This is a genomic window from Nostoc sp. PCC 7524 (assembly GCF_000316645.1).
Classification (GTDB): Bacteria; Cyanobacteriota; Cyanobacteriia; order Cyanobacteriales; family Nostocaceae; genus Trichormus.
In genome coordinates, this window is sequence record NC_019684.1 from 1,153,430 (window position 1) to 1,384,115 (window position 230,686).

Annotated in this window: 218 protein-coding genes, 1 tRNA gene, 1 other RNA gene, 5 pseudogenes and 2 riboswitches (1 of these 227 only partly in view); of the genes and pseudogenes, 93 read left to right on the top strand and 132 right to left on the bottom strand. The window is 41.0% G+C overall.

Going from position 1 to position 230,686, the window contains the following annotated elements; genetic code table 11:
• From NOS7524_RS04815 to NOS7524_RS04825, 3 genes are all read right to left on the bottom strand, one after another.
• Positions 1–183, bottom strand: the 5' end (the start) of a protein-coding gene (locus tag NOS7524_RS04815) for a polysaccharide deacetylase family protein (RefSeq protein ID WP_015137346.1). The gene continues 690 nt to the left of window position 1, outside the view; only the first 183 of its 873 coding nucleotides appear in the window; it begins with the start codon at positions 181–183; its stop codon lies off the left edge, out of view.
• 17 nt (positions 184–200) lie between these two features.
• A complete protein-coding gene (locus NOS7524_RS04820) occupies positions 201–896 on the bottom strand; it encodes a WecB/TagA/CpsF family glycosyltransferase (RefSeq protein ID WP_015137347.1) in 696 nt (231 codons plus the stop codon).
• A 256-nt stretch (positions 897–1,152) separates the two neighbouring features.
• Positions 1,153–2,358, bottom strand: coding sequence for a histidine kinase (locus NOS7524_RS04825; protein WP_171815348.1), 1,206 nt, complete (start codon positions 2,356–2,358; stop codon positions 1,153–1,155).
• A gap of 127 nt (positions 2,359–2,485) precedes the next feature.
• Here NOS7524_RS04825 and NOS7524_RS04830 point away from each other — a divergent pair, with 127 nt between their 5' ends.
• Positions 2,486–3,997 carry a hypothetical protein gene (locus NOS7524_RS04830; RefSeq protein WP_015137349.1) on the top strand — a complete coding sequence of 504 codons (1,512 nt, stop codon included), beginning with the start codon at positions 2,486–2,488 and terminating at the stop codon, positions 3,995–3,997.
• Positions 3,998–4,225: 228 nt separating this feature from the next.
• Positions 4,226–5,599: an S-layer homology domain-containing protein gene (locus NOS7524_RS04835; RefSeq protein ID WP_015137350.1), complete on the top strand. Its 1,374-nt coding sequence runs from the start codon at positions 4,226–4,228 to the stop codon at positions 5,597–5,599.
• A gap of 74 nt (positions 5,600–5,673) precedes the next feature.
• Here NOS7524_RS04835 and NOS7524_RS28195 read toward each other — a convergent pair.
• Positions 5,674–6,940 (bottom strand): annotated as a pseudogene (locus NOS7524_RS28195) (IS701 family transposase).
• Between the two features lie 691 nt (positions 6,941–7,631).
• Here NOS7524_RS28195 and NOS7524_RS04850 point away from each other — a divergent pair.
• The gene (locus tag NOS7524_RS04850; RefSeq protein WP_015137352.1) at positions 7,632–8,702 is read left to right on the top strand and encodes a type I phosphomannose isomerase catalytic subunit; all 1,071 of its coding nucleotides are present in this window, start codon (positions 7,632–7,634) and stop codon (positions 8,700–8,702) included.
• 48 nt (positions 8,703–8,750) lie between these two features.
• Here the strand turns inward: NOS7524_RS04850 and pcrA are convergent, their stop codons facing one another.
• The 4 genes from pcrA to NOS7524_RS04870 all read right to left on the bottom strand — a co-directional run bounded on the left by pcrA (position 8,751) and on the right by NOS7524_RS04870 (position 16,019).
• Positions 8,751–11,072: a DNA helicase PcrA gene (gene pcrA, locus NOS7524_RS04855; RefSeq protein ID WP_015137353.1), complete on the bottom strand. Its 2,322-nt coding sequence runs from the start codon at positions 11,070–11,072 to the stop codon at positions 8,751–8,753.
• A 142-nt stretch (positions 11,073–11,214) separates the two neighbouring features.
• Positions 11,215–12,939, bottom strand: coding sequence for a sensor histidine kinase (locus NOS7524_RS04860; RefSeq protein ID WP_015137354.1), 1,725 nt, complete (start codon positions 12,937–12,939; stop codon positions 11,215–11,217).
• Between the two features lie 569 nt (positions 12,940–13,508).
• A complete protein-coding gene (gene metK, locus NOS7524_RS04865) occupies positions 13,509–14,783 on the bottom strand; it encodes a methionine adenosyltransferase (protein WP_041555166.1) in 1,275 nt (424 codons plus the stop codon).
• Between the two features lie 231 nt (positions 14,784–15,014).
• On the bottom strand, positions 15,015–16,019 hold the full coding sequence (locus tag NOS7524_RS04870; RefSeq protein ID WP_015137356.1) for a phosphoribulokinase: 1,005 nt from the start codon (positions 16,017–16,019) through the stop codon (positions 15,015–15,017).
• Positions 16,020–16,930: 911 nt separating this feature from the next.
• Here NOS7524_RS04870 and petH point away from each other — a divergent pair.
• Entirely contained in the window at positions 16,931–18,196 is a 1,266-nt protein-coding gene (gene petH, locus NOS7524_RS04875) for a ferredoxin--NADP reductase (protein ID WP_015137358.1), read from the top strand.
• A gap of 124 nt (positions 18,197–18,320) precedes the next feature.
• Positions 18,321–19,610, top strand: a complete 1,290-nt coding sequence (locus NOS7524_RS04880; RefSeq protein ID WP_015137359.1) for a homoserine dehydrogenase — start codon at positions 18,321–18,323, stop codon at positions 19,608–19,610.
• A gap of 243 nt (positions 19,611–19,853) precedes the next feature.
• Here the strand turns inward: NOS7524_RS04880 and NOS7524_RS04885 are convergent, their stop codons facing one another.
• From NOS7524_RS04885 to NOS7524_RS04895, 4 genes are all read right to left on the bottom strand, one after another.
• A complete protein-coding gene (locus NOS7524_RS04885; protein WP_015137360.1) occupies positions 19,854–20,291 on the bottom strand; it encodes a CAAD domain-containing protein in 438 nt (145 codons plus the stop codon).
• A 46-nt stretch (positions 20,292–20,337) separates the two neighbouring features.
• The gene (locus tag NOS7524_RS29225) at positions 20,338–20,541 is read right to left on the bottom strand and encodes a hypothetical protein (RefSeq protein WP_144050839.1); all 204 of its coding nucleotides are present in this window, start codon (positions 20,539–20,541) and stop codon (positions 20,338–20,340) included.
• A 509-nt stretch (positions 20,542–21,050) separates the two neighbouring features.
• On the bottom strand, positions 21,051–21,509 hold the full coding sequence (locus NOS7524_RS04890; protein ID WP_015137361.1) for a pentapeptide repeat-containing protein: 459 nt from the start codon (positions 21,507–21,509) through the stop codon (positions 21,051–21,053).
• Positions 21,510–21,820: 311 nt separating this feature from the next.
• Positions 21,821–22,684, bottom strand: coding sequence for an alpha/beta fold hydrolase (locus NOS7524_RS04895; protein ID WP_015137362.1), 864 nt, complete (start codon positions 22,682–22,684; stop codon positions 21,821–21,823).
• Positions 22,685–22,833: 149 nt separating this feature from the next.
• Here NOS7524_RS04895 and NOS7524_RS04900 point away from each other — a divergent pair, with 149 nt between their 5' ends.
• The 3 genes from NOS7524_RS04900 (at position 22,834) to NOS7524_RS04910 (ending at position 25,436) form a co-directional block, all read left to right on the top strand.
• Positions 22,834–23,979: a glycoside hydrolase family 10 protein gene (locus tag NOS7524_RS04900; protein WP_015137363.1), complete on the top strand. Its 1,146-nt coding sequence runs from the start codon at positions 22,834–22,836 to the stop codon at positions 23,977–23,979.
• Positions 23,980–24,114: 135 nt separating this feature from the next.
• Positions 24,115–24,813, top strand: coding sequence for a hypothetical protein (locus NOS7524_RS04905; RefSeq protein WP_015137364.1), 699 nt, complete (start codon positions 24,115–24,117; stop codon positions 24,811–24,813).
• Positions 24,814–25,001: 188 nt separating this feature from the next.
• Positions 25,002–25,436 (top strand): DUF2358 domain-containing protein, encoded by a 435-nt coding sequence (locus NOS7524_RS04910; RefSeq protein ID WP_041555563.1) that lies wholly within the window; start codon positions 25,002–25,004, stop codon positions 25,434–25,436.
• Between the two features lie 111 nt (positions 25,437–25,547).
• Here NOS7524_RS04910 and NOS7524_RS04915 read toward each other — a convergent pair whose 3' ends face one another.
• Complete coding sequence (locus NOS7524_RS04915) at positions 25,548–26,462, bottom strand: ion channel (RefSeq protein ID WP_015137366.1); 915 nt, start codon at positions 26,460–26,462, stop codon at positions 25,548–25,550.
• 124 nt (positions 26,463–26,586) lie between these two features.
• On the opposite strand from NOS7524_RS04915, the gene NOS7524_RS04920 reads away from it, so the two are divergent.
• Positions 26,587–27,765: an MFS transporter gene (locus NOS7524_RS04920; RefSeq protein ID WP_015137367.1), complete on the top strand. Its 1,179-nt coding sequence runs from the start codon at positions 26,587–26,589 to the stop codon at positions 27,763–27,765.
• Between the two features lie 90 nt (positions 27,766–27,855).
• Here NOS7524_RS04920 and NOS7524_RS04925 read toward each other — a convergent pair whose 3' ends face one another.
• The 4 genes from NOS7524_RS04925 to NOS7524_RS04940 form a co-directional block, all read right to left on the bottom strand.
• Entirely contained in the window at positions 27,856–28,380 is a 525-nt protein-coding gene (locus tag NOS7524_RS04925) for a DUF2382 domain-containing protein (protein WP_015137368.1), read from the bottom strand.
• A gap of 209 nt (positions 28,381–28,589) precedes the next feature.
• Complete coding sequence (locus NOS7524_RS04930) at positions 28,590–29,501, bottom strand: DUF2382 domain-containing protein (RefSeq protein ID WP_015137369.1); 912 nt, start codon at positions 29,499–29,501, stop codon at positions 28,590–28,592.
• Positions 29,502–29,845: 344 nt separating this feature from the next.
• Complete coding sequence (locus tag NOS7524_RS04935; RefSeq protein ID WP_015137370.1) at positions 29,846–30,685, bottom strand: DUF2382 domain-containing protein; 840 nt, start codon at positions 30,683–30,685, stop codon at positions 29,846–29,848.
• A gap of 143 nt (positions 30,686–30,828) precedes the next feature.
• Positions 30,829–32,766 carry a transketolase gene (locus NOS7524_RS04940; RefSeq protein ID WP_015137371.1) on the bottom strand — a complete coding sequence of 646 codons (1,938 nt, stop codon included), beginning with the start codon at positions 32,764–32,766 and terminating at the stop codon, positions 30,829–30,831.
• A 1,042-nt stretch (positions 32,767–33,808) separates the two neighbouring features.
• Between NOS7524_RS04940 and NOS7524_RS04945 the strand changes: the two genes are divergently transcribed.
• Complete coding sequence (locus NOS7524_RS04945) at positions 33,809–34,063, top strand: hypothetical protein (protein WP_015137373.1); 255 nt, start codon at positions 33,809–33,811, stop codon at positions 34,061–34,063.
• 293 nt (positions 34,064–34,356) lie between these two features.
• On the opposite strand, the gene NOS7524_RS04950 is transcribed toward NOS7524_RS04945, so the two are convergent.
• The 6 genes from NOS7524_RS04950 to NOS7524_RS04975 form a co-directional block, all read right to left on the bottom strand.
• Entirely contained in the window at positions 34,357–35,043 is a 687-nt protein-coding gene (locus NOS7524_RS04950) for a PHP domain-containing protein (RefSeq protein ID WP_015137374.1), read from the bottom strand.
• A 342-nt stretch (positions 35,044–35,385) separates the two neighbouring features.
• A complete protein-coding gene (gene purM, locus NOS7524_RS04955; RefSeq protein WP_015137375.1) occupies positions 35,386–36,408 on the bottom strand; it encodes a phosphoribosylformylglycinamidine cyclo-ligase in 1,023 nt (340 codons plus the stop codon).
• A gap of 84 nt (positions 36,409–36,492) precedes the next feature.
• Positions 36,493–36,699: a hypothetical protein gene (locus NOS7524_RS04960; RefSeq protein ID WP_041555565.1), complete on the bottom strand. Its 207-nt coding sequence runs from the start codon at positions 36,697–36,699 to the stop codon at positions 36,493–36,495.
• Positions 36,700–37,010: 311 nt separating this feature from the next.
• Positions 37,011–37,607, bottom strand: coding sequence for a superoxide dismutase (locus tag NOS7524_RS04965; RefSeq protein WP_015137377.1), 597 nt, complete (start codon positions 37,605–37,607; stop codon positions 37,011–37,013).
• Positions 37,608–38,676: 1,069 nt separating this feature from the next.
• Complete coding sequence (locus tag NOS7524_RS04970) at positions 38,677–40,281, bottom strand: bifunctional pantoate--beta-alanine ligase/(d)CMP kinase (RefSeq protein ID WP_015137379.1); 1,605 nt, start codon at positions 40,279–40,281, stop codon at positions 38,677–38,679.
• 194 nt (positions 40,282–40,475) lie between these two features.
• Entirely contained in the window at positions 40,476–41,585 is a 1,110-nt protein-coding gene (locus NOS7524_RS04975; RefSeq protein ID WP_015137380.1) for a septal ring lytic transglycosylase RlpA family protein, read from the bottom strand.
• A 799-nt stretch (positions 41,586–42,384) separates the two neighbouring features.
• On the opposite strand from NOS7524_RS04975, the gene glsA reads away from it, so the two are divergent.
• Positions 42,385–43,359: a glutaminase A gene (gene glsA, locus NOS7524_RS04980; RefSeq protein WP_015137381.1), complete on the top strand. Its 975-nt coding sequence runs from the start codon at positions 42,385–42,387 to the stop codon at positions 43,357–43,359.
• Positions 43,360–43,497: 138 nt separating this feature from the next.
• Here glsA and NOS7524_RS04985 read toward each other — a convergent pair whose 3' ends face one another.
• Entirely contained in the window at positions 43,498–45,507 is a 2,010-nt protein-coding gene (locus tag NOS7524_RS04985) for a glycoside hydrolase family 10 protein (RefSeq protein WP_015137382.1), read from the bottom strand.
• Positions 45,508–45,702: 195 nt separating this feature from the next.
• Here NOS7524_RS04985 and NOS7524_RS04990 point away from each other — a divergent pair, with 195 nt between their 5' ends.
• Together NOS7524_RS04990 and NOS7524_RS04995 are read left to right on the top strand one after the other, a co-directional pair.
• Entirely contained in the window at positions 45,703–45,900 is a 198-nt protein-coding gene (locus NOS7524_RS04990; protein WP_015137383.1) for a DUF2281 domain-containing protein, read from the top strand.
• Positions 45,885–46,217, top strand: coding sequence for a type II toxin-antitoxin system PemK/MazF family toxin (locus NOS7524_RS04995; RefSeq protein WP_015137384.1), 333 nt, complete (start codon positions 45,885–45,887; stop codon positions 46,215–46,217). Before NOS7524_RS04990 ends, NOS7524_RS04995 begins: the two co-directional genes overlap by 16 nt.
• Before the next feature lie 214 nt (positions 46,218–46,431).
• Here the strand turns inward: NOS7524_RS04995 and NOS7524_RS27735 are convergent, their stop codons facing one another.
• On the bottom strand, positions 46,432–48,675 hold the full coding sequence (locus NOS7524_RS27735) for a caspase, EACC1-associated type (protein WP_015137385.1): 2,244 nt from the start codon (positions 48,673–48,675) through the stop codon (positions 46,432–46,434).
• A gap of 307 nt (positions 48,676–48,982) precedes the next feature.
• On the opposite strand from NOS7524_RS27735, the gene NOS7524_RS05005 reads away from it, so the two are divergent.
• On the top strand, positions 48,983–49,387 hold the full coding sequence (locus NOS7524_RS05005) for a hypothetical protein (protein ID WP_235622398.1): 405 nt from the start codon (positions 48,983–48,985) through the stop codon (positions 49,385–49,387).
• Positions 49,388–49,445: 58 nt separating this feature from the next.
• Here the strand turns inward: NOS7524_RS05005 and NOS7524_RS05010 are convergent, their stop codons facing one another.
• Positions 49,446–49,718, bottom strand: coding sequence for a hypothetical protein (locus NOS7524_RS05010; protein ID WP_015137387.1), 273 nt, complete (start codon positions 49,716–49,718; stop codon positions 49,446–49,448).
• 333 nt (positions 49,719–50,051) lie between these two features.
• Here NOS7524_RS05010 and NOS7524_RS05015 point away from each other — a divergent pair, with 333 nt between their 5' ends.
• Positions 50,052–50,531 (top strand): hypothetical protein, encoded by a 480-nt coding sequence (locus NOS7524_RS05015; protein WP_171815405.1) that lies wholly within the window; start codon positions 50,052–50,054, stop codon positions 50,529–50,531.
• Between the two features lie 49 nt (positions 50,532–50,580).
• Here NOS7524_RS05015 and NOS7524_RS05020 read toward each other — a convergent pair whose 3' ends face one another.
• Complete coding sequence (locus tag NOS7524_RS05020; RefSeq protein WP_015137389.1) at positions 50,581–51,009, bottom strand: hypothetical protein; 429 nt, start codon at positions 51,007–51,009, stop codon at positions 50,581–50,583.
• A 307-nt stretch (positions 51,010–51,316) separates the two neighbouring features.
• On the opposite strand from NOS7524_RS05020, the gene NOS7524_RS30910 reads away from it, so the two are divergent.
• The 3 genes from NOS7524_RS30910 to NOS7524_RS05035 all read left to right on the top strand — a co-directional run bounded on the left by NOS7524_RS30910 (position 51,317) and on the right by NOS7524_RS05035 (position 54,461).
• On the top strand, positions 51,317–51,448 hold the full coding sequence (locus NOS7524_RS30910) for a hypothetical protein (protein ID WP_268741985.1): 132 nt from the start codon (positions 51,317–51,319) through the stop codon (positions 51,446–51,448).
• A 215-nt stretch (positions 51,449–51,663) separates the two neighbouring features.
• Positions 51,664–52,638, top strand: a complete 975-nt coding sequence (locus NOS7524_RS05030) for a hypothetical protein (RefSeq protein ID WP_051039224.1) — start codon at positions 51,664–51,666, stop codon at positions 52,636–52,638.
• 26 nt (positions 52,639–52,664) lie between these two features.
• Positions 52,665–54,461, top strand: coding sequence for a WD40 repeat domain-containing protein (locus NOS7524_RS05035; protein WP_015137391.1), 1,797 nt, complete (start codon positions 52,665–52,667; stop codon positions 54,459–54,461).
• On the opposite strand, the gene NOS7524_RS05040 is transcribed toward NOS7524_RS05035, so the two are convergent.
• The 15 genes from NOS7524_RS05040 to cobU all read right to left on the bottom strand — a co-directional run bounded on the left by NOS7524_RS05040 (position 54,458) and on the right by cobU (position 68,544).
• Positions 54,458–54,823, bottom strand: a complete 366-nt coding sequence (locus tag NOS7524_RS05040) for a Lin0512 family protein (RefSeq protein ID WP_015137392.1) — start codon at positions 54,821–54,823, stop codon at positions 54,458–54,460. The two genes, NOS7524_RS05035 and NOS7524_RS05040, sit on opposite strands and share 4 nt — an antisense overlap.
• Positions 54,824–55,159: 336 nt before the next feature.
• Positions 55,160–56,038 carry a tRNA pseudouridine(55) synthase TruB gene (gene truB, locus NOS7524_RS05045; RefSeq protein WP_015137393.1) on the bottom strand — a complete coding sequence of 293 codons (879 nt, stop codon included), beginning with the start codon at positions 56,036–56,038 and terminating at the stop codon, positions 55,160–55,162.
• Between the two features lie 129 nt (positions 56,039–56,167).
• Positions 56,168–57,109, bottom strand: a complete 942-nt coding sequence (locus tag NOS7524_RS05050) for a ribonuclease Z (protein WP_015137394.1) — start codon at positions 57,107–57,109, stop codon at positions 56,168–56,170.
• Between the two features lie 332 nt (positions 57,110–57,441).
• A complete protein-coding gene (locus NOS7524_RS29850; RefSeq protein WP_171815349.1) occupies positions 57,442–57,609 on the bottom strand; it encodes a hypothetical protein in 168 nt (55 codons plus the stop codon).
• A 177-nt stretch (positions 57,610–57,786) separates the two neighbouring features.
• Positions 57,787–59,682 carry a sensor histidine kinase gene (locus NOS7524_RS05060; RefSeq protein ID WP_015137396.1) on the bottom strand — a complete coding sequence of 632 codons (1,896 nt, stop codon included), beginning with the start codon at positions 59,680–59,682 and terminating at the stop codon, positions 57,787–57,789.
• A gap of 314 nt (positions 59,683–59,996) precedes the next feature.
• Positions 59,997–60,674 carry a response regulator gene (locus NOS7524_RS05065; RefSeq protein WP_015137397.1) on the bottom strand — a complete coding sequence of 226 codons (678 nt, stop codon included), beginning with the start codon at positions 60,672–60,674 and terminating at the stop codon, positions 59,997–59,999.
• A gap of 144 nt (positions 60,675–60,818) precedes the next feature.
• The gene (locus tag NOS7524_RS05070) at positions 60,819–61,478 is read right to left on the bottom strand and encodes a hypothetical protein (RefSeq protein ID WP_015137398.1); all 660 of its coding nucleotides are present in this window, start codon (positions 61,476–61,478) and stop codon (positions 60,819–60,821) included.
• 118 nt (positions 61,479–61,596) lie between these two features.
• Positions 61,597–63,009, bottom strand: coding sequence for an HlyD family efflux transporter periplasmic adaptor subunit (locus NOS7524_RS05075; RefSeq protein ID WP_015137399.1), 1,413 nt, complete (start codon positions 63,007–63,009; stop codon positions 61,597–61,599).
• A gap of 24 nt (positions 63,010–63,033) precedes the next feature.
• Positions 63,034–65,184 (bottom strand): peptidase domain-containing ABC transporter, encoded by a 2,151-nt coding sequence (locus tag NOS7524_RS05080; RefSeq protein WP_015137400.1) that lies wholly within the window; start codon positions 65,182–65,184, stop codon positions 63,034–63,036.
• Between the two features lie 122 nt (positions 65,185–65,306).
• The gene (locus tag NOS7524_RS05085; RefSeq protein ID WP_015137401.1) at positions 65,307–65,522 is read right to left on the bottom strand and encodes a hypothetical protein; all 216 of its coding nucleotides are present in this window, start codon (positions 65,520–65,522) and stop codon (positions 65,307–65,309) included.
• Between the two features lie 35 nt (positions 65,523–65,557).
• Entirely contained in the window at positions 65,558–65,860 is a 303-nt protein-coding gene (locus tag NOS7524_RS05090) for a hypothetical protein (protein WP_015137402.1), read from the bottom strand.
• A gap of 51 nt (positions 65,861–65,911) precedes the next feature.
• The gene (locus tag NOS7524_RS05095) at positions 65,912–66,136 is read right to left on the bottom strand and encodes a hypothetical protein (RefSeq protein WP_015137403.1); all 225 of its coding nucleotides are present in this window, start codon (positions 66,134–66,136) and stop codon (positions 65,912–65,914) included.
• Positions 66,137–66,594: 458 nt separating this feature from the next.
• Entirely contained in the window at positions 66,595–66,795 is a 201-nt protein-coding gene (locus NOS7524_RS05100) for a hypothetical protein (protein ID WP_015137404.1), read from the bottom strand.
• A 496-nt stretch (positions 66,796–67,291) separates the two neighbouring features.
• Positions 67,292–67,717, bottom strand: a complete 426-nt coding sequence (locus tag NOS7524_RS05105) for a hypothetical protein (RefSeq protein ID WP_015137405.1) — start codon at positions 67,715–67,717, stop codon at positions 67,292–67,294.
• 281 nt (positions 67,718–67,998) lie between these two features.
• The gene (gene cobU / locus NOS7524_RS05110) at positions 67,999–68,544 is read right to left on the bottom strand and encodes a bifunctional adenosylcobinamide kinase/adenosylcobinamide-phosphate guanylyltransferase (protein ID WP_015137406.1); all 546 of its coding nucleotides are present in this window, start codon (positions 68,542–68,544) and stop codon (positions 67,999–68,001) included.
• A 200-nt stretch (positions 68,545–68,744) separates the two neighbouring features.
• On the opposite strand from cobU, the gene NOS7524_RS05115 reads away from it, so the two are divergent.
• The 3 genes from NOS7524_RS05115 (at position 68,745) to hpsU (ending at position 71,383) form a co-directional block, all read left to right on the top strand.
• Complete coding sequence (locus NOS7524_RS05115; RefSeq protein ID WP_015137407.1) at positions 68,745–69,542, top strand: hypothetical protein; 798 nt, start codon at positions 68,745–68,747, stop codon at positions 69,540–69,542.
• 99 nt (positions 69,543–69,641) lie between these two features.
• Positions 69,642–70,592: a glycosyltransferase gene (locus NOS7524_RS05120; protein WP_015137408.1), complete on the top strand. Its 951-nt coding sequence runs from the start codon at positions 69,642–69,644 to the stop codon at positions 70,590–70,592.
• A gap of 227 nt (positions 70,593–70,819) precedes the next feature.
• Positions 70,820–71,383 carry a hormogonium polysaccharide biosynthesis acetyltransferase HpsU gene (gene hpsU / locus NOS7524_RS05125; RefSeq protein ID WP_015137409.1) on the top strand — a complete coding sequence of 188 codons (564 nt, stop codon included), beginning with the start codon at positions 70,820–70,822 and terminating at the stop codon, positions 71,381–71,383.
• A gap of 206 nt (positions 71,384–71,589) precedes the next feature.
• Here hpsU and NOS7524_RS05130 read toward each other — a convergent pair whose 3' ends face one another.
• Positions 71,590–74,700: a hypothetical protein gene (locus tag NOS7524_RS05130; protein WP_015137410.1), complete on the bottom strand. Its 3,111-nt coding sequence runs from the start codon at positions 74,698–74,700 to the stop codon at positions 71,590–71,592.
• Positions 74,701–75,213: 513 nt separating this feature from the next.
• On the opposite strand from NOS7524_RS05130, the gene NOS7524_RS05135 reads away from it, so the two are divergent.
• The gene (locus NOS7524_RS05135; protein ID WP_015137411.1) at positions 75,214–75,417 is read left to right on the top strand and encodes a chlorophyll a/b-binding protein; all 204 of its coding nucleotides are present in this window, start codon (positions 75,214–75,216) and stop codon (positions 75,415–75,417) included.
• Positions 75,418–75,549: 132 nt separating this feature from the next.
• Positions 75,550–75,762 carry a chlorophyll a/b-binding protein gene (locus NOS7524_RS05140; RefSeq protein ID WP_015137412.1) on the top strand — a complete coding sequence of 71 codons (213 nt, stop codon included), beginning with the start codon at positions 75,550–75,552 and terminating at the stop codon, positions 75,760–75,762.
• Positions 75,763–75,945: 183 nt separating this feature from the next.
• On the opposite strand, the gene NOS7524_RS05145 is transcribed toward NOS7524_RS05140, so the two are convergent.
• From NOS7524_RS05145 to ntrB, 5 genes are all read right to left on the bottom strand, one after another.
• The gene (locus NOS7524_RS05145) at positions 75,946–77,283 is read right to left on the bottom strand and encodes an SLC13 family permease (RefSeq protein WP_015137413.1); all 1,338 of its coding nucleotides are present in this window, start codon (positions 77,281–77,283) and stop codon (positions 75,946–75,948) included.
• 117 nt (positions 77,284–77,400) lie between these two features.
• Positions 77,401–78,045 (bottom strand): hypothetical protein, encoded by a 645-nt coding sequence (locus NOS7524_RS05150; protein ID WP_015137414.1) that lies wholly within the window; start codon positions 78,043–78,045, stop codon positions 77,401–77,403.
• 137 nt (positions 78,046–78,182) lie between these two features.
• Positions 78,183–78,360, bottom strand: a riboswitch (cyclic di-AMP (ydaO/yuaA leader).
• A gap of 31 nt (positions 78,361–78,391) precedes the next feature.
• Positions 78,392–79,228, bottom strand: a complete 837-nt coding sequence (locus NOS7524_RS05155; RefSeq protein WP_015137415.1) for an ABC transporter ATP-binding protein — start codon at positions 79,226–79,228, stop codon at positions 78,392–78,394.
• Positions 79,229–79,282: 54 nt separating this feature from the next.
• Positions 79,283–80,725, bottom strand: a complete 1,443-nt coding sequence (locus tag NOS7524_RS05160; RefSeq protein WP_015137416.1) for an ABC transporter substrate-binding protein — start codon at positions 80,723–80,725, stop codon at positions 79,283–79,285.
• A 112-nt stretch (positions 80,726–80,837) separates the two neighbouring features.
• A complete protein-coding gene (ntrB, locus tag NOS7524_RS05165; protein ID WP_015137417.1) occupies positions 80,838–81,689 on the bottom strand; it encodes a nitrate ABC transporter permease in 852 nt (283 codons plus the stop codon).
• Positions 81,690–81,787: 98 nt separating this feature from the next.
• Positions 81,788–82,005: riboswitch (cyclic di-AMP (ydaO/yuaA leader) on the bottom strand.
• Positions 82,006–82,306: 301 nt separating this feature from the next.
• Between ntrB and NOS7524_RS05170 the strand changes: the two genes are divergently transcribed.
• Positions 82,307–83,509 carry a sensor histidine kinase gene (locus NOS7524_RS05170; RefSeq protein ID WP_015137418.1) on the top strand — a complete coding sequence of 401 codons (1,203 nt, stop codon included), beginning with the start codon at positions 82,307–82,309 and terminating at the stop codon, positions 83,507–83,509.
• A 14-nt stretch (positions 83,510–83,523) separates the two neighbouring features.
• Here the strand turns inward: NOS7524_RS05170 and NOS7524_RS05175 are convergent, their stop codons facing one another.
• From NOS7524_RS05175 to NOS7524_RS05190, 4 genes are all read right to left on the bottom strand, one after another.
• Positions 83,524–83,781, bottom strand: coding sequence for a hypothetical protein (locus NOS7524_RS05175; RefSeq protein ID WP_015137419.1), 258 nt, complete (start codon positions 83,779–83,781; stop codon positions 83,524–83,526).
• An 87-nt stretch (positions 83,782–83,868) separates the two neighbouring features.
• Positions 83,869–84,555, bottom strand: coding sequence for a ribonuclease III (gene rnc / locus NOS7524_RS05180; protein WP_015137420.1), 687 nt, complete (start codon positions 84,553–84,555; stop codon positions 83,869–83,871).
• Between the two features lie 120 nt (positions 84,556–84,675).
• Positions 84,676–85,464: an NYN domain-containing protein gene (locus NOS7524_RS05185; RefSeq protein ID WP_015137421.1), complete on the bottom strand. Its 789-nt coding sequence runs from the start codon at positions 85,462–85,464 to the stop codon at positions 84,676–84,678.
• 476 nt (positions 85,465–85,940) lie between these two features.
• Positions 85,941–86,519, bottom strand: a complete 579-nt coding sequence (locus NOS7524_RS05190) for a Uma2 family endonuclease (RefSeq protein WP_015137422.1) — start codon at positions 86,517–86,519, stop codon at positions 85,941–85,943.
• A gap of 175 nt (positions 86,520–86,694) precedes the next feature.
• On the opposite strand from NOS7524_RS05190, the gene bchD reads away from it, so the two are divergent.
• Positions 86,695–88,734 carry a magnesium chelatase ATPase subunit D gene (gene bchD, locus NOS7524_RS05195; protein WP_015137423.1) on the top strand — a complete coding sequence of 680 codons (2,040 nt, stop codon included), beginning with the start codon at positions 86,695–86,697 and terminating at the stop codon, positions 88,732–88,734.
• Between the two features lie 35 nt (positions 88,735–88,769).
• On the opposite strand, the gene NOS7524_RS05200 is transcribed toward bchD, so the two are convergent.
• Both NOS7524_RS05200 and NOS7524_RS05205 read right to left on the bottom strand, forming a co-directional pair.
• Positions 88,770–89,168 (bottom strand): four helix bundle protein, encoded by a 399-nt coding sequence (locus NOS7524_RS05200; RefSeq protein WP_015137424.1) that lies wholly within the window; start codon positions 89,166–89,168, stop codon positions 88,770–88,772.
• 51 nt (positions 89,169–89,219) lie between these two features.
• Entirely contained in the window at positions 89,220–90,005 is a 786-nt protein-coding gene (locus NOS7524_RS05205; RefSeq protein WP_015137426.1) for an RNA polymerase sigma factor SigF, read from the bottom strand.
• A 437-nt stretch (positions 90,006–90,442) separates the two neighbouring features.
• Here NOS7524_RS05205 and NOS7524_RS05210 point away from each other — a divergent pair, with 437 nt between their 5' ends.
• From NOS7524_RS05210 to NOS7524_RS05235, 7 genes are all read left to right on the top strand, one after another.
• Positions 90,443–91,171, top strand: coding sequence for a Bax inhibitor-1/YccA family protein (locus NOS7524_RS05210; protein ID WP_015137427.1), 729 nt, complete (start codon positions 90,443–90,445; stop codon positions 91,169–91,171).
• A gap of 281 nt (positions 91,172–91,452) precedes the next feature.
• A protein-coding gene (gene prfB / locus NOS7524_RS05215; RefSeq protein WP_144050840.1) for a peptide chain release factor 2 occupies positions 91,453–92,569 on the top strand; the annotation gives its coding sequence in 2 pieces (ribosomal slippage) (positions 91,453–91,524 and positions 91,526–92,569; 1,116 coding nt in all).
• Between the two features lie 166 nt (positions 92,570–92,735).
• Positions 92,736–92,891, top strand: a complete 156-nt coding sequence (locus NOS7524_RS27995) for a DUF3285 domain-containing protein (RefSeq protein WP_015137428.1) — start codon at positions 92,736–92,738, stop codon at positions 92,889–92,891.
• A 121-nt stretch (positions 92,892–93,012) separates the two neighbouring features.
• Positions 93,013–93,543: an rRNA maturation RNase YbeY gene (gene ybeY / locus NOS7524_RS05220; protein ID WP_015137429.1), complete on the top strand. Its 531-nt coding sequence runs from the start codon at positions 93,013–93,015 to the stop codon at positions 93,541–93,543.
• 139 nt (positions 93,544–93,682) lie between these two features.
• A complete protein-coding gene (locus tag NOS7524_RS05225) occupies positions 93,683–94,138 on the top strand; it encodes a diacylglycerol kinase family protein (RefSeq protein WP_015137430.1) in 456 nt (151 codons plus the stop codon).
• A gap of 273 nt (positions 94,139–94,411) precedes the next feature.
• Positions 94,412–95,011 carry an anthranilate synthase component II gene (locus NOS7524_RS05230; RefSeq protein WP_015137431.1) on the top strand — a complete coding sequence of 200 codons (600 nt, stop codon included), beginning with the start codon at positions 94,412–94,414 and terminating at the stop codon, positions 95,009–95,011.
• A gap of 3 nt (positions 95,012–95,014) precedes the next feature.
• Positions 95,015–95,782, top strand: coding sequence for an MBL fold metallo-hydrolase (locus NOS7524_RS05235; RefSeq protein ID WP_015137432.1), 768 nt, complete (start codon positions 95,015–95,017; stop codon positions 95,780–95,782).
• A gap of 330 nt (positions 95,783–96,112) precedes the next feature.
• Here the strand turns inward: NOS7524_RS05235 and bchM are convergent, their stop codons facing one another.
• The 4 genes from bchM to NOS7524_RS05260 form a co-directional block, all read right to left on the bottom strand.
• Positions 96,113–96,805 carry a magnesium protoporphyrin IX methyltransferase gene (gene bchM / locus NOS7524_RS05245; protein WP_015137434.1) on the bottom strand — a complete coding sequence of 231 codons (693 nt, stop codon included), beginning with the start codon at positions 96,803–96,805 and terminating at the stop codon, positions 96,113–96,115.
• A gap of 134 nt (positions 96,806–96,939) precedes the next feature.
• Positions 96,940–98,418, bottom strand: coding sequence for a tetratricopeptide repeat protein (locus NOS7524_RS05250; protein WP_015137435.1), 1,479 nt, complete (start codon positions 98,416–98,418; stop codon positions 96,940–96,942).
• A 258-nt stretch (positions 98,419–98,676) separates the two neighbouring features.
• Positions 98,677–99,630, bottom strand: a complete 954-nt coding sequence (locus NOS7524_RS05255; RefSeq protein ID WP_015137436.1) for an IS630 family transposase — start codon at positions 99,628–99,630, stop codon at positions 98,677–98,679.
• Between the two features lie 63 nt (positions 99,631–99,693).
• Positions 99,694–100,251: a hypothetical protein gene (locus NOS7524_RS05260; protein ID WP_015137437.1), complete on the bottom strand. Its 558-nt coding sequence runs from the start codon at positions 100,249–100,251 to the stop codon at positions 99,694–99,696.
• A gap of 527 nt (positions 100,252–100,778) precedes the next feature.
• Between NOS7524_RS05260 and NOS7524_RS05265 the strand changes: the two genes are divergently transcribed.
• Entirely contained in the window at positions 100,779–102,860 is a 2,082-nt protein-coding gene (locus tag NOS7524_RS05265; RefSeq protein ID WP_015137438.1) for a cation:proton antiporter, read from the top strand.
• On the opposite strand, the gene nagA is transcribed toward NOS7524_RS05265, so the two are convergent.
• On the bottom strand, positions 102,855–104,027 hold the full coding sequence (gene nagA / locus NOS7524_RS05270) for an N-acetylglucosamine-6-phosphate deacetylase (protein WP_015137439.1): 1,173 nt from the start codon (positions 104,025–104,027) through the stop codon (positions 102,855–102,857). The genes NOS7524_RS05265 and nagA overlap by 6 nt on opposite strands.
• Before the next feature lie 240 nt (positions 104,028–104,267).
• Between nagA and purE the strand changes: the two genes are divergently transcribed.
• The 3 genes from purE to NOS7524_RS05285 all read left to right on the top strand — a co-directional run bounded on the left by purE (position 104,268) and on the right by NOS7524_RS05285 (position 108,717).
• Positions 104,268–104,792 carry a 5-(carboxyamino)imidazole ribonucleotide mutase gene (gene purE / locus NOS7524_RS05275; RefSeq protein WP_015137440.1) on the top strand — a complete coding sequence of 175 codons (525 nt, stop codon included), beginning with the start codon at positions 104,268–104,270 and terminating at the stop codon, positions 104,790–104,792.
• A 460-nt stretch (positions 104,793–105,252) separates the two neighbouring features.
• Positions 105,253–106,722 (top strand): ammonium transporter, encoded by a 1,470-nt coding sequence (locus tag NOS7524_RS05280; RefSeq protein ID WP_015137442.1) that lies wholly within the window; start codon positions 105,253–105,255, stop codon positions 106,720–106,722.
• A gap of 408 nt (positions 106,723–107,130) precedes the next feature.
• Positions 107,131–108,717, top strand: coding sequence for an ammonium transporter (locus NOS7524_RS05285; protein WP_015137443.1), 1,587 nt, complete (start codon positions 107,131–107,133; stop codon positions 108,715–108,717).
• Between the two features lie 90 nt (positions 108,718–108,807).
• Here NOS7524_RS05285 and NOS7524_RS05290 read toward each other — a convergent pair whose 3' ends face one another.
• From NOS7524_RS05290 to NOS7524_RS28200, 4 genes are all read right to left on the bottom strand, one after another.
• Positions 108,808–109,542 (bottom strand): SagB/ThcOx family dehydrogenase, encoded by a 735-nt coding sequence (locus tag NOS7524_RS05290; protein WP_015137444.1) that lies wholly within the window; start codon positions 109,540–109,542, stop codon positions 108,808–108,810.
• Between the two features lie 169 nt (positions 109,543–109,711).
• Positions 109,712–111,100 (bottom strand): YcaO-like family protein, encoded by a 1,389-nt coding sequence (locus NOS7524_RS05295; protein ID WP_015137445.1) that lies wholly within the window; start codon positions 111,098–111,100, stop codon positions 109,712–109,714.
• Between the two features lie 102 nt (positions 111,101–111,202).
• Entirely contained in the window at positions 111,203–112,330 is a 1,128-nt protein-coding gene (locus NOS7524_RS05300; protein WP_015137446.1) for a TOMM precursor leader peptide-binding protein, read from the bottom strand.
• 264 nt (positions 112,331–112,594) lie between these two features.
• Positions 112,595–112,936, bottom strand: a complete 342-nt coding sequence (locus NOS7524_RS28200; protein ID WP_015137447.1) for a hypothetical protein — start codon at positions 112,934–112,936, stop codon at positions 112,595–112,597.
• Between the two features lie 663 nt (positions 112,937–113,599).
• On the opposite strand from NOS7524_RS28200, the gene NOS7524_RS05305 reads away from it, so the two are divergent.
• The 5 genes from NOS7524_RS05305 to NOS7524_RS05325 all read left to right on the top strand — a co-directional run bounded on the left by NOS7524_RS05305 (position 113,600) and on the right by NOS7524_RS05325 (position 120,738).
• The gene (locus NOS7524_RS05305) at positions 113,600–115,420 is read left to right on the top strand and encodes an ABC transporter ATP-binding protein (RefSeq protein WP_015137448.1); all 1,821 of its coding nucleotides are present in this window, start codon (positions 113,600–113,602) and stop codon (positions 115,418–115,420) included.
• A 405-nt stretch (positions 115,421–115,825) separates the two neighbouring features.
• Positions 115,826–117,244 carry an ammonium transporter gene (locus tag NOS7524_RS05310; protein WP_015137449.1) on the top strand — a complete coding sequence of 473 codons (1,419 nt, stop codon included), beginning with the start codon at positions 115,826–115,828 and terminating at the stop codon, positions 117,242–117,244.
• Positions 117,245–117,316: 72 nt separating this feature from the next.
• A complete protein-coding gene (locus NOS7524_RS05315; protein ID WP_235622400.1) occupies positions 117,317–118,135 on the top strand; it encodes an SGNH/GDSL hydrolase family protein in 819 nt (272 codons plus the stop codon).
• A 247-nt stretch (positions 118,136–118,382) separates the two neighbouring features.
• Entirely contained in the window at positions 118,383–119,375 is a 993-nt protein-coding gene (gene trxB / locus NOS7524_RS05320; RefSeq protein WP_015137451.1) for a thioredoxin-disulfide reductase, read from the top strand.
• Between the two features lie 154 nt (positions 119,376–119,529).
• Positions 119,530–120,738, top strand: a complete 1,209-nt coding sequence (locus NOS7524_RS05325; protein WP_015137452.1) for a 4-hydroxy-3-methylbut-2-enyl diphosphate reductase — start codon at positions 119,530–119,532, stop codon at positions 120,736–120,738.
• A 192-nt stretch (positions 120,739–120,930) separates the two neighbouring features.
• On the opposite strand, the gene hpf is transcribed toward NOS7524_RS05325, so the two are convergent.
• On the bottom strand, positions 120,931–121,584 hold the full coding sequence (gene hpf, locus NOS7524_RS05330) for a ribosome hibernation-promoting factor, HPF/YfiA family (RefSeq protein ID WP_015137453.1): 654 nt from the start codon (positions 121,582–121,584) through the stop codon (positions 120,931–120,933).
• 202 nt (positions 121,585–121,786) lie between these two features.
• Entirely contained in the window at positions 121,787–121,951 is a 165-nt protein-coding gene (locus tag NOS7524_RS29855; protein WP_171815350.1) for a hypothetical protein, read from the bottom strand.
• 250 nt (positions 121,952–122,201) lie between these two features.
• Between NOS7524_RS29855 and lipB the strand changes: the two genes are divergently transcribed.
• From lipB to NOS7524_RS05345, 4 genes are all read left to right on the top strand, one after another.
• The gene (gene lipB, locus NOS7524_RS05335) at positions 122,202–122,876 is read left to right on the top strand and encodes a lipoyl(octanoyl) transferase LipB (protein WP_015137454.1); all 675 of its coding nucleotides are present in this window, start codon (positions 122,202–122,204) and stop codon (positions 122,874–122,876) included.
• Positions 122,877–123,050: 174 nt separating this feature from the next.
• Positions 123,051–123,260 carry a hypothetical protein gene (locus NOS7524_RS28205; RefSeq protein WP_144050926.1) on the top strand — a complete coding sequence of 70 codons (210 nt, stop codon included), beginning with the start codon at positions 123,051–123,053 and terminating at the stop codon, positions 123,258–123,260.
• Between the two features lie 292 nt (positions 123,261–123,552).
• Entirely contained in the window at positions 123,553–125,100 is a 1,548-nt protein-coding gene (locus tag NOS7524_RS05340) for an ABC transporter permease subunit (protein ID WP_015137456.1), read from the top strand.
• Between the two features lie 72 nt (positions 125,101–125,172).
• Positions 125,173–125,451 carry a type II toxin-antitoxin system TacA family antitoxin gene (locus tag NOS7524_RS05345; RefSeq protein ID WP_015137457.1) on the top strand — a complete coding sequence of 93 codons (279 nt, stop codon included), beginning with the start codon at positions 125,173–125,175 and terminating at the stop codon, positions 125,449–125,451.
• Between the two features lie 91 nt (positions 125,452–125,542).
• Here the strand turns inward: NOS7524_RS05345 and NOS7524_RS05350 are convergent, their stop codons facing one another.
• Entirely contained in the window at positions 125,543–126,112 is a 570-nt protein-coding gene (locus tag NOS7524_RS05350; RefSeq protein WP_015137458.1) for a thermonuclease family protein, read from the bottom strand.
• Between the two features lie 102 nt (positions 126,113–126,214).
• Here NOS7524_RS05350 and NOS7524_RS05355 point away from each other — a divergent pair, with 102 nt between their 5' ends.
• The gene (locus NOS7524_RS05355; protein WP_015137459.1) at positions 126,215–126,577 is read left to right on the top strand and encodes an ArsR/SmtB family transcription factor; all 363 of its coding nucleotides are present in this window, start codon (positions 126,215–126,217) and stop codon (positions 126,575–126,577) included.
• A 60-nt stretch (positions 126,578–126,637) separates the two neighbouring features.
• On the opposite strand, the gene psbA is transcribed toward NOS7524_RS05355, so the two are convergent.
• Entirely contained in the window at positions 126,638–127,720 is a 1,083-nt protein-coding gene (gene psbA / locus NOS7524_RS05360; protein ID WP_015137460.1) for a photosystem II q(b) protein, read from the bottom strand.
• Positions 127,721–128,235: 515 nt separating this feature from the next.
• On the opposite strand from psbA, the gene NOS7524_RS05365 reads away from it, so the two are divergent.
• Complete coding sequence (locus NOS7524_RS05365; RefSeq protein WP_015137461.1) at positions 128,236–129,315, top strand: NAD(P)H-dependent flavin oxidoreductase; 1,080 nt, start codon at positions 128,236–128,238, stop codon at positions 129,313–129,315.
• On the opposite strand, the gene NOS7524_RS05370 is transcribed toward NOS7524_RS05365, so the two are convergent.
• Positions 129,269–130,276: an NAD(P)/FAD-dependent oxidoreductase gene (locus tag NOS7524_RS05370; RefSeq protein ID WP_015137462.1), complete on the bottom strand. Its 1,008-nt coding sequence runs from the start codon at positions 130,274–130,276 to the stop codon at positions 129,269–129,271. The two genes, NOS7524_RS05365 and NOS7524_RS05370, sit on opposite strands and share 47 nt — an antisense overlap.
• Positions 130,277–130,345: 69 nt before the next feature.
• On the bottom strand, positions 130,346–130,882 hold the full coding sequence (gene petC / locus NOS7524_RS05375) for a cytochrome b6-f complex iron-sulfur subunit (protein WP_015137463.1): 537 nt from the start codon (positions 130,880–130,882) through the stop codon (positions 130,346–130,348).
• A gap of 307 nt (positions 130,883–131,189) precedes the next feature.
• Here petC and NOS7524_RS05380 point away from each other — a divergent pair, with 307 nt between their 5' ends.
• From NOS7524_RS05380 to hetL, 3 genes are all read left to right on the top strand, one after another.
• Entirely contained in the window at positions 131,190–132,491 is a 1,302-nt protein-coding gene (locus NOS7524_RS05380; protein WP_015137464.1) for an NAD(P)/FAD-dependent oxidoreductase, read from the top strand.
• A 47-nt stretch (positions 132,492–132,538) separates the two neighbouring features.
• A complete protein-coding gene (locus tag NOS7524_RS05385) occupies positions 132,539–133,069 on the top strand; it encodes a ferritin-like domain-containing protein (RefSeq protein WP_235622401.1) in 531 nt (176 codons plus the stop codon).
• 160 nt (positions 133,070–133,229) lie between these two features.
• Positions 133,230–133,943, top strand: a complete 714-nt coding sequence (gene hetL / locus NOS7524_RS05390; RefSeq protein ID WP_041555181.1) for a heterocyst differentiation pentapeptide repeat protein HetL — start codon at positions 133,230–133,232, stop codon at positions 133,941–133,943.
• A gap of 99 nt (positions 133,944–134,042) precedes the next feature.
• Here hetL and panB read toward each other — a convergent pair whose 3' ends face one another.
• Positions 134,043–134,813 (bottom strand): 3-methyl-2-oxobutanoate hydroxymethyltransferase, encoded by a 771-nt coding sequence (gene panB, locus NOS7524_RS05395; RefSeq protein ID WP_015137467.1) that lies wholly within the window; start codon positions 134,811–134,813, stop codon positions 134,043–134,045.
• 121 nt (positions 134,814–134,934) lie between these two features.
• A complete protein-coding gene (locus tag NOS7524_RS05400) occupies positions 134,935–136,074 on the bottom strand; it encodes a ligand-binding sensor domain-containing protein (protein WP_015137468.1) in 1,140 nt (379 codons plus the stop codon).
• Between the two features lie 768 nt (positions 136,075–136,842).
• Between NOS7524_RS05400 and NOS7524_RS05405 the strand changes: the two genes are divergently transcribed.
• The 4 genes from NOS7524_RS05405 to NOS7524_RS05420 all read left to right on the top strand — a co-directional run bounded on the left by NOS7524_RS05405 (position 136,843) and on the right by NOS7524_RS05420 (position 140,777).
• Complete coding sequence (locus NOS7524_RS05405; RefSeq protein WP_015137469.1) at positions 136,843–138,273, top strand: form I ribulose bisphosphate carboxylase large subunit; 1,431 nt, start codon at positions 136,843–136,845, stop codon at positions 138,271–138,273.
• A 202-nt stretch (positions 138,274–138,475) separates the two neighbouring features.
• Positions 138,476–138,883, top strand: coding sequence for a RuBisCO chaperone RbcX (gene rcbX / locus NOS7524_RS05410; protein ID WP_015137470.1), 408 nt, complete (start codon positions 138,476–138,478; stop codon positions 138,881–138,883).
• Between the two features lie 59 nt (positions 138,884–138,942).
• Positions 138,943–139,272, top strand: coding sequence for a ribulose bisphosphate carboxylase small subunit (locus tag NOS7524_RS05415; RefSeq protein WP_015137471.1), 330 nt, complete (start codon positions 138,943–138,945; stop codon positions 139,270–139,272).
• Between the two features lie 134 nt (positions 139,273–139,406).
• Complete coding sequence (locus tag NOS7524_RS05420) at positions 139,407–140,777, top strand: hypothetical protein (protein WP_015137472.1); 1,371 nt, start codon at positions 139,407–139,409, stop codon at positions 140,775–140,777.
• Here NOS7524_RS05420 and NOS7524_RS05425 read toward each other — a convergent pair.
• Entirely contained in the window at positions 140,774–141,394 is a 621-nt protein-coding gene (locus NOS7524_RS05425) for a restriction endonuclease (protein ID WP_216087507.1), read from the bottom strand. The genes NOS7524_RS05420 and NOS7524_RS05425 overlap by 4 nt on opposite strands.
• 2 nt (positions 141,395–141,396) lie before the next feature.
• On the opposite strand from NOS7524_RS05425, the gene NOS7524_RS05430 reads away from it, so the two are divergent.
• From NOS7524_RS05430 to NOS7524_RS05445, 4 genes are all read left to right on the top strand, one after another.
• The gene (locus tag NOS7524_RS05430; RefSeq protein ID WP_015137474.1) at positions 141,397–141,996 is read left to right on the top strand and encodes a GDSL-type esterase/lipase family protein; all 600 of its coding nucleotides are present in this window, start codon (positions 141,397–141,399) and stop codon (positions 141,994–141,996) included.
• Positions 141,997–142,306: 310 nt separating this feature from the next.
• A complete protein-coding gene (locus NOS7524_RS05435) occupies positions 142,307–142,531 on the top strand; it encodes a type II toxin-antitoxin system Phd/YefM family antitoxin (RefSeq protein WP_041555572.1) in 225 nt (74 codons plus the stop codon).
• 11 nt (positions 142,532–142,542) lie between these two features.
• Positions 142,543–142,917: a type II toxin-antitoxin system VapC family toxin gene (locus NOS7524_RS05440; protein WP_327084605.1), complete on the top strand. Its 375-nt coding sequence runs from the start codon at positions 142,543–142,545 to the stop codon at positions 142,915–142,917.
• 90 nt (positions 142,918–143,007) lie between these two features.
• Entirely contained in the window at positions 143,008–144,255 is a 1,248-nt protein-coding gene (locus tag NOS7524_RS05445) for a ribulose bisphosphate carboxylase small subunit (RefSeq protein WP_015137478.1), read from the top strand.
• Between the two features lie 73 nt (positions 144,256–144,328).
• Here the strand turns inward: NOS7524_RS05445 and NOS7524_RS05450 are convergent, their stop codons facing one another.
• Both NOS7524_RS05450 and NOS7524_RS05455 read right to left on the bottom strand, forming a co-directional pair.
• Entirely contained in the window at positions 144,329–145,057 is a 729-nt protein-coding gene (locus NOS7524_RS05450; protein ID WP_015137479.1) for a glycoside hydrolase family protein, read from the bottom strand.
• Positions 145,058–145,147: 90 nt separating this feature from the next.
• Entirely contained in the window at positions 145,148–145,711 is a 564-nt protein-coding gene (locus tag NOS7524_RS05455; protein ID WP_015137480.1) for a 2'-5' RNA ligase family protein, read from the bottom strand.
• 65 nt (positions 145,712–145,776) lie between these two features.
• On the opposite strand from NOS7524_RS05455, the gene NOS7524_RS05460 reads away from it, so the two are divergent.
• The 5 genes from NOS7524_RS05460 to queF all read left to right on the top strand — a co-directional run bounded on the left by NOS7524_RS05460 (position 145,777) and on the right by queF (position 147,668).
• A complete protein-coding gene (locus tag NOS7524_RS05460; protein WP_015137481.1) occupies positions 145,777–146,043 on the top strand; it encodes a YciI family protein in 267 nt (88 codons plus the stop codon).
• 37 nt (positions 146,044–146,080) lie between these two features.
• Positions 146,081–146,177, top strand: an RNA gene (ffs, locus tag NOS7524_RS27960) — signal recognition particle sRNA small type.
• A 26-nt stretch (positions 146,178–146,203) separates the two neighbouring features.
• Positions 146,204–146,584, top strand: a complete 381-nt coding sequence (locus NOS7524_RS05465; RefSeq protein WP_015137482.1) for a phasin family protein — start codon at positions 146,204–146,206, stop codon at positions 146,582–146,584.
• A gap of 165 nt (positions 146,585–146,749) precedes the next feature.
• Positions 146,750–147,148: a hypothetical protein gene (locus NOS7524_RS05470; RefSeq protein WP_041555573.1), complete on the top strand. Its 399-nt coding sequence runs from the start codon at positions 146,750–146,752 to the stop codon at positions 147,146–147,148.
• A 109-nt stretch (positions 147,149–147,257) separates the two neighbouring features.
• On the top strand, positions 147,258–147,668 hold the full coding sequence (queF, locus tag NOS7524_RS05475; protein WP_015137484.1) for a preQ(1) synthase: 411 nt from the start codon (positions 147,258–147,260) through the stop codon (positions 147,666–147,668).
• A gap of 70 nt (positions 147,669–147,738) precedes the next feature.
• Here queF and NOS7524_RS05480 read toward each other — a convergent pair whose 3' ends face one another.
• On the bottom strand, positions 147,739–149,109 hold the full coding sequence (locus NOS7524_RS05480; RefSeq protein WP_015137485.1) for a cytochrome c biogenesis protein: 1,371 nt from the start codon (positions 149,107–149,109) through the stop codon (positions 147,739–147,741).
• Between the two features lie 3 nt (positions 149,110–149,112).
• Positions 149,113–149,853 carry a cytochrome c biogenesis protein CcdA gene (locus NOS7524_RS05485; protein WP_015137486.1) on the bottom strand — a complete coding sequence of 247 codons (741 nt, stop codon included), beginning with the start codon at positions 149,851–149,853 and terminating at the stop codon, positions 149,113–149,115.
• 1,028 nt (positions 149,854–150,881) lie between these two features.
• Here NOS7524_RS05485 and NOS7524_RS05490 point away from each other — a divergent pair.
• Both NOS7524_RS05490 and NOS7524_RS05495 read left to right on the top strand, forming a co-directional pair.
• Positions 150,882–155,195: a PAS domain-containing protein gene (locus NOS7524_RS05490; RefSeq protein WP_015137487.1), complete on the top strand. Its 4,314-nt coding sequence runs from the start codon at positions 150,882–150,884 to the stop codon at positions 155,193–155,195.
• Between the two features lie 2 nt (positions 155,196–155,197).
• On the top strand, positions 155,198–156,904 hold the full coding sequence (locus NOS7524_RS05495) for a hybrid sensor histidine kinase/response regulator (RefSeq protein ID WP_015137488.1): 1,707 nt from the start codon (positions 155,198–155,200) through the stop codon (positions 156,902–156,904).
• Between the two features lie 543 nt (positions 156,905–157,447).
• Here NOS7524_RS05495 and NOS7524_RS05500 read toward each other — a convergent pair.
• Positions 157,448–158,428 (bottom strand): aldo/keto reductase, encoded by a 981-nt coding sequence (locus NOS7524_RS05500; protein WP_015137489.1) that lies wholly within the window; start codon positions 158,426–158,428, stop codon positions 157,448–157,450.
• Between the two features lie 35 nt (positions 158,429–158,463).
• The gene (locus tag NOS7524_RS05505; protein ID WP_015137490.1) at positions 158,464–159,201 is read right to left on the bottom strand and encodes a hypothetical protein; all 738 of its coding nucleotides are present in this window, start codon (positions 159,199–159,201) and stop codon (positions 158,464–158,466) included.
• A gap of 101 nt (positions 159,202–159,302) precedes the next feature.
• On the opposite strand from NOS7524_RS05505, the gene NOS7524_RS05510 reads away from it, so the two are divergent.
• From NOS7524_RS05510 to NOS7524_RS05520, 3 genes are all read left to right on the top strand, one after another.
• Positions 159,303–160,790: an aromatic ring-hydroxylating dioxygenase subunit alpha gene (locus NOS7524_RS05510; RefSeq protein ID WP_015137491.1), complete on the top strand. Its 1,488-nt coding sequence runs from the start codon at positions 159,303–159,305 to the stop codon at positions 160,788–160,790.
• A 191-nt stretch (positions 160,791–160,981) separates the two neighbouring features.
• The gene (locus NOS7524_RS05515) at positions 160,982–161,668 is read left to right on the top strand and encodes an alternative oxidase (protein WP_015137492.1); all 687 of its coding nucleotides are present in this window, start codon (positions 160,982–160,984) and stop codon (positions 161,666–161,668) included.
• A 414-nt stretch (positions 161,669–162,082) separates the two neighbouring features.
• Positions 162,083–163,354 (top strand): glycoside hydrolase family 10 protein, encoded by a 1,272-nt coding sequence (locus tag NOS7524_RS05520; RefSeq protein ID WP_041555184.1) that lies wholly within the window; start codon positions 162,083–162,085, stop codon positions 163,352–163,354.
• Positions 163,355–163,762: 408 nt separating this feature from the next.
• Here NOS7524_RS05520 and NOS7524_RS05525 read toward each other — a convergent pair whose 3' ends face one another.
• On the bottom strand, positions 163,763–164,575 hold the full coding sequence (locus NOS7524_RS05525; protein ID WP_015137494.1) for a hypothetical protein: 813 nt from the start codon (positions 164,573–164,575) through the stop codon (positions 163,763–163,765).
• Positions 164,576–164,980: 405 nt separating this feature from the next.
• Here NOS7524_RS05525 and NOS7524_RS05530 point away from each other — a divergent pair, with 405 nt between their 5' ends.
• Entirely contained in the window at positions 164,981–166,678 is a 1,698-nt protein-coding gene (locus tag NOS7524_RS05530) for an RluA family pseudouridine synthase (protein WP_015137495.1), read from the top strand.
• Between the two features lie 199 nt (positions 166,679–166,877).
• Here the strand turns inward: NOS7524_RS05530 and NOS7524_RS29245 are convergent, their stop codons facing one another.
• The 3 genes from NOS7524_RS29245 to NOS7524_RS05540 all read right to left on the bottom strand — a co-directional run bounded on the left by NOS7524_RS29245 (position 166,878) and on the right by NOS7524_RS05540 (position 167,648).
• Positions 166,878–167,081 carry a hypothetical protein gene (locus NOS7524_RS29245; RefSeq protein ID WP_144050842.1) on the bottom strand — a complete coding sequence of 68 codons (204 nt, stop codon included), beginning with the start codon at positions 167,079–167,081 and terminating at the stop codon, positions 166,878–166,880.
• 123 nt (positions 167,082–167,204) lie between these two features.
• Entirely contained in the window at positions 167,205–167,423 is a 219-nt protein-coding gene (locus NOS7524_RS05535) for a type II toxin-antitoxin system HicB family antitoxin (RefSeq protein ID WP_041555186.1), read from the bottom strand.
• A gap of 15 nt (positions 167,424–167,438) precedes the next feature.
• Positions 167,439–167,648 carry a hypothetical protein gene (locus tag NOS7524_RS05540; RefSeq protein WP_015137497.1) on the bottom strand — a complete coding sequence of 70 codons (210 nt, stop codon included), beginning with the start codon at positions 167,646–167,648 and terminating at the stop codon, positions 167,439–167,441.
• Between the two features lie 150 nt (positions 167,649–167,798).
• On the opposite strand from NOS7524_RS05540, the gene NOS7524_RS05545 reads away from it, so the two are divergent.
• Positions 167,799–169,268, top strand: a complete 1,470-nt coding sequence (locus NOS7524_RS05545; RefSeq protein ID WP_015137498.1) for an FAD-dependent oxidoreductase — start codon at positions 167,799–167,801, stop codon at positions 169,266–169,268.
• A gap of 188 nt (positions 169,269–169,456) precedes the next feature.
• On the opposite strand, the gene NOS7524_RS05550 is transcribed toward NOS7524_RS05545, so the two are convergent.
• The gene (locus tag NOS7524_RS05550; protein ID WP_015137499.1) at positions 169,457–169,822 is read right to left on the bottom strand and encodes a hypothetical protein; all 366 of its coding nucleotides are present in this window, start codon (positions 169,820–169,822) and stop codon (positions 169,457–169,459) included.
• A gap of 308 nt (positions 169,823–170,130) precedes the next feature.
• On the opposite strand from NOS7524_RS05550, the gene NOS7524_RS05555 reads away from it, so the two are divergent.
• Complete coding sequence (locus tag NOS7524_RS05555; protein ID WP_015137500.1) at positions 170,131–171,495, top strand: cysteine desulfurase-like protein; 1,365 nt, start codon at positions 170,131–170,133, stop codon at positions 171,493–171,495.
• Between the two features lie 136 nt (positions 171,496–171,631).
• Here NOS7524_RS05555 and NOS7524_RS05560 read toward each other — a convergent pair.
• Positions 171,632–171,704 (bottom strand) — tRNA-Val (locus NOS7524_RS05560).
• 106 nt (positions 171,705–171,810) lie between these two features.
• On the opposite strand from NOS7524_RS05560, the gene NOS7524_RS05565 reads away from it, so the two are divergent.
• From NOS7524_RS05565 to NOS7524_RS05585, 5 genes are all read left to right on the top strand, one after another.
• Complete coding sequence (locus NOS7524_RS05565) at positions 171,811–172,413, top strand: metal-binding protein (protein WP_015137501.1); 603 nt, start codon at positions 171,811–171,813, stop codon at positions 172,411–172,413.
• A 43-nt stretch (positions 172,414–172,456) separates the two neighbouring features.
• Entirely contained in the window at positions 172,457–173,278 is an 822-nt protein-coding gene (mazG, locus tag NOS7524_RS05570; RefSeq protein ID WP_015137502.1) for a nucleoside triphosphate pyrophosphohydrolase, read from the top strand.
• 288 nt (positions 173,279–173,566) lie between these two features.
• Positions 173,567–174,589, top strand: a complete 1,023-nt coding sequence (locus tag NOS7524_RS05575; RefSeq protein WP_015137503.1) for an AI-2E family transporter — start codon at positions 173,567–173,569, stop codon at positions 174,587–174,589.
• A 45-nt stretch (positions 174,590–174,634) separates the two neighbouring features.
• Entirely contained in the window at positions 174,635–175,510 is an 876-nt protein-coding gene (locus NOS7524_RS05580; RefSeq protein ID WP_015137504.1) for a helix-turn-helix domain-containing protein, read from the top strand.
• 92 nt (positions 175,511–175,602) lie between these two features.
• Positions 175,603–176,481, top strand: a complete 879-nt coding sequence (locus tag NOS7524_RS05585; protein ID WP_015137505.1) for an alpha/beta fold hydrolase — start codon at positions 175,603–175,605, stop codon at positions 176,479–176,481.
• Between the two features lie 53 nt (positions 176,482–176,534).
• Here the strand turns inward: NOS7524_RS05585 and NOS7524_RS05590 are convergent, their stop codons facing one another.
• The 12 genes and pseudogenes from NOS7524_RS05590 to NOS7524_RS05645 all read right to left on the bottom strand — a co-directional run bounded on the left by NOS7524_RS05590 (position 176,535) and on the right by NOS7524_RS05645 (position 187,154).
• Entirely contained in the window at positions 176,535–177,227 is a 693-nt protein-coding gene (locus tag NOS7524_RS05590; protein WP_015137506.1) for a Coq4 family protein, read from the bottom strand.
• A 197-nt stretch (positions 177,228–177,424) separates the two neighbouring features.
• Positions 177,425–178,282 (bottom strand): hydrogenase nickel incorporation protein HypB, encoded by an 858-nt coding sequence (hypB, locus tag NOS7524_RS05595; protein ID WP_015137507.1) that lies wholly within the window; start codon positions 178,280–178,282, stop codon positions 177,425–177,427.
• Positions 178,273–178,614 (bottom strand): hydrogenase maturation nickel metallochaperone HypA/HybF, encoded by a 342-nt coding sequence (locus NOS7524_RS05600; RefSeq protein WP_015137508.1) that lies wholly within the window; start codon positions 178,612–178,614, stop codon positions 178,273–178,275. Before NOS7524_RS05600 ends, hypB begins: the two co-directional genes overlap by 10 nt.
• 19 nt (positions 178,615–178,633) lie before the next feature.
• Entirely contained in the window at positions 178,634–179,737 is a 1,104-nt protein-coding gene (gene hypE / locus NOS7524_RS05605; RefSeq protein ID WP_015137509.1) for a hydrogenase expression/formation protein HypE, read from the bottom strand.
• A 79-nt stretch (positions 179,738–179,816) separates the two neighbouring features.
• Positions 179,817–180,059 (bottom strand): annotated as a pseudogene (locus tag NOS7524_RS05610) (tautomerase family protein); the annotation flags it as partial.
• 27 nt (positions 180,060–180,086) lie between these two features.
• Positions 180,087–181,238 (bottom strand): hydrogenase formation protein HypD, encoded by a 1,152-nt coding sequence (gene hypD / locus NOS7524_RS05615; RefSeq protein WP_015137511.1) that lies wholly within the window; start codon positions 181,236–181,238, stop codon positions 180,087–180,089.
• A gap of 47 nt (positions 181,239–181,285) precedes the next feature.
• Positions 181,286–181,546 (bottom strand): HypC/HybG/HupF family hydrogenase formation chaperone, encoded by a 261-nt coding sequence (locus tag NOS7524_RS05620; RefSeq protein ID WP_015137512.1) that lies wholly within the window; start codon positions 181,544–181,546, stop codon positions 181,286–181,288.
• Positions 181,547–181,626: 80 nt separating this feature from the next.
• The gene (gene hypF, locus NOS7524_RS05625; protein ID WP_015137513.1) at positions 181,627–184,074 is read right to left on the bottom strand and encodes a carbamoyltransferase HypF; all 2,448 of its coding nucleotides are present in this window, start codon (positions 184,072–184,074) and stop codon (positions 181,627–181,629) included.
• A 64-nt stretch (positions 184,075–184,138) separates the two neighbouring features.
• The gene (locus tag NOS7524_RS05630; RefSeq protein WP_051039181.1) at positions 184,139–185,308 is read right to left on the bottom strand and encodes a hypothetical protein; all 1,170 of its coding nucleotides are present in this window, start codon (positions 185,306–185,308) and stop codon (positions 184,139–184,141) included.
• Between the two features lie 135 nt (positions 185,309–185,443).
• Positions 185,444–185,920, bottom strand: coding sequence for a NifU family protein (locus NOS7524_RS05635; RefSeq protein WP_015137515.1), 477 nt, complete (start codon positions 185,918–185,920; stop codon positions 185,444–185,446).
• Positions 185,913–186,146, bottom strand: coding sequence for a hypothetical protein (locus tag NOS7524_RS05640; protein ID WP_015137516.1), 234 nt, complete (start codon positions 186,144–186,146; stop codon positions 185,913–185,915). The genes NOS7524_RS05635 and NOS7524_RS05640 overlap by 8 nt, the downstream gene beginning before the upstream one ends.
• A 27-nt stretch (positions 186,147–186,173) precedes the next feature.
• Positions 186,174–187,154, bottom strand: a complete 981-nt coding sequence (locus NOS7524_RS05645) for a hypothetical protein (RefSeq protein WP_015137517.1) — start codon at positions 187,152–187,154, stop codon at positions 186,174–186,176.
• A gap of 386 nt (positions 187,155–187,540) precedes the next feature.
• Here NOS7524_RS05645 and NOS7524_RS05650 point away from each other — a divergent pair, with 386 nt between their 5' ends.
• Complete coding sequence (locus tag NOS7524_RS05650) at positions 187,541–188,857, top strand: NAD(P)/FAD-dependent oxidoreductase (protein WP_015137518.1); 1,317 nt, start codon at positions 187,541–187,543, stop codon at positions 188,855–188,857.
• A gap of 249 nt (positions 188,858–189,106) precedes the next feature.
• Here NOS7524_RS05650 and NOS7524_RS05655 read toward each other — a convergent pair whose 3' ends face one another.
• On the bottom strand, positions 189,107–189,331 hold the full coding sequence (locus tag NOS7524_RS05655) for a hypothetical protein (protein WP_015137519.1): 225 nt from the start codon (positions 189,329–189,331) through the stop codon (positions 189,107–189,109).
• Positions 189,332–189,530: 199 nt separating this feature from the next.
• Entirely contained in the window at positions 189,531–189,797 is a 267-nt protein-coding gene (locus NOS7524_RS05660) for a hypothetical protein (RefSeq protein ID WP_041555190.1), read from the bottom strand.
• A 495-nt stretch (positions 189,798–190,292) separates the two neighbouring features.
• Between NOS7524_RS05660 and NOS7524_RS05665 the strand changes: the two genes are divergently transcribed.
• Positions 190,293–191,255 carry a hydrogenase small subunit gene (locus tag NOS7524_RS05665; protein WP_015137521.1) on the top strand — a complete coding sequence of 321 codons (963 nt, stop codon included), beginning with the start codon at positions 190,293–190,295 and terminating at the stop codon, positions 191,253–191,255.
• 97 nt (positions 191,256–191,352) lie between these two features.
• A complete protein-coding gene (locus NOS7524_RS05670; RefSeq protein WP_015137522.1) occupies positions 191,353–192,948 on the top strand; it encodes a nickel-dependent hydrogenase large subunit in 1,596 nt (531 codons plus the stop codon).
• Positions 192,949–193,136: 188 nt separating this feature from the next.
• On the opposite strand, the gene NOS7524_RS05675 is transcribed toward NOS7524_RS05670, so the two are convergent.
• From NOS7524_RS05675 to NOS7524_RS05705, 7 genes are all read right to left on the bottom strand, one after another.
• Positions 193,137–193,676, bottom strand: coding sequence for a hypothetical protein (locus NOS7524_RS05675; protein WP_015137523.1), 540 nt, complete (start codon positions 193,674–193,676; stop codon positions 193,137–193,139).
• Between the two features lie 423 nt (positions 193,677–194,099).
• Entirely contained in the window at positions 194,100–194,465 is a 366-nt protein-coding gene (locus NOS7524_RS05680; RefSeq protein WP_015137524.1) for a DUF5615 family PIN-like protein, read from the bottom strand.
• Positions 194,462–194,749, bottom strand: coding sequence for a DUF433 domain-containing protein (locus tag NOS7524_RS05685; RefSeq protein WP_015137525.1), 288 nt, complete (start codon positions 194,747–194,749; stop codon positions 194,462–194,464). The genes NOS7524_RS05680 and NOS7524_RS05685 overlap by 4 nt, the downstream gene beginning before the upstream one ends.
• A 281-nt stretch (positions 194,750–195,030) precedes the next feature.
• Complete coding sequence (locus tag NOS7524_RS05690; protein ID WP_015137526.1) at positions 195,031–195,258, bottom strand: addiction module protein; 228 nt, start codon at positions 195,256–195,258, stop codon at positions 195,031–195,033.
• 66 nt (positions 195,259–195,324) lie between these two features.
• Positions 195,325–195,543: an addiction module protein gene (locus tag NOS7524_RS05695; protein WP_015137527.1), complete on the bottom strand. Its 219-nt coding sequence runs from the start codon at positions 195,541–195,543 to the stop codon at positions 195,325–195,327.
• A gap of 188 nt (positions 195,544–195,731) precedes the next feature.
• Entirely contained in the window at positions 195,732–196,154 is a 423-nt protein-coding gene (locus NOS7524_RS05700) for a type II toxin-antitoxin system VapC family toxin (protein ID WP_015137528.1), read from the bottom strand.
• Position 196,155: 1 nt separating this feature from the next.
• Positions 196,156–196,365 carry a hypothetical protein gene (locus NOS7524_RS05705; RefSeq protein ID WP_015137529.1) on the bottom strand — a complete coding sequence of 70 codons (210 nt, stop codon included), beginning with the start codon at positions 196,363–196,365 and terminating at the stop codon, positions 196,156–196,158.
• Positions 196,366–196,841: 476 nt separating this feature from the next.
• On the opposite strand from NOS7524_RS05705, the gene NOS7524_RS05710 reads away from it, so the two are divergent.
• Positions 196,842–197,264: a hypothetical protein gene (locus NOS7524_RS05710; RefSeq protein WP_015137530.1), complete on the top strand. Its 423-nt coding sequence runs from the start codon at positions 196,842–196,844 to the stop codon at positions 197,262–197,264.
• Between the two features lie 232 nt (positions 197,265–197,496).
• Here the strand turns inward: NOS7524_RS05710 and NOS7524_RS05715 are convergent, their stop codons facing one another.
• The gene (locus tag NOS7524_RS05715) at positions 197,497–197,871 is read right to left on the bottom strand and encodes a hypothetical protein (protein ID WP_235622402.1); all 375 of its coding nucleotides are present in this window, start codon (positions 197,869–197,871) and stop codon (positions 197,497–197,499) included.
• Between the two features lie 260 nt (positions 197,872–198,131).
• On the opposite strand from NOS7524_RS05715, the gene NOS7524_RS30410 reads away from it, so the two are divergent.
• Together NOS7524_RS30410 and NOS7524_RS05725 are read left to right on the top strand one after the other, a co-directional pair.
• Positions 198,132–198,389: a hypothetical protein gene (locus tag NOS7524_RS30410; protein ID WP_216087508.1), complete on the top strand. Its 258-nt coding sequence runs from the start codon at positions 198,132–198,134 to the stop codon at positions 198,387–198,389.
• Between the two features lie 14 nt (positions 198,390–198,403).
• Positions 198,404–198,892, top strand: coding sequence for a hydrogenase maturation protease (locus tag NOS7524_RS05725; RefSeq protein ID WP_015137532.1), 489 nt, complete (start codon positions 198,404–198,406; stop codon positions 198,890–198,892).
• Between the two features lie 62 nt (positions 198,893–198,954).
• On the opposite strand, the gene NOS7524_RS05730 is transcribed toward NOS7524_RS05725, so the two are convergent.
• From NOS7524_RS05730 to NOS7524_RS05820, 19 genes and pseudogenes are all read right to left on the bottom strand, one after another.
• Complete coding sequence (locus NOS7524_RS05730) at positions 198,955–199,329, bottom strand: hypothetical protein (RefSeq protein WP_015137533.1); 375 nt, start codon at positions 199,327–199,329, stop codon at positions 198,955–198,957.
• A gap of 19 nt (positions 199,330–199,348) precedes the next feature.
• Positions 199,349–200,635: a nitroreductase family protein gene (locus NOS7524_RS05735; protein WP_015137534.1), complete on the bottom strand. Its 1,287-nt coding sequence runs from the start codon at positions 200,633–200,635 to the stop codon at positions 199,349–199,351.
• On the bottom strand, positions 200,622–201,086 hold the full coding sequence (locus NOS7524_RS05740) for an ankyrin repeat domain-containing protein (protein WP_015137535.1): 465 nt from the start codon (positions 201,084–201,086) through the stop codon (positions 200,622–200,624). The genes NOS7524_RS05735 and NOS7524_RS05740 overlap by 14 nt, the downstream gene beginning before the upstream one ends.
• A 115-nt stretch (positions 201,087–201,201) precedes the next feature.
• On the bottom strand, positions 201,202–201,819 hold the full coding sequence (locus tag NOS7524_RS05745; protein WP_015137536.1) for a CBS domain-containing protein: 618 nt from the start codon (positions 201,817–201,819) through the stop codon (positions 201,202–201,204).
• A 638-nt stretch (positions 201,820–202,457) separates the two neighbouring features.
• Positions 202,458–202,709: a FeoA family protein gene (locus NOS7524_RS05750; protein WP_015137537.1), complete on the bottom strand. Its 252-nt coding sequence runs from the start codon at positions 202,707–202,709 to the stop codon at positions 202,458–202,460.
• A gap of 126 nt (positions 202,710–202,835) precedes the next feature.
• Positions 202,836–203,135, bottom strand: a complete 300-nt coding sequence (locus NOS7524_RS05755) for a 2Fe-2S iron-sulfur cluster-binding protein (protein WP_015137538.1) — start codon at positions 203,133–203,135, stop codon at positions 202,836–202,838.
• A gap of 287 nt (positions 203,136–203,422) precedes the next feature.
• Positions 203,423–203,797, bottom strand: a complete 375-nt coding sequence (locus NOS7524_RS05760; protein ID WP_015137539.1) for a HesB/IscA family protein — start codon at positions 203,795–203,797, stop codon at positions 203,423–203,425.
• A 57-nt stretch (positions 203,798–203,854) separates the two neighbouring features.
• Positions 203,855–204,658, bottom strand: a complete 804-nt coding sequence (locus NOS7524_RS05765) for a HesA/MoeB/ThiF family protein (RefSeq protein WP_015137540.1) — start codon at positions 204,656–204,658, stop codon at positions 203,855–203,857.
• Between the two features lie 10 nt (positions 204,659–204,668).
• Positions 204,669–204,983: a nitrogenase-stabilizing/protective protein NifW gene (gene nifW, locus NOS7524_RS05770; RefSeq protein WP_015137541.1), complete on the bottom strand. Its 315-nt coding sequence runs from the start codon at positions 204,981–204,983 to the stop codon at positions 204,669–204,671.
• Positions 204,980–205,195 carry a CCE_0567 family metalloprotein gene (locus NOS7524_RS05775; protein ID WP_015137542.1) on the bottom strand — a complete coding sequence of 72 codons (216 nt, stop codon included), beginning with the start codon at positions 205,193–205,195 and terminating at the stop codon, positions 204,980–204,982. Before NOS7524_RS05775 ends, nifW begins: the two co-directional genes overlap by 4 nt.
• Positions 205,196–205,408: 213 nt before the next feature.
• Entirely contained in the window at positions 205,409–205,885 is a 477-nt protein-coding gene (locus tag NOS7524_RS05780) for a NifX-associated nitrogen fixation protein (protein WP_015137543.1), read from the bottom strand.
• Positions 205,882–206,295 (bottom strand): nitrogen fixation protein NifX, encoded by a 414-nt coding sequence (gene nifX, locus NOS7524_RS05785; protein WP_015137544.1) that lies wholly within the window; start codon positions 206,293–206,295, stop codon positions 205,882–205,884. Before nifX ends, NOS7524_RS05780 begins: the two co-directional genes overlap by 4 nt.
• Positions 206,296–206,386: 91 nt before the next feature.
• Positions 206,387–207,712, bottom strand: a complete 1,326-nt coding sequence (nifN, locus tag NOS7524_RS05790; protein WP_015137545.1) for a nitrogenase iron-molybdenum cofactor biosynthesis protein NifN — start codon at positions 207,710–207,712, stop codon at positions 206,387–206,389.
• Between the two features lie 165 nt (positions 207,713–207,877).
• Positions 207,878–209,317 carry a nitrogenase iron-molybdenum cofactor biosynthesis protein NifE gene (gene nifE / locus NOS7524_RS05795; RefSeq protein WP_015137546.1) on the bottom strand — a complete coding sequence of 480 codons (1,440 nt, stop codon included), beginning with the start codon at positions 209,315–209,317 and terminating at the stop codon, positions 207,878–207,880.
• Positions 209,318–209,550: 233 nt separating this feature from the next.
• Entirely contained in the window at positions 209,551–209,877 is a 327-nt protein-coding gene (locus NOS7524_RS28210) for a Mo-dependent nitrogenase C-terminal domain-containing protein (RefSeq protein WP_015137547.1), read from the bottom strand.
• Positions 209,878–210,035: 158 nt separating this feature from the next.
• Positions 210,036–211,106: pseudogene (gene nifK / locus NOS7524_RS05800) on the bottom strand (nitrogenase molybdenum-iron protein subunit beta); the annotation flags it as partial.
• A gap of 775 nt (positions 211,107–211,881) precedes the next feature.
• Complete coding sequence (locus tag NOS7524_RS05810; protein WP_015137549.1) at positions 211,882–212,094, bottom strand: hypothetical protein; 213 nt, start codon at positions 212,092–212,094, stop codon at positions 211,882–211,884.
• 5 nt (positions 212,095–212,099) lie between these two features.
• Positions 212,100–212,435, bottom strand: a complete 336-nt coding sequence (locus tag NOS7524_RS05815; RefSeq protein WP_015137550.1) for a hypothetical protein — start codon at positions 212,433–212,435, stop codon at positions 212,100–212,102.
• The gene (locus tag NOS7524_RS05820) at positions 212,432–212,812 is read right to left on the bottom strand and encodes a hypothetical protein (RefSeq protein WP_235622403.1); all 381 of its coding nucleotides are present in this window, start codon (positions 212,810–212,812) and stop codon (positions 212,432–212,434) included. Before NOS7524_RS05820 ends, NOS7524_RS05815 begins: the two co-directional genes overlap by 4 nt.
• An 895-nt stretch (positions 212,813–213,707) precedes the next feature.
• Between NOS7524_RS05820 and NOS7524_RS05825 the strand changes: the two genes are divergently transcribed.
• Positions 213,708–214,748, top strand: a complete 1,041-nt coding sequence (locus tag NOS7524_RS05825; protein WP_015137552.1) for a replication initiation factor domain-containing protein — start codon at positions 213,708–213,710, stop codon at positions 214,746–214,748.
• 404 nt (positions 214,749–215,152) lie between these two features.
• On the opposite strand, the gene NOS7524_RS05830 is transcribed toward NOS7524_RS05825, so the two are convergent.
• The 3 genes and pseudogenes from NOS7524_RS05830 to NOS7524_RS31145 all read right to left on the bottom strand — a co-directional run.
• A complete protein-coding gene (locus NOS7524_RS05830; protein ID WP_015137554.1) occupies positions 215,153–216,571 on the bottom strand; it encodes a site-specific integrase in 1,419 nt (472 codons plus the stop codon).
• A 138-nt stretch (positions 216,572–216,709) separates the two neighbouring features.
• Positions 216,710–217,192 (bottom strand): annotated as a pseudogene (locus NOS7524_RS05835) (DUF3364 domain-containing protein); the annotation flags it as partial.
• Positions 217,193–217,390: 198 nt separating this feature from the next.
• Positions 217,391–217,540: pseudogene (locus NOS7524_RS31145) on the bottom strand (nitrogenase molybdenum-iron protein subunit alpha); the annotation flags it as partial.
• A 110-nt stretch (positions 217,541–217,650) separates the two neighbouring features.
• Between NOS7524_RS31145 and NOS7524_RS05840 the strand changes: the two are divergent.
• Positions 217,651–219,069 carry a site-specific integrase gene (locus NOS7524_RS05840; RefSeq protein WP_015137555.1) on the top strand — a complete coding sequence of 473 codons (1,419 nt, stop codon included), beginning with the start codon at positions 217,651–217,653 and terminating at the stop codon, positions 219,067–219,069.
• Positions 219,070–219,250: 181 nt separating this feature from the next.
• Here the strand turns inward: NOS7524_RS05840 and NOS7524_RS05845 are convergent, their stop codons facing one another.
• Entirely contained in the window at positions 219,251–219,763 is a 513-nt protein-coding gene (locus NOS7524_RS05845) for a hypothetical protein (RefSeq protein ID WP_015137556.1), read from the bottom strand.
• 219 nt (positions 219,764–219,982) lie between these two features.
• Between NOS7524_RS05845 and NOS7524_RS05850 the strand changes: the two genes are divergently transcribed.
• On the top strand, positions 219,983–220,294 hold the full coding sequence (locus NOS7524_RS05850) for a hypothetical protein (protein ID WP_051039182.1): 312 nt from the start codon (positions 219,983–219,985) through the stop codon (positions 220,292–220,294).
• Positions 220,295–220,413: 119 nt separating this feature from the next.
• Entirely contained in the window at positions 220,414–220,536 is a 123-nt protein-coding gene (locus tag NOS7524_RS30915; RefSeq protein ID WP_015137558.1) for a hypothetical protein, read from the top strand.
• Positions 220,537–220,618: 82 nt separating this feature from the next.
• Here NOS7524_RS30915 and NOS7524_RS05855 read toward each other — a convergent pair whose 3' ends face one another.
• Positions 220,619–221,170: an REP-associated tyrosine transposase gene (locus NOS7524_RS05855; RefSeq protein WP_015137559.1), complete on the bottom strand. Its 552-nt coding sequence runs from the start codon at positions 221,168–221,170 to the stop codon at positions 220,619–220,621.
• Positions 221,171–221,421: 251 nt separating this feature from the next.
• On the opposite strand from NOS7524_RS05855, the gene NOS7524_RS05860 reads away from it, so the two are divergent.
• From NOS7524_RS05860 to NOS7524_RS05890, 7 genes are all read left to right on the top strand, one after another.
• Entirely contained in the window at positions 221,422–222,561 is a 1,140-nt protein-coding gene (locus NOS7524_RS05860; RefSeq protein ID WP_015137560.1) for an AAA family ATPase, read from the top strand.
• Positions 222,554–223,324, top strand: coding sequence for a hypothetical protein (locus NOS7524_RS05865; RefSeq protein ID WP_015137561.1), 771 nt, complete (start codon positions 222,554–222,556; stop codon positions 223,322–223,324). The genes NOS7524_RS05860 and NOS7524_RS05865 overlap by 8 nt, the downstream gene beginning before the upstream one ends.
• Positions 223,325–223,462: 138 nt before the next feature.
• Positions 223,463–224,023 carry a Uma2 family endonuclease gene (locus NOS7524_RS05870; protein ID WP_015137562.1) on the top strand — a complete coding sequence of 187 codons (561 nt, stop codon included), beginning with the start codon at positions 223,463–223,465 and terminating at the stop codon, positions 224,021–224,023.
• A 183-nt stretch (positions 224,024–224,206) separates the two neighbouring features.
• Complete coding sequence (locus NOS7524_RS05875) at positions 224,207–224,875, top strand: hypothetical protein (protein ID WP_015137563.1); 669 nt, start codon at positions 224,207–224,209, stop codon at positions 224,873–224,875.
• A 287-nt stretch (positions 224,876–225,162) separates the two neighbouring features.
• Positions 225,163–226,101: an LPS glycosyltransferase gene (locus NOS7524_RS05880; RefSeq protein WP_015137564.1), complete on the top strand. Its 939-nt coding sequence runs from the start codon at positions 225,163–225,165 to the stop codon at positions 226,099–226,101.
• Positions 226,102–226,276: 175 nt separating this feature from the next.
• The gene (locus NOS7524_RS05885; protein ID WP_015137565.1) at positions 226,277–226,855 is read left to right on the top strand and encodes a hypothetical protein; all 579 of its coding nucleotides are present in this window, start codon (positions 226,277–226,279) and stop codon (positions 226,853–226,855) included.
• A 207-nt stretch (positions 226,856–227,062) separates the two neighbouring features.
• Positions 227,063–227,902: a hypothetical protein gene (locus NOS7524_RS05890; RefSeq protein ID WP_015137566.1), complete on the top strand. Its 840-nt coding sequence runs from the start codon at positions 227,063–227,065 to the stop codon at positions 227,900–227,902.
• A gap of 278 nt (positions 227,903–228,180) precedes the next feature.
• Here the strand turns inward: NOS7524_RS05890 and NOS7524_RS05895 are convergent, their stop codons facing one another.
• Positions 228,181–229,623, bottom strand: a complete 1,443-nt coding sequence (locus NOS7524_RS05895) for a restriction endonuclease subunit M (RefSeq protein ID WP_015137567.1) — start codon at positions 229,621–229,623, stop codon at positions 228,181–228,183.
• Positions 229,620–230,282, bottom strand: coding sequence for a type-2 restriction enzyme NspV (locus NOS7524_RS05900; RefSeq protein WP_015137568.1), 663 nt, complete (start codon positions 230,280–230,282; stop codon positions 229,620–229,622). Before NOS7524_RS05900 ends, NOS7524_RS05895 begins: the two co-directional genes overlap by 4 nt.
• Positions 230,283–230,686: the final 404 nt, after the last annotated feature.

The window sequence follows — 230,686 nt, forward strand, 5'->3', positions numbered from 1 at the left end:
CATACAAAATGGATCGCGTTTTACATCACCGAAGCGATGGTAAGTGAGGATACGCACTGGTGAATAACTAGACTGATTGATCCTGGAAAGTGATTGTTTTAATGGCAGAGATGCCAAACACATACCGCAACGTGCAGTTTTTTTTAAATACCAGCGAAGGGGTTTAATTGAACTTGATATCATGGCTTAGTATTTATTTCTTAGTCACGAATCAAAACCATGCGGATAATAAATTTAGGATTACCAATGAGATAACGCCGCCATTTTTTACCGGGTTGCTGAAGTAAAATTTGCAGCCACTCAAATCCTAATTTCCTAACCCATAATGGGGCGCGTTTCAGGTTTCCACCCCAATGATCAAAGAGTCCTCCAACACCAACACATACAGGTACTTTCAATCTTTGCTGATTTTTGTAAAGCCAGTATTCCTGTAAAGGATTTCCCATCCCGACTAATAACAGGTGAGGCTGTAAAGAGTTAATCTTTTCAATGACTTTGATAGTTTCAGTCTCTCCTAAGTAACCATGATGAAATCCTGCTAATGTCCAGCCTGGAAATTGCCGAGAAGCATACTCTGCTGCATATTTTATAGTATTGGTATCTGCACCAAGTAAGTAATACCGATAATTACAGTTGCTTGTCTGAGTTAAAAACTTAGGAATTAAATCAGTACCAACGAGATTACTTTGCAAATTTCTCCTACGCAGTCTAGCTGCCCAGATTACCCCTGTACCATCTGCAAAAACAACGTTAGCACTGTTTAAAACATCTCTGTATTCCGGGTTATCAGTGGCTAGATTGAGAGTGTAAGAGTTGGCAATGAAGATGAGATGAGTTTTATCTGGCTCTTGTTTTATAAATGATTCCATCATCTCTATCGCACCAAGCTCTGACATATCTCTAAATTTAACTTTTAGAACAGAAATAACTGAATTATATTACTGCTCATAAGATTTTGAAAGTTAAATAGGATTATTTCTTTGGGCTTGGCGTATAGTACCTGAATGATTTCAAATTTAGTAAGGTTTATGCAACTAGGAGATTAAAAATAAATTGATATTTACCATAAATAAGTCGGCGTGATTACTGATTGTTGGGATACGCTCAATCAAGCCATGATGGTGTTTTATATCGTGTTCATTTCTTAAGTGCTTAAAAAGGGTAAACTGGCACAGTAAAGTGAAATAATGCTCCACCTTGGGGGTTAGAGTCTACCCAAATTTGGCCGTAATGCGCCCGGATGATGCGTTTGCATAAACACAAACCAATACCATAACCTTCTGTACCTTCATCCCGTTCTAGGCGATAGTGGTTTTCAAAGATCAGTTCGCGATTTTCTGGGGGAATACCAGGACCAGTATCGCCAATACTGAATTGAACTTTTTGGGTGGTGCGGTGCAATCCGGCAATGTTGATTGTGCCACCTTCTGGAGTATATTTGATGGCATTATCTAAAAGATTGATTAAGACTTGGCGGATGCGTTCTGGGTCAGCATATACACAAGGTAAATCGTTGGGGATATCGGTTTCTATCTTCAGGGATTTGGTGGTGTAGCGATCGCGCAATTCCTCTAGGATATCAAAACACACTACACCTAATTTTATCTTCTGGGGTGTGATGGAAAACTCTTTATCATGACCACGACCCACTTGTAACAGATCCGCAATCATCCTGTCGATGGTTTTGGTTTGATTACGGGCTTGCTTGAATAAATGGGCGATTAATGCTGGTTTGAGACTCTTAAATTCGCCTGTTTCGGGATTGTAGTTAGATTGTAGGGTTTCGATAGCGATCGCCGCAGCTGTTAAAGGATTGCGGAGGTCGTGAGCCAGCATCCCAATTACTCTATCTTTAAATTGTAACTGCTCTAAAAGTTGCTCTTTTTCTTGTTTGAGATGGAAAATTTCATCAGAAAGTTTGATCAGTTCCGCAGAAACGGCAACGGAACGGATGGTGGATTGAGGTTGTGATACCTGACCATTGTCATCTATACATTCTTCTAAGTCTTCCTGCAACTGGAGGTAGGTGTCTACAGCTGTTTGCCAGCGAGGCCACCAAGTTTTCAATTGGGTGATGATGTTGCTGCCAGTGAGAATCTGCCTAGGTTCTGGGTGAATTTTGATTAAAGCTGGTGTCGCTACTAATTTAAAATGTTCTGCCAAATATGGTTGTTGCCCAACATCAATAATTTGCAGTTCAAATTTATACTCAGCTTCTAATTGTTGTAAGTAAGCACGGATACGCTGCACCTGCTGTTTGGACTTAGGTCGTCCATCAATAAACAGTAGCAGCTGGAGTGGAGCCTCATAATAAATAGGCTGATCCTGGGAAACTTGCATGGAATCTTGTTTCAGCACTGGTAACAACCCGGCGGCGCTTGGCAGAAATTTAGAATAGACTGACAGTTGTCAATGGTCGTTCTTGTTATTCAATTTAATATCTATTTTAGATTTTGCATACTCCCATCTATACAGGGTTTTTGCCATGAGGTACATATTTTTGAGCGTCTTGCTTCCATTTTGGTTGGCTTGTGTTGCGAGAAACGTTCTAGCTGTGCAATATCCGTCTTCATCTTCTCTTAATCATACTCCGGCAGTAGAGTCAAAGAATGAAAATTTTTATACTCAAGTACGAGAATTGATTCAGCAACAAGTAGATTTTACTGCCCGGATTGAGCAGGCGTTAATTGCTCCTGATGCTAATCGGGTGCGGGCGGTGCGGGGGCAATTAATTTTCCAAGCCAAAAACACTGAAGGTTTTCTCAAGCATCAATACTACAATCCCAAAAGTGTATGTAGTAACAGAGATGTATCCCCTCTACCTGGGCAGTTGACAGAGCAACAAGGAAAAATTTATTGCGCCTTGTATGCTTCTCACCAGGAATTATTAAAACTTGCGCCAGTCCTAGACCAGTTGTTGTCTCGGCGGGGCGAATTAGCTTTAGTCAGACAGTTACCTCTAGTCAATGGTGAACGGCTATCAGACCCTGTGCTGACAATTGCCCCTGTGCAGCGTCCCAATTTGGGCAAACCTGCAACACCCTTCTCCACTGGGGAGCCAAATCTAGCATCTGCACAGTCTTCAGAAGTATCTGCCTCTAATGCGTTACCTATTATTGGTAGAGTTGGTAAGACAGCTATAGCTAACTATAACCCGCCTTTACAACCTGCGATCGCACCTCCAGAAACAGCCCTGACTGTTTTAGCTAATGCCAAGAGATTTTTAACAGCAGCCCAAGTTGCATTTCCTACTGGAACTCAATTCACAAATCCCCAGGAAACTACTGCTGCCCTTGACCGTTTTGCTTACGACTTAGATCCTCAAGAACCGCAAACTTATGCCAAGTTTTTACAACTACCACACACTGGAATTTTTCGCGTGTTAGCTGCTGCTGCTTACCAACGTCCACTCAATACTGTGCGGAATCGGCTGCAACCTAGCGTCAGTGAGCGTTATCCCTTCCCAACTTTGGGTGATGCTCAAGCAGGGTTTAAACATAGTCTAGCACTTCAATTAATCGGCGATCGCTTCCAAATGCAGCATCCAGGGGTAGATTACAGTTTCATGGTAGATGTGGGGGATATCCCTTTGGAGAAGTTGGATCACAGACTCAAGGCTGTGGTGTCACCCACACGGGAATTTTTGCTCAATTACCAGCCTCCCAAACAGTTAGAAGCTTTGCAAGTAGAAAGACGGAGATTCTTAACTGGCAAAGACCAGAACTGGCAGCAAAACCAAGTGATTTTAGCTAGTGCAACCGCCAAATTAAATCATACTTATTTAGTGCGATCGCTACAATTCCAACTACCAGAGATTATTTTAAATGGTCAGTTAGTCGCCGCCGAAAAACAACGCTACATAGACCAATTACAACAAATACGTAGTAGTGACATGATTATCGCCTTCCGTCCCGTGCGTCAGCGTGGCGATGGCAGCTACACTATACTGTGGCGAGTTATACATGAGCTACCAGCACCGCAAATTTTGCAGTTATGAGGGACTGGGGATTGGGGACTGGGGATTGGGGATTGGGTACTGGGGACTGGGGACTGGGGACTGGGCTAGACAAATATTAGTATTCTCCTCTGCTCCCCTGCTCCCCCTGCTCCCTCATCTCCCCTCACTCCCCCATCTCTCCCCTCTCCCCCAAAATTCTCTAGCCTCCCACCATAAATCAGGCCAGTCTGCGCTAGGGTAGGAATTGACACGCGTTTGTGATTTCCTGTGCTTCTCTGTAAACGTCCAATCGCATTTTTAGGTTTGGCTGTTTTACTGACTTCGTTAACAGCCTGTGCCAATGCTCCCACTGCCAAAAATCTGGAACAGTCTTTGGCAGCAGATCCCAGGCTACAAAGTAACCCAGTCATCTTTGGTAAATCTCCAGAAGGTGAACCGCAATCGGATCAAAATCAACCCTCAGTACAATTACCTGCGGATTTTCCCCAAGAGATTCCTATATATGCCAATGCCAAACTAGAGGAAATTACACCTGCTAGTGGTGCAGAAAACAGAGTCTCAACCCGTTGGTTGAGTTCTGATCCCAGCAATTTTATTACTAGCTTTTACCGTAGCCAGTTTCAAGCCAACAACTGGCAAATTTTACAACAGCCAACGGATGAGGTAGAAGGTAGTTTTGCAGCCCGGCGCAACGATTTGCTGGTGAATGTATCGATTCAGCCGCAATCAGTGACTAACCCCGCTCCTAATCAACCACAAACTGCTACCCTAATCAAGATTGATTACGTACCAAATAGTACAGCTACTACTCCAGACTCATCAACTCCAACCGCTAATAACTCACCCCAAGCAGTTGATCCACAGTTCATCGGCCCGGTACCTCCTGCCAATTGGGGAAGTATAACTGAGAACTCAACACCAACCGCAACATTATCATCTCAAGCATTTAGCGATCTGAATAAAGCACCGCAACAACTGCGACAATATATTCAAGATTTAGGCGCATTGGGTATATTTACGTCTGCATCATCTGGCACTAAAAATAATTCCAATACAACCACTAACCAATTTGAACCGGGTAAAATTATTACTCGCCGAGAATATGCCCGTTGGCTAGTGGCGGCTAATAATGCGATGTACGCCAATAATCCTGCTAAACAAATTCGTCTAGCATCAGAAAGTACACAACCTACTTTTAGTGATGTGTCGCGTCAAGACCTTGATTTTCCAGCCATTCAGGGATTAGCGGAAGCTGGGTTAATTCCTAGCGCCTTGTCTGGAGACTCCACCGCAGTTTTATTCCGTCCTGATGCACCTTTAACACGGGAGCAAATGCTGTTGTGGAAAGTACCTTTAGATACACGTCAAGGCTTACCTGCTGCCAATCTGGAAACAGTTAAGGAAACTTGGGGGTTTCAAGATACGGGAAAAATTGACCCCAAAGCGTTGAGAGCAGTTTTAGCTGATTTCCAAAATGGTGAACAATCAAATATTCGGCGTGTATTTGGTTATACAACCCTGTTGCAACCCAAAAAACCAGTAACTCGTGCAGAAGCGGCGGGGGTGTTGTGGTACTTCGGGACTCAGGGTGAGGGAATATCGGCTACTGAAGCACAAAAACTACAGCGATCGCCAAATTAGGGCTTCCAAATACAAAAATATTCAAAGTGTAGGGTGCGTCAGTGCGAGAAAGCCTAGCGGGACTTAGACAAAAATCAAGCCCAAATGTAACCCAAACTAGCTTTGTAAGCAGCAAACACGTCACGATTTAAGTTCAACCAATCAATAAATCGAAAAGACATGGCTGTTCTGAAAGCTTCTAAAGCTTCAGTAAAAGTATTTAAAGGTTTGTTTGCCCACCGTCGTCTTAATCCTCCAGTTAACTGATGCCAAAGAATAAAAGTATAGGCACAGAAAACCAAAATAAAATGGCGCAGTAAACTCCTTTTATCACGAACTTGATATTCTTTAAGTCCTAACCATCCTTTAGCTTCCCTGTAAAAAACTTCTACCCAATTCCTTTGAGAATATGTATCAACTATCCATTGTGGTGTAACAATTGATGAAGATATATTAGTGATGAAGTAGTCAATATCGGTGGCTGCTGAGAAAGTAGAAGCATTCATGACGATAGCAATATTTCGCTTTCCAGTTAAACTTGATATTTCCACTTCACAAGTTACTACCCATAATGTTTTGGGTTTATCCAAATCTGTTTGAATTTCTGTGAAAGCCTCTTTGGGTAAGCTCTGGGGCTAATTCATCTAACCGAATTGTTTGTTGAATATTATCTGTTTGATTAACTGTTACTTTTCGATTTTTAGCTAATCCTCCTAAATATTTTAATTGCCGTTTTTCCAACTCTAATAAAAATGATGTATTGTTGCCATATCCAGCATCTACAATTACTATCCCAGGTTGATATTTTCTGTTTAGGGCTTGATCTATTAACTTGATTGCTAGTTCTGGTTTTTTCTCAAATAGAGGATCTTGTTTTCCTTGAGCTAAAGAATCAGCGTGTTGATATAACTCTATATCTAACGGTAAGCTTTTTCTGCCATCATATAAATGCGTTGTTACTACTACGATTCCATTATCTGTTTTGCCAATTTCTCCAATATACTGTCTCCCCACACCAGCAGTAAAATTACCACTTTTTCTATGACCAGAATCATCAATTATTAAGCTAAAACCTCTACTAATTCTCGTTTGACTGCACTTATTCATGATTTCCAATCGACGCTCATTCACCTGCCCACTAGACCAAGGTGCTTCGGTCAAAAAGTGATGTAATCGGTGGTAAGTTACACCTACAGCATTATCCGCCATTTGAAACAGGTTTTTTCTCTCACTTTCCCCCAGTAATCCCCCTATATAGTGTCTAAACTCTCTTTTTTGAGCTTTATGAGTAAACACATCATCAAATCTTTGACACCATCTTTCAAAGCACGGGGGCATCGCTGTGGGAGTGGTTTCTTTCATGAGCTTTTTCTAACGTGAAAGCTATGTTAGTTAAGCATTATACTCTTTTTGGGCTTAATTTTTGTTTAAGTCCCGCTAGCTGTACCAAGAAATTATTCATACTGACGCACCCTAATAACCGTCAATTTGGAATAATTTATTTTTTGGTGTCCCCTTAGCATCATTATCAGGATAGAGAGTAGGGAGTTTATATTTGAATATATCTTCAGTATTCAAACCTAATACCAATGCCAAAAATCTTGGCAACACATTTTAGACATAGCCTTGCTTCTTTCATAACTCAATATTATATACATCAGTTTTTGTATTATTTAAAATGAGATATCAAACTATGTATAAAAATAAAAATTATCAAAGCAAAGGTACTAATTAGAGAAACACTAAGAGTAATCAGAATAGGTATATTCATCCCTTGAATTATGGTGATTGCTCCAATACTGAAACCTATAGCAGCTATAAAACTGATCAAGCTGACTAGATTTTTATTCACAATCTCCCCCTATTCTTTATTCAGGCTGAATTTACTAATAAATGATTAACCTGAGTAAATGCTGTCAAAGCCACTACTTTAAATTGATTAAGACTGTTTGCTAGCAATTAAAAATACATATTCATATTTTCATTAGCCTAGAGATAGAGGCATTACCTAATTAAGACATAGAAACTAGAAGTATGATTGGGTAATTTTTTCATGGATTGGTATCCACTGAAGTTAACTACTAATGTTCAAAAATACGCTTTTGGAGAACGGGTAATTCCGGAACGTCTGGGGAAACATGACTTACCTTCTGGAAGAATCGCTGAAACTTGGGAAGTAAGCGACTACAAGGATAAAACAGGGACTGTAGTTAATGGCTTTTTGACTGGTAGCACTTTACACGAACTCACATTAGCTCACCCTGACGAACTTGTTGGTAAGGGTTGGCAGGGGCCACACTTCCCTCTACTATCCAAATTTATTGATGCTTCTCATATGCTGCCTGTACATCTCCACGCAGATGATGAAATGGCTCAGAAACTGCATAACGAACCAAATGGTAAAACCGAAGCGTGGCACATTCTCTGGGCAGCACCAGGAGCAACAGTATTAGCAGGACTCAAGTCAGAATTTACACGAGAGCAGCTATTTGCAGCTTTTGCCACCTGTGACTATGATTCTGTCATGGTACGTCATCCGATACAAGCTGGAGATACTGTCTACGTACCAGCAGGTATTATCCACGCTTTCGGCCCGGAGACACTGGTTTTTGAAATTCAACAAACCTCAAATTTAGCTCAATCTGTGATGCCGACAGATTTGTATGGCAACGAGTATAGCCAACAAGAGTGGTACGCCAATATTAATGCAGCCCTTGATGAGCTAAAAAACCATTATCAACCTCGTCCCAACAGTGGGCTAAAGTTACAATCGGGAGCTAATTCCAGGATTTTTGGCTGTGCTAGTCATTATTTTGCTCTGGAACACTGGATTTTAAATGAATCGTATTTAGAACCATCACATCCCCGGCGTTGTCTGATTCTCTCCAATGTTGGCAATGTTGTGCAGCTAGAATTTAGCTCTGGTATCGAGTATTTACAGCCAGGAGAGTCTTGTATTTTACCCGCCGCTATCGGAGAGGTTTGCATTGTTCCAGAACATCAAACCCATCTGATAGCCTGTTATGTGCCAGATTTACAACTCGATATAATTGCGCCACTGCAAGCAGCAGGATACGATCAAGAGCAAATATGGAATCTAGGTGAGATAGGGAGTGGGGAGTAGGGAGTGGGGAAGAAATTTTTATAGTCATTTTTATTTGTGCCTATCTACTTAATCCATTTTTTGCAACTGCGCTACTCTAGGATCAATAATTTTCTGCCCCAAACTAGCAAATTTAATTGCTACAGAAACTTTATTTCCTTCTCCAAAAACGTGAGTTATTTCACCTATACCAAAAGTTTTATGTAATACTCGCTCGCCGACTCGCCAATTTTGTGTAGCTGCTGGCTTACCATTACCTACCGCAGTTTTAGTATAAGTTTGACGCATCTTACTTTGGGTAGCTAATAATTCTGCGGGTAGCTCATCGAGAAATTGCGATCGCAGGGCAGGTTCTCGTGTACCATATAAGCGGCGTTCACGGGCGAATGATAAGTGTAGTCTCTCTTGGGCGCGGGTAATTCCCACATAACACAGGCGGCGCTCTTCTTCTAAGGCGGCAGGATCATTCATGGAACGGTAGTTGGGGAATAGTCCCTGTTCTAACCCCACTAAAAACACCACAGGAAATTCTAAGCCTTTGGATGCGTGCAATGTCATCAAGGAAACGGCTGTTTGTCCTTCTTTTAAGTTATCTAAATCAGAACTGAGGGCGGTACTTTGCAAGAAATCTGTTAAAGAAACATTTTCACTTTCTTCTTGAAATTGCAGCACCGCGTTGTAAAGTTCCTGGACGTTTTGGATTCTATCTTCCGCTTCGTCTGTACCTTGACTTTGCAAGTCCTGCACGTAACCAGAATCATCTAAAATGCCCGTGACTAACTCGGAAACGGGAACTGTGGCAATTTCTCCTTGCCAACGATTAATCATTTGGGCAAAGTTATTTACAGCTTTGGCAGAACGCCCCGCTAAGGTATTAACTGAGGTTTCATCACTCAATATTTCCCAAAGGGTTGTGCCTAATTGCTGGGAAGCGTTAACTAAATTATCAATAGTGGCTTTACCAATACCACGGCGGGGTGTATTAATAACTCGTAATAAACTGACTGTATCAGATGGGTTAGCGATCGCTCTTAAATAAGCTAAGACATCTTTAATTTCTTTACGATCATAAAACTTCATCCCCCCGACAACTGTGTAAGGAATTTGATTCCTAACTAACAATTCTTCAAAGGGGCGAGATTGGGCATTGGTACGATAAAGAATGGCAAAACTGCCCCAATTCAATTCCGGATTTTGGTGTTCTAAGGTGCGAATTTGCCTAATCACAAATTCTGCTTCCTCTAATTCATCATCTGCCTTGTGACAATAAATTTGCTCACCTGCTCCCCGTGTCGGCTTAAGGACTTTATCGATGCGTTGGGTGTTATTTTCAATTAATTCATTAGCGGCTTGCAGAATATTTTCACAAGAACGATAGTTTTCTTCTAACTTCACCATTGTTCTAGTGTCTGCATCTGGCAAACCATCACCAAAGTCATTTTGAAATTCTAACAAGATGGTGAAATCTGCCATTCTAAAACTGTAAATAGATTGGTCAGCATCACCCACAACAAACACTGAGCGATTTTGCCAATTCCATTCACTTTTTTTATCTTCACCATTCGTCACCAACAGGCGAATCAAATCATATTGAGTGCGGTTGGTATCTTGATATTCATCGACAAGAATATGACCAAATTTGCGATGCCAATACCCTAAAACCTGCTCATTTTGTTGAAATAATCTGGTAGGAACCAGAATTAAATCATCAAAATCGAGGGCATTGTTTTGTGTCAATCTATCTTGATAACGATTATAGACATCAGCAATTACTCTGCCGCGATAATTAGGTTGTTCTTTTTCAAATTCTTGTGGTGACAAGCCTTGGTTTTTGGCGTTACTGATGGCGTAACGCACAGAACGGGGTTCAAACTTTTTATCGTCTAAATTTAATTGTTTAGTGACAATCTCTTTAATGAGACTTTGCACATCAGATTCATCAAAAATAGAGAAATTACGATCCCATTTTCTGCCTTTTTCATCTTGATATTTTTCAATATCAAAGCGGAGAATTCGCGAAAACAGACTGTGGAAAGTACCACACCACAACTCTTTAATGGTATCTTTATAAACACGCGATCGCAGTTTAGTTTGTTCGTATTCTGGCAGCAACTCTAACCGTTGACCATATTCTGCCATAGCCAACTGTTCAGCAAACAACTTCTGAATCCGTTCTTTCATTTCCCGTGCGGCTTTGTTAGTGAAAGTCACCGCCAAGATGTTTTCAGGAGCGACACGGTGTTTGAGAATCAAGTTAGCAATTCGGTAAGTTAAGGCGCGTGTTTTACCCGAACCAGCACCAGCCACAACTAACAAAGGGCCACAGTGATGTTCCACGGCTTGACGTTGGCTGGGATTGAGGTGACTGAGAAAGTCGATGCTTGTAGTCATGGTGTGAGGAGTGCTGATAACTTCGTCAATAGTCAAGAGTCAATAGTCATTAGTCCATAGTCAATAGTCATTAGTCAACAGGCCATAAGCTTCCTTGTCTCCCTTACTCCCAGTCCCCAGTCCCCAATCCCCAATCCCCAATTCACTCCTGCACCGTCAATGGTAAGTTAACTGTAAACGTCGAACCAACTCCTGGTTGACTTTGCACCACAATCTCACCACCCATCATCTGACAAAAGTGGCGACTAATAGCTAAACCTAGCCCTGTACCACCATATTTTTTTGTAGTCGAGGTATCACCTTGGATAAAGGGTTGAAATAACTGTTGCTGTTGAGCGGGAGACATCCCAATACCTGTATCGCTAACGGTGAACGTCATCATTCCCAAGGGAGCTTCTAGGGAGAAGTTTTGTTTATCGTGCTTCACTGTTAGCGTTATCTTGCCGTTAGTGGTAAATTTAGCAGCGTTACTTAATAAATTTAATAATACTTGCCGCATCCTGGTTTGATCGGCGTACATTGTACCTAGATATTCATCATAATCAACTTCTAAGACATTGCCATTTTTTTCTATAGCTGGTTTGACTGTGAGGACAACGTTATTAATTAGTGTGGCAATCTCAAACGTCTCTGGGTAGAGAGTCATTTTCTCGGCTTCAATTTTAGATAAGTCGAGGATGTCGTTAATTAGTTCCAGTAAATGTCTACCAGCCGAGTTGATGGTTTCTAAGTCGGTGATGAAGTCTCCCGATAAATTGAGATCCGTTGCATCATCTTGTAGTAGTTGACTTAAGCCAATCACTGCGTTTAAGGGTGTGCGTAACTCATGACTGACATTGGCTAAAAATCTACTCTTGGCTTTACTAGCAGCTTCGGCTAATTCTTTGGCTTGTTCTAGTTCTCTAGTGCGTTCTGATACTCTCTCAATCAGCCGATTCAGTGATTTTGCGAGTAAGCCTATTTCATCTTCTGTGGTGACTGGTGCGCGTAAATCAAAATTATGTTTCCGTGCAACTTGTTCAGCTACTTGGGTGACGATGATTACAGGTTCAGCGATCGCGCGACTGGTGCGCCATGCTATGATGGCGGCGATCGCTACTGACACCAGCATACTCACCATCACAATTATTCTCTCAACTCCTTTGGCTTGCTCAACATCTATTTGCCTTTTTCGCTCTTGTTCTTCGGCAGTTCTGAGGATGTTGGTCAATTTTTCGGATAAATTATCTAGTTGTATGGCTGTGTAGCCACGCATTATTTGCAATAACTGCTCTCGGACTACACCCACTTGTTTTGACTCTACAGGCTGTTGAGTGTTCTGCAAAACAGCATCTATCTGATCAACGTAAGATTTTAAGTTCCAAGCATAATCTTGTAATAGAGCCTTTAAATTAGCACTCGTTGCTGCTAATGCGTATTGGGGCGCATCTTTGATATACTTGTCAAGTTTCTGCTCTAGGTTTTTGGCTGTCTCTACATTCCTCAAAAATTCGGCTTTTTTCGCTGGTAGTCGTTGTGGATCTTCCAATAAAGCCACTATATTGGAGCTATGCAGTTGCGCTCCAATCACAGCATTTTTGTAATCACTCAGGAGTTGGCGTTGTTCCTGAGCTTGATTGAATTGCCTAATTTCTCTTCCCCGGTAGTAGTTGGCAATAACTAATCCAGTAAGTGAGCCAAAAAACCCGATACCAATCGCTACAAAGTAGCCATAGCCAATTTTTTGATGTATGCGCCAGGAACTAGCTTTGAGTTTCCCTCGTGAAGGAAATTCTATAGTTGGGAGTTCATCTATGGATGGCTCTTCTACTGACACTTTTTCGCCTTCTAAACTGTTGTCAACAGGGATTGGCTGTTGAGTTTGCATCCCTCAAATCTCCTTATCCCTCCCGCAAAAACCACCAAATCAGTCTAATTTGTCTAACTACTGCCAATGTCAATTAACACCTACATTATCTTCTTTTATAACAAGCGCAAATAATTGCTTTCTAGATAATTCGCATGACTTCATGACATTTGAGTCGTTTTGATATGAATTTTTACACTGATGCTTTGCCGCACCCTAGAGTAATCTTTTGTGCCATTAGTTAGCAATTTCCTATGTTAAGTTTTTCTGAAAACGTCTTACTAAACTCTTTGGTGAAGATCAGTAATTTCAAAGGTATTGCAGCCCTAACTATGCTACCACTTTACATTAGTCTAACCAATTTCAACTATTGTGAGTCTGACTTTTGGCAAGCTCCGCAAATAGCTTTTACTATTTTCTAGGAATTATTCCGGAAAATATAGGACTCTTCTTTGATTTTTGGAAAACCTGTAGCTGACAAAAATCCGGATATGGTGCTGATTTAATCGAAAAAACCTCTGCCTGTTAACTTTCGGGCAGAGGTTGTTGAGTAATTGTTGATCTTACTACTAAATTCAACTATCTGAAATTTACTTGAGCGCCTGAGCGATCGCAGCTGAGAGTGAATGATTCACCGCTTGCTTTAATAATTCCGCCTTATCGGTGCGTTCCCAAGGCAAATCTAAGTCATCCCGACCAAAGTGTCCGTAAGCCGCGACGTCCTGATAAAAACGTCCGCCTCTTTCACTTGGTAAGTTCTGTAAGTTGAAAGCATGAATAATCCCCGCCGGACGGAGTTCAAAGTTCTGCTTGACTAATTCCAGCAAGGTTTGATCATCGACTTTGCCAGTGCCGAAGGTATCGAGAAAAATGCTCACAGGTCGCGCTACACCAATAGCGTAACTCAACTGAACTTCACATTTGTCGGCTAAACCAGCCGCAACAATGTTTTTGGCCACATAGCGAGCCGCATAAGCAGCCGAACGGTCTACCTTTGTGGGGTCTTTACCAGAGAAAGCACCACCACCATGTCGTGAATAACCACCGTAGGTATCCACAATAATTTTCCGTCCGGTCAAACCAGAATCACCTTGAGGGCCACCAATGACAAATTTACCGGTGGGGTTAACTAAAAACCGTGTTTCTTGCCCTGGTTTAATTTCCAGGTCACTAAACACTGGTGTAACTACAGCCGTCCACAGGTCTTGTTTAATTTTGGCTTGAACTGCTGCCTCATCAGTAATCTCGCCGATGGTGGCTGTATGCTGGGTAGAAATGAGAATGGTATCAATCCCTACAGGGCGACCGTCTTCATAAATGACGGTGACTTGGGTTTTCCCATCAGGACGGAGATAGGGTAAGTCCCCTGTTTTCCGCACTGCGGCTAGCCGGCGAGCAATGCGGTGAGCTAGACTCACGGGTAAGGGCATCAGTTCTGGGGTTTCGTTACAAGCAAAACCAAACATGATTCCTTGATCACCAGCACCAATAGTATCAAATAGTTCTTCACTATCTTGCTGACGGGTTTCGTGAGCAGTGTCAACGCCTTGGGCAATATCTGGTGATTGTTCATCTAAAGCTACAATCACACTGGTACTGTTGGCAGAAAAGCCATTATCAGCATCAATATAGCCAATTTCCGCAATTTTCTTGCGGGCAATATTGACATAATTGACGTTGGCTTTAGTAGTGATTTCACCAGTGATTAATACTAAACCAGTGTTAACCACCACTTCGGCCGCCACCCGGCTAGTAGGGTCTTGTGTAAGTAAAGTGTCTAAAATCGTATCAGAAATCTGATCGCAGATTTTATCAGGATGACCTTCGGTAACTGACTCGGAGGTAAATAAGTAGCGTTGAGACAAAGAGTATTCCTCCTCTAAAAGTATTTTCACTGACTAAATCTTTAGTGCAGCTACTAATTCTAATTACTGAAATCATAACAATATTGGCATATTCGGTAGTTAGTATTTTGTTCTTTAAGAAAAAACATTGATGACTTACGTAGATTTCATAAATTAGGGAATAGGCAATAGCCAAAAAAAAAGGGAGTGTTTTCAACCACTCCCAAGATTTTTGACACAAACACTGCTGTTTTAAACCTGAACTGCAAGCTTTGCTTCTTTTGCTGTTAAACGCTCGTAAGTAGCACGCATTTTTAAACCTGTTAGCACTTGGAACAAACCAGTACCGTTGTTGGAGCCTGGATACTCACGGTGTTGGAGTAATAAATGAGTCATTTCACCTTGGTACTTAGTCGAGGTGTTGCTCAGATGGGTTTCGATGTAAATGACTTCTTCTAGGTTATCAAATTGACCGTCTACCTCTAGAACTGAGACATAACGACCGTAGTAAACATCGGAACCGTAGTACATTTGCATACCGGGGTAGGAGCAGGTGAGCTTCCGTCCACAAGGTGTCCATTGGATGGTTGAGCCTTCATCAAACAGGTAAGCTGGCTCAAAGCCTTCCTTGCCTTCCCGTTGTAGCATTCTTACCCGCAATACTTTGCGGTCTGTATCGTTTTTGATCAGGTTGGTTGGCAATACTTGTAGAACCACATCGGCGAATTCTCTTTGTGGTTCGATATATTTTTGGAAATCGGGTTTGCGGGAGTTGATGGCGGCTAAGACATCTTCATAGCGATGGCCTCTTTCTGCCATGTCACGCTGGATTTTCCAGGCAATTTTTACTTCGTCGCTGATATCGAAGTAAACGCTAAAGTCGAGGAGCGATCGCACCCGTTCATCATATAAAGGATGTAGACCCTCAACCACTATAATGTGATTTGGCTCTACGATTTCCGGTGGATCGATCATGCCGGTTTCGTGGTTATAAATCGGCTTATTAATCGCTTGACCTTCTTTGAGAGCCTTGATTTGCTCGTACATTAGGTCAAAATTGTTCGCCCTGGGGTCAAGTGCAGTTATCCCGGTTTCTTTGCGTTGTTTACGATCCAAGCAATGATAGTCATCTAAACAGATCACTGTCATTAACTCTTCGCCAAACAAATCTGTCAATCGACGCAAAAACGTAGATTTCCCGCATCCGGAGTCTCCGGCTACTCCAATTAGTACCACGCGTTCCGGCTTACTTGTCATAAATCTCCTCTAAATAGTAAATGTGTCAATCAATAATTTTTCACACAGCAGAATGTGAAGCCAGGAGTTCACCTCTGTGGTTTGTCCTGCGTTCTTGCTACTTACCGACATATAAGACTCATCAGACGGGTTGACTACCAAATTCATGGTCGCTACTCGTCTGAATATTTCTACTTTATCGGCTGGTAAGTATTTAATCCTAGTGGTATAGTTGATTTTAACAGAAGGAGGTATCCCATACAAGATTTATTGTCAATACAATCTTATGGTTTACCAAACACACTGAGTTATCCATCTGTGATTAAAAAAAATTCTGTCCTCAATACTTACTACAGGGGTAGCTATTTTAATGATTAACTTCCCCATATCATTACAGTGTATAAGGTATAATTTTTTTTGACAGCAAAATTTTCAATTCTGGTAAGATATCATCATTATGGCTTTCGCTCTGATTCACACATTTAGTGTTGTGATCTATCTCCAGAATGAATTAGTAAATGGTATGAAAGATTTTCTCAAACCTGAGCGTCAGAATGCTAGTTAGGTACTGATAGAGTCTAAATTAACATGGGGTATTCCAAATTGAAATTACCTTCTGGTGTTTTATGATACTCCATCTTGCTCTAGATAGAGATAAATGCAGGGTCATTTTCTCACGAAAGAAAAGATTAAATTGACTCATTATTAACATTCTCCAAGTGACTTATCCATTACCTTAGAAGGTGAACAGGTGTATTCATTACTATGCCTACACGTCCTTGGTGAATATGCTCATGCCAGGTGTTAGTTAATAACGCCACTTTCTCAGATAGCTAGTTTTAGGAACCGGAAATCCGATAAACTAAAGCTGACTTGTGATGGGAAAAGTTTTTTTGAGAAACGGTTAAGTAAATATCGGAGTGGTAGAAAGAATGTACAACCAAGGTGCTTTTGAAGGTGCTGCCAATACAGAATCAGGTAGCCGCGTCTTCGTTTACGAAGTGGTGGGTCTGCGTCAGAACGAAGAAACTGATCAAACGAACTACCCAATTCGTAAAAGTGGCAGTGTGTTCATCAGAGTGCCTTACAACCGGATGAATCAAGAAATGCAGCGGATCACTCGCCTAGGCGGCAAGATTGTTAGCATTCAACCCGTAAGCGTGTTAGAGCAACTGAATGGTAAAGCCACACCTGTTACAGCCACAAGTGAAGCGAAAGGCTTCGCTCAACCACCAGCTGAACCACAGCAGAAGAATAAAGACAACAAAGGCAACACCATGACTCAAGCGAAAGCTAAAAAAGCACACGCTGACGTTCCTGTAAACACCTACCGCCCCAATGCTCCATTTATTGGTAAATGTATCTCTAATGAAACATTGGTGAAAGAAGGCGGAATTGGGATTGTTCAACATCTCAAATTTGACCTTTCCGGTGGAAATTTGAAGTACATCGAAGGTCAAAGTATTGGGATTATTCCTCCCGGTTTGGATAAGAACGGTAAGCCAGAAAAACTCAGACTGTACTCTATTGCTTCTACTCGTCACGGTGATGACGTAGATGACAAGACAGTTTCTCTGTGCGTCCGTCAATTGGAGTATAAGCACCCAGAAAGCGGCGAAACAGTCTACGGTGTTTGCTCTACATACCTAACTCAGTTAAAGCCTGGTGATGAAGTCAAAATCACCGGCCCCGTGGGTAAGGAAATGCTGTTACCTGATGATCCAGAAGCCAACGTCATCATGATGGCAACTGGTACAGGTATTGCACCTATGCGTGCTTATCTGTGGCGGCAGTTTAAGGATGCAGAAAGAGCTGCTAACCCAGAATATCAATTTAAAGGCTTCTCTTGGTTAATCTTTGGTGTTCCCACAACTCCCAATATTCTGTACAAAGAAGAATTGGAAGAAATGCAGCAGAAGTATCCCGACAACTTCCGCTTAACCTGCGCCATCAGCCGGGAACAAAAGAACCCCCAAGGCGGTAGAATGTATATCCAAGACCGTGTGGCAGAACACGCTGATGAACTGTGGAAGTTAATCAAAAATGAAAAAACTCACACCTACATCTGCGGTTTGCGCGGTATGGAAGACGGTATTGATGCTGCTTTGACTGCGGCGGCTGCTAAAGAAGGCATAACCTGGAGTGATTACCAAAAAGAACTCAAAAAAGCAGGCCGTTGGCACGTTGAAACATACTAAGTTAGTCATTAGTCCACAGTATGAAGACTGAGACGACTGACAAAAACAACTAACAAAAGATAATCTGTAGGGTGGGTGAATAACTCACCCTACAATTGTTATTGGTGAAATTGGGTGCAAGCTTGTGGGTGTAAAGCTGGGAATTTTAGGATTAGGTACGGTAGGAACGGGGACGGTGCAGTTACTACAAGATGCACCTGGTCGTCACCCGTTGTTACAAGAAATAGAAATTTATCGGGTGGGAGTACGATCGCTCGATAAATCCCGTGATGTGAATTTACCTGCACAGGTCATCACTACAGATTTAGAAGCAATTGTCAATGATCCAGCAATAGATATAATTGTGGAAGTCATGGGGGGGTTAGAACCAGCGCGATCGCTAATTCTCCAAGCCCTGAAAAACGGTAAACACGTTGTTACCGCCAATAAAGCCGCCATTTCTCGCTTTGGGGCAGAAATTTTCACAACTGCCAATCAAGCCGGGTTATACGTCATGCTAGAGGCGGCTGTGGGGGGTGGAATTCCGGTAATTCAACCCTTGAAACAGGCTTTGAGTGTCAACCGGATTCATACCGTGACTGGGATTGTCAACGGTACAACTAACTACATCCTCACCCGGATGCAAACCGAAGGTAGTGATTTTGGTGATGTGTTGGCAGATGCTCAACGCTTAGGTTACGCGGAAGCTGACCCCACCGCCGATGTTGATGGCTTAGATGCAGGTGATAAAATTGCGATTTTGGCATCCTTGGCTTTTGGGGGACGGATTCGCTTAGAGGATGTGTATTGTGAGGGGATTCGGCAAGTTAGTAAAACCGATATTGCCTATGCAGAGAAATTGGGCTTTGTGATTAAATTACTAGCGATCGCCACCAACCACGTTAGCGATACCTCACAATTATCTGTGAGAGTTCATCCCACCTTCGTACCCAAGGCACATCCTTTAGCTAGTATTAACGGTGTTTATAACGCCATTCTCGTAGAAGGAGAACCCATCGGCCAGGTAATGTTTTTCGGCCCTGGTGCGGGTGCGGGTGCTACTGCTAGCGCGGTTACTTCCGATATTTTAAGTTTAGTAGCTGCATTGAAAAGTAATACCGCCGCCCCCAATCCCCTATTAACCTGTAGACATGAGGATTATTGTCAAATTGCGCCCATATCAGACCTCGTAAGCCGATTTTATGCCCGATTCCTCACCAAAGACCAATCCGGTGTCATTGGTAAACTGGGTACTTGCTTCGGTAATCATGATGTGAGTTTAGAGTCAATTGTCCAAACAGGTTTTCAGGGACAATTAGCGGAGATTGTCGTAGTGACTCACGATGTCAGGGAAGGTGATTTTCGCCAAGCTTTGGCAGAAATTCAAAGTCTAGAAGCGGTTGATAGTATTCCTAGTATTCTGCGAGTGTTGTAATTGGGCAGCTAGGAGGGGGTAGGGAGATGAGGAATTACATAAATGAGTAATGAGTAGTGAGTAATGAGTAATGAGTAATGAGTAATGAGTAGTGAGTAATACCCATTATTTATTACTCATTACTTCAAAAATAACTATTGCCTATTGCCTATTCCCTATTGCCTATTGCCTGTTAAAAATGGTCAAGCAAATAAATGCTTGACCATTTGATGATTGTCTATAGCCTGTAGTAGCTGTCAGAAATTAGCTTTCTTGACCGTCCTTACCAACTACTTGCGACTTTAAGGTTGTGATTTCATTGTTTAGCTCTTTTCTGGTTGAAGCTTTGAGTAAGTAGCGATAGACAAACCAAGCAGAGTAACCAATACCAATCAATTCAAAAGTTGGTGCTACCAAAGGAATATCGTTTAAAGCGTCCAATACTGCCAATAGTACCCTGACTGCAACTAATGATCCCACAATTAAGCCAACGCTTACTAGGGGCTGCTTGTATTGATTAAAAAAGTTACCTACGTAATCAGGCAGAGTTGCTAAAAATTCAGAAATTTTTTCTCCGTATTGTACCCATTGCTCTTGAGACTGCACAGGAGGCTGGAGTTTCGTAATAGTTCCTGTTTGGTTGTTGATATCTGGCACTGTTGCCTCTTTGGATTGGGTTTCTGCGAATTGCGGTTCTTGCATTTTCACTTCCATTAATTTGACAGTTGAGGTTCTCTAATTCGGACAATTACAACCAAAAGGCTGTTGATTGGGCAATGCACTCGTGCATCAAACTGAGTTTAGGAACAGGGTTTTGTGTCTTATAACCATAATTGCCCCTCACATCTACTGCATCAACTACAAGGTAGAAACTCAGTAGGCGGATAGAAGTCAGAAGGCTAGAGGATGTAATAAAATCAGGGGCTTTCTGAGTTTTGTTGTCGTGAATCAACTGGAATCCTCAGGTTGTCATTATCCTAGGCTGTGTCAGTTGCTCATCATCGTACTTATACAGTACAGATCATGCAAAAATCACTCCACCTCTCATTTATATAAGCACAAACGCTGATTTCATCTGAATATTAAAGCTATCTTAAGCCGTGTTCGTCAATCAACGTCTTGGTTCTGGATACTGATACTTAATAAAAATTTGGACTCATTACAAAATCCAGAAGTTGGTATTCCAAAGTTAAACAGTCTGTCTATCTAGCTTTTGGCTCTAGATGCCATAACTTACTGAGTGACCAACTGCTTTCAGGATTAAGTAACGAAAAATTAAAGTTTGGGAGTTATGTTAGGATTTGCTGACATTGTGTCCAGTTGTGTTTCTCAAAGCCTTAACAAGACACGCAATATAATTGGGGGTAGGTGAAGGGTAAGACTGGCTAACACCCAGTGACTCTTAACCCAAATTGCTCCACCCCATCTTTTGTTTCTTAAAATTAGCTGACTTAGTGAAGCCTAGTCCCAATCAGGAATTTGTTCACCTTCTTCGCCACCGACACCGATCGCAGTGTGATAGATTTCTGCATCAGTGATGGTGAGGTTTTCCATTGATGCACCATACACGTTGGAATCGAAAACATGAGCGCGAGTCATGTTGGCGTTGTTGAGATTGGCTTTTTTGAAGTTGACGTTAGTCAAAAAGGCGGCGGTTAAGTTCGCTCCTTTCAAGTTAGCGTCTGTGAAATCAGCGCCTTCGAGGTTAGCACCAGAAAGGTTTGCGCCAGCAAGATTAGCGCCTCGTAAATCAGCACCAATCAAATGAGCGCCATTGAGGTTCATGCCTGATAGATTACACCCAACACATTCCCCAGTTGATAATAACCGTTGTAAGTCTTGCGGATTCCCAGCTTTGACTGAGTTAACAAAAAATAGGGGAGTGGCTAAGGCGACAGCTGCTAATAGCTTAAGTTTCATAATTTCCCCCTTTCTCCTGAATTTACGTCCGTTCTTTTCCTCACGTTTCTATTATCTCACTAACTTTCAAAACAATGTTGATTTAAATCACAATTTGCTTTTCTAGATAACAGGTGTATTTGTGAGGCTGAAAAGATGATTGGCTATGGTTTATAGCCATTGATCATCTATATTTTAGGCATAAATACTTGTTTTAATTTAATATTAAATATCGTTAAGAAAATGTATCATTAGATATACTTTTCCGGAGAACAAATTTTCAGTATTTACCTATGCAAAAATATCACCAATACCAGTAAAAACAATGTATATTAAATAACTAAAAACTCTCGAATATACTGGTTGATTAGCTCTGGTTGTTCTTGTTGTACCCAATGTCCGCAACCGGGAATATACTTAATTTTGAGATTTTTGACATAGGTGGCAGTATCGTAAGTAAGTTCTTTTCCTAAAGCAGTATCACATTCTCCCCAAATCATCAGTGTTGGTACTTGTAAAATGCCCCAATTGGGCTGGCGGAGGAAGTGAGAAAAAACATTACGGTAATAGTTCAACATGGCTGTAAGTGCGCCAGGTTTTGCAGCCGCATTTTTATAAGCAGCAATATCAGCAGATGTAAAAGCACTTTGATTAATTGCTGTACCTGGAATGATTTTTTCAATTGCTTGATAATCGGAAGATTGTAAAAATAATTCTGGTAGCCAAGGTAGTTGAAAAAAGAAGATATACCAACTACGAAGCAACTGTTGGGGAGTAGATAAACCTTGGGCAAACTTCGCAGGGTGAGGCAAGTTCAGAACAATCAAACGTTCTACCATTTCGGGATGAGCATAGGCAAAATTCCAGGCGATCGCTCCTCCCCAATCATGTCCGACTAAAATACAACTATCGTGTCCTAAGCCTTTAATTACTCCCGCAACATCTTGAATAAATTCTTTCATCACATAGGCTGATTGCTCTTTTGGCTTATCACTATCGTTATAGCCACGCAAATCAAGGGCTACAACTTGAAAATCTTGAGCAAATTCTGGGATTTGATGCCGCCAAGAGTACCAAAACTCAGGAAACCCATGTAACATCAGCATCAAGCGTCCTGTGCCTTGGGTGACATAGTGCAGTTTCACCCCATTAGTATTGATATATTCGTGCTGCCAAGAATGTTGAACTACAGACATAGGTTGTATTTTCGCGGAAATGCTAATTATTAATTATCTAATGCTGTGCTAGTTAAAACATCTACTTGAGGGCATGAGGAATTGGGGCAGGGTGCAAGGCAAGGGGGAGGACTTTCCCCTTTTCTCTCTGTTCCCCTGCTTCCACAGTTATGGAAATACGAGGTGTCTGGTTAACCACTACCGATAGTAAAGTTCTCAGATCACAGCAGCGCATTGCTGAAGCGATGGACTTTCTAGCTGCCACGGGGTTTAATGTAGTGTTTCCTGTGGTGTGGAATCAGGCTGTGACGCTGTACCCTAGTCAGACGATGCAACAAACTTTTGGGGTAGAAATTGATCCTATGTCTGTGGGGCGTGATCCTTTGGCGGAGGTAGTCACACAAGCGCGGCGAGTTGGGTTAAAAGTCATTCCTTGGTTTGAGTATGGCTTTGCTAGTTCTTATAATTTGAACGGTGGTTTACTTTTACACAGAAAACCAGAATGGGCTGCCCGTGACTGCCAAGGCAATCTGCTCAAGAAAAATGGCTTTGAGTGGCTGAATGCTCTTGATTCTGAAGTACAGGAATTCTTGTTGAACTTAGTGCTGGAAGTGGTGAATAATTATGATGTGGATGGCATTCAAGGAGACGATCGCTTTCCAGCGTTACCCTGTGAAGGTGGGTATGATGCCAAGACTATCGCTCGCTATCGCCAAGAATTTCATCGCCACCCACCACTAAACCCGAAAGATAGACAATGGCTAAAGTGGCGGGCAGATATTTTGACAGAGTTTTGGGCGCGACTGTATCAGCAAGTCAAAGCCGTTAACCCTAACTTACTCGTGTCGGTAGCACCTAACATTCATGATTGGGCGTTTCAGGAATACTTGCAAGATTCCCCTACATGGCTCAACCGGGGACTGGTGGATATGATTCACCCGCAAATTTATCGGCGTGATTTTCCCAGTTATCGAGCGATCGCAGATAAACTGGTGAGAGAACAGTTTACAAATGCCACTTTACCAAAGTTAGCACCAGGAATTTTGATGAAACTGGGGTCTTATTGTATTACCTCAGAATATTTGTTGCAGGTAATTGAGTATAATCGCCAACTTGGTATTCAAGGCGAAATTTTCTTTTTTTATGAAGGCTTGCGAGCAAACAACAATGCTTTAGCGAAAGCTTTACAAAATCATTCCTATGCTAAATCCGCCTCATTTCCCACTTTAACTGACTTGAATACAGCCAGTAGTCTCAACCGAAGACAACAGCAAAATCAGGGTTGGCGCAGTTTTTGGCAGAATTTTTTTAATTAGAAGAATTTAGTTTTGCATAAACTTTTAACATCATCCTGATAAATCTGTACATCAGTTCATAGTGAGGACTTTAGTCCTTAATTATGAGGACTAAAGTCCTCACTACTAACCTATAACTCTAAATCAAATGCTTTTATGCAAACAATTCCAGATTATTTAGTAAAAAAGCAAACTCAATTTGCCCAACATCCATTATTTAAAAAACTAATTGTAGAGCAATCTTTAGAACAATTTGCAACTGTAGCTTCACATTTAAGCTTTTGGATCATGTCATTTCAAGATTTACTCAGGCTAAATGAAGAGCGAATTACTAGCCTAGAATTACGGCATATTGTGAGACAGCATCGATTAGAAGATACTGGTCATGAGCAGTGGTTTTTGCAAGATATAAATAAGATGAGATGCAAAGCTTTAAATTTGCGATCGCTTTACAGCCGTAATCATGCTGCTACTCGTGACGCTACTTATGCTCTCATGTCAGAAGTTTTTCAAGCAAGTAGTGATTATCAGCGAATTGCTCTGTTGTTAACTCTAGAGTCTGCCAGTCATGTTTTCTTCGGATTTACTGTAGACTTTGTTGATAATATGGGTTACTCTACCAGTCTTTTGTATTTTTCACATAACCATCTTGATTGTGAGAAAAATCATGAGATTTTTGCACAGAATATGGAAGCATATCTAGCAGAGATTCAGACAGATACGACAGAGTATAAGCAGATACTTAAAATGATTGACCGTGTTTATAATGCCTTTCATCTCATGTTTAACGGACTGCAACTTTCGATAGAGCCTAATCTAAAAGTTTCAAAAATGCCTAGTTTTGCACTGGCATGAGGTATGATTTTTCTGTTAGGGAACACCAAAAAATAAATTATTCCAAATTGACGGTTAGTAGGGTGCGTCAGTATCAATAGTTTTTGGTACAGCTAGATTTTCTCGCACTGACGCACCCTAAATTGTGGATATTGTTTTATATGGAAGTCCCTTGTTGGTTTTTGAACAAAAAACAAAGGAAAAGATTTGTGGAATCTCAACTGCCAATAGAACAGATAATCAAAACTCTACAACAGGATTTACCCACACTGTTTGAGAAAGATATATCTTATGATATCTACACCAAAGATATCTATTTTCAAGACCCAGTAAATAAATTCAAATATAAATTTAACTACCGGATTATTTTTTGGACTTTACGATTTCACGCGCGGCTATTTTTCACAGAAATCTACTTTGATTTACATGAAGTCTATCAATCAGCCGCAGATATAATTACAGCCAAGTGGACAGTGCGCGGTGTTTTGCGTGTCCCTTGGCAAGCACAGATTTTTTTCAATGGTTATTCAACTTATAAACTCAATCAAAATAATTTGATTTACGAGCATATTGACACATGGGATCGCCAACCCGGTGAAATTCTCCGTCAGTTTTGGCAAAAAGGAGAAGGAAATAGTCATTAGTCACGTCGCTGCGCTCCGAATTCAAAATTCAAAATTCAAAATTCAGAAATCCACATTTATCAATAGTTCCAAAATTTGAATCTGTTTCATGATTTTGGTGAATTGCTATTACTAATCTAAAGACATGACATCATGAAAATGCTTGTAATCGATATATCGATGTCCGTCACTTGTGTAATGGAAAATATCTACAAATTTACTATTCCAAATAATGTCATGCGCCGCATAGTTGTGACGGGCATGAACTACTTGTGATACAGTTTCATCAATACCGCTTAGAGAAACAACAATAGTAGTATTTGTGTTATTTAGTGAGTTGGCTGTCGTGCCATAAAGAGGGCTAAATTCATCAATTGGGTGCATGATTACCCAACTAAGGGCGAAACTGGGAGTCTGATTTCTGACCAGTTTTAAATCATGAAATCGCCGAATAAATTCACCTTCGGCTGTTATTTCGTCGCGCATTAAATAAACTCGCATATGCGCTTCTAAAATGAAATTACGACGTTGATTAGCAGTACGAAACATAAAAGTTGGTACGCCTTCATGGGGTGTAATTACTGCTGCGCGACTAAACATTACACGGGCTGTAGGGCGGGAAAAACGAGCAAAGGCTAATCCTGTCATCACGGCAATTCCTACCAAGCCGATCATTGCTTCTATAGTGACAATAATATTGGCATAGGTTGTTTTAGGATACATTGCACCGTAGCCAATGGATGCTAGGGTTTGCACACTGAAAAAAAAGGCATCAAAAAAAGAGCCAGGGCGGGCGTTAGCAATACAATCTCCACCTGCTAAATAAGCAAGAGCAAATAAGGCATTAATTGCCAGATAAAAACTACAAACCAGGATGAAGAAGCCACTCCAGGGAATAGTTAGCAGCAGATGATAGGGATCACGCCAGTAAGAATGCCATGCACCCATACCCAAAATTTCAAATTGTCCATTTTGGATTTTAATGTGAATGCGTGAGAGTAGACGTTGTTTCTGTTGTTTAACAGGTTTTTTGAGTGGAAATTTCATTGGCAATATTCAAAATAATATCCAGTTGTGGTGATTATTTTTCTTGAGAAACCTTGCATTGCAGCGTCTCTACAAGCATAATTATTTTGCTGGAACCGTAATCAATAAATATTTCTAATGGCTCATGAATAGAATTTTTTGGATTATTGCATTAGTGGCATTTATTAATTCCCTGAGTTTTACGATTTTAATTCCTATTATCTATCTTTATGGCAAACAATTTGGCCTGAGTGATTTTCAGACAAGTTTACTCTTTTCTACCTATGCGATCGCACAATTTTTCGCCACCCCAATCATTGGCAAACTCTCAGATAGATTTGGGCGTAAGCCTTTACTGATCATTAGTTTAGCTGGGACTGTGATTGCTAATATCCTAGCTGGAACTGCCACAATGGCTGTTGCTCTATTTTTTGCTCGCTTCTTGGATGGAATCACTGGCGGAAATAATGCTGTTGCTCAGGCGATGATTTCGGATGTGACTGATTCTGAACAACGCGCTCAGGGTTTTGGCATATATGGGGCAGCAATGGGTTTGGGTTTTGTTTTGGGGCCAGCCACCAGTTTAGCAGCACAGCAGATATCTTTAGGTACGGCGTTTTTGGTTTCGGGTGGTATTGCGCTGATAGCTCTGGTAATTACTATGTTTGTATTACCAGAAACTATCAAAAATAAAGAGAATCAATCAGACAAAATATTTGATTTAGGTTTAGATAATTTAATTAAAGGTTTGACTATACCAAAAATTGGTATATTACTGATTATTAATTTTTTTATTGGTACAACTTTCACTATTTTTACTTATGCTTTTCAACCTTATTTTCTAAATGTATTAGGGCAAAATAGCCAAACTTTGACATTGATGTTTTTAGTATTTGGTGTACTGGGTGTGATTATGCAGACTTGGGGTATAAAAATTCTGAGTCAGCGTTTTAGTGAAGTGAAAATATTACTATTAAGTCTGTTTATTAGAAGTTTATCATTTATGTTAATGCCTGTTTGGTCAATTCTGGGTTATTTCGTAATAGTTAGTATAATTTTTTCATTATTTAATTCTCTAGTGCAACCCATGATTAATACTTTGATTTCTCTCAATGCCAAACCAGAAGAACAAGGGACGGCTTTGGGTTTAAATTCATCGTATTTAAGTGTTTCTAATGGAGTTGGGCCTGTAATTGCTGGTATGTTGGTTAGTCAAACCAATCCTATTACTTATAGCTATCCTTTATATTTGGCTGGTATTCTCACATTTTTTGTATTACTATTTGCAATAGGAAATCGCAAAAGATATATGCCTAAAAATTAGAAAAATTAAAATAGTTTATAAGATAGCAAAACCCCGTCTACTTGCAGAAAACGGGGTTATAAGTTAGTAATTATGGTCATCAGAATCAAGTTATTTCTCAGACGTTGGTAATTGACCATGAGAGCAACGGTCAAACCACTCCTGATATTTTTTTTGATGTTCTTCATTGTCTACAGAAATTGACACTAGCACCTGCTGACAACCGTGAATGCGTTCTAGAGCGATCGCATTCAATAGTAAACTAGCAATTTTAGGGGAAAGAAAACTTCCACTGACTGTTAAGCCACTCAATTGACCAGTAAATTCTGGGCTTTCAGTTGTTGTTAACTCGATTCCTGTAATTTCTCCTTGGCTTAAATCAATTTCTGCCAATTGTTTATGGTCTGGAGTAATTTGTTCTACAATGAGTTTCTCCCGTCTTACAGGAACTTGCACCATTTTAGTTTCGATGGCTTTGCGAACAATTACTTCACCAATTTTATGCTTACTACTATTAACTAATAGTTGTTCCTCCAGCAAGCGAATAAGTTTCTCATCCTCAATTCTGCTTAAATTTGTTTGCAAATCAGTGTTCACTTTTGGCTCAGGTGTTTCTGAAGCTAAATATTCAGGCATATCACTAATTATTCAAGTAATCTTATCTTGATTAACTGTCACTATAGTGGGACTTACGCAACTATCATTTTCAGCTTGTAGTCAGGACTTTAGTCGTGATTTTGTTCGCGTAGTAGCATCTCCGTTGGCGCAGTCTTCCCATAGGGTAGTCCTGACTACAAACAATTAAAATTTTTGTGAAACTTACGTAAGTCCTGATTGATTAACGATTAACGCTCCTCAATCGGAAGGCCAGGAGCATTTACGTCTAGCTCTTCACGACGAACAGTATCTTCAGCTTGAACGGTTTCTTGCTCCACAACTTTTTTCACTCTGACTTCTTCCCGTAAAACCGCTTCTTTGCGAATATCAGGGGTTTCTTCATGAAGTTCTACACGAGCAACTTCACCTTCACGGAAGTTCGCTTCATTAGGAGAAACAACAGTACCAGCATCTTCTGGTGTAACACGTTCAATCACAACTCGTTCTTTTTCCACTGGTACTGCTACCCTGGCTGTTTGAGTTTCAACGTGTTTACCAACTGTTACTTCTCCAGTTTTCTGACGGCGTTTGTTAGCAACCAACCTTTCCTCGTACAATCTCAGAGTTTCATGGTGTGGCTCATGGAGTCCATACAAAGCAGGTTCATGCTCGTATGTATAGGTATCGTGGCTATAATTTGATGTTGTCGTCGGTTGGGAAGTTGCACCTGTTGTTCTAGGGGATTCAATCGGTGTGGAGGTTTCTAGAGGTGTTGATGTTTCTAAAGGACTGGTGGTGTAGCTAGGACTGCGATATACTCCACGCACCTGCTCTTCATAGTCGTAGTCAAGACCTGAACGTTCGTTGAACTCTGGTAAATTTTCCGCTTGTTCTCTGGTCATACCAATGGCGTAAACGCGGTTGCTGCTATGGTCAATGCGGGAACGACCAACTGGTAATAAGACCTTCTTGCCAAAAATCCAAAAACCTAAGTCAACAACTAAATAGCGGAAATGGCCATCTTCGTCTACTAAAACATCGCTAACTGTACCAATCTTTTCGTCAGATCTTTCTGTGTAGACACCAAGGCCTTTGATATCATCTCCTTGAAATGTATCGCGGTAATTGGGATCAAATTCTTCTAGTTTGTAAAGTACCATTTGGTTTTACCTCAATGATTTTATAAAATATCTCCTAATATCTAAACTAAAGATTTATGGTCTAATTTTCCTCTTTCCCACGACTGAATTAGCTTTATAAAGTAATATCCTAAGTTATAGATTCAGCTAACAAAATATAAAACAGTTGGTCATAATTCATCTTGCCGAGGTTATCTTCAGCAGAAAAAACCTAAAATCTATTCTGATTAATTTAAGTATATAGATCTTAAATTAAATAATTGCAATGACAGAAATCCAAGCGAAAATGATTATTTATCTACTTGCATTTCTGCCATAAAATTAATCCAAAACTCTTATTCAAGGACATCTTGTTACATGATTTCCTATTGGGGAACTTGAGTTTCATTCATTACTAAGTTGCCTGCTGTATCAATATCTAATTCTTCACGACGAATGGTATCCTGTGCTTCCACCGTCTCCTGTTCTACTACTTTTCTGACTCTGATTTCTTCACGGACAAAAGCTTGTTTACGAATTTCAGGTGTTTCTTCGTACAATTCAATCCTTGCGACTTCCCCCGCTTGAAATTTTACTTCTTTTGGATCTACGATTGTTTCTCCTGTTTCTGAAACTCTTGGTCCAACACGCTCAATCACAACACGTTCTTTTTGAATCGGTACTGTCACCCTGGCAGTTTCAGTTTCAATGTGCTTGCCAACGGCTACTTCTCCGGTTTTAATTCGCTGTTTATTAGCAATTAATCTTTCTTCATATAGTCTAAATGTTTGATGATATGGTTCGTTTAACCCATATAAAGCAGGTTCTTTTTGATAGCTGTATGTTTCGCGTTCATACATCATAGTGCTAGTGGGAGAACGAAATACACTACGTACTTTTTCTTCGTAATCTTCATTAAGAGTTATGTTTTCGTGGTACTCCGGCAAACTTTCTACTTGTTGTTTACTCAGTCCATCGACATAAACACGTTGGGCAGGATAATTAATGCGAGAAAGACCAATTGGTAGTAAGATGTTCTTATTCACTGAATCTATATCTGTGTGAATAACTAGATAACGAAAACGGCCATTTTGGTCAACTAAAGCGTCAGCAATTGAGCCAACTCTTACGCCACCTTCAGTATAAAGGTCTAAAGATTTAACATCATCTCCCCCAAAGGTTTCTCGGTAGTTGGGATCAAATTCTTCGAGTTTATAGAGTGGCATATGCTATTCCTATTTTGTTAAAAAACTATCTATGTTATTAGCCTAAAAATGTTTTTTCTGGTTTACCTCTGGCTGACGACTGAATTGTCATAGTTGGGAGTAATGGAAGATGGGGTAGCAGGGGAGACAGGGAAACTAATTGCCTATTGTGCCGAGGAGGTGATGGCGTTCCGCCCACCGGAGGTGATCGCACCACTACCCACAGGTTGTCTGACTTGGGCTTTGACGGCTGCAACAATCGCGTCAGCGTCAATTTTGGCAGCATGAAGCAGTTGTTCTGGTGTACCGGAACCTGGCAGATCACGCACGGCTAACTTAATGACTTGTAGTTGTGGCCCGTCGTAGCTGGAAATACCATCAGTACCCGCAAAAGCATCTAAGACAGCCGCGCCTAATCCACCTTCTGGCCAGTGATCTTCAACAACTACTAAGTTACCTTCTGTATCGTGGGCTGCTTGATGTAGTGTTTGCACATCAATGGGTTTGACTGAGTAAGCATCGATGACGCGGACTGTAATCCCTTCATTTTTCAAACGATCATAGGCTTTAAGTGCTTCGTGTAAGGTGATACCTGCACCAATCACCGTAGCTTCATCTTGGCCAGAAATTCGGAGGACTTTGCTACCGCCAATGGGGAATGCTTCATCTGCACCATAGATGACTGGTGTACTAGCTCGTGTGGTGCGGAGATAAACTATACCATTGCGATCGCTCATTTGCTCTACTAATTTTGCTGTCTGATTAGCATCACTAGGGTAGAGTACGGTACTACTCCACACAGCACGAAAAGCCGCTAAATCTTCCAATCCCATCTGGGAAGCGCCATCTTCCCCAATGGATACACCTGCATGAGAACCGACTAACTTAATGTTGGCACGGGAGACAGCCGCCATGCGAATAAAGTCGTAGGCGCGAGTTAAGAAAGCTGCAAAGCTAGAAGCAAAGGGTTTGTAATCTCGCACTTGCAAACCTACAGCCGCCGCTACCATTTGCTGTTCAGCGATGTACATCTCAAAGTATCGCTCTGGGTAAGCTTCCGCGAAATCTTCTGCATAAGTAGAATTACTCACCTCTGCGTCGAGGGCAACTACTTGCGGTTGGGCAGCGCCTAGAGCTTTCAGGGCATCACCATAGGCGCGACGAGTTGCTATCTCTGCACCTTTCTCGTAGTTGGGAAGTTGCAAAGGTTGGGCTGTAGCGATCGTTGCAGGCTGGGCTTGGGTTTCTGGTTGTCTGACTTGAATAGTAATGTGGCGTTCACCACCTAACTCGGCGATCGCTTGCTTTTCAGCATCGGATTTTAAGGCTTTACCGTGCCAACCACCTAAATCTTCTAGAGAAGCTACCCCTTTACCCTTCTTGGTGCGAGCAATAATTACCGTCGGGCGATCGTTAATACTCACAGCCGCACTCAAGGCTTGATCTATTTCTATCAAATCATGACCATCAATCTCAATTGCTTGCCAACCAAAGGCTCTGGCTCGATTAGCATAAGCTTGGGTGTTCCAGCCTAACTCAGTCTGACCACGTTGACCGAGCCGATTGACATCAATAATGGCAATGAGATTATCTAAGGTATAGTGAGCCGCATGGTCAAAAGCCTCCCATACTGAACCTTCGGCGGTTTCACTATCACCTAGTAACACCCAGACATTATACGGTAGCTGATCTAAATACTTCCCAGCTAAAGCTAACCCCACACCAACAGGTAATCCCTGTCCTAGTGAGCCGGTCGCCACATCCACCCAAGGTACAACAGGTGTAGGATGACCTTCTAGGCGACTGCCAATTTTTCGCAATGACAGTAATTCTTCATCAGTGATCGCTCCCGCAGCTTTATACATAGAGTAAAGCAATGGTGCAGCGTGTCCTTTAGAAATCACAAAGCGATCGTTATTGGAGTTGTGGGGGTTATCAAAATCGTAGTGGAGATAATTAGATAACAAAACCGCCATCAAATCCGCCGGGGACATTGAAGAAGTCGGATGACCGGAACCAGCAACGGTTGTAGCGCGAATACTATCAATTCGCAATTGTTGTGCTAGTTCATACCATTGATTGAGCTGCTCCTGTGTGGTCATGATTATTTACCTGATTAAAAAGGAATAAGCTAAAAGTTATGAGTGTGCTTTTGTTTTCCTTAAAAATGCTGATAAACCAGTTAAAATATCAGCAATTATCATATATAGCAATCTGATTTGATTTCTGAGATTATCTGCATATGCAGGTAATAGCCACTCTTGCAATAGGCAATAGGAAAGAAGGTAGTAAAAGTATACTAAATGTTGTAAGCGCATAGCCCAGGCTACGCCAACAAAAATCAAATAAAAGTCCTATATTTGACTGAATTAACTACTAGAATTGGCTCTGGAAAAATTTGTATTTAATTATTAGTCAATTTCTTGTATAAGATGAGTTAAGGAATGCAGACTGAGCCTGAGCGGAGGATAGACTCAGAGGATGTTTGAAAAGTCCTTAACGAAGTATTAAATCAGTTTAGATCCCCCTAAATCCACGCCACTTGCTACAAGTCGGGAAACCCGCCCAACGCGGTGGCTCCCTTTAAAAAGGGGGACTTTAATTTTTATTCCCCCCCTTTTTAAGGGAGGTTAGGGGGGATCTGAATGTACTTAAAGTCACAGCCGAACAATTTTCAAACACCCTCTCAATATTACTGAAGCATTGGTTCGGTTAATTGAAGAGAAAGTTATGCTGTACTATCTTTCAAGCAAACCTTGCATGATTATTAATTGATATTTAGTCTCCAAGAGTTACATTACTATTCTTGAGTTCAATCTTAAAAGTTAGACTAATAATTACTTCTTTCTAATGGAGTGATCAATATTTCTCTCTCTAGGAAGACAAAAAAATGTCAAAAATAATTATTCTAGAGGAAGATATTTTGGGAAATGATTTCCTTGAGGATATTAATTTTGAGGGATAAAATTTTTGATAAAAAATATTTATATAGGACTCGTATTTGATTTCTGTTGGCGTAGCCTGCGCTAGCGCACAAAAACTCAGTACACCCCTACTCTCTCCTTTCCTATTGCCTATTACCTATTGCCTGACTACGCAGATAATTTTAGAAATCAAAGCGGATTCCTATAGATTATTCATCATATGAATTTACAAATACAAGAATTATCAACACCAAAGCGATCGCCTGGGATTATTCAAGAAAACCCCTCACCTGGAAACAACCCTCAAGATTCATTAATTGCTAAAGGTTGGCAGCGTGAACAATATATTGGCATTGCTATTTTATTTATCGCCTTGATTACTGCGATCGGCTTTATTAGTCGTCGGTTTGAATATGCACTTTTGTTCGCTTTAGCTCTCAGTATTGTTTTAATTTTTTTCTTTCTTACTGTTTAAAATAAATAACTGTAGTTTAGAATTAGTTTTTATTTAGTTAAAGCGATCGCACCCTATCTTTTGACTGAATTAAAGTTAAAACTTGCAACAATAAATAATTTTTAATACTTTTTTTAATAGTTTATCCCAACATTTATATCAAAAATTTGCCAATTTTAACGCATCTAAAGTTGGGAATTATTTCTTAATTTTAACTCATGGCTAATGATTAATGACTATTTAACACTTACCTAAATCTGATACAAAATCCCCTGGTGGGTTAAACCAGGAGTTTTGAATAGAAATAGACATATTTACAGCCGTTGGAGTAGGCTCAAACCGTGGGTATCAGTACCGCAAGTATTGAAAATTCCATAATTTTCAGCTAATTGCTGTACCTGTTGAGATTCTATGGCGCTGGGTTTCCAGGGATTGGGGTTATTGTAGGCGTAGAATGTTTCTACACCATCAATCCCATATTCCACGGCGGCGGGAATTAAGTCAAAGTGCGATCGCCTATAACGTGCTGGATGAGCTAGTACAGCTAATCCCCCGGCAGCATGAATAGCTGCAATCACGTTGGCTGCTTGATATTCTTTCCCTGAAGTCACCTTTCTTTGCAGATAAGGTTTCATACTGGAATGTTCTGGTTGGAAAGCGTAAGCCAAAATATGAACTTCCACATCTAATAAATTGGCGTTGACTTCTACACCACTCCATAGATGCGGAGTTCTGACTCCGGGGTGACTCCACTTCCAGTCTTCTAACCAAACTTGCGCTGCTTCATACCCACCCACAGTATGATGATCAGTAATCGCCAAGCCTTTTAAGCCAATCGCGATCGCTTGTTCCATCAATACACTCGGCTGCAACCTCCCATCTGAATAGACAGTGTGCATATGAAAGTTAAATAATCGCGGACAACTTTGGGCATCTATATGCTGAAAAACTTCCTGTAAAACTTCACAAGTAGCAGATGTCCGAGCAAAATTTACAACCATAACCCCCTCTGAATAAAAATACGTGATTCTGTACACACCTACACGCCACATCCAGAAATCAGCACCTTACAGCACCTAATAATTAGTGCTGAATACTATTTTTTTTAGTTTTATCAGCCAAAATTTTGCAATATGTTAAGACTACGTTAGCAAATCTAAATGCTTATGGTCATGAGTATTTTCAATTGCCTTGATAAGTATAAGTCGCAAATATTTCTTTAGTTCGCCTTATATACGGAAAATCTATATGAAGCAAATCATCACAAAATCAGGTTTTTGGTAGAACTATCAAGTCCTACCAACCTCGAATGAGTATCCGAATACTGTATTAAAATTAACTTTTTACAGTCCTGTCAAAGTTCCTTCACCGCTAATTACTTCACCCACAACAAAAGCGGGAATATCTTGTGATTGAAAGAAAGTAACTGTTTGTTCTGCTTGATGGGGTGGTACTAGCAGCACAAAACCTATACCCATATTGAAAGTGTTATACATCGCTGCCGCACTGACAGATCCAGCTTCAGCTAACCATTGAAATAGAGGGGGGATTGTCCAACTATTGGGGTTAATTTTAATTGATTGACCTTGGCTCAGACATCTAGGTAAATTTTCCGGTAAACCACCACCTGTAATATGTGCCATGCCGTGAATTTTTAACCCTGATTGCCGTGCAGCGAGAACGGGTTTGACATAAATACGTGTCGGTTGCAGGAATGTTTCGCCGATAGTTTTACCACCTAACAATTCTGGCGCGTCACTCCAAGAAAATCCCCCATCGCTGACAATCTTACGTACTAAGCTTAAACCATTACTATGTACCCCAGCACTAGCAAGTGCGATCGCTACATCTCCCACTTGCACCTGAGAACCGTCCAACATTTGGCTTTTTTCTACAATTCCCACGCAGAAACCAGCCAAGTCATACTCCCCGACTTGATAAAAACCCGGCATCTCTGCTGTTTCTCCACCCAACAAGGCACAACCAGCCAGTCTACACCCAGACGCAATACCCGCCACTACCTGAGTCAACTGTTCCTTATCTAGTTTGCCTGTAGCAACATAATCTAAAAAGAATAATGGTTCTGCCCCAGATGTTAAAACATCATTGACGCACATCGCCACTAAGTCAATGCCAACAGTATCATGACGGTTGAGAATGTGGGCGATTTTGAGTTTTGTTCCCACACCATCAGTCCCAGAAACCAAAACTGGCTCCTTGTAACCGCCTGGAAGTTGGAAGCAACCACCAAAACCCCCCAAACCACCGATAACTTCTGGCCTAAAGGTACTGTGAACCAAATTGCGAATTTGATCTACAAAGGCTCTACCAGCCTCAACATCAACCCCTGCATCCCGATAATCCATAAGAGTTAGTTATTAGTCATTAGCATTAGTCATTAGTCCATAGTCCATAGTCCATAGTCAATAGTCTATAGAGCTGACTGTTGACTAAAATACTTCATTTTCTAAGCCGCGCCACCATTCACCCAAATTCATCAAATCTTCGTGGATATCTGCTAATTCTTTAGCATAGGCATCTTCTGAAAGTGTTGCTCGGTTCTCTTGGAGTTTTTTCAGGCGCAACTGCACCAATAGCCAGGGTTTAGCAATGCCATTGGTTGATTCCATGTATTGTGCAAGTTCTTTGCTATCCATATTTTTCATGACATCACCTTTTAAATTTAAGCTAGCTCCCACAAGCAAGAGCTATAAAAAGAGCATAAAAATGTTTAGGGGCTTCCAAATACAAAAATATTCAAAATGTAGGGTGCGTCAGTATGAATAATTTCTTGGTATAGCTAGGTTTTCTGGCACTGATGCACCCTACTAACTGCTTAATACTCAGTCCCCAATCCCCAGTTTAGAGAACAAAACAGCCACGATTTTAGTCATGACTGTTTGCTATGTTGGGTAATCAACTAATGATTGTTGCTGGGGATATTGACAAAAACTTAAGAATATGGTTCTTAACCTAAGTTTGCAGCAGCAAATTCCCAGTTGACTAATTGATCTAAGAAGTTTTTGATAAATGCTGGACGAGCATTTCTAAAGTCGATGTAGTAGGCGTGTTCCCAAACATCTATAGTTAGGAGTGCTTTTTTACCATGAGCTAGGGGGTTTTCTGCATTTGGTGTTTTCATCACTTTGAGTGTGCCACCATCATCAACCAACCAAGCCCAACCGCTACCAAACTGGGTTGCAGCAGCGTTAGAAAATTCTTCTTGAAATTTGTCGAAGCCACCAAAATCTTTATCAATCCTAGCAGCTAATTCTCCTGTAGGTGCGCCGCCGCCTGCGGGTTTCAAACAATTCCAGAAGAAGGTGTGGTTCCAAACTTGGGCGGCGTTGTTGAAGATTCCTGTCTTAGATGAATCTTTAAAGGAGATTTGGATGACTTCTTCTAAGGATTTATCAGCTAGTTCTGTACCGTCGGTGAGCTTGTTGAGGTTATCTACATAAGCTTTGTGATGCTTGCCATAGTGATACTCGAATGTTTCACCTTTCATGCCATACGCCTCTAGAGCATTGAAGTCGTAAGGTAAGGGTGGTTGTGTGAATGCCATTTTGTGAAGTCCTCTCTTTATTGTTTGCCAGTTGAAACCTATTGTGGCAGCTTAGGAATTTACAGGTTTTATGCCTAGTAGTTTTATGTCCCTAATACTTAGGATATAAAACTTAACATCGTCATTCTACTACCAAAGTGAAGATTAATACAAAGTCATCTTCTAATAAGTCAACAAGAAAGGCAGAAGACAGAAAGCAAAAGGCAGGAGGGAGAAATGCTACCCATAAGGGGTGGGGCTTGAACCTTTCCCCAAAAATTTTAATTGCCCACAAGGAGCGGAACATGAAACCCTCTTGGCTCTCGTCCAATTAGAGGTAATTTGTAAGATAAATAAAAACTACTAATACTTCCTAAGCAATAGATCGCAAGAATAGGTTATTGATAGATATTTAATCATGAACACCATATAGTTTTACCACTAATTAGGAGTAGGGAGTAGGGAGGAGCCACTGCGTTGGGGAGACAGTGCCGTGGGCGGGTTTCCCGAATTAAGGCAACTGTCGTCGGCTATGTGGAGAGTAGGGAAATAGGGAAGCAAATAACAACTTAATAATGACTAATGAATCTGTAATACAAATCTTTTAGTTAATAATTGAAGTGTCATACTTCTATCTTCAGGAGTAGTAATAGAAGTCCTGCAAATCATCCTCAAGTTAGATGAATTAATTTTGAAAGTATTTACAATGTTAAATAAAGCACTTGATGAAAGTTAAAAATTTTTACGAGTATTATTTAAAGATAGTTGCCAAAATAGGGAGAGTCATACGAACTTGGGATAAGTATTTTTGGTTCTAACCTCTGGAATAGACTTCTCACCAAGGCTTTTAATCCAAAATCTATAATCCTAAATTAGGATCGCCCGCTTGATGGCACTGGAAAACTATCAATTCAAAATTCAAAATTAAATATCCCTCGGAGACATCCGAGGGATGAAAAGCAGAAGACTATATGTTTTGAACGATATGCCGTGCAATGAGTTAGCCACAACCTTGGAGCATCGCACAGTGTGTCTACGGTATAGTTCTGGGATATATCTATTTGCTACAACTCACAATCATCAACAGTAATTACCACTGAGACAAGCGTTGTTGGTAGTAATTGACAATTTGTTCTGTAACGTCTGGTATGGTTAGTCCATCAGTGGGAATTTCAAATGCGTCCGCAGCTTTTTTCAAGGGGGAAACTTTGCGGTTGCTATCTTTCCAGTCACGTTCAGCAATGTCTCGTTCTAATTGCTCTAAACTGACCTCTGGTTGACCTTGTTTTTGAAAGTCTTGTTGGCGACGACGAGCTCGCTCACCAACTGAGGCGGTTAGGAAGATTTTCACTTCGGCATCGGGAAATACATGAGTACCAATGTCTCTGCCTTCAGCTACGAGACCGCCTTTTTTACCCCAGTTTTGCTGCTGTTTCACCAATGCTTCCCGAACAGAACTTTGGGCAGCGATCGCCGATACTTGAGATGTGACTTCAATTGTGCGAATTGCTTGGGTGACATCAATATCGTTAATCCAAACCCGCACCGGAGACTGCAAATCTTGGCTGGGAGTCAGTTCTATTTTGCACTTGCTAGCTAATTCAGCGATCGCACACTCATCATCAATGGCAATACCTTGTTGTAGCACCAACCAAGTCACAGCACGGTACATAGCACCTGTATCTAGATAAACTAGACCTAGCTTGGCTGCTACTTGACGAGCTACTGTAGATTTACCAGCACCGGCTGGCCCATCAATAGCGATGATAGGTTGGCGATCGCGCAAGATGGTATTGTCAATTAAACGTGTAGAACCAAGACGAGCTGCGATCGCGAGCATTCCTTCCTCCTCAATATGATTTAAAGACATCAACGTAGTCGGTTCAACTAATTCAATATATTCCACTGCAACTGTACTGACCTTTGCTACTTCCTGCTGTACTGCCGCTATTAACTGAGTGCGATCGCGAACACCTTCACGAAATGCCATTTCAGCTTGTTGCAAGCCGCAATACAATACTGCTGCTTGCTGTTTTTCTTGTGCAGTCAAATACTGATTGCGAGAACTCAAGGCCAAACCCGAAGCTTCTCGCACTATGGGACACGCAATAATTTCTACTGGTAAATTTAAATCAGCCACCAACCGTTTAATGATAGCTAGCTGCTGACCATCCTTTTGACCAAAGTAGGCTCGATCTGGTTGTACCAAGTTCAAAAGCTTGGTTACAATTGTAGCCACACCCTGAAAATGACCTAGCCGAGAATGACCACACAAGCCTGATATCATAGCAGATGGAGGGATTACTTGTGTTACCTGACTTTCTTGTATATTCTTCTCGTTAATTCCTATTTCTTCCGGAGTTGGTGCAAAAATCGCATCGACCCCTGCTTGCTCACATAATTTTTGATCTTGTGCCAAAGTCCGAGGATAGCGGTCAAAATCCTCATTCGGGCCAAATTGCAAGGGATTCACAAAAATACTCACCATCACAGTCGAATTTTCTTGCCGCGCCCGTTCAATCAAGCTTAAATGTCCTGGATGTAAATTACCCATCGTCGGCACTAAACCGACTGCGGTTTGATACCACTCGGTCATTCCATTGAGTATCATGTCCTCTGATACTGTCAGCTGATTTTTCTGGCGATGTTGATTTAAATAGCAACGTAAAGCAGCAACTGTTGTTAGCAGGCGCACAAAAAAATACCCCTAGTTCTTCTTTAGCCTCTCCTCCGTTAGTTTATCTCTGAAATAGAGGGAAGAGATGGTTGAACTTGGGGATTGGGGATTGGGTATTGGAGATTGGGTATTGGGGATTGGAGATTGGGAAAAAATCTACTTTCTTTTCCCCAGTTCTTTTTCCCTAGTCCCTAGTCCCCAGTCCCTAATAATTATCGACCTAACACTTCAATCTTCACTGGTGCAATACCACTACCGATCATGCCCAACATTCTGGCTGCACCTGTTGATACATCAATAATCCGACCCCGAATGTATGGCCCCCGGTCGTTGATTCGCACTACCACAGAACGACCGTTGCGGGTATTGGTGACACGAACCCGTGTGCCGAAGGGTAAGCTGCGATGGGCGGCAGTCATGGCTTCGGGATTAAACCGTTCACCAGTAGCAGTAGGTCTGCCAGCGAAACCGCGCCCGTAAAAGGAAGCTATGCCTCTAAAATTCAGTCTAAATGTACTCGCAATTCGTTGCGGCAAATTGGCGATGGATGGTGATGACTTGGCGCGAGATGGTAAGTTAGCAATCTCACTGATGGGAGACGCATTGCCGATAAGTCTCCGCAGTCGGTTTGTTGCTTGCAATGCGTCTTTAGCTAGGTTATTGGTGCTATCTGCCAGGCGAGTATTTTGATTGATTTCTACCAACTCTTGGCTGTTAATCTTAATGGTGTAGCGATCGCCTGACTGTTGTTGGACAGAAACACCTTTATTTTGGGATTGATTGGCAACTACAGACTCGCCTTCTCCCTTCCAACTAACGCTTATTTTCTCGGCGTTCACATTGTCCCGGATCATCTGGTTGATCCTGGCTGCTACTAAACCTGCTCGATGAACTGGATCATCTTGTTGTAAGCCAGGTTGCTTCTTGACACCTGCTAGATTTCCTACGCTCGCTACCTGAACTGGGTTATCAGCAATAAGGGCGTACGACTGCACGCCCTCTTCATCTCCTATAACACCTACTTTCTTCTCAGCACTGGCAACTGGCTTGGAACTCAAAAAGGTGAGAACTGGAATATTCCGGATATACAGGGTTGCTGCCCTTTTGCCTCCAACGTTGTGAGGATGAATGCTGGTAATCACAGCATTAGAGGTTCTTTTCCCTGCTGAGGAATTAAACTCTCCTACTTTCTGTACATTACTAGCTGGTGTTTTTTGGGCAGCTAGTGTAGTTTCTTTAGTAGTCTGAGTCCGACCAATTGAGGGTGTCCCCAACACAGTCAGAGACAGGGCAACAATAGTCCACAAATGTCTTTGATTCATGCGTCCGAATTTTAAAGCGACTGTAGAACAGCAGTTTCCAAAGGTCTAGGAGCTTATGTCACTTGTTAGTGGCTGGCTCCTAAAATACGAACTCGTTCCGTTTTCACTTTTCTGCTTGTGACTGCAACAGACTAACATGAACTTCTGAGCTTGGGGATCAGGGTTTTAGCGTAGGAAATGCCATGTTTTCCAAATTCACGTTTTGATCACAGGGGCAAAACCTTGTTCAAATGCGGATTTCACCTATGTAACGTTTTTTTCGATCTACTAACATTTTCTTATCAAAACTTAACAATTTCCGGATTTTAAAATGCTGAGATGAAGATAATATTTTTCAGTAATTATTCCAAGAAAATATGTATTTTTTATGACAGATAACTTTTTTCAATACAATTTATAATAATCTAATATAATACAAGAAAGCAACAATAAATTTACTGATTTTAATTTAGTTTATATTATTTTCATAATATCTAAAAAAGCAGCTATAGCAATCCTCCTAGCCATAATATTTTTGATGGCAACTAGAACTGGTGATCTGCATTTATATATTTTTGATGCGCCAGAATATGTAATAATACTTTCAAATTAAATAAAAGATGTGATATCAGTGACAACAAATTACAGTAATCATGAGTAAAAAAAAGTGTGTTTTACTGTAACGGATGTTGTGATCAGACAAAATGAAAAGAATCGTAAAAAAACAGAAAATGATTCATCAACGTGTGTAGCTGATTTTTGTAAAGTATCAAATTTAACATTCAATCTGTAATTTAAACGAAATCAAGCTATTAGCTTCATGGTAGACACAGAAAATCAAGGAGATTTAGAAATAGTTCCGTCCTCGCTGTTAACCGTAATTAACGACTTGCATAGTCAATACAAGTCATTGAAGGAAGGGATAGTAGCGAACTACATACCAGAACTGGCAAAAGTCAACCCAGATTTATTTAGTATTTGTATTGTGACCGTAGATGGTCAAGTTTACGAAGTTGGGGATTATCAACAGTTATTTACGATCCAGTCAATTTCTAAGGTGTTTGCCTATGGACTCGCCTTAGAAGATCATGGACGAGATTATGTATTGACTAGGGTTGGTGTAGAGCCAACGGGGGAAGCATTTAATGCGATTATCCTGGATGAGCAATCAAAGCGACCTTATAACCCAATGGTAAACGCAGGAGCGATCGCCACTACCAGTTTAATCAAAGGTTCTGGAGCAACAGAACGCCTGAATCGCTTACTGGATATGTTCCGGCGCTATATTGGTCATGATGTATTTGTAGATATTTCCGTCTTTACGTCGGAACGTAGCACAGGACATCGCAACCGGGCAATGGCGCACTTGATGCTTAACTTTGGCATGATTAACCAAAATATTGAAGAAGCCTTAGACCTCTATTTTCAACAATGCGCTGTCATGGTAAACTGCCGTGACTTGGCAGTGATGGCAGCTACTTTAGCTAATAAAGGTATCAACCCCATAACCGGTGAACAAGCCGTAGATAAAAGTTATATCAAAGATATTCTCAGCGTCATGTACACCTGCGGGATGTATAACTTTGCCGGTGAGTGGGCTTACAAAGTTGGTATTCCCGCCAAAAGTGGTGTTTGTGGCGGCATTATGGCTGTCGTCCCCCATCAGATGGGCATTGCAGTATTTTCACCCCCCTTGGATATCAGAGGAAATAGTGTCAGAGGGGTAAAAGTGTGTGAAGAACTTTCCCAGCGACTGGGTTTACATCTATTTGAGTGTTCGGGGAGTAGGGAGTAGGGAGTGGGTGTAGGGTGTAGGGTGTAGGGTGTAGGGGTGTAGGTTGGATTTTCCGGTTACATTTGCTGTAAATGAGAACTTCCAAGAACATCACATCTATATATATAGATGTATTTCCCAATCCCCAGTCCCCAATCCCTAACTCACCGTAATCACTACACCCTCACTTTCATTCGCTAATCTATCCACAGCACACACAGCATAAGTTCCTGGTTGTACTGTGGCGAAAGTTGTACCAGCAGACAAAATTCTTTGTAGTCTCCAAGTCTCACCAGTTTGACGATACAAAGTCCAAGAACGTACCGGCTGATTATCACCGGGTTGCCAACTGAGTCTGCTGTTGTTGACTTGTAGTTCTTTGGGTGGGGGTGGTGCGGATTGATTTTGCCAAGACATGGCAGGGACTATGGCAGGTGTGGAGTACAGTGAGCCTTTAAACTTGTCAGCAATACCTTGACGATTTTCACTAATGGAACTCATGCTGAAGAAGATATTCCCTAGTGATAAATCTTTAATCAGGTTGCGGCTAAATCTCACTTGTTTTTCTATCTCTTCATCTTTCCAGGCTTTACCGTCTAACTGCCCAATGTTATTACCTGCATAAATGTGTCGTCGCTGGGGATTAATTTCTGTCCACCATTTCAGCAACACAGGGTAACTTTGTCGAGTTTGGTCTGTGCGCCAATATAGTTGCGGAGCGATATAATCAATCCAGCCTTGTTCTAACCATTTTTTCGCATCAGCATACAGCACATTGTAGGCATCTAAGCCGGTAATTCCGGGTGGTTGTCCTGGGCGATAAATACCGAAGGGACTAATCCCGAATCTGACATGGGACTTGGTGGCTTTAATTCCCTGAGATAGACGTAGCACCATTTGATTGACATTTTCTCGTCGCCAATCTGCTAAACTCAGTTTTCCACCTGCGGCTTGATAAGCAGCGTAGGTTTTGTTATCAGGGAAAGATTGGCCTTGGATGGGATAGGGATAAAAATAATCATCGAGGTGAATAGCATCAATATTGTAGCGACGGACAACATCGATGATCACGTTATAGGCTCTATCTTGAACGATTTTTACTCCTGGGTCCATCCATAACTGATTACCCCATTGATAAACTACCTCTGGATTGGTTAGAGCTATGTGGGGACGAACATTGGGAGCGCCTTTGATGCTTGTTTTGGCGCGGTAAGGGTTAAACCAAGCGTGAACTTCTATGTTGCGTTTGTGGGCTTCAGCGATCGCAAACTCTAAGGGATCATAAAATGGTTCTGGGGCTTTACCTTGAGTTCCTGTTAACCAAGCACTCCAAGGTTCAATAGGGGAAGCATACAAAGCATCGCCTTCTGGGCGGACTTGTAAAATTAAAGCGTTAAAATTCAGTTCTTGTAATTTTTGGATAATCTCTACCAGTTCCGCTTGCTGTTGAGCGGTAGTTAATCCGGTTTTGGATGGCCAATCACTATTCCATACTGTCGTTATCCATGCGCCCCGAAACTCTCGTTGGTGACTGACTTTGACAGTTCTGGGGCGAGTGATGGGCGGAACTACCAAATATACAGAGTTAATCTTGGGTGCATTACCGAGATAAACTAAAGCTTGATAGACTATGGCAGCAACATCGCCACGAGTAGCTGAAACATTGTAGTTGAGTAACTTGATGTTGGGAAAACTAGAGACTAAACCTGCACTGGTAGCGATCGCAATTTGATTTCTACCATAACCAGGAATATTAGTTGTATCTTGATAGATTTGCGGTAATTTGTCTAATAAATCAGGTTTAATCTTAGTGGCAATTTCTAAGCCATTGACTATGGCGACTAAAACATCACCACGAGCAATTTTGTTATTGAGTCCGAAAGTTTTATTGGGGTAGCCAGTTAAAAATCCTGTTTCGTAAGCTTTTTTAATTGCACCAGCCGCCCAGTGATTAGCCGGAACATCACTAAAGGGGATATAAGGACGCTTAACTGCAACGTTAAAGACAGCTGCAACTATAGCTGCAAACTCAGCACGGGTGACTGAGTTATCCGGGCGAAAAGTACCGTTAGGATAGCCATTCAAAATGCGTCTTTCCGCCAAGGCTTCAATAAACGGACGCGCCCAATGGTTTTGGACATCCGAGAAGCGTGCAGTAGTAGATACCATTGTTGATTGCCGCTAACTTGCTTGATTGTAGATATTCTTTGTTAATCTAACAATCAACAAGCGATCGCTACCGTAATTATGTATAAGTTTTCACATTTAGTAATCTTCCCATTGTCTGCTGTGTAGGATGAGTGTGGGAACCGCTATAGTTTTACTGTTTATGATGAATGTAGGAAACTCAATCTACTCCAGAACATGATGCTCAAAGAAAAAATTACACAAGAAATAGAAAAACTACCTGAACCACTGTTGCAAGAGGTTTTAGATTTTGTTCAGTTTTTGCAAACCAAGCATCAGCAACAGGATATAAGAGAAATCACTATTATGAGTGAATCATCTTTACAAAAAGATTGGTTAAGTCCAGAGGAAGAAGCCGCATGGCAGGATTTGTAAAAGGCGATGTTGTGATTGTTCCATTTCCATTTTCAGACTTAACGCAAACAAAACGCAGACCTACTTTAGTTATTGCTACATTTCCGGGCGATGATATAATGCTTTGTCAAATTACTAGCCAATTTGTGAAAGATATTTATGCTATCCAACTGGATAATAGCGATTTTATCTCTGGTTCTTTAAAGCAGACGAGCAATATCAGACCAAATCGTATTTTTACTGCTGATAAGCAAATCATTTTATATAAAACAGGTCAGCTTAAATCGGAAAAGTTAATAGAGGTGATTAATAAAATTATTGAAATAGTACAGAAATAAAGTCTGTAATTTCAGGTTTTCCAGATAACTTGAAATGAATAATAATCAAACTGCGATCGCAGTTTTGTAAAACTAGCTAACACAGCGAAATCAAGGCGATCGCTACCGTAATTATGTATAAGTTTTCACATTTAGTAATCTTCCCATTGTCTGCTTAAAAATAATCAGTAAAAAAGCTAAAGAATAATTGGAAAAATAGTTCCAACCACTTTTACTAGGGTGTGGAAGTTGGGCTGGGTAAAGGCGTAGATTGTATATATGGAATAGGTACTATAGTAGGTTCTATATCCGATAGAGATGGGTTTTTGTGTTGATCATCCCATGAACCTGATTTTCTGGATGGGGTTGTTACAGGAGGAAGTAGTATATCAAAATCATGACAAGGGCTATCTTCATTTGGCTGTAAAACAGAAATTTGCCAGCGTTTGAGTTGAGATAATTTTGTCGTAACTTTTTTTTCTAATACAGGTTTGGATGACTGTTGATTGCTACACACTCTCAAAGTTAGGTCATAATCTCCAGCAGTTTGGGGGTTAGATTTTTGCTCTGAAACTTCTAAAAAGGTATTGGAGGGTAACTTTTGCTGATTAGTCAAAATAATTTCGCTATTGGTTTTAATCACCCATCCAGGCGCAAGGTTATTGAGTGATCTTGTCTGCTGAGGTGTGGGGGTATTCGCTGGTACTAAAGTTGTAGGCGGAGTTACAACTGACAATTGAGATCTAAACCAATATCCTAGTAGCCCAGCTGCGCCCACCAATATTACAGGCACGATTCTGAAAAGCTGGGTGTGAATTACTTGAGTTTTATTGCCCTTTATAGCTTTAGAAATTATATTTTCCTGAGTTAGATCTTGCCTTTGCCCTTTTTGCCGAACAACTTTTTCTTCAATTGGAGCTACTTCTTCATCGCCAAGTTCTAAAATTTGCTGAAGTCGCCTTAATTCCTCACGCACTTCTTCTGTTAGTGGATACTCATATTGAATTGCTTGAGTCACGGCTTGCCGATACTGCTGTAACTTTTGTCGGTACGCTTCAATATCAGCTATAATTCGGGTTTCAATAGCAGCAATATCTTCAGTTGTTAAACCTAAATTTTGTTGCTGCTGTCGCAATTCATTTCGCTTCGCTGTACTCAAAGGATATTCTTGCTGTGTTGATGTAGTAAATATCTGTTCATACTGCCGTAAATTTTGCCGATATACTTCTATTGCAGCAGCCACGCGCCTATCAATTTTAGTTAAATCATCATTAGTAAGTTGCCATTGCTGCTGCATCTGCTGCAACCGATAGCGAGTCTCTTGGCTGAGAGGAAACTCCTGTCGCATAGCTTGTGTTAACGCCTGTTCGTATTGTTGTAGGTGCTGCTTGTAAGCTTCAAGCTTTGTTTTAATTTGTGCCTCAATTGGCATGGTATCTTCATTTCTCAATCCCAAAATTTGCTGAATATTTTGTCGTAACTCATTAATCTCTTCTTCACTAGGGGCTACTTCTTGCCGCATTGCATTGGTAAAAGCTTGCTCGTATTGCTGTAATTTCTCTCGAAATTCTAGGCGAGCAACTGCCAAAATTTCATCTTCTATTTTAGTTGCTTCTAGTTCAGAAAGTCCCAAACGACTTTTCAATATATCTAATGTTTGGCGACCGATAAAAGAAATTGCACCACGCTTAATATATCGCGCCACTTCTTTGCGATACTTTTGTGTGGGATCACCAGGAGGCACTTTTGCCAGCCGAATCTTAAAGCCTTCTCTAATGGCATAGATTTCTGGTTTCATTGCTGGCTGGATTTCTCTGACTTTGTTGCTAGCGTAATCATGCAACTCATCGATGGAAATAAACTCATCCCCATCATTGTCTGCTGCGCCAGTTGTAATTCCCTCAAGTAGATAACGGGTGTAAATGGAGATGTCTGATCCTTGCTGCTCAAAGGAATATTGAGTTGAACTAGATGAAGTCAGAATAGCCCGTCCTTCACCGCCTAACTGTTCCCGGATATTTAAAGTACCATCATCCTTAGCTGATAAACCCTCAGCAAAAGCACCACTAAAACAACTGTCTAAAATCACTATTTGCCGCTTAGAACGGCTGCGGCTCATACTTTCATGGACAAAACTAGCTGCAACTGCGGATGAACGAATTAGGTCTCCTTTGGGCGTTTTGCGTGTAGTGCGGGTTGCTAAATACAGCCTACCTGTGTCGTCTTTAATACCGTGACCAGAGAAAAAGAATAGTAACAGGTCATCTTTTTGACGACCTGCAAATAAATGCTCAATGGCTTCTTCCATTTCCTGGCGCTGGGGATTTTTTAGCACTGTGATATTGGCCTCATCAAAGCCACCAATTTCTGAGTGTGCTAGGACTTGCCGTATTGCCTCAGTATCGTTAACAGCAGCCGGCAGTGGATTCAGCCCAGGCTCATATTCACTCACCCCAATTAGCAGTGCTATCTTTGCCATGTGTGATTCTCTATCCTGCTATAAACTTTTGTGCTGCTGCAATTGCAGCTTTCAACTCTGCTTGTGTTTAATACTTAAAATATCACGAGTATCTTATACAAGTTAGGTAGTAAGAATTTCGGCTTAATGCTGGTGTTTACGAAAGTATAGCTAGATGAAATATGCAACCAAAAAACTGCGATCGCTTTATTGTTGAGCTAGCTAAAATAGCAAAATCAAGTCGTCTATGGTCAAACAAGTGCGAAAGAAATCACTAAAATCACGATTTTTGCTCTTATTTGCACTGAGCTTAGTGAGTATTCTGGGTATGTCGTATTTCTTAGATCAAGTCGAGCGATCGCCTATTGTACTTTGTCAGTCTTCTTGGGGTTTTCCTAAAATCCAAGGAGTTAAATATTATACTAAACCAGAAAAAATAGTAGTTAAGCCTTGGCTGGGTCAACATCATGTTTATGCTGTATTTATGATTCCTCAAGAATATAGACATGATTATCTATTTACGCTCAATTTACCAGGAGAAAATACTCGCTGTGGAGCAATAAAACGTACTAATCAGTCTGTTATCGCTGGTGTTACTGCTAAACCAGAACATTATTTACTCAAAGGTTATTTAAATACTAGGATTGCTTTGAATCTGATTATTCAAGGCAAGTTAAATGAATTAAAGCAATCGCAAAATTGGCAATTAGGCTATGCCAAGAAAAATTCGTAATTAAGCTGCAAAATAATAAAAATATACTCAGGCGATCGCCTCTACCACTAAGCGTCACTTAAGCATTATGAAAAACTTGGGGGGGTTCACCTATGTTCTCACCTTCCCTATTCAGTTCTTTCAGCCACTTCTGAATGCGCTTTCTCTGTAATTCGCAAACTTGCACACTTGCTACTGTCAATGCTTGACGCGGAAAGATTTCCCTCAGATCAGCAACCATATCCGCAGCACTACAAGCTTCTAAGCACTCTGCAATATATGCAATTGAATCTAAACACAACCATTCCTGAGTCGCCTCTAGCTGACAAATTTTGCGCTTTGTGGTTTCCATAAGATTTGGTTATGCTATATACCAAAATTCCCCCAATTAATTCTACTTCATCTGTCTTGAAAATAGGGACAGGGGACAGGGAAGATTTAGCAAGAAAGGCAGAGGGCAGGAGGCAGTTCGCGGAAGCGTTGCCGCAAGGCTAGGCAGAAGGGAATTCTGATTCCTGCCCTCTGCCACGACCCTTCGCGGAGCGTCTCGAAGAGAAGGGAGTAAGGGTTGAAGCCCCACCCCTTGTGGGTGGCTTTTTCCTCCTCCTGCCTCCTGCCTTCGATTGACTAAAATATTAAAATTATTCGCTACTATTGTTTGGGATTTAGTGGTGGTGGAGTGTTAATCACTGTGTGGCGTAAATATACTGTTATTGCTCCTGTTAGTTTGAGCATTGTTTTGTTGGCTACTGGTTGTACGGAAGATAGAGCTTCTCAGTGTCAGCGACTAATTCAAGTAGTGAATGAAGGCAATGCTCTCATTGAGCAAAATAAAGGACAGCAGGTGATCACAACCTGGCAACTGTCTAAAGATTTGGAAGCGATTACTATATCTTTAGGGCAACTCAACTTATCTGATCCTAATTTGCAGGATTTGCAAGACGGTTTTAAGCGGGTGTTCCAAAATTTAAGTCAGGCGATCGCAAAAGCGTCTAATGCTTTAGCAGCAGCTAAAGCAGCTGACGCATCACCATCTGGCAGAGAAAAACTACAAAAAGCTAGAAAAGAAATTGATACCGTACTGACAAAAACTGCTACAACTGTCGGTAAAGAGTCGGATGTACTTGTCAAGCGACTGAATCAGTATTGCACTCAGCCTTATTAATATTTACCGGTGACAACAAAAAATAAGGGCTTGTAGCACATAGCATATATTAAGTTATCAGTGTTGCCTTGCTTCCATTCTGAATACCATTCATACTGGCAACAATTGACGGTTGCTCAGAACTCAGATTTGGTGAATTCCCTCGCAGTCCCTTGCGGCGCTGGTTTTTTGGAACTCCTCCCGCCATGCCGTATTCTACACTGCTTTTGCCATATCGAGTCGCAACTCCCAACAGCATATGCTCTGCCATATCTGCTAACTCGCGCTCTGTGTCTAGCATTTCTCGGTACAACTTATCCAGGTGAGAAAGCGCACTATTGTATGCGTTCTCCTTAGTTCGCATCTGTTCTATGAGAGTTGAGAAGGCAGGTATAGTCAGTCCATTACCTAAATCTAAATTTGGGTTAATTGAGTTCATCCCAGCCACACGGCGCACTGCTTTTTGTAACACTGGAGAAGTTCTTTTCCTACGAGCCATGATATACACCTTGTAATAGAATACGGTTAACATTCTTTACCTTAAAAAACTTCCGTATTGATCGGCTTGAGAGGATTTTGGCAAATTTGCAATGGTTTTTGCTACACTGCGATATTTTTCATGAATGGGCAATCTACTGAAAAGAGAAAGCATTTAACCCAAATGACAAAACAAACTGCCGTTTGTTTGCTAAATCTACTGAAATTAGAAAGCATTTAAGCAAAATGAGCCAACAAACTGCCGTTTGCTTGCTGAATTTACTGAAATGAATACGGGATTTACTGAAATTAGAAAGCATTTAAGCAAAATGAGAAAGCAATATACCTTTTTGCTGATTAAAATCACCTTGAGCTATTTTCCCAATGCAGTGCTGAAAGCGATCGCACCCTTGTATATTGAGAGAAGTCTGGGAAGAGGTGATGAATTGCGTCTCTACTGAAAGTGTTTTCTTTTTGCGCGTACTCTGCGAGAACGCAAGGCGGCGAATGCGTGAAACAAAATTTATTTAACATTCCGCAAAACCGCATACTCAAGATGTATCTAACATCAATCCTCGTTGTCACAACAGCTATTAGTGTTTCGTGAATGTTCAAAAATTATTTAAGATTTTTATATCCCAGCAAATTAGCGCCGAATTATTACAAAAATGATGATATGAATTTATTACCAACAACAACCCCAAAAACTTTTAGTCTGTTAAGTATTGGTCAACGAGGAGTAGGCAAAACGGTTTTTCTCGCTGGTAGCTATGCAGAATTAAATTCTGATAGTAACTCAGACAATACTCAGCAGTTGTGGTTCGATTGCCAAGATAGTGATGTGCAAGCCAACCTGGAAAAGATTAAAAACCATGTGGCGCGTACTGGTTCATATCCACCCCCCACGATTAAAATCACTAACTTTAACTTTAGTTTAAAACGTCAAACCCTATCGAGCAGCGAAACAGTATGTCATTTTCGCTGGTGGGATATTCCCGGCGAGTTCTGTAATATTCACAATCCGGAATTTCAAGACATGATCTTCAATTCCAATGGTTGCTGTGTATTTATTAATGCCTATGCTTTAATTAATGATCAAGATTATCCACGGGTAATTGAAGACATTTACAACCAAGTAGCGGCGATCGCCTCTGTGAGTTACAAGTATAATTTGCAATATAGTTTTGCCTTGATTTTGACTAAATGCGATTTACTGGAACTAAATCCAGCTACCCGGCTACAAATTGAGCAAAAGTTGCAGCCTTTAACTGCCTATCTTGATACTGTAAAAACTACGCAGCAAATCTTCTATTCTGCTATACCAATTGTTTCTCTAGAAGGTGTTTCCCGTCTCAGGGCTAAAGGTGCGGCTAATCCACTTCTCTGGCTGCTGTCACAAATCAATAATTCGCAAAATTCCTCAGCACCAGCAAGTTTGGCGAGTCAATCAAGCCAGAACTTACCTCATAGTCAGGGATTTCCTCTAACAACTCACAGGTCTATTTTAATCATGTATTTAGTCAGTGTGAGTTTACTAGGGGCGATCGCTTCACTGTTCTTTGCCTTCAATATATTTAAACCTGTTCCCCAACAAACGCCGACAACAGAACAAACACTAAACTTTACTGCTGAAAATGATGTTGCTAACTAATACCCCATAGGTTTTTCCAGATTAGTATGGACTCTTTGCTCATAGCCCAACTTGTACATACCAGCTTTCCTGTCGTGGGATTTAGAACCGTGGTGAGTAAAGATGTTCCCCCGGAAATTCAGCAAGCCTTCATCGAACAGATCGTTTATCAGTATTGGGATTCCTATAATCCACCCAGTGCTGGGTACAGAGCTGCTTATCTCTATCAGCTCACGCCACAACAGAGTTTGTTTGGTTGGTTATACAACGACGGACTAGATGACTTTGGTCGCAGTGATGTTCCCTACTTCCTTTGTTATTATTTAGCAGGTAAACTCCAGCCGTTTCAACTAGAAAATATTTGTATTTGCTTATGCACCGGGCCAGTCAGGCTGATAGACAGGCAAAACCCCCCAGCGTCTTTAGAAAGCATCGTTATGCCTGACTTGTGGAGTTATCAACCTGCTCGGACTGGGGTGAAGATTCCTCAAGAGATGATTGAGCAAAGCCAGATTGCCCTTCAGCAAGGAGAATTGCTGAATTTGTTTGTCTTTGCGGTTGAGGAGAAAATACAAGACAGGGCAATTTCTGATCGGGATTTCTTTTCTGCTAGCAGAGATGACAAATTCCACCCACAAGGAAATGGAGTTTTGGGGCATGGGAAAGAGTTAGTCAAGCCATCGATACAGGCTTTTTCTGTGTCTACCATGCCGTCAGCAGAAGATTATCAACAGATACTCTTAGCTAAAACTCGCTTCAGAGCTAGCCAAAAAGCTATGATTTCCTTACCTGGGAAATTGGCTTTTATATTGGGGATGATCTTAAGCAATGCTTTGATATTCGCTGCCATATTTGTGAGCTACTATGTTTTGAAAGTCGCACCTTTTGCGCCTACAGCCCCACAAGTTACCAATCCTATCCCTCGCCAAAATCCTGCTTCATATACTAAAAATCTCACTCTTACCAAAACGCTAGCTGCTCATACAGATTCTGTGTGGTCTGTTGTTCTCAGCAACAACGGACAAACTTTGGTTAGTGCTAGTGCAGATAAAACTATTAAGGTGTGGAATCTCAAGACTAGCCAGGTTATACGCACACTTGAGGGACATACAGATATTGTGAGGACAATAGCTCTCAGCGCCGATGGGCAGACTCTGGTCAGTGGGAGTGGGGATAAAACGATTAAAATTTGGAATTTTCAGACTGGTGAGCTGATGACAACACTCACTACTGATTCTGGCCCTGTTTGGTCAGTTGCTATCAGCCATGATGGACAGATAATGGTTAGCGGTAGTGAAGATGGCAGCATTAAAGTTTGGAACTTATACACAGGCAAAATCCTCCACACAATTAAAGCCCATGCAGGTCGGGTGTTTTCTGTAGCTATCAGTCCTGATGGCAAAACTGTTGCTACTGGAGGCATTGACAAAACTATCAAAATTTGGGACTTGCAGACAGGTAAACTGCTGTGTGCGATCGCACAACATCAGGATGCGGTCAGATCGGTGATTTTTAGCCGCGACGGTAAGACACTTGTCAGTGCTAGTTGGGATCAGACAATTAAAATCTGGAATCCAGACACAGGCGAACTCCGCCGCACTTTAACCGGACATACCTCACGGGTGGTAACTCTGAGTTTGGGTATTGATGGAAAAACCCTAGCCAGTGGCAGTCTTGACAATCATGTGAAAATTTGGGATATGCAAACGGGTAAATTGCTGCATACCCTTTCTGGTCATTCTGACTGGGTGTTAGCGATCGCTACTAACCCATCAAAGCCAATCTTAGTCAGTAGTAGTAAAGACAAAACCATTAAAATTTGGCAGCCGCAAATCAAATTTTAAGTCGTTTCGATGAAGACTGTAACAGATGCGATCGCCACTAACATTTCATCATTTTTATCGTTGAGGGAAGCTATAGCCCGTCCTTGGACTACCATCCCCCCAGATTCTACAGTTAAACTTTTGCGACCAAAAGGTAATACAGCTAAGACTTCTGCTTCTCTGACTTGTTCAGGATAGGGTACTGCTACCTGGACTTCTACAATCATCTCATTGGGATCGCTTAAACCTGCAACCTCCCACACCCCAGGTAAAGCATTATGAGCGATCGCATTCCGTACAGCTCTAGCTGCGGCTACTGTCGGCTCTTGTCCATGCTGATCTACTCCCATCCCCATTTCAATAATCAAGCGTTTACGCGCCACTGTTCACTCCCAAAAACTTCATTTTTCACTATATACGGGAGTAGTGTAATTGATATCTGTGATGGGAATAGATTTTATCAAGAGAGGCAGGAGGCAGAGGGCAGGAGGCAGGAGGGAAACTGCCCTCCCTACGGGACGCTGCGCGAACTGACTCCTGCCGCGACGGTCGGGAGCAAGGGAAAAGTGCGGTCTTGGGTTTTACCCAAGAGGAGCAACTTTTCAAGACAGGGTTTAAGACCCCCACTGAATCAGAATTCAGTGGCTTCAATTCAGGAGGGGTCGAATCCTATAGCTGAATTGCTCCTTCTGCCTCCTGCCTCCTGCCTCCTGCCTTCTTCAAGAAATCGGTTCAAACACCATCTGGGGAATTAATACACCCTCTTGTAATTCCCCAATTCCCAAAAAACGGGTTTCGGCTTGGTAAACTCGCACTTTGCCAGAGATTTCGGGAGTTAGAGGAATACGCTGTCCTTGACACCATTTCTCGGCAGATATGTCTGGTAAATTCACTGATGGCAAATGTTGTAAAGCAGCATCAGGGGGTATGGGTTGAAAAGTGCCAGATTGCAGTTGTGTATCTAAATCACTCAGGGTAAGACTATCAATTAAATTAAAGCCACTGCTATGAGTGCGGGTTAAAGCGGCGAGAGTACCACCAGTATTTAAAACAGTACCTAAATCACGGGCGATCGCTCTAATATATGTACCACTACCACAGGCGATCGCCACATCTAATTCGGGAAATTCCCCTGTGCGCCAATCTAAAATTTCTATACTAAAAATTTCTACCGTTCTAGCTGGAACTTCTACTGTTTCCCCTTGACGCGCCAAATCATACAGGCGTTTTCCCTCTACTTGAATGGCGCTGTAACTTGGTGGTATTTGCTCAATTTTGCCGACAAATTGACTTAATGCCGTTTTTACCTCTATCAAGTCTAATTCTGGGCTAGGTTGGGAAGTGATGATTTCACCTTGCAAATCATCCGTTGTAGTCCGCACTCCTAAGCGGATAGTGGCGTTATAAGCTTTCTCTCCTGGTAGGTATTGTAATAATCTGGTAGCCTTACCAACAGCGATAGGTAACACACCGATAGCGGCGGGATCTAAAGTGCCGGCGTGTCCTATACGTTTCAGGCGTAACAGTTTCCGCACCTTGGCAACACAATCATGGGAAGTCCAGCCAAAGGGCTTGTTTAAATTAATAAAACCTTGCATTCAAAATTCAAAATTAAGTAAATAATTAAAGATTTGTAGTCAGGACTTTAGTCCTAAAAAATCAAAAAGGCTGATTCCCTACTCCCTACCTAAACCAGTCAGTTCCACAATCAATGCAAATGACCATATTTAATTATTTTCTCGTCGTCTCGGCACATCATAAGTCATGAAATCATAAGCCATGTCTGTACGAGGAAAGATAGCACGGGCTTCTTTGAGTAAATCTTTTAAATCTAATATATTACCGGGAGCATAACGAGGGCTGAAATGGGTCATGATTAATTTACGCGTCCCAGCAGCTAAAGCTGTTTGTGCTGCCATTGTAGTTGTTGAGTGCAACCTCTGAAACGCCATATCTGCATCTTGATGGGCAAAAGTTGCTTCGTGAATTAGCACATCCGCATCTTGGGCTAGTTCTACTGCACCATCACAATAAATTGTGTCTGTACAATAGGCAATCTTACGTCCAATTTCCGTAGGGCCGCATAGTTCCTGACCATTGATGACTCGGCCATCCGCCAGGGTGACAGTTTCACCACGCTTAAGTTGACCGTAAATCCGACCTGGGGGAATTTGTAAGGCTTGAGCTTTTTCCACGTCAAAGCGTCCGGTGCGGTCTTTTTCCGCTACGCGATAGCCAAAAGCTGTGATGCGGTGATGCAAAAGACCACAGCTAACAGTAAATTCTTCATCTTCGTAGATCACTCCCGGACGAATGGCATGGACTTTAATAGGATAGGAAAAATGTGTATGGGAGTAACGTGAGGCTGCTTGGATATAGTCATTTAATCCGGCTGGGCCATAGATATCAACTCTGTCTACATTCCCAGCCAAACCACAACTAGCCAGAAGCCCCATTAAGCCAAAAATGTGGTCGCCGTGCATATGAGTGATAAAAATCCGGGATAGTTGGCTCATTTTTAGTTCACTCCGCAACAGTTGATGCTGAGTGCCTTCACCACAGTCGAACAACCACAATTCAGCCCTTTGGGGTAATCTTAGGGCAACACTGGAAACATTACGCGATCTTGTGGGTACACCGGAACTTGTCCCTAAAAATGTGATCTGCACAGAGTTTTCTAGCCTTTGTTCTGCTAAATTTCAAGCTCTGTCTTATCTTATCGCCGAGAAGACCTTTCTTTGCTACTTCCTTGTCTCCCCCAGTCTAGGGTGTTGACTTTGTACCTTTTCAGGGGTTAAAAATTCATGCCTAATCCTTTCCTTCTTTAAGTAATGAGTAATGAGTAATGAGTAATAAGTAATGGGTATTTACTCATTACTCATTTAATTCGGTTCATCAATGATGACACCAAAACTGTATGAATAAAAAATGGGTAAATCTCATCAAAGTCAACAGCCTATCCCCAATACCCAGTCCCCAATCCCCAGTCCCTACTCGCAAATCATTGGTTTTTCATCATCCTCACCCCTGATGAATCGGAAGAATCTTTGGGGGGTTTTTGATCATCGGGTGGCTGATATCCTGCCAATGCAACTTGAGATATGCTGACGATGGTACTCAAAATACAACTAATCAAAAGTTGGTGCAAGAGGCATTTGTTTTGACTCACTGTCTTTTCTCCTGTGGCATTGCACTGTTTAAACATTTAGCTACTTCCAAATCAAAAAATATCTCATCTAATATGTAGGGTGCTTCAGTGCGAGAAAACCTAGCTGTACCAAGAAATTATTCATACTGACGCACCCTACTAACCTGTCTTTAATTTTGAATTTTGAAATTTGAATTGTTAATTTCCCCATAACTTGGCTAAAGGCCAGGATAATTCACAAATTGTCCCGTGGGGAGCAAGGGGCGATCGCCTAAATTTTCCTTGCAATTGTTGCGCTAGATTTATAAACTGTTGTGTGCCTCGACCGTCTTTATGAGACATCATTCCTAAGCCATTATCAATAATTCTCAATATGTACCAACCGTTAGATAAATAACAAGTGACTTGTAAACGAGTTGCGCCTGTAGCGTGTTTACCAACGTTACACAAAGCTTCTTCTAAAAATCGACAAATACCCCGCTTTTGTTCAATACTTAAGCAGCGTTCATCTATAGGTTCAAAGCTCCGAATTTTGACTCTAATACTTTGAAAGCAGGGAAATTCCCGTTCTAAAGTATAGCTATAAACTTGATAAAGAATATCATGGAGAGGTTCTTGCAAATCTAACACCAGATTATTACCTAAATATAAACTCATATTTTGTTCTGATGATTCTTGTTGCAAAAATTCGTAAATCCCTCTTAATTCATGGTTTAATTTCTCCAGTTCTTTTTCTATCTGTGGTAAGACTTCTGGTGTTGATGTGTTTTGACATTGCAGCAGTCTTAAAACTTTCGCTAGACTTTGCAAAGGGCCATTATGAATTGTTTCAAATGTGCTTTCTATGATGGCTTGGCGGGCTTTCATCCCTGACTTTAAAGCAAAGTCATATTGATATAAAGCGGTGAGTTCCATACCATTTAATAGCAAAACTAAAATTGCTGGTATGAAGGGAACCCACAAACCCCAAACCAAGCACAAATAACTAATAATGACTAAACTACAAGTAGCAAAAGCAACTACTATGATATTAGTGAAGGGGGATTTAGTTAACCTCGCAATAGTAATTCCTAAGAAACCCCAGGCAAAAATCCAGGTATATTCCCATTGCTCATCCCAAGTTTTTAATAATGGTCTATTATCCAACACGGCGCTAATAATTTGGCTGACGGCATGGGCTTGAATTTCTACCCCATATACTCGTCCTTTGGCTGGTTTAATTGATTGAGTAGCAGCAGTAGTAATAAAATCTTTACGACTAGGTGCAGTGATACCAATAATGACGATGCGATCGCGTAACCACTCAGGATTAATTTTACCGCTTTTGATATCGCTCCCAGACACCATGCGAAATCTTTCGCGACCACTGCGAAAATTTAGCAATACCTGCACCCCACCCGCATCAGTGCGAATATATCCGCCAGAGTTGGGTAAGAACCTTGGTAATTCTGTTTTACCGAATCTCATGTTAGCGCGATCGCGAATGCCATTTTCTAAGTGAATATGATGATGCTCTAAATAAGCGGCTGCCAATCTCACAGATAAAGAGAACTTGTAACCATCAGATGTCGGTGTACCTAATAAAATCCTTCTTAATTTACCGTCATTATCTGTGATTTGGTCAGCAAAACCAATGCGTTCTGGGGGAAAATTTGGCGGTGGAGAAATTGCTTCTGGTAATACCTTTTCTATAGCAATTATATTGGGATATTTTTGAAAAACTTGGACTAATTCACTATGGCCAGGATTGACTGGTAAATCTCTATAAATATCAAGCCCAATGACTCTGGGCTGATATTTTTGTAATTTTAATAATAATGCTGCTAAGTCGCGATCCAGGATAAAAGAATCAATGCCATAATTTTGACGATTGCGGATATCATCTTCATTAATTCCCACAATTAAAATTCTCTCATCAATAGTTTCTTCTGGACGTAAGCGGAGAAAACTATCAAAAGCTAACCACTCCAAAGACTGTATTAATCCCATGAGACGAGCAAATATTACCAGCCCAATCACAGTAAATCCTGGTAAAATACCTACTCGCCAAATATTAATTTCTGATTTAATAATTTTCCAAAGTCCAGGAGGCATAAGCTAATTCCCCAGTCTTTAGTGGTAGGTAGTTATAGTGCTGTTAGCGGTAGCACGGCGTTTAGCCGGTAGTGAGTAGCTAGGGGACTTCCAGATAAAAAAATATCAAAAATGTAGGGTGCGTCAGTGCGAGAAAACTTAGCTGTACCAAGAAATTATTCATACTGACGCACCCCACTAACCGTCAAGTCGCTTTACTCCAATTCAAAATTAAACCCTACTGGATTACTGGACTTTTCAGTATGGGGATTGAATGTTGAAATTTGTAGCGTAAGTCGTGCCGTAGGCTATTTTGAATTTCCCAAAGGGGCTGACTAATCAATTAGTCCCTCTGCCCTTGCCCGCATTTCAGTTTGTATGCGAATATTTTTACCCTCTTCTGGATATATTCCTAAAGCATCTTGCAGTTTACTCCAGTAATGGCGTACCATCCTTTCGGATATACACATTTTTTCGGCAATTGTTTTATCTTGTAAACCTTCATCAAAGGCTAAATTTAATACTTTCAACCACTCTGGTTTAATTTCTAACCCCCCATGAATGCCTTTGATATCTTTTGTATGAGTTAATCCCTGCAATGCCCAGTCAACTCTGGTTAACATTTCCTGAGTAGAAAGACTTTTATCAGCAACTGTAAAACCTCCTTTATGATTATCAATATCAGGTTTAATTCTGACTAATGTTCTGACATGGGCGCTTTGAACAACAATGTTTAAGTGGGGATAATTTTTCATGAAATTTCTCAAAAGTTGTACACCCGTATCAGGTCGTGCTGTCACTCCGGAATTTTTGGGAATCGATAGATCCATAATTACTAAATCGGGCTGCAAAATACTAACTTGATCGAGCGCATCATGGGAATTTAAAGCAGTAATTAATTCAGCATCTTCATAATGTTTTTTTAGTAAGTTTAATGTGCCACTTAAAACTGATTCATGGTCATCTATTACTAAAATCTTTAGGAGTGTGTTTGCAGATAATGTTTGTTTCATAATTAACACCCTGCCAATTAATTACACAATTATCAACTTTTTCGGATTTGAATAGTGATATTTTCTCTGATGAGATTATTGTACTGATAAAATACTTATGCAACAGCTATTTTAGTTGAGATACTAAAATTTTTAGGACAATATTTACCAACAAAAATACCAAATCACTTTACGATTGTTAGTTCGATAAAAGCATCTACCTGAAGTTAATATTTGGACAGTATCGCAAAGATAATCTAATTCTGGTAAGCTAGAGCGACAGATAAATGTAGTTACATCAGGATAGTGAATCTGTACGTTTAATTGTCCAAAATTTTTCTGTGGCTTGAGGCTAATATAAATTGTGATTGGTGTTAAGATATGTGGCAAACTAATTGTCAATAACTCATCTAAGGCTGATAAGACAATTAAACTATGCTCCGCTTGCTCATGTCGCCAAGATACTGGCAAATCAAGATGAAAATATAGATGAGGATGTGCCGCTAGCCAAGGTTCTAATAAGCACTCAATAGCCAGAGGAAAGTTATCTTGAAGTGAATCTGGAAATAAGCGGTTGCTCAATTGTACTAAAGAGTGATGAAATTGATCAATCTGTTTGAGGTAATCTTGAGTTTGGTTACTTGAGAAATTCAAATTCTCTACTGCGACTAAATCTAAGTTGCGGCGGATAGTAAAGGTTTCTTGTAATAAACCATCACGAATTTTCTCAGCTTCCAGAAAAAGCTTCATTGACTGTCTAGAAGACCACCATTGTAATGCTTGTTGAATTCTATGATAAGCAGGCAGAAATCTAACAAGGGTCATAACTTAGACATTTGAAAGTATAATTTGTGGCTAGAGGTGGGGGAGTGGGGGAAATGGGGGAGATGAGGGAGATGGGGAAGATTTTTTTACCTAGTCCTTAATCTCTAGTCTTTTTCGCCTATATATCTGTAATTAATCTTGCTTTTCTCAGGATGAATTGTAGTGCTGTTTCTTGTTGAGAAATAATGTTAGCATCGGCATTCATACCTGATTGAATGTGACATGATTTATTACCATGACCAAATGTCAGATTTTTGGGTTGAATTGTCGCTTCAAAATAACTACCATTGGGAGTGATAGCGCCTGGTGTGGCTGTACTTGTATCCTGGCGTTGGGGTGCGATCGCATCGGGAGAAATGGCACTGACTACAGCCTGGAGTGTTCCATAATCAGGGTAAGGACAAGCCGCAACTCGCAGTTGTACGTTCTGCCCAACGGCAACTTTTTTAATGTCTGCGGTGGGAATTATGGCTTTAACTACTAAAGGCGTATTTTGGGGTACAATCTCTGCAATTGGCTCACTAGCGCGTACAACTTGTCCAGGGTTGCGTAAATTTAGTTTGAGAATTACACCGTCACTGGTAGCGCGAATTACACTACTTTGGAGTTGTTTTTCTACTTGTTGTAATTCTTTGTGATATTGATTGAGTTGGGCTTGCATTTCCACTCGGCGCTGCTGGAGGGCTTGTTTTTCTTTGTTGAGTGTAGCGATGCTAGCTTCACCTCTAGCCTGTTCTTGGGCGATGCGTTCAGTAGCGATCGCAACCGTTGCTGCGCTGGGATTCACCACAGCTTTGGCTGATTGCAATTGGGCTTCGGCAATTTTCACGGCTTGTTGTTCGGCTGCTAGTAAGGATTTAGTTTGTTCTACCACCAGTTTTTTCTGTTCATATTCTCGTTTACCAATAGCACCGATTTCTGCTAATTGTTGATAGCGATCGCGATCTACTTTGGCAAAGTCTAAATCGGCTTGAGCTTTTCGCAAGCTGGCTATGGCTTTTTGTAAGCCAGCCGCCGCCGCTAGATATTCACTATCAGTAGTAATTTTTCTTTCTTGGTAATCTCGTTGGTTTCTACTTAAATCTGCTTGGGCAGATGCAATTGTCCGCTCAATTAATCGTGTTTCAGCTAGTATTTGCGTATCTAATGTACTGATTTGAGCATCAATTTGGATCAGTTGTAATCTACCTTGTTGGATATTGCTTTGTAATAGACTTTTTTTAATTTGTAATTGAGCTGTATTCAAACGCGCGATCGCATCACCCCGTTGCACAAGTTGATTTTCTGTCACCAGAACACTCTCAACAGTCCCTTCCATTTCTGGTTGTACTAGGCGCACATCACCTACAGGGCGTACAGTCGCAGCCGCTTTAACAACGACATCGTATTTAATCCAAGAAGAGAGTGCGATCGCAGTCCCAACAGTTCCTATTAGTAATAATCCTAAAAGAGATGTCCATGTACTAATAGGGGGTAAAAACTCCTCATTGGGATCTGCTGCCAGGATTTTCTGATTCTGAATATACAGCATATTTCACCACAGATTTATCAATATTTAAGGCAGGAGAAAATCTATATGCTCTCCTGTTGTTGATTGCAATTCCTCTAGAGAACCTTGCAGCTTTAACCTACCTTGCTCTAGTAACACAATCCAATCAGCCCGATTAATAACTTTAGGACGATGGCTAATTAAAATTGTAGTTTTACCTTGACGATGACGTAATAATTGATCCAAAACCTGTGTTTCACTAGCTGGATCAAGCCCACCAGTCGATTCATCCAAAATCAAAATTGGTGGTTCTGTAATTATGGCTCTGGCTATTGCTAACCGTTGACGTTGCCCACCAGAAATATTAGCTCCAAATTCCCCTAAAACTGTTTGATATTTATCAGGCAGTTTACTAATAAACTCATCAGCACCAGCGATTTGACAAGCTCTGACAATTTGCTCAAAGGTAACGAAGGGTGTACCTAAACGAAAGTTTTCGACAATCGAACGACTCCAAAAATGAGCATCTTGGGGAACTAACGCCACTTGCTGACGTAAACAATCTAAAGATAAGTCTTCTAGATTATATAAGCCAATCCGAATGTTACCAGATTGTAGAGGATACAAGCCTGCAATTAGTTTAGCTAAAGTGCTTTTACCACAACCAGATTTACCAATCAAAGCAGTAACTTTACCGCCAGGAATTGTTAAAGTAAAGTCTTCTAATAAATCAACTCGCCCAGCATAGTGGAAGTTGACATTTGTACAAATAATATCAGCATCTCCTAGTAGTTTGGCAAAAGGTTTTTTACCATCCCCTGCATTTTCTGGGGTAGTATCTATCACTTCTGTGAGACGTTGCACCGCAGTCTTTGCAGTAGTAAACTCATCAACAAAACTAATGACAGTAGAAATTAAGATGACAAAATTACCATTCATTGAGTTAAAGGCTAGTAACTGCCCAATACTCAAATTTTCGGCTGGGTTAATGACTAAATTACCACCATACCAAAGTAAAACGATACTACCGACACTAGAAATGAAATTGGAGAATGTACCATTGATAATTCCTATTTGGAGGGTGCGTAATGTCAGATTAGCTATATGACTAAAGCGAATTTGTAGTTCATCTAAAAATTGTGAATCAGAGGTAGTAGTTTTGAGTGTGAGAGCGCCTTTAAATGTTTCTACTAAAACACCTTGTGCTTCTGCATCTTTAACTAAAAGCTCACGGGTTTTTTGCTGTAAGGTTGGCTGGAATACGATTGTCGATATAGTCATAAATCCAGAAACCAGCATAGCTACACCAGTTAACTTCCAGCTATAAAAAGTCATTAACGCCAAAGAGATGACAGCAATAAAAGTTTTGCTGGGTAAGCTGATCACAACCTGAGCAACCAACTGATTAATTTGGTTGATATCTCGGAGGCGACTAACAATTTCTCCACTGCGACGAGCTTCGTAATAACTCAGAGGTAATCGGAGAATCTGCCGACAGAAATCTAAAACCAGTCCTAATTGTAAGCGTTGGGCAAAGTGAGCAATTAAGTTAGATTGTACCCACGATAAGCTACTAGAAATAATATTCATTACTACTACAGCGATCGCCATCGTTGTGAGTAGCTTAGTGTCACCACGAACTAAAACATCATCAGTTAAGATTTGCAGCAGAAAAGGAGAAGCTAAAGATAAGATTCCTAATAGTAAATTTAGCGGTAAAGCCTGGGCTAAAATAGTCCGAAAATTCCAGATACGTTTAAAGAAACGCCAAAAACCAGCAATATTATCGTCTTCTTCTTGATAAAATAATTCTGGATCTGGCTCTAGTAATAACATTAACCAATCAGTCCAACCTGCAACTAAATCTTTTGGAGATAGATAACGTATACCTACAGCCGGATCAGAAATTACACATTTTTTGCCTTTTTTACCATATAAAACTACCCAATGATTCCCTTGCCAGTGGATAATTGCTGGTAAGGGTGCTTTATCAATGTGGTTTAATAACTCTGGGGAAGTTTTAACGGTACTAGCCTTAAAACCTAATGTTTCTGCGCCTCGTTTTAGCCCTAATAAAGTTGTGCCGAATTGCCCTGTACCGACGGCTTCACGAATGCGACTGAGGGTAAAGTTGCGTCCGTAATGTTTGGCGATCGCGGCTAGGCAAGCCGCCCCACAATCTTCTTCACTATGTTGTAAAACATGAGCGTATTTCATAATTCAAACATTTATATTTGTTTATTGATTTAAAACCTTAATTAAAATAACAAAAAAATACATAAGTCAAATTGGATAGATTTAACTTATGTGCATAACATATATTGCGATGCTCAAGAAATCTATAATCGATAAGAAGAGTTATTAGAACTGAATATACGAGTTATGATATCGTTATCTCCAAAAAGTTGACGGCTAACTCTAGCGATATCATTTTCTCTTTGTGGCAGGAAAGGTAAATTTGGTTGTGTCCTATTAATCATAAATCCTCCACTAATATAAGCAGATATGTCAGCACTAACCTCTATAAAAAACATTTGTATTTCAACAGTATTCATGTTTCCTCCATCTAGCATTTCATTTGTATATTAATTCATAGCCAAGGTTCTACGTTATACATCAATTGTGTTACGAAAAGTGATGCTCCACTACTAGCTCTATGAGAGCGGAATGGTGTACTTTGTCTTCCCAAAGATGGAATAAAACTATCACTTAAAAATCCAGGTACTGCTAGTGCATTAATTAGAAATAGAAGTGCCGTAGTTTGTGTTAACTCAGGGGAAATATTAAACGCATTTGCTACTGTGATATACGCCGCAGCCGTCAGCAGTCCACCACCACTAACATCAGCAGCATCTTCAGCAGATATTTCCGTAAATAGGCTATTTTTCTCCATATGTTTGATAATGAAATAACATAATTAAATTGGCATTTATAATAATAAAAACTAATCAAAAAGACCGGGTAAAGAACCAGGTACCGACAGCACACCCATTAAAAATAACAAGCCTATATTGCGTTCTAAATCACCTGCTGGATTACCTGTCAAAGCAGTAATTACGGTAAAATAAGCAGAAGCCGTCAGAAGTTCTCTTAACCCTCCGCCACTAACAGCAGCAGCATTTTTAGCTGATATTTCTGTAAACAGGTGATTTTTTTCGATAACTTGCATAATTTTTTACTCCACTTTTCTACTTTTTGTAGAATAATTTTCGTGCAGAAACCATTGAAAATATCGAATTGCTATATGTTGTTGTTTGTAAGTCTGTAGGAAAAAACACAACTATATTAAAATCCTCTGCCTTCCTGCCTCCTGCTCCCTGCCTTATCCCAATTACAAATATTTACGCCGTTCTACTTATGTCCAAGGAAATTATTTTGAATGCGCTCAATCCGTTCATAGTAAGGGACAAATATGTAAGCTTATATGAAACGGTGAGCGCATTCTTTACCTCAGCTTATGAGAAGAAAATATTTGTTGAGGAAGTTGGTGATCTAAACTTTTATTTATCATCAGTAAAAAGGTTTCGATTTTCCTTACTACTTATATGATATTTACTAGGTTTCTAACACCAACTTGGCTCAAGATACTGAAACTGAGGAAGGAGAAAGTTAACTTACCTCATGTTATTAGAATGAGAATCCACCAGCAAGGGTGAAGAGGATGAAGGTTTGTCCGATCTCAGTTTCATCCAAATTAAAAGCGTCTAAAACTGAAGACACAGCACCAGCACTTAGAAGATTCATGATAGAACTAGTATTACCACCGTTAACATTAGCAGATTCTTCAGTAGAGATTTGGGTAAACAGGTTGTTTTCGATAAATTGCATGGTCAGTAACTCCATTAATCAGATAGTTTTGGTTGGTTTCAGCTAGTAGTTGTTTGCCGCTTGTTGGCTCCTCAACTGCTTGCTTGATAACTACAATAGCTGGGAGTAACTAGATGAGTCACTTACAATTTCTGTAAACTTAATTGCTGATTTTTGGGGACTAAACTACTCAATTCAGGTGATAGAATTTCTGAAAAATACAATCTCAAATTAGGCTGGCATTAGAATGCAAAAATGCCCCCCATAATACCAATTCATCAAAATCATGAAACAGATTTATCACAGGTGACAGGTGATAGGTGATAGGTGATAGGTGACAGGTGACAGGTGACAGGTGACAGGTTTAAAAGCCTCTGATGGTAATGGTTTTATGATTTCCTGATGTCCTAATCTCATTGGCTACAGCTATAAATCCTGAAACCCTGATAATGAACAAAAAAATACTGTGGTTTCGCGAATAGAAACCACAGTAGATGTATTGCATATTGATCAGTTATTAACTAGCTGAAGTAAGCTTTCCTAAAAGCTGATCGCGGATTAATTTCAATTGTTCTTCGTTATTAATGGGGCATCTGGGACTGGGTAACTCAGTATTAGGCCAGTTTGGCAAATCATTACATGGACAAAGTGCGGCGGGCATCCCCACATTTCGCATAGGTACTGGCATGGAACAGCGACTACAAGGCCACATTTCCCATACTGGTGTGAGTAATTCAGCAATAGTCTCTTCAGTACCTTCTAAGTAGCATTTACCTGCTGATGATGAAATTTTTTGCCAACATTCTTCAAATTCTTTGCTGTAGCGATCGCCTTGGAATATAGGTTGAGGTAGCAATTTTGTTGCCTCATTACCGATCACTACTTTCTTACCTAACTGAAACCAGTAGGAAAGATATCTTTTGACTTCTTCTGTGTTTGCCATACCTTTATACTACATTCGGTATGAGGACAATTTGGATGCTAACTGTTTAATTTTCTATTAAGAATCACACTAAAATTACAGCAATGAAGAATAATATATGTCTCTTAAAATTTCTTAAATTATCCTTCATTATTCATAATGTATAAGTAAGTCGGTGCAATAAAACCAAACTATGTGAAGAAAAGTAAATAAGGCTCAAACTCTTTCTCCCCCTGCCCCCTGCCCCCTGCCCCCTGCCCCCTGCCCCCTGCCTTATTCCAACAATAATTATTTACGCCGACCTACTTAGATTTTGGTAATGGTGTACCAAGTATGCTGAGATTGAGAACATGACCACCAGTCACTAAATAAACAGCTTCGCAAATTGTGCCTAACTGACGCACTAAAGAACCCAGGCGATCGCGGAATGTTCGCCCTAAAGGATAAGCTGGAACTATTCCCCAGCCCGTTTCTTCCGCCACAAACACCATATCAGCAGCAACTAACTGTACTGTTTCTAAAAATTCCGCCAGAGTATTTTCCCAACTGAGATCATCTTGTTCCAAAAGATTCGCTACCCAAGTCCCTAGAGAATCCACTAAAACACAAGTATCTGGTTTAGTATCAGCCAGCGTTACAGATAGGGTTACTGGTACTTCCAGCGTTATCCAATCTGGAGGACGGCGGTTTTGGTGTATTTGAATACGTTGGTGCCATTCTTGATCGTCTAGGTTATCGTTAGCTGTAGCTATATAAACTACCGTTTTCCCAGACTCTATGGCTAAACTTTCTGCCCATTCACTTTTACCAGACCTAGCAGGCCCCGTGACTAAAATGACTTTACCCAAATTTATGTCCTAAGTATGTTTGCTTGATTGATCTAAAGCAATATTTTTCACTTTGTTGATAACATTGGTGAAAGCAAATAAGTTTTATCGAGATAAAATTAGCACCAACATTGTTTATGCCAAAATGGGCGAAAGACATAAATCTTAATCACCCCATTTTTAAATATTAAACACCGAACAGTAGATTTTAGGGTATGGCTATGAAAGCAGGTGTGAAACGCATTGAAGCAACTCTACACGATTTAGGCACTCGCGATACTGTCCCTGTGGAAACAGGCGAGAGTACGAAGCAGCGTCCTGTATCCTTCAGGATTAGCGTGGCGGCTAAAGAAGAGACAGAAGCTGAAAGCAAGCCACAAGAAGAACTCAAAGAGCTATTTACAGACTCCCAGGTTGAACATCCTACTGAGCAAAATTTGTTTCCTCACCATAGTTCTGTACAAACCTTTCCCGTCCAAGAAAATGGAGGTAAGATACCCAGCCTACCAAAATTCAAAACACCCACCTTTAGCAACCATCGTCATGGTGCTAATCCCGCATTAGCCATGAACATCCTGCAAGAAATTCAGGAACACGTAGCAGGTTGGCAAAAAGAGCTACAAACAATCGTGCAACAAATCCAAGATATTTATTTAGAAGGCCCCATTGTCAATGGTTGGCTAGAATCCAATCCTTGGGATGTAGAACATGGAGGAAAAGCAACACTCCGCCATGCCGAAGTTGAACGTTTGATAGATTATGTAGAAGAAATTTGCGACCCTGATAGTAAAACACCTAACCCATCTTTACGCACTGGTTATCGCCTGTGTGGTGTAGATGCCTCTGGAAAAGTTTGGTCACGTCCATGTCCACCGAATCAGTTAGCAACAGTGAGTATGGCGATCGCTCGTTACCAAAAATTACGACAATTATTAGGACGCAAACAATACCTAGAAACTCGCCTCAGCCAACTAGCCGAGACTTTAGTAGTTTTACATAGTCACATTCAGCAAGTTTGAGGCAGGAGGCAGAGGGTTATAAGTATAAAGCAGATATTTAATCTGTCCCAATCCCCAGTCCCCAATCCCCAATCCCCACTCCCCACTCCCTAAACCACCATGTCAGACATCCTAATCTCTGCCATTATCTGTACACATAACAGGGACACCTATCTAGGTGCGGCGATTGATAGCCTGTTGACGCAAGATTTCCCAGGTGAGTTTGAAGTTGTGGTAGTGGATAATGGATCAAGCGATCGCACTTGTGAAGTGGCAAAACAAAGGGCTAGCAACTCCCGATTCAAGTATGTCTTTGAACCCACCATTGGGTTATCAGTAGCCCGCAATACAGGTGCTAAAGTGGCTAGGGCAGAAATATTGGCATATCTAGATGATGATGCCGTGGCGACTCCTCACTGGCTGCAAGTATTGTATGACGCTTATCAAACGAATACACAGCTAGCGATCGCTGGTGGTAAAGTGACTCTGTTATGGCCTGCTGGTGTTGAACCGCCAAAATGGTTATCTCCTGGTTTAGCAGGCAATTTGGGGGCATATGATTTAGGCGACAGCCTAGTTTACATCGAAACACCAGGGCTAACTCCTAGAGGCTTAAATTATTCCCTACGCCGCCGCTTTCTCGAAGACATAGGTGGTTTTGATCCTCAGCTGGGAAGAGTGGGGAAAAACCTCCTTTCCAATGAAGAACTACAAATGACGGAACTAGCACTCCAGGGTGGTTGGCAAGTCGCCTATCTTCCCCAAGCTTTAGTCGCTCACAACGTCGCCCCAGAACGCATCAACCGTGCTTGGTTTTTCAACCGAGGCTGGTGGCAAGGTATCAGCGAATGCTACCGCGAACAACTAGCTGGTAAAGCCGGTATTGCTCAGTTAAGTTTGGGTAGTGAAAGGTTGATACGTGGCTTATATAAAGCCTTGAAATATTTGAATGATCCAGCCCAAAGCTTCGATAACCTCGTTTATGCCTATGGCCAAGTAGGTTATTTAAACGCCGTTATTAAAGGTCTACTGTCCAATAACCGCGAAACAAGCAGGGGAGTAGGGGAGTAGGGGATATTGAATCAATTCAAAATTTAAAATCTAACTTTTTTTCATAAACTAACGCCGTGTGCAACTTTCTCTCAAACCTAACCCCCAACCCCTTCCCTACAAGGGAAGGGGAGCAAGAATCAAAGCCTCTCTCCTTGCAGGGGAGAGGTTTGGAGAGGGGTTTCAAAGATAAGTTGCACATCGCGTAAACTATTGCCTATTGCCTATTGCCTATTGCCTATAAACTAATGACTAATGACCAACCCTTTGTAGATTTACGCAAATATGACCAATCTTGGTTTGATAGAGGCCGGCCTGGTTGGTACATTTTATTATGGTGGTTTGTCCAGGCGATCGCTTTTCCCCTGACTCCCCATCCTTTTAATAGTCTGCGTTGCTGGCTATTGCGCTTATTTGGGGCGCATATCGGCCAAGGCGTAGTTATTCGCCCTACTGCCCGTTTTACCTACCCTTGGAAAGTCACCATTGGCGATTACTGCTGGATTGGCGACGATGTAGTTTTATACAGCTTAGATAAGATTGATATTGGTGAACACTGCGTAGTTTCTCAAAAAAGTTATCTATGTACTGGTAGCCATGATATTTATGACCCTGCTTTTGGCTTGAAAACAGCCAGTATTACCATTGGTAACGGCGTATGGTTAGCGGCGGATTGTTTTGTCGGGCCAGGAGTACAAATTGGTGCTAATGCCGTAATTGGCGCACGTAGTACCGTTTTTACTGGTATGCCAGCAGGACAAGTCTGTTGGGGTAGTCCTTGTCGTCCTCAATATCCCAGGTTGAAAGAATAGGGGATTGGGGATTGGGGATTGGGGATTGGGGATTGGGGAAGTAGGGGGAGCAGGGGAGAAAAACTAATCACTATTGCCTATTGCCTATTGCCCATTGCCTATTGCCTATTGCCTACTTCAACGATAAGACTTTTTCAGCAAGTCGTGAATATAAAAAAGCCTCCCATATCAGGAGGCTTGAAATTAAGCGGAGACAACTTGTTAACCTACACCAGAACTACAGCGATCGCTCCTCCTAATGCAGAGAACAGGGCGGAAACTATCGCTGTGGCAAACAACCACCAAGCGGCTGAAGCGGCGGCTTTGCGGGTTTCTTCCGCTTGCCGTTGGGCTTGATACTTCATTTCTTCTAGGCGGTGTTGTGCTTGCTGTTGTAGGCGTTCGGCACGTTGCAAGACGGTGTTACGTGCGCGTTCAATTTGGTCAACGATCCGGTTGGCATCTGCCTCAGAGATATCCTCACGGGAACTCATAATGGCTACCAGAGTATCACGGTTGAAGGATGAGAGGCGATCGCGTAGAGCATCAAACCCTGCCTGTGGGTCTTCAAACAATGTCCGCACATCATGTTTAATGCCGTCATAGTTCAACTCTGGACGTTCTAAGGAGTTGAGATAGTGGCGAATCCGCTCAAAAATCCCGTCAATCACATCTTGGATGCGGCGTTGTATACCCCGCACTTGTTCGACAAATTGATCCCGAACTGAGATCATGTTATCGGCGATTCTGGCGGCTTCTTGATCACTAATATCTTCCCGAATCTTTAGCAGGGCAATGATTGTAGCACGGTCAAAATGTGCAAGGCGATCGCTAAAACTTTCCATCCCTACCCTAGGATCGTGCAGTAGTAGTTGCACATCGCGCTTGATCCCTTCTGGGTTCAATTCTTCTTTACCAGTTTGTCGCAGATATTCTTCCAAATAAGCTTGGAAAGTTTCTACTCTTTGCTGGGTACGGGTAGCTAGGCGACGCGGGGCGCGGACAATGTTACGAATGGATGTTTGTACAGAGTCAATTACTTGGTTGACTTGTTCTTCGCTCAAATCTTGGCGTTGACTGAGCAATTTCACCAAGGTATCCCGGTCAATTTGAGACAATCGCCGCCGCAGCACCACAATTCCCTGTTGGGGATTTTCAAACAGTCTATTTAAATCCCTTTGAATTCCTTCGGGGTTGAGTTCTTCTTTGCCTGTTCCCCGTAAGTAATCTGCAATTGTTGCAGTTACAGAGTCATATTGCTCCTTGGCTTTATCTGCTAAAGCTTGTGGTGTATGGCGGATGCTGTGCCAAGATTCTTCTACTGTGTGGAGAATTTGATCAGCCTGTTCTGGGGTTAAATCTTGCCGTTGACTGAGCAATTTCACCAAAGTATCCCGGTCAAAGCGAGACAATCGCGCCCGAATTGCAGTCATTCCGGCTTGGGGGTCTTCCAATAGCCGTTTCAAGTCCGCCCGGATGGCATCAGGGTTTAACTCGGCTTTGCCTGTGTTTCGGAGATATGACTCGACATTCAACCACAGGGTTTCAGCTTGATATCTAGCTTGATCAGCTAAGTTTTTCGATTCTACTAAGGCGCGATCGCGTTGTTTTTCTAATTCATCTACAATGGCACCAGCTTCGTATGGCTGAATATCATTGCGTTCTAACAATATATCCAACATTGCTTGACGCTCAACTATCACCAGTCGCCGGGACATGGTTTCATAATCTGCGTCTGGATCTGCCAGTATGGATTTAAAATCCCGTTCAATACCTTCTGGGGTTAAATCACCCTTAGCTGTCACTAGCAAATAACTTTCTACCCGCCGTTGTAAGTCTTGGTCTATCTCTCTTTCTTCTTCCGCAGTCACTAACAAAAGCACTTCCTGACGCACTGCTTCTAATCGGTCGGCGATGTGCTGAATTTGGGCTTGGGTGAGTAGTCCTCGGTTTTGCAGGATATTCACAAAATCACTGCGGGAAATTCGCTCTAGTTCCCGTCGCACTGTACCAGGATCGGCGGCTGGATCGTAGATCACATCCCGAAATTCTTGGGCAATTCTTTCCTCACTCAATTGCCAAGCATAGGTATTAAGTAGGTAGTTTTCCATATCAGCCCGAATCGGACTGTAAGGTTGGGATGGTATGGGTAATCCTAATTTATCTGCTTGTGCTGTGGCTTTATCTTTAGCTGTGGTTAGGGCTTGCCAAATTTTCTCTACGTCTAAATCTGATAAATCAGTCCGTCCCAAAACAATCCCAGTTAAGGCGGATAGCCCTTGCTGGAGTGTACTCTGAATTGGCCCTGGAGCTGCTTTTTGCTCAGTCTCTTTAGTAGTACCTATTTGTGCCATCAACCGATCTAATTTGGCGTTGAGTTCATCGGTTTTGGTTTGTCCGGGTGGCAGTAACTTGAGATAACTAACCAACTCTCCTAAGTTGTCTTGCATGGGTTGTGTTTTACCCATAGTTTGTTGCCAAACACTATATAGTGTGTCAGCTATGCGATTGACATCTCGCCTAGAAAGGTCGGTGCGGCTGCTAACTAAATCCACAAACTTTTGGCGATCGATATGACGCAGGTCAGGACTACCAGCAATTTCTCTGACTCTAGGATCACTCAGTAAGCTTTCAAATTCACCGCGAATATTAGATATATCTAGTTCTGGTGGACGCAGCTTTTCAATATAATCTTCTATGTTTTCCCGGATACTAATGGGGTCGATGGCGCTACCTAATTCCCGACGCACGGCAGAGGCGGCGGCTTCGGCTGTGGCTACTACCTGCTGATTCACGGCTTTAGCACCCAAAGCGGCGGTAGCTGTCCCCATAATTGCTTGGAAGCCGGAGGTGGCTGAGTGGACTACCGAGCCAATTAAGGAACCTACCGTAGTAGAACTCACCCAAACCAGTAACAAAAAGTATGCGCCCCAAATTACTAAACCGAGAATTGCTCCCAGTCTGGGATCTAAAACTAAGAGGCTCAATTTTACTGCCAGAAAACAGGCAATTAATAAGGCGATCGTGACGGTGACTAATGTCCAGATGCCAGCCGCCGTCCCGATTTTACGAATCGTGCCACCGAAACTTCCTCCTTCTCCCATTCCTGAATCAGACGGACGACCTAGGTAGGAAATCCCTGCGGCGACGGAGAGATTGGTTAATACTAACTGGAAAGCAAAAGCTAGGATGACACCAGACAGTAAAGCCACAAAAAAACGCGGCCCAGAAGTAATAACCGATGCTTGCGCTGGTGAAACTGGGGGAGCAAGTGGAACTTGTGCCACCCACAATAGAGGTTTGTCAAGTGCCAGTATGATTTCCGTACTTTGAAACATTGTATTTCCTTGTGCTAGTCATTTTAAACTTTGAGGTACTAAGAATTTTGTGAGCAGCAACTGTACTTTGGCTATGTATCTATGGCAATAACTCAATGTTCTTACTTTTAGAATCCTGGAATTCAAGCTATAAAATCATCTCTCCTAAGTTTGAAACTATATCCTACGGCAGATAGAATTTTTAATTTTAAACAGCAGTGTTTCAATTTGAATTTGCAAAACTTAGGTGGTGTAATGCTTATGAAGTGAGGATTGATAGATTTTATTTTTAATTATGAGCCTGTGAATATTTGATTTTCTTAAATTGTATTGTTAGCTCTGGATTATTGCAGCGAGTTTACATTTATTTACAATTAGCCTTTTTATCACCTCCTCAAGATGGATTTGACGATACCAAAAGGTTTTCGGTAATCGTCCCTAAGAAGTGCCTAGAGATTGTATCTATTGACAGAAAGCAAGTTAGTAAACAATAGCTAAAGTTAAGTTAAGTAACGAATTATTTAGGACAAAAAAATGGAAACTCGCTCTTCCACTGATCTACCAACCATCGCTACAGAATATAACGGCCGCGATCGCAATGCTTTTCTGTTTGGTTGGACTCCTCAAACAGAAATCTGGAATGGTCGTTTTGCCATGATTGGTTTTCTAGCATATTTACTGTGGGATTTAGCAGGCTATAGCGTTCTACGCGATGTATTACATCTAATTGGATACTAGAATTTTGCTTTTTTCAGTCAACTAATCACGGGAGAATAGCCCACACCCAGGGTAGGAAAATTTCTCTTCCTAGTCCCCAATCCCCACTCCCCAGTCCCTATTTTCAAACTAGATTAATATTAGGAGAAACCAATGGAAACTCGTGAAACTCGTTCTTCTACAGACTTACCATCTGTTGCTAATGCTTACAATGGCATAGATCGCAACGCTTTTATCTTTGGCTGGAACCCACAAGCCGAACTCTGGAATGGTCGCTTGGCAATGATTGGTTTTCTGGCATACTTACTGTGGGATTTAGCAGGCTATAGTGTCCTGCGTGATGTACTCCACTTCATCGGCTATTAAGCTGAAATTTGGTTGATTTGTGAGAGTAATTAACTCTCATAAATCAAATTTCCTTTTTGCCCCTGCAAAATATAAAATTCCCCTGCTCTCTGATTAAAAGAGTGAGGGGAATTTCTGCATTCAAGTTTGTAGTAAGGACTTTAGTCCTAATAACCCAGTTAAAGCGGCTACTAGCAGGAAACTCTAAATCAAAAACCGAATCAACACATACAACGCCGAAACCACCAGTTGCAGCATTGTGATGGGTATACCATAGTGTAAAAAAGTTTTGAAAGAGATTCGCCGTCCATGCTGCTCAGAAATCCCAGCCGCTACGATGTTAGAAGAAGCACCTATGAGTGTGCCATTACCTCCTAAAGTTGCGCCAAACATCATGGCATAAAACAGTGGTAAAACTTCAGGAGGAAATTGACCTTGAAAGTCTCTGGCTAATACTTCTGCGGGTGCTAAACCTACTGTCACAAGGTATTGTTTGAGTAAGGGAACCATTCCCACCACTAAGGGAATATTGGGTACTACACTAGACAATATCCCTACAAAAAACAATAAAAATAGAGAGCCTAAAATAATATTTTTCCCTAAAATAGTTGCTAATACTCTGGATAAACCATTAATTATACCCGTCTTATCTAAACCTCCAATTAAAACAAATACACTCATAAAAAATATCAATGTACTCCAATCTACATCTCGCAAGATATTATTAACTGTATCAATCCTGCTATGGTGAGATAGTAGTAAAGCCAAGGCTGCACCTAACAAAGCCACTGCCGCCGGAGAAATTGGTACTGGTAGAGATTCTCCAATCACAAAAAATAGCAATACAAAACCAGCAATAACTGCACCGACAGTTAAAACTCGTGGATGATTAATTTGTGGGTGTGGTAATTCTTCTAGATTCTCTAACTTAGTATGCCAAATTTTGCGGAATAAGAATGGCAAAGTGACTATCACTGTGGCAACAGCAATTACTCCCCCTAAACTCAATTTCCCTAAGTAATCTATAAAACTGATATTGACAGCATCACCCACAATAAAAGTAGCCGGATCACCTACTAAAGTTAGTAGTCCAGCACTATTGGCAATTAATACCATCAAAATTAATAAAGGAATAAAATTTACTCCTATTTCTTCAGCAATTGGAGGTATTAATGGTGCTAATAACATCACTGTTGTAGCATTAGGTAAAACTGCACAAATGGGAGTTACAATCCCCACAATACCTAGTAATAGACGCTTACCATCACCTTTAGCCAACAATACGATTTGAGTTGCTAAGTAATCAAATATTTTTGTTGGCTCAAAGGCTCGAACTAATACCATCACCCCAAAGAATAACCCCAATGTGCCATAATTATTACCAATGTAAATAACAGCTTCTTGTAAAGTCATGACATTGGTAAACACCAATAATAATGCTCCTAACAAAGCCGCAATGGTGAAATGCACCCATTCTGTCATGATCAAAAAAATTACGCCTATAAATGCGATCGCACTGATGAGGGCTTGCCAGTTTTCCACACTTTACCCCTTGGGTGTATTTAGTTGCAAAATATCTAAAAAAGCCGCCTATAATTAGGTGGCTTAATTTATGTATTTTAAATTAGATGTCTAATTTTTAAAATACTCTGACCAAGATTAATTATCTATGCACTTGGGAATCCCTAAAACGGCACAAGGAAAATTAGAACCTAGTTTTTCAATTAACGGATGATAAACAGATTGACATCCTAGAAATAAAATATCAGCAGCTTCAGATTCTACAACTTTTCTTAATTCTGTACTCAGGTAGCCAAATCGCAAATGTGATTTGAATGTACCATGCCATTCTTCAGCTAGACTGCGTGCTTGCCAAAGAATTCTATCTGCTTCTTGGAGGATTGTGATTGTTCTTTGTTGTAAAACTGGTGTACTTTCCTTCTGTTTTGGTTGAGTTAATACAGAGGTAGTAGACTTTGTATTGCTGCTGATGGGACATTCTAATACTGGCAGGCTGTTGACGAGTCCTAAAATATTAGAATATCCACTGTTATAAGTGTCTTCTACCACATAAACAGCTTGTACTGTGACTTGTTGATTTGTGGCTAATCGTGTTTGATGTGCCATCCAAAAAGCTATATCCAGTGCTGTATGACTTTGAGGAGAAGCATTATAAGCAACGATTAAGTTGATTAATTTTTTTGGCTCATCTTTTTGAGTTAAAACTTTTTTGGGTTCTGATAACAATACCATGTGATCAATTAAATCATCACGACCTATAGCACTTTGCAAACGCGCTAACATTGGCTTGATATTCACAGCTTTAACTTCTCCTAAATGGAACGAACAAATCAATGAGAAGCAGGGTAATACGAATAGTCATAGAGACATATTCGTCAGGAAACCCCAATAACAACTGGTATAAAAGCCAATGTTCTGGGGGTTCCTTCCATTGCCTACGAAGTTAGCTGACGGGCTAAGACTGGAAGGTGTCTCTCTTATGAGTGGTGAATTGGTATGAGTGCTGAGTTAGTTAAACCTGGAAAATGCAACCCTCTAGAAGATGCGCCCCAATATTTGGTTCCTCCGCTTCAAATTCAAGTTTGGTGAATTTGAATTAGGCTACCCAATCAAGAACCAATCAACGAATTTAATCTTCAGGATTAAAATATTTGTCGAGGAAATTTAAGGCGTGGTTGCGAAGTTCAAAATATTCTTTTGTGTTTCGCATAGCAGTGCGATCGCGTGGATGAGGAAACGGTACTTCTAATATTTCCCCAATCGTAGCTGCTGGGCCATTAGTCATTAAGACGATGCGATCAGACATATAAATCGCCTCATCAACATCGTGAGTAATCATCATTACGGCTTGGCGATGATTTTCCCAAATATCTAATACTTGTTTTTGCAATTTACCTCTAGTTAACGCATCTAATGCCCCAAAAGGTTCATCCATCAGCAACATTTTGGGACGAATTGCTAAGGCTCTAGCAATTCCTACTCTCTGTTTCATACCTCCAGAAATTTCATCAGGATATTTCTCTGCTGCCGGGGTTAAGTTTACCATTGCCAAGTGTTCGTTCACAATGCTAATTTTTTCCGCCCGATTGGCATTTTTTAACACTTCATCTACAGCTAGACGGATATTTTCTCTAACTGTTAACCAAGGCAAGAGCGAATAATTTTGAAATACCATCATTCTTTCTGCACCTGGCTTGTAAATTTCTTTGCCATCAAGTCTGACTGAGCCAGAAGTTGCTCTTTCTAAACCAGCAACAATTTTTAACAAAGTTGATTTACCACAGCCAGAATGTCCAATAAGGGAAATAAATTCATTTTCACCGATAGTTAAATTCACACCATCGAGAACGACAAAATTACCTTTATCTGGTGTGGGATAAGACTTAACTAAATTCTCAATTTCTAAAAAATTTGTGCGAAATTTAGCTTGTTCGTGAGTATTAATTGTTAAGGGTGTATATTTCATTTCACATACTCCTAATAGTTGATATTTTTTACTACAGAGTCAGAGATGGATTCTTTAAGACATGAAAAAGTTAGTAGGGGAATTAGCCCTAATGGCAAAACTATTCAAATAGCCAACGGGATCACTGGGGTCAAAGCCTTTCTTATCTATGAATACTTCTGGCGGTTCAATTTTGTAGTCGTCTTTGGGAGATTTAATACCCATTTCGGCTGCTATTTCCCGGTACAAATCTGCTCTCCAGCCTTTTTCGGCTAATTCTTCGGCATTTTTGGGGAATTCTTTAATCTGTCCCCAACGAGCTGCTTGCGTCATTAACCAGATACTATTGGATCTCCATAAATATGTGGCGTGTTCGTCTGGCTGTTTGGGTAAATTGTCGGGAATATCATAAAAAACCGTGGTATCTGCGGCGTTGATGGTACGTTCTTTGCCGTCAAATCCGCCATAGTTGTAATTGCCAACAATTCCAGGCGCGGTTAGTTTGGTAATTGGTGCATTTGCTTGCTTTGGTCTTGCACCTGTAAAGGAACGGTCTGTCAGAATTTCGGCGACTTCTTGGCGGTTTTCGGGACGACTGCAATACTGGCAGGCTTCAATCATGGCTTTAACTAAAGACCGATATGTTTTGGGATATTGGTCAATGAAAGATTCCATCACCCCTAACAACCTATCTGGGTGTCCTGACCAAACTTCTTTACCTTGGGCGAAGGTAAAGCCAATGCCTTCATTACCTTGAATAGCTCTGGTGTTCCAGGGTTCTGCTACCATGTAGGCTTGCATAGCCCCTATTCGCACGTTTGTCACCATCTGCGGAGGTGAGACAATAATGACGCGAAACTCTTTTAGGGGGTCAACACCAGCCGCCGCCGATATATAACGAACAAAGTATTCGTAAATCGAAGAACTCAAAACTACTGCCCAGACTTTGTTTTCTGGTGGTTGTTGTTGAAAGTAGCCACGAAAATCTCGTCCAAAGGCTGCTAATGCTCCATCGCCATATTGTTGTTGATACTCGTACCAAGGACGTAAGCCAAAATCCCACATGGCTTTATTCATAGTCATGGCGTTACCGTGACGGTGAATAGTCATGGCTGCACATAAGGGGGCGTGGCGTGCGCCTTCTGCACCGATGCGGGCGTTGGTGACAGCACCAGATACTACAGGTGCAGCATCCAAACGTCCAAATATCAGACCATCGCGGGATGTTGCCCAACTGGCTTCACGGTTGAGTTTGACGTTTAAACCATACTTGCGAAAGAAGCCTTTTTTCCAGGCGATCGCAAATGGCGCACAATCATTTACAGGTACGTATCCGACAATGAGATCGGGTTTTTCTAGGTCTTGGGATCTGACTAATGGTTGTACTGCTAAGGCTTCTTCTGTCAGCCCTGTAGCGGATCTGTCTGCTGATATGGCACAGGAGGAAAGGGTGATTCCGGCTGTGGTGGCTCCTAGGCTTTTGATAAAGTCTCGTCTTGTCCAGTTATGGTTACTCATGTGGAGTTCAAATGGTGGTATTAGCTCACGCAGAGACGCAGACAGAGGCTGCGTCTGGTAGCGTGGTGAAGATAAGAGTTGTTATGATTCTGTAACCTGTAACCTGTCACCTTTATTTGAAAGCTATGGGGCGATGGGTAACTAATTCTTGCAGTTTGCTGACGGCGAAATCTAGGATGAGTCCGGTTACGCCAATGACGAAAACGGCAAGGAAGACTGAGCTAAGGTTTAAACGACTCCATTCATCCCAAACAAAGAAACCTATTCCTACACCGCCGGTAAGCATTTCTACTGCAACTATGACTAACCACGCAATTCCTAAACTGATGCGTAAGCCTGTAAAAATGTAGGGCAAGGTGGCAGGCCAAATAATTTTGGTAATGCGTCGCCAACGAGGCATTTCTAGCACTCGCGCTACATTCATATAATCTTTGGGAACGCTGGCAACTCCTAGGGCAGTATTAATAATGGTCGGCCAAAGGGAGGTAATGAAGATGACGAAAATGGCTGAAGGATCTGCCAAGTTGAAGATAGCTAAAGCAATGGGTAGCCAAGCTAAGGGTGATACGGGTTTGAAAATTTGAATGATGGGATTGAGTGCTAACATGGCTGATCTAGACATCCCAATCAAAAATCCCAAAGGAATCGCTACTACTGCACCTAGTAGAAAACCCAGCAATACCCGCTTGAGGCTGGCTATCAATAACCAACCAATGCCTAAGTTACCGGGGCCTCTTTGATAAAACGGGTTCAGGATGTAGTCTAAGTTGGCAGCTAGTGCTTCCGGTGGTGTAGGCATTAACTCATGGTTAGCTAGTGCTACCACCCACCACAGCAATATAATTCCTAAAAAACCTAAAATGGGTAAGAAGACTACATCCCTCATAATTACGGGTTTAGTCTTTTTCCAAACAGCTTGACTAGCAACAGCTGCGATCGCTGCTAAATTTAATTGCAATATCATTCTGGCAACCTCAACAGAGTTAAGTGCAGGTACAAAAAATCGAGCAGTACCAGCCACGGACACTGATGAGAGCTAAACATTAAAAAAATGCTGTCTCTTCAGTCTCCTCTCAATGCCTACGAAGTTAGCTGACGGGCTAGGGCTGAGAGTTGCCCTTCTTAGTGAGAGTGCTGAGTTTTGAGTGCTGAGTTAGGTGTTTCATCACCTTGCTCTTGTAACTCTGAACTGCCTACTCTCTAAAAGATACGCCCCAAAACTTGGTTCCTCCGCTCCAACATTACTTACTGTGAATTGTTGGATTAGGCTGACTTACTCTAATAGATAATAGTGCTTGTTAATTTAACATCCTTATGCAATAAAAACAACTGCCAACTGATAATTTTTTTTTATTTCCAAATTAACACTAAACTGTACTCTACCCTGTGGCTTAAGGCTGAAGCATAAACTTGTAATTGATTGATTTTTGTGTGATTGCAGCACCCGATAAAGTTAATAACTGGTCAATATCTGCCATCTGGTAGGTGAAACTTGCTACTGGTTTCGATAAACGTCACCATAATCGTTACACTATTGGCATAAGAATTTAATTCCTCTATCGATTAACAGAATTTAAAAGCATGGATTTTAGTCAATTACTGGCTGAAAATACTCACAATATCATCGAAAAATGGATTGTAGCTGTTCGCCAAGATAGGCATATAGAAAGTGCTGATGACTTATCCTACACAGCGATTAAAAATCATATCCCTGATGTTTTTCAAGCAATGGTAAAAGTCCTGTCACCCTCTCAGGATGGTGATATTAGAACCATAGTAACAGCTAGTTGGGAACACGGTTTACTACGCGCTGAACAAGGCTTTGATCCATCCGAAATTGCACGCGAATATCGTCTACTTAGAACAGTAATATTTGACACCGTTGAAGCAAATTTATTACAGACAACACCAGCAGAAATCATCCGTTATCTGCGGTTAATTGATGCGGTGATTGATGAAGCGATCGCCCGGTGTTTTAATAGTTATGTTAAAGAGCGTTTGCGTGACTTACAAAATTTACAAACTTCTCTGACTCTACATAATGAAGAACTAACGCGTTTAATCAATGCCAATCAAGACAAGCTATCACAACTAGCCCACGAACTCAAACACCCTTTAACATCTATTATTGGTTACTCTGATTTATTTTTACGCCAACAAAGAAAAGAGCTTCCCAGACAAGATAGCTTTGCCAATTTAGAACATATTGAAAGAGTATTACGCAATGGTAGACACTTACTGCGTTTAATTAATAACGTCTTAGAACTGTCACGCTATGAAGCAGGTCAACTCCAACTGCAATTAGCGCCTATTAACATCCAGGAATTAATTGAGAATGTCTGTGAGATGTTAGAGCCTCTAGCAGCAGAAAAGAAATTACAAATCGTAGTTCATTGCCCAAGTATATCTCCACAGATAATCACAGATGGCTTTCAATTACAACAAATTGTCACAAATCTTGTGAGTAATGCCATTCGCTACACAGACTTCGGTACTATCACTATAGAGTGTCAGGTACGGAATGATCAAAAGTTAGCGATCGCTGTTTCTGATACTGGTATTGGTATCGCACCAAAAGACCAAAACAAGATATTTGAGCCTTATTTTCGTGTTAGTTCCAAAGAACGTTCCTATCTTCCTGATAGTACAGGCTTAGGGTTAGCGATCGTCGCCCGGTTAGTCAAACTATTACAAGGTGAAATTAACCTAGTCTCTCAAGAAGGGATTGGCTCTACTTTTACCGTGACTTTACCCTTAGATGTGAAACAAGAAACTAGAGATTAGTACACAGCAGTAAGCTACATTGCACCACCAAAACTTACAGCAACGTCATAACCAATCCGTATGGTAAACAATCTAGCGTTAGGGTTTTTCTGTTTTAACCTTAATGCTGTCTCCACACCAGTAGGATCGATACCATATTCACCTGTTTCTGCATCAATCACAATCATCTTGCCAATATTGTCACCATACTCGACATTTTGACGAATACTGTTTTCGTAAAACTGTTTAGCTCTTTGAGCGACTTCTTCTAAACTCCAGAAAATAGATTGCATAACGATTACACCTACTTTTGCTTTTTCTATAATTGTAATGTTTACAAGCTGATATTTGCAGTTTTTTGGTAGTACATCACAGTATATTTACAACAACAACCCTTGTGTTTTCAATTTAGCTAACGCATCCTCAGCAGCTGCTTTTTCTGCATCTTTTTTATTACGCCCGGTAGCTTCTCCGTACTTTTTATCTTGCACATAAACTTCCGCTTTGAATTCTGGCGCGTGAGACAAACCCCCTATTTGTGTTGTCTTGTATGTGGGAGGAGTTGTGCCTCTATTGCGCTGTACCCATTCTTGAAAGCGATTTTTTGAGTCTACATTAGAGCGAGACACCACAATTTGCTCAGGTACAGAATCAAATAATGGTTCGACAATTTCGCGCACTTTTTCAATATCGCGGTTGTTATCTAAATAGTAAGCACCAATCACAGCTTCAAATGTGCTGCTGAGTAAATTAGGATTTTGATAGCCACCATCTCGAATTGCACCTTTACCCAAGCGCATCCTGAAATCTAAACCCACTTCAATAGCAAACTTTGCTAGCTGCTTTTCATCGACTAATGCTGAACGTCGCCGCGTTAATTCATCTTCTCCCTTTTCTGGGTGACGACGATAAAGATATTCACCACTTAAAAAATTCAGTACAGCATCACCAAGAAATTCTAGGCGTTCATTGTGTTCGCCTTCTCCTGGGTTTTCATTTACATAAGAACGGTGAGTAAGTGCGCGGCGTAAAAGTTTTTCGTCATGAAATGTTAGAATTTTGTGCATTTTTTCTGGTTGTAAAAATTATTTTCTTGGAAACAGATAAACGATATTACTATTAACATGAAAAAACCGCATTAATGGCGGTTTTTTAAAAACTCATTTGAGCTAATAAAACAAAAATTGTCAGGCAGCAATTATTTCTATATCAATTAAAAACAATTCTTGATTATTTTCTCGTACTTTACCATCCTTAACAGCAGCATCAACAAACTGACTAAATTTTCTAAACGTTTTACCATTATGGTTGAAGATAGAAGAGCTGCCCTTATATTGGGGGCAATTCTGACGCATCAATTTGTCAAGGGATGGAAATGTTGCTTTCTTTTCTTGACTCACTAATATTTTGATTGCTTGAGTTAGGTGCTTGATAGCTTCATTATAAGTGATTGAGGGTTGAAAAGAAGTGTTTTGATTCTGATTATTCGTCTGTAATGGGAGAAATAATTCATCGGTAAAGTAAAATTCGTTAGCAACTTCTCTCAATTTATGTTTTACATTACCTACCTGAGCAAAAATTATTACTTGTAAATTCAGTTTTTGGAGATGTTGAACTAATTTTACATAATCTCCATCACCTGAAACCAGGATAACTATATCTGGACTTTGAGGACTGTTAGTGTCCTCTAAACAATCTGCTATTAATTGATTATCCGCACTGTTTTTTAGAGGACAAGGAACATCACAATAATCCAAATTTAAACTAGAAAGCTCTTTTTTTACACCGACTTGGTCTTTACAATGGGAATTGTAATAGATGTTTTTGCGAGCTAAAATTCCTTTTGAGTTAGCAATTCCTAGTAGAACTTTAGCTTTTTCCACAGATAATTTAACGTTCTGATAGTCCCAATAGAATGCTACTACGGGTTTTTCTTGGGTAGTTTGTCTGTTTGAGATTTGGTGAACATTTTTCATGGTAATGTGTCCAGATTTTCATTTTGTTTACTGGACAACGAAAAAACTACACATCATTCAAAGGAATACTATTACTCAATGATTGATAAACAGTATCACCTGAGCTTATACCGCATTCTAGAAAAATTTTTTTGATAGAAGTCTCAGCCGTAGAACTCCAGGTTTACTACCGAGCTTTGCATTATCTTTGCCCTTGAGCATATACTTCAAACGTTTGCTCATCTCTTTGAAGTTAAACTATCTCAAATAGAGTAACATTGAAACACATAGATCAAGGGAAAGGATAACGCAAAGCTTGGCAGTAAAATAGTAGTTCTGCTGCTGAGACAACACCAAAAACTAGAAGCTTTAGAGCAGAGTTATTTTGTTGTCCTAAGTATACGATTGCACAACCGATTCTGGATGTCAAGATATTTTTTTGTGAAAAAAGGACAACTGAATATGAGTAAATTTCAAATCACTATAAGGTTGAAAGTTTATTTTTTGGGAAAGATACTACTTAAATCTATAGATAAATCGGGAAAACAAGGGAAAGAAACTACTTGATTAGGCAGAACAATGCGCTTATTTGCATAACCAAATTTTCCCTGACTATCTTGATAAGGTTCACTGTAACATTCCAAATAATTATCAAATAAATTGAATATCCAATAATCAGAAATACCTGCTTGAGCGTAGAGAGGTATTTTGATATCTTGGTCATAACTTAAAGAAGCATCTGCAACTTCCATCACCAGCAACACATCAGCAGGACTAGGGTGAGCGGATAGATAATTGTCATCTCTGTTTTTAACAATAGCAAAATCAGGTTCTGGCTCGCTGTTAGGGGGTAAAGTAATAGGAGCTTGAGATTGTAAAGTAGCTCTATCACCCACTAATTTCGGCAGTTCTCGTAACAAGTTTCTTAAGCAAGTTTCATGGGCTGTACCCTTCGATACCATTTGAATCAGTTCCCCTTTGATTAATTCTATGTGGTCATCCTCATGCAAAAAGCCCAATTCCACAAGTTTGTGGTACTCATCTAATGTGAAGCGTTTAGCCTGAGCGATACTCATAAATTTTGCTCCCAAGGGCAAGACAAAGCCCTAATTCTCACAACCCTTATTCTAAATGAGCCAGAAATTGATATGCTAAAAACCGAGACTAGCTTAAAAGTGCTGTTAGCAATAGCGCGACTTTGAGCCGCGTAAAAATACCAGTCCCCAATCCCCAGTCCCATACTTGTAAACCATGCCTGCGCCTACTATCAGTCCCACAATTACCTCTTTTCCCTTGACTGCTGTAGTCGGTCAAGAAGCCATTAAATTAGCCTTGCTGCTCGCAGCAGTCGATCCTGGGTTGGGAGGAGTAGCGATCGCAGGCCGTCGCGGTACGGCAAAATCTGTAATGGCGCGTGCGATTCATGCCTTATTACCACCCATCGAAGTTGTTACAGGTTCGATCAGCAATTGCGACCCCAACCACCCAGAAGAATGGGATGACTATCTGGCGGCAGAGTATGCCGATAAACAGATGCAAGATGTCCCCACCCAAATCATCCCCTCACCTTTTGTGCAGATCCCCCTCGGTGTGACTGAAGACCGTCTTCTCGGTTCTGTGGATGTGGAACAATCTGTTAAACAAGGGGATACAGTTTTTCAGCCTGGGTTACTCGCTACCGCTAACCGAGGCGTGCTGTATGTGGATGAAATCAATTTATTAGATGATCAGATATCCAATCAGCTATTAACAGTCCTATCGGAAGGACGCAACCAAATCGAACGGGAAGGCATCAGCTTTCAGCATCCTTGCAAACCCTTGTTTATTGCAACCTATAACCCAGAAGAAGGGGCATTACGAGAACACTTATTAGATAGAATTGCGATCGCTCTGTCTGCTGACGGTGTTCTCGGTCTAGATCAAAGGGTACAAGCAGTTGAGCAAGCGATCGCCTATTCTAAATCACCCCAAGATTTTCTTCAGCAATACAGCGAAGATATCGACGCACTCAAAACCCAAATTATCCTAGCGCGGGAGTGGTTGAAAGAAGTCACCATCACCCACGAACAAATTGCTTACTTAGTAGATGAAGCCATTCGCGGCGGTGTCCAAGGACATCGGGCGGAATTATTTGCGGTGCGCGTTGCCAAAGCGGCTGCGGCTTTAGATGGCAGAGCCACCGTCAATGCGGAAGATTTGCGCCGGGCTGTAGAGTTGGTAATTGTACCACGGGCCACCGTTGTGCAGACACCGCCACCAGACCAACCACCGCCACCACCCCCACCCCCTCCTCAAAGTCAAGACGAGTCAGAACAAGAGCAACAAGAGGAAGAGCAAGAAGAAGACAAAGAAGATCAACCAGACGAACCAGAAGAGCAAGAACCCCCCAGCATCCCCGAAGAATTTATCTTCGACCCAGAGGGAGTAATACTTGATGATAGTGTGCTGTACTTTGCTCAAATGGCACAGCGTCAAGGTAAATCTGGTAGTCGTAGCACTATCTTTTCCGATGATCGGGGACGCTACATTAAGCCGATGTTACCCAAAGGCAAAGTCCGCCGCATTGCCGTAGATGCGACATTAAGGGCGGCTGCACCATATCAAAAAGCGCGGCGTGAGAGACACCCAGACAAAAAAGTAATTGTTGAGCAGGGTGATATTCGCTCGAAGCGCCTAGTACGTAAAGCTGGGGCGTTAGTTGTGTTTGTAGTAGATGCTTCAGGTTCTATGGCCTTAAACCGGATGCAGTCAGCCAAAGGTGCGGTGATGCAACTGTTAACAGAAGCCTATCAAAACCGTGACCAAGTGGCGTTGATTCCTTTCCGGGGAGAACAAGCCGAGGTGTTACTACCGCCAACCCGTTCTATTGCTTTAGCAAGGAACCGTTTAGAAAGATTACCCTGTGGTGGTGGTTCACCCCTAGCTCATGGTTTAACCCAAGCAGTCCGCATCGGTATCAATGCCCAAATGAGTGGAGATGTTGGGCAAGTTGTGATTGTAGCTATCACCGACGGACGGGGTAATATTCCCTTATCACGTTCTTTAGGTGAACCACAAGAACCAGGAGAAAAACCAGATATCAAAGGAGAACTGCTAGAAATTGCTGGTAGGATGCGTGCTTTGGGGATGCAACTATTAGTGATTGATACTGAGAGTAAATTTGTCTCCACTGGCTTTGCTAAAGAGTTAGCCAAAACATCGGGAGGTAAATATTATCATTTGCCCAAAGCCACCGATAAAGCCATTGCTGCCATGACTAAAGGTGCGATCGCTGATCTGAAATCTCGATGATCAGGGGATGAGGGGGATGAGGGGGATGAGGGGGATTAATGTTTAATTAGCAACCAATTTGATGAGTTGTTAATTATGTTTACTAGACCGCTAAGAATTTGGTTGTATTTACCATATAGTTGCCGGCCTATTTCAACATCCATGTAGTTGCACCTAACAGCAAACTCTATCCAAGTTTGAGTCTCTGCTGATTCTGCCTCGCAATCATTCAGTTTAGCTACAAAAGCAGCTTGATATCTTCTCTTTCTCCATCCTTCTGCAAAATTGGCACAAACTGAACGTGAAGACCGACGAATCTGATCAGTGAGTGAGTAGCGTTCTTCCACAGGAAACTTTTTAGATAGTTCAAAAATTGTCATGGCTGCGTCAAAAGCCATTTTATAAACTTCTAAATCCTTATGGTCTTGAATAACTTTTACACCCTTCTCCCTCATCTTCCCCTACTCCCTCATCTCCCTCATCTCCTTTAACTGGTAATAATGACATCATGACCCTGTAGCGACTGCTGGCGGTTGTAGATAACAAATTAAATCTTGAATTCCCTTTTGCAGATACCGGGTGACTGTCATTGGGCTAGTACCGATACTTTTAGCGGCATCTTTGCGAGAAAGTTCCTTGAGAAATACCATCTCAACTGCTTGGCGGGGCTTGTCTTCTAACATATTAATCGCCCCTTGGAGTTGTTGCCGTTCTTCATCTTGTTGTTGCAACACCGCAGAACGGGGACAAGGGAGTGCTTCACCCAAGGTAATTTGACAGTCAACGTAGTGAACGGCGGTAGCATCTAAACTTAAAGGCATCCGATTTTGAGCTGCTAACTTGGTTTCTTGCCACTCTTGTACAGATACTTTGAGTTTTTTGGCAATTTCCGCATCCTTGGGAGGACGGCCTAAAGATACTGCCAATTCTTTGCGAACTTTTTGACCTTCATTGTACAGTTCTTGCCAACGTCGAGGAATCTTTAATAAAGTGCTGCGATCGCGCAAGAAATGTAGCATCTCGCCGCGAATATATGGTACAGCAAAGGAACTAAAAGCATATCCTTGACTGGGATCAAAACGCTCAATTGCCCTGATTAAACCAAAATAACCAATTTGTTCCAAATCTTCATAAGGTTCATTACATTGATGGCTAAATTTATGAGCCATTTTTCTGACTAAACCAGTATGTAATTGCACCAGTTTATTACGAAGTTTAATAGAAGGATTTTGGTGGTATAAGTGCAATAACTCCATACCATCAGTTTGCATAGAGGACTCACTTGCTGCCATATAAAAATTCCTTTGGTGTAACTCCTTTGTTTGCCAAAATGGAGTTGCGTAACTCTTTAAAGCTGTAATTATTTTCCTTAGTGAACACTGATTAAACCATCGTCGTTTTACTGAACTTATTGGGGGGCTATCTCTACTATTCAGTATTTGTACGCATGATTTTTATTGCCTATTTGTTACTAGCTCTTTTTGTTGCGCTAATAACAATTACTCTTTAGATAAAGTTTATTTTTTGCAACAAACCTAGCTATTTATGCTGAAAAATGCTGACTTAGCCTACCGTCATCTTTGACTTGAAAGTGTAGAGTGCTGAGTAAAAATCTTTCTAACAACTCCCACAACATATATTGATCCAGATTTACTCCCTAGCTAATAACAGCAAATCTTGGTAAGAATAAGAATCATGAGGAAGTTTGCCTAAAAATTAGTTTTTCCCTATGAGTAATAGCAGTAATTTTCGCGAAGCTTTCCGGAACGCCCAGTCTCACGCCCTAGTTGGTCCTAATGTCATTGCCAATGCCCTGCCTTATGTTGGTGGCGGTCTGGTACTCACAGCGTTGGGAACTTACGGTGGTCTGGGTATTATCCGTACTAACCCTGGAATCTTCTTCCCTACGTTCCTTGGTGCAATTGTTCTAGAGTTAATACTGTTCTTTGTCGCCCAAAATGTTGCCGAAAAAGGTAACAAGAGTGTAGCCTTACCGCTTTTAGCTACCTACAGCTTGTTGTCAGGATATACCCTGAGTGGTTTAGTATTTGTTGCCCTGAGAACTCAGGGGGTGGGCATTCAAGGTATTGGTTTAGCAGCCCTTGGTTGTGGTGTCACCTTCATATTTGCCCGACAAATTGGTTCTAATCTCTCAGAACAAGACGGCATGGCATTGACCAAAACCATCTCTCTCGGCATTATCGCCTTGCTGGTCGTCTGTCTGACTCAATTTGTATTTGCCTTGTTTGGTGTTTACACGCCTACTTGGTTAGAAATCGCTATTTCCGGTCTAGGGGTATTTCTTTTTGCAGGAGCATCAGTTGTAGATTTCTACATCCTGCCCCGTACATACCGTAATGACCAATATCTACCCGCCGCTTTGTCGATGTATCTGACTTACATCAACTTGTTTATCTTTATTTTGCGCTTACTCATTGCCATCAATGGCCGTGATTAGGTCACGATGAGTATAAAAATTTCAAATAATGACTAGCCGTGGTTGAGCATCAGCAACCACGGTTTTTTATACCTAAATTTACGCCAGTGTTACCACAGTTGTTTGTAGTGAGGACTTTAGTCCTCTGTTTGAAACCCTCAGCCAACAAAATTAGGACTAAAGTCCTTACTACCAGCTTTAAGTAAGTCATAAATCTATGGTCGGAGAATTTGACCAATTACCGCTAAAATCAAAAAGACAATAGTAATACCATCCAAAGGGCTGTATTTTCAGCAAGCACTATGGAAGTTTTAGAAATCAAACGCGAAATCGAAACGTTGTCTAGCCGCCTGGGTAAAACCCAGGACTATCTTTGACATACCTGCACTGACAGCAAAAATTCACGACCTAGAACAAATAGCAGCACAGCCAGAATTTTGGGATGACCAAAACACAGCCCAAAAAACGCTGCAAGAACTCAATGACCTCAAAGCTCACATAGACCAGTATCGTCAGTGGCAAGCCAGTTTAGAAGATACTAAGGCAGTGGTTGAATTACTGGAACTGGAAACCGATGAGGCACTATTACAAGAAGCCGAGTCTACCATCACTCAGCTAAATCGTGACCTTGACCAGTGGGAACTCCAGCAGTTACTTTCTGGCCCCTATGATGCTGAAGGGGCGGTACTGACGATTAACGCTGGGGCGGGTGGTACAGATGCTCAAGATTGGGCATTTATGCTGCTGAGAATGTATACCCGTTGGGGAGAAGCTCATGGTTACAAGGTAACTTTAGCGGAAGAGTCAGAGGGTGACGAAGCTGGTATTAAATCAGCCACCCTAGAAATAACAGGTCGTTATGCCTACGGTTATTTGCGTTCAGAAACAGGCACCCATCGCTTAGTACGGATTTCGCCTTTCAATGCCAATGGAAAACGGCAAACCAGTTTTGCTGGGGTGGAAGTGATGCCGCAAATAGATGATTCTGTACAGTTGGACATTCCAGATAAGGATTTGGAAATCACCACAACTCGGTCTGGCGGTAAAGGTGGGCAGAACGTCAACAAAGTAGAAACAGCCGTGCGGATTGTACATATCCCCACGGGGATTGCTGTACGCTGTACAGAAGAACGTTCTCAGTTGCAAAACAAAGAAAAGGCTCTTGCTCGCCTGAAAGCCAAATTGTTAGTGATTGCCCAAGAACAAAAGGCGCAAGAAATTGCCCAAATTCGGGGCGATATGGTGGAAGCTTCCTGGGGTAATCAAATCCGTAACTATGTATTCCATCCTTACCAGATGGTAAAGGATTTGCGTACCAATGCCGAAACAACTGCGATCGCTGACATAATGAACGGCGAACTTGATATGTTCATCCAAGCCTATCTCCGTCAGGAAAATCAACTTGTAGAATCGGCTTAATTGGGGACTGGGGATTAGGGATTGCGGATTGGGGACTGGGGACTGGGGGAGACAAGGAAGAACTAACTTCACCTGCTCCCCTACCTTCCACAAACGTTAGACAATCTGGCTAGATAAATTCTGGCGAACTGTTACATTTATATATAAAAGAACTTTTTATTTAATTATGAGCAATTCCCCTTCAACAGAACCTCAACCCAGCTACGTCAAACTAGCTATGCGAAATATGGTACGTAAGGGTGGTACTTCTTTGAAGCATTTCCTATTCACCGCAGTAGGACTGTTAGCTGTGCTGGTAGGTTTGGCTTACCTGACTCGCTAAATATAGCAGTCGCCTACACCAAGAGGCTTTGAAGTCTGTAACCTGTAACCTGTAACCTGTAACCTGTCACCTGTCACCTGCTATACCAGCCTAAAACCACAGTGCTAAGGAGAGTTTGTAGTTGGTAGAAGTTGAACTAGATGTGCAAGATTATTTCTTGGAGTCTTCCCCGGAAGAAGCTTTAAATTCTGGCTATCTAGATGCCCGGATTCCTCCGGAAACTTGGGAAAATTGGTTTAATCGTTGGCTAGAAGTTCTGCACGCCGACTTACCAGCAGCAGCTAGTTATGAAATTGGGCTGCGTTTGACTGATGACATAGAAATTCAAGAACTAAATGCCGCCTATCGTCAGCAAAATAAGCCCACAGATGTTTTATCTTTTGCGGCTTTAGAGGTAGAGTTACCGAAAAGTGCGGAAATGTCGGCTGCACCATTGTATTTAGGGGATATAGTTGTTTCGATCAACACGGCACAACGTCAAGCCCAACAGCAGGAACATAGTTTATCAACAGAGTTAGCTTGGTTGGTAGCGCATGGTTTACTGCACCTTTTGGGTTGGGATCATCCTGATGAGGAAAGTTTAATGCAAATGTTGCAACAGCAAGTAATCTTACTGAAGGCTATCAGTATTGATATAGACATAGAATATTAAAGATTTCTATGGCTGTAGATGTGAAATTTTCACCATGCTTTTATAATACTTCTGTAGAAAATTGCGTTAAAGTTTATAGCTAGATTAAAATTAGCGAAAATTCTCACTAAATATACCGTACTGTTCTATTTGTAAGCCTATGTCTCAACAAATCTCCCCGCCACCTACGCAAAATCACTTATTTACCCTTGTGAATCAAGAACGAGAACTGTCTTGGCAAGTGGCCTCTAGTCTCTTGGTCAGCTTTAAGTATGCCTGGGCAGGTATTACCTACAGTTTTCAAACTCAACGTAATTTTCGGATTCATGTTAGTGTTTGTACTTTAGCGATCGCTTTAAGTGTATTTTTACATTTACAACCAGTAGAAATAGCCATTATAGGCATCACTAGCGGTTTAGTATTAGCACTGGAGTTATTAAATACAGCGATTGAGTCCCTTGTTGATTTAACCGTCAAGCAGACGTATCACGAATTAGCAAAAATCGCCAAAGATTGTGCTGCTGGTGCCGTGCTGGTTTCTGCTTTGGTGGCGGTGTTAGTTGCAGGAGTGTTATTGCTTCCACCCTTGTTAGTGTTGATTACGTCGGCTTTTTAGGAGCAACCGCACAGGCGGCACTACCACCCGCGATGAATGAAATCAACACCCCTCTCCTCTCCTTTCCTCTTCACTGTCACCTGTCACCTATCACCTGTCACCTGTCACCTGTATTTTTAAAAGTTATGACTGTAGGGGCAAGACTTTTTCATGTTTGGTTATGGGGTTTCCCGGTAATTAACTGTCATAATTGATGACGATGGTGTTTACATCGGTGCAAATCTGATGACAATTAAACATGGTAAGAGTAATGACCAGGAGCTAATATAGGCTGTGATTATAGTAATCGATAATTACGACAGCTTTACTTATAATTTAGTCCAGTATCTAGGAGAGCTAGCAGCTGAGTTTTCTGTAGCGTCAGATATTCAAGTTTTTCGCAACGATAAAATATCCCTAGACGAAATTCAGAAATTAAAACCCGATGCCATTGTTATTTCTCCTGGGCCTGGTCGTCCAGAAGATGCGGGAATATCCCTAGATTTAATTAAAGAGTTAGGCCATAGTTTACCAATTTTAGGCGTGTGCTTAGGACATCAAAGCATTGGTCAAGTATTTGGTGGTAAAATCATTTCTGCTCCAGAGTTAATGCACGGTAAAACATCTGAAGTTACTCACACTGGGGTAGGTGTTTTCCAGGGGTTAGAAAATCCCATGACCGCTACTAGGTATCATAGTCTAGTGATTGACCGTGCAACCTGTCCAGAAGTATTAGAAATCACCGCCTGGGTAGAAGATGGGACAATCATGGGAGTACGACATCGGAACTATCCTCACATTCAAGGTGTCCAGTTTCATCCAGAGAGTGTTTTGACATCTTCAGGAAAAGAGTTATTGCGGAACTTTCTGGCACAATTACAGCAAAGAGAGTAATTAATGAAACGACGACAGTTTATTGGTTACGCTGGGGTAGGATTAGCCACAGCTGTAGCCCCTACATTCGGTGCTTACCTTCCAGCCAATGCTCAATCTAGTGGTATTTCCGTACAGTGGTTGGGTCACACTTGTTTTTTGTTTACTGGTGGTGGGGTGAAAATTCTTGTCAACCCCTTTAAGACAGTTGGTTGTACTGCTAAATATCGTCCCCCGAAAGTGACAGCAGATTTGGTTTTAATTAGCAGTCAATTACTAGATGAAGGTGCAGTGGATGGCTTGCCGGGTAATCCCAAGTTAGTATTTGCACCTGGAGTTTATGAATTTCAAGGTATTAGATTTCAAGGAATTGCCATTGACCACGATCGCAAAGGTGGTAAACAATTTGGTATAAATACTGCGTGGAAATGGACTCAAGGGGGAGTCAACATTCTACACCTAGGAGGCGCAGCTGCACCCATTTCCATTGAACAAAAAATCCTCATGGGACGACCGGATGTCTTATTAGTCCCTGTAGGTGGTAGTGCCAAGGCGTATAATGCAGAAGAAGCTAAACAAGCGATCGCAGTCTTAAATCCCAAACTGGTGATTCCTACACATTACCGTACACAAGCTGCTGATCCTAACGCCTGTGATATTGCACCACTAGACGAATTTTTAACCTTAATGCAGGGTACAACCGTGCGGCGCAGTAATAGCGACACTATTAATATCAAGTCTGGTAGTTTGCCTGAGAATAGTGAAATTCAGGTGTTAAGCTACAAGTTTTGATGGGACTGGGAATTGGAGACTGGGGAAACAAGGTAGACAAGACAATTGAAGAAGGCAGGAGGCAGAAGGAGCAATTCAGCTATAGGATTCGACCCCTCCTGAATTGAAACCACTGAATTCTGATTCAGTGGGGGTCTTAAACCCTGTCTTGAAAAGTTGCTCCTCTTGGGTAAAACCCAAGACCGCACTTTTCGCTTGCTCCCGACCGTCGCGGCAGGAGTCAGTTCGCGCAGCGTCCCGTAGGGAGGGCAGTTTCCCTCCTGCCTCCTGCCCTCTGCCTCCTGCCTCTCTTGATAAATCTCTCATTCCCTAATCCCTACTCCCTACTCCCTACTCCCCACTACGTGTAGCTTCTAGAATACGCGAAAAGTAAAAACGAGTCTTAGTAAATGCCTTTCTTTGGATAGCAAAGCCATTCTTTTCTAGGATTTTCACCACATCAGCCTCACGATGTAGATAGGCGCGAGTGGTTTTACTAGGCCCTGGAAAGAAACTGCCGATTTTTTTGAGTAAAGCTAAAGCGCAGGTTTTAGGCGCAAAACTCAAAATGATTCTCGACTCAGACAAAGAACAGAGGTGAGAAATCATCTCATCGGCTTTTTCTTGGGGGTAATGAATGAGGACATCCAAGCAAATCACAGTGTGATAACTGCCGCTTAAAGATTCCAAATCCTGTACCGCAAAGGTAGGATTTTCAGCATTACCCAAGGCTGCTAAGGCTCTTTGCTTGCCTTCTTCTACCATTTTTTCAGAGATATCGCTGGCATAAACCTTAGCGCCTGCTGTTGCTAGGGGAATGCTGAGACTACCTACACCACACCCAGCATCGCAGATTGATAACTCTGCTAAATTGCCATCATTTTTCAGCCAGTCGATAACTGTATCCACAGTTTGCTGGTGTCCATTACGGATGTCTAGCTGGACTTTGTTGACTTCGCCATCGCCATAAATCCGTCTCCATCGGTCAAACCCCGTGGAATTGAAATATTCGCGAACAATGGTTTTATCGTCGGCTGCGTTCATAAACTTCGATTTTTAAGGCTTCCCGATCCTTAAAATTATCATTGATCAGCACCGCTAAGAGCGATCGCTCTCACAGATTTTTTGGCAATGGTGGTGTTAATGTTAAATTTAACCTGTTCTTAGGCTAGGAAATCTTACTGATCTCGACCTAAACGTTGTAAAGTTCGCTCCAAATACTCTTGCGCTGAAGAATAATTAGGTTCTAATTTAAGTGCTTGACGAAAATACTCTACAGCTTGCTCATACCTACCAGTTTCATATAAAGCGCGTCCTAGATTAAAGTAAGCAGGCGTATTTTTAGGGTCAAGCTGAATAGATTGTTGAAGTACCTGAATAGCTTCATTATATCGACCTTGCCTACCAAAAATCGAGCCTAAATTGTTGTAAGCATGAGCGTGTCTAGGATTTAGCTTGATAGTTTGACGGTAAGCCGCAATTGCTTCTTCTAAGTTATTTGTTCGAGTTAGTGTATAACCTAGCAGATAGTGAGCCTCATCATTATTGGGTTCAAGTTTAATGACCTGTCTATAATCTTGTATGGCTTCAGCATAGTTCTTGAGGTACAAATTAGCCCTACCTCGCATGAAATATGATTTTGTATGTTGAATATCAAGGGAAATAACATTTTGAAAAGCTGTGCTAGCCTCTTGCCATTTTTCTTCATAAAACAAAGCCATTCCTAGATTAAAGTAAATAGCTGCCTCACTACTATTAATGCCTTTCGATACAGGTAGTTTAGACACAACTGAATTAATTTCTGACACTAATTCAGTTTTGCGGATGTCAAATTGTTTATTGAAGACCCTAGGATTGATATTCTTGACAGAACGCTGTATGATAAATTCGCCTTCTTTTGGTTCTACAGGCTTTTTGAGAGGCTGATTTTTTTCAGGTTTCCACAATTGACCGTATTGAGTATTCATAGGAAACCACGGTGTATATCCTAAATATTCAGTCCTATCTACTCGACCATCAAAATCATCATCATAAACCCAAGCCGTTATACCTTGATCTGGATAACCATCTCCATCTAAATCGATATCATTAAAAACCATAATATCAATATGACCATCGTAATTAGAATCTATCCAATGGTAATTCATCCAAAATAAACCAGGAAAAATTTTATCGGCATTTTGGGTTTCTTCCTTAACAAATAAAGGACCTCCATTAAAAACAAAATAATCCATTTTGCCATCTTGATTGAGATCAAACATGAAGCCAAAATCCGGAGAATCATAGTCTCCTGATGGATGGTGTATCCATTCATCAGGTTTACCATCATGATTATTATCCATCAAAGTTAAGACAGTGTCAGATGATCCTAGTTTACTTTTAACCTCTAGCAGAATTCGCTGGTCTAACGATGCCCACAAAGCATAAGCATGGTATTGAATCGTTTCATAAATATACAGTTGTCTTTGTGGAGTAACGGAGCCAAGCTGTTGAATTGAACGAGTCGAATACTTTTGCATCCAATCTTGAGATGATAAAGAATAATCTAAGCTGGGAGTAAATGAAAACGCTGGTAGGTCTATAGCTAACAAAGTTAATAGATTGATTGCTATAGAAGCTAATGGTAAAAAACACTGAAAAGCCTGATGTATTTTCATAACTCTTTACCTATTTATGTCAAATGTTAAAAACTAATTGCAACAGAGACTGCATATTAAAATGCGCTTATATTTTGTTAATCAAGAGCGCAATAAATATTTTTACCATAAGTTTAAACCTCTCTTTAATTAATTATTTTGTACTCAAAGTTACAACACATTTTGATGCTTCATACCTAAGCTCAATGTGTTCTTGCTTAATTTCTCCTGTGAAAATAATTTCTGAATTTAATGAATGTTCGACAGCTATAGCGTTTCTCAGTCTGGTGAAGTACAGTAGCAACAGTGGGTAAACCAATTATAAATATCATTTAAAGAGATTTGGTTAAAAGCCATTTCAATTGCTTTTGCTAAATCTGGATAACTTCTAGCACCAAGAGAACGTAGTATGTTCTTCAGCTTCGACCAACAATTTTCAATAGGGGAAAAATCAGGAGAATATGGTGGTAAATAAATCAACTTAGCTCCGGCAGCCTCAATGAGTGCTTCAATATCTCCACCTTGATGAATTGAGCAATTGTCCATGATTACATAATCACCTTCCTTAAGTTTAGGAACTAATTTTTGAGCAATATAAGCCTCAAATGTCAGCCCATCAGTTGCACCTAAAATGCTATATTGACTAATCACACCCCTCAGACCAATTGCACCAATTATCGAAACATTTTTACTGCGTTTTTGAGGTCGAGAACCATGCGCTCTTTTACCTTTAGGGGAACGAGCAGAATGTCGGCTCAAAGATAGATTAGCTCCAGCTTCATCAAGGAAAATCAGATGATCAGCAGGTATTCCTTGAATTAAGAGCCAGAACTGGACTCTTAATAATTGAACTCTCTCAGTTTCCTTTTCTGCGGCGTGCAATGTTTTTTTTAAGCTGATTTCCATCTTCTGTAACATTCTGTCTACTGTGGAAATACCAATCGTTATCCCTGTCTTCTCTTTGAGTTGCTCACGAATTTCTGATAAAGTGGCATCATTCTTGGCTTCTACTATTTCAAAAAGAACATTCAATTGTTCTTCATTTAGCTTTGGTGGAGTTTGTTGCATCCTGACTTTAGGCGCGATACTTCCTGTTTCTCTATATTGTTTAAGTAATTTCTCAATAAAGCTTAAAGTTACACAAAATCTTTTGGCTAACTGACGTTGTGATATTCCACCTGTCTTATATGTATCAAGTATTTTTTGGCGTAAATCGAGCGAATATGCTTTCATTTTTACCCTGGCGAAGATGTACAGTTTTATTTGATTTAGTGTACTTCATTAGACCGGTAAACGCTATAAAGATGATTCAACAGTTACGCCTTGATGTCTAATTTTTCCTTGAAAATCACCGTGGGCAAGACTAAATTGAAACTCGTCTTGGTCAATTACAGTTTTTTCTCCTTCCACAAAACCAATCGTCTTACATTCTGAAGTTATGCTGGTGTTATACTCGCCATTAATCTTCTGAAACCCGCGCTTTCTAATCGCATCTGCATATATCTGCAACCTTTCTTCAAAACCAGATATATAAACATCAGCATTAGATTTATTAATAGTCTCTGCCTGACCATCAATGAAAGTGTAGATTGTTAAACCCTCTATTCTGCTGGCAGTTTTGGCTGCTAACAAGTTATAGCTAGTTATGAGATATGCTTGTGCTAGGGAATAAGAAGGAGAATTAAGTGCTTGGTCGAGACTAACACGTATTATTCCTTCTACTGGTGTGGCAAATGCTAAAACTGATATAGTTGTAAGTAGGGCTACTGTGTAATATTTACAAAAGTTGATGATCATTTCGCCCTGTTGCTGTTGGCCTACTGCCAGGACTGCATATTTTATAGATTTTTTCATTTACATCCACCCCCGTTGACTGTTTGAGTCGTTTTAGGGTATTTCGGGAAACCTATAAGTCCATCACAGACAAGAATTAGAACCAGAATTGACAAGATTAATATTGAGACAGCTATTCCATAGGAACGGATATAGTTGAATCTTGAATATATTTTGATTTCTGGTTTATATCCTTAATCTAGGATGAAATTGTGAGGAATTTGTGAGTAATACCATTTCAGAAAATCTTTGTAACACATCGATTATCTGTAAGGGCGCAAGACCTATCTTTGTGCATTAGTAGGTTAGGATTTAACTCTAGTGGTAGGATAATGAGGCTGAATTTTGAATTTCGCATAGTTGTACTACTGTTGTGTGCTTATCCTTACTCATATATCACTACTTCACTATTTGAGTATTTCATTTTATTTTGGACAGTGTTTGTTATTATTAGCCTATTAATTTGACAAATATATCGAGGTTAATTAATTATTTTGGATATTAGAATCTCACAAATATTAACTTATAGACAATCATCATAGGAATATATGGCTTCAAACTTACTAACAGATACTCCTATTATTGCATTTACAATCCTTCTGACAGTAATCTTTACTGTACCACCAATATTTGAACGCTTAAGACTACCTGGACTGGTAGGATTACTATTGGCGGGCGTAATTCTAGGACAAAATGGCTTAAAGCTTTTAGATTCTGATTCTGAAACTATCAAACTACTTTCGGATATCGGGAAAGTTTATTTAATGTTTGTGGCGGGATTAGAAATTGATATTGATCAGTTTCGGAAGACGAAAAATAGGTCAATTGGCTTTGGCATTTTAACATTTTTAGTGCCAATGATTGCTGGCATTTTAGTAGGGCGTTTCTTTAATTTTAGCTGGAATTCATCTGTATTAATTGGTTCTTTATTAGCTTCTCACACTCTCTTGGCATATCCAATTGTCAGCCGCTTAGGAGTGGTGATGAATGAAGCTGTAACAGTGACTATTGGGGCTACAATTTTTACTGACACAGGTGCTTTGCTCGTTCTAGCAATTTGTGTAGGCATTCACAGTGGAGAATTCACCACTTTCAGTCTATTAACTTTGTTAGGTGGATTAGCAATTTACTCAATTGTCGTCTTGTTTGGTTTTGATTGGTTAGGTAAAGAGTTTTTTCGCCGTTCTGGGGATGAACAAAGTAATCAATTTTTGTTTATCTTATTAGCTTTATTTTTAGCATCGGTTGGAGCGCAAATTATCGGAGTAGAAAAAATCGTTGGTGCGTTTCTTGCTGGTTTAGCAGTCAATGATGTTTTGGGACGTAGCCCTGTTAAAGAAAAGATTGAGTTTATTGGCAGTGTATTATTTATTCCTTGTTTTTTTGTAGACATGGGATTGCTGATTAACATTCCCGCTTTTATCAAAACTCTTTCTTCTTTTTGGCTAACTTTGTTGATTATTGTAGCTTTAATTTGTAGCAAATTTTTAGCAGCATTATTTGCTAAATTGCTTTACCGCTATAACAATGCGGAACTCTTAACCATGTGGTCATTATCACTGCCACAAGTAGCGGCAACACTGGCTGCAACATTAGTTGCATATCAAACTATGAACTCTGCTGGTGAACGGTTAATTAATGAAGGTGTCTTAAATAGTGTGATTGTGTTGATGTTGGTGACAGCAATTTTGGGGCCAATTATCACAGCTAGGTTTGCTACTTCATTACAGCTTCCCCAAGCAGAATTAGACACAGATAGTCTAGCAATGTGGTGGGGAAATGCTGAAGAACAACTAATAGAAGAAAACCATTATCCATTTACAGTATTAGTACCAATATATAACCCACAAACTCAGAGATATCTCATAGAAATGGCCGCATTACTGGCTCATCACGAATCTGGGCGGATTATACCATTAGCTATTGCTCAAGCTCATGTGCATATGGATGATCCCCAGTTAGGAATCTCACTGGAACAAAGTCAACAAAGATTGAGGTTAGCTAAAGATATCAGTCAAGAGTTTGATGTGGAAGTGCTAACTGCCATTCGGATTGATGATGATGTAGCTTTAGGAATTAGCCGCACCAGTCGAGAACAAAATGCTAGTTTAGTGGTGATGGGTTGGTCACGTACAACTGGTTTACGCGCCCGCTTATTTGGTAGTGTAATTGATAGCGTTTTCTGGTCATCTCATTGTCCGGTAGCAGTAACACGCCTGTTAGATAGCCCTAGTACAATTCGCAGAATTTTAGTTCCAGTGAAGGACTTAATGCCACAAAGTATAGGGGCTTTAAGATTTGCTCAAATTTTGGCTGATAGTAATCATGGGGAGATAGTGTTACTGCACGTTAGCGATCCCAATACACCAGCGCCTTTAGTAGAACTATTTACCTCGCAATTGTCTGATATTGTTACTAACACTCAATTGCAGGTGAACACAGAGATTAAAACAATTAGGGATGATGATGTTGCTAGAGTAATTATTAGAGAAGCCGCAGCTTTTGATTTAGCAATTTTAAGGGCGGTTCGTTATCGGACAACAGGGGGATTTGCCGTTAGCCAGGTGACAACGCAAGTAATTAATGAATTGACTTGCTCAATTGTATTGTTGGGTGCGCCTCATTCATAATCGCATCCAGTTAAGTTCTTTTGTCGTCTCATCCCAATGCCAGCGTAATAAGTTGGCTTTTTGGTTGATGGCAATTCCTGGTAAACCGATCGCCTGTCTGGGTGCATCTGTAGCTAAAGCGATCGCACTTTCTACGTCACAAATACCCCACTTCAGCAAGTTCTGTACTCCCACCAATAAGGGTAAAGTTGTCCCTGATAAAGTCCCATCTGGTAGTCGTGCAGTTCCGTTGTTGACTTCTATCTCCCGACTATCCCAAGGATAGAACCCATCGGGTAGCCCTAGAGGTGAAAGGGCATCACTAACAAGAAACAGCCCTTTGGTAGCGCAAAGGAGAATTTGCAACATTGTCGGTGTAATATGTTGCCCATCGGCAATAAAACCACACATCACGCCAGGATGAGTAATTGCTGCACCTAATAATCCTGGTTCGCGGTGGTGTAGAGATGGCATAGCATTGAAGGCATGAGTCACCATCGTTGCGCCCAGTGCAAAGGCGTGTTTTGCTTGTGCTTCTGTGGCTTGAGAATGCCCTAAGCTGACGGTGATCCCTAAAGAACGTAAATAAGGAATGACTTCCCCAGTCGGATCTAACTCTGGCGCTAAGGTAATGACTTTGACAACATCAGCATAATCACCCAAAACCCGTTTTACTTCATCGATGGTTAGAGGTAAAAGATATTCGGCTGGGTGTGCGCCACGCTTTTGATAATTTAAAAATGGCCCTTCTAGATGTACACCTAAAATTTGAGAACCAGTCTTGGGAGTAGAGATAAAATCTGCAATTACAGCCAGCGATCGCTGTATATTTTCTACAGAAGTCGTTACTAATGTCGGTAAATATCCATCTACTCCCACATCCCATAAAAACTGGGATATTTTTGCTAATAAATGACAATTTTGCGCCGATAAATCAGGAAACGCCAAACCTAAAGCCCCGTTAATCTGTAAATCCAAACCTCCCAAAGAAATCCAGTCTCCACCAACATCTAATATTTCTAAGTCTGTTGGTGGCACTCGTTTCCATACTGTCCCCATTGGCAAGATTTGCTCAATTATGCCCTCTTGATTGACTAAGAGCATTTGCAAATCCTGATAGCCAGGAACTCTAGCATTAATAATGTCTACTGCTTGGGAATTAGGCATTGGGAATTGGGCATGGGGCATGGGTTATTGGTCATTAACTCATGTACTGACTATTTAATCAAGCAAAGTAACAGCAATATTTTTAGATAAAAACTTGAAGTTGAAAAGGCTAGGGGAAACATACGTCTTTTATCTTGAATTTTCACTGATCACTCCCACTCACCATTCCCTACTCCCCACTCCCCACTCAATATGAGATGATAATTGCACCCCCAGCTTGCTGTGGGGGCTAAAATTTTGCATTTTAAATTTTGAATTATTATGTCTCCTGTTGTTGGCATTATTATGGGCAGTGATTCCGATTTGCCCACCATGAAAGATGCGATCGCTGTTTGTGATGAGTTTGGTATTGAGAATGAAGTAGCGATCGTTTCTGCCCATCGTACCCCAGAACGGATGGTGCAATATGCCCAACAAGCTCACCAACGAGGGATTAAGGTAATCATTGCTGGTGCTGGTGGTGCGGCTCATCTTCCCGGTATGGTGGCATCTTTAACACCATTGCCTGTAATTGGTGTTCCCGTAGCTACCCGCAATTTGCAAGGTGTGGATTCTTTGTATTCTATTGTCCAGATGCCAGCAGGTATCCCAGTTGCCACAGTAGCGATAGGTAATGCCAAAAATGCCGGACTATTGGCAGTACAAATCCTTGCTACCCACCAACCAGAATTACTAGAAAAAGTTCAACAATACCGTCAAAGCCTAGCTGATTTAGTCATGGCAAAGCAAGTGAAACTAGAACAACTAGGCTATGAAAAATATATTGAAAAAGGGAGTGGGGAGTAGGGAATGGGGGCAGGGGGCAGGGGGGTAGGGGAGAATCAATATTGCCTCAGCACTGCCCACACAGTAGTTAATGATTTAAGAATATTTACTTATTTGTATCAATTTGTGATACAAATGACTGAGAATATACTGAATCAATTGATACTCTTTAATAAATACTTAAAAATATACATATAAATTCATAGACTAATTAGTGATCATCTCTGGGTAGGATGAAATGCTTATATATCAAGCTCTACAAGTAATTTATTTGACTTTTGACAGCCTATTGACTATTGTTAAAAACATTAAATTGTATTTAAAAATACAGAATTAATGTTTAAGTAAATAGAGTATTAGTCAAATTTATTTGTGGATTTGTTAACAACAAAAATGCAATTATGTTTAAGTAAAAAACTTGATTGTGGTTAAGTTTGCTACCATTGTCAATCATCGCTTTTCAAGTAGAGAAAGATCACCAATGAATAAGCGTATTCGACCTTGGCAACGCATACTGGCGCTGGCTATTAGCTCAATGATATTTGCAGTTTTTGCACCGATTGTTGTGCAAGCAGCAGATTCACCAAATTTGCAGTCTTTATCAGAGACTACAATCAGACTGCAAGTTTCACTTGATACTACATGGGTGCTACTCACTGGGTTTTTAGTGTTTTTTATGCAAACTGGCTTTGCCATGTTAGAAGCAGGTTTTCTGCAACAAAGGAGTGTAGTCAATGTTTTACTAGAAAACTTTGTTGATGCTGCTGTAACAATCCTGGTGTGGTGGGCAGTAGGTTTTGGTATCGCATTCGGTAGCAGTGCTGGTGGGTTGTTAGGTGTAGATACATTCTTTCTGAGCCAGATGCCTGGTGCTGATGGTAGTTTTCCAATGGGTGCGCCTGGTTCTACAGCTGCGATTAACACCTATACTTTGTTCTTTTTTCAGTTTGCCTTTGCAGCTACTGCTAGTACAATTACTACTGGTGCTATGGCTGGCAGAACGGACTTTGTTGGTGACTTAATTTACAGTGCTGTCATGGGAGCAATTAGCTACCCAATTATCGTCCACTGGGCTTGGAACGCGGAAGGTTGGTTAGCCAAACTCAGTTATCATGACTTTGCTGGTAGTTCCATTGTGCATTGTGTGGGCGGTTGGACGGGGTTAGTAGGTGCTTATTTGTTGGGGCCACGTCCTGGGCGTTCAAGTTGGGGAACACCACCACCAGCCCATAATTTAGGCTTGACGACGTTGGGAACTATGATTTTATGGTTGGGTTGGTATGGATTCAATCCTGGTTCAACCTTGGGTGCTGGTAATCCTGGCTTAATTGGGTTGGTGACTGTTAACACCACATTGGCGGCTGGTGCAGCTGCAATATCAGCCATGATTTTGCAATATATCCGCACCGGCAAGTGGGATTTAGCCTCTTGTCTGAATGGTTCTTTAGCTGGATTAGTGGCAATTACAGCTGCTTGCGCTTACGTTGCACCTGCGGCGGCGGTGTTGATTGGGTTAACAGGTGGAATCTTAGTAGTGTTGGGGATGGATCTGATGGAATCACTCCACATTGATGATCCGGTAGGGGCTTTTTCCGTACACGGGATTAACGGGATGATGGGTACTCTTGCCGTCGGCTTTTTGGGACAAGCAGAACTCACCTTAAACAAAAAGGCTGGGCTATTGTTAGGCGGTGGAATTGAATTATTGGGTATTCAAATTTTAGGTGTGGTAGCGATCGCAGTTTTTACGGTTGCTTTTAGTTTTCTCATGTTTGGTGGTCTGAAAATAATTGGACGTTTGCGTGTCCATCCTGAAGGCGATCGCTTGGGTATTGATGTTTATGAACATGGTGTATCGGTATGGCCTGATGTTTATGCAATTGAAAATTTGAATGAAGCCAAAAAAAAGCCCCCAAAAACTTCAGATGTAAAAACTTTTGAGCAGGAATGAAGCAGTTAGGATCATCAATTGACAAAAGTTAGCAAACAGTAGTAGTGTATTGCACAAATTTTTCATTCATCTCCACCCAAACTGCTTACAGAAATGAGATTGACAATTTGCAGCAATCACCCTTTCCACACTTCTTTTTTGCTTCATTAAAGATTCAATGAAGAGAGACAACTGTTTAAAAAAGTACATAATAATTTCTTAAGGAGAATTAGCTAAAAATATTTACAAAAGTGTCATTTTTTTTCTAAACTCCTACATAGGTTAATTGACTTACTACTGTACAAACAGTCAACAAGTGTCTTCATTGAAAACTATCCAAATTCACGGATTTTAAACTGTAAGACTGAGTTTTTTCTCATTAACTGGTATTGCCTGTTAAAGATAACTGGGAGGTTAGGGTTCATACTCATGTACAAACAAAAATCAAAAATAAAAAGTAGGCGAGTTTCCCCAAGGAATTACGCTAAAACAACTAAATTCACCTCAAAAACCAAGTTATTTAATCTAGTTAAGCGACTTTCTCCCAGTTGGCGAGCTTGCTTACCTTTAGCTGGTTTAATTGTGTTGGGATGGGGTTATGCAGCAGTTGCCCAAAGCCCCGCCCCAGGTCCAACAACAGCTGAATTGAAAGTTGCCCTTGACACTCTTTGGGTAGCTCTCGCCGCCTTTTTGGTATTCTTCATGAATGCTGGTTTCGGGATGTTAGAAACCGGCTTCTGTCGCCAGAAAAACGCCGTTAACGTCCTCGCCAAAAACTTAATTGTCTTTGCACTAGCCACCGTTGCTTTTTGGGTAATTGGTTTTGGTTTAATGTTCGGTGATGGCAACGATTTTATTGGGTTAAATGGGTTTTTCTTAACAGGAGTAGATAACAGTCCTGAAACCGGAGATGCTTATAAAGGTGTCTTCAGTGCTTTAAGTTGGGCTGGTGTACCCCTGGCGGCTAAATTTTTATTCCAGTTGGTGTTTGCTGGAACCGCAGCCACAATTGTGTCTGGTGCAGTTGCAGAGAGAATCAAGTTTGTTGACTTCTTAATTTTCAGCATCTTACTTGTAGGCATTGCCTACCCCATTACCGGACACTGGATTTGGGGTGCGGGTTGGTTAGCAGACAAAGGCTTTTGGGACTTTGCAGGTTCTACGGTAGTTCACTCAGTCGGTGGTTGGGCAGCTTTGATGGGAGCAGCCTTTCTAGGACCTCGTATCGGTAAATATCAAGATGGTAAAGTTGTGGCTCTACCCGGTCATAACATGAGTATTGCCACTTTAGGCTGTTTAATTCTGTGGTTGGGCTGGTTTGGTTTTAACCCCGGTTCTGTCATGGCTGCTGATCCCAATGCCATTACTCACATCGCCTTAACAACTAACATGGCCGGTGCAGTTGGTGGGATTGCTGCTACCATGACAGCTTGGTTCTACCTAGGTAAGCCTGACCTGTCAATGATTATCAACGGTATTTTGGCTGGTTTAGTGGCGATTACAGCCCCTTGTGCTTACGTCAGCATTCCCAGTGCAGTGATTATTGGTTTGATTGCTGGCGTATTAGTAGTTTTTGCTGTCACATTATTTGACAAACTCGGTATTGATGATCCAGTAGGAGCTACCTCCGTTCACCTAGTTTGTGGTGTTTTCGGAACTCTGGCAGTTGGTTTATGGTCTGTTGGGCCTGGCGTTTACTCTTGGTATGGTGAAGGACTTGGGCCTGCCAAGGGTTTATTCGCTGGTGGTGACTTAGGACAGTTAGGTATTCAGTTCCTAGGCGTGATTTCCGTTGGTGGTATGACTGTGCTTCTGAGCAGTATCTTTTGGCTCGCTCTGAAAGCTACTTTGGGTATTCGAGTCACCAGAGAAGAAGAACTGGAAGGTTTGGATATCGGTGAACATGGCATGGAAGCCTACAGTGGATTCCTCAAAGAAGCCAGTCCCGGTGGATTTGCTGAAGGTGGTCAACCTGGTGGTTACACATCAGGTGAAGATTATTCCAGTAGCATTTAAATCAGTCTGTATATCTGGTTTTTGCTTAAAACCTGCCCCTCAAACTTTTTGTGTTCAAAGAGGTGGCAGGTTTTTCTGTACCAATTCCAATTACAAATTAGCTTCAGTACCAACCGCGACACAGTAAAGTGTCGCATGACGTTGACCATCAATACCCAAAATCTGATTGACAGCCATATCTTGAAATCCACCTAGACAAAGACTACCAAGCCCTAACTCCACAGCCATGAGACAGATATTTTCAGCTTGATGACCGGCTTCCAACAGAATAAAACGATAGCCGCGTGTACTATATTTACAGAGCGATCGCATGAAAACCCCAGTCAGAATAAACAGGGCATTGGCATTAGCAATATAATCCTGTTGTAATAAAGGCGTAATAAAATCTTTAGGCGTAGCTTCATTCACCCAATGTAACCCATGACGACGTGGCTCATAGTGGTATAGTCCATTAGATAAATCTTCTACTGCCTGTATAGATACAAACATCTCAATTGGAAACAGTCCACCAGCAGACGGAGCGTTCCGCCCTTCGTAAGGATTACCTTCTGCCTGACGCAACCCATTTATACCACAGGCAGCATCCAGTAATTGAGCCAATGTAATCAATGTCATGTGCGTATTTTTAAATGCTCGTACTGAATGGCGTTGTCTTAGTAAGTTGGTAAAGTAATTATCTTGTGGCACTGTCGGCAATTCCAGAACAGTCGCCTCTGGCATATACCGCATTTCTGTAGCTGGAACCCGCTTGACATAACCTTCAGGTGGTAAAGAATTCCAGTGGTACAGTAGGGTTAACTCTAAAGGTTCGTTGATTTTGTGCATATTTAGTCAATAGTTATTAGTTAAGTAGTCCTGGTGAAACAAGTTTCACCAGCCTTGTATGAAAATGTCTTTCTCCCCATGCTTCCCCTGCTCTTTCAAGCTAGGAGGCATAAGGGTTTTAAGCTGATTCATTTTTCTTAATCTCCCTCATCTCCTACTCCCCACTCCCTCAATCAAGCGGATGTGGGCAGGGATTCAAGCCATTTTCAATATGTCGGCTACCATAACCCATACGTTCTGGCACCTCGAACAAACGCCGAGTTCCCAGAGGCTCTTGACCGTAGCCAAAATATATGGGAGTTAATTCACTAGCTAAAGTCCTGACTACTCGAAAACCCAACCTAGCAATGTCAGGAGTGGTGACATCTACTAAATACGACTCAGCACCAACTGCACCTAACTTTTCCACTACGGTTTGTAATTTTTCTGACTCTGCGGCAGAGGTATAAGTGGGTAAATCTTCGATGTTTTGGTATTGATGGTGGTGCAGTAAAAAGTCCAACTCACTAAGTCGTGCTGTAGTGTAGAAGAAAGCACTATGATCAGCTAAATCTTGAATATCCTCATATTTATGGAGCTTTGCACCATCTCCGGCAGCCATCCGGCTGATATCATGAGGACGTGCTTGGCAAACTTCAAAGATAGCTTTGCGAAGGGCGATAGCACCATCGAGGTCACATCCCAGTCCAGTTACAAGTGCCGGACCTTTACCAGAACGGTCAATTGCCATTGCTGCAATCACTGGGATTTGAGTATCGGTAGTGAAATTAAAGGCTATCAACTCAATGTGAAATCGAGCATAGTTGCGAGCAATTTCAGTTTCAATCCCTGGTCTGTGCAGGAAATTAATCCGTGGCACTGGTAGGCGATTTAACCATGTAATGATTAAAGCATCACGTTCAACCAATTCACACAAACCCCTGGAAGCAGCAAACTCCACAGAAGGGCCACTGGCCATGCCATTGGTTGTGACAGGTAATATGCAATCCCCCTGTTGATGGCTACAAAAGTTGAGATAGACTGAGGCTGCGGGAATTAACACTTGCTTCTTGGTTCGCAGATTTACGGCTGTCACCCAGGAAGTTTGCATTGTGGGGTCAAAAGTCGGGAAGGGAAAATCAGGATCAGAGTATTGTTGTTCCGAAAAAGAGTAAAAAACTTGCGGTGGAACAGCTTTATCGCCCAATTCTGCGTAACTGCTGATAATTATTTGGTTGCGATCAAAAATACTGCCACAATACCGTTCCAAGGCTTCGCCAACAGCACCCAAAATGGCTTGCTCATCAGTCATACCCTTGCCTACACCGTAGCGTAGATCATCTGGCTGTTGATAAATATTAAAATGCGCCAATTCTACCTGCCACAAAACAGGCAACTCAAACTCTGTATAAGGCTTAGTTAATCTGTCCACTGTGCGAATGATGCCAGTATGGGGACTAACCAAGTCACGCCAACTGGGACTAACAACTGCTGTATTCACTATGTTTGCTTCCAATCCGAAGGGACTTCCAGATAAAAAAGTATGCAAAATGTAGGGTGCGTCAGTGCCAGAAAACATAGCTGCTCAGGAAATTATTCATACTGACGCACCCTACTAACCATTAATTTGGGATAATTGATTTTTTGGTCTTCCCTAATTCCAAAGTAAAGGTTTGCTGAATTACGAATTACGAGCTGGTGAACAATGGGGACAACCAGGCTTTTTGAGTACAACATTGTGAGTCAGCTTGGTGTTGATTAAGTCGATGTGCAGTAATTTACCATCCGTAGCAATTGGTAGACCAAGTAACAGCTTTAGGGTCTCAAGCACGAGATGACTACCAACCAACAGATGTCCGATTGGCCAATTTTCTCGCAGTTGTGCTTGAGAACGGCGATCGCGATCTAAAAATTTTTCTAGTTCTAACTCTGCTTCCGGCAATTTAGCACAAGCTATCGACCGCATCCGATAGCAAAGATAACAGGGAGCATCACCGCCTAAAACTAGAGGTCCAAGAGTTCCTTCAATTCCAAAAGCTCCTCCTGGTAACAATGGACACTGCATTTTTAAACAAAGTCGGTTCAGGCGGTAAGCAAGATTCACTGATACCGCATCGGTAGCGACAATGGCTAAATCCACATCATCCAGCAATTCTGCTACTGTTTCGTCATTAGTTAAAGTATCAGTGACAGTCTCGGTTGCGGTCATACTTCCCATAGTGGCAATACGTTGAGCCGCTTCCACAGAGCGAAAATTACCCGCTTGACCAAATCCCCAGTTAGACATGATTAGGGAATCATAAGGGGATGTAGAGGCATTATCACACAAGCGCAGAAAACCAATACCAGAAGCCGCTAGATTCATAGCAGCGACAATACCTGAGCCTCCCAATCCAAAAATTGCAATACGGGCATTGGCTAATCGCTCTTCGGCATCTTGTTGCTTAAAACCTAGTTCGTGGTAGAGACTGAGTTGAGGCTGCAATTGAGAGGGACTATATAGATTTAACCTGTCTTCTGGATGTTCTTCTACTAAGCGATTTTTAATCAAAAATTCTAAACATTCATTGAGAGAGGAATCTGTAAGTTTATCCCAGACAGCAGCGCGTATTTCTCCTATGGTACGTGTTCCATCTAGTAAAGGAAACAGCATCTTTTCTACATCTTGTAGTGCTTGACCATCTACTTTTAGCGTCCTCCGTGTGGTGTTGAATAACATTGTTTCTCTATCTTCATCAGTATCTGAAGACATCACACGAATGACGAGATGTTCTAGTAAACGCAGTCGCTGATTATCATTCAATTTCATAGGCTTTTTACTTTCCCAAATACCAGAAATGTAAGAATATTCTTTGGGAGATAAGTTGATATTAAAAAACGAGCGATCGCTTCAAATAACTTTAAGCAATTAATATCTATATTTTCCTACTGATATCATGGCGATATTAGGTAATTTATTTGGCATTGAACTAAAAATTATTACCATGACATCAGCAGTTAAGAATAATTCGCCAAGAAAGAATTAACTAAAGCAACAGTTTTTAGTTTGGCAGATGGTTCTAAATTTGTAATCTTAGTATCCAAATCCCATATCGGAATCTTCCTCAGTTACAGCTGATGCTGATGCAACGCCACAGCCTCCACATTTACTACAGCCTCCACATTTACCACAGCCGAAACATCGACCACAGCCGAAACATCGACCACAGCCGAAACATCGACCACAACCGCCACATCGACTACAGCCAAAACAACTAGCACATCTGTTGCCCATAGGGGCAAGCAGTCCCTGACTAGCTAACTTTTCCCAAGTTGCTCTTTCTTGATCAGACAGCAGAACCTGCTCTAGTTTATCTTCGCTGTCTACTAAACGCATTTCTATGGTTTTTTCGGTCAGTGTTTTTTCTGCAAGCATTGTCATTTACTCCTTGTCAATTCAACTCTCATACTCTGTCTGACAATCTGTTTCAGATTCGCCAATAGCCTTGATGGTGTTAATCTGTTAACCATCTATAGAAGAGTAGGTATAAGAATCAGTGAGGAAATTATTGATATTCTTCTATTAGTAGAGTTAACAAGAAACATCAAGAATACTATTGAGAGTATTGCTGGTTCGCAAAAATTACCAATCACTTGCATTTAATTGCAACGCTATTCTCAATGAGCTTTCACTCTCACTTAAGTCCGCCTATTATAAACAAACTGTTGCTTTTGGTTGTCATTGCAAATAACTGAATTTAGCAAAGTTTTGCAGACTCCAACTAATATCTACAATAGCTACTTATTCAGATTTTTATTCTTTCTTTGGTAGTTTATTATTATTTTATGATTATGTCTTTAGGAGTATTGTTTTTATTCTTTCTCAAACTAAAGTTATATATAGTGGCATTATCTATAAAATCTAGAATAAGATTTGGATTGTTTGCATATTATGTAAGGTCTATTCATCTACACGTAAGTGATAGCTAATATCAATGATATTCACTTTGATTGAGTGATAAATATAGCAATTCATCAAAAATCAGCAAATACAGTAGAAAAAATTATTAAACGCCAAATAAACAATAGGTTGCGATGAATGAGCGATTTAAGAGTTTGGTTTGAAGACTATACTAAAGCTTTATTTCGTTCTCTTCCCTTGTTATGGGCAGCAGCGCCTAGGGAAATCATTATTCTGATTACTGTCACTTTGTTACAAGGGTTTCTGCCTGCTGTAAGTGTATGGATTACTAAGTTGGTAGTAGATGCCGTAGCCACAGCTTTGTCTGATGGTGGAGAATTGGGCTGGACAATTTTGCTACCCTTGGTTGCTGGTTGGGTAGGTGCTTTGCTGTTAACCACGCTGCTTGACCCTTGGAGAACAGCACTTCAAGGAAATCTCAACGATAAGCTAATGGCTCATATGAGTTTGATGTTGATGCGTAAAGCCAATACATTACCAGACCTGAGCCGTTTTGAAGATTCGCAATTCTATGATGAGCTACAGCTATTGCAAGAACGAGTTGGCTATCAACCTTTGAGTTTTCTAGAAAATTTGGTGGAATTAGTCCGGTCTTTGGTGACTGTAGTGGTGATGGTGGCGCTCTTGATTCCCCTAGGCTTTTGGATTCCCTTAGTGATTGCGATCGCTACTATACCACAGGTAGTAGTTTCTACTCAGTATGGTAAAACTATTTGGCTAACTCTGTTTGAGAATAGCCCCCAAGCTCGGAGGATGGAGTATTACACTTCCGTAATGTTGACTGACACCTATGCTAAAGAAACTAGACTATTTCAGTTAGGTTCATTTTTTATTGAGCGTTACCTACAAGCATTTCGCTCTTTATATCAAACTATGAGCCATCTGCGGGGTAAACAAGCTTTTTGGTCTTCTAGTTTAGCTATTTTAAGTACCCTAGGAAATGGTTTTGCTTTTTACTGGGTAGTGCAGCAGGCCTTTCGAGGACAGTTAAGCCCCGGTAGCGTGCTATTGTTTGTCCAGTCTTTAACTTATTTCCAACAGAATTTAGAGGGTTTAGTGGGTAATTGGCTGGAAATATTTGAAAATGCCCTGTTTATGCAGCAATTTTTCAATTTCCTTGATAGTACCAGTCCCATGCCATTGAGTGTACCTGGAGAGAAAATCCCAAATCCCATTCGTTCCGGCATCACTTTTGACAAAGTTTACTTTCGCTACCCTGATGCTAAGGGATGGGCGCTCAAAAATGTTTCCTTTACCTTACAACCAGGGGAAACAGTAGCCATTGTGGGGGAAAATGGCGCGGGTAAAACTACTATTGTGAAGTTACTTACTAGGTTATACGACCCCACCAAAGGGCGGATTTTGGTTGATGGTGTAGACCTAAAAAATTTAAATCTAGAGCAGTGGCGACAGCAAATAGCAGCAGTATTTCAAGACTTTGGCCGCTACGCTCTCACCCTAGGAGAAAATATCGCTTTAGGCAACCTCCAAGCATTAGAGCATAGGGATTTAGTCAGATACGCCATAGAAAAGGCCGATATAGCCAAATTAGTTGCAAAATTTCCTACAGGGGAAGACACACCCATAGGTAAGCAATTTAGTGGTACAGAACTTTCTGGTGGACAGTGGCAGAAATTAGCTTTAGCTCGTGCTTTTGTGCGTCAGGAAGCGCAAATACTGCTTTTAGATGAGCCTACAGCTGCACTCGACCCCCGCAGCGAATATGAGCTATATCTACGGTTTGTTGAACTCACCAAGGGTAAGACTACCATTTTGATTACCCATCGACTAGCTTCTGTGCGGATGGCTCACAGAATCTTAGTTCTCAAAGCCGGTCGTTTAATTGAGGATGGCACCCATCAGGAACTCTTACAGCATGGCGGCGAGTATACCGCACTGTGGAATATGCAGGTGCAGCAGTATGGGATTGCGGAGTGAAGAAGGTGATAGGTGACAGGTGATAGGTGACAGTTGAACAGGGTGTAGGGGGTAGGGTGTAGGGTGTAGTGAAAACGGCGTTGGAAGAGGATTCTGACGAATTCCAACGCAGCCGCCCTGAAAGGGCGGGGCTTCTAACCCTATGGTTGTTGGGGCTGTCTTTTCCCCTACACCCCACACCCCACACCCTACACCCCGCCCCAACGGGGCATGGTGACAGGGAGAAGTGGGGAAAGTCTTCTCATTCTTGCACTCTGCATCCTAACCCAATACCTATTTTTTTATTAAAATTTGCCGAAAAATAAATCAGCGTAACTTGCAAGACAAAAATTCTCTGCAAAAAGTAATGAAATGTAATTAAGTATACATGGTTATTACTTTTTCAGGAGAAAGAGACAAAAAGACGTGTTCAAAAAATTCTTGCTGATTGGGGTGATTACCCTTCTACTACTCGCCAATTATCCAATAGGCGATGCGTTGGCTCAAACCCCAAATAATGCTCTGTCTGCTGATCCTGGAGATACAGCATTTATACTGTTTTCATCGGCTTTTGTGTTACTAATGACACCAGGACTAGCTTTCTTTTATGGTGGCTTTGTGCGATCGCGTAATATCCTCAATACATTGATGATGAGCTTTGTATTGATGGCGATTGTGGGTGTCACCTGGGTTTTGTGGGGTTATAGTCTGTCGTTTGCCCCTGGGTTGCCGTTTATCGGTGGCTTACAGTGGCTCGGTTTAAATGGTGTGGGGCTAGAAACAACCAATTATTTACAAGGTTCTGCCCCCATCGATATAGTCTCCTATGCACCAACGATTCCCCATCAGGCATACATGATTTATCAAGCTATGTTTGCCATTATCACCCCGGCGTTGATTTCCGGTGCGATCGCCGAACGGATGAGCTTTCGCGCCTATTGTCTGTTTGTCTTGCTATGGTCAACCTTGATTTATACCCCCCTAGCTCACATGGTCTGGGCTAAAGGTGGTTTACTGGGTTTATACGGTGGTTTAGGCGCTCTTGATTTTGCTGGTGGTACAGTCGTTCATATTAGTTCTGGTGTTTCTGCCCTGGTTGCTGCCATTGTTTTAGGGCCACGTAAAACCCACCCTGACCGCCTCAGCCCTCCCCACAACGTACCATTTATTTTGTTGGGTGCTGGGTTACTCTGGTTTGGGTGGTTTGGCTTCAACGCTGGTAGTGCCTTATCTGTAGCTAGTGGTACTTCCGGTAATTTAGTCACAAACGTAGCTACAACCGCCTTCGTCGCTACTAATACCTCTGCGGCGGCGGGGGCTTTAATGTGGCTGATTTTGGAAGCAACTTTACGGGGTAAACCTACCGCCGTAGGTGCGGCTACAGGCGCGGTTGCTGGTTTAGTAGGTATTACCCCATCTGCCGGTTTTGTGGTTCCCTTGTCAGCAATTTTGATTGGTTTTATCACCGCTTTCGTGTGTTTCTATGCGGTGAGTTTCAAACACAAACTCAATGTTGATGATGCCTTAGACACCTATCCTTTGCATGGTGTGGGTGGGACAGTCGGCGCAATTTTAACAGCCTTCTTTGCCACGTCTGAAGTCAACTCAGCCGGGAAGGATGGCGTATTGCGGGGTAACTTTGGGGAATTGGGCGTGGAACTAGCAGCAATTATGATTGCTTATATCATTGCGGCGGCTGGAACTTGGATCATCCTCAAAATTATTGACGCTACCGTAGGGTTAAGAGTCAAAGAAGAAGCCGAATATCAAGGATTGGATATCAACGAACACGGAGAAGAAGGTTATAACTCCGAGTATAGCGATCGCATCAATGTATCCGAATAATCCGGTCAAATAGTGCCATTATCTGACTAGCGATCTAAAATCTGAGTCAAACGTTGCAAGATTGTGCTAGTCGTGACCACTACTGCAAAAACCTTTCCTGTCTGGGCTTTTTTCTTACTGGCAACCAACGGCATACTGATGTTGGCGGTCATCTTGCTGATTTTGCAACAGCAGAGATTGACCGCTTTCTCCGGTAATGCACTACCCCCAGTACCAGCAAGTCAAACCCAAACTGTCAAACCAGAGTTAGGCACTCGCCATCAACTCAATTATCAACAGTGGGTAGACATTCTCAACAAAGAAGCTAAAGTAGTTGCTGAACAGCGTCCCTCAAAATTAAGCATACTAGCAGGGGATTCTTTAAGTTTGTGGTTCCCTGTGGAATTCTTACCTCAAGAAAGAAACTGGCTTAATCAAGCAATTTCTGGCGAAACCAGTAATGGGCTATTAAAAAGATTAAATTTATTTGACAATACCCAGCCAGAGACAATATTTATCATGATTGGCATTAATGACCTGATTCGGGGAGTAAGTGATCAGGTGATTTTAGATAATCAACGGCAAATCATGAATTATCTCAAAAAAGCCCATCCCCAAGCCAAAATATTTGTCCAGTCGATTTTGCCACATGGGGGAAAAGCAGCCACTTGGGAAGGACGAGAAAAATTACTAGCTATTCCTAATAGTCGCATTCAGCAATTAAACCAACAGTTAAAAAGCATAGCTAATCAACAAGGAGTTAAATATCTAGATTTATATTCTTTATTTATTAATCAACAAGGAAATATCCGGGAAGAATTAACTACCGACGGCTTACACCTAAATCCTGCCGGCTACCTAGTTTGGCGCACAGCGTTGCAGATTTATCAGCAGGAATTGGAGACTAGGTAAACGGGTAAAATTTGTAGTTGGTATAAGGCAAAGGCAGGAGAGAAGAAGGTTGTAGCCTAATTTACTTGATTACAAAAATATCCAAGATAGACTCGTTCTACCTCACGGCACAATGATGATGCTACATAGTCTTGCACAAGAGGGAGGTCAAGCCTTTTGAGTATTGATAGCGTTGAGTTGTGATCCTGAAACAGGAGAAACATTAATTTTACCTACTCTCAAATTTCTTGAGAGACAATATTCAACAATGAATGTTTTAAATTCCGAGCATCGTCAAGTGATTATTATCGGTGCTGGTTCAGCTGGATTAACTGCTGCTATTTATACCGCACGAGCTAACCTGAAGCCATTAGTGATTAGAGGATCAGAACCTGGAGGTCAACTGGCAACTACTACAGAGGTAGAAAACTATCCGGGCTTTGTCAATGGGATTCTAGGGCCAGAATTAATGCAGCATTTTGAAGCACAAGCAGCTCGCTTTGGTACAGAATTTCGTTATGGCATGATTACATCCGTAGATTTTTCCCGGCGACCATTTCGCCTCATCTTGGATGATGATCAAGTCTTGCTGGCTGATGCTGTGATTATCGCTACTGGTGCTAGTCCCAAATACCTGGGATTAGAAAACGAAAAAAGGCTTCTGGGTCATGGGGTGTCATCCTGTGCTACCTGCGATGCTGCTTTTTTCCAAGAACAGGAAGTTGCCATTGTGGGTGGTGGGGATACGGCGATAGAAGATGCCATCTTCTTGACGCGGTTTTGTTCTAAAGTTTACGTAATTCACCGACGAAAACAACTGCGAGCTTCTAAAATTTTACAGGAGCGTGCTTTTGCTAAAGAAAAGATCAACTTTATCTGGAATACATCAGTCGAAGATGTTTTGGGAGAAGACGAAGTAGAAGGACTGCTGCTCAAAAATCGAGAAACTGAAGAAACATATATCCTATCGGTAGCAGGTTTATTTATTGCCATAGGTTATCAGCCGAATACAAGAATTTTTCAGGGATACCTAGATATAGATAATAAAGGCTATATCAGTACCCTCCCTGGTTCAACATATACAAATATTGCTGGTGTGTTTGCCAGTGGTGATGCTCAAGACTATGTGTATCGACAAGCCGCAACTGCTGTAGGAACTGGTTGTATGGCAGCTATTGATGCTGAACGTTGGCTAGAGTCACAAAATCAGGTTGCAGTTACCTTCAGCGATAAATGGGGAAAGTTAGGAACTTCCAACTAAAAAAATATCCTATTGCTTTGGTGAGCAGGGGGAGCAGGGGAGGAAGAATCAAGTGAATCATGAGAAAAAATTTCCCGATGTCTCTATCTGGTTAACTAAATTGCGTCTTGGCGCGAGAAAATCATAAGGAGGAGACATTAACAAAATAAACCAAATGGATACAAAAGCTTTTAAACGTTCACTGCAACATTCAGAAAATTACAACCGTAAAGGGTTTGGCCATCAGGCTGAAGTGGCTACCCAATTGCAATCTGAGTATCAAAGTAACTTAATCCAAGAAATTCGCGATCGCAACTACACTCTGCAAAGAGGTGATGTCACTATCCGCTTGGCTCAAGCTTTTGGTTTTTGTTGGGGTGTAGAACGCGCTGTGGCTATGGCTTACGAAACCCGCAAGCACTTCCCCACGGAACGCATCTGGATTACTAACGAAATTATCCATAATCCTTCTGTCAATCACAGAATGCAGGAGATGCAAGTGGGATTCATCCCAGTTGATGGAGGTAAAAAAGATTTTTCTGTGGTTGGCAACAAGGATGTGGTGATATTACCTGCTTTTGGTGCCAGCGTCCAAGAAATGCAGATTCTCAATGATAAGGGCTGTCAAATTGTTGATACTACCTGTCCTTGGGTGTCAAAAGTTTGGAATACTGTCGAAAAGCACAAAAAAGGTGAGTATACCTCAATTATTCACGGTAAATATAAGCATGAAGAAACTATCGCCACCAGTTCTTTCGCTGGTAAATATTTAATTGTTCTTAATTTAAAAGAAGCACAATATGTAGCCGACTACATTTTACATGGTGGCGATCGCGAGGAATTTTTACAAAAGTTTGCCAAAGCTTGTTCAGCAGGATTTGATCCTGATCAGGATTTAGAACGAGTGGGGATTGCTAACCAAACCACTATGCTTAAAGGTGAAACGGAGCAGATTGGTAAACTGTTTGAGCGTACCATGATGCAAAAGTATGGCCCGGCTGAATTAAATCAACATTTCCAAAGCTTCAATACTATTTGTGATGCTACCCAAGAACGGCAAGATGCCATGTTGGAATTAGTCAAAGACAAATTAGATTTGATGATTGTCATTGGTGGGTTTAATTCTTCCAATACTACCCAATTACAACAAATTTCTCAGGAAAGGGGATTGCCGTCATATCACATCGATAGTGTAGAGCGAATTAAATCTAGAACCTCTATTGAACATCGACAATTAACTGGGGATTTAGTCATTTCAGAAAACTGGCTACCAGAAGGAGAAATTGTTGTGGGAGTAACTTCTGGTGCTTCAACACCAGATAAAGTTGTGGAAGATATAATTGAGAAAATTTTTACATTAAAGGCAAAAGTTTCTGTTTCTTAAATGTAAGAATTCATATCATGTTATTTCATCTAGTCCACTTGAGTGGACTTTCGCTATTAGCCTAGAACTTTAGTTCTAGGCGGGATATGGTTTCAGTGTGAAAATTTTCGACTTGTGTGTACACCGTAGCCACTAATAAAAGGTAAAAGATTTTTTCTTTTACCTTTTACCTTTTAGATTTTGGCTTTCGATTTATTTACTGTGGGACTTTTCTGGCATAACCATATTAACGGCTACCTTACCATTTTTACCGTTGGTATGATGGGTATGACCGTTATTATTCCGGGGTTGAATCACGCCATAACCGCCATGATTGCGTTCATAAATGACGTTAATTTCACCAGTTTCGGCATTACGGAACATATAAAAATCATGTCCCACCAGTTGCAGCTGTTCTAAAGCCTCTGCCAAAGTCATTGGTGGCATGGAAAAGTATTTAGTACGCACTACTTCTTCTGGAAGTTCGGGAGTGCGATCGCCGATTAAATCTGCAACCACTGGTTGGGGTACAACGACTTCGTTAGTGGGTTGAGCTTGAGTTTTCTTATCTTGCCTTCTTTCTTTATATTTACGCAGTTGTCGGGAAATTTTATCTGCTACTAAATCAATACTTGCGTATAGGTTTTCGCTGCTCTCCTCGGCGCGGATCACACTACCGTTTGCATAGATAGTGACTTCAGCCGCTTGTTTAGGGTTAATTCGGGGATTGCGAGCTACGCTAAGGTGGACATCCACTTCGTTTGTGATGTTCTGAAAGTGATTAACTGCCTTTTCAATTTTTTGATGCACATATTCTCGAATCGCATCGGTAATTTCAATATTTTTGCCGTGGATGACAAGCTTCATGTAAACTCTCCCGCTCGATAGCTCAATATTTAATGTGATGTTGTCTTTGTATGAAAAGAGATTGCGGTAAGTTATATCACTGCACCAGCACCTAATGGGAACTGTTTTAATGTACTTGTAGTCTGTTTTCTCTAATTACTTGGCATCTTAATAGTATTCTCATGTATATTCTTGATATTTCTCCTGTATTTCTGCGCTGACTCTAACTGATTGCTAGACAATTAGATAGTCGCGCCATTTTCTCAATTAAGGTAGCCTCATTCATCACTGTTTTGACTACCTGACGCATCAAAACAAACTTTACATAACTGGTAGTAGTTACTTCTGGTTTGTTAAAGGAGATTTGTTTGCTGTTGTTAGAATACACAAGTTTTTAAGATGTAGACAATTCATGAGATTCATCAGCCAGTACATTTATTCCTCTTCTCTTGGCGTGATGCTTATTGTAGAGAATTCCTCCCAACACCTTTGTGTTTATATATTCAAACTAGCACTTTGTTTTTCCTACAGATGATTCCCTTGATGTTCCTTTAAAATCCTTTGCATAGCTTGACAATTGTTGACTCTCAGCCCGTAAGTTGAAATATATTTAGTTGTAAACACAGTTGATTTTTGGCATGATCCATAGTAAAGAAGCTCAGGTAAAACGCTGTTTGTTATATAACAAAGGATTGATGCCATACCAAGAAGCCCATGAGTGGCAAAAATCGCTCCTGGCTGAACGTGTTCACAATCCCCACCTAGATGATGTGTTAATCTTGCTAGAACATCCCCCTGTCTATACTTTGGGACAGGGCAGTAATTCCGAATTTCTCAAATTTGATATCGCTCAAAATCAGTTCGCGATATATAGAACTGAACGCGGCGGCGAAGTGACTTACCACTGTCCTGGACAATTAGTCGGGTATCCAATTTTAAATCTGCAACGCTATTGTAAAGATTTGCATTGGTACTTGCGACAATTAGAAGAAGTCATCATTCGCGTATTAGCAGTTTATGGGTTGTCAGGCGATCGCATCCCGTCTTTAACTGGGGTATGGTTAGAAGGACGTAAAGTTGCAGCTATTGGCATTAAAGTTAGCCGTTGGATTACCATGCACGGTTTCGCCTTAAATGTTTGTCCAGATATGACAGGCTTTGGGCGTATTGTTCCCTGCGGTATTGCAGATAAACCTGTAGGCAGTTTAGCCGAATGGATTCCGGGAATTACCTGTGCAGAAGTACGCAGTCATATTGTCCAGGCTTTTACGGAAGTATTTGGTATAGAAATTGTCGAAGAAATTATGAAATAATTGTGCTGTTTTGTGTAAATTTAGCTGTAATGATGTAATAGGTGCGATTTGCTGCTAAGTAAAAATATCTGATAAGTAAAAGCAAATCGCTGCATATTTGAGATTTCAATTGTGCAAGTTAAAATATGATTGTTTGCCAGTCTCAAGACTAACTTTTTGTATCATTTGACTCAAATTTCGCCTGTGACTTATCCTAGCCATCCACAGACTTACGCACCAGTATTTACTTCTCTGCGAGAAAGAGACTGGAAAGTTCTTATCGAACTGTTTGATAGACAAGACAGCGAAGATATTGAAGCTGACATCAACAGTAACTTGCTGTTAATGATACCGGAACCATGTTGGGAAGACGACCCCTTTGATTTCTTACGAGAATATCTTTAGGAGTTGTGAGTGCTGAGTCATGAGTGCTGAGTCTCCGACTTGTGCAGTTACATACTTGGAAAAAATCAAAGAAACACGTCATTAGTCATTAGTTTGTTTCCAATACACCCCCATAACCCTACACCCAATCCCCACTCTCTACTCCCTATTCCCGGTGTTTTGTCAAAGTAGCAGGTTGTAACCTGTACAGATTCAGCATACACTCATTACTCATCACTCATCACTCATCACTCATTACTCATTACTCATTACTCATTACTCATTACTCAGCACTCAGGAGGGTAAAAATCATATGGCTAGATTCAGTTTGAGGCATTGGCTGCGCTGGTTTCTGGTTGTATGTTTGAGTTGTGTTTTACTCTCTGGTTGTAGTGTAAATCTGAGTGCTAGTAAAACTTTGCGGGTGGCGACTGAACCAGCATTTCCGCCTTTTGAGTTTCAAGGACAAGGTGGAGAGTTACAGGGTTTTTCCATTGACTTGATGAATGCGATCGCTTCCTCTGCTAACTTTAAAGTTAACTTCCAAAGTCTGCCATTTGACGGCATCATCCCAGCCTTACAAGCCAAAACCGTAGATGCAGCCATTAGTTCCATTACTATCACCGCCGAACGCGCTAAGACTGTGGCTTTCTCCCGTCCTTATTTTAAAGCCGGATTAGCGATCGCTATTCGTCAAAATAATCCAGAAATTACAGGTTTTGATCGTCTCAACAATAAAAAAATCGCCGTCCAAATTGGTACAACTGGCGCAGAAAAAGCTAAAAGTATCCCTGGTGCAGAAATTCGCAGTTTTGATTCTGCGCCTTTAGCCTTACAAGAATTACTCAATGGCAATGTAGATGCAGTCATTAATGATGCACCAGTAACTTTATATGCCATCAATACAGGTAATCTCAAAGGCATTAAAGTTGTAGAACAATTATTAACAGAAGAATATTACGGCATTGCTACAGCCCAAAATTCACCCAATTTAGCACTTATAAATAACGGACTAGATACAGTATTAAAAAATGGCACTTATGCCCAAATTTATCAAAAATGGTTTAAAGCTACACCGCCACAATTACCAGATAAATCACCGTTTGAAAATCAAGAAAACACAAGTAACGAGGGAATATTTAACTCAATAGGCGTAATTTTTCAGGCTTTACCAACTTTATTACAAGGTGCGTTAGTTACTCTCCAACTCACAGTTATTTCCGTCGTGCTGGGTTTAATTGGAGGTTCCTTAATTGGTATTGTTCGCCTCTCCAAAATTGCTCCTGTACGCTGGCTGGCGAGAGCTTATGTTGATTTCTTTCGGGGAACGCCATTACTCGTACAAATTTTTATGATTTATTTTGGCATCCCAGCCATTCTTCAAGAACTGAACTTGACTTTTACATTTGACAGATTAGCGGCTGGGGTAATTGCCTTAAGTTTAAATTGTGCAGCTTACATTGCTGAAATTGTCCGTGCTGGAATCCAATCAATTGAACCAGGACAAGCAGAAGCAGCCAAATCATTAGGCTTAAATCCTCTATTAACCATGCGCTTGGTAATTTTTCCCCAAGCATTCCGGCGAATGTTACCACCTTTAGGTAATGAATTTATTAGTCTATTGAAAGATACTAGCTTAGTAGCGGTGATTGGGTTTGAAGAATTATTTCGCAAAGGACAATTGATTGTAGCTGCTAATTATCGCCCCTTTGAAATTTACGCAGCAGTTGCCATATTTTACTTATGTTTAACTCTGCTTTCTTCCCAAGCTTTTAGTCGCTTAGAAACTTGGATGAATCCGACTCAATCAGGCAAACTTCGGACAGCAACAGCTTATAAATTAAAGAATAACAAAGATTGATACTCTATTTTTGAAGCAAATGTGTTTATGTTAACTTAGGTGTTGATAATAAAATCCATCTAAATTTAAGTTATGAGTTACTCATTTGAGTCTAGACCCGAAAGGATTGATATATGTACAAGTTCTAGCGACAAAAAACTATTGCAGCAAGCTGCTGTTGAAAGTAATAAAAATGTGAATGAATTTTTGTTAGAACACGGTTTAATTGATGCTCAAGATACTTTAATAAATCGTAAAGTATTTGCACTAGATGATGAGCAATGGCAATCTTTTCAAAATGTCCTTGATTCTCCAACAACAGATAAACCTGCTTTGCGCCGTCTATTAACTGAGCGAAGCGTTTTTGAGTAATTTCCCTTGAATAATTTATATATTGAGAAATTATCAAAGCGATCGCTACCTGTATTCTAATAGCCTGCTTGTTTCTCCTTCGCACTCTCAGCTATTTTCTCTTATTAAAACTGCGATATTCCCACGGGTTAATAAATTTAGCATCACCCCAAATCCCAACTTTCTGCTGCTGCGCTTGAGCTTCTGCTTGCTGCACTAATTCTTTACTAGGACACTTGTTTAAATAGGGACGATAAACCTTAGCTAATCCTTCCTGTAACAAAACTTGTTGGACAAAAGTACCATCTTGTAATCGTACCTCTGCAACTTTGCGTCCATAACGATCGCTATCCGTAATCTTCAAGGTAACGCGATCGCCATTTTGTCTAACCAATTGCTCTAATCTTGTTTGTGCTTTCACACCCCAATTAAATTGATTGCGATCGCCAGCTCTTTTACTAGCCTTTTCTTGACGAGAATGGGGTATTTCTGGCGCATCCATACAAGCAAAGCGCACAGTAAATTTATTACCCTTGGCATCTCTAATTAATAAAGTATCACCGTCACTAACTCGCTCAACCAAGTCTCCTGATACACCAAACAGGCGATTACAACCCATCAAGCCTAAAATGATAAATGCTGCACCTAATACAATTAGTAAATTTTTGTGTAGTTTAGTCATTACTTCTTCTCCCAGTCCTCAGTCCCCTATCCTCGCCCCATGAGATGTTTATAATACTAATTAGTTATTCAACTATTTTATTATTGACTATTGAATCTGCCTATGCCGAAAAATAAGCCATCTCAGGCTGATTCAGATATATTTGCGGCAGTTGCTGACTATTTTAAAATGCTATCGGAGGCGAGTCGGCTGCAAATTTTAGCGTGTCTTAAATCAGGGCCGATGAATGTGATGGAACTAACAGAAGCTACTGGTTTGGGACAAGCAAATCTGTCCAAGCACCTGAAAGTTTTAACCCAAGCCGGGATTGTCATTCGTCAACCCAAAGGTACGAGTGCTTTTTATGAGATTGCCGATCCGATGATTTTTGAGCTTTGTGAATTAGTGTGCGATCGCATTAGCGAACGAATCCTACAACAAGCCGAAAATCTCAAAGCTTTACAGAACACAAAAACGATTTTTTAACCAAAAAAAAGCACCCTAATTCTAGGGTGCTGGAGTACCAAGCAGTATAAAAGTAAGCAACTAGCTAGCAATGGACGGAGCAGCAAGGGCAATTGGTTGAGCTTCACCAGATGCTAAGTCTAGAGGGAAGTTGTGAGCATTGCGCTCGTGCATCACTTCAATTCCTAGATTGGCTCTGTTTAACAAATCTGCCCAGGTATCAATGGTGCGTCCTTGGTGATCCAAAATCGAGTTATTGAAGTTGAATCCATTCAAGTTAAACGACATGGTGCTGATACCCAAAGCCGCAAACCAAATACCAACTACAGGCCAAGCAGCTAGGAAGAAGTGTAAAGAACGTGAGTTATTAAAGCTGGCATATTGGAAGATTAACCGTCCAAAGTAACCGTGCGCCGCTACAATGTTGTAGGTTTCTTCTTCTTGACCAAACTTATAACCAGCATTAGCTGATTCTGCTTCTGATGTTTCCTTCACCAGTGTAGAAGTTACCAAAGAACCGTGCATTGCAGAGAACAAAGCCCCACCAAACACTCCAGCCACACCAATCATGTGAAATGGGTGCATGAGAATATTGTGTTCCGGTGAAAACACAATCATAAAGTTGAATGTGCCGGAAATACCCAACATCATGCCATCAGAAAAACTACCTTGCCCGATGGGATAAATCAACAACACAGCTGTAGCAGCCGCAACGGGAGCAGAAAAAGCCACAGGAATCCAAGGACGCATTCCTAAACGGTAGCTTAATTCCCATTGCCGACCCATATAAGCATAGATAGCAGTCAGGAAGTGCAACACAATCATTTGGTAAGGGCCGCCATTGTATAGCCATTCATCCAAAGAAGCTGCTTCCCAGATGGGGTACAAGTGCAAACCAATCGCCGCCGAAGTGGGAACTACGGTAGCAGTGATGAGGTTATTGCCGTAGAGCAATGAACCAGAAACAGGTTCGCGGATACCGTCTACATCCACAGGAGGGGCAGCAATAAACGCCAGAATAAAGACAATCGCCGCAGTTAAAGCCGTGGGAATCAGGATCACGCCAAACCAGCCAATATACATCCGATTTTCTGTACTGGTGATCCAGTTACAGAATCTATCCCATAAGTTTGTGCTACTGCGCTGTTCTAAAAGTGTTGTCATATTTGGTTATGAGTGCGAATAGAGGGAAATACAACCAATTCATAATTACGTAGCTAGCTTTACCAAGAAAGGCAGAGGGCAGGAGGCAGGAGGCAGAAGGAAATACTGACTCCTGTCCTCTGCCACGACCGGAAGGGAGTAAGGGTTTAAAGCCCCCTCTGAACTTTTGTTCAGTGGCTACAAGTCAGAAGGGGTTTGAATCCCCTTCTGACTTGAACCTTCTGCCTTCTGCCCTCTGCCTCCTGCCTTTTTCAACAGAGGGGTACGGAAAGAGTAGTGTCTACGTAATTAAGAAAGTCAGATGCAGCCTGAGTTGTCAGGGAAAGCATCTGTAGCTTTCGGTGAATTGGTGTAATTTGTCGTATATCAATTATATAACTGTATAGTTGTAGAGTTGTCAAGAGGCAATTTTAAACTTGTGCTTCTGGGTATAGAAGCTCTATAGCCATAAAAAGGCACACTGAGATGGTAAGATTACTTTTCAGTTATTTAGTTAATAAATGAGCAAATCTGTCATGAACCACATCCTCCCTCCCTTGCGGATTGGTCAACATATTGCCCGCTATCCCATCATGCAAGCTGCAATGGCGGTGCGGGTATCTGGCGCGAAATTGGCTGGAGCAGTTGCCAACGCTGGAGGTGTGGGGATGATTGCTTCTTTGGGAATAGGTTTAGATTCTCCCTACTTTAATCCACGTCAACGCAGTAGTTTTTTTACAGCCAATCGACTGGCTTTAATTGATGAATTAGCCAAAGCCCGCCACATCAGCCCCGATGGTGTGATAGGTGTCAATATTCTTGTCGGTACTAAAGATTACTCCGTGTTAGCCCAAACAGCAGCAGCCGAGGGAGCAAATCTGATTGTTACAGGGGGAGCATTGCCCTTAACTTTACCAGAGTACACCGCCGATTATCCTGATGTTGCCCTGGTGCCGACTGTCGCCAATGTAGACTCAGCACAGTATCTGTGTCAGACATGGAAAAGTCGATATAATCGCCTACCCGATGCCTTAATTTTAGAAAATTGCCAGAAAGTAGGGGGACATTTTACCCAATGTGAACAGATAAACATTCCAGGGTTTTCCATTGGGTGGGTAATTTCGCAAGTACGGGAATATTTAACCGAAAAAATGGGTGTGAGGATACCGTTGATTGTGACAGGTGGAGTTAGCGATCGCAACGATATTGATCAAATGTTAGCAATGGGAGCGGATGGCGTACAAATGGGTACTCGTTTCATCACCACAATTGAATGTGATGCCCATCAGAGTTATAAAGAACGTCATTTACAAGCGAACGCCGAAGATATCGTCACAGTACCCAGTCCCGTAGGCAAACCCAGCCGGGCATTACGCAATTCCTTTGCAGAGCAGATTATGACAGATTCATCACAGCAACGGCGATGTATTGCCAACTGTTTAGAAATCTGTCTATTTCGAGACAAAGGTAAAACCTATTGCCTACTTAATGCCCTAGCTCAAGCTGCCCGTGGTGACGTGGAAAATGGTTTAATTTTCTCCGGTGCTAATGTCACTCATACTGAGCGCATCATCTCTGTTGCAGAGCTGATGGCAGATTTGACAGCCAAGGTCTAGCACCGACAGCACGGCGAATTTCCCGCCAAATCTGCGTTGCAGCCAATGCGCCATCACCCGCAGCAATCACCACTTGATTTAAGCCTACCTTCAAGTCTCCAATCGCAAAAATGCGCGGGTGAGAAGTCCGTCCCATCTGGTCTGTTACTAAATATCCCCCTTTTCGCTCCAAATTAAACTTTTCTAGATAGGTATTGTGATAACGCGAACCCATTGAGATTAAACCAGTTGCCAACTCAACCACCGCACCATCCACCAATTCCACACCTGTCATGTGATGGTTTTTACCCAAAAATTGCTTAATTGGTGTTTCCACCAAGCGATAACCATACTGCTGCAATTTAGAACGTAATTCTGCACTCACAGTAAATAATCCATGAGTAAAGATAGTAATGTAGGGCGTAAACCAACTCAAATTAAACACCATTTCCTCAATACTGGCCTCACTTCCTGCAAAAAACCCGCATAGTTTATCAGCCATTTCATAGCCATCGCACACCATACAAACGTGTAAGTTATAGCCAGCGTATTCAAACACATTCTGCATATTTTCCAAAGGTGGCAGATGGTCAATAATCCCACTAGCCGCAATCAGGTACTTAGCGCGCAACACAGAGTAAATACTATTTTGACGACCAACTTTCACCCGCACCGCAAAAGTATTGCCCTCGTCCACCACCTCCTCAACATAAGCATTTAAAAAATCCCCATCCAAAGAGTCATAATGCTTTTTACCTTGTTGCAACAACACACGCCCAGGAGTATCAGGAGGCAAACCCAGATAATTATGTAATTCCTGCATCCAGAAAGAACGCGCCTTACCCTTATCAATAATTAGACTTGAAAGCCGATATCTTTGTAAATAAATACCAGCCGACAACCCCCCAGCACCACCCCCAACAATAATTGCATCATAAACATGATCCAAACGTTCCGAAACATTACCTTTTGATAACTGCATATTCTCACCTATTTCCTCTTAAAAAAACTCTCCGCGCCCCTCTGCGTTAACCTCCGCGCCCCTCCGCGTTTAAACCCACCAAGGCTTTTCCCCAGTCCGGGGGTCTATTTCTTGCCAAGGCGAAATCCAAACATAATCATCCTTAACCTGCACATGAACCAACTTCAGAGGACGATTAGCAGGTCCCCGTTCTACAGAACCTTGGGCATCATAGCGAGAACCATGACAAGGACATTGGAACTGTTCATCAACAGGATTCCAAGGAAAAGTACAACCCAAATGGGTACAGTTATTAACAATACCCATTGGCTCAAGAGTCCCATCTTCCCGAACAGTTAAATAGGTAGGCTCACCAGCCAATCCAGCGATTAAAGCCCGTGTTCCTGGTGCTTCAGCTAAAATTTGACTGGCTGGGATGGGATGACCGATTTGGTCTTTAGCGAGGATGCTACCATCTGCATCAGTGTTTTCGGCTGGAGGTACGAAAAACCTAGTCGCTGGATATAAGGCAGCACTGGCTGTAGCTGCAACAATGGCTCCAGAGAAGAAATTCAGTAACTGCCGTCTAGACATAGAAGGATTGGACAGACTCAAGCTATCATCCATAAACTTTCTCACTCTTTACTAATATTTATTTATTATACTACTATATAGTTATATAAAATTTTTGGGAGATTTATCAAAAAAATACCAACGACTCAGCAAATAAAATCTCTCTTCCCTACTGCTTTTTTGCCGTCAGTATCTTAATTAAAAGTAATACAAGAGTTCTGATGGCTGACGAATGATAATAATAGAAATCAATCTATGATATGGCATCCCAAAATCCTGGATGAAGAATCTCAAAGTAGCCTGTAGCCTTTAGCCCTTATCGTTCCTAGCAAAACAATCAAATATTTGGAGATTTCCTGCAATGGCTCACATTGTTATCGTTGGTGCAGGGTTGGGTGGTTTACCCACCGCTTATGAATTACGGCATATCCTTCCGAGGCAACACCAAGTTACCGTGATTTCAGAGTCACCAAATTTTACATTTATTCCTTCGTTGCCTTGGGTAGCACTGGGCTTAACTTCCCTGGACTCTATTCAGATGAGTCTGGAACACCGATTGAAACAAAGGAATATTAATTGGATACATGGGCGAGTAGATAAATTAAATCCCCATAGCCAAGAGATATTCTGCGGTGAGCAAACCATTGCCTACGATTATTTGATTATTGCCACAGGAGCAGAACTAGCACTGGATGCGTTATCTGGACTAGGCCCCGAAGGATATACACAATCAGTGTGTAATCCTCATCATGCGTTGATGGCAGGCAAAGCTTGGCAAGAATTTCTCCTAGCACCAGGGCCAATAGTAGTTGGGGCGTTACCGAAAACGAGTTGTTTAGGCCCCGCCTACGAATTTGCAATGTTAACAGACTACGTTCTACGGCAGAAGGGATTACGAGAACAAGTATCGATTACCTTTGTCACTCCGGAACCCTACGCTGGACACTTGGGTATTGGTGGTATGGCGAATTCTGCCCAATTAGTGAAAAAAATGATGGCAGAACGTGATGTAGAAATCATCGAGAATGCTGCTGTGACAGCAATTGAGCCAAACCAAATTCATCTGGGAAATGGTAGAGTATTACCCTTTGCCTATTCAATGCTGTTACCGCCCTTCCGAGGGCCGCGTTTTGTACGTCAGGTGCCAGGATTAAGTAATCCTGATGGCTTTATTCCCGTATTACCTACATACAGACATCCTGAATATCCTTCCATTTACGCGGTAGGAGTGGTTGTACAGATAAAACTGCCAGAGGAGACTCCTCTACCATTGGGAGTACCAAAAACAGGACAGATGACGGAAGCAATGGGCATGGCAGTGGCACATAATATTGCCATAGAATTAGGAGTGATTTCTGCCCAGCCAGTAACACCAACACTTGATGCCATTTGCTTTGCTGACTTTGGTAAGACAGGAATTTTATTTCTCGCTAACCCAGTGTTACCGGATTTAATCACAGGTAAACGTCGGCGGGCTGTAGCCTTGAGTGGCACTTGGGTAAGTTGGGCCAAGACTGCGTTTGAGAAGTATTTTTTAGCCAAAATGCGCTTTGGTGCAGCAGTACCTTGGTTTGAAAGAATAGGGTTGAAATTCTTGGGATTGTCGTTAGTTGAACCTATTCCAGTACAGAGTAGTAGAAACATCAGCCAAGAGATTTTTTGAATAAGAATACAGAATGAAATTCTCACTAACTAAAAAATGAGGAAGAGATGATGAATTGTCAAAGAAACCGCCACATAAATCATCAAATATCCAGAGTAAATCACAGGGGTAACAGAGGTTTGTGTGCTGTAGCTTCCACTAGCACCATTAGCCAAACTTCTGCTGATACTCGCACCGAGTTGAATGCTAAAACCCAACAAGCAATGATTGATGCTATCAATGATGAATATTATGCCCGTGCTTTTTACACAGCAGTAATCAACAAATTTGGGGAAGTACGTCCTTTTAGCAATATTGTTCACGGTGAAGATAGACACGTTTCTTTGTGGAATCACCTATTTACTAAATACGGGCTACCGATTCCTCCTGATACTTTTATGGGAAATGTCCCAGCACCTGATACTCTCCAAGCTGCGTGTCAAGCAGGAGTAGAATCAGAAATAGCCAATGTCAAAATGTATGACCAGTTTTTAGAATTTGTTCAGGAAGCAGATTTACGTGCTGCTTTCACCCAACTCCGCCATGTTTCTCAAGATAACCATCTTCCTGCGTTTCAATGTTGTGTTAGTCGATATTAGGGAATGGAGAATGGAGAAAAAACGATTTATAATTGGTCATACAAGAAATTGATTGTCACTGCTTTGTGTAGCTTCTTCTGAGTAAAAATAGTAGTCTTTATTTGGCTACCAAAAAAGCATAAATTCGGCTCTTAAACTTTTAATTCTTTTGAATTTAATGATGGATTTGGATAATATTCTCAAACAGTATACTGCTGGGAAACGAAATTTTCAGCGCGTCAACTTACAAGAAGCAGAATTAACCAATGTCAACCTGACAGGCGCAGATTTTAGCTATGCTGATTTGCGTCAGACACGATTAGGGAAAACCAACCTCAGCCAAGCTTGTCTACAGTCAGCTGATTTGAGTGAATCCATTCTTTGGGGAATAGATTTGAGTGCAGCAGACTTATATCGTGCCATTCTTAGGGAAGCTGATTTAACAGGCGCAAAGTTAGTAAAAACTCGCTTGGAATCAGCGAACTTAATTAAAGCCAGTTTATGCGGTGCTAATTTAAATGGTGCTAATCTCTCTAATTCTCTGCTATTTCAAGCAGACCTGCGTCCCAGTTCCAACCAGCGCACAGATTTGGGATACGCAGTTTTGAGTGGGGCAGATTTGAGTTACGCTGACTTGAGAGCTACTAGCCTACATCATGCCAATTTAGATAGAGCAAAGCTATGTAGGGCAAATTTGGGTAAAACAATACAATGGGGAAATTTGGCGGCGGATTTAACTGGAGCTAGTTTGCAAGGTGCAGACCTGAGTTATGCCAATCTAGATAGTGCTATTCTCCGCAAAGCCAATCTGCGAGGGGCAGACTTAACAGGAGCAATTCTCACAGATGCAGAACTAGAAGGAGCAATCATGCCTGATGGTACGGTTCATGAATAGGCAATAGGCAATAGGCAATAGGCAATAGTCATTAGTTTTTCTCCCCTGCTCCTCTGCTCCCCTGCCCCTCTGCCCCTCTGCTCCCCTGCTCCCTTAAATTTACGGAAACTTTCGCTCTCGCACATCTACAGCGTAATCTTGTACTGCTTTGGTAATTGTTGCTCGTAAATTGGTGTAAACTTTGGCGAATGGTGGCTGTTTTTCTGATAAACCCAGAACATCAGATGTTACTAAAACTTGACCATCACAATGAGAACCTGCACCAATACCAATTGTGGGAATGCTGAGTTTTTGTGTGATGTGCATTGCCAAATCGGCGGGGATATGCTCTAACACAATAGAAAATACACCTGCTTGTTCGAGTGCGATCGCTTCAGTTAAAATTCTCTGGGCTGTTTCCTCAGTTTTTCCCTGTTGTCGTAAACCTAACTGGTGAATTGACTGTGGTGTTAAACCCACATGACCCATCACTGGAATTCCCGCTTGCACCAATCGCGCCACAGTTTCCACCATTGCGGGATAACCACCCTCCAACTTCACGGCTTGAGCGCCAGTTTCCTTTAATATCCGCCCTGCCGAATGTATTGCTTGGGCGATGCTTTCTTGATACGTGAGAAACGGTAGGTCTACCACAACTAAGGCACGTTTAACACCCCGACGTACAGCCTTAGCATGATGCAGCATTTCTTCTAGGGTAATGGGCAGGGTTGTTTGATAACCCAACACTACTGCCATCGAGTCCCCAACTAGGATTAAGTCTACACCAGCCGCGTCGAGAATGTGAGCGATCGCATAATCCCATGCGGTCAACGCCACAATTGCACGTCCCTGTTGTTTCCATTGAATTAATTGTTGGGTAGTGACTGCCATTTTTAAATCGGGAGTAGGGAGTAGGGAGTAGGGAGTAGGGAGTAGGGAGTAGGGAGTAGGGGAGCGGAGGGAAAAAATCCCATACCCAGTCCCCAGTCCCCACTCCCCAGTCCCCAGCCCCTCACTTCACAGCACGACTGAAAGCCAGATGAGGTTTTGCACTGTTCATTTTGGGCATTAACCAAGCCAGACCTTCAGTTGTTCCAACCCATAATTTATTAGCGATGTCGGGTACAAGTGTTAACACTCGACTTGAAGGCAGACCAGCAACTTCATCTAACACAGCGCCTGTGTTTGGATTTAATCGTAACAAACCATTGTGAGTCCCTACCCAAACACTACCATCTTTAGAAAAACTGACGGCTGTAACATTCTTGCCGCGTAAACGAGCCACAGACCGCAACACTACTCCAGTTTTAGGGTTAATCACCAATAAATTATTCGGCATTCCTGCCCAAATTAACCCTTCTGGACTAATAGCTAAAGTCTGTACGGTTGTACCCGGTAAATCATTGATACGCTTCATAATCAAGGCGCTGGCGGTATTAACTCGGACTATGCCATCTAAAGTCCCAACCCACAATTGACCTTCAGCATCTAAAGTCATGGTGTTGGCACTGACACCAGGCAAATTTTTGATTGTGGTCATAATTAAGCCTTGGTCGGGACTAATTAAAGCTAAACCACTATCAGTCCCAGCCCACAAATAACCGCGCTTGTCAACAAGTAATGACAATACCCGTTTAGAAGGTAAAAATAAATTTTGTGCTGAAATTTCATTAGTACGGGGTTCTACTCGTATCAGCCCTTCATAACTTCCCACCCATAAACGTCCTACTTTATCTTGGGCTAAAGCTCCAATAGCCGTATTGGGCAGACTAACACGCGCCAAAATCTTACCTGTTTTGGGGTCAATCCGCGATAATCCTCGCCAAGAACCTACCCAGAGATTACCCGCAAAATCTCCCAGCAAGTTACTAACACGATAATCAGTTTCTACGGAACGCTCTTGCAACCCCCGTTCATTAGGTAAGGGGTCTACTCGTGGCGGCGGTGCAGACGCAGGATAGGAAGGAGCTAATTCCGATGGTTTAATCTCAGGGGTTATTGGCGATGGTGCATTATTGTCAGAGTTTTGGGCTTTAACTGCCATGCTCGGCACCACTATCAACCCCAACAATATAGAAGTCATCAGTAAATTAGTACGTTTGCGAAGTAATACCACGGCGAAATTTCCTTTGGAGACACTATCTAAAGCCATTACCTAAACTGGCTAACGGTTAGTCTCAGTTTTCCCGCAGTTAGTAGTTTTTAAACAGTCAAGAGGCAGAAGACAGGGGAGATATAGTAATGTACGTTTTCCCCAGCCCCCAATCCCCATTACAATTAGAGTTACTTTTTGTAAATAAAATTTAACAAAATGTTTAAAAGTTTATTTAATAACAAATTCAAATAGATAAGTTAAAAACTTTCAAAGTTTAACTTATGCCATTTCTTGATATATTGTGAGACAAGCTACAAATTTATGTGGTGTGCAACTTTTGATCTTGCGCTGATCACTCTACTAAGTATTCCGTCAAGCCAACTCTCTCCTGTTGACTATTTCTTGACAATCAGGAAGTCATCAGGAAAGTATGGGCGGGAACTTGTGAAAACAGACCCACTTACCTAATAACACTAGGAATATGGGATATATTCACACTTTCGTCCTAGCGCGAAGGTAGCTATGGGATACAGCAATTTAGTGGAGTGAGAAAAACAGATAAAAGAGAATTTTTAAAGATGGCATGGGGGATCAAGCCAAAGCGTTCAGTTATGCAACCCTAGATGGGAAAGACACTGGTGAAGAGGTTTAAAACTTAAATCAAGTGCCAGTAGCAGAAAATCGCCACCCTCTACCAAAGAAAACCTCTAAAAAAAATTATTCCTGTTTTTCTCCTTGCTGATGGAGAGATAGCGAGTTTGTGAGAAAAATTTGCACAGAACGTGATTTGATAAGTAAAAAGAGTGACATCTTGGAAGGATAGATATGTCTTACGCTCAAACGAAGACTCAGTCAAAAGCTGGGTATCAAGCCGGGGTTAAAGATTACAGACTAACTTATTACACACCAGATTACACACCTAAAGATACAGATATTCTGGCGGCATTCCGTGTTACACCTCAGCCCGGAGTTCCTCCTGAAGAAGCAGGTGCGGCTGTAGCGGCTGAGTCTTCCACTGGTACTTGGACAACTGTGTGGACCGACTTGTTGACCGATCTAGATCGCTACAAAGGTCGTTGCTACGACATCGAACCAGTTCCCGGCGAAGACAACCAATTTATTGCCTACATTGCCTATCCTCTGGATCTGTTTGAAGAAGGTTCTGTAACCAATATGTTTACCTCCATCGTAGGTAACGTATTCGGTTTTAAAGCATTGCGGGCGTTACGTCTAGAAGACTTACGCATTCCCGTTGCTTACCTGAAGACCTTCCAAGGTCCTCCCCACGGTATTCAAGTTGAGCGTGACAAATTAAACAAATACGGTCGTCCTTTGTTGGGTTGTACCATTAAACCCAAATTAGGTTTGTCTGCTAAAAACTACGGTCGTGCAGTATACGAATGTTTGCGCGGTGGTTTGGACTTCACCAAAGACGACGAAAACATTAACTCCGCACCTTTCCAACGTTGGCGCGATCGCTTCTTGTTCGTAGCTGATGCTATCCACAAATCTCAAGCAGAAACCGGCGAAATCAAAGGTCACTACCTAAACGTCACCGCTCCTACCTGCGAAGAAATGTTGAAGCGGGCTGAGTACGCTAAAGAACTCGGTATGCCCATCATCATGCACGACTACCTAACCGCAGGTTTCACCGCTAACACCACCTTGGCTCGTTGGTGTCGTGACAACGGTTTGTTACTGCACATCCACCGCGCGATGCACGCTGTAATCGACCGTCAAAAGAACCACGGTATCCACTTCCGTGTATTGGCTAAAGCACTACGTATGTCTGGTGGTGATCACATCCACACCGGTACAGTTGTAGGTAAATTGGAAGGCGATCGCGCCATCACAATGGGCTTCGTCGATTTGTTGCGTGAAAACTACGTTGAGCAAGACAAGTCTCGCGGTATCTACTTCACCCAAGACTGGGCTTCCATGCCTGGTGTAATGGCAGTTGCTTCCGGTGGTATCCACGTATGGCATATGCCCGCACTGGTAGAAATCTTCGGTGACGACTCCGTACTGCAATTCGGTGGTGGTACACTCGGACACCCCTGGGGTAACGCTCCTGGTGCAACCGCTAACCGTGTGGCTCTGGAAGCTTGTATCCAAGCTCGTAACGAAGGCCGTAACTTGGCTCGTGAAGGTAACGACGTTATCCGTGAAGCTGCTAAGTGGTCTCCTGAATTGGCTGCTGCTTGCGAACTGTGGAAAGAAATCAAGTTCGAGTTTGAGGCAATGGATACCGTCTGATCATCAAGTAAAAGGTAAAAAGTTAAAAGGTAAGCCACTGCGGTGGTTAGGCAGTGCAATATTGGGGTTTTCCCCATGAGCAACTGCCGAAAGGTTTGCTCTGCATCAGCAAGTGGTAAACCCAAAGGGTAAAAGAAAATTTTCAATCCTTCTTTTTACTTTTTACTTTTGACTTTTTACTTTAACTTGGGCTGGGTCAAGCATGGATCTCAAGCAAATTGCGAAAGACACAGCCAAAACTCTCCAAAGCTACCTGACTTATCAGGCACTAAGGACAGTTTTGGCACAGCTGAGCGAAACGAATCCTCCGTTAGCACATTGGCTGCAAAACTTTTCCGCAGGTAAAATCCAGGACGGAGAAGCTTACCTTGATCAACTTTTTCGGGAAAAGCCGGATTTAGCACTGCGGATTATGACTGTCAGAGAACACATTGCAGAGGAAGTAACAGAGTTCTTACCTGAAATGGTTCTGAGTGGCATTCAAAAAGCCAACATGGAACAACGTCGCCAGCACTTAGAACGCATGACACAGCTGAGTTTATCTCATCCCAGTCCTGAATCAGAACAGCAAAAAATTTCCGATCCTGATTGGGATAACTTATCCAGTTAGGCCAGCCATACGCACCAATTTCCAAGTAGTTAAAAAATAGCAATCCATTAACATCAGCTATGCAAACTTTACCAAAAGAGCGTCGTTACGAAACCCTGTCTTACCTGCCTCCCCTCAGCGACGCGCAAATTGCCAAGCAAGTCCAATACATTCTCAATCAAGGGTACATTCCTGCGATCGAATTCAACGAAACCTCTGAACCCACCGAATTTTATTGGACAATGTGGAAGCTACCTTTGTTTGGTGCTAAATCCACTCAAGAAGTTTTGGGTGAAGTTCAAGCTTGCCGTTCCCAGTACGGTAACTGCTACATCCGTGTTGTAGGTTTCGACAACATCAAACAGTGCCAAGTTCTCAGCTTTATCGTTCACAAACCCAGCAGATACTAAAAGCTGATTTGGTTTAAATAATTTCTCAAAGAGAGGTAGAAAACTCTACCTCTCTTTTTTCTTCGCTCAATAGTTACCTTGACTGCAAACCTACTCTTGGCTACTATCAATAGCAAACATATTTATTATAGTAAATGAATAATCATCAACTATCACTTTTTACTGATATTAATGTCCAGGAAACATCTTCATTTATAGATCATAAATTACAAAACTCTACATCCTATATCCATATTAAATATGATATTCCGGTTGAATTACCTAATGGAACATACATTTCTTTAGAAAGAGATACACCTTTAAAGGTTTATTCCCTAGGATTTCAGCCAGCAAAAACAATTCCTGAGATTCCATCTTGGTTTTTGCAAAAATATACATCTCCAGGCTCAGTGATTCTTGAACCATTTGCAGGTTCAGGAACTAGCCTGATTGAAGGATTGAAGTTCAAAAGAAATATTATTTGGTTAGATAATAACCCTCTGAGTCAACTAATTTGTCGAGTAAAGACAACTCGTTTACCACTAATTGATATTTTGGCAGAATCGCACAAAATAGTTGCTGATGAAAATACTGCCAACACTGTAATTAGTAGCATCAATTTTAGTAATAAAGATTTTTGGTTTCAAGAAGAAGTACAAGCAGGTTTAGAAATTATTAAAAGTAGAATCTATTTATCAAAACTAGCTTACCAACCAGTTTTATTACTAGCTTTTGCATCGACTGTCAGAAAATGTTCCAACATGAATGATGGCATGATATTAGCTGCACGGCGTTCAAGTGTTAAAGAAGTACCTCAAAGAAGTCGTGCAGATGTTTTTAAATATTTTCAACTTTATGTTGACAAAATTATAGAGGCTCTTGCGGAATGGTATCAGTTTACATGGGATGATACTGATGTTAGGGAAGTTGCCTCACAAGATGCACGAAATTTAGAAGGAGATTGGTTATGTGATGCTGTAGTTACATCTCCTCCTTACATTAATGCAATTGATTATATTTGGGCTAGTAAATTTGAGTTGCATTGGTTAGATTTTGTCAAAAGTGATCAGGAAAGGTTGAATTTATATTCAAAAGAAATCGGTACAGAAAGAATTGCTAGTTCCGAGTATAGACAACTTGGCACAACTGGACATCATGCTCTTGATCACTTAATTGCCGAGATATTTCATGGTAACAAATATCAAGCTAGTAAAGGACAAAATCAACTAAGAGCAAGAGTTGTATATAAGTATTTTATAGATATGCAAGAACATTTCTCTGCTTGTTTTAATAAATTAAAACCAGGGGGTTATTATTGCTTTACTATTGGTGATGTTAGTAAAATTTGTGGTGTTGATATTCCAGTAGCTAACTTATTAGTGGATTTTGCTACTAATATTGGATTTCAAGAGGTTTTTCGATTTCATCTATTGTTAAAAAATAGAAAATTGAACATTCCTAGAAATGTTAATTGGGCAGGAACTATTAAGCATGATACAACAGTAGTTCTGCAAAAGATGCACTAAGTGTTGCTGCGAACAGCGTATTTCCCCGCGTTACTTTCTAAGAAAAATTTAATATCAAATCCAGAAATTTGTTGTATGAAATCAAGGCTTGCTGTTCCTGTTAAAATATTCCACCTACCAGATATGCAGGCTTGAATTGCCGCAGGTAAATTATCATTCCTTAATATCAGTAATGTTGGTATATAGCCTCTATTACTTAGTAAATTACCATAATATCTAAATTTTTTTAGTGTTCCTGAATCGCCAGAACCGATACGATATTTAGTATCAATAGCATATTGTCCAACTATTAAATCGCATGGCTCATCATTATCAATTTTTAAAGCAGGTTGAAAATTATCACAGGTATACTGACATATTCTAGTAACAATTAACTGCCAACACATCCCTAGCTCGCGTCCCCAATACTGGCGATTTTCGCGTTTCATATCTGGGGTAAGAGAAAACACATTCATTAAAATATCGTAGTCTTCATTTTCATCGACATAAACCTTATTAATAAATGAGTTTTGGTATTGAGATAATATTGTTGCTAGTGTTGTTTGTAAATCTTTGTCCATTATTCCTGAATATTTTCTCCTGATGAGTTGAGACAATACACTAATTGCCAGAGTCATATATGTACACAAAAACCAGACTTTGTTTTGTTGGAGAATCGTTTGTTAATGGTACAGGTGATCCAGAGTGCCTTGGTTGGACAGGTAGAATATGTGTAAATGCCAATAGAAAAGGTTATGATATCACGTACTATAATTTAGGTGTAAGAAGAGAAACGAGTACAGAACTGAGACATCGCTGGCTGAGAGAAGTTTCTTATCGTCTACCACCAGAGTATGACGGTAGAGTTGTATTTTCTTTCGGTGTAAACGACACGACTATAGAGAATGGTAAAACTCGTGTTGCAATTACAGAATCAATTGAAAATATTCAGATGATTTTGAGTGAGACAAAACAGTTATATCCTGTTTTAATGGTTAGTCCTCCGCCATGTGGAGATAGAGAACAGAATCAAAGAATTGCTAATTTATCTCAAGAGTTTGCAAAAGTTTGTCACGAATTAAATGTCCCTTATCTCAACGTTTTTTCGATATTAGAAAAGTCAACTGTTTGGCTAGAAGAAGCAATAAATAATGATGGCGCTCATCCCAAAGCCGCAGGTTATACAGAATTTGCCCAACTTGTTGATAATTGGGATGCTTGGGTGAATTGGTTTAGATAAGAATTGCCTATACTAGATGCAGCAACACTCCTGTGAGGAATCTGCCAATGACATCATCGGTAGAACACAACATTAATCAAAGCGCCAAAATTCCATCGTTAGAAAGTGGTGACAGATTCACTCGCCACGAATTTGAGCGTTGATATGCAGCAATGCCACACCTCAAGAAAGCCGAGTTATGAATCAATTCAAAATTCAAAATACCCTACGGGTAGGCTTAAGCCATCGTAAGAGAAGCAAGCTACAAAATTCAAAATAAAACAATCAGCCATAATTTCATAAAAATTATTCAGATTTAATGGTGAAAAATATGACCCAAATTACTTTATCTGAAGCATCTCAACACTTACCAGACTTGATCGAAGCTGCACTAGGTGGCGAAGAAATTATCATTATGAAAGATAATCAGCCTGTTGTAAAATTAACTCCTGTAGAGCCAGTTAAACGTCAGCGTCAACCAGGAAGTGCTAAAGGCTTAATTACAATAGCTGATGACTTTGACGCACCTTTAGAAGATTTTCAGGAATATATGTGATGATATTGCTGATGGATACACATACTTTTATTTGGTATGTAACATATGATTCAAAATTAAGTAATCCAGTAACAAAATTAATTAATGATGAGAATAACCAGATTTTTTTGAGTATAGCTAGCATATGGGAAATGGGTATTAAGCAGAGTTTAGGTAAGTTGAGATTTAATCTACCACTGGAGATGTTTATCACACAGCAACTCAACAATAATGACTTTAATGTACTAGATATCAAAATTAGTCATATTAGTGTTATTTCTCAACTACCTCTACACCATCGTGACCCTTTTGACAGAATGTTGATTGCACAAGCTATAGCAGAAAATCTACCTATTCTTAGTGCAGATACAATTTTTGATGCCTATCCCATACAGCGTTTATGGTAGCAACCCTGAATCTCTACCGCAAGATTAGTAAACACCAGATACAAAAAAAACTTAACATTAATTAAATAAGTCCTCGTCAGTGATAATTTTATGAGTTATTACATTGCTCCTCGATTTTTGGATAAACTTGCAGTTCACATCACCAAAAACTTTTTAAATCTTCCTGGTGTACGAGTACCTTTGATTTTAGGGATTCATGGACGCAAAGGTGAAGGGAAAACCTTTCAGTGTGAGTTAGCTTTTGAAAAAATGGGTGTGGAAGTCACACTCATCTCTGGTGGTGAATTGGAAAGTCCGGATGCGGGAGATCCAGCACGGTTAATCCGCTTGCGCTATCGGGAAACAGCAGAACTCATTAAAGTGCGTGGCAAAATGTGCGTACTGATGATTAATGATTTAGATGCAGGTGCGGGGCGCTTTGATGAAGGGACACAATACACTGTGAATACTCAGTTGGTGAATGCCACCCTGATGAATATTGCTGATAATCCCACAGATGTACAGTTGCCGGGAAGCTATGATTCCACACCTTTACGTCGTGTACCAATTATTGTCACAGGTAATGATTTTTCTACCCTCTACGCGCCGTTGATTCGGGATGGACGGATGGAGAAGTTCTACTGGGAACCTAACCGTGATGATAAGGTGGGAATTGTCGGTGGAATTTTTGGGGAAGATGGACTCTCACAGCGTGAAGTTGAACAGTTAGTAGATACCTTCCCCAATCAATCGATTGACTTCTTTAGTGCCTTACGTTCCCGAATTTACGATGAACAAATCCGCAACTTTATCCATCAAGTAGGGTTTGAACACGTATCTTTACGTGTGGTGAATAGTTTAGAAGGGCCACCAGCATTTAAAAAACCAGAGTTTAGTCTCTCTCATTTAATCGAGTCTGGCAACTTTATGGTGGGTGAACAAAAACGGGTAGAAACTTCCCAGTTAGTAGATGAATACAATCGTCTGAATCGAGGTAGAGGCTATCAACCCGCACCAACATCTGAGGTGTCACCAAATCATCAACCATCAACGAATAGCGCGCCAAAACACCAGAGTTCGAGTACACACTTAAGCTTAGAAACACAAGAACAAATCCGGCAAATTTTATCTCAAGGTCATACAATTACCTTTGAACACGTAGATGAGCGTCGCTTCCGTACTGGTTCTTGGCAAAGCTGCGGTACTATTCATGGCGATGCTGAGTCTGATGCTATTTCTGCTTTAGAAGCTTGTTTAGCAGAATACAGTGGTGAGTATGTACGGTTGGTAGGGGTTGATCCGAAAGCCAAACGGCGAGTTTTAGAGACGATTATTCAGCGTCCCAATAGCAAAAATTAGCAAGATGTTTTTTGCAATGTGAAATCATGGGGGTTTAGTTTGTAGTCAGGACTTAAGTCCTGACTACAAACCTTTAAGGGTTGTTATCCATTGGCTGAAGAAATAGTTTAGCTTCCGCCACACGTCGCCTTCTTAACCCTTTCTCAACAGGGCTTCCAGGATTTATATACAAAACTAATGCTGCTTCTATCTGCTCCCACTGCTGATTTCTCAAGACTCTGGTGATAGTCTCGAAATTCTTAGCGCCAAAGAAGTTAGGCCCCAAATTGTAAGCAAAACTCAATAAAGCCCCCTGCTGATAAGGGTTCAAATTTTGCCATCCCGGAATCTTCTCTAGAGGTGGTAGATAACGACTTTCTAACTGTAGAATTAATAACTCATCAGCCTCTTGTTGAGTGATTTTATCTCCCAATTTCCACTCACTACCATCTTTCTTACGAGTAGAACCCCAGCCTATAGTGTAAGGCTTACCCTTCGTGAGTGGATCAGGATAGGCTTCCAACTTACAACCTTCAAATTCCTGAATAAGAGCTACACCCGGAAGTGGTAATTTTCCAGAAACACCACCATAAAACCTTTGTCGTTGAATAGCCTGATTTAAGGCATTTTGAGTATCAATTTCCACAATTCCATTAGAATTTAGACCTTGTTGCTTTTGAAACTGCTTCACAGCTGCTTCAGTTTTGTCACCAAAATCACCATCTATGGGGCCTGGATCTAGTTTTAGCTGAATTAAAAGCTCTTGTAGTTGCGTAACTTCTGAACCTTTTGAGCCTTTCCTCAACGACTCAGTGATCCTCATGATATACGTCTTGATTTGTTGAATAGTTGACTTAGTTATTCATCAAATGACATTTGTGATTATACGCAAACCTTCTGTAATAAATATTGATTAGTTGTCACCAGACGAAAAAGCAAACTCCGATCGCATATGCCAGTGTCTCCCATCGTGAATCAAGAGGGTTAACTTGTCAGCAGTAAACTCAAAGTGTAGCGGGCGATGCTCGAATTCTGGCCAAGCTGCCTTAAAGTTTTGCTTGGTTAAGTCTCGAAAGGCAACTGTCATGTGAGGTGCAAAAGGGCGTTTTTGGCCAACTTCATCAATAATTTGTAAGTTGGCTGCCATGTGCATTATTAAGTCAGTTTGCAAACTCAGGAGTTGGGTACTTCTTACCACATCTATATATATGACGCGGGGTGGAAAGGCGGCAAACCCACTCAGAGTAATAGATAATGGCTGCTGCTGGCTGGCAAACTCCCGCAGGGATGCTTCCATCCGTGATAGGTCATCATTTAGCCATTCAAAGGGGGGTTGGAGGGTAATATGTGGTGGTGACTTTTGCGCGTGTGTACTGGCATACTGATCAGCAAAGTGTTGCTTGATGTCGTTGGCGTAATCTTGAATATGCTGGGGTGGTAGTAGGGCTATGAAGAAACGGCTTTTAGAGGAATTCAAAACGCAAAAGAATAAAAGCAGATAATCTTTAACAATAGTAGAACATATATAAGGTCGCCAGCAAAATGCCGTGGTTTGTCAAGATAGAGCAGGGCAAAGTTGATAAATCCATCTTTGACCAATACATACCCGCTCACAAAGCTTATGTTCAAGAGTTAATTGCCAAAGGCCATCAAGCCAAATCAGGTTATTGGTCAAAGTTTGGCGGTGGGATGTTGCTGTTTGAGGCTAACTCAATGGAGGAAGCAGAGGCGATTGTCGCTAGTGACCCCTTGGTAAAAAACGGCTGCGTCAACTATCAACTTTATGAATGGAAAATCGTAGTCGAATAACACACACTTACGCAATATTAGTGTTATACTTTGTTTAGACCTGGATCTATGCGACTGCAACGCCTAAACCTTGTCAGGACCGGAAGGTAGCAGCAATACGGGATGCTTGTAGTAGGCGTAGTCTCCGGGTCGCCCTATTTTCTAGGAGTAATCAGCAGCGATGCCTGGTTTTGGAGATATAGTTCAAAAGGCTTTTTACCTCGGTATCGGGTTGGCTTCCTACGCCGGTGAGAAAGCTGGGGAAAAATTAACTGAACTGCGATCGCAAGCCCAAAAACTGGCAGATGAAATGGTAGCTAAGGGCGAGATGACCACAGAAGAAGCCCGCCGCTTTGTGGAAGATATGATGACCCAAGCTCAACAAGCACCAACATCGGCTGAAACTCCTGAGAAACCGCCAACTTCTGAACCTCGTCGCATCGAAATCTTAGAGGAAGACGAAGAACCAACGGTCAAAGAGGCATCAACAGAAAATGTGGATCAACTCCGCGAACAAGTGCTACAACTGCAAGAAGAGTTGAAAAGATTGCAAAACGATTAATCATCCCCAACTCCTTACTCTAACAGCAGCAGTCAGCACAGTCATACGTTAGTGGAATGTCGTGTCCACAAGAATCTATAATATAGATTACCTAGGGTGTACTCTAGTGCTTCAGGCCAAGTAGCACTAAGCGTCCTGTTGACCGTAAGTATGGGCGTTGAATTTATGGAACAGTGGCAAAAAGATTTGATGGAAATTGTAGAAACCGTGGCTGAAGAAGTAGAGCGTCTCTTCCTAGGAATGAGTGAAATGGTAGATGCTTTTTTTGAGTTATCAGAAGAAATTTCCGAGCAAGTACAAAACTCCATTGTTACTGAAGTTGACCAGTATCTCCAGGATATAACTGAACCGCTTTTAGACGTTTACTGGGAACTAGAAGACATTGTAGTTGATGCTGATCCGGGTTTTCCTTATTCAGTTGAACCCTCAGCAGAACAAAATCCGGCTTGCGTTGGTTGTCAAAATTATCACGGCCATGTGTATGGGGGTAATTTGTTAGTTTGTGCTATGCACCCGCATGGTTGGGATGATGCGAGTTGTCCGGATTGGGAGAAAGAGTATTAAAGAGTGCTGTTAGCTTTCTTCGGGGCGTTGAGTAGCGTGTTGTGTGGGGAATGTTAAGTTAGTAATGATTGGTTTCTCCATCTTGCTAACATAGTCACATCACTAACTTATGAGTAATTCCTCACCTGAAACAGTATCTCAGTCTAGCCAAGAAATGAAGTATGGCGAACGCAACATTGCGGAGGGAGAACTCATTACTTTTCCGAATCCGCGTGTGGGTAGGCGTTATGACATTAATATTAGTTTGCCGGAATTTACTTGTAAGTGTCCATTTTCCGGCTATCCTGATTTTGCCACAATTCATATTACCTACGTGCCTGATGAACGAGTCGTAGAATTAAAGGCGCTGAAACTTTATATTAACAGTTACCGCGATCGCTACATTTCTCACGAAGAGACAGCTAACCAAATTCTCGATGATTTTGTGGCAGCTTGTGATCCTTTAGAAGTCACAGTAAAAGCCGATTTCGCCCCTCGTGGGAATGTTCATACTTTTGTAGAAGTACGTCACAGTAAATAGGGTTAGAGGAGATGGGGGAGATGGGGGAGAAATATAAAATAGGCCTCTCCCAGTCCCCAGTCCCCAGTCCCTATGCTGTCGTAGACTGCGAACTCAAGCCATCTAAAATTTCTAAAACTTCCTGTTCAAAAGCCACTTGAGCGCGGTTAGTTTTACCACCAATATACAAGCGATCGCCTTTTTGTAATGCCCAAATTTGGGAGTGAGAAAAATAACTCATCACTGTACCCAACATCAACACAGCAAACCCTGTATACACAATGGGAATACCGGGATCAGCTTTAATTTGTAAACCAGTGCTACCAACTACATCTAAAACTTTTAGTGTCACACCATTAACTTGGGTAGACATTCCACTACGGACAGTATCAACTAACTTACCTTGAGCATCGTAAATTAATACCATCCCTTGTAAATCTTTGGCTAATAACGAGACTCCCTGACTCATATCTGGTTTTGTGGGAATCCAAGTACCCCAAATTCTCCCCTTACCTTTGGTGTCTAATGATGCCATGGGGATTTGAAAAATTGGGCTGTTGTTAACCCGCACCCGAACAGCTGAAATTCCCCAATCAGTTTGATAGAAAGTTACGCCATGATAACGCAGAGGCTGATTGACAAAAATCTTTTTGTGGTCAACTTCTTGCCCCTGATTATTCAACACTGACATATCTGAATAAAATTGGTCAATTCCACCTGTGGGAGTGTAATCAATCCAAAAACGATTGACTCTGACAGACCAATCTTTGGGGATTTGAGCAGATGCTAAAGGACCAGCATCAATAATATTTTTCACCTGAAAAGTATCACCACTGGGAATCATTTCTTGGGCAATAAAACCAGTCATTGCCCCCCAAATTCCCCCCAACAAAATCATGACAATGCCAATATGAACGATAATTGGGCCGATGCGTCCAACTATCCCCTTACGGGCGTAAAGAATATCATCTTTTTCTTGAAAAATTTTATAACGACGGTTTTGTAATATTTGGCTTAAAGAATTGACAGAAACAGTATCTAGTTCTGCACTTAAAGCGAGTTTTTGAAATTGTCTTGGTTCTTCGTAATATTTCCAGCGACGGGCTGCTTTTAGAGCTGGTAACTGACGGGTAAAAGTACAAGCAGTCAAGCTAGTGCCGAATAAAACCAGTAACGAGAGAAACCACCAAGTCCGATAGACATGATCTAAGCCTACTACTTGGATGACCTTCCAAGAGAGGAAACCAAATAAGGCTGGGTGTTCTGGGTAGTTGGCTTGGTAGAATGCGGGTGACTGACCTTGTTCGATGACAGTACCAGTCACACTAAATAGGGCGATGATTAATAATAGAGCGATCGCCAATCTTAAATCTGTCAGTACAGGTAAAAACTCTTGGCGCAAGAATTTACCCGGTACTGACCACCAACGGGATGCTGTAGACGTGGAATTATCTATAGTCATTGCTTAGAAACTGCCAAGGGGAATTCGAGAAATTAGAGAAAATACACCAAATCCAACTAAAAGCGCCCCGCTAACAGGGTTAATCCAACCAGACCAGCGACGCAATTCTAGTAACTTTTTAATGGCAGCTGTAAACGTACCTGCCACAATTAAGGGGGCGACATATCCGGCTGTGTAGGAAATTAATAACACAGCGCCCAAAATTAAATCTTGTGTATTTGCCACCCAACCCAACAAGCTGGCTAAAACAGGCGTGCTACATGGGGAAGCGACTAAACCAAAAGTTAACCCAATACCATAGGAACGCACCCCTGGCGGTAAATCTGGAGAAATCCAATTAGTATCACCAAAAGATGGCAGTTGCAGAGGTAATGCTTCCAGTAAGTTCAACCCCATGAGAATGGCGATAATACTGACAATAATCGGCAAACCAATGCCTATCTGACCGTAAACTTTACCTACCAAAGCAGCTGTAATGCCTAGTCCTGCTAGTGTAGTGGCTAATCCTAATGCAAACCATGTTGATTGAACTGCTGCTTGCAGACGGCTTTTAGCTTCATAACCGCCAATGTAGCCTATCGTAATGGGCAACATGGAAAGCATACAGGGAGTTAGGCTAGTTAATAGCCCAGCCGTGAAAATGATCCCAACACTCAGCAAACTCAGATGCGTCAATTGGTGAGAAACCAGGGTGTTGGCAAATTGTTCTAGTTGGTAAACTTGAGTTTGCAGATTCTCCAGCATGGGGTATTAGTCAGGGCAAAATGCTTGTTCTGCTTGAATTGTAGCTTACTTTGGTGTGCTAGTTAGTTGAGGAGTGATAGGAAGATCAAAATGAGCCAATGTTGAGAGCGAAGGAGTAGGGACTGGCGTGTAGGGGTGTAAGAGGATTTTTGAAAAGTGGTTGGCTGTGTTTTTAAACACTTGTTGATCCCCCCTAACCCCCTTAAAAAGGGTGAAACTAGAATTAACCAGTAGTTAACTTATAGATAATTTACCTACAGCAAGATGCTCATTATTCCTCATACTTACCTTACCCCTCCAGTCTTCCCATATACCTGGAGGTTTTTTTGGTCTTCCCTATTTTTCTATTCTCTGCCCGAAAGGCTGCTTAGTAGGGGGACAGAGCAGCAAAAGGGTGAAGGCGAAGAGTTTTTGATGCTGATTTGCTTAAATTCGGGAATTTTGACAAACAAAAACTCCGAAAAATTATGTCAGAGATGATCAAAATTTAAGGAGCGATCGCATCATCTTCATCGTTTCGTGATAACTCTGTCACAATCTCCTGATACTCTAAGGAATAAGTAAACATTAAGTTTGCTCCTCACACCATACGACTGCCCTCTGCTGTTGCACAGTTAGAGGGATTTTTTTCTGGTGAAAAAGTTAACGTAAAACCTAACCCCCTAACCCCCTTCCCTACTAGGGAAGGGGGAAAATTAAAGCCTCTCTCCTTGTAGGGGAGCCAGTTGCGTGGGCGGGTTTCCCGACTTGAGCAAACTGGCGTGAGAGGTACTCTACGAGAAGAGCTTCGCTCTATGGAGAGGGGTTTTCCAGATGGCGTGAAAAGTCAGAAAAATTATCAGATTGCTATCATGCTCAGTATCAAAGGAAGCATAAAGTTTGTCATTGCTTCATCTAATTCTTACTTAATACAGCTATTTTCTAAAGAAAAGTAAAGTATCTATAAATAAATGATCTAATTAACGATAAGTGCAAACATTTAACAAGAAAATCATTATTTACAGCAGCTGTTTAAAGTAATACTTCAGATGGATAATTCGAGATTGCATCTGTTTCATCAAGATGATCAAAAACCATTGGTGACAGTCCCCTCAAATACACCAATGGCAGAAGTGATCTATCTGATGAGTCAAGCTCAGACTAGCTGTGTGTTGATTCTAGAACAGCAACAATTAATAGGTATTTTTACTGAAAGAGACGTGGTGAGAGCCATAGCTAATCAAGTGGCTTTCGCAGATATGACTGTTGGGGAACTCATGAGCCAACCTGTGATTACCCTCAGCGAGACAGAGGTTGAAGATTTAACTATTGTTTTACAACGGTTTCGTGAGCATTCTATTTGTCACTTGCCCGTGATTGATGCTCAAGGACAGGTGTTAGGTGTGGTAACACCAGTATCAGTGCGAGATGCTTGGCAACCTAGTGAAAGCAGTGGCTCCTTAGTGGGAATTCTCCCCCAAAGTAGTGTATTGCAGACATTAAACCCGATAGAACTGTGTGAAGTAATTACTACTTTGCGGCAAATAATAGATACTAAAACAGCAGAACTAGAGCAAGAAATCAGACGGCGACAGCAATTAACTAATTTATTGTCGGCTAGAGAAGCACACTATCGCACCTCAGAAGCTCGGTTAAATGACATTCTCAATAGTGCGATCGCTACTTCCATTGTCAGTTTTCGGGTATTCCCTAATTACGATTGGGAATATGAATACCAATCTATTGGCTGCGAAAATATCTTTGGTTATACTGCACAGGAAATTATGACCGATAAAACTTTGTGGATGTCACGAGTACACCCACAAGATAGAGAAACAGTCATTATGCCCCTGTTTGCAGATATCTTTGCTGAACGTACTAGCATTGTAGAATTTCGTTTTGAACACAAAGATGGTTCTGTGCGTTGGATTTCTGCTACCTATACATCCCGCTATTCTGTTGAAGAAAACTGCTGGATTGTCACAGGCATTAGTAAAGATATTACTGAGCAAAAACAAGCAGAAGCAGCCCTGCGTTACAGTGAAGAACGTTGGCAATTAGCGATCGCAGGTACAGATGAAGCCATCTGGGATTGGAATATCCTGACTGATCAAACCTTCCGTTCAGATCGTTGGTTTGAGATGTTGGGATATCAACGCCACGAACTGAGCAATTGGGATGAGGAATGGAGCAACCGCATTCATCCTGATGATTATGTCAGAGTGATGGCGGCTCAAGCGGCTTATATGCTCAAGCAAGCTCCCAGTTATTGTGTTGAGTATCGTCTGCGCCTCAAGGATGGTAGCTACGGCTGGTTTAGATCCCGTGCTAAAGCCGTGTGGGATGAAACAGGCAATCCCATCCGCTTAGTTGGTTCTTTAGGGAATATTAGCGATCGCAAAGCCACAGAAATCGCCTTGCAAGAACGAGAAGCCATGCTACGACGCATTGGTGATAACCTCCCCAATGGAGCAATATATCAAATTATCCGCGAACTAGATGGTAGCGATCGCTTCTCCTACATGAGTGGGGGAATTGCCAACCTGATGGAAATTTCAGCAGAAGATGTACTGCGAGATTACAGTTTGCTTTATCGTCAGGTAATGACCGAAGATTACCCACGCCTAGAAGCCGCAATTAATGAATCCCTTCGTCATCTATCTGTATTTGATGTGCAATTAAGAATCTGCACACCTAGCGGTAAAGTCAAATGGGTACAACTTCGTTCCACACCCCACCAATACCCAGACAGTCGCGTAGTGTGGGATGGTCTGATAGTGGATATTACTGACACCAAGCATACCGAAGAAACACTCCGCAAAAGTCAAGCCTTGCTGGAAGAATCGCAAAAAGTCGCCCGTCTTGGTAATTGGGAGCATCATCTAGAAACTGGCCAAATTACTTGGTCAAAACAGCTATTTGAACTATTTCATCGAGATCCAGCCCAGTTAGCCCCAAACTATCAGGAACTCCTGCAACTGTTCTACCCGGAAGATGGACAAAAACTAGCTCAAGCAGTTGAACGTGCTGCTTCTACAGGTGAATCTTATAAATTGCTGTTGCGGCTCATGCAGGCCGATCATTCGATCACTTATATTGAGGCGATTGGACACGCACAACAGAACGCAGACGGTAAAGTAATTCGCCTTTATGGTACCGCTCAAGATATTACTGAACGCATCCAAGCTGAGGAAAAACTTCGTCACAGCGAAGCACGGCTAGCCACTACTCAAAAAATTGCCCATGTAGGTAGTTGGGAATTAGAATTAAATACTTACAAGCGCAGTTGGTCAAGGGAAACCTTCCGCATCTTTGGTTTAGATCCGATTCAACCGGAACCGACTCATGGCGAGTTTTTGCAGATGGTTCACCCAGAGGATCAGGCCGCAGTCCAGACTCAGTTTGAGCAAACGATCGCACTCCAAACCCCTTTTGCTTTGGAATACCGCATTATCAGACCTGATGGTTCAATCCGTTATGTAGAATCTAGGGCAGCTTATGATACAAAAAACCAAGTACCAAAAATATTTGGAGCAATTCTCGATATTACAGAACGCAAACAAGCCGAGTTAGAAATTATCCACAGTCGTGACTTACTACAAGCCGTTTTTAACGAATCTGCTGATGCACTGTTTTTAGTAGACCCAGAAACTTTACTGACTACTGACTGTAATCAGCAAGCCGTAAAAATGTTTGGTGTATGTAGCAAAGCTGAACTAATTGGGATAGCAGGTTATACTTTGCATAAGGAGTCATTTTCTGCTGAAGAATTGGCTGCTTATTTTAGCGCCATCAACCAGGAAGGATTTTGGAGTCGAGAAATTGAATACCTCACTAAGCAAGGGACTTCCTTCTGGGGCAACTTAGCCATCAAACGCATCAAGGTGGCTGGTCAAGATATGAATCTGGTCAGAGTCACTGATATCAGCAAACAGCAAGCTGCACTTCGTGAACGCAAACGAGCCGAAGCCGCTTTAGCTAAAAGTGAGGAGCAACTGCGGCTAACCTTAGAATTTACCCAGATCGGTACATGGGACTGGAATGTACAAACAGGGGAAGTCATCTGGAATGACAACCACTATCACTTATTAGGACTAGACCCAAAAACATCAGTAGCCAGGTATCAAATATGGCGTGATGCTATCCATCCAGAAGATGTGAACCGAGTGGAACAGTCTGTAGCAATGGCACTGCAACAGCATACTAATTTTGTAGATGAATATCGAGTCATTTATCCCGATGGTAGTATTCACTGGCTAACTGGTAGGGGACGGGGAATATACAACGAAACTGGTGAACCCATCCGAATGTTAGGTGTGATCCTTGATATTAGCGATCGCAAACACTATGAACAGATGTTGGAACTACAAGCAGTAATGACCCGCAACATGGCTGAGGGACTTTGCTTAATTCGCGCCGATGACGGTGTAATTGTCTATACCAATCCCAAATTTGAGCGCATGTTTGGCTATGAGTCAGGGGAATTACTTGGTAAACACGTATCAATTGTCAACTACGAAGATGATCAAATTACGGCTCAAGGGACTTACACAAAACTTACAGCAGCCATAACAAAACATGGTGAGGCCACCTACGAAGTCCACAATGTCAAAAAAGATGGCACTCCTTTCTGGTGTAGCGCCACTACATCAGTTTTTGGGCATCCTAAGTATGGTAGAGTTTTCGTTGCTGTGCAGCAAGATATCACCGAACACAAGCAAGCGGAGGAGAAAATTAAAGCATCTTTAAGAGAAAAGGAGGTATTACTTCAAGAAATCCACCATCGCGTCAAAAACAACCTAGGAATTGTCAGCAGTTTGCTACAAATGCAAAGCAGACGTACCCAAGACTTACAAGCAACTGCCATCCTGCGCGATAGCCAAAACCGCATTGCTTCCATTGCTCTAGTCCATGAAAAGCTTTACCGTTCTGATGATTTAGCTAATATTGATTTTGCTCAATATATTCCAGATTTAACAACTCATTTATTTGATTCTTATAACGTTAGTTCCAACCATATTCAACTCAATATTCAAGTTGAGGATGTCAGCTTAGATATTGAAACCGCTATCCCTTGCGGCTTGATTATTAACGAATTAGTGTCCAATGCTTTGAAATATGCTTTTCCGGTGCATCGTGCGGGGGAAATTCAGGTGAGGTTATCACCAGCAGATGATCACACCTTGATCCTGATTGTCCGCGATAACGGTGTTGGGCTACCGGCGGAATTTGATAGCAAAAAAACCAAAACTCTAGGAATGACACTGATTCAGGGTTTAGTCAAGCAGTTGCGCGGCAATATCGAGATTAACAGCCAGCAGGGAACAGAATTTAAAATTACTTTTACAAAAAGCAAGGTGTAAACATGGTTAGCATCTCCTCAAACACACAAAACACAAAAACGATCCAGGTGCTGGTGGTGGAAGATGAATATATCTTAGCCATCAACTTGCAAGAAAGCTTAGAATCCCTAGGATATAGCGTTGTTGATATTGCCGATACCGCCGAAGCCGCCATTGAGAGAGCAACACAGTTGCACCCCAACTTGATTTTGATGGATATCCGACTCCGCAGTGAGATGGATGGTATCCAAGCCGCCGAGTACATCTGGGATCATCTGCAAATTCCCATCATCTATGTCACCGGACATTCTGACAAAAGCACTGTGGAAAGAGCCACATTAACCTTTCCCTTTGGCTATATCCTCAAACCCGTGCGAGAACAAGAACTGTATGTTGCCATTCAAACAGCACTCAATCGCTACGAACGCGAGCAATTTTTGAGTTCTGTGTTGCGGGGAATGGGGGATGGAGTGATAGTAATTGATGCCCAATGGCAAATCAAGTACATGAATCAGGTAGCAGAAGGAATTACAGGATGGCGATTAGATGAAGTTAAAAACCAGATAGTCACTGCGGTTATACAACTGATTGACGAACAAACTCTCAACTCTGTACAGAATCCTATGATTGCTGCTATACAACAAGGAAAAACTATTTATTTATGCGATGGGCTACGCCCCACCGTAAGCGATCGCACCCTGCTAATTAACAAACATGGCACAATGATTCCTATAGCAGATAGTGCTGCACCTCTACGAAACAACAGTGGTGTTATTACAGGAGCCGTCATGGTGTTTCGGGATGACACCCAACGACGGCTAACAGAAGAGCGTAACCTAGCCAATGAGCGTTCCCGTCAACTTGAAGTGCAAGTAGTAGAACTGCAAAGAATCAATCAATTAAAAGAAGATTTTTTAACAGCAACTTCTCATGAAATGCGAACGCCATTATCAAATATCAAATTGGCTATTAGTATGCTCAAAAATCTTCTCAATCAACAGAATATTTTTAAAGCTTACGCACCTGAAGCTTTTGAGTCTACATCCCGTTATTTAAATATTATCCAGCATGAATGCGAACGGCAATTAAATTTAGTCGATGATTTGTTGAGTATGCGAATCATTGACGCAGACGCTTATCCCTTAGAATTAACTTCAATTCACCTACAAAATTGGCTCCCCCAACTGGTAGCAAGTTTTCAAGACATGGCCCAAACTCAAAGACAGATTTTAGAACTTAGTATTGCTCCAGATTTACCGCCTTTGTTTTCCGACTTAGGTTTACTCAATCGGATTGTGTCAGAGTTACTTACTAATGCTTGTAAATATACTCCAGCTTTGGGGCGAATTACAGTGACTGTTCACCTCAACCAAAACCTCAAACTTTTCAAAGATCAGGAAGCTCAAGTTAGTAAATCTCAAATTTCACAAGTTCCCTACTTTGAAATTAGAATTAACAACTCTGGTGTAGAAATTCCCACAGCAGAACATTTTCGTATTTTTGACCCATTCTATCAAATTCCTTCTAACAAAGCTCCAGATAAGTTATCAATTTTTGACTCATCTTACCAGATTGACCAAAACGAATCTTTGCTAAATAGCGGTACAGGTTTAGGCTTGGCATTAGTGAAGAAACTTGTAGAATATCTCCAGGGAAAAATTGAAGTATCAAGTGCTTATGGTTTGACAACATTTACAATTCAATTACCTGTAACCTTTTCCCAGCTTTGATTTTTCAACTGACTTGAGTCGATAGGAGACAGAGCAGACAGGTGATACAGTATTCAGATATACATCCTCAATGAAATATCTTGATAGTTTCTCTATCTCATGGCAGAATTGCTCACAAGGCAATAAATACTAAATAAATAACTATTCCGATCACCTGACGAACTTGAATTTTAAATCTACCCGTTGCCAGAGGGCGACGGGAGATTTTTTTTATTATCCACTACTAAAGAAATAACCAAATTAAATTTATCTGTCCCTAGGAGGAATTAAATTAAATAAAATCAAGACTTAATAACTAATAGCCCGATTGCCCAACCGGGCTTTAGCTCCAAATCCCCCCATGTTTGATTACCTAGCAAGGGGGGTTTCATACAACCATAAAAAACAAGGTGTGATTTTATTTTTTAACGCATAGGTAGACGCAAAGCGGCTTGCCGAAGGCTACGCAAAGTTGCACGCAGAGGTACACGGAAATTTGGCTAAGTTTTGTGTTTTCAACCTAAAAAATTGATGGATTAAACTGCTGATTATGAGATGAGTATTTCATTTAGTCTGAAAAATATTTTGCACCATTTTTTTATCTGTACTGGCAGCAGCTTGATCTAATTCTGCAATTTCGCCAGCGTCTAACTGCCAACCCAAAGCACCGATATTACTTTGAGCCTGTGTTACTGATTTCGCGCCAGGGATGGGAATGGTGCCTTTACAGATACACCAGTTAATCGCTACTTGGGACATGGTTTTATTTCTAGATTCTGCCACGGCTCGTAAACACTGTAAAAGCGATCGCACTCCCGGCAATAACTGTCTAAATAATAAACCTCTGATACCTTTGGGAAAGGGGCCTTGCTCAGAATATTTGCCTGTTAATATCCCTAACGCTAAAGGACTATAAGCAATTAATTGGATACCTAACTCATCACACACTTCCTTTAGCCCTAAATGTGTAACCGGATATGTAGACAACAGCGAATATTGCACTTGTAAAGTCTTAATCGGTACTCCCCTAGCCGCAAACTTTTGATGTACACGTTGCAATCTTTTAGTACCGTAATTAGATAGCCCCACACCCTTGACTAAACCCTGTTCGTACAAGTCAGCCAAACCATCCAAGAGTCCCTCCTCTTGCCAAGGGGCATAATTGGCAGTTGACCAGTGCATCTGTACTAAATCAACATTTCTCCCCAAGCGTTGAGTCGAGGCTTGGCAAGCTTTAATCATTGATTGACGTGTCCACCGCCAAGGATAAGCAGCCAACTTTGTAGCAATGCAGATATGCTCTTGGTTTACCCCTTGATACGCCCTAGAAAATCGTCCTAATAATATCTCACTGCGTCCTTGCAAGCGTCCAGTGCCGTAAGAATCACCTGTATCAAAGAGAGTGACACCATGACTCACACACAGGTTAAACACAGCTTGCAACTCGTCATCCATGCTTTCGTTATATCCCCAAAGCAATTGGTTTCCCCAAGCCCAAGTTCCACAACCCATCTGTGGTAGAGTTAATTCCTGATTAGCTGACATACATACCCTCAACAGCAGTTAATGAACAAAAACCATTAAATAACAAGCCAAAGTACCAAACCCCAAAAAGGAATAAATCTCAGCCTACGTTTTTTACTGGTTGGGGGTTCAATATCGCCAATTAACATGGCTTGGAACACAGCAAATAAAACCAAATCGACACAGAAAGCAATAGTTAGGCGATCGCTCATCAATTGTTGTAAAAAATAATTGGCTCTTTGTGTCAAGTCGCCAAATTCCGGTCTAGCTAAAAAAGCCCAAATTATGGCAATAATGCTAACTATTAACCCTAACCAGCCAAATCCACGCTTCAGTAAACCCGGATTTCTCTTTTCCTCCGCCTCAATTGGGGAATTTGTAGCTCTGATAGCCATATAGGGAATCAAAAAAGTATTGGTGAGAAACATTGCTAAACCCCAAATCAACAGTTTGGGTAAATTGCGTCCCCTAGCATCGGCCAACATCAAGGGTAAAAACATTAACATCCAAGCTTCAGCCAAGTTAAATAGAGACTCCAGCCAAGGATGAGAAACAGGCGCGGGCATATTTGCCCAACCCAGAATATTGACAATTGGCAAAATAAAAAAGAAGTTAATCGACTCATGCCAAATTTCTTGGAGTGTTTCGGGTTGGATGTTCCACACTGGTTCCCCAGGAAGCAACTGTCCTGGTGGAGATAACAACAGGGCATATACATAAACTGCCGCCAGTATCCACAGTAATTTTGAGGTAAGATTCTGAAACTCTGATTTTGGGTGGTTTGACTGTGCCATTGTGTCTACTTATATGCCCTAGGAAATATTAACTATCACAACCTCTATCTTAAAATTATTGAAGCCAAGGTCATGTAATCAAAACAGTCCCAGAATTACTTATGACTACTGATATCAACTTGCCAGGGAATATATTCAACAGCCTCAAAGATGAGCAACTGCAAACCGAAGCAGAAATATTCTCATGGACAAAGCAGTGGTATCCAGTAGCGGTTGTCGAATTTCTTGATCCTGCTCGCCCTCACGGGATGCAATTATTAGGCCAAGATATTGTTTTATGGCGCGATGGTACTGGTAAGTGGCGATGCTTTGAAGATTTTTGTCCCCATCGTCTAGCCCCACTTTCAGAAGGACGAGTAGAATCAGACGGTACACTTTTATGTGCTTACCATGCTTGGCGGTTTGATGCACAGGGTAAATGCGTCAGCATTCCCCAGTCTCAAGATGAGCAAACAGCAGCCCACCACTGCGAAAACCCCAAATCCTGTGCTGTGGTTTATCCTACCCAAGAATGTCAGGGGTTATTGTGGGTATGGGCTGAATCAGGTGAACAAGCCCAGATAGAAAGTCAACTGCGGACACCACGCCTGATTGCAGAATTAGAGGATAGCTCAGGCAAAGTAGAGAAATCGCCTTGGAATTTCCGCGATTTGCCTTATGGATGGGATTATTTTATGGAAAATGTTGCCGATCCTGCTCATGTACCTGTTTCCCATCATGGCATCGTAGGCGATCGCTACAAGGATGCCAAGTATTATGACATGATTCCAGTCCGCAAAATGTCTACCGAGGAAGGCTTTGCTTTTGCACTCCAACCCACCACAGGCAATATTGAACAAGCCGTTCACGACTTCCAACCACCTTGTTACATGAGAATTGCCACCACCACTAAAGATGGCGGACAATTAATTTTGGCTTTGTATGCTACTCCTACCCGCCCCGGATGGTGTCGTCATATTGGTTGTCAGGTATTTGTCAAAAATTCCCAAGGCAAGAAACCTCAAGGTTTATCATTCTTTGGGCTACCCCTACCAACTTGGTTAATTCATGTCTTAGCATCCTTATTTCTGCACCAAGATATGGTTTTTCTGCATTACCAAGAAAAAACAATTGCCCAGAGAAGAAAGGGTAAATGGCTGGATGCTGTCTTTACACCCAATCCCCAAGACAAGATGGTGATTACATTACGCCAATGGCTAGAGAAACGTGCTGGCGGTGGTATACCTTGGGCAGAAGGCTATAGTCATGATTTACCGACAGCAGAAACAGACAAGCAAAAGCTATTTGATGTTTGGACAACCCATACTCAACACTGCACCGTTTGCCAAAAGGCACTGAAAAACATCAAGCGTCTGAGTGTGTCAGCCTATGTAGTAGCGGTTGTGTGTTTGTTCCTAGCAATCATGTTGGATGCAAGGGTGGTAGCAATGCAAGCCGCGTTAGGAAAATCTATGTTTGCAATATTTCCCCCCATAGGATTTTGGTTAACCCTTGGTAGTGGTATCTTGTTGGCGATCATTGGATATCAGCTCAAAAGATTGAGCCGATTGTTCTACGTTTACGAGTTTGAACACGCTCGTAATGATTAGATTGGGGACTGGGGACTAGGATTTTTCTCCTCTACACCCATACACCCATACACCCCTGGCTCTAAATGTATTAAAAATCTCGTCAATCTACCGTAATTTTGCGTTATTCCTCACAAGTTCCTCAAGTTTTCTGTTTATAACTGCTGTGATGGTGTTTGATTCACCTTGTTGATGCTTGATGGAGAATAACCATGATTCGCTTGCTGGTTGGTATTTTAGTTTTTGTCATCAATACAATTTATCGCGATCGCCCTTATCCTCGCTTTTATGTTTTAGAAACTGTAGCACGAGTACCTTATTTTTCTTATCTTTCCGTGCTGCACCTCTACGAAACTCTAGGTTTATGGCGGAAGGCTGACTGGCTCAAAGTTCACTTTGCTGAGTCGTGGAATGAATTGCATCACCTGCTGATTATGGAAAATTTGGGGGGTGCTGGGTTTTGGGGCGATCGCTTCTTAGCGAAAACCACTGCTTTAATTTATTACTGGATTATTACGGCGTTGTATATCATCAATCCCGGTGCAGCATACAACTTTATGGAATTGGTGGAAAATCACGCCTACAATAGCTATGACAAATTTCTGACATCCCACGAGGCGGAGTTAAAAGCCCAACCAGCACCAGAGGTAGCTACTCTCTACTATCGTGATGGTGACTTATATATGTTTGATGAATTTCAAACAGCGCACAATCCCACCGAACGCCGTCCACAAATTGAGAATCTCTATGATGTGTTTGTCGCCATCCGCGATGATGAGATGGAACACGTTAAGACTATGGTGGCTTGTCAACAACCTCATGCCCAACTTTCCTTAAGGAGTCCTCACACTCTCCCAGAGGAAAAAGTTATCAGTGGTGAGGCTGTAACTGCTCAGTAATCCTAATTAAATAACATATATCTAAAACACAGAAACATGAATATTTGTTTCTGTGTTTTGTCTTTTTGTGGCTGTGGTGAATTTCTGTCCCCATTTAGCCGAAAATTAATTATGTTAGGCGATCGCTTAATCATTCGCTCTGAAATTCTCCCTTTTAAATAAAACGTTTTTAATAGCACATCTAACTTAAGTATTATTTAGGTTGCTAATTATGACCACATCATGTGTAAAGTCAACAAACTATAGCTATTGCTGATAAAAGTCCATTAGGCACTAATTCAGTTTTTCTGCGTCAACTATACTTACTGTGCTAGGTATGCTTCAGTTGATCTGATGCGTAAATTCAATCTGCCGTGTTGAAAAATAACTACCAGTCAACCAATCCTCTAGTAAGCATGAAAGTGTGTAGACTTTATGGCAAGTAATTTCCATCACCAAATGAGGCAATGGTGCGTGTGGGTAGCTAAAGCATCATTTAAACTTGTAACATTTGGTTTCGTTCCCCACACTTGGCAGGGAAACCGCCTCTCCAGACGAGTCTTCCCTATTCTCGTTTTGCTCTCTTTTGTCACGATACTGTTGGTAGATAACTTTACCCCAGTAGTTGCTCAACTACCCCGTCAGGAAATTCGTGGGGTTTGGATGACTAACAATGATTTCAACATCCTCAAGGATCGGAGGAAAGTTCAGGATGCAATGAATAAACTACGACAGATGAACTTCAATACTGTCTACCCTGTCGTTTGGAATTCTGGCTATGCCATGTATCCTAGTCCTGTTGCCCAACGCGCAGGTATCCAACCCTTTGTATTTCGCGGCTCAGATGGACACGATATTTTAGCGGATATCATTAACCAAGCCCATCGTCGGGGTTTGTTGGCTATTCCCTGGTTTGAATTTGGGTTTATGGCTCCCCCAACCTCGGAACTAGCTCTGAATCATCCAGAGTGGTTGACACAAAAGCGGGATGGTGGGCAAACCTCAATTAGTGCGGCTGGTGAGGTGGTTTGGCTCAATCCCTTTCACCCCCAAGTACAGCAGTTTATTTCTAACCTCGTGCTAGAAGTTGTCAGCAACTACAATGTCGATGGCATTCAGTTTGATGATCACATGAGTTTGCCCCATGAATTTGGTTATGATCGCTATACGGTTGCTCTCTATAGACAAGAAACCAAGAACAATCCCCCAGCTAATCCTCAAGATCCCGATTGGGTGAGCTGGCGAGCCAATAAGATTACAGCATTTATCAGACAGCTAAACCAAGCAGTCAAAGCTAGAAAACCTCAAGCAATTTTCTCTGTTGCTCCTAATTACTACGATTTCGCTTACAAGTTACAACTGCAAGATTGGTTGAGTTGGTTACGTCAAAATCTTGTGGATGAGCTAATTGTGCAAATTTACCGTCCTGATCTCCAAAGTTTCATCAGCAATATTTCCCGCTCAGAAATTCAACAAGCCCAACAAGTTATCCCCACTGCAATTGGGGTGATGACAGGATTGAGAACTCAACCCGTCTCCACACAGCAAATTAAGTCTCAGGTGCGGGCAGCTCAACAACGCGGATTAGGGGTAGCCTTCTTCTACTACGGTAGTATGTGGAATTATTCTTCAGAATCCTCTAATGAGCGTCAGGCTGGATTTCAAGCTTTGTTCCCCTATCCTGCTTTGCGTGCTAGGGTGGACTGAAGAAGAATTCAGAAGTCAGAAATTGTAATTAAGTATAGTGGTGTGGCTGATTTTGTGCATCCACCAACATCTGTATTATCAGCGTGTATTGGTGTTTAATTGCATCTAAAATTAAGCCAGTAGCGACAGCGTAACGCACCCCCCAAAGCTTTCGGTGCGTTACGGCTTACGCCTAACACACCCTACATATACTACATATATAGGAACCGGATTCCCATATACTACATCAACACATACAGCAGATTCGATGTTTATGAGGTACAGCAAATAATTGAAAAGTAATGAGTGATAAGTAAATTTTTTACTCATTACTCATTACTCATTACTCATTACTCATTACTCATTACTCATTACTCATTACTTAATACTCATGGTGTACCTGACTTACTTCAAAGGTGCTGTATGATCTCAAGCGTTGAGCAACTTTTTCATATATGAAACTTGCTTTTGAACTGGTTTTGACCTGTAAATTGGTAATACCCAATGCCCCATCATACTCATCAATATATACCGCAATGATCTGTTGGAGCGAATGACGGGGGACTCAATTGTTGTGGGAGGAGCGCAGTAAACTCGTATACCCAACTTCAAGTAATCTTTCTCATGCCAATAGGAACGACGCTTTTGATCTAAGGTATTGTTACGAATATCATAACGATGCAGGTGTCTCAGTTGAATAGTTAAGCAAGGATTGACAACCAATAAACCTGCCTCGACTGCTCTTTGAGCTATGATCGCATCACAACCGAGAATGCCTAAGTGATACTCAGCTGGAAATTGACGGATAGGTGTACGGAAAATCCAACAGTCATGAGAACCTTCAGCCGCTTGGCGGTGTAGTACCCATGTCCCATCTTTTTGCTCATCGTAGCGTGAAATAGTCCAAAACTGGTGTTTATCTATCTCATGGACACGTTCTAAATTACTGTCTTGATCAAAATAAATATCACCATTACAAATCACTGCTACTTGATGATCGCCACACTGATTAGCCAATGCAAACAAGTCGGAAAAGAATGGTCTGTGATCAATAGTAATTATCTCTAGTTTTTCGTGTTTAATATCTTGAAGAAAGCCATAATCACGATCATCTTTAGTTTCTAGTAGTATCTTGACTCCATCAATTGCTGGATGGGCTAAGTTAGCGTTAAGACAGGCTATATACTCAGTAGCTCGTCGCGGATCACATGAGGTATGCAAAGTTGTAAAAAGAATTGCCATGATTTAATTCTTAAGTTGGATTAATCAAAAACTGTTGTAGATACTGAACTAGCTATAGTAATCTGCTTTGATTTCTGAATCACTCATACAGATAGGGAACAGGGAACAGGTGACAGGGAACAGGTAAGAAAGAATAAATGTGTACTGAGTTTTGTATGTGCCAGCGCAGGCTACGCCAACAAAAATCAAATAGGAATCCTATATTTTTGATAAATTTTCTTGTATGTCTACTTGTATAATATAAATTAAGATTCGATTTATATTACAGTATTTTTACAAAAAAAATATATTATTTAAGCTAGGTGATATTGCAGAATATCTCAAAGTTAAGGACAAGCAGAATTTAACTAAACCACTGGAAAGGACAGATGTGAATCTCAGACAAGATAGGGGTAGTTTCAAGTCATGCCTTGTACAAAAGTTTTACATCAGGTAACAGACTTTCTTGACTGTCATGAGACTAACACTAACCAATCTGCTAGCTATTGGTATGAGGGGCGTTGTCTGCAAAGTGGTAATGTACTCCGGCTACCACGCACCCCTTTAGCAGAAGCGATCGCCTGTGGTTTAATGCAGCAACTAGCCGGCGATGAGCGTTATTTCCGTGAAGGTAAGATGTATGGTATCTTGCTGGTAGAATTGCCTACGGGTGAACAACAGGTATTGCAAGCTTTTTCTGGTTTACTCAATGGTGAAAGTGTTGTTGATGGCTGGGTGCCACCGATTCCAGGAAGAGAAAAAGTAGCTTTAGCAGAAGCCCAAACTTTGGCTGAGTTAGAAACCATCAAGCAAGAACTAATTACCCTCAAGCAATTACCAGCCAGACAAGAGTATGAAACCTTAGCACAGGAGTTTGCCCAACAGTTGCAAGCAATGAGCGATCGCCATCTGACTTGTAAACAACAACGACAGCAAAAACGCCAGCAACTTAGTGAAACACTTACAGGTGAAGCCTTAACTTTAGCTTTAGAACAACTGGATGAAGCCAGCCGTCAGCAGGGAATTGAACGCCGGAGACTCAAACGCCAACGCGATGTCAATTTGGGAACTTTGGAGGAAGCGATCGCCTCGGCAGATACACGCATCCACGAACTTAAACAAAAGCGAAAAGCCTTATCTCGGCAACTCCAAGCACAGATGCACGCGGCGTACTCCCTCATGAATTTTTTAGGACAATCTTCATCATTACAGCAATTAATGCCGGATGGTTTGCCCACAGGCACAGGGGACTGTTGCGCCCCGAAGTTACTCCACTACGCCGCCACCCACAAACTGAAGCCTCTAGCAATGGCTGAATTTTGGTGGGGGAAATCCCATCAAGATAAAGTCCAGGGAGAATTTTATGGTGCTTGTGCAGAACGCTGTCAACCGTTGATGGGGTTTTTGTTGAGGGGACTGGGGATTGGGGACTGGGGACTGGGGACTGGGGATTGGGATAAAACTTCCCTCACTCTCTCCCCTGCCCCCTGCCCCCTGCCTCCTACCCCCTGCCTCTACGAAGATGAATGGCTGATTGCTGTCAACAAACCTTCGGGGTTACTTTCTGTTCCTGGGCGTTATCTGGAAACGCAAGACAGTGTGATCAGTCGCTTACGCCATTTGTTACCTGATGGCGAAAATTTGGCGGCGGTGCATCGCTTAGATCAAGAAACCTCTGGTGTTCTTTTGCTGGCGCGTGATTCCCAAACCTATCGCCAACTTAGCCAGCAGTTCCAACAGCGACAAGTCTACAAAGTTTATGAAGCCATACTTGCAGGCGTTGTCACCATAGACACAGATTTGATTGAATTACCATTATGGGGAGATCCGCAAAATCGCCCTTATCAGCAAGTTGACTGGCAACGTGGTAAACCCAGCGTGACGCGCTTTCGGGTGATGGCAAGGGAAGAAGATTATACCCGTGTTGAGTTTGAACCATTGACAGGACGCACCCATCAATTGCGGGTTCATGCTTTGGTAGGATTGGGAGTAGTGATATTAGGCGATCGCCTGTATGGTTGCAATACTGGGGCGACTCGCTTACACTTACACGCCAGAGAACTCCGCTTTCAGCATCCACACACACACGCGACTATTCATTTGCAGACTGAAACGCCGTTTTGATCATTAGTTTGTAGGGGTTGGGGCATAGCATCAAAAGCTAATTCCTCTGCTGCTATAACAGGGGACAGGGGACAGGTTACAGGTTACAGGTTACAGGTTACAGACTCCAAAGCCTCTTCGTGTAACGGTTTTATGATTGCTTGATGTCCTAATCTATATGGCGACTGCTATAGGTAAAGATCTATCCCAACACGATTAGCTAGATAGAACGCGATCGCTCACCCTCAGAACTCGATGATTTGACTTCCGAACAGGAATGATGGAGTAAAAAAGGCGATCGCTCACCCTCAGAACTCGATGATTTGACTTCCGAACAGGAATGATGGAGTAAAAAAGGCAATCGCTCACCCTCAGAACTCGATGATTTGACTTCCGAACAGGAATGATGGAGTAAAAAAGGCAATCGCTCACCCTCAGAACTCGATGATTTGACTTCTGAACACGAATGATGGGGTAAACGGTGCGTCAACCTGGCAACCGATAGCCTCTAGACGGTTGATGGGGTTATTATGCTGCGATACGCTTATCAAGCAAAGTGAAGCGTCATAGGTTCAGGGATAAGCTCACCTTCTAGTTGCCAAGCTTCTAAGTACATTTCAATAACTTCTTCACCATTATGAATCGCTTCTTCGCGAGTTTTTCCGTGAGTGCAAGGCATGATAACTAGATCGGCAAACTCTGGAATTGTAACCAGGAACAGCTGATCTTCATCAGACCATTGAATAATCATGCTATACCGACTCATGAATCCTTTGCAATCTCACCACTCATTCAAATCTACCTGCCGACACTCTGCTGCAATTGTGCTTTGTAATTCCTCCGCCTCTGAGTCACTTAAAATTCCTGCAAACTTTGCCAGTGGATGTTTTTTGCGTATAGCCTGAACCCGATGTAAAAAGTCCAGCACCATTTGGACTAGATCATCTGGAGCTTGTTCAAGTTCCTGAATCAATTGTTCGCGATTGTTCATAGGTTCAAGATTTTCTGGCAAGGCAAATTTGTTTAGCCTTAGTATATCCAAATCCTGAATTAGCTGACACACGCTAATTTGATTTTGGTTAGTCCGCGCAGGCGGAAAAAGTTTGTATAGCCGCGATTTCTAATCGCTAGGGTTAAATTAATGAATATAGCTAGTTTTGTAAGCAAGGGTATGTTAACCGATATTTACGATGTTGTGATAGTTGGGGCTGGGCCGATTGGTTTAGCTACTGCCATTGGGTTACGCCAGCGTGGAATTGAAAATATTCTGGTACTAGATCAAACTCGCGCTTTTCGTCAGGTTGGGCAAGTTTTGGATCTGCTTCCCAATGGCTTAAAGTCTCTGAGATATCTAGATCCTCATGCTTACGAAGCTGTTAAAAACGCAGCCTTTGGTTTACCTAATTCTCAACCCTCCACTCAAGCACAAAACTCTCCTAAACCTTCACCTAAATGGGGTTACAAAAATTTTCAGGGGGAGAAGATTCGGGCAATTTCCCTGAGTTTTGATGATTGGTTTCAAGAATATGGCGAAGGGCGAGTGTCAATTGCTTGGTACAATTTGCAGACTACTTTAAGGCAACAGCTACCCCCAGATATAGTCAAAATTAATCATCGGTGTGTCAATGTTGTCGATGAGCCAGAAAATCATTGTGTGCGGATAGATTGTATTTCTGACACCACAGTAGAAGCTAATCCCTATGCCCATTGGAACGACAGCAACCCCGAAAATCTAGATACGAATTCCCAAACATCAGTTAGTGATCAATCATTTCGGGCGAGGCTAGTTGTAGCCGCCGATGGAATTAACTCGACAATTCGCCGGGTGCTTTATCAAGATAGCCCCTATGCAGATTTCGCTAAACCTGAATATTCTGGATATGCTGCTATATTTTGTCGGGAAATCGCGGATATCCCCGAAGTAGTAGAAGCCGAAATCGAAGCAACATTCTTGCAGAAATCACCAGTTGCTACCATCTGTCATGATGAGGTATCCAGAAATGGATCTGGTGAGATGGCAGACACAAGGATGATGTTGTTCCGTAGTCGAGCCACTAATCAATTTGGGTATCTTATCCATTTAGCTTTACCGTTGGCAGCTTTACAAGGTAAGTCTGGTAATTCTTTGAGGGAATTAGCTTTACAAGCCTTTGAGCAAGCCGGATTTCCCGATGTCCTGAAGCAATTAGTCCGTTTATCTCCCCCAGAAAATATAGAACAGCGTCCTTATTACATTCACCGTGCCATAATTTCTGATCCTGAAAGCACACCAATTCAACCAGCTTGGAGTTGCGGGAGAGTTGTCTTAGTGGGTGATGCAGCTCATGGAATGCCGCCATTTATGGCTCAAGGTGCTAATCAAGGTTTGGAAGATGCCTTAACAGTGGTGACATTAATTGCTCAAATTGCCACGGAAAATCATTGGAACAACACACAAGTTATAGGGGAAGCCTGCCAAAAATATGAGCAGTTGCGTCGTCCGTTGATGGCGTATGTACAACAGGTAACATTAAATCCACCCTACTCTTGTGATCAGGACTGGCAGCAATATAGTCAACAAATCTACGGACGTAATGTTAAACAAGCTATAGAGGCTTTATCGTCTGTTTAGAGATGCTTGATAAAGCAACGTGTAACGCACCGTATTGGTGCGTCTAGACTCAAATGTTGCATTAAAACTCTCTTGTGGGATGGGCTTCTAGCCCGTCCAGTGCGGGCAAGATGCCCACACCACAAGAACTATATTTTTGCACTATTCTAGCCTAGATAGCCCACTACTAACAGTCAATTGGGGCAAATTTAATTTGCACCAGGGTTTTGAGGTTTAATAAAAATACACTTAATTGTGAAATTACCGCTAGAAGAGTAGGTGCAAGTTGTACAGCGATTAGTACCATTGACTCCCTGTTCATTTGTCGCCGGTGCATAAGTGGTTTCGCAAGTTTTCTTTTCCGTTGAACCATCCCCTGGTAGTGCGAGCGGCAGGCGGGAACTAGGCACGGCTGGGCGGGAACTAACTAAGGTGTATTTTGTTGTATGAATTGCATCAGTACAGTTCTGGGATACGACTTCACCTTGGGGTTTTGCCGCGATCGCTGTGGTGGAGACTAGGGCGGTTGCTAGGATAGTCATACCCATAATTGTGGTGCGAATGCGAGACATCATAATGCTTTCCTGAGATTGTAGTAAAGTTTGTGCGGTGTTATTGAATACCTTCACTTACTATCTATGTCGGGTGCTGGTTTTTTATGCACCATCAAATCAGCATTGTTGGAGCTATAGGAATCCGGTTTGATTACTGTTCGTGTAACGTGGCGTAGGCAATAGGCACTCTTGCAATAGGCAATAGGAATTAGTTTTTCTCCCCTGCTCCCCTGCTCCCCACTCCCTACTCCCCACGCTGCTCAACGCCCCAAAGAAAGCTAACAGCACTCACTAATATAGGTAAAAAACTATTAACCGAGGATGCGATTATGGAATCTCTGGATCTGAAATGGATACGTGGACAGTTTCCGGCACTTAACCAAAAAATCAACGGTGAATCTGCAATATTTTTTGATGGGCCTGGTGGAACACAAGTACCGGGTGCGGTGCTAGATGCGATTAGTGACTATTTGGTGAGATCAAATGCTAATGCTCACGGCGCTTTTGCTACCAGTGCGCGGACAGATGCGGTAATTACGGCGGCGAGAGTGGCGATCGCAGATTTTTTGGGTTGCAGTAGTGATGAGGTGGTATTTGGCGCAAATATGACCACTCTTACCTTTATCTTGAGTCGGGCGATCGCGCGGATAATTCAACCGGGTGATGAAATTATTGTCACCCGTTTGGATCATGCTGCTAATGTTTCCCCTTGGTATGCTTTGGAAGAACAGGGTGCAATAATTCGCGTGGTAGATATTCATGTCGAGGATTGCACCTTAGACATGAGTGATTTAGCACAGCAGATCAATTCCCGCACTAAGTTAGTAGCGGTGAGTTTTGCTTCCAATGCTGTGGGGACAATCAACGATGTCGCTACTATAGTGCGTCTGGCTCATGCTGTCGGTGCTTGGGTGTTTGTTGATGCCGTTCATTATGCACCCCATGCACCAATCAATGTTCACGCTTTAGACTGTGACTTTTTGGCTTGTTCCGCTTACAAGTTTTTTGGACCCCATGTCGGTATTTTGTACGGTAAACGGCAGCATCTGGCAAGTCTGCAACCATATAAAGTCCAACCAGCCTCCGATGAAGTACCGTCACGTTGGGAAACAGGAACATTGAATCATGAGGGGCTGGCGGGTGTGGTGGCGGCGATTAATTACTTGACAAAACTAGGCTGTCATGTATCGCCAACCATTGACAACGAATTAGTGACGGCGTTGATTGAGGCTGACAAAGAAGGTTTAGAACATTTCCAATGTCCCCGCTTTCTGAGAGCAGAACACCCAGATGCGATCGCCTCAGCCTATCACAGTCGGCGGGCGGCTTTAGTGGCAGCTATGTCTGCAATTCAGCAATATGAAAGAGAACTCAGCCATAAACTAATTTCGGGATTGTTAGAAATTCCCGGCTTAAGTTTATATGGCATCACTGATACAACTCGCTTTCAGTGGCGCACACCCACAGTAGCAATGAGATTAGGGGGGCAGAGTCCTGAAAGTATAGCAAAAAAGTTAGGCGATCGCGGTATTTTCACTTGGCACGGTAATTTTTATGCCCTCAACTTGACACAAAAGCTAGGCGTGGAAGACAGTGGCGGCTTATTACGAATTGGATTAGTCCATTACAACTCTGTGGAAGAAGTGTTGCAACTATTAGAAGCCTTAAAAGAGATTGCTGGTTTGTCATCCTAGATAGTGACTTAGGCTAAGAGAATAGGTTAGGGAGTAGCTATTTCTATTCCCTACTTCTCAGTTCTCAATACCATTTCTAAATCTGAATAAGAATGAAGGCAGATTTGAGGATATAATAAACATTGTTTAATTCATATGGGTAGTACTGGACTCGAACCAGTGACATCCTGCTTGTAAGGCAGGCGCTCTACCAACTGAGCTAACCACCCGTTTGCGCTTTTCGTTTGCGCTCACAATTAAACAATATAGCAAAATATTTTTGATTGCGCTAGTATTTTGAGGAAATTTTTTTTAAATATTTTTGAGAACCGATAAATGCCCTCTGGTAGGACGCACGATCGCATTACTCTATGGGCGTTGCCAGTAGTGGCGGGTGTGACTTTTTGGCAGACTCGTAGTGGCAATGTCACTTTGTTGGTAGCTGGTGGGTTTATGTTTGGCGGTTTGATGTTTGGCCCTGACTTAGATATCTATTCCCGTCAATACCAACGTTGGGGTGTTTTACGTTGGATTTGGCTACCTTATCAAAAAAGTCTCCGCCATCGTTCTTTCTTATCTCACGGGCCGATTATTGGCACGACGTTGCGAGTGGTGTATCTCAGCAGTGTGTTGGCTATTGTGGCTGTGATGATTTGGGCAGTGGCTGAGAAGTTAGGGAATGTGAGCGTGAGTTGGCAAGATGTAGAGGAAACTGTGGGGCGATCGCTTTTCAGTTACGCTACAGAATTTCTTGCCCTATTCTTAGGTTTAGAATTGGGTGCGATGAGTCATTCTCTTAGCGATTGGGGGGGATCGGCTTACAAGCGGTTTTGTCAGCAGGGGGTGAAGGGACTACTTTCTAGTGGCAAAATTAAGCAACGTAAAGTAATTAGTCGTCGCTCTACGAGGGGAGGCAGGAGGAAAAAAGGTAAAATTTGAAACGCAAATGTACGCGAACTGAAACGCACAGGGACGCAGGGTTATGGAATTGAATCAAAATCAGGTTGAGACTTTGGGGGCGTTGCAGGAGTTAATTGAGGTGGTGGCGAAGTTGCGATCGCCTGATGGGGGTTGTCCTTGGGATTTGGCACAAACTCCCCAAACCCTAACACCTTATGTGATTGAGGAGGCTTATGAGGTAGTAGACGCGATTAAGCATGGGACTCAGGCAGAAATTACGGAAGAATTGGGGGATTTGCTGTTACAGGTGGTATTACAGGCGCAGATTGCTAGTGAGTATAAGCAATTTTCTCTGCAAGAAGTGGCTCAAGGTATTGCCCAAAAGTTAATTCGCCGTCATCCCCATGTGTTTGGTGATGTGTCGGTGCAAAATGTGGATGAGGTGCGGCAGAACTGGGAACAAATCAAGGCGTTGGAGAAAGGTGAAGCCTCTCCAGATAGTCAAAAACTAAGTACCAAACTCAGCCGTTATGGAAGGACGCTACCTCCACTCACAGCCGCAATGAAGATTTCTCAAAAGGCGGCGGCGGTTGGGTTTGAATGGGAAAATATTGATGGGGTCTGGGCAAAGTTCCATGAGGAGTTACAAGAATTTCAACAAGCATTAGCCGAGGAAACACCAGAACGTCAACAGGCGGAATTAGGTGATTTACTATTTGCAGTGATTCAGTTAGCCCGTTGGTATAATCTTGACCCCAGTGCAGGGTTACAAGGTACAAATCAGCGATTTATCCAGCGTTTACAGAAAATGGAGGCAGTGGTTGATCGCCCCCTTTCGGATTACAGTTTGGATGAGTTAGAGACTTTGTGGCAACAGGCAAAAGCCCAACTTGCTCAAGAGTAGTTATCAAGAGGCAATAGGCAATAGGCAATAGGCAATAGGCAATAGGAAAGAAGAGGGTAGGGGTGTACTCAGTTTTTTATGGGACAGCGCAGGCTACGCCAACAAAAATCAAATAGGAGTATATATTGTGCAACTTGTGATTAATTACGCCTCTAGGTGAATACTGCTGATGCCAAAATCTCCCTTGAAGTAGCTTGTTTATAAATCACAAGGCAGTATTATTTAAACCAACAATTCATAATCAATGCAACACAACCGCTTGATTGATTGTAAAATGGAGGCGGGATTTTGCCATTTGGTCAATTAATTGGTTTCTTCCTAGTTATTATATCTTTGTATATTCTTTGGCAAATTCGTCAAATAGTTTTGATAGTATTTGCTGCTGTGGTTTTGGCAACTGTTTTAAACAACTTTGTCCAATTTTTACAAAAATTTCGTATTAAACGAGGTTTGGCTATTTTTATAGCTGTTAATATTTTATTATTTTTGATATTAGGTTTTTTTCTTTTCCTCGTCCCGCAGTTGATTGAGCAATTACAACAATTGACTACCCTGATGCCCAGGGCATTAGATCAAGTGAGAGTTTGGAATGAGTTTTTAGTACGGATAATCCCCAATGATATTTTAGATAATATTCGTAACCTGGGATATATCACTCAAGATATACAAGTATGGTTAAATCGGATAATAAATAACTTAGTCTTTTTAGTTACTAGGTCACTTAATATCGCTTTAGGCATATTATTATTATTAGTGCTGACGATTATGCTACTGGCAAACCCTGTTTCCTATCGCAGAGGTTTTGTCTTCCTATTTCCTGCCTTCTATCGTCCGCGAGTTCATGTAATTTTAAATAAGTGTGCATTAGCTTTAATTGGTTGGATTAGAGGCACGCTATTGACTATGTTATTAGTTAGCATTTTCAGCTATATCGGATTGTCAATTTTGGGAGTGCCATTAGCCTTAATCAATGCTACTTTGGCAGGATTGTTAGAGTTTATCCCTAATTTGGGGCCAACACTGAGTGTCTTTCCACCCGCTTTATTGGCTCTGCTTGATGCTCCTTGGAAAGCTGCTGGTGTGGTAGTTTTATATTTTATTATTCAGCAGGTAGAAAGTTTCGTTATTGTGCCTATAGTAATGAAAAGTCAGGCCTCACTATTACCAGCAGTTACTTTATTATCAGTGGTGATATTTGGGTCCTTTTTTGGGTTTTTGGGTGTGTTCTTAGCTGTGCCATTAGTGATTGTTTTACAAATTTGGATACAGGAAGTTTTAGTGAAAGATATACTGAACCAGTGGCAAAGTTAATGTACAGTGATAGATGAGGCGATCGCATTACCTAAACATCACTGTATGGAACCCAATTTATTAGAAGATTTAAGTCATAAAATCATTCCTCAACAACCCATATTCACCAGTAAAAAAACTGGATGGCAAAATGTTTTTCTAGCTTATTATCAACATCCCAGGGCAGAAATTTGTCAGCATACCGTCCCATTCCATGTATTAGAAGTAATTGATCCGACATCTAGCTCAAATCACGAACGCCGCTTCGGAAATAATTTTTTATCTTATAAAATTAGTGGTGGTGAAACTTGTTTTTGTCCGGCTCATACTCATCATTGGACAAGTTGGGAAGAACAACTAAACTTCACAGTGTTGGTATTTGAACCAAGATTATTTGAGCAATTGGCTAGTGAAACTTTAGGTTGTGAGCAAATTGAATTCATCCCTCAATGGCAAATTTTTGATCCCGTCATTCAAACTATCACTAACGCCCTCAAAGCAGATTTAAATGCTGGATGTCCAGCCGGACGCTTATATGGTGAGTCATTTGCAATGGCTCTCATTACTCATCTAATCAAGCAATTTACTATATCAAAACGAAATCATTATTCATCTTTTGGAGAACTACCAAAACATAAACTAAAAACTGTGTTGGATTATATTCAAGCAAATTTAACTGAAGATATTACCCTAGAAGAATTAGCCAAAGTTGCAGGTATTAGTCAATTTTACTTTGCTAGATTGTTTAAAAAATCAATGCACCTACCACCACATCAATATATTCTTAGACAGCGCATCGAACTAGCCAAGCAATTACTTCAGCAACCAGAATATAACATTACAGACGTGGCTTTACAGTGTGGTTTTGCACATCCAACTCATCTTAGTCGTCATTTTCGTCGCTTAGTTGGGATGTCTCCTAGTGATTTTAAAAAGTTATAGCAAGAATGTGCTGCTGTTGGCAAAAACAGGCGCGACTTCACCACCGGGATATCGATACAGTGTGAATTGTTCAAAGTAATTCACTCAATTATATGCTGAATAATCTCCCAGGCAAGATGATAGAACTGAATGGAGTTGAATATTTCGTCAGAGATTCTAGTACAGGGAAAGAATCTGTTTTATTACTGCATGGTTGGCCTGATGATGGTAATTTATGGAAACATCAAATCATTGCTTTATTAGAGCATGACTATCGTGTAATTTGTCCAGATTTACTGGGTTATGGTTTAAGTGGAACACCCACAGATATCAGTCGATATCAATTTACTCATTTAGTCAATGATATGATTACACTTCTAGATAAATTGGCAGTGGAAAAAATACATTGTATTGCTCATGATTATGGTGCTGTAATCGGTTGGGAACTAGCCGCACACACAGAGCGATTGCAAACCTTGACAGCTATGTCTGTGGGTCATTTGACAGAGTTCTGCAAAACTTCCCTTGAGCATTTACAATTTCAATGGATTTACTTTTTAAATAGCCATGATGTTGCGCCTCAACTATATCGAGTCAAAAATGGTTATTTACTTCGGGAAGTGTTGGGTAGCCATCCCTACCGAGAGGAGATTTTAAAAAATACTCTCAAACCGGGTGTATTAGAAAATATGCAGCGACTAGAAAAAGCCAATCCTGTACCTAATTATTTACTGGCTGCTTTAGCTGGAGAATTACCTGAGCCTGTACCAATTAAAGTTCCTACCCTGGGTATTTGGAGTAATCAAGATGATGTTCTGTGGGAATCACAGATGCAGAATTCTGAAAAATACATATCAGCAGAGTGGCAGTATGAAAAGATTGTAGATGCAGGACATTGGTTTATGCTTGAGCAACCACAGCAGATAAATCAACTGTTATTGAATTGGCTGAAAAAACATTCATATAGCTTGAAAATAGAGGCTAGGGACTAGGGAAGAAGAATTTTCATCTTTGGTTGTGGTTTTTTTCATAAATAGCTGATTTGCTAGGCAATTGCGGCTACATCATGGTCTATGGTTCTCATGCCCAAACGCGCACGAATTTCGCTCACTTGGACATCCCAAAACTGATCCCATTTTTGGGCTATTAGTTTACCAGGAGTCTGAGAACCTAGCCTATAGCCGCGAGCTATTTCTGTCATCAAATCTTGAAATCTTGTTGGTTGATAAAGACTAATCATTACCATACTAAAACTTACTAACATCACACTGATAGGAATTGGAGTTTGAGCTAAAACAAACGCTTGTAGTCCAATTTCTCCAACACCATCAGTATCAAATCCAGCGACTACATGATAAATATCATGGGTAGAACGCCACAGCATTTTGAGATAGGAAATATCATCAACTACAGGGACTTTTTTGTAAAAGTAAGGGTCAAAACCTCTAGTTTTCATCTCTCTGGCGTAGATATGACCTAAAGTTCCCTCTGGGAGTTTGGCTAAGTCATCTAAATCCAAAGGTGCAGGTAGCCAGCGTTCTTGAAATAAGGCATTGATTTCTGGATTTTTTTTCAATTCATCAACTGCTAACTGTGCCATTTCTGTTTGGTCAAGTGCATCCTCGAAGTCAAATATTGGGTCAGTATTACCATTTCTGGGCTTGAGGGTGCTAGCAGCTAAAAATTCTATGTAGGCGAGGAGTCCTTTGTCATTATTGTAGTTAATTACATTATTCATAGTAATTTGTCAGGTGAAGATTTACGCACCAAGTGCAGGGGAAAATATGTACCTCAATTTTTGACAGACTAATCATAATTTTCATGAATCCCCAGAGGTATTTATGACAATAATCATCGCCAACACAAAACCTCGACTTCTTACAGAAACCGAGGTTTTTAAAATTTCAACTATTGTCTCAACTCAAGTATGCTTACTTAAGCATTAACCAAATTTGCACAATTCAAAACTTTTTCTGTGAGCCATTTATACCAACTATCTAAACCAGCACCTGTGGTGGCAGAAACCTGAAAAATTTGCATATGAGGATTTACCTGATGGGCGTATTCTATACAACGCTGGACATCAAACTGCACATAAGGTAACAAGTCAATTTTAGTGAGAATCATAATCTCACTAGCGCGAAACATATGGGGATATTTAATGGGCTTATCTTCCCCTTCTGTGACGGAGAGAATTACTACCTTTGCTTGTTCGCCTAAATCAAATAAAGCTGGGCAGACTAAATTACCCACATTCTCAATCATCAAAACTGAGTTTAATGGTGGGTTTAGTTGTTGTAAACCTCTTTCTATCATAGATGCGTCTAAATGACAGCCTGTACCTGTATTGATTTGAACAACTTTACAGCCTGTCGCTCTAATTTTTTCAGCATCATTAATTGTTTCTTGGTCGCCTTCAATGACGCTGATAGGTAACTGGTGTTTCAGGTCATTAATTGTGCGAGTTAAAAGAGTTGTCTTACCTGCACCAGGGGAACTCATTAAGTTTAAAGCCAGAATATTCCGACCTTTAAACCATCCACGATTTTGGGCTGCTAGTAGGTTATTTTTTCCTAAAATTTCTTGTTCTAAAGATATAGTTGTGCCGTGAATTTGAGCATGAATTTGCGATGCTTCCTGTTCATGATGATGGTCATGATTGTGGGAATGGGTAATCACAGTACCATCAGGTAAAGTGTGGGTGTGATGATGGTGATTGTGTTCCATTTCACCTGTTTCTAAATTAGTAATTTTGCTGTCAGCATCATCAGAACAACCGCAAGTTACACACATACTTCCTCAACCTCTATCTCTTTAATTTTTAGTTCTTCACCAGTGATTAAATCTAAGTGGACACTACCACATTCACATAGACCAAATGGTTTTTCTAAAGCAATTTCAGCACCACACTGACGGCATTTTGCTAACCCAGGAATGGCAATAATTTCTAACGTTGCGCCTGCTAGTGATGTCCCTTGTGTACAAATATCAAAGCAAAATTGTACAGCGTCAGGCATAATCGCTGATAGTTTGCCAATTTCTACCACAACCCGGCGCACTTTTGCACCTTTGGCATATTCATTGACAATGGCGACGATATTTTGCGTAATTCCTAGTTCGTGCATAAAAATATCTGCTTAATTATTAACAAATTCGTGGTAATTGTTCGCCGACTAACATATCAACAATACGTTCTGTGCCGAAGGCAGTTTTTAACAAGACAACTCCTGGAGGTGCAGAAATAACCTCACCAATAATACAGGCATTTTTCCCGGCAGGGTGAGATTGCATTGCTGATAAAACTGTATCGGCTTTGTCACTGCCTACCACTACTACTAACTTACCTTCATTAGCTAGATATAATGGGTCTAAACCCAAAATTTCACACATTCCTTGGACTTCTTCTCGCACGGGGATAGATGCTTCATTGATACGTATCCCTACATGAGAACTCAAGGCAAATTCATTTAAAACTGTGGCTAAACCCCCGCGTGTAGCATCGCGCATGGCGTGAATTTCAGGGCATACATTCAGAATAGTTTCTACTAATCCATGCAACGGCTGACAGTCGCTTTTAATATCAGTTTCTAAAGCTAATTCACCACGGGCAATTAAAATTGCTGCGCCATGATTGCCTAATTCACCGTTGATGATTATGGCATCTCCTGGTTGAATATTGTGGGCAGAAATATTAATTCCTGTGGGGATAATACCAATACCAGCAGTGTTAATAAATAATTTATCAGCCGCACCACGATACACAACTTTGGTGTCACCAGTCACGATTTGCACTCCGGCGGTTTGGGCGGCTGCTTTCATACTCGCTGCAACCCGCCGCAGGGTTGCTGTGGGTAATCCTTCTTCTAAAATGACGCTACAAGTAAGATATAAAGGTTTTGCACCACTGACAGCTAAATCGTTAATTGTACCGTTAACAGCTAATTCACCTATATCACTACCAGGAAAAAATAAGGGGTCTACAACATAGGAATCTGTGGTAAAAGCTAGTCTATCTCCCTGCGGTAAAAGCTGGGATAAATTAAAGCTGGCTTGGTCTTCTAATTGGGAAAGTATAGGATTATCAAAACTACTGACAAAAATATCATCAATTAAGTCGCGCATGGCTTTACCACCACTACCATGTGCCAGGGTGATATGAGTGTCACGAACTGTACTTTGACGACGGCGGACTTGTTCAATTTTTTGAAATAGGGGATTGGGAGTTGAGTTATGAGCAGAAAAATCCATATTAATTAAGTTTTGATTATTATTTTGTTGGTAAGATACGTTACGCTTTGGTAACGCACCTTACATTTATTTTGTAGTTCTATCTACCAGATTCATCGTGTCTGCCACGATGTCTGTCACAATGCAATATGCCATTAACAGCCCAATTTTCTCTTTCAAATTCATCAATGTGAATGGTAATCCATTCGGGCTTGGTATCTAATGCTGCAACCATCGCATTGGTAATGGCTTCTACTAAATGCCGTTTTTTCTCAATGGAATGTCCTCTAGCAATTCTGACGGTGACGAATGGCATACAATTTGTCCTCGCAGTGTTGTTGTATGAAGTGTATCGCTGCTGATTTGGAGGTTATGAGGAGATAGTCACTTTTGGCTGTTCAACTGTTTGTTTTTGCATAACAGTCGAAAATCTGCCATATTTATAGTATGCTGCACAGGCTCCTTCGGAAGACACCATACAAGTACCTATTGGGGTTTCGGGAGTACAAGCTGTACCAAATACTTTACACTGCCAAGGTTTGAGGACTCCTTTGAGAATTTCGCCACACTGACAAGCTTTATGATCTGCTACTTTTTGGTTAGGAATGGTAAATTTTAATTCAGCATCAAATTGGGCATATTCTGGGCGAATTGTTAAACCAGAATAGGGGATTTCATTTAAGCCTCGCCATTCAAAAGTTTCGCGGACTGCAAAGACTTGATTCATGGCTGCTAAGGCTACTTGATTACCGGCTTTTTGGACTAATCTGTTATATTGGTTTTCAACTTCACAGCGATTTTCTATTAGCTGTTGTAACAGCATCCAAATTGATTGCAATATATCTAATGGTTCAAAGCCAGAAACAACTATCGGTTTATGATACTTTTGGGCTATAAATTCATAAGGTTCAGTGCCAATTACCATACTGACATGACCAGGCCCGACAAATCCATCTAGTTGTAAATCAGGGTTATCTAGTAAGGCTTGCAGGGCGGGAATCACAAGGACGTGATTACTAAACATACTAAAGTTTTGAATATGTTCTTCCGCCGCTTGTAGGATGGTAAAAGCGGTGCTGGGGGCGGTGGTTTCAAAGCCTAAAGCGAAAAATACGACTTCTTTATCGGGATTATTTTTAGCAATTTGTAAGCTATCTAGGGGCGAGTAAACCATGCGAATGTCTGCGCCTTGGGCTTTGGCTTGCAAGAGGCTATGTTTAGAACCAGGGACGCGCATGGTGTCGCCAAAGGTTGTTAAAATGACGTTGGGGTTTTGGGAAATTGCGATCGCATCATCTAATCTACCCTTGGGCATAACGCACACTGGACAACCAGGCCCGTGAATTAGTTCTATATTCGCTGGTAAGATTTCTTCAATACCGTATTTAAAAATAGAATGAGTATGCCCACCGCATACTTCCATAATTTTTATATGTTTATCTAATTGATAGCTGAGTTTTTCGATTTCTTGCCGTAAGGCTGCGGCTTTTTCTGGTTCGCGGAATTCGTCTACGTATTTCATGGTTGGGGACTGGGGATTGGGGATTGGGGACTGGAGACTGGGAGATATTAATTACTAATTTCTGCTTGAATTAACGCGATTTCTTCTAATAGTTTCAGTGTCTCAGCTGCTTCTTGTTCGTTGATTCTGTTCATGGCGAAGCCGACGTGAACTAATACCCAATCTCCTACGCATGATTCGGGGGAATGTTGTTCGTCAACTATGCAGGCTATGTTTACTTGGCGTTTTACTCCACCAACGTTTACTATGGCTAATTTTTGGTTAGTGTCGGTGATTTCTACTATTTGTCCGGGGATTCCTAAACACATTTTTATGTTCCTTGGTGAAGTGGAAGAAAGAATTATTTCGCGCAGAGGCGCAGAGGCGCAGAGAGTGTAAGAGTGGATATTTAGGAATTTTTTAGGGCAGCTGTGATTAGGGCTTGTCCTAGGGATAATCCGCCGTCGTTTGTTGGGACTAGGCTGTGGGTGAGGACGTTTATTTGTAGGTTTTTTAATTGGGTTTTTACTAGGTTTAATAATATGGTGTTTTGAAATACTCCTCCTGTTAATATGACTTGATTAATTAGGTTTTCTTGACGTAAGCGGTTAACCATTTCTACAATGACATTAGCTAAACTTTGATGAAATTTAGCAGCAATAACTGACTGAGAAACGCCTTGCTTAAGGTCATTAAGCAAGCATTGCCACATGGGGCGTGAGTCTATACAATAAATACTATCTGAAAAGCCCAGGTGAAAAAGGTAGGTTGCTGTTTCTTTAGGATTATTTAAGGTGTGAATATCGGCTATGGCTTCAAGTGCGATCGCAGCTTGTCCTTCATAGCTACATTCTTCTGGACAAATGCCAATAGCCGCCGCCACAGCGTCAAACAGTCTTCCTACTGAGGAGGCTAAGGGGGCGTTAATGCCTTTTTCGACAAGCTGATTCAGCAGTTTTATGGGCTTTTGATTTAAAAATTGTAATATTTCCAAATCAGCATATTGTTGTTGACAATCATCCCAAAGATTGGCAGCTAGTAAATGAGCGTAGGTATTACGCCAAGGTTGGTAAATTGCTTGTTCACCGCCAATCATTGCCACTGGTTTAAAGGTGGCGAGGCGTTTGAACTGGCAATAATCAGCTAATAGAAATTCTCCTCCCCAGAGTGTACCATCTGCACCATAGCCTAAACCATCGAAAGCAATACCTAAAACTGGGTTTGTATCTAAAGGTATCTGATTTTCTGCCATGCAAGCAGCGATGTGAGCGTGATGATGTTGGATGGGATACAGTGGGAGATGGTTGGCTGTGGCGATTTCTTTACCGAGTTTTGTGGAGAGATATTCGGGATGTAAATCGACTGCGATCGCTTGTGGTTGATGTGCAAATAAGTTTAAATATAAACTGAGGGTATCTTGATAGGCACTCAACGCCGCAGCATTTTCTAAATCTCCTAAATGTTGTGAGATAATTGCTTCACCTTCTCGTATTAAGCAAAAGGTATTTTTTAACTCACTACCCATCGCTAAAATCTGCGGGACATTGTGAAATCCTGGCGGTAATTTTATCGGTGCTGGTGCATAACCTCTGGAGCGGCGAAGCGTTTGTAATTTATTATCGACAACGCGCACAACGGAATCATCTACCCTATTGACAATCTCTCGATTATGTAAGAGAAAATAATCAGCAATGTCACCTAATTTTTCTCTAGCTTCACCATTATCTATACATTGTGGTTCATCCGCAAGATTACCACTTGTTAATACAATCGGGCGATTCATCCGCCGCAGAATTAAATGATGTAAAGGCGTATAAGGTAGCATGAAACCCAGAGTATTTTGCCCTGGTGCTACAGAAGGGGCTATCAAGTGCTGAGTGCTGAGTTGTGTTAGCGGAAGCTGGGCGTTTAGCCCGTGCTGAGTAAGCAGTTCTTTAATTTTGAATTTTGAATTTTGAATTTTGAATTGATGTGTCCCCAGTCCCTTTTTCTGCAACAATACAATAGGTGCAGCAGGGCTTGTTAATAACTCGCGTTCTTGTTCATTAACAAAACAATATTCTTCAATAATTGCAATATCCCGCGCCATCAAAGCGAAGGGTTTATCATAGCGTTTTTTACGTTGACGTAATTTCTGTACAGCCGCCTCTTGTGTCGCATCACAAGCGAGATGAATACCGCCTATACCCTTAATAGCGACAATTTCACCCTTTTGCAGCAATGTACAAACAGCGTCCACATCATCCAACATCGAGAACATGGAAGCCGTTACAGGTTTACCATCAGCCCGTTCTAGCCAAGCTTGGGGGCCACATACATGACAAGCTACAGGTTGGGCGTGAAAGCGACAATTTTCGACATTGTGGTATTCGTCCTCACAGTCACGACACATGACAAACGCAGACATACTGGTATTGCATCTGTCGTAAGGGACGGCGCGAATAATACTTAAACGGGGGCCGCAGTGGGTACAGTTAGTAAAAGGATAACGATAAAAGCGGCTAAAAGGGTCAAAAATTTCTTGCTGACATTGGGGACAAGTTGCCGCATCGGGGGAGATTTGAGTTTTAGATACGCCGCTAACACTTCCAGATATGACAAAATCATCAAACTTCAACTCTCCAGCATAGGGAGTTCTGACAAGTTCCGTAATTTTTGCTAAGGGCGGACATTCATTTTGTAATCTGGTGACAAACTCTGTTAATTCAGTTTCACTACCAGCTACCCGAATTAACACACCTTCGCCATCATTACAAACATCTCCCCGCAAACCGCAGGCTTTAGCCAGACGGTAAACTGTAGGGCGAAATCCTACCCCCTGTACAGTACCGCGAACTCTGATTTCTTCAAACTTCATAAAGCAATGTGAACTGAATAGACATACCTGGGTAGCTTAATTTTGAATTTTGAATTTTGAATTTTTAAGTCCGCCATAGCAAAATTCGGTTATTGCCAGAATCCGAGATTACCGCCGTTTTGCCACAAACTTTTATTCCATAACACCAATTTAAGCTGTGGCGTGTGGGCGTTCCGAAGTTACGATTTTCGCTTTTACTTTGAAAAGTATCTTGCCCAACAATCCCATCTGCTACTGCACCCTGCAATGATAATATTGACTCTGGCTGCTTCCATCCTAACAATCGGGAATTAGCAGTATCTGCTACTAATAACCATTCTCCAGCCACAGCTACACCATAAGGCATACTCAAACTACTCCCACTAGGGAAATAAACTCCCTGGTTCATCTCTACAACATCAAAACTTTTCTGTCCTAAAACCACCGCACAATGGGCATTATTTTCTGTTGGTATCCCTTGCCAAATCATCACCCGATTATTACCCGCATCGGTGACAACTAAATTATCATTCCAAATCGCAATGTCATGACACCAACGCATACTCGCCGCCGTTGGAGAACCGCCGCCATTCTCATTCCGAGATGTCATATCCGGCTGTCCCAAAACTATATCAGCAGGTTGTCCATTTTCTGTAGGTAACTGCTGCCAAATTAATAATCTTCTATTACCTGTATCTGCTACAAATAACTTACCTTGATGATAGAAAATACCATAAGGCCAGTGCATAGTATAAGCCGCAGGTTGATGACTTCCCCTGTTAGGTTGATTATCAGTAAAATTAGCTTGTCCTAATACTAAATCTGCTGGAACATTGCTATCTTCTGGTAACTTATGCCAAATTAAAACCCGATGATTCCAAGCATCTGCAACTGCTAAACCTTCGCCACATACACAAATTCCCGTCGGGACACTAAAAGTATTTCTTCCTGGTGTACCTTTAGCATTTTGTCCTTCATGATCAAAATCTGGCTGTCCAATTACCCAGTCAGCCGGTTGATTATCTCTTGTGGGTAAATTACGCCATCCTAATAAACGATGATGTCCTGTATCTGACACCCATAATGAGCCGTTTTCTGATACTAGACAAGCACCACGGGGGCCAAACATGGTAGTAGGAGTTGGTGCTAAGGGAATTGCTAATAATTCTGGGTTTAGAATATCACCTAAAATCACCTCTGCACCTTTGGGTGATAGGGGGAAATTTGGGGTAATTTGTGTTAAGTTTGTGTGCAAGGTTGGGGTATGGAGGTGTGTTTCTAAGTAATATTAAAGCGTGTTAAATAGTTTTGTTGTGTAGCTGCGATCGCAATTTTTTTTTAAAGCTCACGCAGAGGCGCAAAGACGCAAAGAGGAAGGAAAGGAGATATCCTATCTCACTGCAATTACTTTGGTGATTTCTGGACAATATTCTTTGATTGCTTGTTCTACTCCTTGGGATAAAGTTAATGTCGAGGCTGGACAATTACTACAAGTTCCTATTAACCTGACTTCTACGGTGTCCGGCGGTTTAATAGCTACTAATTCTACATCCCCATTGTGACTTTGCAACCCTGGACGAACTCCTTCTAGGGCTGCTTGAACACGTTGTGAAAGCGGTGGTTTGGGTGGTTTAACTAACTCATGATAAAGCAGAACACCATAAACAACTTCATCCTTCACCGCATTTTTTAGTGCTGGTAAAGATTCCTGCTTCACACTTTTAATTAACCGCGTCAAAGCCTCCTTATGTAAATCCTCAATTGCTCTTTTCAACCCCACAGCAACACTACGCTGACTTTCATCCCAATGAGAAATAATCGCCTCAAACCGATTAATCTCCGTCACCAACTCTTCCAAATCACTCATGAATTACCCTCTCCCTCTCCCTGCGCGCCAGTTGCTTCTCTTCGAGACGCTTCGCGAACAAGTCGGCAGAGCCGCCCAACGCACTGGCTTGCCTCTGCGTCTCTGCGTGAGATTTACACCCTACAGCACCACTTAGCATTGATAAAGCGATCGCAATTACCACCCATACCAATCCAGTGATCAAATTAATCTCACCCGCCGCCAAACTTATCATTAAATCTGACATACTATTTTCCCCTCTAAAAATAATCCCCTAATTATTCATACTCACCCGAATCTCTGCCGTGACATCGTGCAAAGCTTGGGCAACTGCCGCCGCCTGTTCAGTTTGTTGATACTGGCTGAATAATTCCCAAGCTTCTTGATAGCAATTACGGGCTTGTAAAAGATTTTTGGGATTACCTAACTCCGGTTTTTCTGGGTCGTCCGGTAAGTTAAATAAGGCATTAGCTTTATTAGCAATTGTGTTAGCATACTCTAAAGGAGTATCTTGAGCATTACGCACTTTTAGAGCTTCATTATAAGCGGCGATCGCTCGTAAATTATTCTCCACAGGATGGGAACTTTGTAAATATTGCAAAGCATTACCCAAGTTGTTTTGCAACATCGCATATTCTCTGGGATGATCAATCAAGTTAATCTGTTTCAAAGCAGCCTCAAAAGTCTGCACTGCCAAGCCTTCACAGAGATTTTGCTGTTCCGAACTCCCAGACATGGAAAGATAGGCGATCGCAATATTATTAGATAAAATCGCGTATTCTTGAGGATAATCCTGACTCGTAAATACCCGCATCGCTTCCTGATAAACAGCGATACTATCCGTTATCTTCGCTAAATTAAAAGGCACTAAAGACTGTAACACCAGCCCCAAATTCATCTGGGCTTCGGCAACTTCTATCGGTGCAGCTAATTGCTGTAAAACTGGCAAAGCTTCCTCATAACCAGCCTTCGCCCTTAGCAATAGTTCTGCCCCCACATCAGGAATCGACTTTAAAGCCCCTGCCATCCCAGCTTGCGATCGCGCTTTCCAGAGAGGATAATCAACATCACAGAGTTTATTTGCTTGTTGATATAACTCCACCGCATTCCATAAATCCTGGGGAGTTTTCGGTTTTTTCTGTAACCCTTGTGCCAATTCAATCAGCATTTGGATTTTTTCCGCCGTCGTTGCTGATTCTGATGTAATAGCTGCCAATGCGGCTTTGACAGTTGAATCTGTAATGCTGGGAGTCACGTTGCTTCGCTCCGAATTCAAAACTCAAAATCAACAACTTCTAGAAAACTTTAACTACTGCAAGTAGCTTAACCCTCTAGTCCTGAAAATAATGAGGCAATTTTAACCAAAATTCTCGTTATTTTGAATCTGGAGGCTTCCCGCCGCATCTCGTAGAGAACCACCGTGACTCATGACTGTAGCAGGGGACAGGTAACAGACTCCAAAATCCCCTAGGTAACGGTTTGATGATTGCTTGATGTCCTAATCTATATGGCAATTGCTATAACTTTGGCTACTTTCATGATTTTTGCAAATGTTCTAAATAAACGGCAAGCCACATCATAATTCTGCTACATCTTTGTTAAGAAAAGTTACAACCCTCTTAACAACAGGAAATATGTTTTATGGAAGTTTCTCTTGAGAAGAATGCACCACATCAGGTTGTAATTGTTGGTGGTGGTTTTGGTGGACTGTATACAGCAAAGACTCTGAAATCAGCGAATGTTAATGTTACTTTGATCGATAAACGTAACTTTCACCTATTTCAGCCACTTTTATATCAAGTTGCCACAGGTACGCTATCACCTGGGGATATTTCCTCGCCATTGCGAGCTGTATTCAGTAAAAGTAAAAATACACAAGTGTTGCTGGGAGAAGTTAAGGATATTAATCCAAAAGCGCAACAAGTTATTCTAGATGATAGAGTTATATCTTATGATACATTAATTGTTGCCACAGGTGCTAATCATTCCTATTTTGGTAAAGATCATTGGAAAGACCTTGCGCCTGGTTTGAAAACTGTTGAAGATGCCATAGAAATGCGTCGCCGGATATTTGGCGCATTTGAAGCAGCAGAAAAAGAAACTGATCCCGAAAAACGCCGTGCTTGGTTGACTTTTGTGATTGTAGGGGGGGGTCCGACTGGTGTAGAATTAGCAGGTGCGATCGCTGAGTTGGCATACAAAACCCTCAAAGAAGATTTCCGCAGCATCAACACCTCAGAAACAAAAATTTTACTATTGCAAGGGGGCGATCGCATCCTCCCACACATTTCGCCAGAGTTATCAGAAGTAGCAGCAGAATCTTTGCAAAAGTTGGGTGCGGTTATCCAAACTAAAACACGGGTGACAAATATTGAAAATGAAATCGTTACTTTCAAACAAGGCGATGAAGTCAAAGAAATTCCCTCAAAAACTATATTGTGGGCAGCAGGTGTAAAAGCTTCTCCAATGGGACAAGTCCTAGCAGAACGTACAGGTGTAGAATGCGATCACGCCGGACGCGTTATTGTAGAACCGGACTTGAGTATCAGGGGTTATAAAAACATTTTTGTAATCGGAGATTTAGGTAACTTCTCTCATCAAAATGGTAAACCTCTACCTGGTGTTGCACCCGTAGCCACACAACAAGGAGAGTATGTAGCTAAACTCATTAAACGCAGGCTGAAAAATCGTACTATGCCACCATTTCATTACAATGACGTGGGTAGTTTGGCGATGATTGGGCAAAATTTAGCTGTTGTAGATTTAGGCTTAATCAAGCTCGAAGGTTTCATTGCTTGGGTATTTTGGCTAGTAGTTCACATCTACTTTTTAATCGAGTTTGACACTAAATTATTAGTAGTATTTCAGTGGGCATGGAATTATATTACTCGTAATCGTCGCTCTAGATTAATTACAGGTCGAGAAGCTTTTGTAGAAGCAAAAACTGTTAACTCATAGCAGTCATTACCTATAGGGCAATACGCTTTAGTTAAGAGGAAAAGTAGGTTGGGTTGAGCGCAAGCATTACCCAACAAAGTCTTAAGGGTGTTGGGTTTTATTCCTCAACCCAACCTACACCAATTATATTTCCATATGAAATATATCAGCATTGCCATACCAACTACTACTAAATAGTAAATAACCTGCCAGAGAATTGATTCTCTGGCAGGTTTAAAAACTGGTGCAAAATATCAGATGAAAAAAAATCTACTTCATCTTGAAATCTTTCAGGAGAAAAGGCATTGCTACACCTGTGGTTAAGCTCGCCACAGTAACAGGTAAACAGAAAGGAATTGCTAATTGAGATAATACGATTAGCACTAGCAAACCAAGACTAATACCAATTGCGGTTTGTTGAATAAAATACAGGGGGTCACGTAGTAGTTTGCCTTGAACAAATAATTTAGCAGAAAACCAACCTAATTCAATCATTTTGCCTCCTAATAAATACAAATTCCAGTCAAGATATTTTCTGGTTTCATTCATCACATATGACTAAAACCACTTATAGCGTTTCCTAGTTTGCTGAGGTACAAATCTTTGCGTAAGTCTGCGCTTTACTCCGCGCACCTCTGCGTTTCAAAATATTATTTGTACCTCACTTAAGTGGGAATTGCTATATACATTGCTGCTAAAAATTACTAATTAAATTTAAAAGAGCAAACCCCAAAAGTATGGTAGGAATTACCCCAGCAGGAGCAAATAATGCCCCTATAGTTGCAGAGAACATATAACCTATATCTTTTCCAGCTAGTATGATTCCGCCAATTGCTCCACCAATCATTGAAATGATTGTGGCTACAACTAACCACAATAATACTGTGACTAAGGTTACATCACCTGTCACCATATTGGTGAGTAATTCTCTCACGCTAGGGTTATTAAAAAATTCACTCATGTTCTCTGATTCTCCTTTGTGGAATGTGGCATTAGACATGAATTTAAAGACTTCATGTCTCTAATATCTTGAAAAAGTATATTGATTTACACAGATAAAAAATAATGAATCACAATTACCCTTTTTTTGGGATTGCAAAATGGGTAAAAGTTCTGATCATACCCATTCATTGAAGTTAAGTAATTATTTTTTAATATAAATCATTTTCATTCTAAAATTCTAGAGGATAATTGCTTTTTAAATATTTTAGTAAATAGTATTTATACTTAAGTATTCATATTGTTCTAGAAAAATCTGTCTCACAAATTACCCTTGGGACTAAATATTATTTAGATTTAATATTCAGTTAAAGATTAATTTTTATTTAACAAATATTAATGATTTAAAATAATACTGTATTATAAAAATTAAAACTCCGAATTTATTACCAGGTGAAACTCTACAAGCGTACACACCTGCGTCATAAATAGTAAACAATAGACAAATAAATAGCCAATGACTAACGTACTCTGGCTGCAAGGTGGTGCTTGTTCAGGCAACACCATGTCTTTTCTTAATGCCGAAGAACCGACAGTCTGCGATTTAATTGCGGATTTTGGCATTAAGGTTCTTTGGCATCCTTCTCTGGGATTGGAACTAGGCAACAACTTACAAACCCTACTGTGGGACTGCATTCTCGGTAAAATACCTCTCGATATCTTGGTATTTGAAGGTAGTGTAGTTAATGCCCCCAACGGTACAGGCGAATGGAATCGCTTTGCCGATCGCCCCATGAAAGATTGGCTGGCTGATTTATCAAAAGTTGCTAGCTTCGTTGTGGCGGTAGGCGACTGTGCCACTTGGGGAGGTATCCCAGCCATGTCACCCAACCCCAGCGAATCCCAAGGGTTGCAATTTCTCAAGCGTCAAGAAGGCGGCTTTTTAGGTAAGGATTTCGTCGCCAAATCGGGATTACCAGTGATTAATATTCCTGGATGTCCAGCACACCCCGATTGGATTACGCAGATATTAGTGGCGATCGCCACTGGACGGATCGGAGACATCGCCCTCGATGAACTGCACCGTCCCCAAACCTTCTTCAACACCTACACCCAAACAGGTTGTACTCGTAACGTCCACTTTGCCTATAAAGCCACAACCGCCGAATTCGGTCAACGCAAAGGCTGCTTATTCTACGACTTGGGTTGTCGCGGCCCCATGACTCATTCCTCTTGCAACCGCATCCTCTGGAATCGCGTTTCTTCTAAGACTCGCGCCGGAATGCCCTGTTTAGGTTGTACAGAACCCGAATTTCCCTTCTTTGACCTCGAACCCGGTACAGTCTTTAAGACTCAAACCGTTATGGGAGTTCCCAAAGAATTACCCCCAGGAGTCAAAACCAAAGACTACGCCTTACTCACAATGGTTGCTAAAAGTACAGCCCCAGCCTGGGCAGATGAAGACTTTTTTACAGTTTAGGGAATAGGGAATAGGGAATAGGGAATAGGTGAAGTTGAAATTTCCCCCACTCCCCACTCCCAACTCCCCACTCCCCCGATCAATATAGGAGAGGAGAATGGGAAGACAAACACTAGATATATCGCCCGTCGGTAGAGTCGAGGGCGATTTAGATGTTCGGGTGGAAATTGCCGATGGACAGGTGGTTAACGCCTGGACACACGCCGAACTATTTCGCGGATTTGAAATTATTCTCCGGGGTAAAGACCCCCAAGCCGGGTTAATTGTCACACCTCGTATCTGCGGTATCTGCGGTGCTTCACATTTAACCTCTGCCGCCTGGGCATTAGATACAGCTTGGGGTACAACAGTTCCTCGCAATGCCATCTTAGCTAGAAACCTCGGTCAAATTGTCGAAACAATCCAAAGTATCCCCCGTTACTTCTATGGATTGTTTGCCATTGACTTAACTAATAAAAAATACCGTAGCAGCCGCTTTTATGATGAAGCCGTCCGTCGCTTTGCTGCTTTCACAGGTAAATCTTATGAACTGGGTGTGACAATTTCTAGCAAACCCGTAGAAATTTACGCCCTGTTTGGTGGACAATGGCCACATAGCAGTTATATGGTGCCTGGTGGTGTGATGTGCGCCCCCACTTTGACTGATATCACCCGCGCTTGGGCAATTTTAGAATATTTCCGCACCAACTGGTTAGAACCCGTGTGGTTGGGTTGTTCTTTAGAACGCTACGAAGAAATCCAAACTTATGATGATTTCATGGATTGGTTAGATGAAGACATCAAACATCGAGAATCAGACTTGGGTTTCTATTGGCGCATGGGTTTAGATATCGGTTTAGATAGATATGGTGCAGGTGTGGGCAAATATGTTTCTTGGGGATATTTACCTCACGAAGATAGATATCAGAAGCCGACTATCGAAGGACGCAACGCTGCGGTGATTATGAAAAGTGGTGTGTACAATAGCTTCAGTGACACTCACACTTTGATGGATCATACCTTTGCCCGTGAGAATACTACCCACTCTTGGTATGATGAAGGCAAAGAAAATGTTCACCCCTTTGACCGTACCACTAAACCCACCCAAAAGAATCATAAAGACTTCAATAATGCCTACTCTTGGGCAACTGCGGTACTGCACAAAGATTTTGGCCGTTTGGAAGTTGGCCCTTTAGCACGTCAGTTAGTCGCAGGTGGTCAACATGGAGAATCTTGGCAGCACTATGATGGGTTTATCCTAGATGTCTTCAAAGAAATGGGTGGTGCTAGTATTCATGTGCGTCAGCTTGCACGAGTTCATGAAATTGTCAAGTTATACCGTGAAGCAGAAAGATGTTTGCGTGAGTTCGTTTTAAATGACCCCTGGTATATTAAACCCAAGGAAAAAGACGGGCGCGGTTGGGGTGCAACGGAAGCATCACGGGGTTCTCTTTGTCACTGGATAGATATTGAAGAGGGCAAGATTAAGAATTATCAGGTGATTGCTGCAACTACTTGGAATGTCGGCCCCCGCGATAAAGATGGAAGATGCGGGCCGATTGAGAAAGCTTTAATTGGAACACCAATTGAAGATCCTACTGATCCGGTGGAAGTGGGACACGTGGCGCGATCGTTTGATTCTTGTCTGGTGTGTACTGTTCACGCCCATGATGCGAAGACAGGCGAGGAGTTGGCGCGTTTCCGGACTGCGTAGTTGAGAGATTTAAACGCAGAGTGGCGCAGAGGTATGCGCGGAGGTACGCGGAGAGTTTGCTGTTAATTAATGAGTGGCTAATGGCTAGTTATGATTTAGTTAGTCATTAGCTCATTAATATTTCATGGTTGAGAATTGCTGCTAGAAACTGTAATAAACTTTAGAACATTCATTCTACCAACATCCTATTACTTGTCATTACCACTGATTTTCCTAATAGATAATTGGTAAAGGTAAGCCGCAGAAATAAACCAAAGCCACCAAAATCTTAGCAGGAAACTATCATAAGTTAACCTTGGTGTTTTTAAATCGGCAAAGCTTTGTTTAAAACTGGTAAAAAACAAAATATAAATTGCAAAAATAGCAACAATTGGTAAAACTGATAATACAAGTATTCCAAAATCTCGAACTATCAATAGTTTAAATTTTGGCAAACTGAGCCATTGCGGTGGATTTGACCACAGAAGTTTTAGCAAAAATGTGTATAATTTTGTCAAAATCAAAAACCACATAAAAGCTAATAACAATGCAACAGCAGAAACTGCAAAGAAGAAGATTAGAGCATTATTACCTGTTACCGTCAGAAGAACACCTACTAAAGAATAACGCCAGAATTCAAATGCAAAAATCACATTTGCACCGAAGTAGGCTGGTATTGCTAACCTAACTGCCATCATCCACGACTGTGGATAAGGTAGCCAAGCAGGAAACCAACTGATTTTGCTCATAAAATTAGGGCTATTTTTAGGTTTTAAATAGAATATCTATGCCATTTACAGTTAGGTTGTAGAATAATAATCATAATCGATTTATACTAGCCTGTCGTTACGCAAATATGCTGAAAAAACAATTAGTCTGATGGTATATTTGCTTTTCGTGGACAATCTCTATCTCCAAAATAACCAACTCATTTAATAGTTTTGGCTAAAAAATTTGGTGTGGAGAAGCGATCGCCTGAAAAATACCAATAAGTGCGATCCTCAGCACAAACAACTAATTGACAGTGTTGGCTAGGAGCGATCGCCTGCACAACACCAATAAGTGCGATCGCTGACTAATTTGACAGAATTGGCTAAAAGCGTAGGCGTAGCCCGCCGGAGGCATCGCCTGCAAAATACCAATAAGTGCGATCGCTCTCTTATTTAGTCAATTTACTCTCCTAAATAAGCACTGAGGAAAACTAGCTGATTTGCCATATCTTTAGCAGATTTATTCGCCATCAATTTCAGAACTCGCCGCATCTGCTCACCAATTGAATAATCTTGCGAAGAAATAATAATGCCTGAATGACTTATTTTCTCAGTCATATAGAAACTGTGTAACTGGCAGAAATCGCCAACATTAAATGTATAAAATACTCGTTGCTGTTGAGTAGCAAGAATTAACTGTTCTTCATCACTAAAACCGGTTGTAGTTAGCTCTCCAGCAGTTGTTACATCTACTCCTCTGGCTCTCAGTGCGCCAACAAATCGATGATCCATCGCGTCTTCATCGATTAACAATCGTATTTCACTCATATCAATTGATTCGTCTGAGCGGCAAGTTGTTCATAGCTTGACTTCTCCAAAGCCAGGTAAGCTTCAATTTCTTCTCGATTAGCATGGTAGTAAGTCAAAGCAGCATAAACTTGCACTAAACTCACATTACCCATTCGTTCTACAATTTCTTCTGCATTGAGTCCCATTTTGTACCATGCAGCAATTCTCTGTACAGATACTCTAGTTCCTGCAATGTGAGGACGACTACCAAGCGTTCCAGGTGTGCGAACAATTAATGTGCCAATATCAGTAATAGTTTGCATACAATCAATTTTTCAATCTTGACCTTAATCATAGCTTAGACATAGTTGAGTATTGTTGACAGATTGAGAAGTGCGATCGCGTATCCGCCAGTCTTAGAAAATCGCTCTCAGCAGCACAACCATAGTATTGACTAAAAGCGTAGGCGCAGCCCGCCGGAGGCATCGCCTGAAAAATACCAATAAGTGCGATCGCTCACTAATTTGATAGATTCGGCTAAAAGCGTAGGCGTAGCCCACCGGAGGTATCGCCTGAAAAATACCAATAAGTGCGATCGCCTATTTCATTGCTCAAGCAGTTGCCTCACTTGAGCTAACCCGTCATCGCCTGGTATAGCTTGCACAGAACCATTTCTAATCTCATCTCGCCGTCTTTTTGCTTCAGTCGTCCAAGCAGCTTGAATAGTGGGGTCTGTATCGAATTCGGCAAACCAGAGACGAAACGCAGAAAGTTCCTCTGGTGAAAGTTGACTGACAGCGCGTTCAATTTCTTCTAATGTATTTAAATTCATAGACACCAGATTTTTGTCTACACCAGTTCAGCTATTGTTATTAATTTTAAAGAAAAACATCCATTATTATTTTTTAATAGAAGCTTTAATCTCTTCCCATGTCATCACGTTGTCTGGATTAGTTTCATAGTCATTAATCCGCCGATCCAGTTCTTGTTTTTGTGTTGCTGTGAGTTCTGGGTAAGTCTGTTCTGCGGCGATACTATCCCAAATGGCTTGCACAAAACGAATGCGTTCTTCAATGCTGAGAGATTTAATTTCATTGAGAGTGGCTGTAAAATCCATGTTGACCAAACCAAATGGAAAATCGAGTAATATACCTTAAATATAGCGGATAGGATTTTACCTACTCAAATTTCGCTCAAGCGTAGCCCAACCTAGACATCGCCTGCAAAACACCAATAAGTGCGATCGCTTGTGTAAATCTAAAATCGGGACGAAAAGCGTCAGGTGATTGACTTAGCTAAATTTACTTAGACTGTCCAATCTTCTACTTGAAGATTTTCAATTTGTCCAAAGTCTTTCAGGTTACGGGTAAGCAGAGTTGCTTGATTAGCAAAGGCGATCGCAGCAATTTTAAGATCCATTGAACCTAATCGCGGATAAGATGTGCGAAGATTTTGAAAGATTTGCCCTGCTCTTTCATCAAAACTGACAACAACGATGGCTCGATAATTAACAAGTTGATTTTCTAACTTGCGATATGCAGCGATTTGCCTTTCAATAGAATCGGCTTTGGCAATGTAGGTGAGCCAACCCCGCATTTGTTCTTCGTAAGTGATGATTGTGGTAGCAACTTCATTGGGATTGATACGGGCTATTTTAGCAAGAAGTGGCTGGGCTGAAGCTCCACCTCGTTCCAAGACACTGATATGATCGGTATCAAGAAGGTACATATCAAATGTCGAGGTAGGAGTCAGAATCAGGGCGGAGAGATTGGCGGTATTGTTGCCCTAATTGCATGGCTTCGTCGTAAGCTGGATCATTAGCAAATGTTCCTAGAATGTTTTGCCACCAAGGAATAGGAGTAACAGGGAGTTGCTGCTTGAGACGAGCCACTTCGGTTTCTAAAATTGCCAGTCTGGTTTCGATTTCAGGGGTTAACATAGAATTTATAATTGTCTGTGGTTCTGATTTTGACACTCTGCCGAATCTAACTTAAATATAGCGGATAGGATTTTACCTACCCAAATTTTACTCAAGAGTAGCCCAACCTAGACAACGCTTGAACAAAACCAACAAGCGCGATCCTCAGCACAACCAACTAATTGACAGTGTTAGCTAGGAGCGATCGCACAAAATACCTCCCAGATTTTTCTATATCATTAACTTGAGAATCTCTCATTAACCCTCTGTGTCACTTTGCGTAAACCTCCGCGCTCCTCTGCGTTAAAAAACCTTCAGCCATAGTTCTCAACAAGCGATGTTGCTCAACTAACCAATTCGTGTCTACGCATCTCATCAAATCTTATCTGTCCATCTATTTATTCAAAAGTCGTAGCATAACACACTAAAACTTCTAGAAATAGTGAGTTAGTCTTGCCTTAATACGCTGCAAAAACTCAAATTCATAAGGTAAGCTTGTGTCTGATTTAGAACTACACAAATATTTCCCCAAACTTCCCGAAGAAGCACTCAAAGAATTTACAGAATGGTGTGTTTTAGAGCAGGCAAAACTAGCCGGAATAGAATTTACCCCTGATCCAACTAAGTTACAAGGTCTCATACCTAATGAGTATATTTGGCAACTTATTGATCAATTCATGAAATCCAAACCAGACCCCATTAAGACAGGGCTAGTATCAGCAATGGCTGGACAGGAAGCTGATAGTCATGGTTTAGTAGGGTCGGCAATTATGGTTGATTTTGTCGCCCTCTATATCAAATATTTAATCCCTCAGAACGGCAACACACCAGAAGAAGCTAAAGCCTTAATTACTGAAGCTGCTATTCAACAGTATGAGAAGCTTTCTGAACTTGCCGATAAATATAATGTCAAGTTCTAGTTTTTCTCAAAAAGTTGATGACTTAGAGGCTTTGTTGATTAAACAAAGCCTCTATCTTACTCAAAGCGTCAGATAGAAAGCGATCGCCTTCGGTGGGGCATAGCCCATCGCTCTCATTGATGAGTGTAAATTGAAAAACAAAATCCCCAATTAAACAACACAATTATTGTTGCTTAATTAGGGTCATGTTAAAGAGGTTGATGCTTATAAAAATCTCAGAGCCAGCGCCAAATTAATGTATTGGCAGAATCTCTTTATGAACTTCAAACAGATTTTGGTTTCTGGGATCAACTGTGACTCGTAACCATTGCACATTGGGATCACCAAAGGTTTCCACACGAGTGAAATTAGTGACAATTGTACCGGGTGGGTTATCTATATTTAAGGGTTTGTCAATGCGGAAGTAATGGGTATCTCCATTGACAATCATGACAGGCTTACTATATTCTTTTAATTCAGCCTTCAAAGTATTAATAAAATCCCGAAACCCATTTTGTTGTGCGTTAGCTGGAACATTAAAATTATTTGGGTTGGCATGGATAACAATCACCATTCCAAGGTTATTTTTAGCTTTAGCTGTAGCAAATGCTTTCTTTAACCAATCCAAATTAGCAGCATTACGTTCAGCATATTCTAAATCATTTTCGGCATTGGGTTAGTATTTATAGCATACCGATTAATTCTACATTAGGAATTGCACGACATTATTACCTCAGTCCAGATGGCAACTTTAATAATTCTGTAGGTTGGGGGACTGCTGGAGTTGAATGGTACGGAACCGTTGAACTCACCAAGGAAGAACTAAAGCGTGTTCATGAATATGCTGATATCTTCGGTGCATACAATATTCACTCCAACAACTGTGAAATGTTTGCTTGGTATGTGAAGACTGGTAAACAATATTCCGGTCAGACAGAGGAAATTCGCGTGACAAAATTTGGTGCTGTTTTAGTATCTCTTGTGCAGCCTGTTCATACTGTTCGTAGCATAAAATATCTTGAAATTGAAAAAGCTATAGTGTTGCATCTGCAAGCTAATTTAGATGAAGTTAAGAAAGCTAAACTTCTAGAGGATCAGGCAGCAAGAGATAATTTTTGGCAGCGTCGAGATGCAGGTTTATCTTAAATAGTTAATCAACAATGCTGACTATTATCGGTTGTGGAAATCTAAATCGCAGTGATGATGCTGTAGGCGTAATAGTTGCTCAACGCCTACAAAAATACCTAGCTGAAAATCCCCATCCCAATGTGCAGGTGTATGACTGTGGAACCGCAGGGATGGAAGTCATGTTTCAAGCTAGAGGTAGTAAAAAATTAGTAATTATTGATGCCAGTTCCACTGGTTCTGAACCTGGTGCAGTGTTTAAAGTCCCTGGTGAAGAATTGGCAGCATTACCAGAACCTAGTTATAACTTGCATGATTTCCGTTGGGATCATGCTATAGCCGCCGGCAGGAAAATCTTTCAAAATGATTTTCCTCAAGATGTGATTGTTTATTTAATTGAAGCGGCAAATCTTGATTTTGGACTAGAGTTAAGTTCTGTTGTTCAACAGTCTGCTGACTTGGTATTTGAGGAGATAAAGGTGGGGATTGGGCATTGGGTATTGGGTATTGGGCATAGAGACTAATACTCTCCTTTACTCCCCTGTTGCCTCTGCTTCCCCTGCGCCCTAATCTACCTTGTCTCACTTTATGCCAAATCGCGGTAAACAGAGAGTTCATCTACCCTCATTTCAAAAGGTACGCCTTCACTCTCTGGGGGACAAACGCGAATTTTAGCACTGCTAACAATTTGACTGAGTAATGTCCCCATCGGCACGAGTTTTTGTAAAACCCGCCAGTTGGTAAATTGATCTGGACACTCAATTACCAATGTCATGGCGTTGGCTTGAGTTGTGACATACCATCGACAATTAGATAACAGATTTTGTAGTGTGCGATCGCAAGCTTCGTAAAAGTATCTGCTAATCGAATACTCTAGCTGCTGTCTCAGCATAATATCAGCCGATGATGGCTGCATCGGATGATAGTCATCACTATTAAAATAATGCCTTTGCCCACTCATTTTGGTTTACAATCCTAACTTAAATTCCAATTGCCATCGCATAAAGAACATCTTTATTTGTTCCCAAGAATTCCTGGGTTTCATCATCATAAAAAGCACCAATGCCACTACATTGAATGCCTACATAATTACTACCCAGATAAATTCTTTGTCCGAGAAAACCAGCTATTTGCATGGCAGTTTGATAACTGGTATATTCAGACACAAAAAATAATGTCGCAGCACAATCTCTGGCAATTCCTTGATTCACACACAAGTAACCAGTTTGTTCGCTCAAGTTACCTGCTTTCATCAACTGCGTGCCTTGATATAACCCTGATGTCATCTCCTCAACACGATGCACCACCGAGTAAATTTCTATTTCCTCAAAATTTTCTGTTGGTATTGGCTGCTCTAGTAGTTGCAAGACATATAAATATTGTTCTTGGGAAATAGACTCTTTCCGGAAACGTCTAATTGAACGTCTATTACAGACAGTTTGGTAGAATTTATCCTGTTCAAAATTAAACTCAGGCTGTTGAAGTTGCTGTTGGCGACTCGGTTGCAAAGCTGTCGCTTGATAGCTATCTTCAATAAATTGATTAGCTTCAAAATAATCTGTGCCACATACAAAAGGAACATTCAGCCTTAATTTCCTGACTGGTTTTTCCTGTATTTCACCAGATATCGCACAAGCAGTAATAAACTCCTTATTCTCAAACCCTAAATCTGTATTGAGAGTGAGTTTATCAAAATCAAAAATTAGCTGAATATCTCGTTCATGAAGATAAGCTGAAGCAGCAACAGCACCTAAATGGTGTCCGCTATCTAACAAGCAATATCTCATGCTCCTGTTTTTATATTTCCAGCTAGACCTATAATAAACAGAACTAATTAAAAAAATGAATCCCTTGATACTTTTGGTTGGTATAATATAACTCTCTAACCCATCATCAATTAATTCATAGATGAGTGTTAGACAATTATTCTCAATTTCTAAATGATAGATACCGTCTACTATTTCCGGCATTCCGCGCATCTGTACGTACACCTCCGTAGGATACAGAGTGCCTGCTGACGGATTTACCCGGAGTTTGTAGGGAACATTTTTATATACTTTCTCCAGAGTAACTGCACTGGTTAACCAGATAAAAGAGTGAATTTTATTATTGAGATTTAATTTCACTCTTCTATAAAATTTTGGATAAACTTTAAATGCCGATGGTTGGGTTGAGGCATCTACATAATTTGGATCAACCTGTACCGATAAGTAAGAATGCTTGGTTGCCTCATGGTAAACCTTGCCAGAAATATTACTTTGCAGCATTTTTCAGCATCCTTAAAACCTCTATAGTGCTAGCAAAATCTATAGCTTTATAATCATCCAAATTCTTTAAATCTAAGTTAGGATGGTATTGTAAGAGTAATTTCACCACTTCTGATTTACCTGCTGATGCGGCATACATTAAAACAGTCGCACCATTGTCATTTTGATTATCAATATTAATTTTGTTCGCTAGAAGCAAATCAATTAAATCATAGTGATTACCAAAACAAGCAAACCATAGAGCATTATTACCATCATTATTTCTGGAATTAATTTCAGCATCCACAGCAATTAATTCCTGAACAATTCCATAGTCTCCTGCTCTTGTCGCTTTCATTAAAGCAGTATCACCATTTTCCCCAGGTTGATTTAAGTCTTGAAGGTTGTAACCATTTGCTGTTAACCATTCACTGGTGACTGTACTCAAGATTGAGTTACTGTTTTGATTCATAATTAGTGCCTGTATTTAGAAACAATAGATATAGAAAAGGTAATGGTGGGCATTACCCACCATTTCTAAACACAATGCTATAGAATTCTAATTGCTGGAGTTGTAAGACTATACTCTAAACAGCAACTTTAGCCTGTAAACTTGGTGTAACAGATTGGGGTTGCTCCGAGAATAGCTCTCTGGAAGATTTTTCTGTTTTTGGTAAGCCATAATAACGAGCTTCTGCTTCGATTTCATCCACAAAATCCCAAGCTTCAATGGCTCGTTTAGAATCTGGGCCATAGTTAGCAGAAATTGCACGCGCATCTGAGATAGCTTTGTGCAGTTCTTTACGCAAGAATACTAATTTGGGTTTAGCAATAAAGTCATCCTTGCCGACAATATCAGTAACAGAAATTACGCCTATTAACTCACCCCGAATAACAGGCGCACACCATACATTTGTGGTAGTTAATAACCGTGCTACATATTCTACATCAAGGTCAGGATCGACAACGATGCAGGGTTTGCTCATAATTTCATAGACATTAACTTTGTCAGGATCTTTACCATAAGCAACAACCTTGCCTGCGATATCAGCCACAGTCACGATACCATAAGCATCACCACTATGACGAGGTTCTACAATCAACGCACGCAGTCCTTTGAGCCTCAAGAGTCTGACTGCTTCAGCTACACTTGCAGAGCCGCGAATAGTAGCTACATCTTGAGTCATAATTTGTTTGGCTCTCATAATTACTGCTCCTTATGTTTGCAAGGAAGGAAATTATTTCTAAACTGCTGCAATTCCAAACGGTATTTGCGTAGCTTGCACAATTAACTCTCATTCAGATTGAATTATGAGTAATTAAATTTGCTACTTGCTACCTGAAAAACGGTTAAGGTAATTAGACATACCATTTATGATCTTGTGTACTTAGTTCACACCTTAATAACTCTGAATATTTTTTGGGATAAATTTACGCTGTTTTCCCTTGCAATGAAGCTATCTGACTGTTGATCCCATTTCTTAGCTTGACCATTATTAAGGTTAGGAATGTCTGAGATAACCCTGTAATCGCTTTTGCTGAAGTTGTGGTTCACTAGCAACAATTTAGCTTACTTATATATTATCACTCTGATAAGGCTAGATTATGAATGTTTCTTACAATCCCCATATACATTGATTAAATCCGCTTACAAATCACTAAAAAAGCAACCTTTTTGACAGTTATCTTGTATGATGTCAGCTATTTATTTTTAGCAATATAATTAGGCTTTTATGGAACTAGCTTTTGGATAAATATCTGTCAATAAAATCATTGTTAATCTAGAACCCCGATTTCTTAGAGAAACCGGGGTTCTGATTACGGATTTGATGTTTTTTAAGTTTCAACTCTTAAGCACACGGACATAAATTGCACGTGCCAATTCTTGTTCTATCTCTAGTAAGATACTTCCTACTTTGATCAGCAATGAGGGAAACTGTTGTTCTACAGTGATGGTAACGCCTGTTGTTAAACCTAGTGATGTGAGTTTTTTGAGCAGTGCTTTATCTTGAGTTTTGCAGAAAGTGACGATGCCTTTTTCTCCCAGTTTGAGCAATTCTAATGAGCAGCCAGTCACACTAAAAGGAGCAAACATTGGTAATTACCACACTGAAATTAAAAATTCAAAATTTAAAATCAGGATAAAGGATGTAGTTTATCCTTCATCCTGATGAAAACTACGCTTTCAAAAGCTGTAAATAGTAGCGACTACAGCAATTGATTAAACGAGATATGGTTCTTGGTGGGTTTTGATTGTGCAGTTAGAACGAGGATAGGTAACGCACAATAGAGCAAACCCTTTACCCATTTGTTCGTCATCTAAGAAGATTTGATCATCTTGATTGATTTCACCTTCGACGACTTTACCTACACAGCTAGAGCAAGAACCTGAATGGCAAGAGAAAGGTAATTCAATACCGTTTTCTTCTGCACCATCCAAAATTGTGGTATCTTCGTCGATTTCAATTGTGGTGTCGAGGTTGTCTTTTTTGTTGATCAATCTAACTTGATATGTTGCCATTTTCCGGTTCTCCTCAAGATTTATTGGATGGACATAATTTCTCGAAGTTTGTGAATCTCCCTTGACTCTTCGAGAAGTGATGCGGAGAGAGACACTGCTTGTGTTGCGAAAAAATCAGCAAATGTCTGTTTTGTCTAAGGGAAGCTTTTAAGGTCAGACTTAACTATTAGCTTCAAGCCTGAAATAGTCGTGTAGGGTGCGTCAGACGGCTCAAATGCTGTCAATAAACAGATTATTGATATCTGACGCACCCTACTAATATGCCAGTTGCGTAAGTCCTGATAGTATTAGCTGCAAGGTACGCCTTCGGGGGAACAATCACCAGCTTTGAAGGACTTGCCACAACCGCAGGTACTGGTTGCTTTGGGGTTAGTGAACTTAAAGCCACTTTCAACCACACCCTCAACAAAATCAATCACCAGTCCTTCTAATAAAGGCGCACTTTTGGCATCTACGTACACCGGCACTTTACCTTGCTGGATAACGATATCATCTGGTTGGGGCTGGCTGGTGATTTCCATGCCATACTCATAGCCACTGCAACCACCGTCTTTGACAGAGATGCGGACACCTTTAGTAGTCGTTTCATCAGTCTCAGCAGCTGAACCTCGCAAGAATGCCCGCAGACGAAATTCTGCTTTTTCTGTTAAAGTAACGGTCATTGAAACTCCTGATTTGTAGCGATTAGTTTTTTAGTGCTGTTAGCCGGTGATGGGTAGTTAACTATGTGTGCAATTACTACTTGTTTCCATCGAATTAGATTGTGCATATCTCCAAGGCGCACTGTTACCGCATACTGGACAAGAGCGATCGCGTTGAGAACGCCTCTTAGCAAATTCCATGCGGTTAAAATCAATGGTGAGTAATTGCGACAACAAAGGCTGACTAAATCCGGTAATCAACTTGATGGCTTCTAGTGCTGTTAGACAAGCCAGTGTCCCAGACACCGCACCCAGCACAGAAAAACCACGCCGATCCCACTCAGGTTTCTCTGGGAAGAAACAAGACAAACAAGGAGTCACACCAGGAATAATTGTGGTTAAATAAGCCTCCATCCCGTTCATCGCTGCTTCCACCATTGGTTTGCGCCAGCGTACACAGGCGGCGTTCAATAAATCACGCTCTGTAAAATTGTGAGCGCAATCTAGAGCCATATCAGCAGACTGCACTAACTCATCTACATTTTCCGGTGTGATATAGTCGTGAACTGCTTCGATTTGGATATCAGGATTGATCGCCTGTAGAGTTTCTTTCGCTTTGAAAACCCTCGGTTTACCTACCCAATCATCCGTCATCAAAATCTGACGATTCATGTCGTCCATCCGCAGATCACCGCCTCGGACTAGGATTAGCCGCCCAACGCCCGCTACTGCTAGGTAAAGTGCCGCCGTACCGCCTAATCCTCCCACACCAGTCACTAAAACTGTCGCTGACTTCAGACGCTTCTGAGCTACTTCGCCAAAGTTTGGGAGCATCATTTGGCGACTATAACGTTCTAACTCGGTAGGCGTTAGGTTGATCACTTTATACCTCCTAATCAGAAGAGAGTTCTGTCAGCGTAATTACATTTTTTGGCTTATCTTTAAATACCTTGAACAGTTTTTGTTCTTGGGGTGAGGATTCCAAAAAGGTCTGATAAGCCTGTTGCAATGCTAATGAGTATTGATTTAATTTTTCTTCGTTGCTCAGTTCAGAATTACTGTCAATTTCACTGATAAATTGTGAGAATTTTTTTAGAATATGTAAACGATTGACATTAACCAATTTAGGGTCGTAGTCCAATTCAAAGAATTTAAAATATTCTTCTGCATCGGTAAGTTTTTTGAATTCTTCAATAGTTTTAGTCATTTGGCGTTCTCCAATTGCTTGAGATGTTTCTTTAATTCATCAAGCTGATGATAAATTTCATAAGTTGCGGCTGCAACTTCCATTAATTGTGTGTAATTTGTGGGTAAGCCTTCTGCTAAGTCGTGCAAATCCATTTTCATTTGTCCGGCTTTGCTGTTGAGGCGTTTGATTTTATTTTTGAGTTCTTCAATGCTGGTGTTTTCTACTTGCATTGGGGGGGTTTCTTTTGAATTAGAGGGTATTTTGCAACCTTTCGCAATGTGCAACTTATCTTAAGACCCCTCTCCAAACCTCTCCCCTAAAAGGAGAGAGGCTTTTATTCTTGCTCCCCTTCCCTAGTAGGGAAGGGGTTGGGGGTTAGGTCTGAAATCATCTTGCACACAGCGTTACTTTGGATTTGTTTAATAAATCCCTATGCCCTACTTTTAGATTTTGCTGACTTCGCGGAAGCGGGTTGCTAAATCTAGTCCTTTGGCTACGAATTTTTCGCCTTCTTCTGCTAGTTGTTCTAGGGATTCAAAACCGAAGCGGTGAGCGTCGCGGAGGGTTTTGACGGTGAGTAGTAGGCGACCGGAAAAGACTAAAGCCCAGCCAAAGCCTTCGTGACTTAGGTCGATTACTACTTGGGAAATTAAGCCCGTTTCTTGTTCGATTCTGGCGGCTATGGCGCGGAAGAATGACATGATTCGCGCTTGGGTGACGGGATCAACTTCACCTTCAATGGAAATTTCCCGTTTCTTTTTTTTGGGAACAACGAAGGGTTTTAGTAGTAGTTCATCTGACCAATTACGGTAAATTCCGTAAGTGTCTTGTCCCCGAATTTGTAATACTAATGTTTTGAGAAAGGGAGAGGTGGCAACTACATTTGTCGCGGGATCGTTGACACTATTTTCTGCGCTCATACTGTTGCTTCGTCTTCTAGTTCATCTACAAAGTTTGTGGTTTTGGGTTGCAATGCTTTCCGCAACCAAGGGGGAGGATTACCTTTGAGGGTTTGTACTAATTTAGTCAGGATTTCTTTTATTTCTTCTTGTTCAGAACGAGCCTTAACTGGTGTAACACCTTTTTTGATTAATTTGGCGGCAGCAGTTCCACCAATAGCTGTGACATAAACAATGGCGCAGTCAACTAATGCTTCTAGTTTTGGTGTGACTTTATCTTCGTTACCGTCTTGTTGTAAGTCGCCCTCAAAGTTTAATGTTTCTAAGAATTGATATCCTTCTGCATTAATTTCATAGACATCAATTTCTCTCGCCCAGCCAAAGTGAGCATTAATATGAACGTGGTCAGTAGTTGTAAAGGCAATTTTCACTTTTATTCTCCTGCTTTTGGGGATTGGGTACTGGGGATTGGGTATTGGGAATTGGTAATTTATTCTCAATTCCCTAATTTTGAATTTTGAATTAATCAGTCGCCAGTCCCCACAAATGTTTTACTCGTTCTTCTTCTGCTTCTAAAAATAGATTGCCGATGCCAAATAAGACTTCCATTGAGCCGCGATAGCCTACTTTTGTGAAGAGGCCATTGCCTAATCGGTCATAGATAGGTATACCGAGGCGATAGTGAGGAAGTGAAAGCCGTTTGGCGATCGCAGCTAGGTTAGAATTACCAATCAGCAGGTCAGATCCAACTGCCAATTCTTCTAAGTCTTCTAAGTCTCCAATAGTCACGCTCTTGATGGGGAGTTTTTCTAACAGGGGGGAGCGTGTTGTGGTCACGGCTGCATGAATTTGCGTCCCCATCGATTGCAGAAAGCGCACTGTTGACCACAGTAAGTCCGGTTCTAATGCTAAGGATACTCGCTTCGCACCAAAGTAAAAGTGCGTGTCTAACATTGCATCTTGCAATTGGCGACGTTGACGACGATATTTTTCGGGTACGGGGTTGCTGCTAAGAATGGCTAATGCTTGCAAAAACTCATCTACTGGTTCTAGTCCCGTGAGTTCGCTAAACACTTCGTAGGGAATGCCAAACCGTTCTTCCAGAATTTTGGCTGCACCCCGCATACTTTCACCCAAGGCGATAGTAAAGGCGGAACAACCAACTGCTTTCAGTTGCGCCACACTCGTACCACTGGCTGTGATGGCAGTAAATCCATCTTCTAGATGTCCATCTAATGATGCGCCAATGTCAGGTACAAAGATGGGGGTTAATCCAAAGGAAGTGACAATTTCTTTGATTTCTTGCAAATCCCCTGGTGTGAAGGCAGAACCAGCCAGAATTGTGACTTGTTCGCTTCTAATCGCACCAGCTTGGGGAATTTGTTTAACTATGCTTTCCACAGCCGCCGCAAAACCATCTTGCAACGCGCCTTTAAAATCGGGTGTCGGTGCAAAAACTACGGGAATGTGAGCTAGTTCTGGGTGGCGATCGCGGATATCCTTTAAGAATCTCTCAATATCATCGCCTCTGGTTTCTGTGAGTCCAGTGCTACACAAACCAATAATTTCGGGATTGGATTTCTCAACTAAGGTCAGAATCGCCTGTTCTACGTTTTCTTCACCACCGAGAATAGTCGTTACTTCCGTCATCGCCGTAGTAGCGAGGGGAATCGCTTCCCGAAAGTGACGAACTAACACCACCTTGGCGAAGGCTGTACAACCTTGCGAACCGTGGAACAGAGGAATCATCCCCTTCAATCCTAAAAAAGCCAACGACGCACCCAAAGCCTGACTTTGCTTGAGAGGATTAACTGCAACTGATTTGTCGGGAACAGTAACGACTGCCATTTAGATTACTCCTGGGTAGATAGGGAAGCAGGGGGGCAGGGAGCAGGGAGCAGGGGGCAGGGGGAGCAGGGGGAGCAGGGGGAGCAGGGGAGGCAGGGGAGCAGGGGGAGAAAAATTCCATGCCCAATGCCCCATGCCCCATGCCCTATGCCCTATGCCCAGTCCCTAATCCCCAATCCCCAATCCCTCAAAAACGCGATTTTGATTTTTGGTATATTCGTTAGCCCATGTCCCCATATCTTCATCCCAAGGTGCAGGTTTACGGATTTGTTCCCAAATCGGGCTGTAGAGGGCTTCGTAGAGTTCCCGCGCCATCTCTAACATACCTACATAACCAGCGTAGGGATGATGACGTTCTTGGTTGATATCGAGGAACGGAATCCGGGCTTTGAGGGCGGTGTATTGGTTACGACCACCAGCAATTAACATATCTGCTTGTGTATCTTTTACCAGTTGTAGGAGTTCTTTGGCGTTGCCTTTCTCTAGCATGATGCCATCAGTACCTATCAACTTCTTGATTTTAGCTTTATCTTCTTCCGTACTCTTTCTTGTACTGGTAGCAACTACTTCTATGCCTAAGTCCTTCGCTGCCGAGATAATCGACCAACTCTTAACACCACCTGTATATAATACAACTCGCTTACCTCTGAGGCGATCGCGGTAAGGAGCAAGTGCCAAATCCAGAGCGGCCATCTCAGACGCAATCAATTGTTCGGTACGCTCTTGTAAATCAGGGTCGCCCAATTTGGCGGCAATATTCCGCAGACATCGATTCATATCATCGATGCCATAAAAAGACTCTTCAATGTAGGGGATGCCGTATTGTTCCTCCATCTTTTTCGCCATATTGAGCAACGCCCGCGAACAAATCATCACGTTCAGCTTGGCGCGGTGGGCATAGCGGATTTCTTCAAATCGAGCATCGCCTGTAATTTTCGACAGGACGCGAATACCCAATTTTTCCAGTAACGGCAGGACTCCCCACATTTCCCCGGCGATATTGTACTCGCCAATTAAGTTTATATCATAGGGGGTGGTAAACTCCGGTTCTGCTGTCCCGACAACATAATCTAATAAAGCTTCCCCGCCAAAACGGTTGCCTAAGTTCTTACTACCAATAAACCCAGGAGCAAATACAGGGATAACAGGAGTACCAATTTTTTCCGCCGCAGTTTTGCAAACAGCATTAATATCATCACCAATCAAAGCTGTCACACAAGTAGCGTAAACAAATACCGCAGTGGGTTTGTAGCGTTTATGAATTTCCAGAATTGCCTTATATAGCTTCTTCTCACCACCGAAGATGACATCATTTTCTGACATATCAGTAGTGAAGCCCATTTTATATAGTTGTGGGCCAGAAGAGAGACTACCACGACTACCCCAAGAATTACCAGCGCAGGCGATCGGCCCATGAACCAAATGAGCCGCATCGACAATAGGCACAAGCGCAATCATCGCCCCATCAAAAGCACAACCCCCTTGAGCCGCCCCAGGTTGTGCTTGTTGACTACAAGACTTATTCTTTTTTGCACCATGTTTCTCTTGATTATGCTCACAGCCAGGCTGGTTAAGCAGCTCATTAACTTTTCTTTGGGTGTTCATTCTCTCTTCTCGCACGCGATCGACATTTTAATTTTCAGATATCAGTCATCAGCAATCAGTTCTTAACTACCAACCTCATCACTGATGACCGTTCATAATAAACTTCCTGCAAAAATCTTCTCTAACCCCGCGAAATCCTCCGCGCTAACCTCCGCGACACTCTGCGTTTAAAAAGCGATCGCTGGTTACATTTTCATAAACTAGACCTTTGCAAGAAACAAGGCTAATAGCCTCTAGCAAATATACTTAGTGATATCCTCTCCACATTCATCAGCCAGATAAGACAAAGCCCGAAAACGCAACCCCACAAATTCGTCATACAGAGGATTAAGCTTACACAGTGCGGGAATATGAATAGTCCGCCCAAATAAACTAATGTTTCGCTCAAAAGGACAACAGCAAGGAATTACTTGACAGATGAGATGAGCGAAACGAGAATTTTTAACCGGAATAGTATCAACCCAACGCCGCAAAGGACGAAGCACATCAAATGCGCCGGGTTTTTTATAGTTGGGTGGATGAAAGTTAGGGTGATGATGGTGAGTGTGAGTTGATGACATATAACTTATCTGAGGGGAATAGAGGGAATAAAAGGTAACTAGGGAACTGGGGATTGGGTACTGGGTACTGGGTACTGGGAAAAATTCCCTTCCCAGTCCCTATTCCCTAGTCCCCAGTCCCTAATCTCTACCTTTTAATAGAACGCTGAAATTAAGTTCTAGCGGATCAAGTCGAAGGAGATATCGGTCTTACCAGTGATGTTGGTGCAACGATCCATTTCATCCAGAAGGGTATTAACAACCCAGTTGAGGATATTTAGACCACCTTGGTAGCCGAGGGTAGAATAGCGGTGTAAGTGGTGACGGTCAAACAGAGGATAACCAATACGTACCATTGGGATCTTAGTATCGCGCCACAGGTACTTACCGTAGGAGTTACCGATGAAGAAGTCTACAGGCTCGGTGAACAACAAGGAACGGAAGTGCCACAAGTCTTTTTGAATCCAAACTTTAGCTTCTTTACCGAAGGGGCTAGCAGCGAGGATAGCTTCCATTTCTTTCTTGAAGGTATCATCACCGTTGTTGCAGAGGATGTGTACTGGTTCAGCACCCATCTCTAACAAGAAGCTGGTAATGGAGATAATCAAATCGGGATCGCCGTAGATAGCGAACTTCTTACCATGAATCCAAGCGTAGGAATCGGTGATAGCATCAACTAAACGACCGCGTTCGATTTCCAATTCTTCAGGAATAGCTTTACCGGTCAATTCAGAGATAGCAGTCAAGAACTCGTCAGTACCTTTAACGCCGAAGGGACGCAATACTTTGGTTTCTTGATTCCACTTGGTTTCGATGTATTCGCGGGTCTTGGGTGTGGTGTAAGCTTGGAGAGCAACTGTAGCTTTAGCGTTGATAGAATCAGCCGCATCTTCTAGCTTTGTACCACCTGGGTACATTTCGTACTCACCAGTGTTAGGTGAATCAAAGTAGTCGCTGCTATCAGACAGGATGGTGTAATCAACACCCATTACATTCATCATCCGCTTCAATTCGCGGTTGTTACCAACATAGGTATCAAAACCAGGAATGAAGTTGATTTTGCCGTTGCTGGTAGCTTTCTTCTTACCTTCTGTCAAGTTAGAAAGAATACCCTTCATCATGTTGTCGTAGCCAGTGGTGTGAGAACCAACGAAGCTAGGTGTGTGAGCGAAGGGAACGGGGAAGTCTTGAGGAATAGAACCAGCGTTCTTAGAGTTGGTGATGAACGCGCCTAAGTCATCACCGATAACATAAGAAATGCGCTAAAACTATTGCTGCACAAGAGTTTTGCGGTAGAGCCTGTTTATATTGCTTATATTTTGCTTAAAGCTTTGAAATTTAACCTTAATTTGTCAATCAAAACAGTAAATTGATTTCTTAGTTTTTGATTAAATCTTGAGTTATTTTCTACTTAAGAAGAATAAAGGCAACATTTCAGTGTAGAAGCCTACAGTTTTAGGTGGCTTTGTATTAATAGAAGTCCCCCCCTCTTTTTTACGTCGTAATTTCACGTTGTTATTCACGTTGTTATTCACGTCGTGATTTACGTTGTGAATTCACGTTGTTACTACAGGAGGGGGGAGGGAGGTAGCTATAGCGTGTTAAATTTAATGGTTAATCCCCTGCTTTTTCCTAGCATAGTATTTTGCAATTTCATGTTCATTAACCCAATAAACCCTACACACAATGCAAAAACTAGCATCTAAACCAGGAATAAGATTGTGATTGCAAACACTTTTAATAACCGTACCATTGGAACTTTTATAAACGATACTTTGTACAGGTTCTAAACTGTATGTGTTGTCATTAGCTAGCAACATACCGCTTGTATCTTTCTAGATGTATCTTATTATCACATTGTTTAATCACGTTGTATTTCACGACGTTAAACACGTTGTAAAACACGTTGTAAATAACGACGTTGATATAGCGGGGGGTGGTATGCTCACAATAAAACCACTACAATATATTGCAGTGGTAAGAACAGTTTAATTATTGCTTATTGTTGACGCTGTAAGAATAGTATCAATGGTGAATATTGACCAGATATTTTAAACCCATTGATATTAATCTTTTTTCGCCGTCAAAAGTACCTAAGTTTGGCTCATCTGTATCTGTGTTTGCAACAATTATTGCAACAGATTCAGCAAGTAAGTAAGGACATCCTTTCTCAAGTAAGGCTTGTAACCATGCTGTGAATATTCGATAGTTTTTAATGATTACCTGCTGTTGAGTCATGCTATTTAATCCCCATAAAATAACTTTGCTGCATCTGGATTTCTGGGACGGTAACGCAAGACAACCATTGATGGTAGATTGGGGTCTATTGGTTCATAAATCTCATAGTGGCTGTAATCCCAAATTTGATTTTCATTACCATAATGACCAACGGTGTAAGTGTGGTTAAAATCGCCATTACCTACCTTCATGTCGTTATCTAGAAGCTGTTTAACCGCTTCCTTTGCTGGTAACGGCATTGATAGAACAGTGCCACTAAATAACGGTGGTGGTTCACAATCAACACAAGGCATTTCAACAAATTGAGTACATGGCAATTCAATTGAGTATCCTTGATTCATTTACCCGTTCCTCCAACAAATACACAAATCCATTTTCTTGTTACTGGATGCTGACGCTTGGTGTAACTTGCCCCTAGTTTTTTAGCCCTAGCCTTACAGATGTTTTCCGCTTTTGCTTCATTTCTCGTATCTAGCGGGTCTTCCCAAATGCCAATTTCATCTGGATTATCAGGGTTGTCGATCATTCTCATAACGTTGCCAGTAGCGTCAGCAAGTACCCTTTTACCTCCGCCGTATTCCCATAAGTAATAAGTTGCTGTACCTATTACAACGGCTCCAATCAACAAACATCCCACGCCAGTAGAGCATATTGCCAACGGTGCAATTACAGCCGGGTTAGCTTTTACTGGACGTTGTGACAACGTAGAAAACGCCAATGTGAAGCTAACCCCAATTGCAACAACCGAACGGGGGTTTACTTTAGCTATTGATTTGTACATAATGTTCCTGACAGTTCAGAACAATGGATGACATTATAAATATTGTTCCGAACTGTTCACACTTGTCAAGAACATTTCACAAAGGGAACAAATTAAAGCAGTGCCTAGATACCCATCAATTACGGTAATCCTGACAGAAGAAGAAAAATCAGAGTTAGAGACAATTGCAAAAGGGGAAGATAGAAGCGTGTCTAACCTTGCAGCAAGAATTATTAGGCAATGGCTTGAGGCAAGAAAGCAGGATAAGCAGCCGTAAAAACAAACTTTGACTAAATACCAAAAACACACCCACCAAGAATTACCTTGATGGGTTTTTGTGTTTATTCCCATGTTGATAAAAACAACGTTAATCACGTTGTGTTACACGTTGTGAAAAACGTTGTTAATGTACAACGTTGTTATAGAGGGGTAGGTAGCTATCCCAAGCTGTAAAAAGTAGATAAATAAAACTTATTGCCTGACATTCTCTAGTTTTAGGCTTTAGTTGACTGATTTCTCTGTGACCTATAAGTCTACTTGCAACGATGGCTGTAGTTAATATAACTTTTTCTAATAGAAGTATTCAACAGATAGGTTTAACCTTTCCTTCGAGAAGTGATGATAACTAAACTAAACAGTTTAGTTGTATTTAACTACCTCCTTTAATCCCTCACACGGCAAGCTATACAGCAATTAATATTTTTCCGTTGGCATAAAGTTGGTAGATTTGCTTTTCTGGGGAGTGGTACTAAGATACTACTCAAGTGTTTAAGAGTTCCTATGAATTCTAAACACAAAAAATAACCCCCTGACAGTTGGTAGCTGCTAGGGGGTAAATAAAAGGTTTTTTATTATGACTTTGAATAAAAATTTTAACCACGGATTTAGTGAACCCTTGGGCAATTCATCAAATCTTCAGAATCCTAACATCTTAATCCAACAATCCGCAAGTCATAACGATTATGACTTAGGGGAAAACAAGGGGACTGATAAAACCTCTCTGAATTTGCACGACAAACCCCTATCTAATAGCGGGTCAGATGTGCAGTCAAAATCCCCACAACGTACACTACAAGCACATTTTGACGATTTAGTTTTTTTAGTAAAAATTCCCTACTCAAAACCCCCTTCTCAGCCTCTAATAGGCTCCCTAGGATGGGAATCTTTTGTAGGTAAAAATGCCTTTAAGCCAGTTAGTGAAAAAAGACCCCCTTGTGGTACTGACATCAGAGAAGTGATTTTTAGAAACCCTCAAGGCGTGGAGATTGAACAGCTTTACTCTCCTGATAAAGACTTTGAAGCAGACTGTACATACCGCTATACGCTTCCAGGGAGCTACTTAAAGTCTTTACCCCTACAAAAGCTCTACCACGCCTTAAAGACGCTTCTAGCTACCCCTGATGTGAAGTTCACAAGAGTAGACCTAGCAGTAGATGTTTACAATGACCCTCGACTGCTAAAGCGGTTTCTCACTGCTTATGAATCTGGTAACTTCACCGGATTCAAAAAAGGTTCTATTCATAACTCAGACAGTTTTCAAAAAGGACAACGTGTTAGTGAGGGTTTAACAGTTTATTTCGGTAGACGTGAAAGCGATAAACTTATCCGAGTTTATGACAAAGCATTGCAGTTAGGAGAAGGTAATGACCACGTTCGTTATGAATTGGAATTACGTAATGATAACGCTCATAATGCAATAAAAGAAATAATAGACAACTACCCTATAGATAACCTTGAGTATGGTATCGCTGTTTTAGCAACGTCTGATAAATACATTGATTTTATAGACAGAAGTAAAAATAAACAGCCTTGTAGATGTCCTCGTTTAAAGTGGTGGAATAAGCTTTTGGCTGACGTTAAAAGTCTAAATAAATTATATATCTGCAAACAATAATAACGTTGTTATATCAATTGCAGATATATAATGCAGATTTAAATTAATCACAAGGCAAGTATATGCTAGATTCAGAAATAATCACGTTAGACTACCTCCTGATTTCCCGCTACCTTAACCGTAATTGGTATTTATGGCATAGGGTGTTAGGTAGGTGTAAAGTGACTAACATTAATAGATATGATGTGAATACAGTTTATGTACAGTTCGGTAATCATCAATCAGTAAAATGTAGCTTGGATTTTCTAGGGTTAAAGCCTAAAAATAGTATTATTAGATAGTCGTTACCCCCTCTAATAGAACAATGTAGAAACACGTTGTAAATCACAACGTTATTCACAATGTGTTTAACGTCGTTATAAAAAAAGGGGGTATCTACCCCTTTTAGTTTTCTGTATTTAGTTTTAATTAATCAATACTTGCTGTATTTGATGCTCTGCTAAAATTAGCTTTGCTCGCTCTAATTCAGACTGTAGTCTTGTTATTTCATCTTTTAGAATTGTATTTTCTTCTTTTAACTCTTCTAATTCATCTCTCTTATTCACCGCTTGGCTGAATGCCTGTTCTACGTGCTGTTGATCAAACCATTTTTGATAGATTTGCATATGTACTGCTAACGTATGACCCATGCTTGCTGCTGCTGCTCTAGTGGGTATCCCTGCTAGATGCGCTCGAATTGCCCAAGCGTGACGTAGGTCATAAGGCTTAAAACCAACATTAACCTTTTTAAACCAGTCAGATATTGATTGAATTAATGTACTTTTCCCCCGTAAATCACATCTACCATTAATATATTTATCGACCAAGGTAACTGTTTCAGGGTTTTTTAAATCAAATAATTCAATCCACTCTTTGTGTAGCGGTAGGGCTTCTCTGTTTGACGTTTTACAGTCTTCATGAACTTTCCACTTAAGATTGTTAGGTGACAACCAGTGCTTAAAATCTGGTAAATAAATTATTTCTTCGGGGCGACATCCGTATGTTGCTAGCATTCCGTAAATCCATCTGAAAACCTTCCAATTATCCGCTTGTTCTTCTCTTTTATTTCTTCTACCTGTGGCGTATTTTTCCCAATCTAAAAACTTAGATTCGATATCCGAATTGGATGGAATTGACCTTCTTTTTGTCTGAGGTTTCTTGTATTGAAGCTTTAAATTTATTCCGAATGCAGCACAGAATGAATTTAAAGTAATACTTACCCTATGTTTCATTGATGGCTTTTCGTTGGGGAACTTATCAAACTGTTCTTTGATGTTCTCTGGTGTAGCCAACATTTGTCTGTCAAATCTTTTAAGAACCGTCATGTAATTCTTGAATGTGTTTTCAGACCTAATATTTTTCTCCCTATTACAAAAGTAAGTTTCTTCATATCTGTCTAACAGTTCCCCAAATGTTTTGTCAAATTTATCCTGCTTCTTGCCTAAATATTTATCATCCCATTCAAAAGTTTTACGTGCGATTAATTTACTCAGTTCGTTGGCTTCTTCTATGGCAGTTTTTAGACCGTTTAAATTAGCAGGAATTCCTAGCGATAATTTGTACTGTTTTGCCTCTTTACCAGTTCTGCTAGTGTCCCCTGGTTTTAATGGGAGTGTTGCTTGCAGTTGGAGTGCATCCCCAGTTCTTACAATACTTACCCTTGCCTTATCAGCCTTTAGCCGTGCGTTAGCTTCCTCAAGCTTCAATTTAAGCTGTTCTTCACTCTTGGCTGTTTGTTTTTGTACGTGCTTCATTGTTCCCATATATGACCCGTCTGTAGTGGCTTTAGGCTCTGTATCGACGGTAGAAGCGTTATAAACCCTGTGCAGTCTTGTTTTTGGCATTTCTTATTTCTTGCTTAAATATCATGAGACAACCTAAGCCAAAATACGTCTGTTCATGAGAAGCAATTTGAGTGTTACTCTTGAAACTACGTATTTAGGTGGTTTTAGGATACCATGATTTCTGCTTTAATAACCGAAGTTTTCACCGATTACTTCCGCCATACAGGTGGTGCAAACAGCAATCATCTTAGGCTTGTACAGTTGGTATGCAACTTGCATACCTTCGATCATGTTGTTCAAACCACCGAATACTGCTGCGTCTTCTGTCATAGAAGAAGAAACTGCGGAGCAAGGCTCTTTGTAGTGACGGCTGAGGTGTGTACGGAAGTAAGCAACACAACCTTGAGAACCTTGAACGAAAGGTAGAGTACCTTCAAAACCCAAAGCAGCAAACATTGCGCCTACAGGTTGACAACCTTTAGCGGGGTTAACGGTTAAAGCTTCACGAGCGAAGTTCTTTTCCCGGTAGTCCCAAGATTTTGTCCATTCAGAAACTCTTTCAACTTCTTCAGGAGAGTGTGCGCCTTCAAAGTTCTTTCTCTTGTTTTCAAACAGTTCTGTGTATTCTGGCTGTTTGAATAGATCAACGTGGTCTACAATTCTATCTGGATTCTGTGGCATTTGTCTGTCTCTCTACGCTTGCTGGTTGGTTTAGTAAGTGATGTTTTGCAATAGCCTGGGTGACTGACTCCCCTGAAGGGAGTTACGAGTGATGAATCATGAATAATGAATGAAATTTCATGCAGCATTCAGCATTCACCATTCCTCCCTCGTGTCCTGGGGCGCAGACACCCCAGGCTATCCGTCTATTTCTTGGAACTAGGCAGCAGCCTTAGCTTTTGTAGCGGTTTTTTTCCAAGGTGCGCCAATCAAGTCCCAAGTGGGGCTGTTGAGGGCGAGATCCATATCACGAGCGAAGATAGCAAATCCGTCATAACCGTGATAAGGGCCGGAGTAATCCTTTTTGTGGTTTAATGGCTTTCAACGGCTTATTGTTTGCAGTAAGCACTGTTATTCATGAACATTGTTTACCCAGAACAAATTAATTTTTAGGCTAAATATAGGCTAATACCACAGCGATGCAAAATCAGGGTCAAGACAAATATCAACAAGCCTTTGCAGACTTAGAGCCACTTTCATCTACCGACGGCAGCTTTCTCGGCTCAAGTCTGCAAGCACAGCAGCAAAGAGAGCATATGAGAGCAAAAGTGTTACAGGAACTAGATAAGGTAAATCTGCGTTTGAAGTCTGCAAAGACGAAAGTATCAATTCGGGAATCAAATGGAAGTCTGCAATTAAGAGCGACGCTACCAATTAAACCTGGAGATAACGACACAAAGGGAACTGGGAGAAAGCAATACAATCTCAGTTTAAATATTCCCGCCAATTTAGATGGACTCAAAACGGCTGAGGAAGAAGCCTATGAATTAGGTAAATTAATCGCTCGTAAAACCTTTGAATGGAATGATAAATATTTAGGTAAAGAAGCGACTAAAAAAGATGTAAAAACCATAGGTGATTTATTAGAAAAATTTGCAGAAGAGTATTTTAAAACCCATAAACGCACCACAAAAAGCGAACATACCTTTTTCTATTATTTTTCTCGTACCCAGAGATACACTAATCCTCAAGATTTAGCCACTGCGGAAAATTTAATTAACTCAATAGAAAAAATCGATAAAGAATGGGCTAAATATAATGCTGCGAGGGCGATATCTGCATTTTGTCAAACATTCAATATTGAAATTGATTTATCTCAATATTCCAAAATGCCCGATCGCAATTCCCGCAACCTCCCCACAGATGCAGAAATATTATTAGGAATTACCAAGTTTGAGGAGTATTTAAACATTAGAGGTAATCAAGTTAATCAAGATGTCAAAGATAGTTGGCAACTCTGGCGTTGGACGTATGGAATGTTAGCCGTATTTGGTTTACGTCCTAGAGAAATATTTATTAACCCTGATATTGATTGGTGGTTAAGTTCAGAGAATGTAGATTTAACTTGGAAGGTAGATAAAGAGTGTAAAACAGGTGAAAGACAAGCATTACCTTTACATAAAGAATGGATTGATGAATTTGATTTAAGAAATCCGAAATATTTAGAGATGTTAGCAACAGCAATTAGTAAAAAAGATAAAAGTAATCATGCAGAGATAACTGCTTTAACACAGCGAGTTAGTTGGTGGTTTCGCAAAATCGGCTTAGATTTCAAGCCTTATGATTTACGTCACGCCTGGGCAATTCGAGCGCATATTTTAGGTATACCAATCAAAGCGGCGGCAGATAATTTAGGGCATAGTGTGCAAGTGCATACCCAAACCTATCAGCGTTGGTTTTCGCTAGATATGCGTAAGTTGGCGATTAATCAGGCGTTGACTAAGAGGAATGAAATTGAAGTTATTAAAGAGGAGAATGCTAAGTTGAGAATGGAGAATGAAAGGTTGAAGCTGGAGGTTGAAAAGTTAAAGATGGAGTTAGTTTATAAACAGAGTTAAAGTTGTTTAGAAAACAACAATAGAACGCTAAGTTAAAGCAAATTCAATCATTGGAAAAAATCAACAAAGTCACATTTGATAAGTGTAAACAGAAATTTATTGGCATAGTTTGATGTGTGTTTTTATTGTGCTAATTTGATTTTTGATGCGAATCTAGAAGTAAATATAATAAATATCTTGACTACTTTTCGACACTTACCTGCTTGACTATCTCTAATGGTAAATCTAATGCTTCAGCAATTTGCTCATCACTTAAACCAAAATGTCTCAATTTGTCAATTTTTTTGGCATAAGCTTGATTTTTGCTATCTTGTACTGACTTAGGAATATCATAATTGCAATTATTTGATTTAGTTTTAGGTTGTTTCCAACCAAAATTTATACAGCCAATTATATTACTTTCAATTCTACTATTATCACCTAGAGAGATATTGATATTTCGTTGACGTTCTAGAACTGATTTAAGATTACCTTTATCAACTGGCTCATCAAAAATATCAGATAACATTTGCAAAAGTTCATACCCTACATCCTTGGCATGACCAGGACTACAGTTAAAAGCGTCTGCTATGTCTGAATAAGTTTGATACTTTAGTGTTCCCTCAATCACTCCACGCTGCAAGTCATTCAGATGCTTACCTGTCTTATGGTAAACAGCGTCATCCACAAATTGTAATAGCTCCTGAACTTGCATATACGTTAATGTAAACTTTCACAAAGCATTTTAGCAGAGATTAACCGTATTTTTCCGTCTTATTGCTAATTTTTTTACTATCCGCTCTTTTCCGCTTTTTTCATTCAAGTAACTATTTTAGGATACAAATAAGCAAATAAAGTAGGGTGTTTCTACTCAATAGAGGATGAATGTATAACCTTTTCATCCATACAGTTGAGATATGAATATGAGTCTAAAATGAATGTTTTTGGAGAAAATATGCCTGAAAGACTTGTTATAGATACATCAATGAGTTATGAAGCTGGATTAGTTGGTATAAGTGGTGATGAAAGCCATCCTTATAACGGAAAAAAAATTACCAGGATTGAATTCAATAAAAATGTTAAATCAGTACCCTCGGTTAAAGTTTTAGGTGTTTCTGTTCCTGGTGCTGGCCGTGGTGATGCTCATGTTGCTGAAACAACCGCATCACATATTCGAGTTCACTACTGGCTTGATGCTGGAACAAAATTAACGTATAACTTAAAAGTTTGGCTGAGTGATGAATAACTTGAAAGTTATAAAACTTATTTTATTGTGAAACGTGTTAGCAATGTTTATAAAAACATTGCCGATGCTTAATTTCAGTTAGTTATTAGTTTATTACAAAACAAAAAGGAGCTAGAGGAATGAAAGTTTGGCAAATTATTTTACTTGTCTTCTTAGCAGGAGGAGGTGGCGCGCTTTACGATCTGATAATTTGTGGCGATCCAGTTCCTATATTTCCTGAACAACAATCTTGTAGTAACTAGCAAGCCAGTAGGGTGCGTCAGCTTGAGTGGATGATTTCATCACGAAAATGAATATATGCTGACGCACCCTACAATATATGGGTTATTCACGACCGATATTGTCTGGTATATTTGGTGTTTGAACTGTACCCCAATCTTCTGAATAAATTCCTTGTTTAACAAAACGGTGAAAACTTGAATATTGCCATTCTTTGGGAGACTGACATAAACCATGTTTGACAGGATTGTAATGAATATAATCGCAATGGTTAGCAAAATCTTTTTCATCTCTAATTAAATGTTCCCAATATCGCCTTTGCCATAAATTACTTTCTTGGCGTTTTTGGCGAGATTCACTAATCTCTGCTGTTATGTTTAACTGTTCTGCACAACTTTGGGTAACAAAGCTTTTAATTAATCGCCAACGGATAGCATAATTACTATCATTTTCTGGTAAAGTACAGATACAATGAATATGTTCTGGTAAAAGGGCGATCGCATCCAGAGAGAAAGGATAAAGTTGCTGAACTCGCCTAATAGCCTTTCTCAAATTTTCTCTTCCTATATCGCTACATAACCAAGGGATTCTTTGGTAAGTTACCTGTGTAAAAAAGAAAGTACCCCCAGACGTTATGACTCTGCGATAATTAGACATAGTTCAGTATATTATCTCAGTATTATTTCATTTTAAGCGCAAAAATTTTAACTACCACTAATGTGAGGTGCGTCAGCCTGGGTATACTATTTCATCATCAACATCAATTCATGCTGACGCACCCTACAGAATCTTACTGATACCAGTAGCGATTAATCAGGCGTTGACTTAGAGGATGATTTTCCTGATTTACTCATGCAGTGATATAATTCAAGAAATTTATTTCTATCTTGAAGGATATTAGCAATTAAATGCTAGAAAAGGTTGTACTTCATAATTTTAAGAGTCATAAATATACAGAACTTAATTTTGATAGTTCCCGATTATATGGGCTGGTAGGTAAAAATAGTGCTGGTAAGACATCGGTGCTGCAAGCATTGCATAATCTTAGTAGGCTTGCTAATTTTGATTCATCATTTGCCAGAATATTTCAACATGACAAATCTCCTCAATTCATGACAACAATTGGCGAGAAAAATATGTCTGTGACTGCTAGTGGTTTTTGGGGATTGAAATATCGGCAATCTTGGCAAGCTTCCTATATTTGGCAGAAAGAAAATAATGATTCTTGGTATCCGAAAGCATCATGGAAGATAAATGCAACAGAAAATATATCAGAAGGATGGACAAGTTCTTTAAGTGATTCTCCAGATGCCATTCGTAAATCTTTAAGGCACACTGTTTACCTGAAGTTAGTAGCAAGTAATCTTGCAAAAGCAGCTTATAGCGATGAAGAGACACCAAGAGTAGAATTTGATGGGTCTTCACTAGCACCAACTTTAGATTTTTTGCGTGATGAAGCTCCAGACAAATTTGAATTAATAGAAGAAAATCTAAGTAAGATTGTACCAAATGTACTAAAAATTGGCATAAAACGAGCAAAAGTGCCAGTAGTTCGCAAACGTTTAATTGAAGTGGATGGTAAACCTATTTCCTATGAAGAAACTCAGGAAATGACAGGACAAGAAGTTATATTAAACATGAATACAGGCGAGCGTATTCCTGCTCATGCAATTAGCGAAGGTACAATATTAACTTTGGGATTATTAACTGTATTGATGAATCCTAATCAACCTAATTTAGTTTTACTAGATGATGTGGAACAGGGACTTCACCCCAAAGCTCAACGCGAATTAATGACTGTGTTTAAAGAAATTATTGCAGATAATCCAAATCTACAAATTATTTTTTCTACTCATTCACCATATATTGTTGATGAGCTTGTTCCTTCTCAAGTACATATATTAAATAACAGTAACTCAGGTTTCACAGTTTCTAAACGCTTAGATGAACATCCTGATGTGGAGTGGGCAAAGCAAACCTTAACAACTGGTGAATTTTGGGATGCTGAGGGTGAAGAATGGGTTGTGGAAGGAGAAGTGAGTGATTGAGTTCATTGTCATAGTTGAAAGTGGTGCAGATTTTAGAACTGCTACTAAATTAGCCGAGCGTGTTTTATTAGAAAAAATTAATTGGTTAGAACCTGAGCTAATACAACATATATTTCAATGGAGAGGATTAGAGGAAGAAACAGAATATTCCTGCTGGAGAGACATTCTTAAAATTATTGATGATGCCCAAGAAAAGCTAAAATATAAACCTTCAAGATTTCTAGGTCATGATAGTAATGGTGTCCCTTTTAAAGCTGATGGAGCAGCATCTATTAAGGTGCTTAATTTAATTAGGTTTTTGCAAAGAACACGACATATTAAGGCTGTTTTATTGATCCGTGATTTAGACAACCAACCAGAACGAAGAGAAGGGATTGAACAAGCACGTTCTCAACATATCGAGCTACAGCCAAAACTAGGAATTATAATTGGTACGGCTAACCCAAAACGTGAAGCATGGGTTTTAAATGGATTTATTTCTTCTAATCAGCAAGAAGAACAACTTTTAGAAGCAATCAGAACTAAACTGAGTTTTGATCCTTGCATAGATTCACACAGACTACGCTCTACTTCACAGGAAGAACCTGAACGAATTAGAAATCCAAAAATAGTAGTTGAACAACTAACAGGTAATAAGATGGAACGTGAATGTCTGTGCTGGGAAGATACCAGTTTAGAAATTTTACGCGAAAGAGGTGTGCATACTGGTTTGGACGACTATATTCGTGAAATTGAGCAATACTTGACTTTAATTATAGAATGATGAGCTTGGAAGACAAGCGATCGCTCAATATAATAAGGATAAAGTTGCAGGTGGATAGAGAGGCGATCGCAACAATATAAATTGCAATAATATACAATAGACACAAATCCAGTTACTCCCTTTTGCGAGGTAGTCTTAATGGTACAGACCCCATCTAAACCCATCACATTAGACGAGTTTCTGAACTTACCAGAAACAGAACCCGCCAGTGAATACATAGCAGGTAAAATTATCCAAAAACCTATGCCGCAAGGAAAGCACAGCGCAATTCAAACTGAATTTTGTACTAATTTCAACATAATCTTTAAACCTAAACAAATTGCCAGAGCATTTTCAGAACTGCGTTGCACATTTGGCGGTCGTTCAACTGTACCTGATATCTCGGTTTTTATTTGGAGTCGGATTCCCCACGAAAAGAATGGGGAAATTGCTAATACTTTTCTTATTGCTCCCGACTGGACAATTGAAATTTTATCACCTGATCAAAGTCAGACAAAAGTAACTAAAAATATCCTTCATTGTTTGAAACATGGTACTCAAATGGGTTGGTTAATTGACACTGATGAGCAAACTGTATTTGTTTACCATACTCAACAAGAAACAGAAGTGTTTGATGAGCCAGATGCACTCATATCTGTACCCTCATTTGCCAGTGAACTTCAATTGACTATTCAAGATTTGTTTAGTTGGTTGCTGTAGTGAAAGTTATCACTTGTTCAAGCTATTTTAATCGAAAACTACACCGCGATAAATTTCAGCGATCGCTAAATCAAACCCGACTGATATAAATCTGTAATATTACTTATGTGCATTTTCCCTTCTCTTAGTTACAATCGTGAAATTATTGATATTTCCATATTGGACTGGGGAGAAAATTTTTAAATGGCTATTAATGAAAAAATTATTGAATTAGTTATTGATAAAATTTTGCTTGGTGGCATTGTTTTGTTAGCAGGCTACTGGCTTAACAAAAGATTTGAAATATTTAAAAATGAAACTAATGAAAAGTATTACCAAAGACAACTTATTGCTGAATTAGAAAATCAACAAAAGCAACAAATCTCTGAGCTAGAAAATCAGATTGCTATAGCTAGACATAACGCAGAGATTGAGTTGATAGAAAGACAAATATCTGAATTTTACTGGCCTATATATTTGAGGCTAGAGAAAGATAACGTCATGTGGAAGAGAATTAAGTCTCTGAGTCCTGAACAAAATGTTGTGTTACCTGAAGCTGCAAGTGATGTCATAGAAAAAGAATTCATCTTGAAAAATCATCAAGAAATAGTTGAGATTATAGAGTCCAAAATTCATTTAGCAGAAAATGCAAGTAATAGCAAAGACTTGATCAATGAATTATTAAAATATATCAAGCACGTAGCTGTATATAAAACAATCCGTTCTGTAAAAGAGATACAAAAATTTAATCCAGTTGATTTAAATGAACCATTTCCTGAAAAACTTTTTCCATTGATTGAAAGTAATTTTCGGGAGTTGCAGAACAGGTATGTTTATCTTAAGAATATTAAATTTGGAGAATTGAAGAAATAAAATTACTTTGATAATTACACATGGTTAAAGTGCGCTCTTCATAGCTTACATATTGCTTCTTATAACCTAAGTTATTTTACTCAAAAACAACACCACGATAAATTTCGGCGATTATTCATAAAGATTATGCTGCTCTGGATTGTAGTGGTGATCATCGCAATGATGGGTGAAGTCAACTTTATGTTAAGCAACACCCTATACCGTTATGTATATTTTATGTAATATTACTTTGCCAATTGTATATGCTGAAACTTATAATCGATAGTTGAATTACTGATGATAAAGAGATGATTACACAACAAAGTCCTCAAAAAGAATCTCTTCCAGATTCTCCTTACTGTGTCTTCTTAGCAGGAAGCGTTAAGCATAATTGGGATTACGCCGCCAAGGGAATGCGAATCACAATTGAAAGCTGTCGCCGTTCTAACCCTAATATTCCTATTGCTGTAATTATTGACGATGATTCCTTGGCAATTCGACAGTTGTTTGCAGGATGTGAAATCATAGTCATTGATCCTTCAGAACTACAGTTAGGTTTGCGGCAAGATTTGGGTATAGGAGTATATTTCATATTTTATATACATCTATTAAGCCACTACAAGAAAGTTTTATATCTTGATGGAGATACAGTTATTCTTGGCAATCTCACACCTCTATTTGAAATGGAAGGACATTTGGTAGCTAGAAGATTTCAAAGGGATTTATCAATTGAATATGTAGATCCAAATCTGGTTATGCAAAAAGAAGGAGTTCCTCAATCGGCTGATTGTATAAATACTGGAGTCGTTTTGTTCGATATGGAGTATTGGGGAAATGGTAAATTAAAGCAAGAGTTTTTCTCTTTGGCAGAAGAATACGGGTGGCATTCTTTTAAAAACCCGGATCAGGGTTTTTTTAATATAATTTGTTGGAGAAATTCTATTAAAGATAATCTTCCTAAACCTTACAATACTTTTGTTTCAGAAATCGATAAAAGTCATTCACACTATACTAAAGTCTCTGAAACGGGAATATCATTTCCGTGTGTATCTGATATAGATATCAAAATTATTCACTTTATAGGGCCTCTCAAGCCTTGGCATTTTGCCAAAGAAGGCTATTTTTTGCATAAACGATGCTACCGTTATTATGAACAATTTTTACCTTTAAGTAATCGTATAATTCAACACATGATTGTCTATCCAAACTTTATAAAACGTCAACTGAAAAGTATTTTAAATAAGTAAGTTGGTATAATCAAACCAACGATCACAGTTTTGTGCGGGTGCAAGTTTTTGCGCCTGTTGAATCAGATGCTACCCAAAGCGGCGTTGCTATCGATTACGTACATTGCACGCACTAGGGATTTGATACTATTAATAGAGTGGGCGATCGCCAAAACCGCATATTTGCAAAAGAACTATGGCAAAGCGTAAAAAAAACAATCTCCAGTGGATTAAAGAAACGCTTGAACTACAACCTGATCATCGTTGGGAGGCTCCATCAGGCTATCAAATCTTTGTAGCAGATCGGGGCGCTGTTCGCTTCAATGTTCCCCAGAATTGGTTTTTTGAGCCACAAGCAAAATCTTTCAAGTTCCGCGATAGAAAACCACCTCAAGATGATTGCTGCCTAGAAGTATCCTTCAATCGTCTACCCCCCAATGACTGGAGTCTGTTTCCCCTCAAAGCCACCTTGAGAAAAGTGGTAGAAGATGACAGTCGCAACGTCATTGAGAAAGGGGAAATCATTACCGTTAAGCGCCAAACCGCCAGGATTGTGTGGACAGAAATGAAGTTTATCGACACTCAAGAAGAACCACGGGAAGCTTTTTCGCGGATTTGCATAGGTTTGGGTTCAAATGTGCAGTGCTTGATTACATTTGAGTATTGGGCAGATCAAGCAGAACAACTAACACCCGTTTGGGATGAAGTAATACGTAGTCTCACACTAGGGTTATATATCCGTGATCCGAGGACAGGATTGGCTTTTCCTGATTAAACTACAACAAGGCTTTATATCAGTTACACATCCTTACTGAATAAGCTTGTATTATTAGTCACGTAAAAACTAGCGATTTCCCAAAACTTTGTGATAAGAATTTGCTAGAGTTAGTAGTTTAGGTTGCAGGAATTTAAAAGTGCTTGATCTTTCGCATTCCCAAGCAACCAATATCACCTGACTATAATTAATCTTAGTGAGAATTGCATGGCCATTTTACTAACCACACTCTACACACCCTGTAAACCTGAGCGTGCTAAAGAATTTTTAACTTGTCTGGAAAGAAACCTTGCACATCCCTACATTGAGGCTGTGAAAGTTTTTTTGGAAGTAAAAGATCAGGATTCAGGCTATGGTTACTTGGAGGGATTTTCCCACGAAAAATTAGAAATCATTCCTGTACATCATCGTTCTACTTATGCTGAGTTGATTGAAGTCGCCAATAATTGGGGGAGTAATAAAGTAGGCATTATCGTCAATGGTGATATCTACTTCGACGAAAACAGCGCCTTAGAACGCTCCGCAGAGATTACCACAGAAGAATTTTGGACTCTATCTCGATATGAACCAACCAAAGATGGTGGCTGGAAACTGTTTCATATTGCTGTGGCTGGCGCACACGATTGTTGGATTTTTAGAACCCCACTAGCTCCGTTTAAAAATAATTACCAACTTGGTATTCAAGGTTGCGATTTATTCATGGCTCAACGGGCGATTGAAGCGGGCTTTAAAGTCTTAAATCCTTGTCTTACCATCCTTCCCCGACACTTACATCAGGTGGGGGGAGTACGCAATCATAAACTTGATCCGATTCGCAAAACTAATTATTGGCACGATCCAGAATATGCACCCTTGGGTACGCAAACTTATAGCCCAAAACCTTGTTCGCTAGAACGCCGGGCTTATCTCTCAAGCAGTTCACCAATGTATGTAGGTATGAATTTAGTTGGACGTTGGTTATTGCCCATCTATCGCTTTGAGCCTATCAAAAATCAAATCGATACTTTACGAGGACATGGACGTACCCATAAAGCCAAAGCAAAATAGGTGATAGTTTCACAAGAAAAAGTTAGGAGGAGACAGCGCATTGTCGAGGTTTCCTCTGTTCCACTGTTATTTAAATTTACTGATAGTTGTAAATTGACTATATGCCATAATTACTAATTTTTTCACCACCCTAAATCCAGTCTAGGGATTTGAGGCTTGTTTTCAACAGTCGCGATCGCACCCTTCGGTTCACTAATCCCTATTATCGTGATTACTTACCGTGGCTGCTGGGAGCGATACCTGCGGTAAGCTGCGCTAACGCACTCATCGCCATAAAATTAAAGTATGACTTTTGCTAAAACTTCTAAGTCTAAACTATTTAAGATACTAGACTTTATCGGTCGCTTTTCGTCCCAAAAGACTAGAGATGAATAAAAATCTCTTGCTAATGAAGAATTTAAAAGCGCAACGGTTTTAAAGGCGATTTCTTCATCCTCAAAACTGAGAAAGTAAACCGTATCATCAAATATAGTAGGTTTTTCAGATATTTTACCAATCAATCTAAATTCTAATTTCTTGTAAAGTCCACAAATTGCAATTTTCCAAGGAGAAAAACTATATGAGCCAACACCAAAAATAGAAAATCTTGGTTTGTTTTGATAGATTTTACTTTTTCTAGTATCTAATAATTTTTCATGTTTTTCCAAATATTGCCATGTTTTAGGAGCCAAATCTCTTATATTATCAGTAGGTTCACCAATAATTTTTTGAGTAACCAAAATATATCTGTCAGTCGCATTTATTTTATTCTGAGCAACATAAGAACCTTTGATTAAAGGGAAGAGATAAGTTTCTTCTATATCAACAATTTCTCCCAATCCATTTATAAAAGTATCATTAATTTTTTGTAATTCCATTACACTCGCGCAATCATGCTTGATGCCGGAACGCCATTTTATATTTGATTTATTAGTATATAAATTTTTTAACCTTTTTAAAGCAACCAAATCCTTGATTAGAACATTGTTATGATAACCTATACGATAGTATTTAGAAGTTTCAATATTGTCAAATATATCACAAAAATAGTTTTTTGATATTAAATCAAATTTGCATAAAAACAAACAAGCGTCAACATTTACCCTAAAATACTTTCTTGTATCTATTTTATAAGTTGCAGAGTAAGCTAGATTTAATTTCTGAGAATGAATATAGTTTAATATTTTCCTAGAAACAGAAGTTTTACAAAGCATTGCTAGATAACCATTATGCTTTTGCAAGCATTGCACAAGCCGAATTAACATCCATTCTGATATATCAAAATTACTCTTACCAGTGATTGCATCTAATCCATGATAGTTTTGAAAATTGTTCTTGATTGGCAAGTTTTCACCATCAATACTACCTTGTTGTGAATTTGTTACCCAAGGTAAATTACCAATTATTAAAATTTCCTTATTTAATTGCCCTATGATTGATGACCAATCAACCTGAAAGAAATCCCCACATCTAATGTCGAATTTTTCATCATTTAAAAATATCTGTTTCTCTTTAATTTTATCTAAATAATTAGAGTTTATTTCAATTCCAAAAATCTTTTTTGCTCTTGTAAACGAATATGAAGCAGCCTCGATAAAATTTCCCAAGCCACAGGTTGGCTCAACTATAATATCTGGATTTACACCCAGTTGAACTAGCTTTTCGCATACTTTTTCAGCTAATTCTAACGGCGTTTGAAAATCTCCATATTCTAATTTTGTTTTCTCAACATTATGAATCATGGATTATTTCTGTAAACAGTAAGTATGCCATCTTCTTGACCAGCACGTTCTATTACTCTTCCATATTGAAGCCGCCACTGCAAAGCATTAGAAATGGTCAAAAATCCCTGCATAGGTGGATTTCTAAGTATTTCGTCTGCGACGTTACCCGCCTCAATCTCATCGACGGGTAAATTACGATCGCTCATAAAGGCAATTAAATCATCTTTGTTACCTTCATTGGCCAAAATATTACGGATTCCGCGAGTCATCTGGAAATCTGCTGTTCTTTCAGCACTGACGTAAATCGTATGCAAAATGTTTAGGGTTGCTGTGCGATTGGTACTATTGTCTATTTTATCGTAGACGAAAATCAGCAATGAATACCCAAGCCCAAAAATCTTTTGCCGTGCAGATTTGAACGGACATGATGATTGTGGTTGTCTAATGCTTGTTACCTTGACATCTACTAGCAACCCTGGAAAGTCAATACCGCTTGCAGAATTCCCCTGGACAAACTCATAGTGTTCTTTGAGATAAAGTCTAAATTTTTGTTCTATGTATGTTCCGACTGCTTTCCCATCAGTAACACCGTAAAGCAATGGTTCTGGGTGTATGGACTCGGCGGCTGAAAATATAGCTGCTTCTGTGCGAAGAGCTTCTATGGTCAAGATTGTCATGGGTATAGCAAAAATTAGTGTAAAAATTATAAATGCTATGTGCCTTGGAATTAACCACTATAACTATGAGACTTAGCATTTTTGTAGTGCGATCGCTAACCTGAGTCATTAGTGCGATCGCTTACACAATGTCTCTTGTACGTTAGCATATTATTAGGGTGCGTCAGATATCAAGAATCTCCTTATTGACAATCAAATATTTCGAGATTATTTAAAGAAAGTTGATCCTAGTCTTACTAGATAGCCAGCGATCGCATCCTCATCATCTCATTCAACGAATGCGATCGCCCAACCGCCCCCAATTAATCTAAAATAATAACAATCGAAATACTCTTTCGTTTTACAGTTTTGATGTCACCCCAATTTAACCAAAACCCAAAAACAAACAAGTAGGGTACGTCAGC

Excerpts from the sequence above, each read along its gene's own strand:
- hpf (WP_015137453.1), bottom strand. The coding sequence starts at position 121,584 with ATGAAGCTTGTCATCCACGGCAAAAATATTGAAATTACCGATGCGATT.
- NOS7524_RS05295 (WP_015137445.1), bottom strand. The coding sequence starts at position 111,100 with ATGTTTTCTGGCACTGACGCACCCTACATTTTGCATACTTTTTTATCT.
- petC (WP_015137463.1), bottom strand. The coding sequence starts at position 130,882 with ATGGATGATAGCTTGAGTCTGTCCAATCCTTCTATGTCTAGACGGCAG.
- NOS7524_RS05585 (WP_015137505.1), top strand. The coding sequence starts at position 175,603 with ATGCTGAATAATCTCCCAGGCAAGATGATAGAACTGAATGGAGTTGAA.
- NOS7524_RS05675 (WP_015137523.1), bottom strand. The coding sequence starts at position 193,676 with ATGAGCAAAATCAGTTGGTTTCCTGCTTGGCTACCTTATCCACAGTCG.
- nifE (WP_015137546.1), bottom strand. The coding sequence starts at position 209,317 with ATGAACACCCAAAGAAAAGTTAATGAGCTGCTTAACCAGCCTGGCTGT.
- NOS7524_RS05845 (WP_015137556.1), bottom strand. The coding sequence starts at position 219,763 with ATGCAAGTTCAGGAGCTATTACAATTTGTGGATGACGCTGTTTACCAT.
- NOS7524_RS05510 (WP_015137491.1), top strand. The coding sequence starts at position 159,303 with ATGACTACTGATATCAACTTGCCAGGGAATATATTCAACAGCCTCAAA.
- NOS7524_RS04870 (WP_015137356.1), bottom strand. The coding sequence starts at position 16,019 with ATGACAAGTAAGCCGGAACGCGTGGTACTAATTGGAGTAGCCGGAGAC.
- NOS7524_RS05060 (WP_015137396.1), bottom strand. The coding sequence starts at position 59,682 with ATGCCTCCTGGACTTTGGAAAATTATTAAATCAGAAATTAATATTTGG.
- NOS7524_RS04850 (WP_015137352.1), top strand. The coding sequence starts at position 7,632 with ATGGATTGGTATCCACTGAAGTTAACTACTAATGTTCAAAAATACGCT.
- NOS7524_RS05725 (WP_015137532.1), top strand. The coding sequence starts at position 198,404 with ATGCTGACTATTATCGGTTGTGGAAATCTAAATCGCAGTGATGATGCT.
- NOS7524_RS05065 (WP_015137397.1), bottom strand. The coding sequence starts at position 60,674 with ATGAAACAAACATTATCTGCAAACACACTCCTAAAGATTTTAGTAATA.
- NOS7524_RS30910 (WP_268741985.1), top strand. The coding sequence starts at position 51,317 with ATGAGAAAGCAATATACCTTTTTGCTGATTAAAATCACCTTGAGCTAT.
- NOS7524_RS04940 (WP_015137371.1), bottom strand. The coding sequence starts at position 32,766 with ATGACCACACAGGAGCAGCTCAATCAATGGTATGAACTAGCACAACAA.
- purM (WP_015137375.1), bottom strand. The coding sequence starts at position 36,408 with ATGGATTATCGGGATGCAGGGGTTGATGTTGAGGCTGGTAGAGCCTTT.
- pcrA (WP_015137353.1), bottom strand. The coding sequence starts at position 11,072 with ATGACTACAAGCATCGACTTTCTCAGTCACCTCAATCCCAGCCAACGT.
- NOS7524_RS27995 (WP_015137428.1), top strand. The coding sequence starts at position 92,736 with ATGAGCAATTCCCCTTCAACAGAACCTCAACCCAGCTACGTCAAACTA.
- glsA (WP_015137381.1), top strand. The coding sequence starts at position 42,385 with ATGGTAGACACAGAAAATCAAGGAGATTTAGAAATAGTTCCGTCCTCG.
- nifW (WP_015137541.1), bottom strand. The coding sequence starts at position 204,983 with ATGACTAAAACTATTGAAGAATTCAAAAAACTTACCGATGCAGAAGAA.
- NOS7524_RS05730 (WP_015137533.1), bottom strand. The coding sequence starts at position 199,329 with ATGAGTGGGCAAAGGCATTATTTTAATAGTGATGACTATCATCCGATG.
- NOS7524_RS05425 (WP_216087507.1), bottom strand. The coding sequence starts at position 141,394 with ATGACTCTGGCAATTAGTGTATTGTCTCAACTCATCAGGAGAAAATAT.
- NOS7524_RS05340 (WP_015137456.1), top strand. The coding sequence starts at position 123,553 with ATGGCTAGATTCAGTTTGAGGCATTGGCTGCGCTGGTTTCTGGTTGTA.
- NOS7524_RS04945 (WP_015137373.1), top strand. The coding sequence starts at position 33,809 with ATGAATTTACAAATACAAGAATTATCAACACCAAAGCGATCGCCTGGG.
- NOS7524_RS05635 (WP_015137515.1), bottom strand. The coding sequence starts at position 185,920 with ATGAGTGATTTGGAAGAGTTGGTGACGGAGATTAATCGGTTTGAGGCG.
- bchM (WP_015137434.1), bottom strand. The coding sequence starts at position 96,805 with ATGAACGCAGCCGACGATAAAACCATTGTTCGCGAATATTTCAATTCC.
- NOS7524_RS05130 (WP_015137410.1), bottom strand. The coding sequence starts at position 74,700 with ATGTTTCAAAGTACGGAAATCATACTGGCACTTGACAAACCTCTATTG.
- NOS7524_RS05860 (WP_015137560.1), top strand. The coding sequence starts at position 221,422 with ATGCTAGAAAAGGTTGTACTTCATAATTTTAAGAGTCATAAATATACA.
- NOS7524_RS04830 (WP_015137349.1), top strand. The coding sequence starts at position 2,486 with ATGAGGTACATATTTTTGAGCGTCTTGCTTCCATTTTGGTTGGCTTGT.
- NOS7524_RS05735 (WP_015137534.1), bottom strand. The coding sequence starts at position 200,635 with ATGCTGCAAAGTAATATTTCTGGCAAGGTTTACCATGAGGCAACCAAG.
- NOS7524_RS05350 (WP_015137458.1), bottom strand. The coding sequence starts at position 126,112 with ATGACTAAACTACACAAAAATTTACTAATTGTATTAGGTGCAGCATTT.
- NOS7524_RS05855 (WP_015137559.1), bottom strand. The coding sequence starts at position 221,170 with ATGTCTAATTATCGCAGAGTCATAACGTCTGGGGGTACTTTCTTTTTT.
- NOS7524_RS05305 (WP_015137448.1), top strand. The coding sequence starts at position 113,600 with ATGAGCGATTTAAGAGTTTGGTTTGAAGACTATACTAAAGCTTTATTT.
- NOS7524_RS05160 (WP_015137416.1), bottom strand. The coding sequence starts at position 80,725 with ATGAGTAACCATAACTGGACAAGACGAGACTTTATCAAAAGCCTAGGA.
- NOS7524_RS05365 (WP_015137461.1), top strand. The coding sequence starts at position 128,236 with ATGAACCACATCCTCCCTCCCTTGCGGATTGGTCAACATATTGCCCGC.
- NOS7524_RS30410 (WP_216087508.1), top strand. The coding sequence starts at position 198,132 with ATGTTTGCTTGGTATGTGAAGACTGGTAAACAATATTCCGGTCAGACA.
- NOS7524_RS05880 (WP_015137564.1), top strand. The coding sequence starts at position 225,163 with ATGATTACACAACAAAGTCCTCAAAAAGAATCTCTTCCAGATTCTCCT.
- NOS7524_RS05445 (WP_015137478.1), top strand. The coding sequence starts at position 143,008 with ATGAGTTATTACATTGCTCCTCGATTTTTGGATAAACTTGCAGTTCAC.
- NOS7524_RS04900 (WP_015137363.1), top strand. The coding sequence starts at position 22,834 with ATGGAAATACGAGGTGTCTGGTTAACCACTACCGATAGTAAAGTTCTC.
- NOS7524_RS05660 (WP_041555190.1), bottom strand. The coding sequence starts at position 189,797 with ATGAGTGAATTTTTTAATAACCCTAGCGTGAGAGAATTACTCACCAAT.
- NOS7524_RS05525 (WP_015137494.1), bottom strand. The coding sequence starts at position 164,575 with ATGGCAATTCTTTTTACAACTTTGCATACCTCATGTGATCCGCGACGA.
- NOS7524_RS04950 (WP_015137374.1), bottom strand. The coding sequence starts at position 35,043 with ATGGTTGTAAATTTTGCTCGGACATCTGCTACTTGTGAAGTTTTACAG.
- NOS7524_RS05580 (WP_015137504.1), top strand. The coding sequence starts at position 174,635 with ATGGAACCCAATTTATTAGAAGATTTAAGTCATAAAATCATTCCTCAA.
- NOS7524_RS05190 (WP_015137422.1), bottom strand. The coding sequence starts at position 86,519 with ATGAGTATCGCTCAGGCTAAACGCTTCACATTAGATGAGTACCACAAA.
- NOS7524_RS04985 (WP_015137382.1), bottom strand. The coding sequence starts at position 45,507 with ATGGTATCTACTACTGCACGCTTCTCGGATGTCCAAAACCATTGGGCG.
- NOS7524_RS05115 (WP_015137407.1), top strand. The coding sequence starts at position 68,745 with ATGAAAGCAGGTGTGAAACGCATTGAAGCAACTCTACACGATTTAGGC.
- NOS7524_RS05070 (WP_015137398.1), bottom strand. The coding sequence starts at position 61,478 with ATGACCCTTGTTAGATTTCTGCCTGCTTATCATAGAATTCAACAAGCA.
- NOS7524_RS05170 (WP_015137418.1), top strand. The coding sequence starts at position 82,307 with ATGGATTTTAGTCAATTACTGGCTGAAAATACTCACAATATCATCGAA.
- NOS7524_RS05030 (WP_051039224.1), top strand. The coding sequence starts at position 51,664 with ATGAATTTATTACCAACAACAACCCCAAAAACTTTTAGTCTGTTAAGT.
- NOS7524_RS28210 (WP_015137547.1), bottom strand. The coding sequence starts at position 209,877 with ATGTCATCAACTCACACTCACCATCATCACCCTAACTTTCATCCACCC.
- NOS7524_RS05210 (WP_015137427.1), top strand. The coding sequence starts at position 90,443 with ATGAGTAATAGCAGTAATTTTCGCGAAGCTTTCCGGAACGCCCAGTCT.
- NOS7524_RS05185 (WP_015137421.1), bottom strand. The coding sequence starts at position 85,464 with ATGAAAAATGTTCACCAAATCTCAAACAGACAAACTACCCAAGAAAAA.
- NOS7524_RS05760 (WP_015137539.1), bottom strand. The coding sequence starts at position 203,797 with ATGACCGTTACTTTAACAGAAAAAGCAGAATTTCGTCTGCGGGCATTC.
- NOS7524_RS05750 (WP_015137537.1), bottom strand. The coding sequence starts at position 202,709 with ATGTTTGCTCCTTTTAGTGTGACTGGCTGCTCATTAGAATTGCTCAAA.
- NOS7524_RS04920 (WP_015137367.1), top strand. The coding sequence starts at position 26,587 with ATGAATAGAATTTTTTGGATTATTGCATTAGTGGCATTTATTAATTCC.
- NOS7524_RS05150 (WP_015137414.1), bottom strand. The coding sequence starts at position 78,045 with ATGTTAGCGCGTTTGCAAAGTGCTATAGGTCGTGATGATTTAATTGAT.
- NOS7524_RS05300 (WP_015137446.1), bottom strand. The coding sequence starts at position 112,330 with ATGAAATTGAATGATAATCAGCGACTGCGTTTACTAGAACATCTCGTC.
- rnc (WP_015137420.1), bottom strand. The coding sequence starts at position 84,555 with ATGCACAAAATTCTAACATTTCATGACGAAAAACTTTTACGCCGCGCA.
- NOS7524_RS05105 (WP_015137405.1), bottom strand. The coding sequence starts at position 67,717 with ATGGCAAACACAGAAGAAGTCAAAAGATATCTTTCCTACTGGTTTCAG.
- hypE (WP_015137509.1), bottom strand. The coding sequence starts at position 179,737 with ATGGATTTTTCTGCTCATAACTCAACTCCCAATCCCCTATTTCAAAAA.
- NOS7524_RS05280 (WP_015137442.1), top strand. The coding sequence starts at position 105,253 with ATGAATAAGCGTATTCGACCTTGGCAACGCATACTGGCGCTGGCTATT.
- truB (WP_015137393.1), bottom strand. The coding sequence starts at position 56,038 with ATGCAAGGTTTTATTAATTTAAACAAGCCCTTTGGCTGGACTTCCCAT.
- bchD (WP_015137423.1), top strand. The coding sequence starts at position 86,695 with ATGCCTGCGCCTACTATCAGTCCCACAATTACCTCTTTTCCCTTGACT.
- NOS7524_RS04990 (WP_015137383.1), top strand. The coding sequence starts at position 45,703 with ATGATGCTCAAAGAAAAAATTACACAAGAAATAGAAAAACTACCTGAA.
- NOS7524_RS05205 (WP_015137426.1), bottom strand. The coding sequence starts at position 90,005 with ATGGCAGCAAGTGAGTCCTCTATGCAAACTGATGGTATGGAGTTATTG.
- hetL (WP_041555181.1), top strand. The coding sequence starts at position 133,230 with ATGGATTTGGATAATATTCTCAAACAGTATACTGCTGGGAAACGAAAT.
- NOS7524_RS05175 (WP_015137419.1), bottom strand. The coding sequence starts at position 83,781 with ATGCAATCTATTTTCTGGAGTTTAGAAGAAGTCGCTCAAAGAGCTAAA.
- NOS7524_RS05810 (WP_015137549.1), bottom strand. The coding sequence starts at position 212,094 with ATGACTCAACAGCAGGTAATCATTAAAAACTATCGAATATTCACAGCA.
- NOS7524_RS05495 (WP_015137488.1), top strand. The coding sequence starts at position 155,198 with ATGGTTAGCATCTCCTCAAACACACAAAACACAAAAACGATCCAGGTG.
- NOS7524_RS05120 (WP_015137408.1), top strand. The coding sequence starts at position 69,642 with ATGTCAGACATCCTAATCTCTGCCATTATCTGTACACATAACAGGGAC.
- NOS7524_RS04905 (WP_015137364.1), top strand. The coding sequence starts at position 24,115 with ATGCAAACAATTCCAGATTATTTAGTAAAAAAGCAAACTCAATTTGCC.
- NOS7524_RS05775 (WP_015137542.1), bottom strand. The coding sequence starts at position 205,195 with ATGCAAGTAGAAAACACCAGCATTGAAGAACTCAAAAATAAAATCAAA.
- trxB (WP_015137451.1), top strand. The coding sequence starts at position 118,383 with ATGAATGTTTTAAATTCCGAGCATCGTCAAGTGATTATTATCGGTGCT.
- NOS7524_RS05405 (WP_015137469.1), top strand. The coding sequence starts at position 136,843 with ATGTCTTACGCTCAAACGAAGACTCAGTCAAAAGCTGGGTATCAAGCC.
- ntrB (WP_015137417.1), bottom strand. The coding sequence starts at position 81,689 with ATGATATTGCAATTAAATTTAGCAGCGATCGCAGCTGTTGCTAGTCAA.
- NOS7524_RS05155 (WP_015137415.1), bottom strand. The coding sequence starts at position 79,228 with ATGAAATATACACCCTTAACAATTAATACTCACGAACAAGCTAAATTT.
- NOS7524_RS05885 (WP_015137565.1), top strand. The coding sequence starts at position 226,277 with ATGGCAAAGCGTAAAAAAAACAATCTCCAGTGGATTAAAGAAACGCTT.
- NOS7524_RS05530 (WP_015137495.1), top strand. The coding sequence starts at position 164,981 with ATGCCTTGTACAAAAGTTTTACATCAGGTAACAGACTTTCTTGACTGT.
- NOS7524_RS05600 (WP_015137508.1), bottom strand. The coding sequence starts at position 178,614 with ATGCACGAACTAGGAATTACGCAAAATATCGTCGCCATTGTCAATGAA.
- NOS7524_RS05515 (WP_015137492.1), top strand. The coding sequence starts at position 160,982 with ATGATTCGCTTGCTGGTTGGTATTTTAGTTTTTGTCATCAATACAATT.
- NOS7524_RS05870 (WP_015137562.1), top strand. The coding sequence starts at position 223,463 with ATGGTACAGACCCCATCTAAACCCATCACATTAGACGAGTTTCTGAAC.
- NOS7524_RS05830 (WP_015137554.1), bottom strand. The coding sequence starts at position 216,571 with ATGCCAAAAACAAGACTGCACAGGGTTTATAACGCTTCTACCGTCGAT.
- NOS7524_RS05225 (WP_015137430.1), top strand. The coding sequence starts at position 93,683 with ATGTCTCAACAAATCTCCCCGCCACCTACGCAAAATCACTTATTTACC.
- NOS7524_RS05100 (WP_015137404.1), bottom strand. The coding sequence starts at position 66,795 with ATGCAATTTATCGAAAACAACCTGTTTACCCAAATCTCTACTGAAGAA.
- lipB (WP_015137454.1), top strand. The coding sequence starts at position 122,202 with ATGATCCATAGTAAAGAAGCTCAGGTAAAACGCTGTTTGTTATATAAC.
- NOS7524_RS05325 (WP_015137452.1), top strand. The coding sequence starts at position 119,530 with ATGGATACAAAAGCTTTTAAACGTTCACTGCAACATTCAGAAAATTAC.
- NOS7524_RS04890 (WP_015137361.1), bottom strand. The coding sequence starts at position 21,509 with ATGAAACTTAAGCTATTAGCAGCTGTCGCCTTAGCCACTCCCCTATTT.
- NOS7524_RS05200 (WP_015137424.1), bottom strand. The coding sequence starts at position 89,168 with ATGAGGGAGAAGGGTGTAAAAGTTATTCAAGACCATAAGGATTTAGAA.
- NOS7524_RS05755 (WP_015137538.1), bottom strand. The coding sequence starts at position 203,135 with ATGGCAACATATCAAGTTAGATTGATCAACAAAAAAGACAACCTCGAC.
- panB (WP_015137467.1), bottom strand. The coding sequence starts at position 134,813 with ATGGCAGTCACTACCCAACAATTAATTCAATGGAAACAACAGGGACGT.
- NOS7524_RS05680 (WP_015137524.1), bottom strand. The coding sequence starts at position 194,465 with ATGAGTGAAATACGATTGTTAATCGATGAAGACGCGATGGATCATCGA.
- NOS7524_RS04915 (WP_015137366.1), bottom strand. The coding sequence starts at position 26,462 with ATGAAATTTCCACTCAAAAAACCTGTTAAACAACAGAAACAACGTCTA.
- NOS7524_RS05895 (WP_015137567.1), bottom strand. The coding sequence starts at position 229,623 with ATGATTCATAATGTTGAGAAAACAAAATTAGAATATGGAGATTTTCAA.
- NOS7524_RS05255 (WP_015137436.1), bottom strand. The coding sequence starts at position 99,630 with ATGAAAGCATATTCGCTCGATTTACGCCAAAAAATACTTGATACATAT.
- mazG (WP_015137502.1), top strand. The coding sequence starts at position 172,457 with ATGGAATTGAATCAAAATCAGGTTGAGACTTTGGGGGCGTTGCAGGAG.
- NOS7524_RS05850 (WP_051039182.1), top strand. The coding sequence starts at position 219,983 with ATGAATGTTTTTGGAGAAAATATGCCTGAAAGACTTGTTATAGATACA.
- petH (WP_015137358.1), top strand. The coding sequence starts at position 16,931 with ATGTACAACCAAGGTGCTTTTGAAGGTGCTGCCAATACAGAATCAGGT.
- NOS7524_RS05085 (WP_015137401.1), bottom strand. The coding sequence starts at position 65,522 with ATGAATACTGTTGAAATACAAATGTTTTTTATAGAGGTTAGTGCTGAC.
- NOS7524_RS05540 (WP_015137497.1), bottom strand. The coding sequence starts at position 167,648 with ATGAACAATCGCGAACAATTGATTCAGGAACTTGAACAAGCTCCAGAT.
- NOS7524_RS05505 (WP_015137490.1), bottom strand. The coding sequence starts at position 159,201 with ATGGCACAGTCAAACCACCCAAAATCAGAGTTTCAGAATCTTACCTCA.
- NOS7524_RS05535 (WP_041555186.1), bottom strand. The coding sequence starts at position 167,423 with ATGAGTCGGTATAGCATGATTATTCAATGGTCTGATGAAGATCAGCTG.
- NOS7524_RS28200 (WP_015137447.1), bottom strand. The coding sequence starts at position 112,936 with ATGCTTGCAGAAAAAACACTGACCGAAAAAACCATAGAAATGCGTTTA.
- NOS7524_RS05815 (WP_015137550.1), bottom strand. The coding sequence starts at position 212,435 with ATGAATCAAGGATACTCAATTGAATTGCCATGTACTCAATTTGTTGAA.
- NOS7524_RS05890 (WP_015137566.1), top strand. The coding sequence starts at position 227,063 with ATGGCCATTTTACTAACCACACTCTACACACCCTGTAAACCTGAGCGT.
- NOS7524_RS05590 (WP_015137506.1), bottom strand. The coding sequence starts at position 177,227 with ATGAATAATGTAATTAACTACAATAATGACAAAGGACTCCTCGCCTAC.
- nifN (WP_015137545.1), bottom strand. The coding sequence starts at position 207,712 with ATGGCAGTCGTTACTGTTCCCGACAAATCAGTTGCAGTTAATCCTCTC.
- NOS7524_RS05840 (WP_015137555.1), top strand. The coding sequence starts at position 217,651 with ATGCAAAATCAGGGTCAAGACAAATATCAACAAGCCTTTGCAGACTTA.
- NOS7524_RS05005 (WP_235622398.1), top strand. The coding sequence starts at position 48,983 with ATGTCGTATTTCTTAGATCAAGTCGAGCGATCGCCTATTGTACTTTGT.
- NOS7524_RS04860 (WP_015137354.1), bottom strand. The coding sequence starts at position 12,939 with ATGCAAACTCAACAGCCAATCCCTGTTGACAACAGTTTAGAAGGCGAA.
- NOS7524_RS05090 (WP_015137402.1), bottom strand. The coding sequence starts at position 65,860 with ATGGAGAAAAATAGCCTATTTACGGAAATATCTGCTGAAGATGCTGCT.
- NOS7524_RS05435 (WP_041555572.1), top strand. The coding sequence starts at position 142,307 with ATGACCCAAATTACTTTATCTGAAGCATCTCAACACTTACCAGACTTG.
- NOS7524_RS05135 (WP_015137411.1), top strand. The coding sequence starts at position 75,214 with ATGGAAACTCGCTCTTCCACTGATCTACCAACCATCGCTACAGAATAT.
- NOS7524_RS05265 (WP_015137438.1), top strand. The coding sequence starts at position 100,779 with ATGGCTTCAAACTTACTAACAGATACTCCTATTATTGCATTTACAATC.
- NOS7524_RS05900 (WP_015137568.1), bottom strand. The coding sequence starts at position 230,282 with ATGACAATCTTGACCATAGAAGCTCTTCGCACAGAAGCAGCTATATTT.
- NOS7524_RS05700 (WP_015137528.1), bottom strand. The coding sequence starts at position 196,154 with ATGTACCTTCTTGATACCGATCATATCAGTGTCTTGGAACGAGGTGGA.
- NOS7524_RS04975 (WP_015137380.1), bottom strand. The coding sequence starts at position 41,585 with ATGAATCAAAGACATTTGTGGACTATTGTTGCCCTGTCTCTGACTGTG.
- NOS7524_RS05705 (WP_015137529.1), bottom strand. The coding sequence starts at position 196,365 with ATGTTAACCCCTGAAATCGAAACCAGACTGGCAATTTTAGAAACCGAA.
- NOS7524_RS05695 (WP_015137527.1), bottom strand. The coding sequence starts at position 195,543 with ATGGATTTTACAGCCACTCTCAATGAAATTAAATCTCTCAGCATTGAA.
- NOS7524_RS05440 (WP_327084605.1), top strand. The coding sequence starts at position 142,543 with ATGGATACACATACTTTTATTTGGTATGTAACATATGATTCAAAATTA.
- NOS7524_RS05550 (WP_015137499.1), bottom strand. The coding sequence starts at position 169,822 with ATGATGTCTCGCATTCGCACCACAATTATGGGTATGACTATCCTAGCA.
- NOS7524_RS04820 (WP_015137347.1), bottom strand. The coding sequence starts at position 896 with ATGTCAGAGCTTGGTGCGATAGAGATGATGGAATCATTTATAAAACAA.
- NOS7524_RS05010 (WP_015137387.1), bottom strand. The coding sequence starts at position 49,718 with ATGGAAACCACAAAGCGCAAAATTTGTCAGCTAGAGGCGACTCAGGAA.
- NOS7524_RS05465 (WP_015137482.1), top strand. The coding sequence starts at position 146,204 with ATGCCTGGTTTTGGAGATATAGTTCAAAAGGCTTTTTACCTCGGTATC.
- NOS7524_RS05650 (WP_015137518.1), top strand. The coding sequence starts at position 187,541 with ATGGAAGTTTCTCTTGAGAAGAATGCACCACATCAGGTTGTAATTGTT.
- NOS7524_RS05420 (WP_015137472.1), top strand. The coding sequence starts at position 139,407 with ATGAATAATCATCAACTATCACTTTTTACTGATATTAATGTCCAGGAA.
- NOS7524_RS05500 (WP_015137489.1), bottom strand. The coding sequence starts at position 158,428 with ATGTCAGCTAATCAGGAATTAACTCTACCACAGATGGGTTGTGGAACT.
- NOS7524_RS05555 (WP_015137500.1), top strand. The coding sequence starts at position 170,131 with ATGGAATCTCTGGATCTGAAATGGATACGTGGACAGTTTCCGGCACTT.
- NOS7524_RS05780 (WP_015137543.1), bottom strand. The coding sequence starts at position 205,885 with ATGAGCGCAGAAAATAGTGTCAACGATCCCGCGACAAATGTAGTTGCC.
- NOS7524_RS05875 (WP_015137563.1), top strand. The coding sequence starts at position 224,207 with ATGGCTATTAATGAAAAAATTATTGAATTAGTTATTGATAAAATTTTG.
- NOS7524_RS05480 (WP_015137485.1), bottom strand. The coding sequence starts at position 149,109 with ATGACTATAGATAATTCCACGTCTACAGCATCCCGTTGGTGGTCAGTA.
- hypB (WP_015137507.1), bottom strand. The coding sequence starts at position 178,282 with ATGTGTGTAACTTGCGGTTGTTCTGATGATGCTGACAGCAAAATTACT.
- NOS7524_RS05035 (WP_015137391.1), top strand. The coding sequence starts at position 52,665 with ATGGACTCTTTGCTCATAGCCCAACTTGTACATACCAGCTTTCCTGTC.
- NOS7524_RS05020 (WP_015137389.1), bottom strand. The coding sequence starts at position 51,009 with ATGGCTCGTAGGAAAAGAACTTCTCCAGTGTTACAAAAAGCAGTGCGC.
- NOS7524_RS05490 (WP_015137487.1), top strand. The coding sequence starts at position 150,882 with ATGGATAATTCGAGATTGCATCTGTTTCATCAAGATGATCAAAAACCA.
- NOS7524_RS05345 (WP_015137457.1), top strand. The coding sequence starts at position 125,173 with ATGAGTTACTCATTTGAGTCTAGACCCGAAAGGATTGATATATGTACA.
- hpsU (WP_015137409.1), top strand. The coding sequence starts at position 70,820 with ATGACTAATGACCAACCCTTTGTAGATTTACGCAAATATGACCAATCT.
- NOS7524_RS04935 (WP_015137370.1), bottom strand. The coding sequence starts at position 30,685 with ATGCCACTCTATAAACTCGAAGAATTTGATCCCAACTACCGAGAAACC.
- NOS7524_RS05415 (WP_015137471.1), top strand. The coding sequence starts at position 138,943 with ATGCAAACTTTACCAAAAGAGCGTCGTTACGAAACCCTGTCTTACCTG.
- NOS7524_RS05400 (WP_015137468.1), bottom strand. The coding sequence starts at position 136,074 with ATGGCTTTAGATAGTGTCTCCAAAGGAAATTTCGCCGTGGTATTACTT.
- NOS7524_RS05370 (WP_015137462.1), bottom strand. The coding sequence starts at position 130,276 with ATGCAGTTATCAAAAGGTAATGTTTCGGAACGTTTGGATCATGTTTAT.
- NOS7524_RS05520 (WP_041555184.1), top strand. The coding sequence starts at position 162,083 with ATGGCAAGTAATTTCCATCACCAAATGAGGCAATGGTGCGTGTGGGTA.
- NOS7524_RS05545 (WP_015137498.1), top strand. The coding sequence starts at position 167,799 with ATGAATATAGCTAGTTTTGTAAGCAAGGGTATGTTAACCGATATTTAC.
- NOS7524_RS04965 (WP_015137377.1), bottom strand. The coding sequence starts at position 37,607 with ATGGCATTCACACAACCACCCTTACCTTACGACTTCAATGCTCTAGAG.
- hypF (WP_015137513.1), bottom strand. The coding sequence starts at position 184,074 with ATGAAGTTTGAAGAAATCAGAGTTCGCGGTACTGTACAGGGGGTAGGA.
- NOS7524_RS05250 (WP_015137435.1), bottom strand. The coding sequence starts at position 98,418 with ATGAAAATACATCAGGCTTTTCAGTGTTTTTTACCATTAGCTTCTATA.
- NOS7524_RS04995 (WP_015137384.1), top strand. The coding sequence starts at position 45,885 with ATGGCAGGATTTGTAAAAGGCGATGTTGTGATTGTTCCATTTCCATTT.
- NOS7524_RS05655 (WP_015137519.1), bottom strand. The coding sequence starts at position 189,331 with ATGATTGAATTAGGTTGGTTTTCTGCTAAATTATTTGTTCAAGGCAAA.
- NOS7524_RS05260 (WP_015137437.1), bottom strand. The coding sequence starts at position 100,251 with ATGAAAAAATCTATAAAATATGCAGTCCTGGCAGTAGGCCAACAGCAA.
- NOS7524_RS04885 (WP_015137360.1), bottom strand. The coding sequence starts at position 20,291 with ATGCAAGAACCGCAATTCGCAGAAACCCAATCCAAAGAGGCAACAGTG.
- NOS7524_RS05355 (WP_015137459.1), top strand. The coding sequence starts at position 126,215 with ATGCCGAAAAATAAGCCATCTCAGGCTGATTCAGATATATTTGCGGCA.
- NOS7524_RS05665 (WP_015137521.1), top strand. The coding sequence starts at position 190,293 with ATGACTAACGTACTCTGGCTGCAAGGTGGTGCTTGTTCAGGCAACACC.
- NOS7524_RS05470 (WP_041555573.1), top strand. The coding sequence starts at position 146,750 with ATGGAACAGTGGCAAAAAGATTTGATGGAAATTGTAGAAACCGTGGCT.
- NOS7524_RS05460 (WP_015137481.1), top strand. The coding sequence starts at position 145,777 with ATGCCGTGGTTTGTCAAGATAGAGCAGGGCAAAGTTGATAAATCCATC.
- NOS7524_RS05140 (WP_015137412.1), top strand. The coding sequence starts at position 75,550 with ATGGAAACTCGTGAAACTCGTTCTTCTACAGACTTACCATCTGTTGCT.
- NOS7524_RS05450 (WP_015137479.1), bottom strand. The coding sequence starts at position 145,057 with ATGAGGATCACTGAGTCGTTGAGGAAAGGCTCAAAAGGTTCAGAAGTT.
- NOS7524_RS05290 (WP_015137444.1), bottom strand. The coding sequence starts at position 109,542 with ATGCACAAAATCAACGAACCTTTAGAGTTAACCCTACTGTACCACTGG.
- NOS7524_RS05285 (WP_015137443.1), top strand. The coding sequence starts at position 107,131 with ATGTACAAACAAAAATCAAAAATAAAAAGTAGGCGAGTTTCCCCAAGG.
- NOS7524_RS30915 (WP_015137558.1), top strand. The coding sequence starts at position 220,414 with ATGAAAGTTTGGCAAATTATTTTACTTGTCTTCTTAGCAGGAGGAGGT.
- queF (WP_015137484.1), top strand. The coding sequence starts at position 147,258 with ATGAGTAATTCCTCACCTGAAACAGTATCTCAGTCTAGCCAAGAAATG.
- NOS7524_RS05235 (WP_015137432.1), top strand. The coding sequence starts at position 95,015 with ATGAAACGACGACAGTTTATTGGTTACGCTGGGGTAGGATTAGCCACA.
- NOS7524_RS05380 (WP_015137464.1), top strand. The coding sequence starts at position 131,190 with ATGGCTCACATTGTTATCGTTGGTGCAGGGTTGGGTGGTTTACCCACC.
- NOS7524_RS05075 (WP_015137399.1), bottom strand. The coding sequence starts at position 63,009 with ATGCTGTATATTCAGAATCAGAAAATCCTGGCAGCAGATCCCAATGAG.
- purE (WP_015137440.1), top strand. The coding sequence starts at position 104,268 with ATGTCTCCTGTTGTTGGCATTATTATGGGCAGTGATTCCGATTTGCCC.
- NOS7524_RS05740 (WP_015137535.1), bottom strand. The coding sequence starts at position 201,086 with ATGAATCAAAACAGTAACTCAATCTTGAGTACAGTCACCAGTGAATGG.
- NOS7524_RS27735 (WP_015137385.1), bottom strand. The coding sequence starts at position 48,675 with ATGGCAAAGATAGCACTGCTAATTGGGGTGAGTGAATATGAGCCTGGG.
- NOS7524_RS04930 (WP_015137369.1), bottom strand. The coding sequence starts at position 29,501 with ATGGTACTTTACAAACTAGAAGAATTTGATCCCAATTACCGCGATACA.
- NOS7524_RS04895 (WP_015137362.1), bottom strand. The coding sequence starts at position 22,684 with ATGTCTGTAGTTCAACATTCTTGGCAGCACGAATATATCAATACTAAT.
- NOS7524_RS05095 (WP_015137403.1), bottom strand. The coding sequence starts at position 66,136 with ATGCAAGTTATCGAAAAAAATCACCTGTTTACAGAAATATCAGCTAAA.
- NOS7524_RS05685 (WP_015137525.1), bottom strand. The coding sequence starts at position 194,749 with ATGCAAACTATTACTGATATTGGCACATTAATTGTTCGCACACCTGGA.
- NOS7524_RS05690 (WP_015137526.1), bottom strand. The coding sequence starts at position 195,258 with ATGAATTTAAATACATTAGAAGAAATTGAACGCGCTGTCAGTCAACTT.
- NOS7524_RS05565 (WP_015137501.1), top strand. The coding sequence starts at position 171,811 with ATGCCCTCTGGTAGGACGCACGATCGCATTACTCTATGGGCGTTGCCA.
- NOS7524_RS05385 (WP_235622401.1), top strand. The coding sequence starts at position 132,539 with ATGATGAATTGTCAAAGAAACCGCCACATAAATCATCAAATATCCAGA.
- NOS7524_RS05620 (WP_015137512.1), bottom strand. The coding sequence starts at position 181,546 with ATGTGTTTAGGAATCCCCGGACAAATAGTAGAAATCACCGACACTAAC.
- rcbX (WP_015137470.1), top strand. The coding sequence starts at position 138,476 with ATGGATCTCAAGCAAATTGCGAAAGACACAGCCAAAACTCTCCAAAGC.
- NOS7524_RS05080 (WP_015137400.1), bottom strand. The coding sequence starts at position 65,184 with ATGAAATACGCTCATGTTTTACAACATAGTGAAGAAGATTGTGGGGCG.
- NOS7524_RS05745 (WP_015137536.1), bottom strand. The coding sequence starts at position 201,819 with ATGAGAGCCAAACAAATTATGACTCAAGATGTAGCTACTATTCGCGGC.
- NOS7524_RS05640 (WP_015137516.1), bottom strand. The coding sequence starts at position 186,146 with ATGTCAGATTTAATGATAAGTTTGGCGGCGGGTGAGATTAATTTGATC.
- psbA (WP_015137460.1), bottom strand. The coding sequence starts at position 127,720 with ATGACAACACTTTTAGAACAGCGCAGTAGCACAAACTTATGGGATAGA.
- NOS7524_RS05430 (WP_015137474.1), top strand. The coding sequence starts at position 141,397 with ATGTACACAAAAACCAGACTTTGTTTTGTTGGAGAATCGTTTGTTAAT.
- hypD (WP_015137511.1), bottom strand. The coding sequence starts at position 181,238 with ATGAAATACGTAGACGAATTCCGCGAACCAGAAAAAGCCGCAGCCTTA.
- NOS7524_RS05825 (WP_015137552.1), top strand. The coding sequence starts at position 213,708 with ATGACTTTGAATAAAAATTTTAACCACGGATTTAGTGAACCCTTGGGC.
- NOS7524_RS04925 (WP_015137368.1), bottom strand. The coding sequence starts at position 28,380 with ATGCCTGAATATTTAGCTTCAGAAACACCTGAGCCAAAAGTGAACACT.
- NOS7524_RS04960 (WP_041555565.1), bottom strand. The coding sequence starts at position 36,699 with ATGGATAGCAAAGAACTTGCACAATACATGGAATCAACCAATGGCATT.
- NOS7524_RS05485 (WP_015137486.1), bottom strand. The coding sequence starts at position 149,853 with ATGCTGGAGAATCTGCAAACTCAAGTTTACCAACTAGAACAATTTGCC.
- NOS7524_RS05670 (WP_015137522.1), top strand. The coding sequence starts at position 191,353 with ATGGGAAGACAAACACTAGATATATCGCCCGTCGGTAGAGTCGAGGGC.
- nagA (WP_015137439.1), bottom strand. The coding sequence starts at position 104,027 with ATGCCCCATGCCCAATTCCCAATGCCTAATTCCCAAGCAGTAGACATT.